The 162,750-nt window shown below is 67.1% G+C and carries 147 protein-coding genes, 4 tRNA genes and 1 pseudogene; 108 read left to right on the top strand and 44 right to left on the bottom strand.

The annotated features are described in order from the left end of the window. Nucleotides 1-85 precede the first annotated feature (85 nt). Nucleotides 86-409: a flagellar transcriptional regulator FlhD gene (flhD, locus tag GTZ97_RS13835; protein WP_161651226.1), complete on the bottom strand. Its 324-nt coding sequence runs from the start codon at nucleotides 407-409 to the stop codon at nucleotides 86-88. Nucleotides 410-734: 325 nt separating this feature from the next. On the opposite strand from flhD, the gene GTZ97_RS13830 reads away from it, so the two are divergent. The 5 genes from GTZ97_RS13830 (at nucleotide 735) to GTZ97_RS13810 (ending at nucleotide 6,738) form a co-directional block, all read left to right on the top strand. Continuing rightward, nucleotides 735-2,690, top strand: a complete 1,956-nt coding sequence (locus tag GTZ97_RS13830) for a reprolysin-like metallopeptidase (protein ID WP_161651225.1) — start codon at nucleotides 735-737, stop codon at nucleotides 2,688-2,690. Nucleotides 2,691-2,865: 175 nt separating this feature from the next. Next, on the top strand, nucleotides 2,866-3,441 hold the full coding sequence (ahpC, locus tag GTZ97_RS13825; protein WP_161651224.1) for an alkyl hydroperoxide reductase subunit C: 576 nt from the start codon (nucleotides 2,866-2,868) through the stop codon (nucleotides 3,439-3,441). Nucleotides 3,442-3,718: 277 nt separating this feature from the next. Then, a complete protein-coding gene (gene ahpF, locus GTZ97_RS13820; RefSeq protein WP_161651223.1) occupies nucleotides 3,719-5,278 on the top strand; it encodes an alkyl hydroperoxide reductase subunit F in 1,560 nt (519 codons plus the stop codon). Between the two features lie 105 nt (nucleotides 5,279-5,383). Continuing rightward, the gene (locus GTZ97_RS13815) at nucleotides 5,384-5,722 is read left to right on the top strand and encodes a hypothetical protein (RefSeq protein WP_161651222.1); all 339 of its coding nucleotides are present in this window, start codon (nucleotides 5,384-5,386) and stop codon (nucleotides 5,720-5,722) included. 98 nt (nucleotides 5,723-5,820) lie between these two features. Next, a complete protein-coding gene (locus tag GTZ97_RS13810; RefSeq protein ID WP_161651221.1) occupies nucleotides 5,821-6,738 on the top strand; it encodes an MBL fold metallo-hydrolase in 918 nt (305 codons plus the stop codon). On the opposite strand, the gene GTZ97_RS13805 is transcribed toward GTZ97_RS13810, so the two are convergent. Genes GTZ97_RS13805 through GTZ97_RS13790 form a run of 4 tightly spaced genes read right to left on the bottom strand, consistent with a single transcriptional unit; the run spans nucleotide 6,717 to nucleotide 11,864 of the window. Then, complete coding sequence (locus tag GTZ97_RS13805) at nucleotides 6,717-8,780, bottom strand: neutral/alkaline ceramidase (protein WP_161651220.1); 2,064 nt, start codon at nucleotides 8,778-8,780, stop codon at nucleotides 6,717-6,719. The genes GTZ97_RS13810 and GTZ97_RS13805 overlap by 22 nt on opposite strands. 44 nt (nucleotides 8,781-8,824) lie before the next feature. Further along, nucleotides 8,825-10,135: an alanine racemase gene (locus GTZ97_RS13800; protein WP_161651219.1), complete on the bottom strand. Its 1,311-nt coding sequence runs from the start codon at nucleotides 10,133-10,135 to the stop codon at nucleotides 8,825-8,827. Further along, nucleotides 10,132-11,580, bottom strand: a complete 1,449-nt coding sequence (locus GTZ97_RS13795; RefSeq protein ID WP_161651218.1) for a D-arabinono-1,4-lactone oxidase — start codon at nucleotides 11,578-11,580, stop codon at nucleotides 10,132-10,134. The genes GTZ97_RS13800 and GTZ97_RS13795 overlap by 4 nt, the downstream gene beginning before the upstream one ends. After that, nucleotides 11,577-11,864 carry a c-type cytochrome gene (locus tag GTZ97_RS13790; RefSeq protein WP_330863618.1) on the bottom strand — a complete coding sequence of 96 codons (288 nt, stop codon included), beginning with the start codon at nucleotides 11,862-11,864 and terminating at the stop codon, nucleotides 11,577-11,579. The genes GTZ97_RS13795 and GTZ97_RS13790 overlap by 4 nt, the downstream gene beginning before the upstream one ends. A gap of 193 nt (nucleotides 11,865-12,057) precedes the next feature. Here GTZ97_RS13790 and GTZ97_RS13785 point away from each other — a divergent pair, with 193 nt between their 5' ends. Next, nucleotides 12,058-12,723, top strand: coding sequence for a TetR/AcrR family transcriptional regulator (locus tag GTZ97_RS13785; protein WP_330863617.1), 666 nt, complete (start codon nucleotides 12,058-12,060; stop codon nucleotides 12,721-12,723). Here the strand turns inward: GTZ97_RS13785 and GTZ97_RS13780 are convergent. Then, nucleotides 12,699-14,930: an ATP-binding protein gene (locus tag GTZ97_RS13780; protein WP_161651216.1), complete on the bottom strand. Its 2,232-nt coding sequence runs from the start codon at nucleotides 14,928-14,930 to the stop codon at nucleotides 12,699-12,701. The two genes, GTZ97_RS13785 and GTZ97_RS13780, sit on opposite strands and share 25 nt — an antisense overlap. 131 nt (nucleotides 14,931-15,061) lie before the next feature. Here GTZ97_RS13780 and trhP point away from each other — a divergent pair, with 131 nt between their 5' ends. Together trhP and GTZ97_RS13770 are read left to right on the top strand one after the other, a co-directional pair. After that, nucleotides 15,062-16,423, top strand: coding sequence for a prephenate-dependent tRNA uridine(34) hydroxylase TrhP (gene trhP / locus GTZ97_RS13775; protein WP_161651215.1), 1,362 nt, complete (start codon nucleotides 15,062-15,064; stop codon nucleotides 16,421-16,423). Nucleotides 16,424-16,551: 128 nt separating this feature from the next. Then, nucleotides 16,552-17,085 carry an Mpo1 family 2-hydroxy fatty acid dioxygenase gene (locus GTZ97_RS13770; RefSeq protein ID WP_161651214.1) on the top strand — a complete coding sequence of 178 codons (534 nt, stop codon included), beginning with the start codon at nucleotides 16,552-16,554 and terminating at the stop codon, nucleotides 17,083-17,085. On the opposite strand, the gene GTZ97_RS13765 is transcribed toward GTZ97_RS13770, so the two are convergent. Both GTZ97_RS13765 and GTZ97_RS13760 read right to left on the bottom strand, forming a co-directional pair. Then, nucleotides 17,058-18,041, bottom strand: coding sequence for an SGNH/GDSL hydrolase family protein (locus GTZ97_RS13765; protein ID WP_161651213.1), 984 nt, complete (start codon nucleotides 18,039-18,041; stop codon nucleotides 17,058-17,060). The two genes, GTZ97_RS13770 and GTZ97_RS13765, sit on opposite strands and share 28 nt — an antisense overlap. Before the next feature lie 72 nt (nucleotides 18,042-18,113). Then, entirely contained in the window at nucleotides 18,114-19,004 is an 891-nt protein-coding gene (locus GTZ97_RS13760) for a sterol desaturase family protein (RefSeq protein ID WP_161651212.1), read from the bottom strand. Nucleotides 19,005-19,125: 121 nt separating this feature from the next. On the opposite strand from GTZ97_RS13760, the gene GTZ97_RS13755 reads away from it, so the two are divergent. From GTZ97_RS13755 to GTZ97_RS13740, 4 genes are all read left to right on the top strand, one after another. Next, nucleotides 19,126-20,118, top strand: a complete 993-nt coding sequence (locus tag GTZ97_RS13755) for a helix-turn-helix domain-containing protein (protein WP_161651211.1) — start codon at nucleotides 19,126-19,128, stop codon at nucleotides 20,116-20,118. A gap of 51 nt (nucleotides 20,119-20,169) precedes the next feature. After that, complete coding sequence (locus tag GTZ97_RS13750) at nucleotides 20,170-20,925, top strand: ProQ/FINO family protein (RefSeq protein ID WP_161651210.1); 756 nt, start codon at nucleotides 20,170-20,172, stop codon at nucleotides 20,923-20,925. Further along, on the top strand, nucleotides 20,922-22,199 hold the full coding sequence (locus GTZ97_RS17020; protein ID WP_161651209.1) for a class I SAM-dependent methyltransferase: 1,278 nt from the start codon (nucleotides 20,922-20,924) through the stop codon (nucleotides 22,197-22,199). Before GTZ97_RS13750 ends, GTZ97_RS17020 begins: the two co-directional genes overlap by 4 nt. A 160-nt stretch (nucleotides 22,200-22,359) precedes the next feature. Continuing rightward, complete coding sequence (locus GTZ97_RS13740) at nucleotides 22,360-23,175, top strand: hypothetical protein (RefSeq protein ID WP_161651208.1); 816 nt, start codon at nucleotides 22,360-22,362, stop codon at nucleotides 23,173-23,175. Between the two features lie 13 nt (nucleotides 23,176-23,188). On the opposite strand, the gene GTZ97_RS13735 is transcribed toward GTZ97_RS13740, so the two are convergent. After that, nucleotides 23,189-23,968, bottom strand: coding sequence for a PEP-CTERM sorting domain-containing protein (locus GTZ97_RS13735; RefSeq protein WP_161651207.1), 780 nt, complete (start codon nucleotides 23,966-23,968; stop codon nucleotides 23,189-23,191). Between the two features lie 283 nt (nucleotides 23,969-24,251). On the opposite strand from GTZ97_RS13735, the gene GTZ97_RS13730 reads away from it, so the two are divergent. After that, complete coding sequence (locus GTZ97_RS13730) at nucleotides 24,252-25,289, top strand: putative solute-binding protein (protein ID WP_201748295.1); 1,038 nt, start codon at nucleotides 24,252-24,254, stop codon at nucleotides 25,287-25,289. 97 nt (nucleotides 25,290-25,386) lie between these two features. Here the strand turns inward: GTZ97_RS13730 and GTZ97_RS13725 are convergent, their stop codons facing one another. Beyond that, nucleotides 25,387-25,599, bottom strand: coding sequence for a hypothetical protein (locus GTZ97_RS13725; RefSeq protein ID WP_161651206.1), 213 nt, complete (start codon nucleotides 25,597-25,599; stop codon nucleotides 25,387-25,389). A gap of 956 nt (nucleotides 25,600-26,555) precedes the next feature. Here GTZ97_RS13725 and priA point away from each other — a divergent pair. Continuing rightward, nucleotides 26,556-28,655 carry a replication restart helicase PriA gene (gene priA, locus GTZ97_RS13720; protein WP_161651205.1) on the top strand — a complete coding sequence of 700 codons (2,100 nt, stop codon included), beginning with the start codon at nucleotides 26,556-26,558 and terminating at the stop codon, nucleotides 28,653-28,655. 2 nt (nucleotides 28,656-28,657) lie between these two features. Here the strand turns inward: priA and GTZ97_RS13715 are convergent, their stop codons facing one another. Then, a complete protein-coding gene (locus GTZ97_RS13715; RefSeq protein WP_161651204.1) occupies nucleotides 28,658-29,485 on the bottom strand; it encodes an HDOD domain-containing protein in 828 nt (275 codons plus the stop codon). Nucleotides 29,486-29,687: 202 nt separating this feature from the next. Here GTZ97_RS13715 and GTZ97_RS13710 point away from each other — a divergent pair, with 202 nt between their 5' ends. The 10 genes from GTZ97_RS13710 (at nucleotide 29,688) to GTZ97_RS13665 (ending at nucleotide 38,314) form a co-directional block, all read left to right on the top strand. Next, entirely contained in the window at nucleotides 29,688-30,431 is a 744-nt protein-coding gene (locus tag GTZ97_RS13710; RefSeq protein WP_161651203.1) for a type II and III secretion system protein, read from the top strand. 46 nt (nucleotides 30,432-30,477) lie between these two features. After that, nucleotides 30,478-31,434: an alpha/beta hydrolase gene (locus GTZ97_RS13705; protein ID WP_330863616.1), complete on the top strand. Its 957-nt coding sequence runs from the start codon at nucleotides 30,478-30,480 to the stop codon at nucleotides 31,432-31,434. A 42-nt stretch (nucleotides 31,435-31,476) separates the two neighbouring features. After that, complete coding sequence (locus tag GTZ97_RS13700; RefSeq protein WP_161651202.1) at nucleotides 31,477-32,682, top strand: PAS domain-containing sensor histidine kinase; 1,206 nt, start codon at nucleotides 31,477-31,479, stop codon at nucleotides 32,680-32,682. Continuing rightward, nucleotides 32,679-33,335: a response regulator gene (locus GTZ97_RS13695; protein ID WP_161651201.1), complete on the top strand. Its 657-nt coding sequence runs from the start codon at nucleotides 32,679-32,681 to the stop codon at nucleotides 33,333-33,335. Before GTZ97_RS13700 ends, GTZ97_RS13695 begins: the two co-directional genes overlap by 4 nt. A 110-nt stretch (nucleotides 33,336-33,445) precedes the next feature. Continuing rightward, complete coding sequence (locus tag GTZ97_RS13690) at nucleotides 33,446-34,846, top strand: CmpA/NrtA family ABC transporter substrate-binding protein (protein ID WP_161651200.1); 1,401 nt, start codon at nucleotides 33,446-33,448, stop codon at nucleotides 34,844-34,846. Nucleotides 34,847-34,854: 8 nt separating this feature from the next. Further along, nucleotides 34,855-35,733: a nitrate ABC transporter permease gene (gene ntrB, locus GTZ97_RS13685; RefSeq protein ID WP_161651199.1), complete on the top strand. Its 879-nt coding sequence runs from the start codon at nucleotides 34,855-34,857 to the stop codon at nucleotides 35,731-35,733. Further along, the gene (locus GTZ97_RS13680) at nucleotides 35,723-36,625 is read left to right on the top strand and encodes an ABC transporter ATP-binding protein (RefSeq protein WP_161651198.1); all 903 of its coding nucleotides are present in this window, start codon (nucleotides 35,723-35,725) and stop codon (nucleotides 36,623-36,625) included. Before ntrB ends, GTZ97_RS13680 begins: the two co-directional genes overlap by 11 nt. A 60-nt stretch (nucleotides 36,626-36,685) precedes the next feature. Beyond that, nucleotides 36,686-37,153 (top strand): DUF1348 family protein, encoded by a 468-nt coding sequence (locus GTZ97_RS13675; protein ID WP_161651197.1) that lies wholly within the window; start codon nucleotides 36,686-36,688, stop codon nucleotides 37,151-37,153. Between the two features lie 20 nt (nucleotides 37,154-37,173). Next, nucleotides 37,174-37,617, top strand: a complete 444-nt coding sequence (gene cynS / locus GTZ97_RS13670) for a cyanase (RefSeq protein WP_161651196.1) — start codon at nucleotides 37,174-37,176, stop codon at nucleotides 37,615-37,617. A 130-nt stretch (nucleotides 37,618-37,747) separates the two neighbouring features. Further along, on the top strand, nucleotides 37,748-38,314 hold the full coding sequence (locus GTZ97_RS13665) for a metal-independent carbonic anhydrase family protein (RefSeq protein WP_201748294.1): 567 nt from the start codon (nucleotides 37,748-37,750) through the stop codon (nucleotides 38,312-38,314). Nucleotides 38,315-38,333: 19 nt separating this feature from the next. Here GTZ97_RS13665 and GTZ97_RS13660 read toward each other — a convergent pair whose 3' ends face one another. The 3 genes from GTZ97_RS13660 to mltA all read right to left on the bottom strand — a co-directional run bounded on the left by GTZ97_RS13660 (nucleotide 38,334) and on the right by mltA (nucleotide 41,779). After that, nucleotides 38,334-39,035 (bottom strand): response regulator transcription factor, encoded by a 702-nt coding sequence (locus GTZ97_RS13660; protein ID WP_161651234.1) that lies wholly within the window; start codon nucleotides 39,033-39,035, stop codon nucleotides 38,334-38,336. Beyond that, on the bottom strand, nucleotides 39,035-40,645 hold the full coding sequence (locus tag GTZ97_RS13655; protein ID WP_161651195.1) for a sensor histidine kinase: 1,611 nt from the start codon (nucleotides 40,643-40,645) through the stop codon (nucleotides 39,035-39,037). The genes GTZ97_RS13660 and GTZ97_RS13655 overlap by 1 nt, the downstream gene beginning before the upstream one ends. 66 nt (nucleotides 40,646-40,711) lie before the next feature. Then, a complete protein-coding gene (mltA, locus tag GTZ97_RS13650) occupies nucleotides 40,712-41,779 on the bottom strand; it encodes a murein transglycosylase A (protein WP_330863615.1) in 1,068 nt (355 codons plus the stop codon). A gap of 190 nt (nucleotides 41,780-41,969) precedes the next feature. Between mltA and GTZ97_RS13645 the strand changes: the two genes are divergently transcribed. After that, complete coding sequence (locus GTZ97_RS13645) at nucleotides 41,970-42,167, top strand: hypothetical protein (protein ID WP_161651193.1); 198 nt, start codon at nucleotides 41,970-41,972, stop codon at nucleotides 42,165-42,167. Here GTZ97_RS13645 and tlpB read toward each other — a convergent pair. Both tlpB and apaG read right to left on the bottom strand, forming a co-directional pair. Then, nucleotides 42,080-44,242 carry a transporter-like protein TlpB gene (gene tlpB, locus GTZ97_RS13640; RefSeq protein ID WP_161651192.1) on the bottom strand — a complete coding sequence of 721 codons (2,163 nt, stop codon included), beginning with the start codon at nucleotides 44,240-44,242 and terminating at the stop codon, nucleotides 42,080-42,082. The two genes, GTZ97_RS13645 and tlpB, sit on opposite strands and share 88 nt — an antisense overlap. A 2-nt stretch (nucleotides 44,243-44,244) precedes the next feature. Then, a complete protein-coding gene (gene apaG, locus GTZ97_RS13635; RefSeq protein WP_161651191.1) occupies nucleotides 44,245-44,619 on the bottom strand; it encodes a Co2+/Mg2+ efflux facilitator ApaG/CorD in 375 nt (124 codons plus the stop codon). 155 nt (nucleotides 44,620-44,774) lie between these two features. Here apaG and GTZ97_RS13630 point away from each other — a divergent pair, with 155 nt between their 5' ends. Then, complete coding sequence (locus GTZ97_RS13630; protein ID WP_161651190.1) at nucleotides 44,775-46,535, top strand: alkaline phosphatase D family protein; 1,761 nt, start codon at nucleotides 44,775-44,777, stop codon at nucleotides 46,533-46,535. An 85-nt stretch (nucleotides 46,536-46,620) separates the two neighbouring features. Then, on the top strand, nucleotides 46,621-47,316 hold the full coding sequence (gene rpe / locus GTZ97_RS13625; protein ID WP_161651189.1) for a ribulose-phosphate 3-epimerase: 696 nt from the start codon (nucleotides 46,621-46,623) through the stop codon (nucleotides 47,314-47,316). A gap of 52 nt (nucleotides 47,317-47,368) precedes the next feature. Here the strand turns inward: rpe and GTZ97_RS13620 are convergent, their stop codons facing one another. Together GTZ97_RS13620 and GTZ97_RS13615 are read right to left on the bottom strand one after the other, a co-directional pair. Beyond that, nucleotides 47,369-48,232 (bottom strand): ParB N-terminal domain-containing protein, encoded by an 864-nt coding sequence (locus GTZ97_RS13620; RefSeq protein ID WP_161651188.1) that lies wholly within the window; start codon nucleotides 48,230-48,232, stop codon nucleotides 47,369-47,371. A gap of 76 nt (nucleotides 48,233-48,308) precedes the next feature. After that, entirely contained in the window at nucleotides 48,309-49,406 is a 1,098-nt protein-coding gene (locus GTZ97_RS13615; protein WP_161651187.1) for an ABC transporter substrate-binding protein, read from the bottom strand. 193 nt (nucleotides 49,407-49,599) lie between these two features. Here GTZ97_RS13615 and GTZ97_RS13610 point away from each other — a divergent pair, with 193 nt between their 5' ends. Then, entirely contained in the window at nucleotides 49,600-51,498 is a 1,899-nt protein-coding gene (locus GTZ97_RS13610; RefSeq protein ID WP_161651186.1) for a M48 family metallopeptidase, read from the top strand. A 34-nt stretch (nucleotides 51,499-51,532) separates the two neighbouring features. On the opposite strand, the gene GTZ97_RS13605 is transcribed toward GTZ97_RS13610, so the two are convergent. Beyond that, on the bottom strand, nucleotides 51,533-52,873 hold the full coding sequence (locus tag GTZ97_RS13605; RefSeq protein WP_161651185.1) for a lytic murein transglycosylase: 1,341 nt from the start codon (nucleotides 52,871-52,873) through the stop codon (nucleotides 51,533-51,535). A gap of 45 nt (nucleotides 52,874-52,918) precedes the next feature. On the opposite strand from GTZ97_RS13605, the gene arfB reads away from it, so the two are divergent. After that, nucleotides 52,919-53,338 (top strand): alternative ribosome rescue aminoacyl-tRNA hydrolase ArfB, encoded by a 420-nt coding sequence (arfB, locus tag GTZ97_RS13600; RefSeq protein ID WP_407926743.1) that lies wholly within the window; start codon nucleotides 52,919-52,921, stop codon nucleotides 53,336-53,338. Nucleotides 53,339-53,355: 17 nt separating this feature from the next. Here arfB and GTZ97_RS13595 read toward each other — a convergent pair whose 3' ends face one another. Both GTZ97_RS13595 and GTZ97_RS13590 read right to left on the bottom strand, forming a co-directional pair. Beyond that, nucleotides 53,356-53,835, bottom strand: a complete 480-nt coding sequence (locus GTZ97_RS13595) for a DUF2892 domain-containing protein (protein ID WP_161651183.1) — start codon at nucleotides 53,833-53,835, stop codon at nucleotides 53,356-53,358. Nucleotides 53,836-53,847: 12 nt separating this feature from the next. Beyond that, nucleotides 53,848-54,321 carry a hypothetical protein gene (locus GTZ97_RS13590; protein WP_201748292.1) on the bottom strand — a complete coding sequence of 158 codons (474 nt, stop codon included), beginning with the start codon at nucleotides 54,319-54,321 and terminating at the stop codon, nucleotides 53,848-53,850. Nucleotides 54,322-54,434: 113 nt separating this feature from the next. Between GTZ97_RS13590 and GTZ97_RS13585 the strand changes: the two genes are divergently transcribed. Continuing rightward, entirely contained in the window at nucleotides 54,435-55,592 is a 1,158-nt protein-coding gene (locus GTZ97_RS13585; protein WP_161651182.1) for a pyridoxal phosphate-dependent aminotransferase, read from the top strand. Nucleotides 55,593-55,608: 16 nt separating this feature from the next. Next, nucleotides 55,609-56,664 carry a putative solute-binding protein gene (locus GTZ97_RS13580; protein WP_161651181.1) on the top strand — a complete coding sequence of 352 codons (1,056 nt, stop codon included), beginning with the start codon at nucleotides 55,609-55,611 and terminating at the stop codon, nucleotides 56,662-56,664. 1 nt (nucleotide 56,665) lies between these two features. Here the strand turns inward: GTZ97_RS13580 and GTZ97_RS13575 are convergent, their stop codons facing one another. Both GTZ97_RS13575 and GTZ97_RS13570 read right to left on the bottom strand, forming a co-directional pair. Next, entirely contained in the window at nucleotides 56,666-56,923 is a 258-nt protein-coding gene (locus GTZ97_RS13575) for an acyl carrier protein (protein WP_161651180.1), read from the bottom strand. Beyond that, entirely contained in the window at nucleotides 56,907-57,386 is a 480-nt protein-coding gene (locus tag GTZ97_RS13570; protein ID WP_161651179.1) for a holo-ACP synthase, read from the bottom strand. Before GTZ97_RS13570 ends, GTZ97_RS13575 begins: the two co-directional genes overlap by 17 nt. Nucleotides 57,387-57,635: 249 nt before the next feature. Between GTZ97_RS13570 and GTZ97_RS13565 the strand changes: the two genes are divergently transcribed. The 15 genes from GTZ97_RS13565 (at nucleotide 57,636) to GTZ97_RS13495 (ending at nucleotide 75,112) form a co-directional block, all read left to right on the top strand. Then, complete coding sequence (locus tag GTZ97_RS13565) at nucleotides 57,636-58,802, top strand: acyl-CoA dehydrogenase family protein (protein WP_161651178.1); 1,167 nt, start codon at nucleotides 57,636-57,638, stop codon at nucleotides 58,800-58,802. 2 nt (nucleotides 58,803-58,804) lie between these two features. Further along, on the top strand, nucleotides 58,805-59,725 hold the full coding sequence (locus GTZ97_RS13560; RefSeq protein WP_161651177.1) for an amino acid--[acyl-carrier-protein] ligase: 921 nt from the start codon (nucleotides 58,805-58,807) through the stop codon (nucleotides 59,723-59,725). Beyond that, the gene (locus GTZ97_RS13555; protein WP_161651176.1) at nucleotides 59,722-61,587 is read left to right on the top strand and encodes an alpha/beta hydrolase; all 1,866 of its coding nucleotides are present in this window, start codon (nucleotides 59,722-59,724) and stop codon (nucleotides 61,585-61,587) included. The genes GTZ97_RS13560 and GTZ97_RS13555 overlap by 4 nt, the downstream gene beginning before the upstream one ends. Then, nucleotides 61,584-62,765, top strand: a complete 1,182-nt coding sequence (locus GTZ97_RS13550; RefSeq protein WP_201748291.1) for a DUF1972 domain-containing protein — start codon at nucleotides 61,584-61,586, stop codon at nucleotides 62,763-62,765. Before GTZ97_RS13555 ends, GTZ97_RS13550 begins: the two co-directional genes overlap by 4 nt. Before the next feature lie 71 nt (nucleotides 62,766-62,836). After that, a complete protein-coding gene (locus GTZ97_RS13545) occupies nucleotides 62,837-63,817 on the top strand; it encodes a polysaccharide biosynthesis/export family protein (protein WP_161651175.1) in 981 nt (326 codons plus the stop codon). Nucleotides 63,818-63,829: 12 nt separating this feature from the next. Beyond that, nucleotides 63,830-65,191, top strand: a complete 1,362-nt coding sequence (locus GTZ97_RS13540) for a GumC domain-containing protein (RefSeq protein WP_161651174.1) — start codon at nucleotides 63,830-63,832, stop codon at nucleotides 65,189-65,191. After that, nucleotides 65,188-65,787 carry a P-loop NTPase family protein gene (locus GTZ97_RS13535; RefSeq protein WP_161651173.1) on the top strand — a complete coding sequence of 200 codons (600 nt, stop codon included), beginning with the start codon at nucleotides 65,188-65,190 and terminating at the stop codon, nucleotides 65,785-65,787. Before GTZ97_RS13540 ends, GTZ97_RS13535 begins: the two co-directional genes overlap by 4 nt. Beyond that, the gene (locus GTZ97_RS13530) at nucleotides 65,787-67,283 is read left to right on the top strand and encodes an O-antigen ligase family protein (protein ID WP_161651172.1); all 1,497 of its coding nucleotides are present in this window, start codon (nucleotides 65,787-65,789) and stop codon (nucleotides 67,281-67,283) included. The genes GTZ97_RS13535 and GTZ97_RS13530 overlap by 1 nt, the downstream gene beginning before the upstream one ends. Next, nucleotides 67,280-68,725: a lipopolysaccharide biosynthesis protein gene (locus GTZ97_RS13525; RefSeq protein ID WP_161651171.1), complete on the top strand. Its 1,446-nt coding sequence runs from the start codon at nucleotides 67,280-67,282 to the stop codon at nucleotides 68,723-68,725. The genes GTZ97_RS13530 and GTZ97_RS13525 overlap by 4 nt, the downstream gene beginning before the upstream one ends. Then, nucleotides 68,722-69,849, top strand: a complete 1,128-nt coding sequence (locus GTZ97_RS13520) for a glycosyltransferase family 4 protein (RefSeq protein WP_161651170.1) — start codon at nucleotides 68,722-68,724, stop codon at nucleotides 69,847-69,849. The genes GTZ97_RS13525 and GTZ97_RS13520 overlap by 4 nt, the downstream gene beginning before the upstream one ends. Beyond that, nucleotides 69,846-70,706, top strand: a complete 861-nt coding sequence (locus GTZ97_RS13515) for a PIG-L deacetylase family protein (RefSeq protein ID WP_161651169.1) — start codon at nucleotides 69,846-69,848, stop codon at nucleotides 70,704-70,706. The genes GTZ97_RS13520 and GTZ97_RS13515 overlap by 4 nt, the downstream gene beginning before the upstream one ends. Next, nucleotides 70,703-71,308, top strand: coding sequence for a serine O-acetyltransferase (locus GTZ97_RS13510; protein WP_161651168.1), 606 nt, complete (start codon nucleotides 70,703-70,705; stop codon nucleotides 71,306-71,308). The genes GTZ97_RS13515 and GTZ97_RS13510 overlap by 4 nt, the downstream gene beginning before the upstream one ends. Continuing rightward, the gene (locus GTZ97_RS13505; RefSeq protein WP_161651167.1) at nucleotides 71,305-72,246 is read left to right on the top strand and encodes a glycosyltransferase family 2 protein; all 942 of its coding nucleotides are present in this window, start codon (nucleotides 71,305-71,307) and stop codon (nucleotides 72,244-72,246) included. Before GTZ97_RS13510 ends, GTZ97_RS13505 begins: the two co-directional genes overlap by 4 nt. Further along, complete coding sequence (locus GTZ97_RS13500) at nucleotides 72,243-73,901, top strand: alpha-L-arabinofuranosidase family protein (protein ID WP_161651166.1); 1,659 nt, start codon at nucleotides 72,243-72,245, stop codon at nucleotides 73,899-73,901. The genes GTZ97_RS13505 and GTZ97_RS13500 overlap by 4 nt, the downstream gene beginning before the upstream one ends. Nucleotides 73,902-73,921: 20 nt before the next feature. Further along, entirely contained in the window at nucleotides 73,922-75,112 is a 1,191-nt protein-coding gene (locus GTZ97_RS13495) for a glycosyltransferase family 4 protein (RefSeq protein WP_161651165.1), read from the top strand. 24 nt (nucleotides 75,113-75,136) lie between these two features. On the opposite strand, the gene GTZ97_RS13490 is transcribed toward GTZ97_RS13495, so the two are convergent. After that, complete coding sequence (locus GTZ97_RS13490) at nucleotides 75,137-76,456, bottom strand: Hsp70 family protein (protein ID WP_161651164.1); 1,320 nt, start codon at nucleotides 76,454-76,456, stop codon at nucleotides 75,137-75,139. A gap of 58 nt (nucleotides 76,457-76,514) precedes the next feature. Beyond that, complete coding sequence (locus GTZ97_RS13485) at nucleotides 76,515-77,516, bottom strand: AraC family transcriptional regulator (protein WP_161651163.1); 1,002 nt, start codon at nucleotides 77,514-77,516, stop codon at nucleotides 76,515-76,517. A 187-nt stretch (nucleotides 77,517-77,703) separates the two neighbouring features. On the opposite strand from GTZ97_RS13485, the gene GTZ97_RS13480 reads away from it, so the two are divergent. The 3 genes from GTZ97_RS13480 (at nucleotide 77,704) to gph (ending at nucleotide 82,327) form a co-directional block, all read left to right on the top strand. Next, nucleotides 77,704-79,284, top strand: coding sequence for a flavin-containing monooxygenase (locus GTZ97_RS13480; protein WP_161651162.1), 1,581 nt, complete (start codon nucleotides 77,704-77,706; stop codon nucleotides 79,282-79,284). A 392-nt stretch (nucleotides 79,285-79,676) separates the two neighbouring features. Further along, the gene (locus GTZ97_RS13475; protein WP_236651222.1) at nucleotides 79,677-81,587 is read left to right on the top strand and encodes a GspE/PulE family protein; all 1,911 of its coding nucleotides are present in this window, start codon (nucleotides 79,677-79,679) and stop codon (nucleotides 81,585-81,587) included. Between the two features lie 8 nt (nucleotides 81,588-81,595). Next, nucleotides 81,596-82,327, top strand: coding sequence for a phosphoglycolate phosphatase (gene gph / locus GTZ97_RS13470; RefSeq protein ID WP_201748290.1), 732 nt, complete (start codon nucleotides 81,596-81,598; stop codon nucleotides 82,325-82,327). Nucleotides 82,328-82,358: 31 nt separating this feature from the next. Here the strand turns inward: gph and GTZ97_RS13465 are convergent, their stop codons facing one another. Continuing rightward, nucleotides 82,359-83,003 (bottom strand): chalcone isomerase family protein, encoded by a 645-nt coding sequence (locus tag GTZ97_RS13465; RefSeq protein ID WP_161651161.1) that lies wholly within the window; start codon nucleotides 83,001-83,003, stop codon nucleotides 82,359-82,361. Nucleotides 83,004-83,413: 410 nt separating this feature from the next. Between GTZ97_RS13465 and trpE the strand changes: the two genes are divergently transcribed. The 6 genes from trpE (at nucleotide 83,414) to GTZ97_RS13435 (ending at nucleotide 90,827) form a co-directional block, all read left to right on the top strand. Further along, nucleotides 83,414-84,892: an anthranilate synthase component I gene (gene trpE / locus GTZ97_RS13460; RefSeq protein WP_161651160.1), complete on the top strand. Its 1,479-nt coding sequence runs from the start codon at nucleotides 83,414-83,416 to the stop codon at nucleotides 84,890-84,892. A gap of 119 nt (nucleotides 84,893-85,011) precedes the next feature. Next, a complete protein-coding gene (locus GTZ97_RS13455; RefSeq protein WP_161651159.1) occupies nucleotides 85,012-87,312 on the top strand; it encodes a putative bifunctional diguanylate cyclase/phosphodiesterase in 2,301 nt (766 codons plus the stop codon). A 227-nt stretch (nucleotides 87,313-87,539) separates the two neighbouring features. Beyond that, the gene (locus GTZ97_RS13450) at nucleotides 87,540-88,124 is read left to right on the top strand and encodes an aminodeoxychorismate/anthranilate synthase component II (RefSeq protein ID WP_161651158.1); all 585 of its coding nucleotides are present in this window, start codon (nucleotides 87,540-87,542) and stop codon (nucleotides 88,122-88,124) included. Between the two features lie 10 nt (nucleotides 88,125-88,134). After that, a complete protein-coding gene (gene trpD / locus GTZ97_RS13445) occupies nucleotides 88,135-89,178 on the top strand; it encodes an anthranilate phosphoribosyltransferase (protein ID WP_161651157.1) in 1,044 nt (347 codons plus the stop codon). Nucleotides 89,179-89,196: 18 nt separating this feature from the next. Next, complete coding sequence (trpC, locus tag GTZ97_RS13440; protein WP_161651156.1) at nucleotides 89,197-89,997, top strand: indole-3-glycerol phosphate synthase TrpC; 801 nt, start codon at nucleotides 89,197-89,199, stop codon at nucleotides 89,995-89,997. 5 nt (nucleotides 89,998-90,002) lie between these two features. Then, the gene (locus GTZ97_RS13435; RefSeq protein WP_161651155.1) at nucleotides 90,003-90,827 is read left to right on the top strand and encodes a uracil-DNA glycosylase; all 825 of its coding nucleotides are present in this window, start codon (nucleotides 90,003-90,005) and stop codon (nucleotides 90,825-90,827) included. A gap of 41 nt (nucleotides 90,828-90,868) precedes the next feature. Here the strand turns inward: GTZ97_RS13435 and GTZ97_RS13430 are convergent, their stop codons facing one another. Beyond that, entirely contained in the window at nucleotides 90,869-91,555 is a 687-nt protein-coding gene (locus tag GTZ97_RS13430) for an outer membrane beta-barrel protein (protein WP_161651154.1), read from the bottom strand. Between the two features lie 207 nt (nucleotides 91,556-91,762). Here GTZ97_RS13430 and GTZ97_RS13425 point away from each other — a divergent pair. The 7 genes from GTZ97_RS13425 to nusG all read left to right on the top strand — a co-directional run bounded on the left by GTZ97_RS13425 (nucleotide 91,763) and on the right by nusG (nucleotide 94,606). Further along, nucleotides 91,763-91,848 (top strand) — tRNA-Tyr (locus tag GTZ97_RS13425). A 79-nt stretch (nucleotides 91,849-91,927) separates the two neighbouring features. Continuing rightward, nucleotides 91,928-92,001 (top strand) — tRNA-Gly (locus GTZ97_RS13420). Nucleotides 92,002-92,134: 133 nt separating this feature from the next. Further along, nucleotides 92,135-92,209 (top strand) — tRNA-Thr (locus GTZ97_RS13415). Nucleotides 92,210-92,260: 51 nt separating this feature from the next. Then, nucleotides 92,261-93,451, top strand: a complete 1,191-nt coding sequence (gene tuf / locus GTZ97_RS13410) for an elongation factor Tu (protein ID WP_161651138.1) — start codon at nucleotides 92,261-92,263, stop codon at nucleotides 93,449-93,451. Between the two features lie 21 nt (nucleotides 93,452-93,472). Continuing rightward, nucleotides 93,473-93,548, top strand: a tRNA-Trp gene (locus GTZ97_RS13405). A gap of 80 nt (nucleotides 93,549-93,628) precedes the next feature. Next, nucleotides 93,629-94,009 (top strand): preprotein translocase subunit SecE, encoded by a 381-nt coding sequence (gene secE / locus GTZ97_RS13400; RefSeq protein ID WP_161651153.1) that lies wholly within the window; start codon nucleotides 93,629-93,631, stop codon nucleotides 94,007-94,009. Between the two features lie 33 nt (nucleotides 94,010-94,042). Further along, nucleotides 94,043-94,606, top strand: coding sequence for a transcription termination/antitermination protein NusG (gene nusG, locus GTZ97_RS13395; protein ID WP_161651152.1), 564 nt, complete (start codon nucleotides 94,043-94,045; stop codon nucleotides 94,604-94,606). 89 nt (nucleotides 94,607-94,695) lie between these two features. On the opposite strand, the gene GTZ97_RS13390 is transcribed toward nusG, so the two are convergent. Genes GTZ97_RS13390 through GTZ97_RS13380 form a run of 3 tightly spaced genes read right to left on the bottom strand, consistent with a single transcriptional unit; the run spans nucleotide 94,696 to nucleotide 99,000 of the window. After that, on the bottom strand, nucleotides 94,696-97,101 hold the full coding sequence (locus tag GTZ97_RS13390; protein WP_161651151.1) for a response regulator: 2,406 nt from the start codon (nucleotides 97,099-97,101) through the stop codon (nucleotides 94,696-94,698). Beyond that, nucleotides 97,098-97,526 carry a response regulator gene (locus tag GTZ97_RS13385; protein WP_201748289.1) on the bottom strand — a complete coding sequence of 143 codons (429 nt, stop codon included), beginning with the start codon at nucleotides 97,524-97,526 and terminating at the stop codon, nucleotides 97,098-97,100. The genes GTZ97_RS13390 and GTZ97_RS13385 overlap by 4 nt, the downstream gene beginning before the upstream one ends. Beyond that, complete coding sequence (locus GTZ97_RS13380; RefSeq protein WP_161651149.1) at nucleotides 97,519-99,000, bottom strand: sensor histidine kinase; 1,482 nt, start codon at nucleotides 98,998-99,000, stop codon at nucleotides 97,519-97,521. Before GTZ97_RS13380 ends, GTZ97_RS13385 begins: the two co-directional genes overlap by 8 nt. A 371-nt stretch (nucleotides 99,001-99,371) precedes the next feature. Between GTZ97_RS13380 and rplK the strand changes: the two genes are divergently transcribed. The 6 genes from rplK (at nucleotide 99,372) to rpoC (ending at nucleotide 110,541) form a co-directional block, all read left to right on the top strand. Further along, nucleotides 99,372-99,803 (top strand): 50S ribosomal protein L11, encoded by a 432-nt coding sequence (rplK, locus tag GTZ97_RS13375; RefSeq protein WP_161651148.1) that lies wholly within the window; start codon nucleotides 99,372-99,374, stop codon nucleotides 99,801-99,803. 1 nt (nucleotide 99,804) lies between these two features. Then, complete coding sequence (gene rplA, locus GTZ97_RS13370; protein ID WP_161651147.1) at nucleotides 99,805-100,500, top strand: 50S ribosomal protein L1; 696 nt, start codon at nucleotides 99,805-99,807, stop codon at nucleotides 100,498-100,500. A 316-nt stretch (nucleotides 100,501-100,816) separates the two neighbouring features. Continuing rightward, a complete protein-coding gene (gene rplJ / locus GTZ97_RS13365; protein ID WP_161651146.1) occupies nucleotides 100,817-101,344 on the top strand; it encodes a 50S ribosomal protein L10 in 528 nt (175 codons plus the stop codon). A 52-nt stretch (nucleotides 101,345-101,396) separates the two neighbouring features. Beyond that, nucleotides 101,397-101,771 (top strand): 50S ribosomal protein L7/L12, encoded by a 375-nt coding sequence (gene rplL, locus GTZ97_RS13360; protein WP_161651145.1) that lies wholly within the window; start codon nucleotides 101,397-101,399, stop codon nucleotides 101,769-101,771. A 379-nt stretch (nucleotides 101,772-102,150) separates the two neighbouring features. Continuing rightward, nucleotides 102,151-106,278, top strand: a complete 4,128-nt coding sequence (gene rpoB / locus GTZ97_RS13355) for a DNA-directed RNA polymerase subunit beta (RefSeq protein ID WP_161651144.1) — start codon at nucleotides 102,151-102,153, stop codon at nucleotides 106,276-106,278. 21 nt (nucleotides 106,279-106,299) lie between these two features. Further along, nucleotides 106,300-110,541, top strand: a complete 4,242-nt coding sequence (rpoC, locus tag GTZ97_RS13350) for a DNA-directed RNA polymerase subunit beta' (RefSeq protein ID WP_161651143.1) — start codon at nucleotides 106,300-106,302, stop codon at nucleotides 110,539-110,541. A gap of 84 nt (nucleotides 110,542-110,625) precedes the next feature. On the opposite strand, the gene GTZ97_RS13345 is transcribed toward rpoC, so the two are convergent. Both GTZ97_RS13345 and GTZ97_RS13340 read right to left on the bottom strand, forming a co-directional pair. Beyond that, nucleotides 110,626-111,912, bottom strand: coding sequence for a CapA family protein (locus tag GTZ97_RS13345; protein WP_236651220.1), 1,287 nt, complete (start codon nucleotides 111,910-111,912; stop codon nucleotides 110,626-110,628). 151 nt (nucleotides 111,913-112,063) lie between these two features. Beyond that, entirely contained in the window at nucleotides 112,064-112,354 is a 291-nt protein-coding gene (locus GTZ97_RS13340) for an ATPase with chaperone activity (protein ID WP_161651142.1), read from the bottom strand. An 82-nt stretch (nucleotides 112,355-112,436) separates the two neighbouring features. On the opposite strand from GTZ97_RS13340, the gene GTZ97_RS13335 reads away from it, so the two are divergent. After that, complete coding sequence (locus GTZ97_RS13335) at nucleotides 112,437-112,661, top strand: hypothetical protein (RefSeq protein ID WP_161651141.1); 225 nt, start codon at nucleotides 112,437-112,439, stop codon at nucleotides 112,659-112,661. 86 nt (nucleotides 112,662-112,747) lie between these two features. Here the strand turns inward: GTZ97_RS13335 and GTZ97_RS13330 are convergent, their stop codons facing one another. Then, on the bottom strand, nucleotides 112,748-113,362 hold the full coding sequence (locus GTZ97_RS13330; protein ID WP_330863614.1) for a PEP-CTERM sorting domain-containing protein: 615 nt from the start codon (nucleotides 113,360-113,362) through the stop codon (nucleotides 112,748-112,750). A gap of 424 nt (nucleotides 113,363-113,786) precedes the next feature. Between GTZ97_RS13330 and rpsL the strand changes: the two genes are divergently transcribed. The 21 genes from rpsL (at nucleotide 113,787) to GTZ97_RS13225 (ending at nucleotide 131,415) form a co-directional block, all read left to right on the top strand. Continuing rightward, complete coding sequence (gene rpsL, locus GTZ97_RS13325) at nucleotides 113,787-114,164, top strand: 30S ribosomal protein S12 (protein WP_022979311.1); 378 nt, start codon at nucleotides 113,787-113,789, stop codon at nucleotides 114,162-114,164. A gap of 218 nt (nucleotides 114,165-114,382) precedes the next feature. Continuing rightward, nucleotides 114,383-114,853, top strand: coding sequence for a 30S ribosomal protein S7 (rpsG, locus tag GTZ97_RS13320; RefSeq protein WP_161651140.1), 471 nt, complete (start codon nucleotides 114,383-114,385; stop codon nucleotides 114,851-114,853). Between the two features lie 84 nt (nucleotides 114,854-114,937). Then, the gene (gene fusA, locus GTZ97_RS13315) at nucleotides 114,938-117,043 is read left to right on the top strand and encodes an elongation factor G (RefSeq protein ID WP_161651139.1); all 2,106 of its coding nucleotides are present in this window, start codon (nucleotides 114,938-114,940) and stop codon (nucleotides 117,041-117,043) included. 166 nt (nucleotides 117,044-117,209) lie between these two features. Further along, a complete protein-coding gene (gene tuf, locus GTZ97_RS13310) occupies nucleotides 117,210-118,400 on the top strand; it encodes an elongation factor Tu (protein ID WP_161651138.1) in 1,191 nt (396 codons plus the stop codon). Nucleotides 118,401-118,478: 78 nt separating this feature from the next. Next, entirely contained in the window at nucleotides 118,479-118,790 is a 312-nt protein-coding gene (gene rpsJ, locus GTZ97_RS13305; RefSeq protein ID WP_035037922.1) for a 30S ribosomal protein S10, read from the top strand. 257 nt (nucleotides 118,791-119,047) lie between these two features. Further along, entirely contained in the window at nucleotides 119,048-119,722 is a 675-nt protein-coding gene (gene rplC / locus GTZ97_RS13300) for a 50S ribosomal protein L3 (RefSeq protein ID WP_161651137.1), read from the top strand. After that, a complete protein-coding gene (rplD, locus tag GTZ97_RS13295; RefSeq protein ID WP_161651136.1) occupies nucleotides 119,722-120,345 on the top strand; it encodes a 50S ribosomal protein L4 in 624 nt (207 codons plus the stop codon). The genes rplC and rplD overlap by 1 nt, the downstream gene beginning before the upstream one ends. Then, nucleotides 120,342-120,656, top strand: a complete 315-nt coding sequence (gene rplW, locus GTZ97_RS13290) for a 50S ribosomal protein L23 (RefSeq protein WP_161651135.1) — start codon at nucleotides 120,342-120,344, stop codon at nucleotides 120,654-120,656. The genes rplD and rplW overlap by 4 nt, the downstream gene beginning before the upstream one ends. Nucleotides 120,657-120,658: 2 nt before the next feature. Then, complete coding sequence (rplB, locus tag GTZ97_RS13285) at nucleotides 120,659-121,483, top strand: 50S ribosomal protein L2 (protein WP_161651134.1); 825 nt, start codon at nucleotides 120,659-120,661, stop codon at nucleotides 121,481-121,483. A 13-nt stretch (nucleotides 121,484-121,496) separates the two neighbouring features. After that, entirely contained in the window at nucleotides 121,497-121,772 is a 276-nt protein-coding gene (rpsS, locus tag GTZ97_RS13280; protein ID WP_161651133.1) for a 30S ribosomal protein S19, read from the top strand. A 12-nt stretch (nucleotides 121,773-121,784) separates the two neighbouring features. Then, nucleotides 121,785-122,114, top strand: a complete 330-nt coding sequence (rplV, locus tag GTZ97_RS13275) for a 50S ribosomal protein L22 (protein ID WP_161651132.1) — start codon at nucleotides 121,785-121,787, stop codon at nucleotides 122,112-122,114. A gap of 15 nt (nucleotides 122,115-122,129) precedes the next feature. Then, on the top strand, nucleotides 122,130-122,984 hold the full coding sequence (rpsC, locus tag GTZ97_RS13270; RefSeq protein WP_161651131.1) for a 30S ribosomal protein S3: 855 nt from the start codon (nucleotides 122,130-122,132) through the stop codon (nucleotides 122,982-122,984). 2 nt (nucleotides 122,985-122,986) lie between these two features. Then, on the top strand, nucleotides 122,987-123,403 hold the full coding sequence (rplP, locus tag GTZ97_RS13265; RefSeq protein ID WP_161651130.1) for a 50S ribosomal protein L16: 417 nt from the start codon (nucleotides 122,987-122,989) through the stop codon (nucleotides 123,401-123,403). Between the two features lie 24 nt (nucleotides 123,404-123,427). Further along, nucleotides 123,428-123,631, top strand: a complete 204-nt coding sequence (gene rpmC / locus GTZ97_RS13260) for a 50S ribosomal protein L29 (RefSeq protein ID WP_161651129.1) — start codon at nucleotides 123,428-123,430, stop codon at nucleotides 123,629-123,631. Next, complete coding sequence (gene rpsQ / locus GTZ97_RS13255) at nucleotides 123,628-123,903, top strand: 30S ribosomal protein S17 (protein ID WP_161651128.1); 276 nt, start codon at nucleotides 123,628-123,630, stop codon at nucleotides 123,901-123,903. Before rpmC ends, rpsQ begins: the two co-directional genes overlap by 4 nt. Before the next feature lie 123 nt (nucleotides 123,904-124,026). Further along, nucleotides 124,027-124,536: a peroxiredoxin gene (locus GTZ97_RS13250; protein WP_161651127.1), complete on the top strand. Its 510-nt coding sequence runs from the start codon at nucleotides 124,027-124,029 to the stop codon at nucleotides 124,534-124,536. Nucleotides 124,537-124,719: 183 nt separating this feature from the next. Further along, nucleotides 124,720-125,832 carry an alanine dehydrogenase gene (gene ald / locus GTZ97_RS13245; RefSeq protein WP_161651126.1) on the top strand — a complete coding sequence of 371 codons (1,113 nt, stop codon included), beginning with the start codon at nucleotides 124,720-124,722 and terminating at the stop codon, nucleotides 125,830-125,832. A 70-nt stretch (nucleotides 125,833-125,902) separates the two neighbouring features. Next, a complete protein-coding gene (locus GTZ97_RS13240; RefSeq protein ID WP_161651125.1) occupies nucleotides 125,903-127,408 on the top strand; it encodes a CoA-acylating methylmalonate-semialdehyde dehydrogenase in 1,506 nt (501 codons plus the stop codon). A gap of 256 nt (nucleotides 127,409-127,664) precedes the next feature. Beyond that, nucleotides 127,665-128,783, top strand: coding sequence for a 3-deoxy-7-phosphoheptulonate synthase (locus tag GTZ97_RS13235; RefSeq protein ID WP_161651124.1), 1,119 nt, complete (start codon nucleotides 127,665-127,667; stop codon nucleotides 128,781-128,783). 116 nt (nucleotides 128,784-128,899) lie between these two features. Beyond that, a complete protein-coding gene (locus GTZ97_RS13230; RefSeq protein ID WP_161651123.1) occupies nucleotides 128,900-129,565 on the top strand; it encodes a response regulator transcription factor in 666 nt (221 codons plus the stop codon). Then, nucleotides 129,562-131,415 carry a hybrid sensor histidine kinase/response regulator gene (locus tag GTZ97_RS13225; protein ID WP_161651122.1) on the top strand — a complete coding sequence of 618 codons (1,854 nt, stop codon included), beginning with the start codon at nucleotides 129,562-129,564 and terminating at the stop codon, nucleotides 131,413-131,415. Before GTZ97_RS13230 ends, GTZ97_RS13225 begins: the two co-directional genes overlap by 4 nt. Here GTZ97_RS13225 and GTZ97_RS13220 read toward each other — a convergent pair. Together GTZ97_RS13220 and corA are read right to left on the bottom strand one after the other, a co-directional pair. Beyond that, on the bottom strand, nucleotides 131,367-132,542 hold the full coding sequence (locus GTZ97_RS13220) for an MFS transporter (protein WP_161651121.1): 1,176 nt from the start codon (nucleotides 132,540-132,542) through the stop codon (nucleotides 131,367-131,369). The genes GTZ97_RS13225 and GTZ97_RS13220 overlap by 49 nt on opposite strands. Before the next feature lies 1 nt (nucleotide 132,543). Continuing rightward, nucleotides 132,544-133,503 (bottom strand): magnesium/cobalt transporter CorA, encoded by a 960-nt coding sequence (corA, locus tag GTZ97_RS13215; RefSeq protein ID WP_161651120.1) that lies wholly within the window; start codon nucleotides 133,501-133,503, stop codon nucleotides 132,544-132,546. A gap of 334 nt (nucleotides 133,504-133,837) precedes the next feature. Here corA and GTZ97_RS13210 point away from each other — a divergent pair, with 334 nt between their 5' ends. The 4 genes from GTZ97_RS13210 to GTZ97_RS13195 all read left to right on the top strand — a co-directional run bounded on the left by GTZ97_RS13210 (nucleotide 133,838) and on the right by GTZ97_RS13195 (nucleotide 137,841). Beyond that, nucleotides 133,838-134,770 carry a LysR family transcriptional regulator gene (locus tag GTZ97_RS13210; RefSeq protein ID WP_161651228.1) on the top strand — a complete coding sequence of 311 codons (933 nt, stop codon included), beginning with the start codon at nucleotides 133,838-133,840 and terminating at the stop codon, nucleotides 134,768-134,770. An 87-nt stretch (nucleotides 134,771-134,857) separates the two neighbouring features. Then, the gene (locus GTZ97_RS13205; RefSeq protein WP_161651119.1) at nucleotides 134,858-136,087 is read left to right on the top strand and encodes an acyl-CoA dehydrogenase family protein; all 1,230 of its coding nucleotides are present in this window, start codon (nucleotides 134,858-134,860) and stop codon (nucleotides 136,085-136,087) included. An 18-nt stretch (nucleotides 136,088-136,105) separates the two neighbouring features. Beyond that, nucleotides 136,106-136,798, top strand: coding sequence for a histidine phosphatase family protein (locus tag GTZ97_RS13200; RefSeq protein ID WP_161651118.1), 693 nt, complete (start codon nucleotides 136,106-136,108; stop codon nucleotides 136,796-136,798). Nucleotides 136,799-136,893: 95 nt separating this feature from the next. After that, nucleotides 136,894-137,841 carry an alpha/beta fold hydrolase gene (locus GTZ97_RS13195; protein WP_161651117.1) on the top strand — a complete coding sequence of 316 codons (948 nt, stop codon included), beginning with the start codon at nucleotides 136,894-136,896 and terminating at the stop codon, nucleotides 137,839-137,841. 20 nt (nucleotides 137,842-137,861) lie between these two features. Here GTZ97_RS13195 and GTZ97_RS13190 read toward each other — a convergent pair whose 3' ends face one another. The 3 genes from GTZ97_RS13190 to GTZ97_RS13180 are packed head-to-tail and all read right to left on the bottom strand — an operon-like array spanning nucleotide 137,862 to nucleotide 139,891. Continuing rightward, nucleotides 137,862-138,236 (bottom strand): response regulator, encoded by a 375-nt coding sequence (locus tag GTZ97_RS13190; RefSeq protein ID WP_161651116.1) that lies wholly within the window; start codon nucleotides 138,234-138,236, stop codon nucleotides 137,862-137,864. After that, the gene (locus GTZ97_RS13185) at nucleotides 138,233-139,522 is read right to left on the bottom strand and encodes an HD-GYP domain-containing protein (protein ID WP_161651115.1); all 1,290 of its coding nucleotides are present in this window, start codon (nucleotides 139,520-139,522) and stop codon (nucleotides 138,233-138,235) included. Before GTZ97_RS13185 ends, GTZ97_RS13190 begins: the two co-directional genes overlap by 4 nt. Before the next feature lie 3 nt (nucleotides 139,523-139,525). Next, a complete protein-coding gene (locus GTZ97_RS13180; protein ID WP_161651114.1) occupies nucleotides 139,526-139,891 on the bottom strand; it encodes a response regulator transcription factor in 366 nt (121 codons plus the stop codon). Nucleotides 139,892-140,011: 120 nt separating this feature from the next. Here GTZ97_RS13180 and GTZ97_RS13175 point away from each other — a divergent pair, with 120 nt between their 5' ends. Next, nucleotides 140,012-142,981, top strand: coding sequence for a CHASE domain-containing protein (locus tag GTZ97_RS13175; RefSeq protein WP_161651113.1), 2,970 nt, complete (start codon nucleotides 140,012-140,014; stop codon nucleotides 142,979-142,981). A 7-nt stretch (nucleotides 142,982-142,988) separates the two neighbouring features. Here the strand turns inward: GTZ97_RS13175 and GTZ97_RS13170 are convergent, their stop codons facing one another. Next, nucleotides 142,989-145,037 carry an NADPH-dependent 2,4-dienoyl-CoA reductase gene (locus GTZ97_RS13170; protein WP_161651112.1) on the bottom strand — a complete coding sequence of 683 codons (2,049 nt, stop codon included), beginning with the start codon at nucleotides 145,035-145,037 and terminating at the stop codon, nucleotides 142,989-142,991. Nucleotides 145,038-145,205: 168 nt separating this feature from the next. Between GTZ97_RS13170 and GTZ97_RS13165 the strand changes: the two genes are divergently transcribed. Beyond that, nucleotides 145,206-145,805 carry an outer membrane beta-barrel protein gene (locus GTZ97_RS13165; protein ID WP_161651111.1) on the top strand — a complete coding sequence of 200 codons (600 nt, stop codon included), beginning with the start codon at nucleotides 145,206-145,208 and terminating at the stop codon, nucleotides 145,803-145,805. Between the two features lie 183 nt (nucleotides 145,806-145,988). Then, a complete protein-coding gene (locus GTZ97_RS13160; RefSeq protein ID WP_161651110.1) occupies nucleotides 145,989-146,546 on the top strand; it encodes a porin family protein in 558 nt (185 codons plus the stop codon). A gap of 75 nt (nucleotides 146,547-146,621) precedes the next feature. Here the strand turns inward: GTZ97_RS13160 and GTZ97_RS17095 are convergent. Next, nucleotides 146,622-146,764: pseudogene (locus tag GTZ97_RS17095) on the bottom strand (GNA1162 family protein); the annotation flags it as partial. Nucleotides 146,765-146,892: 128 nt separating this feature from the next. After that, nucleotides 146,893-149,088 (bottom strand): malate synthase G, encoded by a 2,196-nt coding sequence (locus GTZ97_RS13155; RefSeq protein WP_161651109.1) that lies wholly within the window; start codon nucleotides 149,086-149,088, stop codon nucleotides 146,893-146,895. Between GTZ97_RS13155 and GTZ97_RS13150 the strand changes: the two genes are divergently transcribed. Together GTZ97_RS13150 and GTZ97_RS13145 are read left to right on the top strand one after the other, a co-directional pair. Next, a complete protein-coding gene (locus tag GTZ97_RS13150) occupies nucleotides 149,087-149,479 on the top strand; it encodes a hypothetical protein (RefSeq protein WP_161651108.1) in 393 nt (130 codons plus the stop codon). The two genes, GTZ97_RS13155 and GTZ97_RS13150, sit on opposite strands and share 2 nt — an antisense overlap. Next, a complete protein-coding gene (locus GTZ97_RS13145; RefSeq protein ID WP_161651107.1) occupies nucleotides 149,422-150,375 on the top strand; it encodes a LysR family transcriptional regulator in 954 nt (317 codons plus the stop codon). Before GTZ97_RS13150 ends, GTZ97_RS13145 begins: the two co-directional genes overlap by 58 nt. Nucleotides 150,376-150,416: 41 nt before the next feature. On the opposite strand, the gene GTZ97_RS13140 is transcribed toward GTZ97_RS13145, so the two are convergent. Further along, complete coding sequence (locus GTZ97_RS13140) at nucleotides 150,417-150,683, bottom strand: hypothetical protein (protein WP_161651106.1); 267 nt, start codon at nucleotides 150,681-150,683, stop codon at nucleotides 150,417-150,419. A 175-nt stretch (nucleotides 150,684-150,858) separates the two neighbouring features. Between GTZ97_RS13140 and GTZ97_RS13135 the strand changes: the two genes are divergently transcribed. Further along, complete coding sequence (locus GTZ97_RS13135) at nucleotides 150,859-151,719, top strand: PEP-CTERM sorting domain-containing protein (protein ID WP_161651105.1); 861 nt, start codon at nucleotides 150,859-150,861, stop codon at nucleotides 151,717-151,719. A gap of 6 nt (nucleotides 151,720-151,725) precedes the next feature. Here GTZ97_RS13135 and GTZ97_RS13130 read toward each other — a convergent pair whose 3' ends face one another. Further along, on the bottom strand, nucleotides 151,726-153,063 hold the full coding sequence (locus GTZ97_RS13130; protein ID WP_161651104.1) for a protein kinase domain-containing protein: 1,338 nt from the start codon (nucleotides 153,061-153,063) through the stop codon (nucleotides 151,726-151,728). A 143-nt stretch (nucleotides 153,064-153,206) separates the two neighbouring features. Between GTZ97_RS13130 and argS the strand changes: the two genes are divergently transcribed. The 8 genes from argS to GTZ97_RS13090 all read left to right on the top strand — a co-directional run bounded on the left by argS (nucleotide 153,207) and on the right by GTZ97_RS13090 (nucleotide 161,495). Continuing rightward, a complete protein-coding gene (gene argS / locus GTZ97_RS13125) occupies nucleotides 153,207-154,898 on the top strand; it encodes an arginine--tRNA ligase (protein WP_161651103.1) in 1,692 nt (563 codons plus the stop codon). Nucleotides 154,899-154,915: 17 nt separating this feature from the next. Continuing rightward, entirely contained in the window at nucleotides 154,916-155,560 is a 645-nt protein-coding gene (locus GTZ97_RS13120) for an SPOR domain-containing protein (protein WP_161651102.1), read from the top strand. Between the two features lie 43 nt (nucleotides 155,561-155,603). Then, complete coding sequence (locus GTZ97_RS13115) at nucleotides 155,604-156,257, top strand: thiol:disulfide interchange protein DsbA/DsbL (RefSeq protein ID WP_161651101.1); 654 nt, start codon at nucleotides 155,604-155,606, stop codon at nucleotides 156,255-156,257. A gap of 90 nt (nucleotides 156,258-156,347) precedes the next feature. Next, nucleotides 156,348-156,941, top strand: coding sequence for a lipopolysaccharide transport periplasmic protein LptA (gene lptA, locus GTZ97_RS13110; RefSeq protein WP_161651100.1), 594 nt, complete (start codon nucleotides 156,348-156,350; stop codon nucleotides 156,939-156,941). Continuing rightward, on the top strand, nucleotides 156,938-157,714 hold the full coding sequence (lptB, locus tag GTZ97_RS13105; protein ID WP_161651099.1) for an LPS export ABC transporter ATP-binding protein: 777 nt from the start codon (nucleotides 156,938-156,940) through the stop codon (nucleotides 157,712-157,714). Before lptA ends, lptB begins: the two co-directional genes overlap by 4 nt. 10 nt (nucleotides 157,715-157,724) lie before the next feature. Beyond that, entirely contained in the window at nucleotides 157,725-159,254 is a 1,530-nt protein-coding gene (locus GTZ97_RS13100) for an RNA polymerase factor sigma-54 (RefSeq protein WP_161651098.1), read from the top strand. Between the two features lie 12 nt (nucleotides 159,255-159,266). Further along, complete coding sequence (locus GTZ97_RS13095; protein ID WP_161651097.1) at nucleotides 159,267-159,977, top strand: DUF599 domain-containing protein; 711 nt, start codon at nucleotides 159,267-159,269, stop codon at nucleotides 159,975-159,977. A gap of 33 nt (nucleotides 159,978-160,010) precedes the next feature. After that, nucleotides 160,011-161,495 carry a THUMP domain-containing class I SAM-dependent RNA methyltransferase gene (locus GTZ97_RS13090; RefSeq protein ID WP_161651096.1) on the top strand — a complete coding sequence of 495 codons (1,485 nt, stop codon included), beginning with the start codon at nucleotides 160,011-160,013 and terminating at the stop codon, nucleotides 161,493-161,495. Nucleotides 161,496-161,520: 25 nt separating this feature from the next. On the opposite strand, the gene GTZ97_RS13085 is transcribed toward GTZ97_RS13090, so the two are convergent. Continuing rightward, nucleotides 161,521-162,282 carry a 16S rRNA (uracil(1498)-N(3))-methyltransferase gene (locus tag GTZ97_RS13085; protein WP_407926742.1) on the bottom strand — a complete coding sequence of 254 codons (762 nt, stop codon included), beginning with the start codon at nucleotides 162,280-162,282 and terminating at the stop codon, nucleotides 161,521-161,523. Between the last annotated feature and the right edge of the window lie 468 nt (nucleotides 162,283-162,750).

The following is a 162,750-nucleotide window of genomic DNA, read 5'->3' as shown; positions in this document are numbered from 1 at the left end:
TCTGCTTGGCTTCGGTCAGGAGGCTCTTGGTGCGCATGGTGGGGCTCCGGGGACGTGTCGGGTTCGAGGGGAAATCAGGCGGCGATCAGGCGGCTTCTTGATGGCGGCCGGCCATCAGGATGGAGGCGTGCAGACGCGAGACGCTGTCGTTGGCGGCGCCCTTACCGTGGTTGGTCAGCAGGCTCCACACCAGATCGTCGTCCATGCGCATGCGGCACAGCAGGGTGTTGCTGGACGCCACCTTTACGACTTGGGCCGGGCTCAGCGAGGCCAGGCGGTCGGCAGCCTGCTCCGAGATGCCCAGACGGAAAAGAGCTTGTTCGCGGTCGCTGCGGATCAGGCTCTGGGCCAGCATCAGGTACGACAGGTTGACTTCACGGATCTCTTGCAGGACTTGGTCGGCGTTCATGTCTGGCTCCTTCTGGCTGCAACCGTTGTTGCGTTGTCGATGGAGTCATTGTGCAAAGACCGGCTTGTTTTCTTGATAGGCGCAAGGCTGTAAGCAGGGTCGGCCAGCGGCTACACGCCGTGTAGGAATTTGCCTGACAGAACGTCGGATCAGCCCGGGGCAAACCGCCTTCTTCCGGGCTTTGCTGCAGCGGTACTTTGTCCCACCCAACAGCCTGTCGCGCCAGTGACGCGCCTGCGCCCGCGGCGGCCGTGAACTCTTCACGCCCGAGCTTCGAGCCAGCCCATTAGATTGGGGTGAAGGTGTTCTGGCGCGGGAGCGTGGCATGAAGAAACGGATGAATTGGGGGCGACAGACAGCGTGGCTGGCTGGTGTGGTGGTGTCGGCTGCCGCGGTGTCCGGTGCGGCTGGGGCCGGTCCTGCGCCGCTGCCCGATCTGCCCGAGGTGCAGCTGCGTGATGGTGGCGTGCAGCTCGACATCCGCAGCCCGATGGCGCTGGACGCGGCGCGGCTGCTGTCCATGAAGCCGGGCGACAAGATCGCCCTTACCTTTCCGGTGTTCGGCCGCAAGGTGGTGGTATTCGAAGCCACCACGACGGGGGCGGATGGTCTGCCCTACTGGCATGGGCGCCTGGAAGGCGCGCCGCTGGACCGCGTCTACCTCAAGCAGGTGCCGGGCGGGTTTGTCGGTGGCGTGCGCCTGGGCGGGCGTCAGGTCGCGCTGCGCCAGGGCGCGGGTGGCAGTCTGATGGCCGCGGACGAGCCCGCCGGGGTGGCGACGCAACTGCACCAGCTGGGCGCACCGGTCGCGGCCGGTGTGTACGACATCCGGCTCAATGCGGCGGCCCTGGCCGATGCGCCGGTGGGCAGCGAGCTGGCCGTGCCGCTGCCCGATGGGCAGACCGAGGTCATCGTGGTGACAGGCAACACGCTTGACGCCGACGGCCACCACCAGCTCGTGGGCATCAGCCGCATGGATGGGCCCGGCTACCCCACCTTGATCACCGTGGGCACCGATGCCGTGTTTGCCGCCGTGCACCACAGCCGGGGCGAGCACCAGATCATCACGCGCGCCGGGCGCACGCAGATCATCGACCCGCGTCGGGCTGGATGGCGTGGCTTGCGGGGCGACGACCAGATGCACATCGACGATGTGGGCCGCCCGCCCGTGGCGGCATCCGGGGACGAGCCTGCCGTGGCGGCCAACGTGGCCGCGCGGGTGGGTCTGAACGGCACCGGCAGCGGCGCGGGCATCGTGCCCCTGGCGGCAGGCGAGGCCGACACGACCATCAACCTGCTGATGACCTACAGCCCGAGCTTCGTGACGATGTGGGGATCGGAGTCGGCCGCGCGCACGCGCCTCGCCAACCTGGTCAGCGTGGCAAACGCGGCCTACCTCAACAGCGGCACGGGCGTGCAGTTCAGGGTGGTGGGCTGGCAGCTGCTGCGCCAGGCTGATACGAGCCCCCAGACCAATCTGAGCAACATGCGCAGCGCACGCGGCGTGTTCTCGGTGCTACCGCGCCTGCGGCAGAGCACCGGCGCGGCCATCAGCGTGTTCGCGGCGCCTTTCAACGCGGCGACCTCGCGTACCGGCACCTGCGGCGTAGCCTACGTGCCTGGCGCCGGGGCAGGCGGGCTGCAGGCTTACCAGCAGCAGGCGCCCAGCAGCCTGTTCACGGCCATCAACGACGGCCAGCATGGGGGATCGTACTGCGAGGCCTTGACGCTGGCCCACGAGCTGGGCCACAACCTGGGCGCGGTGCACGACCGCGCGAACTCGTCCTTCGCCGGGGTGTTCAACTACAGCTACGGCAAAGGCGTCAGCGGGCTGTACGGCACGGTGATGTCCTACGTTTCGCCGCGCGTGGCGCTGTTCTCGTCGCCGCACCTGACATGTGCGCCTGGCAACGTGGCCTGCGGCACGGCTCAGGAAAACGTCGTGGCCACGGTGCTGCAGACCAAAGCGATCGCTGCGGCCCAGGGTCGCAGCGTGGCGGCAATGGGTGCCACCGACAACGACACCATGGTGGCTGGCTGGTTGTTGCGACCCAACGGCCAGCCGTACAACGCCGCCGCCACGGTGCAGTCCAACACGGCGGGCGTGGCTTGCACGGCGGGCACCACCGGGCTGTATGTCTGTCGCGTACCGCCGGGCGTGGGGCAGGTCACGGTGACGCCAGCGGTGCGTGGCCGGCGCGTGGTCCCCGCCACGGGCACGTTCGACGTGCAACGGCAGAGCAATTTGCCGGTGACAGGGGCGCGCTTCTATGTGCAATGAACGAGGCCATGACGCAGCCATGACTGGCCGCACAAACTGGAGGGCGATGCAGGGCAATCGACGTACTCAATAGTGTTTGACAATAGACTAGATTTGGTCAATCAATTCGCCATATGGGAATGACTGGCCTAAGATCGCTTTTTGTTGTCAACCAACCCACCAAGAGGAAACCGACATGTCCCTGATCAACACCCAAGTGCAGCCGTTCAAGACCACCGCCTTCGTCAACCGCGGCGAGAAGGGTGAGTTCATCGAAGTCAGCGACGAAAGCCTGAAGGGCAAGTGGTCCGTGCTGATCTTCATGCCGGCTGCCTTCACTTTCAACTGCCCCACCGAAATCGAAGACGCGGCCAACAGCTACGAAGAGTTCCAGAAGGCGGGTGCCGAGGTCTACATCGTGACCACCGACACCCACTTCTCGCACAAGGTGTGGCACGAAACCTCGCCGGCCGTGGGCAAGGCCAAGTTCCCGCTGGTGGGCGACCCCACGCACGCCCTGAGCAACGCCTTCGGCGTGCACATCCCTGAAGAAGGCCTGTCGCTGCGCGGCACCTTCGTGATCAACCCCGAAGGTCAGATCAAGACGATGGAAGTGCACAGCAACGAAATCGCCCGCGACGTGTCGGAGACCCTGCGCAAGCTGAAGGCCGCCCAGTTCACCGCCGCCAACCCTGGCCAGGTCTGCCCCGCCAAGTGGAAGGAAGGCGCCAAGACCCTGGCGCCCTCGCTGGATCTGGTCGGCAAGATCTAAGGCGGTTCCGGGCGGATCGGCGTGGCCGGCCCATCCCTGCAGCAGGCGCCCCGCGGCGTTGCAAATCCTCGCCATGGCTCAGGCCATGACTGCGGTTTGCGCCTTGCCGGGCATCCTGCTGCATGGCGTGCCAGCTCACGCCAACCCGCCCGAAACCACCTCACCCCGCCTTTGACCACCGCCCACAAGGCGGTTGATTGCACCTCTGGCCTCTGATCACAAAACGGAGGCCGGTTCCCGAAGTCACTCACACACTCATCAAAAAAGGATGCCCGACATGCTGGACGACACCCTCAAGGCACAACTTGGCGCTTACCTGGAGCGCGTGCAACAACCGTTCGAGATCGTGGCATCGCTGAGTGACTCCGAGAACTCGCGCGAGATGCTCGCGCTGCTGCAGACGATTCAAAGCCTGCGCGCCGACAAGATCACCCTGAAGACCGACGGGCAGGACGCCCGCAAGCCCTCGTTCACGCTGCAGCGCGTGGGCGCCGCGAACAGCCTGCGCTTTGCCGGCCTGCCCCTGGGTCACGAGTTCACCTCGCTGGTCCTGGCGCTGCTGTGGACAGGCGGTCACCCGCCCAAGGTCGAGCCCGAGGTCATCGACAGCATCCAGGCACTGGATGGCGACTTCAACTTCGAGGTCTACATGTCCTTGAGCTGCCACAACTGCCCGGACGTGGTGCAGGCACTGTCGCTCATGGCCATCCTCAATCCAAAGATCAAGACCACGGTCATCGAAGGCGGCGCCTTCCAGGAAGAGGTGGAAAAACGCGAGATCATGGCCGTGCCCATGGTCTTCCTCAACGGCCAGGTGTTTGCCTCGGGCAAGATGACGGTCGAAGAGATCGTGGCCAAGCTCGACACCAATTCCGCTGCCAAGGAAGCGGCCAAGATCGACGCGAAGGCGCCATATGACGTGCTGATCGTGGGCGGTGGCCCCGCTGGTGCTGCAGCGGGCGTGTACGCGGCCCGCAAGGGCATCCGCACCGGCATCGCAGCCGAGCGCTTTGGTGGTCAGGTCAACGACACGCTGGCCATCGAGAACTACATCTCCATCCTGGAGACCGACGGCCCCAAGCTGTCGGCCGCGCTGGAGGCGCACGCCAAGGCCTATGACGTCGAGATCATGAACCTGCAGAAGGCCGTGCAGCTGATTCCCGCGGAGCAGCCGGGTGGCCTGGTGCAGGTCAAGATGGACAACGGCGGCACGCTCAAGGCCAAGACGGTGATCCTGTCGACCGGCGCGCGCTGGCGCAACGTGAATGTGCCCGGCGAGGCCGAGTACAAGAACAAGGGCGTGGCCTACTGCCCGCACTGCGATGGCCCGCTGTTCAAGGGCAAGGATGTGGCCGTGATCGGCGGCGGCAACTCGGGCGTCGAGGCCGCGATTGACCTGGCTGGCGTGGTCAAGCACGTCACGTTGATCGAGTTCGCCGACCAGCTCAAGGCCGACGCCGTGTTGGTCAACAAGCTCAAGAGCCTGCCCAACGTGACCATCCACGTCAACGCGCAGACCACCGAGATCACCGGCGCCCAGGGCAAGGTCAACGGCCTGAAGTTCAAGGACCGTGTCTCGGGCGACGAGCGCACGGTGCCGCTGGAGGGCGTGTTCGTGCAGATCGGCCTGGTGCCCAACACCGAATGGCTGCGCGGCACGGTGGAGCTGTCCAAGTTCGGCGAGATCCTCATCGATGCCAAGGGCCACACCAACGTGCCGGGCGTCTTTGCCGCCGGTGACTGCACGACCGTGCCCTACAAGCAGATCGTGATCGCGGCGGGCGCGGGCGCCACCGCAGCGCTCAGCGCCTTCGATTACCTGATCCGTCACGGTTGAGACGGCTTATCGGGCATGCAAGGCGCCCCGACCGTGACATCTGCCCTCAAGCGGGCCGGTGTCACGGCCGAAACCGAGACACGATCGTGTCAAACGGGAGCCACCATGTCCTTGCCCGACCACCCCGCCGCGCTGCGCGCGCAACTGCAATCGCCGCTGGCGAGCGAGCGTGCCATGGCGCTGCACGCGCTGCTGGAACTGGCTGACCAGATCGCCGAGCCGGCGCTGGCGCGCGAGCTGCATGCCTTCGCCGACCGCGGCGTGCCCTACTTTGACCCGGAAGGCCTGGCCTACCGCGCCTGGGTGGCGCGCGCCGTCGCGCTGTTCGAGCGCGCAGGCGCCGCGCCCCGGCGTGAGGGTGGACGGGCTGCGCCTGCCCCGGCTCAGCGGGTGCGGTGCGAAGGCCGCCTGAGGGTGGCCCGGGCGCTGGCCCACGCGGGCTGATCCGCTGCGCTGCTGGCCACTTTGCGCACGCTGGTGGCGCTGTCGCTCAGTCGCGCTGTGTGCCCTCACAGCCGGGGGCTTGGCGTACCATGCGACGCATGACGCTGCCTGACAACCTGGTCGTGCTGGAGCGCGGCTGGCTGTCGTCCAACAACATCGTGTTCCTGGATGACGAGCCTGCCGTGGTGGATACCGGCTATGTGACCCACCTCGACGACACCGTGCGGTTGCTGGACGCGGCCTTGGCCGGCAGGTCGCTGCGTCGCATCGTCAACACCCACCTGCACTCCGACCATGCGGGCGGCAACGCAGGGCTGCAGGCGCGTCATGGCGCGCGCACCTTCATCCCGCCCGGAGAGGCCGAGCTGGTGGACCGTTGGGATGAAAGCCGGCTGAGCTACCACCACACCAGCCAACAGTGCCCGCGCTTTCGCTATGACGGGCTGATCCATCCCGGCGACATCCTGTCGCTGGGCGGCGAAGCCTGGCGGGTGCTGCCGGCGGCCGGGCATGACCACGCGATGGTGATGCTGTGGTGTGAGCGGCTGGGCATTCTGATTTCGGCCGATGCGCTGTGGCAGAAGGGCTTTGGCGTGATCTTTCCCGAGCTCGCCGGTGTGGCGGGTTTTGCCGAGCAGGCCGCCACGCTGGACCTGATCGGGCAGCTGGCGCCGCGCGTGGTGATCCCGGGCCATGGGGCACCGTTCAGTGAAGACGACGGTGCAGTCAGTGCCGCGCTGGCGGCAGCCCGATCACGCATCGTCTGGCTCAGCGAAGACCCACGCCGCAATGTCGAGAACGCGTTGAAGGTGCTGCTTGCCTTCAAGCTGATGGAGGCCGGCCGCCTCAGCCGCGCCGAGCTGGCGGCCATGGTGGACCGCAGCCTGGGCGGCAACGCCGCGATGCGCGCCCATCTGCCCGACGACCCCGAGGCGGTGGCTGCCTACATGGCCGCGCAGTTGCTGCGCGTGGGCGCCGCGACCGAGCAGGACGGCTACTTCGTCGCCACCACCTGAAAGCTGCGGCTGGTGCCGCGGAATGGCGTGACCTTGCCCAGCAGCGAGCGGGCGTCTCCATGGTGGACGATGCGGTAGCTGCCGACGGGCGTGCCCGGTGGAATGGCCCAGGTGATCTCGGCCACCGACTCGGCACCGAAGGTGCGCCGCCAGTGATAGCGCGTGGCCCAGTCGCTGTCGTCGGCCACCGTCACCCAGCCTTGCGGCGTGTCACGCTGTACCTCGACAAAGGTGCCGTTGCGGCGCAGGTTGTTCTTGGGGTGGCCGGTCTGGAACTGCACGCGCACGGTCTGCCCAGCCTGGTACTGCGCGTCCGGCTGCTGCACCGCCTGACCGAAGCTGCGCCCCAGCCCCGGGGTGTCGAAGACCACGCCGGTCTGAAAGTTGAGCTGGCAGCAGTTCAGGTCGCGCGGGCTCAGGGTGCTGACCGTGGGGCGGCCTGACGCCAGATCCTGCGCGAGTCGGTCGAACTCCTGCATGTAGGCTGGCAGCGTGGCCGGGCCAAACAAGGTGCTGCCGCCTTCGTAATCCTGCAGGCTGTACTCCTCGGGCGTGGTCACGTATTGCGTGTAGGCGTTGCTGTAGCCCACGACGATCACGCGGCGCGTGTCCATGCCCAGCGTCTGCGCGATCTGCCGGCGGATGCGCCAGCCCGACATCATCGTGGGCTCGGCGGGCAGGCCGGCCAGCACCATGCTGCCGATCTTCAGGATCTGGATGGGCAGTACTTCGGGGGTCCAAGGGTAGGGCTTCATCTCACCCACGGGGATCACCACCTCCTTGACGCCGTGGCAGGCGCGCAGGCTGTGCGTGGGCCAGAACACCAGGCCGCCGATGGCGGTCAGAAACGGGTTGGACTGGCCTTCCTTCGCGATACCGGGGCCTGGGCCGTCCTCGGTGCTGCCGGCGGCAAAGCTGCTGCCCAGCGCGGCCGGGCAGGTCGTGGCGGGGCGGCCATCCACGGTGTAGGCGCCACTGACCTGCACGCGGCTCATGTCCACATAGCGCATGCGGAAGTCGATGTCGCCACCCAGCAGCTCGCTGGCCTGGCGGCTGAGCAGCCGGGCCTTGTCCGCCTGGCGCAGCCCGATGAGGCGGGTGTTCTCGAACTCGTCGTCGGTGGGGCCACTGCCGGGGCGCAGGTTCAGGTTGGGCGACAGGTCGCCCGGGTTGGTCTGGGCAAAGCCGGCCACGAAGGGGGCGGCGTCGTGCCGGTGGCGCACGCCTTCGACCTCGTGCTCCCAGTGCCAGGCGGCATAGCCTTTGTTGTCGCCGCTGATGAGGGTGTTGCGGTTGGTCATGCTCGTGCCGTGGGTGCCGAAGAAGCTCAGCGCGCCGATGTCGCGCCCGCCCTGTCGAAACCGCAGCACCGTCATCAGCGGGTCGATCTCTCTTGGAAAGTGGGCCCGGTCTTCTGCGGCATTGAGCCGGAAGGCCAGTGGCGAGCGGTTGCGGCTGGCGTTGTGCAGCTCGCCCTGATTGAGGCGCACCTCACCCGGCGCCAGCCGCGCATGGGCCTGTTCGATGGCCTCGACGATGCCGTCGACGATGGCCTGGAAAGTGCGCTGCTGAAAGCCCAGCACCGTGATGTTGTAGAGCGCGTAATGCGAGTAGCCGCCGGGGCCAGCATGCGTGTGGGTGGCCGTGATCATCACGTTGCGCGCGGTGTAGCGCTCGCCGTAGCGGGCCGCCAGACGCGCCATCACGGCCTGGTGCACGGCCTGGGTGACCAGACCGGTGTCGGTGACCACGACGACGGCGGCGCGCTGTGTGCGGGGGTCGTCGACGATGAAGGCGCGGGCACGCAGGCGCTGGTGGATGCCGCTGGTTTTCTGGCTCAGCTCCGCATAGCCCATCATGCCGACTTCAGCGGCCTCGCCCGTCAGGTCGCTCATGCCCACGCCGACGCGCCAGCCTTGCGCCATGGACGGAAGGGCCAAGGACGCCATCAAGCCCAGGCCCAGGGCCGCCAGGCGGTTGGTCAGCGTGCGACACCGGGCGTGGCGTGGCGCCTTGGCCTGGTGTGGGTTCGGGATGTGCATGGTGTTGGTCCTCAGGGCGGGATCAGGCGGGCGCGTCAGGCCCCTCAGGCCCGCGCAGGGAAGACGGGCCACATCGCCACGACGCGGTCGCCTTCGACCACGGCGATGTCGCCGAACTGCTGCAGCACCGCCTCGCTTTGCGTGGGGCGCCAGAAAACGAGGTCGTCGGGCTGCAGGCGCTGGCGGCCCGAGCCCAAGAGCACCTGCTGGTTGGACGAGGCACCGATCAGGCCGCTGGCTTGCAGCCCTGCCGGCGACGCGGGCTGCGCCAGCCAGTTGCCGCCGTGGATGTGGTGGGCCACAGCCTGATTGGCGTCCCAGGCCTGCAGCACCATGCCCAGCGCTTCGACGCCGGTGGGTGTCTGAAAGCGCGCGACCTTGAGCACTGGCGTGGCGATCCAGGCCGCAGGCTGCAGATCGGCCAGCAGCGGGGTGTCGAAGTCCGAGGGCTTGACCAGCGCCGAGCCCAGTGCCACCTCGTTGGCCGGGCCGTCTGCTGTGTGCAGCCGGTAGGTGGTCGAGCCCCCGGTGTTGAAGGTGAAGCTGGCCCGGTCGCGCGCCAGGGGGCTGGCCAAGACGGCCTCCACACAGGCCTGATACGTCTCGCGGGCGGCCAGGCGGGCGCGCTCGCGCTGGCCGAGTGCGTCGGGCACCTTCTCGGTGTGGGCGTCGTATCCCATCAGGCCACCCAGGCGCAGCAGGGGCTCCTGCGCCATGAGGGCCAGCATTTCCTGCAGCGTGGCGATGTGGGTCACCCCGCCGCGGTGCAGGCCCACATCGATCTCGATGTTGACCTGCATGGGCTCCGCTCGTGCCCGCGCCAGCGCCCGGTATTGCGCCAGCCGCGCAGGGGTGTCTACGAGCCACTGCACGCGGTCGGCTGCCGGCCAGCCCATGCCCGCGGCCGTCTCCAGAAAGGCCGCGGCAGCCTGTACCGGCAAGGGCTTGCCCAGCAGCGCCGTGTGGTCGGGTTGCTGCTGCGCGAGCAGGCCGAGGTAGGGGGTGTTGAAGACCATCTGCCGCTGTGTGCCTTGCGCGCGGGCGGCTTCGTCCAGCAACGGCAGGCAGGGCAGCGATTTGTTGACCAGGCGCAGCGCCAGGCCGCTGGCCTGCATGTCCTGCCGGATGCGGGTCAGGTTGGCATGCAGCCGGTCGCGGTCGATCACCAGTGTGGGCGCGTGCCCCAGGCCGGCTTGCTGCAAGGCCCGGGCCAGACGGCTGAAATGCGCGTCGTGCGGCTGGCCTTGCGCGGCGGGGCGCGCCCAGGCCAACAAGCCGACCGCCCCCAGCCCCAGGCCCAGGCGGGCGCCCATCTTGAGCAGCCGTCGGCGCGGCGGGTGGGCAGGCCCGCTCATGCTGCGGCTACCCCGAAGAGCTGGCGCAGGTGGGCGTTGAGCATGCGCTGCTGCGGGTCGAAGCGCTGGCGCACGGCCTGGAAATCGGCCCAGCGGGGGTAGAGCGCGGCCAACTCGCGCGCCCGCAGTGAATGCAGCTTGCCCCAGTGCGGTCGGCCCTGGTGGCGCTGCATGAGCGGCAGGAAGTCGCTCAGCAGGTATTGCCAGGGCTCGTCGGCCGCGGCGTGGATGGCGATGGAGCAACTGTCGCGTCCATGAAAGGGGCTCAGCCACGCGCCGTCGCCGCGCACATAGCGGAACTCGATCGGGAAGAAGGCCTCGTTGCGCTGCTCGATGCGGCGTACCACCTCGCGCAGGCAGGCGATGCCTTGCGCCCGGGGCACATGCCATTCGGTTTCGTTGAAACGCGTGGCGCGAACGGACGAGAGCAGCCGGAACGAGCGGTGGCGGGCCTCCTCGCGCATGGCCGGGTCGATGGCGCGTTGGGCCACCCATTGGCGCAGGGCCGGGAAGCGGCCCAGCCAGTCGCGCAAGGCCTTGAGGTCGCCCAGCACATCTTCGTCGGCCGGCTGCGGCAGGGCCAGGTCCTGCCCGGTGTAGACGTCGTGCCGGATGCCGGCCGCGTAGCCGGTGAAGGGCAACACATAGAACTCGAAATGCCGGTGGCGCGCGGCCAGGGCGGGGGCCTGCGCCAGCATGGCCTCCAGTGGCTCGAGCCAGACGGTGCGGTGCAGATTGAACGCGGGCACCACACGCAGCGTGACCTGCGTGACCAGGCCCAGGGCCCCCAGCGAAACACGGGCTGCAGCCAGCTCGTCGGGCTCGTGCTCGGCGCGCAGCATGCGCACGCGGCCATCGGGCGTCACGATGCGCATGGCCACCACGTCGTCATGCAGTGCCGGCAGCGTGGCACCCGTGCCGTGCGTGCCGGTGGCGATGGCACCAGCCAGGGTCTGCACGTCGACATCGGGCTGGTTGCGCAGCGCCAGCCCTTGTGCGTCCAACGCGCGCGCCAGCGCCTGGATGCGGGTGCCCGCCCAGGCCGTGACGGTGCGCGCCACCGGGTCGATGTCGACCACACCTGCGAGGCGGTCCAGCGACACGAGCGTCGCCGAGGTGGGCACCAGCGCCGTGAACGAGTGGCCCGAGCCCACCGGCCGCAGCTCGCCTTGCGTGCGCGCCAGCGCCTCACGCAGCGCGTCTTCGTCGGCGGGCGTGAGCCAGCGTGCCGGCGTGGCCTGTTGCAGCCCCGACCAGTTCTGCCAGCGGCTGGGGGCGGGCGGGGGCGTGTCGGCTTCGGCGTCGGTGGCGGCGGCCAGGTGGGTGAGGGTGGCGGCGCCGAGCGCCTGCAGCAGCGCCAGGCTGGCCCCTCCTTGCAGCACGAGGCGGCGTCCAGCAGAGGGCGGGTGAGCGTGGGTGGTCGAGGCGGTGGGCAGGCGGATCATTGGCCAGTGCTCATGAAGGTGATCAGGGCGCGCAGCTCGTCGTCGCTGCAGTCGTGACACAGGCCCATGGCGGGCATGCCACGCAGCCCCTCTCGGGTGTGGGCGAGCAAGGTCGGCATGCCTTGCGCCAGCCGCGGTGTCCAGTGCGGGGCGTAGCCGGTCAGCGGCGCGCTGCCGCGCACGCCATGGCAGCTCAGGCAGCTGCGCTCGTACTTGGCGGCCAGCGCCGCGTCGGCGGGGCGGCGGGTCTCGGCGGCCAGCACCTCGGTGTCAGACGGCGTCACCGACGCAGCCGGTTGGCACCCCGTCAGGCCGGCCCATGCCGTGACAGCAAGGCACCACGGTGTCGCCCGGCGGAGCAAGGACAGGGAGATCATTTCAGAACATCGTTGAAAAAAATAACACTGTTATGAGAATATGCTCGCATCCGTCTGCCGACGACCCCGACAAACCCTGAGCCAACCGCGAGGCCGTGCCGTGTCCCTGACGCCCAAGGAAGTGCGCAAGCTGCGTGAAGCCGAGCAGCGGCGCAAGGCCATCATCAAGATCGTGCGCAAGCTGGTGCGCAAGGGCGGAGTGGAAGAGATCTCGCTGCGCAAGGTGGCCGAGCTGGCCGGCTACTCCACCACCGTGGTCTACGCGCTGTTTCAGGACAAGGCCACGCTCATCACGCAGGCCATGGATGAAGACCTGCTTGAGCTCACGCGTGTGATGCGCGAGGCGGTGCAGGCGGCGCCGCCGGGCTGGGAGCAGGTGCGCGCCATGGCGCGGGCCTACGTGGCCTTCGGGCTGCGCCACCCCGATGAGTACGCTTTCGTGTTCATGCAGCGCCGCCCCCATGCGCCGAACACCTCGGCGCGGGTGCGCCATGGCGATCCCGAGCAGGATCCGTATGCGTTCGCGCGGCAGGTCTGGTCAGGCCTGGCGGACCAGGGCCTGGTGTCGGCCACGCCGGCCGACATCGACCTGATGGCCCAGCTGACCTGGGAGGCCATTCATGGCCACACGGCCCGGCAGCTGGTGATGGGTCCGGACGACGTCTGGGTGCCGATGGCTGAAGCGCAGCAACACCTCGACGCGCTGGTTGATGTGTTGCTCATCGGCATCCGCCAGCGTTTTCAGCCGTTGCCCGACGGCAGCTGAACGGCAGCTGGCTCGGCTGCTTCGGTGCCGGGTAGCGCGAACCAGAAGCGGCACCCCTCGCCGGCCACGCAGGCCACCTGCAGTTCGCCGCCCATCATGCTGACCAGCCGCTGTGTGATGACCAGGCCGATGCCGGTGCCGGCTTCACTGCCTTGCTCGCGGCCCAGCCGGTTGAAGGGTTCGAACAGATGGGCTTGCTGCTCGGGGGTGAGACCTTGCCCCGTGTCGCGCACTTCAAAACGCAGGCGGTCACCCTCGCGTTGCACGACCAGCGTGGCCTCGCCGCCTGGCCGGTTGTACTTGATGGCGTTGCCCATCAGGTTGATCAGCACCTGCTTGAGGCGCGTCGGGTCGGCGTGCACGGTCAGCGGGGCCGGGTCCAGCAGCAGGGTCAGGCGCACCTCGCGCATGCGGGCCTGTTCATCCAGCATCTCGTGGCAGGTGGTGGCCAGTTCCGCTGCATCCACCGCCGACGGGCGCACCGGCAGCGAGCCCGATTCGATGCGTGACAGGTCGAGCACCTCCGAGATCATCTCCAGCAGGTGCTGGCCGGCGGTTTCGATGCGTTGCACCATGCTGGCATGACGGGCGGTGAGCGTGGTGCTGTCCAGACGCAGCAGCTGTGCAAACCCCAGTACCGCGTTGAGCGGCGTGCGAAGCTCGTGGCTCATGCGGGAGAGGAACTCTGTCTTGGCCTTGTTGGCGGCCTCGGCCACCAGCTTGGCAGCCTGGGCTTCGCGCAGCCGCTGGGCTTCGCTCACATCCCGGAAGTACAGCGCCAGCCCCCACTCCGATGGGTGGACATCGGCCTCGAGCCAGCGCTGCTGGGCACTGAGGGGCACCACCAGCGAGTCGCCCGCATGGCGGTGCCATGCCTGTTGGCAGGCTTCCAGCAATGGCCTGGCTTCCGGGGCGGGAAAGGTGTCGGAAAGCATCTGGCCGAGCAGCTGTTGCCGCTCTCGGCCCAGAAGCCGCTCGGCCTGCTGGTTCACATAGGTGATGCAGCCGGCGGCGTCCACCATCAGGAAGCCGTCGCCCATGCTCTCAAGCGTGTCGGTCAGGCGGTCGATGATGCCTTGGCGCTCGGCTTCGCGCTGTTGAATGTGCGCGCGCATGCGCTCGAAACCCAGTTCCATGGCCTGCAATTCGGCCGTGCCGCTGCCGGTACAACGCGGACCGGGGTCTTCGTTGCGCGACAGTCGGCGCATGCGCTCCAGCAGGCCTTCCATCGGGCGGACGAAGCGGGCGAAGGCCTGGCGCCAGGCCAGGCTGACCGCCAGCGCGAACATCACGAGGTGAGCCACCAGCACGCTGCCCAGTGACGTGCGCCAGCCCGATTCGACCAATGCCAGCGGGATTCCCACCGCCACCGACCAGTCCGATCCGGCCAGATGCTGGAAGGCCACGACGACAGGGATGCCTTCCAGCGTCTGGGTGCGCAGCGCGCCGTGGCGCTGCGACAGCACGCTCTTGAGCAATTCAGGCGAGGCCGGCTGGCCGATGAAACGCCGGCCCTCATGGGTGCGGGCGATGATGGTTCCGTTGCGGTCCATGACCTGAGCGATCCAGTCCGGGCTGTGCAGCTGGCTGCGCATCATGCGGGTGATGCGTTCGGGCTCGATGCCCACGTTGAGGCTGTAGGGGACCTCGTCGCCGACACGGACGGGAACGCCCAGCGCCACGACCGGTGTGCCGGTGACCGGGCCCACGAACAGGTCGCTGACCACGGCCTTGCCATGGACATGGATGCGCCGGATTTCGGGCGGTGCGCCACCGGCCGGCAGCGCCACCCCCCAGGGACGCAGGGTGTTGACCCGCTGCTGAGCGTCGCGGTCGATCAGCACGAAGTTGGCGACGTTCTGATGCGGCAGCGCGTCGAGCGCACGCTGATGGAACGTGGCCAGGTCGCCTTGCTGCAAGGCCGGGTCGGAAGCCAGTACGCGCAGGCCCGAGAGCACGGCCGACAACTCCCGATCCAGAGAGGAGGCAAGCACGCGGGCACTCGTGAGCACGGCCTGCTCGGCTTCCTGCTGTCGCTGGCGCTGGTCCAGCGCAATGAGCGTGACGGTGACGAGGATGCCCGGCAGCAGGCACAGCGCGGCCAGCCAGGCCAGGCTGACGCGGATCGAGCCCGATGCCACACCGGCCGTCCGTTCCTGTCGGCGACGGCTTAACGCCTGCAGGCGCATGCGGATGGCGGGGGTCATGGTCGGCTCCGGAACCAGGTTGTCAAAGGCAACCCTGGCGTGGTCCCCAGGGCAGGACATGCGGGACGCCGGCCCCAGACTGCGGCCGGTTTTCAGTAGAACACAGGAGCCGTCCCCGGCACAATGGGCATATGTCTCGCCCCACTGAATTGCTTTTGCCTGCCGGCTCGCTCGACAAGATGCGTGCCGCCTACGATTTTGGCGCCGATGCGGTCTATGCCGGCCAGCCACGGTATTCGCTGCGTGCGCGCAACAACGAGTTCCGTCTGGAGCAGCTCCAGCAGGGCATCCAGGAGGCCCACGCCCGCGGCAAGAAGCTGTACGTGACCAGCAACCTGATCGCCCACAACGACAAGATCCGCACCTACCTGCGCGACATCGAGCCCATCATCGCGATGAAGCCAGACGGCATCATCATGGCCGACCCGGGCCTGATCATGATGGTGCGCGAGAAGTGGCCTGAAGTGCCCATCCACCTCTCGGTGCAGGCCAACACCACCAACTTCGCCACCGTGAAGTTCTGGCAGAAGATGGGCGTGCAACGCATCATCCTCTCGCGCGAACTCAGCCTCGACGAGATCGAGAAGATCCGCCAGGAATGCCCCGACATGGAGCTGGAGGTGTTCGTGCACGGCGCGTTGTGCATCGCCTACTCGGGCCGCTGCCTGCTGTCGGGCTACTTCAACCGGCGTGACCCCAACCAGGGCACCTGCACCAACGCCTGCCGCTGGGAGTACAAGACGCAAGGTGCGACCGAATCGAGTGACACGGGCGAGGTCATCCCCATCAAGATGGAAGGTGATTTCAGTTTCGCCAAGGAGCAGGAGGCTGCCGAGAAGGCCTTCTCGGCCTGTGGTGACGGCAAGCGCCACCCGGCGGCCGACCAGGTCTACCTGCTCGAAGAGGCCGAGCGGCCGGGCGAGCTCATGCCCATCATGGAAGACGAGCACGGCACGTACATCATGAACTCCAAGGACCTGCGTGCCGTCGAACATGTGGAGCGCCTGGTCAGGATCGGCGTCGACTCGCTCAAGGTCGAGGGGCGCACCAAGTCACTCTATTACGTCGCCCGCGTGGCCCAGGTCTACCGTCAGGCCATCGACGACGCACTGGCCGGCCGTCCCTTCAACCCGGAGTTGCTGCTGCAGCTCGAAGGCATGGCCAATCGGGGCTACACCAGCGGCTTCCTGGAGCGCCGCCCCGCGCAGGATTATCAGAACTACATCCACGGCCACTCGCAGTTCCAGCGCAGCCAGTTCGTCGGCGAGGTCAAGGGCATTGACGGTGGCTGGGCGGAGGTCGTGGTGAAGAACCGCTTCGATGTGGGCGACACGCTGGAGGTCATTCACCCCTCGGGCAACGCCGAGATCGTGCTGGCCGAGATGCGCAACCTCGAGGGGGAGCCCATCACCGCCGCCCCAGGCAGCCCGCTGCATGTACGCGTGCCGCTGGCCGAGCGCTTTGCGGGGGCGCTGTTGGCGCGACGGCTGTGAGCGGCCACTCGGGTTAACCCGCAAGTGTCGGAAATCTGGCAGACGGGCTGGCTCCGGCGGCCTCACGATGCGAACGGCATGCTGCGGCGCACGGGCCGGCAGCCACATGCAGCAACAGGAGACACGCCATGAAGACACTGACCGAGCATCTTGCCAACTACGCTGGCTACCACCGCCATGTGCGCAACATCCAGACGCACTTTGTCGGCATCCCCCTCATCGTGCTGTCGTTTGCCGCCTTGCTGGCTGGCGCCGCCGTCAACCTGGGCGGTGTCACGGTGTCCTTGGCCATGCTGGCGTGGTTGCTCAGCAGCATCTTCTACCTGCGGCTGGACCTGCGCTACGGCATCGTGATGACCGTGCTGATGGCGGGCGCCGTCTCGGTCGGCCACCAGCTGGCCGCCATGCCGCTGGCCACCTGGCTGGGTTGGAGCATCGGGGTTTTCGTCGTGGGCTGGATCATCCAGTTCATCGGCCACTACTACGAGGGCCGCAAGCCGGCCTTCGTCGATGACATCGCCGGTCTCATCGTCGGTCCGCTGTTCGTCGTGGCCGAAGCGGGCTTCCTGTTGGGCATGCGCAAGGAAGTGCAAGCCCAGGTCGAGGCGGTGGCCGGGCCCGTGCGCGACAGCGCCTACCCTCGGGGGTCGGCTGCAGGCTGAACGCGGGCGCCGCGTCGACGCGCCAGCTGGCCGCCCAATGCAAGCAGGCCCAGGCCCTGCAGCATCCAAGTGGCGGGCTCGGGTACGGCCTGAGCCATGGCCCACCCGAGGTGGCGATGGGCGGCTGCACTGGGATGAGTGCCGTCCCAGTACAGATGCTGCTCGGGCTGCGTGCACACGCCTTCGACGCCAAAGAAATCACCGTCCACACAGGCCGCGGTGATCCAGCCTTGCCTTGCCTGCTCGGCAGCCAGTACGCCTGGCGTGTCGAATGTCAGGATATGCACGTCGGGGTATTCGCCCGCCAGGCGCGCGACCAAGGACTGCACACCGGTGTTGAGTGCCAACGATGCTGCCGTGTAGCGTGCGGTAGTGTCGGGTTGCAAGGCCCGCGCCCATGGCGAGGCGCCCAGATCCGGGCTTTGTGGCAATAGCAGGGACGTGGCGCCAGCTGCAATCAGGCCGCGTGCGGCCTGTTCCAGGTTGACGACGGCGCGCGCCGCCGTGGCAGTCGTGGGGCTGAGCACAAGGTCGTTGAGCCCGGCCCACAGCACGATCTGGATGTCGGGCCCGACCGTGGGTTGTTCCACCAGGTAAGCTCCGACTTGGCCTTGCAGACCGCTGTCAGCCAGTGGCCCGCTGTTGCCGAGCAGATTGCCCTGCCCGCTGAATGCCCCGCCCCAGGCGCGGCTGTCCAGGGTCAGGCCCAGCGTCTGGGCCATGACCTCCACGGCCACCGGGCCGTTTGTGAAACGGCCTTGCCAGTAAAGCCCGGGCTCCGAGGGCGGCACGCCCTGGCCGAACGTCTGCTCGCTGACGGCCCATAGGCGCCCGGTGTCACTCAGGCTGTCGCCAAACACCAGCAGCGTACCTGCATGAGCGAACGTGGCCCAAGCAGCCGGGGCCACCAGCAAGATGGCACGACCGCGTCGAGCCAGGTTCGAGAGACCGGTCATGATCTGCCCCGCTTTGGTGGAGGGTTGGGGAGATTGTCGCGAGGGGCTTCGGGGCGGTCATGCGGGCCGACCCTAGCGCGTGTGAGCAGTTGTGAGTGCCCGGCGTTCGGCACCGCGGCGGACCTCGACCCAGTCTGGGTGCTTCCATAAAATGCGCAGATCCTTGTGTGTCCACACATCGCGCCACATCGCAAACCACTCGTCCAGGTTCAGGCGCAGCGGGTTGAGCGTGGTGGGTTGCCGATGGCTGATGCCATAGACGACCTCGCCAGCGTCGCGTTCGTCGACGAAGGTGCCGAACAGACGGTCCCAGATGATCAGCACGCTGCCGAAGTTGGTGTCGATCTGGGCGGGGTTGCGCCCGTGGTGCACCCGATGGTGCGAGGGCGTGTTGAACACTGCCTCGAACCAGCGTGGCAGCCGCCCGACCGCCTCCGTGTGCAGAAAGAACTGATAGAACAGGTTGAGCTCGACGGCGATGATCACGGCGGTCTTGTCAAAGCCGATCAGGGCCAGCGGCACCCACCACAGCAGCGCCACGCCGCTGAGGTCGAACAGAAAGTTCTGCCGCAGCGCGGTCGACAGGTTGAAGCGGGTTGAGCTGTGGTGCGTGATGTGAGAGCACCAGCCATAGCGCACCTTGTGCATCACGAAGTGGGCCACGTAGAACAGGAAGTCGGTGACCACGAACAGCACCAGCCAGCCCACCCACGGGTTGGCCGGCGTGTATTGCAGACCCCACGCACGCACGTCATCAAAAAATACGGCGATCACGGCTGCCACAAAGACGCCGTCGAACAGCTTGTACAGCAGCCCGGTGCCGATGTTGGCCGCCGACTCGCGCAGGTCGTAGGCCTGTGGCCGGTGGCGTCGCAGCCAGTAGGCGCGCTCCAGCACGATCAGCGCCAGAAAGACGGTGCCTGCCAGCAGCACGAAACCGATGGCGTGCAGAACATCGCTCATGAGGATCCCCTTGGGTTGGAAACACCTTGCCACTGTAGGAAAACAGGGGGGACGGGGATGGACAAACGCTGACCATCCATTGACAATCGATGTCATTGATTGAACGAACCATGACTGTCTCATGAGCATGCTGATGCGCGTCACTGGCGCCTGGACGGCGTTGCTGACCGACTGGCTGGACCAGGCTCAATTGCCCGCGCCGGGCATCCGAGCGCGTCTGGCGATGTGGTTGCCGGAGGACAGGGTGCCTGTCACCACCTGGGCCGCGCTGCTAGACGAAGCGGTGGCCTTGCAGCCGGGTGAGCCGGCCCCTGGTCTGGCCATCGGCGCCGGCGTGCAGCCGCGGCACGTGGGCGTGCTGGGCTATCTCGTGCTGGCCAGTGACACCCTGGCCGAGGCCATGGCCGCTTACCAGCGTTACGAGCGCCTGTTCTATGGTGTGGACCTGGCCGAGGTGGCCATGGTGCAAGGCGAGGTGGAACTGCGCTGGCCGCGGCCGCCGCACGTCTCGGTCGTGGCCGACGAGGTGGCCATTGCCGCCCTGGTCAGCTTTCTGCGCCGTCAGATCGCAGATGCCCCGCCCCCCAGTCGCGTGAGCTTTCTGCATGCCGCCGCCCCGGCACGGCGCGCGGCCTGCGAGGCCTTTTTCGGCTGCCCGGTCGATTTTGGTGACACGCACACGCGTGTGCGCTTCCCGGCCAGTTACCTGGCCATTCCCATGCCCCACCGCGACCCCGGGTTGCGGACGCTGCTGGATCAGCAGGCGCGCTCGCTGCTGGCCGCGCTGCCGCAGCCCAACCCGTTCGACCGCGCGGTGCAGCAGGTGCTGGTGCGCCTGCTGCCCGATGGCGAGGTGTCGGTCGACAAGGTGGCGCAGGCGCTGCACCAGTCCACCCGTACGCTGCAGCGCCGCCTGGGAGACAGCGGCATCACGTGGCAGGCCTTGCTTGACCGCACGCGCGAGCACCTGGCGCGTCAGTACCTGGCGGACCCAGCGCTGTCGTTGGCCGAGATCGCGCTCTTGCTGGGCTACAGCGAGCAAAGCGCCTTCACGCGTGCATTCCGGCGTTGGACCGGGCAGACACCGCAGGCCTGTCGCCGCGGCGCACGCTGAGCGCTGGGGAAGCGGTCACAATCGGGGTTTTGCGAACGCGATCTTCACGCCATGTCCTCGATTCCTCCGGCCGACGCCGTGCCGACCGAACCCGTGCCTTCAGACGCCACCGCAGAGGCGACCACGCCCGATGCGGCGGCCGCGCCTGCTGCCGACGCCGCGCCCTCACCGGCGCAGACCGGCGCCAGACTGGCCGAACTGTTCCCGGCCCTTTTTGCTGGCGCGCCCAAGCCCCTGAAGCTGCGCATCCAGGCCGACATCCAGGAGCGGGCGCCAGGCGTGTTCAGCAAGCAGGCGCTGTCGGCCTTTTTGCGTCGCCATACCGGGGCCACGGGCTACCTCGTCGCCACCACCAAGGCCACCCATCGCTTCGATCTGGATGGCCAGCCGGCTGGCGAGCTCAGCGATGAGCACCGCAAGATCGCAGCCGACGAACTGGCCCGCCGTCGCGCCTTGCGCGAGGCACGTCGGGAGGAAGAGCTCAAGGGGCGTCGCGAGCGTGCGGCCTTGCTGCGCGACTTCGAGCGCACGACGCTGACCGAGGCCAATTTCTGCGCGCTCAAGGGCATCGAGGCCAGTCAACTGGCAGCCCTGCTGGCGCAGGCGCGCGAAGAAGCCAAGGAAGACGCCGCGCGGGCGCCGGCCCGACCTGACCACCGTGGTGAGCGGGGACCGCGTGGTGAGCGGCCTGGGCAGCGCCGTGACGGGCGAGGTGACGGTCGCAGGGATGGTCCACGCGATGGCCGAGGCCCGCGCCGCGATGGCGCACCTGCGGGTCCGCGCGGCAAGGAGCGCGCCAAGCCGTGAGTGCCCCGGTCACCCAGGCGGCGGTACAACGCTTTGTGGCGCAGTGCCGCGAGGCGCTTGCGGCCGGCCGCTGCGAGCGTGTGGTGTTGGTGAGCTACCAGGGCGGGCAGAGCGACATCGATGCGCTGGGCCAGGGGCTGCAACGCGTGACGCTGCGCCCGGTCATGCTCAAGGGGGTGCCGCACTTGAGCGCCGTCTGGCGCTTCCCCACCAAGGACATCACCAAGAACGCGCCCGTGGCCGCGCAACTCGACGCGATCGGCCGCTGGCTGGACGCCGGTGCCTTTCGCAACGCCCATCTGCACACGCCCGGCCAGGAGGTGCAGCTGGCCATCAGCCGCAAGGGCAAGGCCAGCGTGCGTGTGGGGGCGGTGCAGCCCGATGCCGCAAAGTCCCGCCCGTCAGACGGCGAGCCCGGGGCGGCTGTCGAGGCCGAGGCGTCCGCGGCAGCCCACAATCGCGAGAAGCATCGGCTGCTGAGCCTGTCACGACCCTTTCTGCGTGAGCTGGGCGTCACCGATGCACAGGGCCGGCTGATCCCGGCCATGTCGCGCAAGTGGAAGCAGATCAACAAGTTCATCGAGGTCCTGTCGGCCGCGCTGGCGCGCTCGCGCCTGGCCGACCGCGATCGCCTCCATGTGGTGGACTTCGGGTCGGGTAAGGGTTACCTGACCTTTGCCGTGCACGACTGGCTCACGCACAGCCTGGGCCGCCACCCGCAGGTCACAGGCGTGGAATTGCGGGCCGATCTGGTGGCCTTGTGTCAGGGCGTGATCGATGCGCTGGGGCTGCAGGGCATGGCCTACGAGCAGGGGGACGTGCGCCAGTACACGCCCGAGACGCTCGATGTGATGATCGCATTGCACGCCTGCGACGTTGCCACCGATTACGCCATTCACCTTGGCATCCGGGCCGGCGCGGAGATCATCCTGTGCTCGCCGTGCTGTCACAAGGAGATTCGCCCGCAACTGCTCAGCCCGCACCCTTTGCGCCCCATCCTGCGTCACGGCATCCATCAGGCCCAGGAGGCCGAGATGCTGACCGACGGCCTGCGTGCGCTGCTGCTGGATGCCGCCGGTTATGACACGCAGGTGTTTGAGTTCATTTCGCTGGAACACACCAACAAGAACAAGATGATCCTGGCTGTGCGGCGCGAGCAACGCGGCGCTTCCGATGAGATCGTGCGCCAGATTCAGGACATCAAGGCCTTTTACGGCCTGCAGAACCAGTGTCTGGAAGCGCTCTTGCGTGCCGACGGCCTGTTGCCTGCCTGAGCCGAGCCGCAACGCGGTTGCATTTGTGCAAATGTTGCAAAAGTAATACAAGAGGGGCGATTTTGTGTGCGAATCCCCCCTTTTTCTTCCGCCCTCGCCTCGTCGGATGAGCGCGCGCCCGTGGCTTTGCCCGTAAGGTTCGGGCACACGCGGTGCCGCCATGAACGACGCTCCCCCCTTCTCTCGTCCAGACCTCGCGGGTTTGTGGCTACGCCTGCGCCTGCTTCGCGAGGCCGGAGGGGCTGTTGCTGCGCCGCAGGACGGGGCCGCCTGGTCCGCCCGTCTGCTCAGCCCTCGCTGGTTTGCCCATTGGCGTCTGCCGGCCTGTGTGGACGACGTGAGGCCCCTGCCACTGCATCAACTCAGGTCAGATGAGCTGGCTTGCCTGGCCCAGCAGGTCGCGCATGTGGGCGTGATGCAGATTGACGCCCACCCTGAGGGAGAGCTGTGCAGCTGGCTGCGCCGGGCGGATTACCAGCCACCGGGCGTGTTGCTGGAGTCGGGCTGGCTGATGTTTGAGGCACAAGACCGTCTGGTCGAGGTGCATGTTCACGATGATGACAGCAGCGTCTGGTCTGTGGATACCCTGTGCGGGGCGGATGTGGCCTTCTGTCTGGCCGGCCTCGATGCCAACGGCCTCGAAGATGGCCGGCTGCTGATCGGCGCGGGCGCGTACCTGGCCTATCACCGGCCGCGCCGCGTCCGCTGGCCCAGAGGCATGCAACCTGGCTTCTCGCTGGTAGATGTGCTGCTACACAGGCCGGATGAGGCACACGTGTGGCTGGACCACGAACTCAGCCTGGCGCGGCGCACGGCCGGCCGGTTTGAGGTGGTTCGCTCCACCCTGCCCGAACAGCGCGGCAGGGTGGAACTGTTCTCGGCACTGCGCCAGCAGCCCGAGTTGGCCTGGGTCAGCTGGCGCGATCAGGAAGGGCCCTGGCGCGTGCTGGACTGGCACGGCCCCGACGCTGTCTGAGCCGTGCGCAGGTTCAGGCCTGGGCGCGTGCGCTCAGCCCGCGACCGCGGGTTGCCAGCGCCAGACCGACCAAGCCGAGGCCCATGAGCGCGTAAGTGCTGGGTTCAGGGATGGCGGGCGTGACGGGCACCGCGTTGATGACCGATGAGATGGACCCGAAGTCGGTCACGGCGCTCAGTGCGCCGCGGCCCAGGTTGAGAAGGCCCAGCGACTGCGAGAACACCTCGAAGCCCTGAGAGGTGATGGTCAGCCCGGAGATGCTGTTGTTGTACGTGCCAGCGCCAGCGACCTTGGTTTCGCCGGTCAGCGTCGCCGCCTTCCACAACGCAAAGTTGTTGATCGTGCCCACGCCGTTGCCACCAATGATGGTGGCATACACCGTCATGGCATTCACGTCGAAGCGCAGGTCGCTGACGGTCAGGAAGCCGCCCGACGAGATGCTGCGCAGCGCGGGAGCCGTCAAAGTGGCCCCGCCTGTGGTGGCCACGCCCAGCACGTCGCGCGTTTCAGTGTTCAAGGTGATGGACGAGCCTGGCGCGGAGGCGCTCACGCTGGTGTAGAACCCTTGCGGATCACGCTGCACGTCCAGCACGGCGTCGCCAAAACCGCTGATCTCGATCTGCCCCGTGTCCAGGGCCTCCAGCAGTTGAAGGCTGAAGCTCAGCGTGGCGCTGCCGCTGGCCGTCAGGCCGTCAAATTCGTCGCCAGGCACCAGCGTCACAACGGCCGCTTGTGCGTAGCCCATGGTGCACAGCAGCGACGCTGCTGCAAGGCGCTTCAGAGTGGGTTTCATGGGAAGGTTCCTCGTATATGGGTGTCAGATGTCCGCAATGTGAGCGGATCGAAGGCGCTAGCACTACGAGGACAGCGTAGGCCGGCCCTTGCCGCATGGGGACAGGGTCAACACCGGATGTGTCGCCTCCTGTTCCCCCGTGATCATGGCGACCCCCTCGTTTGGGTGGGCCGCCTGACCTTGCTTGTCGTCCTTAACCAAGCGATACCGTCCTCCACACGTTCAGCCTTTAGGCTGTCGCCTTGGCGCGGACGGTCGCGCCGTGCACACAAGGAGACACCCGATGATGAAACGTTCGTGGCAGGCTGGGGCCGCCATCGCGCTGCTGGCCGCAAGCCAGGGCGCCATCGCCAAGCAGAAGGTCTGCGTGTTCGACATCCTCGGCGCCAATGGCGATGCCTTCAACACCGCGAAGGATTACGCGCTGGAGATGCAGAAGCACGGCGCCGAACTGGAGCTCAAGGTCTACATCGACGAGCGTGTGGCGGTCGAGGATTACCGCACCGGTCAATGCGACGCCGTGATGGCGACGGCCTTGCGCACCCGCGCCTTCAATCCACTGACGGCCTCGCTGGATTCGGTGGGTGCCTCCACCATCGTCAAGGGCGGCAAGCTCGACATGGCTGCCAGCACGGAAGTGGTGCGGCGGGCGATTCGGATCTTCACTTCGCCGCAGGCTGCGAACCTGCTGGTGCAGGGCGGGCACGAGATCGGCGGCATTGTCCCGATGGGCGCCGCCTATGCGTTTGTCAATGACCGGGCCATCTCCAATCTGGAGGCGGCCACCGGCAAACGTGTGGCGGCGTTCGACCACGACAAGGCCCAGGCTGAACTGATCAGCCGCGTGGGCGCGCGACCTGTTGCGGTGGATGTCACCAACTTCGGCACCATGTTCAACAACGGCAATGTGGACGTCATCATGGCGCCCTCGTTGGCGTACAAGCCCCTGGAGCTGCATAAGGGCATGGGCAGCAAGGGTGCGGTACACCGCTTTCCGCTGACCATCCTCACCTATCAGATGGTGTTCCGTCCGGATCGCTTTCCGGCCGGCTACGGGCAGAAGTCGCGTGAGGTCTGGTTGTCCCGCTTTGACCAGATCGTGCAACTCACCCGGCGTGCCGACGCGGAGATTCCCGCCAAGTTATGGATGGACCCGTCTCCGGCCGACGCCGAGCGCTATGTCGAGCTCATGCGTGAAGGGCGCATCGAAATGGCCGAGAAGGGCTTTTACGACAAGCGGGGGCTGAAGATCATCAAGCGCGTCCGCTGCGACGTGAATCCGTCAGGCGCTGAATGCAGCCTCCCGACCGAGAACTGGTAAGGCTCGCCCGGGGCTGACCGGGCAGAAAACCAAAAGCCTCCCAGCGGGAGGCTTTTTTGCGCTCACGCCCGCAGGCGCAGGCATGAGCCCCCGAGCATCAGCCCAGAGCAGCCAGGTCAGCGTTGACCTTCTGCAGCATCTCATCGGTGATCAGGCCGCCGGAGAACTTCGCCACCATCGACAGGGCAAAGCCCTTGCCCATGCCGATCTGGGGGTGAGTGGAAATGCCAGGCATGTGCTTTTCGAGGATGGCCTTGGTGGCTTCGTTGTCGAGCAGGTCGCCGAGTTTGGATTCGATGGAGTAGCTCATCGTGTCTCTCTCAAGGATGGGTGGTGGTTGAACAAGGCACCCGGCAGGAGGCGACCTGCTGGGGCGCGACATGAGCATACCTGTTTCTGGCTGCCCCTGACGCATGGGTCAGCCATTTTTCGCACGACCGTTCGAATCCGGGGGCGGACGAACGAAAAGCCGTCGGGCCATAGCACAGAAAATGCAGCGGACACACGCGGTTCGCCGACAAAGTTTGTGCTAGCGCAGGCTCACTTATCCCCAAATTTGGGCGAGCGACGCCGCAGCCCTGTGCACAATTTCTTCCTTGTGCACGATTTGCGAAACCGTGCTTCAAGTCGTTGATTCCAAAGAAGAAAAGCGGCTTTTGACAGATGGTGGCGACCCGGTGAAAACCCCGATGAGCAGAAAGCTCTGTTATGGCATCCCCGCGTTTCCCACAAAGTTATCCACAAGTACAGCGCCGGTGTGTGGGGGCGCAAAATCAAGCACTTAGCGGCGCTTGTTAGGGTGTCGAATTGACTGCATCAGGTAAGCGCTTGAAGGTATGTCGCCAAGGGACTGCCGACGAGCGCCGTGCCGCACGCGTTTTCACCGTCAAACCGTGTGTTTTGTCACGTTCGCTGACAAGTTCTGTCAGACAGCGAGCAACTAGGGAAAACCCTTGCGTGTTGGTTTGGCGTGATCGGTTATCCCCATTTCACGCCACACGACTGCACCGCGCTGGGGCGCGGTGCGCGCCGTGACGCGTGCTCGCCACATCAAAGCTAAGTGGTTGATTTTATTGGGAACGCCTGGGATGCCTCTTTGTGAGGCAATCTGAGTCAAACGACGGCGCGACAAGCATTTAGCGCGCGTTTGCAAGGCTTTCCCACAAAGTTATCCACAGTCCACGGGGATAAGGGGGAACCCCCGCAGAATCAAGCACTTGCCGCGCAGTGTTCATCGCTCTGTCAGAATTTCGGTGACATCACCGCATGCACCTCGCCGACCCGCCCCTGCACCGCGTCGGGGTGGTCGTCGACACCCCGCAGCACAGCGGGCTGTCCGGCCCGCTCGACTACCTTTGTGCTGACGCTCTGGCGCCAGGCACGCTGGTGCGCGTGCCGCTGGGGCGGCGCGAGGTCACCGGGGTGGTCTGGCCGTTGGACGCCGCGGCGGCGCAGGCCCTGCCCGAGGGGCAGTTGCGCCAGGTGGCCGAGGTCTTATCGGGGCTGCCGCCCTTGCCAGCTGCATGGCGTGCGCTGGTGGGGTTCGCCGCAGGCTATTACCAGCGTGGTCTCGGAGAGATGGCCTTGATGGTGCTGCCGCCCGAGTTGCGGGAGCTCGATGATGTGCAGTGGCAGCGGCGCCTGAGGCGCCTGCACAAGGCGCTTGCTGCCGATCCTGGCTCTGCGGCGGATCCGGAGGGGCCGGCGCTCACCGTGCAGCAAGCCGCGGCCCTCGCAGCGTTGGCTCAGGCGGGCGCGCAGCCCTGCCTGCTGTGGGGCAGCACCGGCAGCGGCAAGACCGAAATCTACCTCCGACAGTCCGAGCAGGTGCTGGCCGCTGGACGCCAGGTGCTGATCATGGTGCCCGAGATCAACCTCACGCCCCAGCTTGAGGCCCGTGTGGCGCAACGCTTTCCCGGGCGGCGCATCGTGTCGTTGCACAGCGGTCTGACGCCTGCCCAGCGCTTGCGCTCCTGGCTGATGGCCCACCTGGGCCACGCCGACATCGTGCTGGGCACGCGCCTGTCGGTGTTCACGCCGCTGCTGCGCCCGGGCCTGATCGTGGTCGACGAAGAACACGATCCGAGCTACAAGCAGCAAGATGGGGCGCGCTACTCGGCGCGTGATCTGGCGGTGTTCAGAGGGCGGTTGGAGGGGGTGCCCGTCCTCCTGGGATCGGCCACGCCCAGTCTGGAATCGTGGTTCAACGCGATGCCCGTTGCCGAAGGCGGGGCGGGTCGCTATGTCCGTGTGGCCATGCCTGCGCGGGTGGGCGATGGCGCCATGCCTCGCGTGCGGGTGCTGGATCTGTCTCGTGCACCCAAGCCACCGCTGGGCCAGGCCCCTCCCCCACTGGCGCAGGAGTTGCTCGCGGCCATCAGTGAACGGGTCGAGCGAGGCGAGCAAAGCCTGGTTCTGCTCAACCGTCGGGGCTACGCGCCCGTGCTGCACTGCAGCGATTGCGGCTGGAAGAGCGGCTGCCCCCACTGTTCGGCCTGGCGCGTGTTCCACAAAGTGGACCGCAGCCTGCGTTGCCACCACTGCGGGTTCACTGAGCGGGTTCCCCGGGCTTGTCCCGACTGCGGCAACCAGGACATTGCACCCGTGGGGCGGGGCACCGAGCGCCTCGAGGAGCAACTGGCCGAGGCCTTGCCCGGCGCCCGCGTGGGCCGCATCGACGCCGATGTGACCCGCCACAAGGGCGCGCTGGAGGCGCAGCTCGCGAGCGTGCACGCGGGGGAGGTGGACGTGCTGGTGGGCACCCAGATGGTGGCCAAGGGGCATGACTTCCGGCGCATCACGCTGGTGGCCGCGGTCAACCCGGATGCGGCGCTGTTTGCCAGCGATTTCCGCGCGGCCGAGCGGCAGTTCGCCTTGCTGATGCAGGCGGCCGGCCGGGCCGGGCGTGATGCGCTGGTGTCTGGGCACAGCGAGATGTGGGTGCAGACCTGGCATCCGACGCACGCGCTCTACCAGACACTGCGCAGCTACGACTACGCGGGCTTTGCGGCACAGCAACTCAAGGAGCGCGAGATGGCCGGGTTGCCGCCGTACGCCAGCCTGGCCATGCTGCGCGCCGAGGGCAAGACGCAAGAAGCGGTGCAGGCTTATCTGCAGGCGGCGTTGGCGGCGGTTGAGCCGCTCGCTGAGGCCCTGGGCGGGGTGGCGCTGTATCCGCCGGTGCCGACGCCAGTTCAGCGCGTGGCCAATGTGGAGCGAGCGCAGGCCATGATCGAGTGCCCCCAGCGGCCGGCGCTGCAGCGCTTTCTGGCTCAGGCCCATCCGCGCTGGCTGGCCCTGGCGCAACAACACCGCCGCAGCGGCGTGATCCGCTGGGCGGTGGATGTGGATCCGCTGTCGATCTGAAGTCAGTGCAGCAGGGCTTCCATGCCCTCGCACATCTCGCTCAGCGGCGGCATGTCCTTGAGGAAGGTGTCGGTCGACACGCCCAGCTTCTTGCATACCTCGGCCGGCACGGTGGCCGCCATTTCTTCGGCCGTCAGGCCGTTGTGCTCTGCACGGGCGCGCCATGCAGCCAGGTGAATGCAGCCGGCCACCGGATCGAAGGGTTCGTGCTGGAGCGGGTCAGCGAAGTGGGCAATGGCATCGACGAAGGTCGTCGGGAAGCGCCACTGGCGGGCCAGTTCGGCGCCCACGTTGGCAAAGGTGTAGCCGAAAGATGTGCGCTCCATGTCGATGCGGCGTGCATCCATCGGAGATGCCAGTTTGTCGAGGTGCAGCATCTGTTCGGGCATGCCCGCGTGCATCACCAGTTGCCCGATGGCATGCATGAGGCCGACGGTGAACGCCTGGTCGCGGTTCACATTCGCATGCTTGGCCACCCAGCCTGCAACCGCGGCGGTGTGCAGGCTGTAGCGCCAGAACTGGGACAAATCCATCCCGGGCATCGACTTGTAACCACCCGTCAGGCCGGAGCTGATCACCAGCGTGCGCACCGTCACAAAGCCCAGCATGGACAAGGCGTCGTTGACGGTCCCCACGGTACGGGAGACATGGTAGTAGGCCGAGTTGGCCAGCCGCAGCAAGCGGGCGGACAACACCGGATCAGCCGCCAGTTTCTTGGCGATGTCGTCAATCGATACGTCCTGGTTGTTGAAGCTGTCGATCAGCTCATGGACGATCTTGGGGATGGCCGGAAGGGCCTGGGGTTGCTTGAACAGGGCTTCGAGCTGCATGTTTGCCAGCCTCCATCTCGAAAGGAACCGGGATGCTCTGACCATCGGGCCCCGAAGGCGGCGGCACTGTGGCAGATTGAACGTTTATCGACCCCGTGGGCCGTGGACTTGAGCATCGCCGATGGGAAAATTTTCGAGCGGTGGAAATGTGGCCATTCCACCCCCTGAATTTCGCGCTGAGTACGCGCAGGAGACCGAACGCATGACCTGTCCGATTCGCCGATTGCTGTGCCTCGCGGGCTACGCCGGCGCCTGGCTGGGGTTCGCCGCCGCGACCGGCCATGCGCAGCCTGCCGGGCAGCCTGCTGCAGGCGGCAACCTGCTGGTGAGCTGGCGTGTGAGCAGTCAGGGCAATGCGGTCGAGCGCAGCGGTGGCCTGCGCCAGGGCGGCGTCACGGTCGACAGCCGTGGCGGCGTGCGGGTTGAGGGTCAGGCGCAGGCGGGGCAGCACAGCGTGCAGACCCGGCGGGACACCGTGCAGGCGGTGCAGGTGCTCAACGGCGGCGAGGCGCGCCTGTTCATGGGCCGCAGCGTGCCCCACACCAGCTGGCAGCTGGCCTGGCGCGCGCCGGCTGACGCCGGTGGCGCACCCCAGGCCTGGGCGGTCAGCCAGACGCAGTGGGTCGACCTGGGCCAGGGCCTCACCGTGCGCCCGCGCTGGCCGGGCGGGCGAGCCCCCGTCACCGTCACGTTGCAGGCCCAGGCGCGCGAGGCCGCCGGGCCGCATGGCGGGGCGGGGGGAGTGGCCCTGGGCGGCGCGCTGGAGCCGGATGGCCAGATCCGCCGCACCGAGGTGGCCAGCACGCTGCAGGTGCCTCTGGGAGAATGGGTTGTGGTCGCGCGCCGCGGACAGGATTCGGACACCCGTCAGTCGGGCACCTGGTCCACCCGGGCAATCGGCGATGCGCAGGACGAGGTACTCGAGATCCGCGTCAGCGCACCCTGAACGCACGACCCGCATGGATCCCATACCGAGACGAGGAGACCCCACGATGGCCGACATGCCTCCGGTGCCGCCCGCACCCTTCACCCCTGCCACGCAGGCCCTGCTGGACAACATCCGCCGCGCCGGCTTTCCCCCCATCCACACCTTGCCACCCGATCAGGCACGGGCGTCCTACCGGATGGGTGTGGGTGCCATGGCCGTCCCTGGCCGCGAACTGGCCCGCGTACAGGACTTCGAGATCCCGGGCCCGGCAGGCGCCTTGCCGGCCCGCCTGTGGGCCGCCTCGCACGACACCGGTCTGCCGGTGTTTCTGTACCTGCATGGCGGCGGCTTCGTGGTGGGCGGCATCGACACCTGCGAGGCCATGTGTCGCGAGATTGCGCACCACAGTGGTGCGGCGGTGGTGGCGGTCGATTACCGCCTGGCGCCCGAGCACAAATACCCCGCCGGGATGGACGACTGCGTGGCGGCCTTCACCTGGCTGAGCCAGCAAGGCCACACCCTGGGCCTGGACGGCAGCCGCATGGCCGTGGGTGGCGACAGCGCCGGCGGCACGCTGGCCGCGGTGGTGGCCTTGCACGCGCGCGATGCCGGCCTGCCGCTGGCCTTGCAGGTACTGTTCTACCCCTCCGTGCAACTGGGCATGGTCACCGACTCGTTCAAGGCGTATTCGCAGGGCACGCTGCTCACCGAAGACCTGATGCGCTGGTTCGAGCGCCAGGCCCGGGGTGAGCGCCCCGCCCAGCGCTGGCATCGCGAGCCCCTGCATGCCGAAGACCACCGCGGCGTGGCGCCGGCCTGGATCGGCCTGGCCCAGTGCGATGCGTTGACCGATGAAGGCCACCTCTACGCCGAGCGCCTGCGAGCGGCCGACGTGCCCGTCACGGTGCGTGAGTGGCCCGGTGTGTTGCACGACTTCATCAACATGGGGCGCTTCATCCAGGAGGCGGGCCAAGCCCATCTGGCCGTGGCCGAGGCCTTGCGCAACGCCTTCGCGCGCTGAGCCCGTCTCGTTCCGGCACGGGTCTTGCAGCCAGCCGGCTGCATGGACCACCTGCCTGCCAGTGCACGCGCCGCCTTCGTGGACCCGGTGCCCCTGCCGCCCAGCGATGAGCGCGCGGCCGCGGTCTGGCGCGACCGCCTGGGCCTGCTGCTCGACAGCACGGGCGAAGGCATCTACGGGGTCGACACCGACGGCCTGTGCAGCTTCATCAACCCGGCGGCCGCGCGCATGCTGGGCTACGAGCCGCACGAGGTGCTGGGCCGCAACATGCACGACCTCACCCACCACACCCATCCGGATGGTGCGTGTTACCCGGTCGAGCACTGTCCCATCTTTCACGCCTTCCGGGCCGGGGTGGCCTGCCGCATCGACAGCGACGTGTTGTGGCGCAAGGACGGCACGGCCTTCCCGGTCGAGTACACCTCCTACCCCATCCTCGACGGAGGGCAGGTGCTGGGGGCGGTGGTCACCTTTGTGGACATCAGCGAGCGCAAGCGGCAGGAGCAGCTGCTGCGCCAGGCCAACGAGACGCTGGAGCGCCGCGTCACCGAACGCACCCAGGCGCTGACCCAGGCGCTCAACCAACAGCGCGAGCTGCAGGCCCACCTCGAGCGCGTGCGTGAAGGCGAGCGCACCCGCATCGCGCGTGAGATCCACGACGAGCTCGGCAGCCTGCTGGTGGGCCTGAAGATGGACCTCAGCTGGCTGGAGCGGCGCCTCAGCGACCAGCCCGCGCTGCAATGCAAGTGCCACGACATGCGCGGCCTCATTGACGCGGCGGTCCACAACGTGGGACGCATCATCACGGACCTGCGGCCGTCCATCCTCGACCACCAGGGCCTGTGGGCCACGCTGGAGTGGCAGGTGCAGGATTTCAAGGACAGCAGCGAGCTGCCCTGCGAGGTCAGCATCGATGTGCCGGCCGGCCTGCCGGCGCCGGACGGGCCCATGGCCACGGCGGCGTTTCGCATCTTTCAGGAAATGCTCAGCAACGTGGCCCGCCATGCCCAGGCCAGCGCGGTGCGCATCCGCATCCGCGCCACGCCCAGCGAGCTGACCCTTCTGGTCAAGGACAACGGCAAGGGCGCGCCGCCCAGCGCTTTCGAATCCCATGACGCGTTCGGCGTGATGGGCATGCGCGAGCGCGCCGGCCATTTCGGGGGCTGGGTGCAGATCGACAGCCAGCCCGGCCAGGGCACGCAGGTCATCCTCAGCCTGCCGCTGAGCTACAAGGAGCGCAACCCATGATCAAGGTCTTGCTGGTGGACGACCACCGCATCGTGCGTCAGGGTCTGCGTCAGGTGCTGTCTGATCTGGATGACGTGCAGGTGGTCGATGAGGCTGCCGACGGGGTTGAAGCCTTGCGCCTGATCCGCGCGTGGATGGATCTGACGGACGGGCCGGGGCTGGACGTGGTCTTGCTCGACATCGCGCTGCCCGGCCGTGACGGCCTGGATGTGCTCAAGCAGATCAAGCACGAGTACCCGCGCCTGGGCGTCGTCATGCTGAGCACCTACCCCGATCGCCAGTTCGCGGTGCGCTGCCTGCGCGCCGGCGCACAGGCCTATCTGAACAAGGGCGCCGACCCGGACGACATGATCGCCGCCATCCGCAAGGTGGCCAGCGGCGGCACCTACCTGACGCCTGGCGTGGCCGAGCTGCTGGCCAACTCGATCAGCGAGGTTGTCGCGCGCCCCCCGCACGAGATGCTCTCTCAGCGCGAGCACCAGGTGTTCCGGCTGCTGGCCGAAGGCCAGAGCGTCGGGCAGATCGCGCAGGCCCTCAACCTGTCGCCCAACACGGTCTCGACCTACCGCGCCCGCATCCTGGAGAAGACCGGCGTGCGCAACGATGTGGAGCTGGCGCTGTATGCGGTCAAGCAGCAGGTGCTGACTGTGTAGGGCCAGCCCTACAAACGAATCACCCGATTCGTGATGGCGCCGGCGGGCGCGGATTCCTACAGTGAACCCATCGCTGTTCGGCACCACCTGGTGCGCCAAAGGAGTCCGAGATGTCCCGCTACTTCGATCCCTTCGACGCTGATCGCCCGCTGCGCCTGCAGTGCGCCTGCGGCCGTGACCACCGGCCCGACGAGCACGATGCCGTCATGGCACGCGATCAGGCGGTGCAGGAGCTGCAACGTCGCAGCGAGACGGAAGACTTCCAGACCTACTCGCGCGAGTTCATCGAAGCCAGCCTGATGAAGGCGATCTTCCCGCAGGATGCGGTGCGCCGCCGCTTCCTGCGTGCGGTGGGCAAGGGCACCGCCATGGCGGCCATCTCGAGCGTGCTGCCCACGGCCAGCCTGCAAGCCATGGCACAAGAGGCCGGCCCGCTGGAGAAGAAAGAGCTCAAGATCGGCTTCATCCCCATCACCTGCGCCACGCCGCTGATCATGGCGCACCCGCTGGGCTTTTACCGCAAGCAGGGGCTGGATGTCAGCGTCATCAAGACGGCGGGCTGGGCGCTGATCCGCGACAAGATGATCAACAAGGAGTACGACGCCACGCACTTCCTGTCGCCCATGCCCCTGGCCATCAGCATGGGTCTGGGCTCGAACGCCAAGCCGATGAACGTGGCGACCATTCAGAACACCAATGGCCAGGCCATCACGCTGCACGTCAAGCACAAGGACAAGCGCGACCCGAAGCAGTGGAAGGGCTTCAAGTTCGCCGTGCCCTTCGAGTACTCGATGCACAACTTCCTGCTGCGCTACTACGTGGCAGAGGCTGGGCTGGACCCGGACCGCGACATCCAGATCCGCGTGGTGCCGCCGCCCGAGATGGTGGCCAACCTGCGCGCCGGCAACATCGATGGCTACCTGGGCCCCGACCCGTTCAACCAGCGTGCGGTGTTTGAAGAAATCGGCTTCATCCACATCCTGACCAAAGAGCTGTGGGACGGCCACCCCTGCTGCGCCTTTGGCACCAGCGCCGAGTTCATCCAGCAGCACCCCAACACCTTTGCGGCGCTGTACCGCGCGGTGCTCACCGCCTCGGCCATGGCCCGCCAGCCCAAGAACCGCGAGCTGATCGCCAAGGTGATCTCGCCGGCGCAGTACCTCAACCAGCCCGAGGCCGTGGTGGCACAGGTGCTCACCGGCCGCTTCGCAGATGGCCTGGGCAATGTGCGCAACGTGCCCGACCGCGCCGACTTCAACCCCATCCCCTGGCAGTCGATGGCGGTGTGGATGCTCACGCAGATGAAGCGCTGGGGTTATGTGAAGGGCGATGTGAACTACAAGCAGATCGCCGAGCAGGTCTTCCTGCTGACCGACGCCAAGAAGCACATGAAGGCCCTGGGCGAAACCGCACCCGAAGGCGCCTACCCCGGCTTCAAGGTCATGGGCAAGCCGTTTGATCCGGCCAAGCCCGATGCCTACGTCAACAGCTTCGCCATCCGGCGCACGTGAGGCCCACCATGCGCAAACCCGTTTCCTGGTGGCGAACCGAGCAGGCCAAGGCCGCTGTGCTGTCGCTGCTCATCTTGCTGGCCATTCTGAGCGTCTGGCATCTGGCCACGTTGCCCAAGGCCTCGGTCGCCGTGCAGATCAGCCCCGAGCAGCTGGAGTACATGAAGCTCATGGGCAAAGACCCTGGCGGCAACAGCGGGAACACCTCGGGTTTTCCGACGCTGGCCCAGATGGGCAGCACCATCTGGACGCACCTGAGTGACCCGTTCTACGACAACGGCCCCAACGACAAGGGCATCGGCATCCAGCTGCTGCACTCGCTGGGCCGCGTGGGGCTGGGCTACCTGATCGCCATGCTGGTGGCCATTCCGCTGGGCTTTGCCATCGGCATGTCGCCGCTGGTCTACCGCGCGCTCGACCCGTTCATCCAGGTGCTCAAGCCCATCTCGCCGCTGGCGTGGATGCCGTTGGCGCTCTACACGATCAAGGACTCGACCACCTCGGGCATCTTCGTGATCTTCATCTGCTCGGTGTGGCCCATGCTGATCAACACGGCATTTGGTGTGGCCGGTGTGCGCCGTGACTGGCTCAATGTGTCGCGCACGCTCGAGGTCTCGCGCTGGCGCACCGCCTTCGAGGTGATCCTGCCCGCCGCGGCACCCACCATCCTCACGGGCATGCGCATCAGCATGGGCATTGCCTGGCTGGTGATCGTCGCAGCCGAGATGCTGGTGGGCGGCACTGGCGTGGGCTACTTCGTGTGGAACGAGTGGAACAACCTCTCGTTGCCCAACGTGATCTTCGCCATCCTCGTCATCGGTGTGGTGGGCATGGCGCTCGATCTGCTCTTCGGCCGGCTGCAAAAGGCGGTGACCTATGTTGATTGATTCCTCCACCCCGCGTGCCTACCTGCAGGTGCAGGGCCTGGGCAAGACGTATCCGGGCGCCAGCGAGCCGGTCTTCGACGGCGTCAACTTCGAGATCCAGCGCGGCGAGTTTGTCTGCATCATCGGCCACTCGGGCTGCGGCAAGACCACCATCCTTAACACCCTGGCCGGTCTCGAGCAGTCGTCCGAAGGCCATGTGTTCATGGACGGCCGCGAGGTCAACGCACCGGGGCTGGAGCGGGGCGTCGTGTTCCAGGGCCATGCGCTGATGCCCTGGCTCACCGTGGGCGAGAACATCGCGTTCGCCGTGCGCTCGAAGTGGCCCGACCGCAGCAAGGCCGAGATCCGCGCGCATGTCGAGCAGTATGTGAAGCTGGTGGGCCTGAGCCCGGCCATCGACAAGAAGCCCTCGCAGCTGTCGGGCGGCATGAAGCAACGCGTGGGCATCGCCCGGGCGTTTGCGATCGAGCCCAAGATGCTGCTGCTCGACGAGCCCTTCGGCGCGCTGGACGCCCTCACGCGCGGCACCATCCAGGACGAGCTTCTGCGCATCTGTGCCGAGACGCAGCAGACCGTGTTCATGATCACCCACGATGTGGACGAAGCCATTCTGCTCGCCGACAAGATCCTGCTGATGAGCAACGGCCCGCAAGCCCGCGTGGGCGAGATCGTGGTCAACACGCTGCCGCGCGACCGCACGCGCGCCGGCCTGCACCACGACCCGCAGTTCTACCCGCTGCGCAACCACCTGGTGGATTTCCTCGTGGCGCGCTCGAAAGAGCTGAGCCACGGCCGTGGCCCCACGCATCCGCCCGAAGTTCGGCCCGGCCTGGTGGCCAGCCCGCCTGTTGCGGTACACGACGGCACCCTCCCCGATGCGGCCGCCGCGTGACGCCACCGGCCTGTCCCGCCTCTGCTTTCGCCCGACATCCTCAGAGCCCCGAGCGCAACCATGTCCGACACCCAGCTCACCGACCGCCCGGCCGCACCTGACGTGGCTGCCGCACCCATCTCGCGCCCCCCGCTGCCGCCTTTCACCGAAGAGACGGCGCGCCTGAAGGTGCAGATGGCCGAAGACGCGTGGAACAGCAAGGACCCCGAACGCTGCGCGGCCGCCTACACTGAAGACGCGTGGTGGCGCAACCGCAGCGAGTTCTTCCAGGGGCGTGAGGCCATCAAGGCCTTCCTGACCCGCAAGTGGGCCCGGGAGCACAGCTACCGTCTGAAGAAGCGCCTGTTCGCCTTCCACGGCAACCGCATCTCGGTGTGCTTCGAGTACGAGTACCACGACGACGCCGGCCAGTGGTGGCGGGCCTACGGCAACGAGAACTGGACCTTCGATGAACGTGGCCTGATGGCCCGGCGCGAGGCGTCCATCAACGACGTTCCGATCCAGGAAGCGGATCGGCAATTCAAGTGAGTTTTTTGAAGGAGAACGACATGAACCGCGAAGACGTGACCGACCTGATCATCGAAGCCAAGGTCAAGAAGGGCATCAAGTGGGCCGACGTGGCCACCAAGGTGGGCCTGAGCAAGGAGTGGGTGACGGCCGCCTGCCTGGGACAGATGACGCTGACGCCCGAGCAGGCTGCCATCGTGGGCGACATCTTCGATCTGCCCGCCGCGGCCCGCCTGTGGCTGCAGGAAGTGCCTTACAAGGGCTCGCTGCCCACCAGCGTGCCCACCGATCCGCTGATCTACCGCTTCTATGAGCTGGTCAGCGTCTATGGCACAACCTTCAAAGCCCTGATCCACGAAGAGTTCGGTGACGGCATCATGAGCGCCATCGACTTCAAGATGGACCTGCAGCGCGAGCCCAACCCGGCCGGCGACCGCGTCAGCATCGTGATGTCGGGCAAGTTCCTGCCGTACAAGACGTACTGACCTCATGGCGTGCTGACCCGCGCGGCTGTCATCTGACGTTCATGCGGGCGTCAGGCTGTGCTCATGCGGACGTCAGGGCAGCTTCAGCCCGATTTGCTGCAATGAGGGTGTTCATTCACAGGAGGTATCCATGAACACCCACATCGCACGCCGCCTCGGATTTGCTGCTCTGTTTGCCGTCGCCTCGGGCGGCGTCATGGCCACGGCCCCGGTGGTCAACACCACCGTCACCGAGGCCGAGGTGATCGCGGCGCAGCAGGCCTGGGGCGAAGCGCTGGTGCGCATCAGCCAGGACCACGAGCAAGGTGGTCTCAAAAAGGCCAAGGCCACGGCGGCGGCCATCATCGACGCGGCCTACGCGTACCAGATGGGGCCCGTGCTGTTCAAGCCGACGCTGACCCAGGCGCCTCAGACTTTCCGGCTCACGCGCGAGGGCGCGCTGGCTTACTTCGTCGGCGACGACGCCCGCTTCCCGCAGGACACGGGCTTTGCGCTCAAAGGCTGGCGCAAGGTCGACATCCAGAATGCAGGCATCCACATCCATGGGGATGTGGCCACCACGATGGGCAAGGTGACGCTGACGGATCGGCAAGGCCAGCAGACCACGGTCGACAAGACCTGGCAGTTCAAGAAGGATGACGCGGGCAAGCTGCGCATCGTCCTGCACCATTCTTCGCTGCCTTACGCGCCCAAGTGAGGCGGGTGTGGCGCGGGCCTCAGGCGGGTGGCTCCAGCCGGTAGCCCAGCCCGCGCACGGTGTGGATGAGTGGTGGCTCCCGCCCCTCATCCACCTTGACCCGCAGGCGCCGGATGTAGACATCGACGACATTGGTCAGCGGGTCCGCGTGGGCGCCCCACACACGCGACAGAATGCGCTCACGGCTCAGCAGCTTGCCAGGCGATGACATGAGCAGCTCCAGCAAAGCCAGCTCCCGGGCCGTGAGGTTGAGCGGCTGGCCTGCGCGGGTGACACGCATGGTGTCGCGATGCAGCACCAGATCGGCGATCTGCAGCACCGGGTCCGGTGCCTGGAGCGTGGTCCGGCTGCGGCGTGCGAGCGCCTCGATGCGGGCCAGCAGCTCGTCGAATGCAAATGGTTTGACGAGGTAGTCGTCGGCACCTGCGCGCAGACCATGCACCTTGTCGTCCGTGCTGCCCAGGGCGGTCAGCATCAGAATCGGCAGGGTGACGCCGCGCTCACGCAGCGCGCTGCACAGGGCCGCGCCATCCGTTCCGGGCAGCATGCGGTCCAACAGCACGACGCTGGCTTGGTCCGCCATGTCGCTGGCCCACGCGCAGGCGCGTTGCAGACCCGTCGCAGCGTCATGGCAGACCTCGACCTGGTGCCCTTCCGCGCGCAGGCCCCGCGACAGGAAGTCGGACACGCGACGGTCATCTTCAATGACCAGTACGTGGATCATGTCGCTCGCCCCTCCTGCAAGCCGGGCAGGATGACGCGCGCCTCGGTGCCGCTGCCCGGCGTGCTGTCCAGATCCAGCCACCCGCCGTGCGCGCGTACGATGCCTTGCGCCAGACTCAATCCCAGGCCCAGCCCGCCGGCGGCCATCCTTGCTGCGTCTTCACCCCGGAAGTGTCGACTCATCACGTGCGGCAACTCCTGTGGCGAGATGCCGATGCCTTGATCCTGTATGCGCACCTCCCAGCCCTGGTGCCCATCTGGCAGGGCCACCGCGTGCAGCATCACGTCGACGGTGGTGCCCGACTGGCTGTACTGCACGGCGTTGTCCAGCAGGATGGAAAACACCTGGCGCAATCTGGATGCATCGCCCAGGACGGGCGCCGATGTGACGGCGCCGCTGCGTCTCAGCCGGATGCCGCGGCGCTCGGCTGCGGCCCGCGCTTGGTCGCAGGCCTCGTCCAGCGGCCGGCACGCATCCACAGGCGTGCTGCGCAGCGGCAGGTTGTCGGTTTCCACTCTGGCCAGCGTCAGGAGGTCATCGATCACCTTGCCCAAGTGGGTGGCTGCGTCGGCAATCTGGCGCAGTGCTTCGCGGTAGTCGTCGGCGGATTTGGTCGCGCCCCGTAGCGCGATCTCGGCTTCACCGCGAATCGCGGTGGCGGGGGTGCGCAGCTCGTGGCTCACGTCGGCCAGCAACTGGCGGCGGCGTGCGTCCGAGCGCTGGACGGCCTGCAAGGCGTCCTGCAGCGCGGACGTGCGCTCCTGAACCTGCTCTTCAAGCTCGTGCCGCGCATGCAACTCGCGCGCGCGGTGGCGCTCCAGCTCTTCGGCCAAGCGGTTCATGGTGCGCGCAAACTCGCCGAACTCGTCGTTGTGCTGGTAGGCCACACGATGGCGGAGGTCGCCGCTCTCCAGCGCGGTGGCGCCTGCCTTGAGCGCATCGAGCGGCCGTCGCAGCCCTCGGCTGAAGGCCACGCTGGCCAGCATGGCGGCCAGCGCGAGCGCGAGCGTGGCACCGGTGGCGAAGGTCTGAACCAGCATCAGTGAGCGGTCGGCAGCGGCTCGCTTGCGCTCGACCGCCTCGCGTTCACGCTGGACCCCCTGTGCCAGAACGGCCCGCAGGTCGCGGCCTTCGACCGTGTCGAAGGCCTGGTTGAGTCGGTGCCAGGTCGCGCGCCGATCCATCGCGCTGCCTGGCTCGACCGGATCATCCACCACCTGTTTGAGTCTGACCAGATGCAGCGCGAGCACCTGCAGCGTCTCGCGGCGGGCGCGTTGCTCTGCGGCCGATTCGGCATCATCGGGCAGCATGTTCTGCGCCGTCTCGGTGAGGGTTTGCAGGTCCTGAAGGATGCGGTGCATCTCTTGCAGCAGCTGCACACGGCGTTGCGGATCGGCCGAGCCGTCGAGCGTGGCTTCTGCGGCCCAGACGCGCAGGCGTGCCTTCGCCGCCGACAGGGCCAGAAAGCCGTTCTGGATGTCTGCGGCCACGCGCCCGCGTACGACCTGTTGGCCTGCCTCGCGAATGGCCCACCAGCTCACACCACCTTGCAGCAAGGCGGCCACAGCCAGACTACCCAGGGCCAGGTGCAGACGACGACGGAACATGGCCCATTATCCAGACCCACGCGCAGGCCTGCATGAACAGAACATGACAGCGCGGCCGTCGGACAGTCAACGCAGCTGGCCGGGCGGCATGCTGCCGGCTGGCCACAGGGCCCACATGGCCAGCGGCTGCTTGGTGCGACCTGCCGAAGCCAGTGCGTCGTCGCCCCAACCCCAGAAGAAATCGGCCCGCACCGCGCCCAGGATGGCGCCGCCCGTGTCCTGTGCCATGACCAGCCGACGCAGTGGCCTGGGTGCCTGCGCGACCGCAGTCCAGGGCTGGGGCAGCGTGCTGTCCAGCCACACAGGTGTCCCCAGCGGGATGCTGTCGCGGTCCACGGCAATCGAGCGCGTGGGGGTCAGCGGGACACCTTGTGCCCCGCTGGGGCCGGCCTCGGGGTCCGTCAGGGCTTCTTCACGGAAGTACACCATGCGGGGGTTGGCGCGCATCATCTCGGCCACGCGGCCTGGGTTCTGGTCCGCCCACGCCCGGATCGCCTGCCAGGACGCCTGCTCCAGCGTGAACGCCCCCTGGTCCACCAGCCACCGCGCGACCGACACATAGGGCTGGTCGTTGTGCCCGCCAAAGGCCATGCGCACCACGCGCGGCTGGCCCCGTGCATCCGGTTCGTCGAGCAGCCGGATCCGGCCCGATCCCTGTACCTGGATGAGCAGCACGTCCAGCGGGTCAGCGAGGTAGACGATCTCACGCCCCAGAACCGCCGCCCGCGCTTCGGGCAGGGTTTCGACTTCCGCGCGGGTGTAGTGGGGGCGACGGGTCTGCAAATCTGCCGGTGCCCGGTAAAGCGGATGGATGTGTCGACCGCCGGGCTGGCGGCGGCCGTCCAGCAAGGGCTCAAAGTAGCCTGTCAGCAAGCCCGTGGGCTGACCTTCCAGCCCCACCACGCGCCACGGCCGCAACTGGCTCTGCAGCCATTGCCGGACGAAACCGTCGCCCACCTTGGCACCCCAATCTGACCCGAGCCGGCGCACCTCTGCGCACAGGCCTTGCCAGGCCGCGGCGGGTCGGACGCAGCCACGGTGCAGCGCGGGCCACCAGTCGCCGGCGGCATCAATGTCCCAGCCGGGCAGATCCTGCCAGTCCACAGCCACCCACTGCGACTTGGGTCGCTGCACGGTGGTGCTGCTCGCGCTCGGTGCAGGCGCTGGCACGGGGGCTGGTGCGGTGCGGGGCAATTCAGGTGGTGGTGGTGGGGGCATCATGCTGCCGCAGCCGTGCAGCATTCCTACAATCGCCAACATGGCCGCGAGGCCCGCAAACCGGCGCAGGCCGGCCAACCCGTTGCTGGAAAGATCGACAGACGTCATGTGGTTGATTGTGCTGGAAGCCATGGCCGCGTTGGCCGTTCTGCTGTTCCTGGTCTGGTGGACGATGTTCTCGGGTCGCCGCAACGGCGAGCCGGTGGTCGACGAGCCTCAGGCCGATGAAGACGGCCCCGACGGCGGCACCGCCTCGACGGACGAAGGCGCCGAGCGCGGCGGCCACACGAAGCTGAAGGGCTGACGCCGTGCCCGGCGCCAGATGGCGGCGCGCAACCGGGCCCGATCCTTGACCTTGACACCGCGCGAACGCATGGCCACGCGCAGCGCCAGCGTGAAGCTCACAGCCACGTTGAGCAGCCCCGTCAGCGGCAAGGCCACGACACACCACCAGAAGCCCGGTTGGTGGAGCACGTCCCAACCGAGTGCGCCCAGCGCGGCCGCCACCTGGCCGGTCGACAGCGTCACGTGGCGCACATCCAGCGGCAGCGCCAGGAAGCTGGCCACCACGGGCACCACCCCCAGCATGAACCCCAGCGAGATGTTGGCAGCCAAGCCGGAAATGTTCTTGCGCCACCACTGTGCCCAGCGCGTGGCCCGCGCCACGCCCACCCAGGCGCGGATGTGGGGATTCCAGCGCAGCGCGCTGTCGAGCTTGTGCAGCACGAAGGCGTTCTCCGTCCAGCCGGCAATCATGCTGGAGGCAAACAGCAGCACGCCGGTGAAGGCGGCAAAGAACAGCGTGGGGCCCAGCAGCGTCAGGTTGTTCAGCACGTAGCGGGCCGTTTCCGCGCTGATGGCGGGGGCGTCCGTCAGCCACCAGCTCAGCCACTGCGCCCCGAACACGAGGGGCGCCACGGCCACCATGTTGCCCACGATGCCGGCGACCTGAGATCGGATGAGGTTGGCCACTTCATCGACAAACCTCTCCACTGCCTCGTCCTCATGCAGGTTGGACAGCCGCGCGGCCATGGCCGGTGCCGTCATGGCAGGCTGCTTGGTTGCCACTGTGAAGTGCAGCAGCTGGATCAGCACGAAGCTGGTCGCATAGTTCAGGCCTGCCGCCATGCCCAGCCAGAAGGGCGACAAGGCCAGTGCGGCGATGCCGAACTTCAGGTAGGTGGTGACCGCCATCACCGCGCCGCCGCCGCAGGCCCGCTTGAGCATGGTCGTGTACTCGGCCCGCGTGCGGGTGATGTACTGCTCGCCGGTTTCTGCACTGCGTTCGGCCACCTTGCGGGCCAGCTGCGAGGTGTGCTGGCGGAACAACGCCCGTACGCTTCGGCGGCGTTCGCCCACCTCGACCAGCACGATCAGCAGATGGCGCAGGGCGCCCCCGGGTTGAGGCGCCAGGGCCACGTCCAGCAGCATCTCCAGCCGCCGACAGCGCTCGCACAGCTGGTCGATCTGGAACACGAGGTCCACCGAGATGCCGTGCTCTTCCAGGTGGCCATGCAGGCCACGTGCGCCTTGGGCACAGCGGTCCAGCAGCAGGCGCAGGTACTGGGCTTCATGCAGCAGGGCTGTGGGCCAGTGGCCGGCGCGGCCACCTGCCTGCACATGGGCCAGCGCGATGTCGTGCACGCGCTCGGTCACCTGGCCGAGCTGCCGAAAGGCCTGGCGCACGCTTTCGTCGTGCGATCGGCGCTCGGCAGCCAGCAGCTCCGCCTCGAAGTCGGCATCCAGTCGCATGCCCATGCGCGAGCGGAAGGCAGGGGAGAAGCCGGTGCCGCGGATCTGCGTGGCCAGGTAGAACATGGCATCGAAGAACGGCTCGCGCCAGCCCAGCGGCTGATCGACGCGCTCATGCTGCGCCACCGCGTCCATCACCTCCTGCCACAGCGCAGTCAGCCTGGCCAGGGTGTCGTCATCCAGTGCGCTGAGCCATTGCGCGTCGTCAGGGTCGCCGAACAATTGGTGGAACAGCGCACCCAGGTCCATGGTTTCGGGTGTCATCGGCAGCATGCGCCGCCGCAGCCGTTCGCCCAACTCGTTCAGAAAGGCGGTGCGCGGAGGGAAGCCATAGTCGGCCAGCAGGGCCGCCACATCGACCTCGCGCCAGAATTCGGCCAGCAGCCGCACGACGCGTGCCCTGCGCTCGGGATGCTGCTCCAGCAGCCGCAGCACCAGCTGCGTGCCGCTGGTGGGTTCGCCCCGGCGGATCCAGTCGATCAGACGGATCAGCCAGATGTGGCGTTCGACCTGGCAGTCGCAGCGCTCGGCTTCGTCGAGAAACGGCTCCAGGGCCAGACCGTTGCCCGGGCGCGGCCACCAGGGGCGGCGCGTCAGCGGCGCCAGCCAGCGGGTCAGGTACCCCATGCTCAGTGCAGCGACTGGGGGCGGCCCAGCACGAAGGGCGCGATCGGGGTCTCGAAGGCGCGCGCATCTTCGGTCATGCAGAAATAGGTGCCTTCCATGACGCCGTGGGGCGTGGCCAGACGGGTCCAGCTGGTGTACTCGAAGCGCTCGCCGGGCTTCAGGAAGGGCTGTTTACCCACAACGCCCAGGCCACGCACTTCCTGCACCTGGCCGGCGCTGTCGGTGATCACCCAGTGCCGGCCGACGAGCTGGGCCGGCACCTCGCCGGCATTGACGATGGTGACCGTGTAGGCAAACGCGTACTCGTTCGCGGCCGGGTTGCTCTGTTCTTCGAGGTAACTGGGCTGCACCGAGCAGCTGAATCTGGCTTGGCTCATCCAGTGCATTCTAGGCAAATGGTCTGAAACGACGACGTGCATACCCCAGCGCTTCATGGGGATGTCATGCAAGGTCGCCACCATCGCGGGCGGCCGCAACCCCGCTGCAACCCGCTGTGGCACGGCTGAAGCCCCGATCACCGAGGAGACACCCCATGGACCGCCGTCGATTTCTTACCGCTGCTGGCACCGCTGCCAGCGGCCTGTTCGTCACCTGGCATGCCCAGGCCGTTGAATGGCTCAACCTGGGGCGCCAGCCCCTGGACACCCGCGGCCTGCGCACCGACTCGGCCCGCGTGTTCGACCTGTCCGTGGCCTCGGGCGACCCCAGCGCCACGGGGGTGATCCTGTGGACGCACCTGAGCCCCGATGCCGTGCGGCCCGGCGAGCCGCTGTTTGTGCAGGTGGCCCTCGATGCCGGCTTTCAGACCTTGCTGCTGCAAGCCCGCATCGAGCCGCACGAGATCACACCCGAGCGCGACCACACCATCAAGATCGACCTCGACGGTCACCTGCCCGAGACGCTGTCGGGCGGGCCTTATCACTACCGCTTCATCTACGACGGCACCGTCAGCCGCACCGGTCGTTGCCGCACGCTGCCCCAAGCCAGCAACGCGCTGCGCCGCCTGAAGTTCGGCCTGCTGACGTGTCAGGACTACACCAACGGCTACTACGCCGCACTGCGCCACCTGGCGCAGGACGACAGCATTGACTACGTGCTGCACCTGGGCGACTTCATCTACGAAACCGCTGGCGATCCGCGCTTCCAGAGCCTGCCCTTTGCCGATCGCACCATGGTGCTGCCCTCGGGCGGCACGGTGGCGTTCGACGTGGCCGACTACCGCTTCATCTACCGCCGCTACCGCAGCGACCCGAACCTGCAAGCGGCGATGGAGCGGCACACCTTCATCTGCGTGCCCGATGACCACGAGACCGCCAACGACAGCTATTGGGACGCGGCCCGTGACACGCTGGGTGCACCCGATCACCCCTACACCACCGACCCGCAGTACGGCAACAGCCCCGCGCTGCTGCGCCAGCTCAAGCTGGATTCGCAGCGAGCCTGGTCCGAGTATGTGCCCGCGCGCGTGCGCTTCAATGCCCAGGCGACACACCCGCACGACGCGCTGTCGGTCTATCGGCGCTTCCAGTTCGGCGGCTTTCTGGATCTGTTCATGATCGACAACCGCACTTACCGCAGCGCGCACGCCTGCGGCGAGGGCGATGTCTTCCAGCGCTACGTGCCCCTGGGCTGCACGCGCTACAACGGTCCGATGCAGACCATGCTGGGTGCGCGCCAGCGCGACTGGCTGATCGAGGGCCTGACACAGTCGCGCGCCAGCTGGAAGCTCCTGGGCAACCAGACCTTTTTCGGGCGTCTGGCTGTCACCTTTCTGGGCGCGCAGATTGCGCCGCTCAACATCGACGCCTGGGACGGCTTCACGGCCGAGCGGCGTGCACTGACGGCGGCCTTGCGCGAGGCGAAGGTCAAGGACTTCGTCGTCGTCACGGGCGACCTGCACACCTACATGTCCAGCCACATCAAGCACGACTACGCCAACCTCAACCCGCTGGATCTGGGCAACTACGTGGGCGCCGAGTTCATGACGCCGTCGGTGACCTCGTCCAACCTGGGCGAGATGCTGGCGGCCAAGCTCGACCCGACACAGCGCCAGATCCTCATGCAAGGGCTGGCGGCGCCGGCCGTGCGGGTCAACAACCCCCATGTGCAGTTCTTCGACAGCGACCGTCAGGGCTACTCCACGCTGGAGCTGACCGACAGCCACGCCGAGTGGGTGGCCTACGCGGTGAACAAGAACAACCCCGATCCGGCCACGGCGCGCCGCTGCATCGCGCGGCAGCGCAAGTCCCGTTACCTGCCGTGGATCGTGTCGCACAGCACGCAAGGGTACTGACGCGCGTGGCGCGGTCGGCCGGACTTTCCTAAAATGCGGGGTTTGCCGCCCAGGCGGCCCCACTTGGCATTTCGCAGGCTCGTCCATGTCTCGCACCTATCGCATCGCCCCCAGCATCCTCTCTGCCGACTTCGCCCGTCTGGGCGAAGAGGTGCGCAACGTGATCGACGCGGGCGCCGACTGGATCCACTTCGACGTGATGGACAACCATTACGTGCCCAACCTGACCTTCGGCCCCATGGTGTGCCAGGCGCTGCGCAAGCACAGCGTCAAGGCCGACGGCACGCCGGTGCCCATTGACGTGCACCTGATGGTGCAACCGGTCGACGCGCTGGCCACCGCCTTTGCCAAGTCGGGTGCGGACATCGTCACCTTCCACCCCGACGCCTCCACTCACGTCGACCGCACGCTGCAGCTCATCAAGGCCGAAGGCATCCAGGCCGGGCTGGTGTTCAACCCGGCGACACCGGTGGACGTGCTCGAGTGGGTGATCGACAAGGTCGATGTGGTGCTGCTGATGAGCGTGAACCCCGGCTTCGGTGGCCAGAGCTTCATCGACAGCACGCTGCGCAAGTGCGAGAAGGTGCGCAAGCTCATCGACGCACATCACCGAGAGACAGGACGGGACATCCGCCTGGAAATCGACGGCGGCATCAAGGTCGACAACATCCGCCGCGTGGCCGACGCCGGGGCCGACACCTTCGTGGCTGGCTCGGCCATCTTCGGTCAGCCCAGCTATCAGGCCGTGATCGAGGCCATGCGCGCCGAGCTGGCGCGCTGAACGGCCGTCGCCTCATGGTGCGGCCGCTTGTGGCCGCTCTGCTCGGACGTCTTCAGACGCCCGCTTGCGCCTTCAACGCGGCCAGCTCGGCCCGCAAGGCTGCATTCTCCGCGCGTAGCGCCGCCACTTGCGCACGCAGGGTGAGCAGGTCATCGGCCGCCGAGGCTTCCGGCGCTGCTGTCTCGCCCGTCGCCCCGTCGGTATCCTGAGCCGGCGACGGCTTGCGCTTGACTTCGCGCACCCGCTTGGCGAGCTGCTTGAGTTCGTCCTTGCCGGCGATGGCGGCGGCCTTCTGCTCGTCGGCCGGCAGGGTGGCCACGGCCGCAGCCGCGTTGATGCTGATGGTGCCTTGTTTGACGGCCGCGACCAGCTCCGGCACCGCCTGGGTCTGGATCTTCTCGATCAGCACCACCTGGTTGGCGCTCAGCCGCGCGGCACGTGCAATGTCGGCGCGGCTCTTGAGCGGTGATGAGGTCGCGACAGATGCCACCTCATCGGGCCGCGTGGGTGCCAGCGGCTGGCCGTCGCTGGCGGTTTCGGATGCACGCGGCGCGGTCGGCTGCCCGTGCGTCTGGGTTTGCGTCTGAGCCTGCCGCTGCGCCAGGATCTCGCGCTTGCGCAGCGCCAGCACACCGCGCTGGAAATCCGACACGCTGCGCCGCCCCAGATGCTGGTCGATCATCCACAGGTGCACGTCGTCCATCGTCTTGAAGTGGGGGTGCTGCACCGTCTGGAACGGGATGCCGTGCTTCTGGCAGATGCCATAGCGGTTGTGTCCGTCGATCAGCAGGTCGCCCCACAGCACCAGCGCGTCGCGGCAGCCTTCAGCCAGCAGGCTGCGCTCCAGCGCGTCGTGTTCTTCCGGCGTGAGCGGGTCGATGTAGGCCTTGAGTTCTTCGCTGACGATGATGGACATGGCGCAGGCGGGCACGCCACGCGCGCGCCCCGATGGCAGGACAAGGGGCCGGATTGTAGGGGCCGGCCCCCGTGCCTCAGGGCATCACCCGCATCTGGCGCACGATGTCCAGTGTGAAGGCCTGCTGCCAGGGGGTGTCCGCCTTGAGCAGCCCTTCCTTGACCATGTAATCGCGGGTCGCCTTCCAGCGCGCCTCGGTCATGGTGCCCACGCCCTGCGTGGCCGCGTCACCGCTGTCGAGCACCTTCAGCGCCTTGAGCTGGCTGATGCCAAAGGCGATCTGCGCGTCGGTCATGTTGGGGTTGTCTTTCTTGATCAGCGCGTTGGCCGGTGCCGGGTCCTTGAGGTAGCTGACCCAGCCCTTCATCGACGCCTCCACAAAGCGCTTGACCACATCGGGCTTGGCCTTGAGCAATGCCTGGGTGGTGACGATGGAGGTGCCGTAAGGCGGGTAGCCGTCATCGGCAAACAGGAAGAAGCGCGTGGGCACACCGCGCTGCTGGGCCTGGAAGGGCTCCGACGAGGGGTAGGCCTGCTGCACCACATTGGTGTCAGCGAAAAAGGGCTGCAGGTTGAAGGTGTACGGGCGTGCCTGCGACTCGCTCAGGTCGTACTTGGCCTTGAGCCAGGGCCACCAGCTGGTGCGGTTGTTGTTGGCCACCAGGATGGTCTTGTTCTTCACATCGGCCAGCGACTTCACATCGGCATGCGTCAGCATGCCCTGCAGATCCTTCTGGAAGCTGGCGGCCACGGTGACAGCCGGCACGCCGCGCTCAATGCCTGAGAGCACTTGGAAGTCATACCCGATGATCAGATCAGCCGCGCCCGCGGCCAGCAGCTGCATGCCGTTGACCTGGGGGCCGCCCATCTTGATGGTCACGTCCAGCCCGGCCTGCTTGTACAGCCCTGTGGCCAGCGCCTGGTAGAAGCCGCCGTGCTCGGCCTGAGCGTACCAGCTTGTCAGAAAGGTCAGCTTCTCTAGAGGCTGGGCATGGACGGCGGCTGGCGCGGTACACAGCCCGGCAACGACGGCCGATGCGACGGCATGGGTGCCCGCCAGGCCGATGCGCGCCACGGCATGGCGCAAGCGGCCGACGACGGAGCGGGAGACGAGGCGCAGGGGGGGCAGAGAGAACAGGTGGCCGTCCGAGCGGCCAGGGTACGCAAGGTTCATGAGGGGCTCGCTGATGTCAACACACGATCCGGCCACGCCAGGGCGCAGCCACCGCATGGAGCAATTCCCCGCGTGGGCTGGCGGCAACCGTCAGATGCACCACGCTGAACGCTTCTACTCCGTCGGAGTCGTTGACGCAAGGTACGTGCCAAGCCGGCTAAACTGGGTGCAAAACAGAGTCGGGAGGGAAAAGATGAACGAAGAGCGGTTCCAACTGATGGTCGCGCGCCTTGAGCGCGAGAGTGCCCGGTCTCAAGCGGCTTACCAATTCAAGGTGGCGATGCTGGCGCTGCTGGGATTCGGGGTACTGTTGCTGGTCATGGGCCTGGCTGGCCTGGGCATCTTCTTGGTCGTGGGGCTGCTGCTTGTGATGGTCAAGGGCGGCGCTGCGGTGTTGCTGCTGGCCAAGTTCGGCAAGGCGCTGGTGCTGCTGGCTGTCCCGCTCTGGTATCTGATCAAGTCGTCATTCCGCGCACTGCTGGTGAGGCTTCCTGCACCGCAAGGCGTAGAGCTGACACGGCAGCAGGCGCCGGAGTTGTTTGCAGCGATGGACGACATGCGGCGCCGCATGCGGGGGCCGCGCTTCCACCATGTGCTGCTGGTGGACGATGTCAATGCAGCGGTGGTGCAGCGCCCGCTGCTGGGGCTTTTCGGGCTGCCGCGCAACTACCTGCTGCTGGGCCTGCCCTTGCTGGAGAGCATGAGCCCAGAGGAAGCGCTGGCCGTGGTGGCTCACGAGTACGGCCATCTGGCGGGGTCACACGGGCGTTTTGGCGCGTTCATTTATCGGCTGCGACTTACATGGGCCACGATCGCCGCCTATGCCGACCAGTGGGAAGGGTGGGTCGGCAAGGTGCTGCGTCGCCTGGTGCAATGGTATGCACCCTACTTCAATGCCTACACTTTTGTGCTGGCCCGCGCTCAGGAGTACCAGGCAGACCGGGCATCGGCGGAGCTCGTCGGGCCGGCTGTCGTGTCGCATGCACTCAAGCGCGTGAACCTGGCAGGCCCACACTATCAGCAGTTCATCGGGCAGACGTTCGACCGGATCGCGCAGCTGCCCGCCCCTCCGCAGGACTTGGCCATGGGCTGGGCCGCAGCGGCGGACACCGTGACGGAAGCCGATGGCCGACGGTGGCTCGATGAGGCTCTGGACCGTCCGCCACAGGCGCTGGACACCCATCCTACGCTGCGAGCGCGCCTGGCGGCCCTGGCCTTGTCGGGGGACGACATGGCGGCCATGCCGCCCGCTCGGGTGGGCGAATCCGCAGCGGTGCGCTGGCTAGGCAGCCTGTTGCCGGCCATGCGCGCGCGCTTTCAGGGTGAATGGGCGGAGCGCGTCGCCGAGCCGTGGGCACAGCGCCATCGCGAGATCCAGGCGAACCGCGCCCGTCTTGCGCAGCTGCGACAGATGGCGGAAACCGACCCACTCGGGTGGGACGACCAGTACGAGCTTCTGCGGTTGCAGGTGCAGCTCGAGCCCGATGTCGACAGCCTGACATCCGTGGTCGACCTCAATGCGGCGCACCCGGACCGGCCGGCCGCCTTGTACCTGGAGGCTTGCTTGCGTCTGGACCGCGGAGACGAGGTCGGGTTGGCGCTGCTGGAGCGCGTCATGGCCCTGGATGCCGAGTCGACGAAGCCCTGCTGTGAGCGGGCGCACGCCTACCTGTCGGCACACGGGGACGAGGCGCGCGCGCAGACTTACGCGCAGCGTTGGCAGGCACGCCATGCCTTTGAGGAGGAGCGTGCTGCCCAGCTCAACAGGCTGGACCCGACGCATCCGCTGGAGGCGCCGCAGCTCGACAGCGAGACGGCAGCGCAGTTGCGTGCGCTGCTTCAGAAGCTGGACCGCAAGGGCGTTCGCCGGCTTTATCTGGCGCGTCGCGTGATCCCGGCCGACCCCACGGCGCAAACGTATGTCCTGGGTGTGACGCTCACCTGGTGGGCGCAGCGGCGGGGCCAGCAGAGCGCCATCCTGCAGCGACTCGCTGAGCAGCCCTGGCCCCTCCCCCTGTTCGTGTGTTCGCTGACCGGCAGCAACAAGCCGATTGCCAAGTCGCTCAAGCGTTTGCAGAACGTCGAGGTGTGAGCCCCGCTTCCGCGGGTGCCGCCATCTCCATGCCTCACGGCGTCATGGCCCGCTCCAGCAAGGTCGCGGTGGCGAAGCCGTCCGCCGGCAGGCCCACGCTGCGCTGAAATGCGCGCACGGCCGAGCGTGTGGCCGGGCCCATCACGCCATCGGCGGCACCCGGGTTGAGGCCGCGCCGCGCCAGCGCGGTCTGCAGGGCCTGCACCTCGCTGCGGCTCAGCGGCCGCTGGTCGCGGGGCCATGGGGCCGAGATGGGCCCACCGCCTGCGATGCGGTGCGCCAGATGGCACACGCCCAAAGCGTAGCTGGTGGCGTTGTTGTAGCGCAGCACGGCGCGAAAGTTGGCGCCTGCGAGGAATGCGGGTCCATGCACGCCGGCAGGCTGCAGGATGGCGGCGTCGGCCATGTCGGGAAGCCTGTCGCCAGTGACGCTGCGGACGCCTTCTTGCGCCCATTGCGATGTGGCTTGCCGGACGGCCGGGTCAGCCCGCTCCGGGTCGAAGCCGGGCGGCAGCACGACTTCGTGCGCACAGGGCTCGCCCGACCGCCAGCCGGCCTTGTGCAAGTAGTTGGCGGTGGAGGCCAGCACGTCGGCCATGCTGCGCCAGATGTCGCGGCGACCGTCGCCATCGGCGTCCACGGCGTGGGCCATGAAAGACGACGGCATGAACTGCGTCTGGCCCATGGCGCCCGCCCACGAGCCGATCATGTGGGCTCGGTCGATGTGGCCCTGGTCGATGATGCGCAGGGCGGTCAGCAACTCCTGGCGTGCCCAGGCTTCGCGCCGGCCTTCGAAGGCCAGCGTGGCCAGGGCATCCACCACGGGCACATCGCCGTAGTTGCTGCCGTAGTTGCTCTCCATGCCCCACACGGCCATCAGCACGGCCACCGGCACCCCATAGCGTGCGCTCGCGGCATCGGCCTCGCGCTGCACCTGGGCCAGCCGCGCCTGGCCGTTGGCCACCCGCGTGGGCGAGACGGCAGTGTCGAGGTAATCCCAGATGGCGCGCGTGAACTCGGCCTGGTTGCGGTCGAGCTCGATGGTGCGCGGGCGCAGCTGGGCCGGGTCCAGCGCGGCTTGCAGCGTGGCTTCGCGGATGCCGGCCGCGCGGGCCTCGGCGCGGAAGGCTGCCAGCCAGGCGGCGAAGCGGGCGGCCTCGTCGGATGGTGCCGCCGCGTGTGGCACGACGGCAGCTGGCGGGGCCGCAGGCTCGGCGGACGCTTGAGCATGGGGTTGCGCGTGAGGTGCCGTGGTCTTGGGCGACGCGGGTTCGGGTGGCTGGGGCGAGGTGGCACAGCCAGCCAGCGCGGCGGCCAGCACCACGGCCAGCCCGGTGCGATGGGCAAGGGGGCGCGTGTTGAAGTGGGCGTTCATTCCGAAAGCATGCCACGCCCGTCATACCGCACGAAATCTGGTGAAATGACCGGCATGTCCTGGACTGTCCACCCACGCGAGATCTCGTTTACGGCCGTGCGCGCGCAGGGGCCGGGCGGGCAGCATGTCAACAAGGTCTCCAGCGCGGTGCACCTGCGCTTCGACATTGCAGGCTCCTCCCTGCCCGAGCGCATCAAGGCTCGCTTGCTGGCCAGCCACGACCAGCGCATCACCAAAGACGGTGTGGTGGTGATCAAGGCGCAGTCATCGCGCAGCCGCGACCAGAACAAGGTCGAAGCGGTAGCGCGTTTGCATGAGCTCATTGCCGAGGCCGCGCACGAGCACCCCTTGCGCCGACCGACGCGGCCCACGCTGGCCTCGCAGCAGCGCCGCTTGAGCGGCAAGCAGGCCCGGGCTGGCGTCAAGGCGAATCGGGGCCGGCTGCGGGGTCAGGACGTGACTTGACGTGTACCGCCCAGCGCTCAGGCGTCCACTGCCCGAAGCGCCGCCCGCACGCGTGTGCCACCATCGGCCTGATCGGGCGTCGGCAGCTCATCGAAGTCGCCGCGCAGGGCCTTGAGTGCGTACCGCTCGCGCTCAATCTCGGCGGCCGTGCGCACGCCCAGCCGCCGCAGCACCGGCAACGGGGGGCACCAGCCCTGCAATGCGTGCTGCAGCAGGAAGCCGAAGACGCCGGCTGACAACAGCAGAAAGCGCGGGTGGACGCGCCGGCCCAGCAGCACGCCGGTCAGCGCGAGCGTGGCGGCGTTCGCTTGCAGCACGCGTTCGATGTCCCACTCCCGGTCGAGCAGGGCGATGCGCTGGGTAAGTTCTGCCGGCGAGGCGCGCTCCATCTGGGCCACCGCGGCATCGGTTCGCGCACGGATCTGGGCATTGACGTCGATCGAGGTGTGCCGGGCGACGCGGGTGATGGTCGGGGGAAGGTGTCGGCTGTTCAGCATGGCGGGCCTCCATCAGTGCAGGTCTGCGTGGCGCAGGGGGTTGGGCATCTCGGCGGTGCCAGCGCGCTCGGCGTCCGCCGAGGCCTGTCCCATCTGGTCAAAATCGCCCCGAAGCGCCTTGACGGCGTGGCGCTCGCGGGCAACTTCAGACGCCGTACGCACACCCAGCCGGCGAAACAGCGGCATCAACGGGTAGCGGCCCGTGAGCGCGTGCGTCAGCATGGCCGCAGCGACCAGGGCTGGAACGGCCAGCAGACGGCGATCCAGCGCCAACCCAAGGGCCAAGCCGACCAGGCCCATGGTGGCGGCCTCGGTTTCCAGCACGCGGTCGGTGTCCCACTCGTGGGCCAGCTCGCCCAGCCTGCGTGCGGACTGTTCCGGCGGCGCGTCGGCCAACGCGCGCAGATGGCTCTCGGTGTCGGCATCCAGGCGCCGAAGCACGTCTTGCGCGGTGTGCTGGCGGATGCGGTCGTGGTGGCTCGACATGGCGGCTCCTTTTCTGGCAAGAAGGTCCCGCGCACCAGCAAACGGCGCGCCCGTGCGGCCTGTTGCGTTTGCTGACAGAAATGGCGCCAGCCCAGCCGCTATGCTTGCGACCCATGCCTTCGTACCCCCGCCCTTTGCCATCCCGCCTGCCTGAGGTCGGCACCACCATCTTCACGGTGATGTCGGCGCTGGCGCAGCAGCATGGGGCGATCAACCTGTCGCAGGGCTTCCCGGATTTCGATGCGCCGGGCGAACTGATCGACCTGCTCGCGCAAGCGGCGCGTGGCGGCCACAATCAGTACGCGCCCATGGGCGGGGTGCCCGTGTTGCGCGAAGCGATCGCCGCCAAGGTGCAGGCGCTGTATGGCGCGAGCTATGACGCGGCCGACGAGATCACCGTGACAGCCGGTGCCACCCAGGCGCTGTTTACGGCCATTGCTGCGCTGGTGCGGCCGGGCGACGAGGTCATTGCCTTCACGCCGGTCTACGACAGCTACGCGCCGTCAGTCGCGCTGCAGGGCGGGCGCATGGTGTATGCCGATCTGGCGCCGCCGGCCTACCGGCCAGACTGGGAGGCGGTGCGCGCGCTGATCACACCGCGCACGCGCATGGTCATCATCAACACCCCTCACAACCCCAGCGGGGCAGTGTGGACGCCGGATGACATGACCGCCCTGGCCGAGCTGGTGCGCGACACGGACATCATCGTGCTCAGCGACGAGGTCTACGAGCACATGGTGTTCGATGGCGGGCGCCATGAAAGCGTCATGCGCCATCCGGCGCTGGCCGAGCGCGCCGTGGTGGTCTCCAGCTTTGGCAAGACCTATCACATCACCGGCTGGAAGATCGGCTACGCGCTCGCACCGCGCGAGCTGATGGCCGAGTTCCGCAAGGTGCACCAGTTCAATGTGTTCACGGTGCACACGCCCTCTCAGGTGGCGCTGGCGACATTCATGGCCCGTCCCGGCTGGTACGAGCAGCTGCGCGCGCTGTATCAGGGCAAGCGCGACATTTTCCGGCAGGCCCTGGCCAGTTCACGGTTCGAGTTGCTGCCGTGTCAGGGCACCTATTTTCAGTGCGTGAAGTACGCAGCCATCAGCGACGAAGGCGACCGGGCCTTTGTCGAGCGGCTCATTCGTGAGCACGGTGTGGCGGCGATCCCGGTGTCTGCGTTGTACCCCAACGGGGATGACCACCGTGTCATCCGATTCTGCTTCGCCAAGTCGGCCACCACGCTGGAGCAGGCGCTGGAGCGGCTGACCCGGCTCTGATCACGGGAGGGCCGCCATGCGCGGGTTCCGCCATTTGCTGGTTGCTGCGATGGGCCTGGTGCCCTTGGCCAGCCAGGCCAGTCCATCACCCACGCCGGTGTTCTGTGCGTTCGATTTTCTGGGGGCCTCGGGTGACCTCTTCGGCATGGTGCGCGACTACGCGCTGGCCATGCAGCGCCACGGCGTCGAGCTGCAGTTGCGGGCCTTCAACGACGAAGCGGCTGCCGTGACGGCCTATCAGCAGGGGCGATGCGATGCGGTGATGGCCACGGCTTTCCGCACGCGGGCGTTCAACGCTGCGGCGGCTTCGATCGATTCGCTGGGAGCCACCACGGTGGTGCGCAATGGCAAGGTCGATGTGCCGGCCACCTACGAGGTGTTCCGCAAACTGGTGCAGACCTACGCGGCGCCCTCGCCCGCTGTCACGCGCCTGATGGTGAGCGGCCAGCACGAGGTGGCCGGCATCATTCCGGTGGGAGCGGCTTACCCGTTCGTCAATGACCGTCGGCTCAACACAGTCGAGTCGCTGGCCAGCAAACGGATTGCGGCATTCGATTACGACCCTGCGCAGGCCGCGATGATCCAGCGCATCGGCGGCCGGCCGGTGGCAGCCGACATTGGCACCTTCCACCACTTGTTCAACCGCGGTGCGGTGGACATGATGGCGGCGCCCACGATGGCCTACAAGCCGCTGGAGCTCGAGCGTGGGCTTGGCACCAAGGGTGGCATCGTGCGCTTTCCGCTGATGATCGTGTCCTACCAGCTGGTGCTCAACCGCAGTCGATTTCCCCCCGATTTTGGCCACCAATCGCGCGCCTACTGGGTGACGCAGTTCGACCGTGCGCGCCAGCTCATCCATCGCGCCGACGCGTCGGTACCGCCGCAGACCTGGGTCGACATCGACGCGGCCGAGGCGGTGCGCTACACACAGTTGCTGCGCGATGCGCGCATTGATCTGGCGCGCCAGGGCTTGTACGACCAGCGGGGGCTGAAGGTGCTCAAGCGCATCCGATGCCATGTACACGCAGGCGACCCCGACTGCGCGACGCGCTCGGAAGAAGTCTGGGAGTAGTTCAGCGGCCGACGAGTTGGGCCAGCGCCTGCGCGATCTGGGCGATGGACTGAAAGGTCTGGCGCGTCAGCATCTCGTCCGGAAATTCGGCGTCGAACCGCGCCTCCAGCGCGAGCATCACATTGACACTGGCATGCGAGCTCATGCCAGCGTCGTACAGGCTGGCTTCGGGCGGCAGCGTCGACGCATCGACGGCCAGCTTGCCGTGGGCCTGCAGCACCTCGCGGATGGCGCCATGGAAATCACTTGCTTGTGGCATGGAATGAGTCGGTCGGTTCGGATGTCGGCCATGGGCGGGCCAGCACCACGGCAATGGCGAAACCCGCATCATGACTGAGGCTGAGCGACGCGGGCTGCCACCCCCGCATCCTGGCGGTCTCCGCGGCGCGGCCGTGCAACAGCAAGGTGGGCGCGCCGTCGGGCGCGCGATGCACCTCGATGTCGCGTAGGTTCACACCGCTGTCACACAGATCGAGGGCCTTGAGGGCCGCTTCCTTGGCGGCCCAGCGGGCGGCCAGTGCGTCAGCGTCGTGGGGGGGCGGCCGCGCAGCCGCATCGCGCTGCTCCTGCGCGGTGTAGATGCGATCGACGTAGCGCCGATCGAACTGTGCCAAAGCCTCGCGCACGGTCGCCACGTTGGCGAGGTCGACGCCCACACGCCATCCTGTTGGTGGCGTGACATGCGGTGCGTTGAGCGATGGTCGATGGGTGTCAGGCGGCATGAATTGCATATGAGTTGCAGAGGCGCAAGCGGACTGGGATGTCCGTGGCGGGTTGATCCCCCGCATTTGCGTAGCCCAAACGCGGGGGGCCAAATGGCTGATGTGTCACCACTGCGCAAGCGGTGAAAGCTATAGTCAATTGGTCGTATCCCTTGGCTGCGATCCTTCCCCCAACTGCTCTTTTGATGCGCGTGTGCTGCTTGGCTCGGGGCACATGCTGACCACACGATGACTGCGAACCCTCCGATCATGCACGACGCATGCGAGCCATTGGCACAGACCGTGCGCGAGATTGCCCGCACGGTGGCTGCAGCCACCGCTGATGCGGTGGACACCGAAGCCCGATTTCCCCAAGAGACGTTTGCGGCCTTGCGTGCGGCACGCGTGCTGTCTGCCGGCGTGCCGGTCGAGTGGGGCGGCGCTGGCCTGAACCTGCGGCAGCAGGCCGAGTTGTGCGCCGAACTGGGGGCAGCCTGCGGTGCCAGTGGCATGGTGCTGGCCATGCACTTCAACCAGCTGGCCTGTCTGGTGCGCCATGCGCAAGGGTCGGTTTTCGCGGGCCGCTTCCTGCAAGAGGTGGCCGCCAACGAGTGGCTGCTGGCGTCGATGACCTCTGAAGAGGGCACGTTCGGCGATACGCGCAGCAGCATCTGCGCCGTCACGATCGCGGGTGAGCGTTTCGCGCTCGACAAGCACGCGACCACGGGTTCGTATTGCGCGCATGCCGACGCCATTCTCGTGACCTGTCGGCGCCATCCCGACGCCGCGGCCAACGATCAGGCCTTGGTGGTGGTGCGCCGCAGCGATGCGCAACTGGAACAGGAGGGCGACTGGGACACGCTGGGCATGCGCGGCACCTGCAGCCCCGGCTTCGTGCTGCGTTCTCAGGGCGCCGCCGAGCAGGTGTTGCCGGTGCCGTTTGCCGACATCGCGGCCGAGTCCATGGTGCCGTATTCGCATGTGCTGTGGGCCGCGTTGTGGTGGGGCATTGCACGTGGCGCCGTGTCGCGCGCCGCCACATTCGTGCGCGCTGCCGCTCGCAAACAGCCGGGCGTGCAGCTGCCCAGCGCGCGCCGTCTGGCCGAGGTGCTGGTGACGCAAGAGGCGCTGGCCGCGCACTGGCGCAGCGTGGCCGACGAGGTCGATGCGCTGGAAGCGCAGCCCGAGGGCCGGCAGGCGCTGCATGGCATGCGTTGGGCGCTGCGGTTCAACAACCTCAAGATCGGCGCCTCGACCCAGGCCCAGGCCATCGTCCACGATGCGGTTCAGATCGTCGGCATTGCCGGCTACAAGAACCGCTCGCCTTACAGCCTCGGTCGGCATTACCGCGATGTGTTGTCGGCGTCGATGATGATTGCCAACGAGCGCATTCTCGGCAAGAACGCCGACATGCTGGCTGTCCTCAAGGAGCTGTGAGCATGGCCGGTGATGCGATGCAGGCCCTGCACGAGGGGCTGGTGGGCCATGGGCTGATCGTGCCCACGGGGGTGCCCGGTGTCTTTGGTCGGGGCGAGCGCTTCGAGCAGGTGATGGACGCGCTGACCACCTTCATCACCCGCAGCGCGCGGGGCGACGGTGCGGTGGTGGTGAACCACCCGCCGGTGATGAGCCGGGCCGTGCTGCAGAAGGTGCGCTACCTGGATGGTTTCCCGCACCTGTGTGGCTCGGTCCACAGCTTCATGGGCAATGGGCTGGCGGCTTTGCGGTTTGCCGAAGCGGCCGCCGCCGGCGAGCCGTGGGCGCCTCACCTGGAGCAGACCGAGGTGGTGCTCAGCCCATCGGCCTGTTATGGCGTCTATCCCATGTTCACCGGCACGCTGCCCGACAGCGGGCGACTGGTGACCATCTACAACTGGGTGTTTCGCCACGAGCCTTCGCCCGAGCCCACGCGGCTGATGTCGTTTCGCATGCGCGAGTATGTCAAGCTGGGCGACCCCGATGCCATCCTCGCCTGGCGGGAGATGTGGCTGGCGCGCGGTCATCAGATGCTGCGCCAGCTGGGGCTGCCGGTCACCGAAGAGGTGGCGTCCGACCCGTTTTTCGGGCGCGGCGGCAAGGTCATGGCGGCGTCCCAGCGCGATCAAAAGTTGAAGTTCGAGCTGGTGGTGCCGGTGTGGTCTACCGACCAGCCCACCGCTCTGTGCTCCTTTAACTACCACCAGGACAAGTTTGGCCAGGCCTTTGACATCCGGCTGCCAGACGGGCGGGTGGCGCACTCGGCGTGCGTGGGCTTCGGCATGGAGCGCCTGGCGATGGCGCTGTTCCGTCACCACGGCTTCGTCCCCTCGGGTTGGCCGGCCGACCTTCAGGCCCTTCTGTGGCCGGGGGCGCCGGCATGAGCGCCGGTGCCAAACGCGCTGGTGTGGAACGACCTGGCGGGCCCGTGTGTGTGAGCGCCGGCTACTTCGGGCCGGCTGACACGCCACTGTTCGCGCACCTGCACCGCCCGGCGGTCGAGGCGTGGTCGGGCCGCGCGGTGGTCTTGTGCCCACCCTTCGGGTATGAGGCCATGTCCAGCCATCGCCTGTTCCGTGAGCTGGCTGATGCGCTGGCTGAAGCCGGGCACGTGTGTCTGCGCTTTGATCCCCCGGGGACGGGCGACTCGGCCGATCCACCTGGGCACGACGGTGGTGCCGCCATGGCCGCCTGGCCAGCGGCCATCGTGTCGGCCATGGACCACCTGCAGATGGTGTTGGGCGGCGCGGCCATCGTGCTCGTGGGGTTGAGGCTGGGGGCGCTGATGGCGGCCCAGGCTGCGCAGGGCCGGTCGGACGTGCTCGGATGGGTGGCCATGGCCCCCGTGCTGCGCGGGCGCCAGATGGTGCGCGAATGCAAGGCACTGGGGCTGGCAACACAAGCCCGCACCGGGCTGGGCGCTGCGGGCGCGCCGGCGGGCGCCATCGAGGCAGGTGGCTTCCGGCTGAGCGCCAACGACGTGGCCGCGCTGTCGGCACTGGCCTTGCCGGATCTCGCCCGCCCGGCCCCGCATGGTCTGGTGCTGGCGCGTCCGGACCAGACAGACGCCGTGCAGTCCTTGCCCTGGTTCGACGGCCACAACAGCGAGGCCTGGTCGATCCAGCCCTTTGAGGGTTATGACGCGCTGATGCAGGTGCCCCACTTTGCGCAGGTGCCCGCGCAGGCGGTGGCAGCCGTGTGTGCCTGGGTGGGCCGCCTGCCGGTCGCGCCGAAGGCCACACCCGCGGGTGAGATGCTGCGGGGAGCTGTGCGGCTGTCGGGTGGCGACGTGGTGGAACACGCCGTGGCCGTGCCGGCCGGCGGCATCGCGCTGCGCGGCGTGCTGACCTTGCCTACACAAGGCATGCCCGATCGTGCCGTGGTCATGATCAACACGGGCGCCGAACACCGCGTGGGCAGCAACCGCATGTACGTGGGCTGGGCGCGGCATTGGGCGCGGCGGGGCTGCGCGGCGCTGCGTGTTGATCTTTCCGGCCTGGGCAACAGCCCGCCACACCGGCGTGGCCACGCCAACCATGTGCACAACGCCTACGCGGTGGAAGACCTGCGCGCCATCTGCGTGTGGCTGCGCCAGCAACATGGCATCCCGACACTGCATCTTGTCGGGCTGTGCTCTGGCGCGTTTCATGCATTCACGGCGGCGGTGGAAGACGTGCCCTTTCAGTCCGTCACGCCGATCAACCAGATGGTGTACTTCTGGCAGGACAAGATGCCTTTGCTCGGCGAAGCCCGTGACGCCGTGGCCGTCGCGGTGGCGGCCGGTGCAGGCCGTGCGCTGCGCGACCCGGCGCGGTGGCGCAAGCTGATGCGCGGTGAAGTACGCGTGGGGTTGATCCTGGGTGCGGTGGCGCGCCGCGGCTGGCAGCGCGCGGTCGCCCTGGGGCGGTCGCTGCTGCGCGCGACGGGCTGGCCGTTGACGAACGACCTGCCCACGGTGCTGCGACAGCTTGCAGCGCGTGGCACCCGTGTGCACTGGGTGTTCTCGGCCGGCGAGCCAGGTCTGGTGATGCTGCGCGAGCAAGGCGGCCGTGCCCTGCGCCAGGCGCAGACCCGCGGCCACGTCGGGGTGACCGTGCTGCCCGAGACGGACCACACCTTCACGCAGCAGGCCATGCAGCAGCGCCTGTTCGATGCGGTGGATGCCGCGCTGGCATTGGATGTCCACAGTCCTGCCGGCGGTCGCGTGTCCGCGGCTTCAGGAGCCAGCACCCGGGAGGCCGCATGAGCGCCGCACACCGCCGCACCCCGCACGTGGCCATCCTCGGCATCCGCGGGCTGCCTGCCGCCCACGGCGGCTTCGAGAGCTTTGCCGAGCGCCTGGCTCCCCACCTGGTCGAGCAGGGCTGGCGCGTCACCGTGTACTGCCAGGAGGGCGGTCAGGGCCCGCGGCGACGCAGCCACTGGCAGGGCGTGCAGCGCGTGCACATCCGCGTAGGGGACGACACCCCCGTGGCCAGCATGCGCTTTGACTGGCATGCGATCACCGAAACCGTGCGCGATCGCCCGGATGTGGCGCTGGTGCTGGGCTACAACACGGCGGCCTTCACGGCGCGCCTGCGCCTGGCCGGGATCCCGACGCTGATCAACATGGACGGCATTGAGTGGAGCCGCGCCAAGTGGGGCCCCGCTGCCAAGGCCTGGCTGTATCTGAACGAGCGCATGGGCTGCTGGCTGGGCCACCATCTGGTGGCCGATCACCCCCACATCGCCCGCCACCTGGCCACACGCGTGTCGCCCCGCAAGATCGCGACCATTCCGTATGGGGGCGAGCTGATCGAGCGGGCCGATGTGCGTCATCTGGAACGGCTGGGCCTGGCGCCGGGGGAGTACCTCACGCTGATCGCTCGGCCCGAGCCGGAGAACTCGGTGCTGGAAGTGGTGCGGGCCTACTCGGCCCGGCCGCGCCCGCACCCGCTGGTGGTGCTGGGGCATTACGCGCCAGACGCCTCGCCCTTTCACCGCGCGGTGCTGCAGGCGGCCAGCCCGGATGTGCGCTTTGTCGGGGCCATCTATGACGCCGCAGTGGTGCAGGCGCTGCGCCGACACTGCCGCCTGTATGTGCATGGTCACCGCGTGGGTGGCACCAATCCGTCGCTGCTTGAGGCCATGGGCGCGGGCAATGCCGTGCTGGCCCACGATAATCCCTTCAACCGGTGGGTGGCCGGGGCCGGGGCGGTGTATTTCCGCGACCGCGCAGGTTGCGAGCGTCTGTTCGATCAGATGGCCCAGATCGACTGGGCTGCGATGGGGCGGGCCAACCAGGCGCGCGTGCGCGAGGTATTCGACTGGCAGCAGGTGCTGGGCAGCTACACGGACACGCTGCAGGCCATGGCGCGCCGCGAGCGTGCCCCGGCCGGCGAGCGGGTGGGCCATCCAGACTGGCGTCGGCACACCGTGTCATGAGGAGCAGGGAAGGCATGAAGGCAGGTCGAACGAGTGGGTGGACGTGGGCGAGTGCATGGTGGATGCGCGCGATGGCTGCCTGGGTGTCGCTGGTGTTGGTCGGCTGCGCTGGCACGCCCGCCGGGCCCGAGTTGGCCAGCCTGCCGGTGGCGCCGGCGGCGAGTGCGCCCGTGGCCTTTGCGCTGATGCCCGGTGACGAGCTGGAGCTCAAGGTGCCCGACGCCCCCTTGTACGACCAGATCGTGCGCGTGCGGCCGGATGGCAAAGTGGCCCTGCAGGTCATTGGCACGGTGCACGTGCAGGGGCGCAGCCCGGAGGACGTGCAGGCCGAGGTGCGTGAGCGGTATGCGCGGGCTGCGGGCGGCCAGCAGCGCCGCGAGTATTTGCTGCAGGCCAACGACGAGATCGACATCAAGTTCCCGTATCAGCCGGCCTTCAACGAGCAGCTGCGTGTGCGGCCAGACGGCAAGATCCAGCTGCAACTGATTGGCACCGTGCAGGCCGAGGGCCTGAGCCCTGAAGCGCTGCGCGACGAGCTGCGCAAGCGGTATGCGCAGCACCTGCGTGTGCCTGAGCTCAGCGTCATCCTGCGCAGCGCCAGTTCGCAGATGGTGCAGACCGACGCAGGCCCCGGCCGGGCCGGCCTGTCGCGGCTGGAGCCGGTGGTGATGGTGCGCGCCTTCCAGTCGCCGCAGGTGTTCGTGACCGGCGAGGCCGCGCGCCCGGGCATGTTGCCGCATCTGCCCGGCATGACGCTGATGCAGGCGCTGGCGCAGGCGGGCGGCCACTTGCCCACCGCCGATGTCAGCCAGCTGGTCGTGGTGCGCCGTGGTGCCGGCGGCCAGGCCGAGGTCATTCGCCCGCAGCTGTCGTCGCGCTACCTGTCTGCGCCCGACCGCGATGTGGTGCTGCAGCCGTTTGACATCGTGCTGCTGCCGCCCAGCCGCATCGCCGAGCTGGGTCAGCGCCTGGATCAGTACCTGTTCAAGATCCTGCCCCCATTGCGCAACAGCTCGTTCGGCTTTGTGTATGACCTGAATGTGAAGGACTGACCGATGCAAGGCATGGCAGCGCTTTATCCTGCTCAGCCGCCCGCAGCCGGCCATGGCTTCACTGGCCGTGACCTGTGGCGCCAGGGTTTCAAGCACGGCGGGCTCATCCTGCTGGCGTTTGTGGTGGTCACGGCCATCGTCGGCCTGGCGGCGTGGGTGCAACCGGCCGCCTATGTGGCCGAGACCAAGGTCTGGATCAAGACCGACCAGCAGGGCTCGCCGTCTTTCCTGTCCGGTGTGGCGGCCTACCGCGACGCGCAAATGCCCGATCCGGCCAACCGCAAGCTGGAAACCGAGCAGCAGCTGCTGACCTCGCGCGCCAACGTCGAGGCGGTGGTGCGGCAGCTGGGCATCCGCAAGGCGCAACTGGTGGACACGCCGATGAGCTACCTGATGGACAGCCCGGCGGTATCGTGGCTGCGGTCGCGGCGCGAACCGGTGGAGGCCGAGCGCGAGCTGCAGGACACGGTCGACCTGTTCCTGCAGGCGCTCAAGGTGAGCCCCGCGCGCTCGAAGACGGCCGACACCACTTCCAACCTGCTGGAGGTGCAGCTGGAGACGCGCGATCCGGCGCTGTCTGCGCGCGCGCTCAACGCGCTGGTGCAGGCCTACCAGCAGTTCGGTGTGGAACTCAATCGGCGCCAGGGGGCGGCCTCGTTCGACTTGATCCAGCAGAAAGTCGACGAAACACGGCAGGAGCTCGATGAGCTCGACGCCCGCCTGCTCAACCTGATGGTGCAGCGCGGTAGCCGGCTGGATGTGCCCTCGCCTGCGGCCGCTGGCAGCCGCCTGGCCCTGGCCGACGAGGCCTCGGGGCTGCGCATGGACACGGTGCTGGGCAGCGCGCGGGTGGGGGGCGAATCGACCGCCGCCTTGATGAAGGGCCAGGCCCTGGCGCTGCAGAGCAAGGTCGAGGAACTGCGTCAGGTCTACACCGACGAGGCCGAACCCGTGCAGAGCGCGCGCCGTCAGCTGGGCCAGCTCGAAGGACGCCTCAAACGCAGCGTGTTGGCTGGCGCCCAGATCGACGCCCAGATCCAGCAGCTTGAACGCGCGCGCCTGCTCGCGCAGGAGCGCTACGGTGAGTTGCGCCGCCGCATGGACCAGATCGAGCTGTACCTGGCGTCGGTGCCGGACGAGGCGGCCACACGGGTGCAGTTGCATCCCGCCATGGCCCCCACGAAGGCGCAACAGAAAAAGAAGATCCTGCTGGCGGCCCTGGGGCCGGTGGCGGGCCTGATGCTGGGCCTGATGCTGGCAGGCCTGCGCGCTTACTTCGACCACCGGCTGCAGTCGGCCGACGAGGTGCAGCGTTATCTGGGTCTGGACACGCTGGGCGTGGTGCCGGTGCTGTCGGGTAAGGAGCGCGCATGAGCCCACTGAACGAAGCCGGTTTTCACAGCCTGGGATTGCAGGTGCTCAGTCGGCTGCCCGCCTCGGATGCCGGCCAGGTCGTGCTGGTGAGCAGCGCGCGGGCGGGCGAGGGCAAGACGCTGGTGTCGCGGCGCCTGGCGCAGGCATTGGTCGAGCAGTGCACCGGGCCGGTGGCCTGGGTGGACGCTGGCAGCATGCACGCCGAGGCGGCCGCAGGCTGGGCCGAGCTGCTGCAGGGGCATGCGTTGGATGAGGCCATGCTGGGCCGCGTCACCGATGGGGTTCACACACTGGGGCCAGGCACGCGACCGGCCGCACAACGGCTGTTTCAGCCGCACGGCGTGCAACAGGCCCTGGCGGCGCTGCGCGCGCGTTGCGCGATGACCGTGGTCGATGGCGGGCCGCTGGCCGCCTGTGGCGCGCTGTTGCAAGCCGTCGACGGCGTGCTGCTGGTCGTGGACGCAGGCGAGACGCGCCGTGAGGTCGTACAAGGTGCGCTGCAGGCCCATCCCGTGGCGTCCGAGCGCATGCTGGGGGTGGTGCTCAACCGCCGGCCCAGCTATGTGCCGGCCTGGCTCTATCGACGGGCGCTCTGATGTCCACCCACACCCGTGCCGCCGCGCGCGCCTGGCCTTGGTGGGCCATGGGGCTGGCCGTGGCCGCACTGGTGGGGTGGATGATCGTGGCCAGCCTGCAGGACAAGGCCAGCCTGCCGCTGCTGATCGTGGTGGCGCTGGCGGGCGGCGCGGGCCTGGCCTGGCACCGCGGCAACAAGCGCAGGCTGTGGCTGGGCCTGCTGTTCTTCACGGCGCCTTTCAGTCTGAGCAAGGCCCTGGTGCCGCCGCTCGATGTGTTCTATTCGCCCGGTTGGTATCTCTCGGTCTCGCACGTGGTGCTGTTCGTCCTGGCGGGCGGCTGGGTGGCCTCCCGGCTGTGGATCGCGCGACGGCCCCTGCCGCTGACGGCGCTGGACCGGCTGGCGCTGTGCTTTCTCGCGTGGATCTGGGTGACCATCCTCGCTTCACCCACGGTGTCCTTGCTGACGGTGGCCACCGGCATCACCTACTCACTGTGCGTGCTGGGCTACTACGTGGTCTCGCATGCCATCGAGGACGAGGCCGATGTGCGTGCCGTCCTGGCGGTGCTGCCGTGGGCGCTGGGCCTGCAGTTCCTGCTCGTGCTCGCGCAGATGGCCACCAGCAGCTACGTGACGCTGCCGGGTGCCAAGGTGCCGATGGCCGTGGGCACGGTCAACTTCGGGGGGCTGGAGGCCGCGGCCTTTCGGCCCATTGGCGCCTTCGATCATCCCAACGCCCTGGCCGACTACCTCACGCTGCTGCTGGCGCCTGCGCTGGCCTTCGTGCTCATGGGGCCGCAACGCATTGCCGCGCGGGTATGGTGGGTGGCGCTTGGCGTGTTGGGGGTGGCCGGTGTGATGCTCCTGGCCACGCTGTCTCGGGGCGGCTGGGCGGCGTTTGCGCTGGCCGTGCTGGTGATCGCCGCGCTGTACTGGCGGCTGCGCGTGATCGGGCCGACCCACCTGGTGGCTGGCGCGCTGGCCGGTGTGGCCCTGCTCGGCGCCATTCTGGTGGCCTACCCGCAGGTGCTGTGGCGGCTGACGCAGCCGGACGACCGCTCCACGGAATCCCGATTGGTGCTCAACGACCAGGCGCTCACCATCATCCGCGCGCAGCCCCTGACCGGCGTGGGTTTTGGCCAGTACAGCCGGGCCGCGCATGAGCACATCCCGCCTTCGTTCGCCACCATTTCTGAGGACTACCAAAAGCAGCTGCTCGAACTGGTGGTGCACAACCATTACCTGCTGCTGGCTGCCGAGCTGGGTGTGCCAGCCATGCTGTTCTGGGTCTACCTGATGTGGCGCTGGGTGCGCCAGGCTTGGCCGCTGTCGCGCTGGCGCGATCCGGGCACACAGGCCCTGGCCGTCGGGCTGGTGGGTGCGCTGGTCAGCCAGATGTTGTTTCTGGCGTCAGACAACTACTACGCTGATGTGCGCGTGTTCATGCTGTGGCTGACGGCCGGGCTGCTTCAGGCCCTGTGCCGCTTGCGGCCGACAGGCGAGGGGCGGCCATGAGCGCCCGCGCGCTGGTGCAGCGCTTTCTGTCGGTCACGGTGATGCGCGTGGGCATCGCCATGCTGAATTTCGGGCTCTTCTGGGTGATGTCGCATCGCCTCGGGGTGAGCGCGCTGGGCGGCTTTGCGTGGGCGATGAACCTGTTCTTTCTGCTGCAGGCCTTGCCGCTGCTGGGGCTGCAGCCCCATCTGACCCGCAGCGTGGCAGCGCAGCCAGGAGAAGCCGGCGGGATGGCGCGCGCGGCCTTGTGGTTCGGCTTGATGCCCGGGGTGGCGCTGGCTGCAGCGGTGGTGGGCTACGCGCTGTGGGCGGGTGAGCCGCGCTGGCAGGTGGCCTTGAGCTGGCTGGCGCTGGCGCTGGTGCCCACGGTGTGGACGCTGGCGGCCGAGGCCGTGCTCGTGGGCCGCGAACTGCTGCGGGCGGTGGTCGGCGTGAACCTGGCTGAATCGGCCTGGCGCGTGCTGGCGGCCATCTGGCTGGTGGCTGGTGATGCCGATCTGGATGCCTTCATGGCCTGCTTCTGCGCCGGGCGCTGGCTGGCGGCGGTCGCCTACGCGCTGCATCCCGTGCTGCGCGGTGCCTGGCGGCCGGCGCGCTGGGCGGCCGTGCAGGCGCTGGCCACCCACACGCCCACGTTTCTGGCCATCACGTTGGTGACGGCGCTGGCCACCCGGCTCGACTTGCTGGTGCTGCCCTCGCTGGTCGGCGTGGGCGCGGCGGGCGTGTATGCCGCGGCCGCACGGGTCAACGATGCGGCGTTGCTGGCCTCCACAATGATGCTGGTGGTCGTGTTCCCGGTGTTGTCGCGCTGGTTCGTGCACGACCGTGCCCGCTTTCTGACGCTGATGGCGCGCACCCTGCGCTGGGCGCTGGTGCTGGGGGTGCCGGCCGCCCTCATCGGCATGGCGCTGGCGCCGTGGGTGGTGAGCTGGCTGTACCCGCCTGACCTGCAGGGCGCTGCGCCGGTGCTGCAGGTGCTGCTGCTGGCCGCCTGGTGGATGACGCTGGATCAACTGCTGTCGACTGCGATGCTGGCCGCGCAGGCGCAGCGGGCTGACCTGCGCTGCATGCTGGTGGGCCTGGGGGCGCTGGTGCCGCTGCTGGTGGGCCTGTCTCTGTGGCAGGGCGCGCCCGGTGCGGCTGCCGCGCTGGTGCTGGCGCTGACCTTGCGCGTGCTGGCGCGTCTGGCGTGGGCGCAGCGCGCGCTGCCGGTCGATGGCCTGCTGGCGCTGGCCGGGCGCTGCCTCGTCGCGGCCGCCGCCGCATTGGGCGTCTTCGCCTGGGCGCAGGCACCGCATGGCGTGCTCATCGCCCTGCTGCTGGGCACGCTGGCCTACGCCGCGGCGCTGCCCCTGGTGGGCGGCTGGACGCGCTGGCATGCCGAAGACTGCCGTGCCGCTGGCCAATGGTGGCGCGCGCGCCGGCAGGGAGGGGCGGCATGAGGATCCTCCACCTCGACCCCGATGACCTGGGCAACCCGCTGGCGGGCGGCGGGCCGTTGCGCACCTTCGAGATCTGTCGGCGTCTGGCGCGCCAGCACGAGGTCACCGTGCTGACGCCCACTTTTCCGGGCTCGACGCCCGAGCTGGTGCGCGATGGCGTGCGCTACGTGCGCCTGGGACGCAAGATCCGCGACCATGGCTCGTCGCACCACATCACTTTTCTGGCCAGCTTGCCGCGGGCGGTGCGCCAGTTCGATTACGACCTGCTGGTCGAAGACTTCATGCCGCCCGCCTCGGCCACCTGGACGCCGCTGTTCCGCCGGCGAAGCAAGCCGTTCGTGGGCGTGGTTCAGTGGTTCTCGGCGCGGCGCTACACCGAATGGCTCAAGCTGCCTTTTCACTGGGGCGAAGAGTACGGCGTGCGGCTGTACCCCAACCTGATCGTGTTGTCCGACGACATGCGTCAGCGCATGCTGGCGCGTCACCCGCGAGGCCGTGTCGAGGTCATTCCCAATGGCGTGCCCGACGAGCTGTTTGACATCCCGATCAGCCCGGGCGATCACCTGCTGTACCTGGGCCGCGTCGAAGTCGAGGCCAAGGGCATCGACCTCTTGCTGCAGGCGCTGGCGGCCATTCCCGAGCAGCGCCGCCCGCGCCTGGTGCTGGCCGGCAATGTGCAGGATGCCGATGCGTTGGCCCACTGGCTCGACCGAACCGGTACGCGGGCGTGGGTCGATGTGCGCGGCCCCTACGACGCGGCCGGGCGTGTGCAACTGCTGCAGGCCTGCCGGGCGCTGGTCATGCCCTCGCGCTGGGAGACCTTCGGGATGGTGATTGCCGAGGCCAACGCAGCAGGGCGGCCGGTCATCGTGTGGAACCGCCCACCGATGAACGAGGTGGTCGGGCCGGGGGGCTGGCGGGTACAGCCGGAAGATGTTGTGGCACTGGCCGCCGCCATGCAGGCCGCCATGGCGGCGCCCGATGCTGAGCTGGCGCGCCGCGGCGAGGTCGACCGCGCCCATGCGCGCCGCTACAACTGGGATGCGGTCACGGCCCAGCAGCTCGCCTTCTACGAGCAACTGCGCGAGCGCCACGCCCACGCGCGCCGCAAGGAGCCCGCATGATCAACCGCCTTGTGCGCTGGGCCTACCGGCGCTTTCTGCGGCCCGATGCCCGCAACTCGTTGGCTGTGGCGCTGATGTTGGCCGAGCACGACCGCTGGCCGCGGCCGATCGAATCCTGCTCGGAGCAGCGTGTGGTGGTCTTGTCGCCCCATCCGGACGACGAGGCCATCGGCTGTGGCGGTGCCGTGCTGTGCCATGTGGCGGCGGGCGCTCAGGTCAGTGTGATCCACATTGCCGACGGTCGCTGGGGCGACCGCCGGCTGCACGATCCTGCGTTGGCGCCCGAAGCCCGGGCCGCCATGCAGCAGGCCCTGATGGCCGAGCGCGAAGCCGAAGCCCGCGCCTGGGCCGAGGGTGCCGGTTGCCAAGTGGGCTTTCTGGCGCTGCCCGACGGCGGCGTGCGCCCCGACGAGGCGGCCGTGAGGCGCCTGGCGCAGCACCTCGACGAATGCGCCCCCGAGCTCATCTACCTGCCGTTTGTGATGGACTTGCTGGAAGATCACTGGCAGACCAATCGCCTGCTCGATGCGGCCTTGATGCGCTGTGGCGCGTGGGCCCGTCGCGTGCGGCTGCGCGGCTACGAGGTGTGGGCGCCGGTGGTGGCCAACCGCGTGCTCGACATCACCGTGGTGGCCGAGCGCAAGCAGGCGCTGCTGGGGCTGTATCGCTCGCAGCTGCGCGATGTGGATTACCGCCGCTGCATCGACGGGCTCAACACCTGGCGCGCGATGATGCTGCCCCGCACGGGCCAAGGTCGCGCCGAGGCCTTCTTCGAGGGCTCGGTGCCGGCCTGGCGCGCGCTGTGGCGGGCGCTGCCTTCCAGGCCGGCCGACCCGCAGGACAAGGACGCTGCATGACACCCCCCACCCCTTTGCGCTGGGCCGAGACCTGGCGGCTGATCCGAAGCGACTTCCACCGGCTGGCCGACTGGCTGGGCGGCGGCGGCCTCGCACAGAAGGCCTACTGGAGCCTGCAGCCCAACTTCCAGGCCATCTTCTGGTATCGCATTGCGCGCTACCTCTACGTCAACGGCTGGCGCAACACGGCCCGGCTCATCTTTCTGGTGAAGCTCTACATGACGCGGGTCGAGATCCCGCCCACGGCCGACATCGGCGAAGGCCTGCTGATCGCACATGCCACCGGCGTGGTGCTGTTCGGCAAGCTCGGCCGCAACGTGTCGGTGATGGGTGGGGGTGGCACAGGCGGTGGCGTGCAACCGCTGGACATCGGCGGCGGGCCAGGCTACCCGGTCGTGGGTGATGACGTCTTCCTCGGTTGGGGCGCAAAGGTGTTCGGCCCGGTTCGGGTGGGCGATGGCGCGCACCTCGGCCCTGATGCCAATGTGTTTGTCGACGTGCCCGCCGGCAGCCGCGTGTACGGGCCGCGGGCTGTGATCAAGCCGCCGCCAGATGTGGCGCCCGCCCCGTCCGCGGCTTCGCAACAGGAGGACGTCGCATGAGCCAGCCCATCGTGTCCATCATCGTGGTCAACTGGAACGTACGTGAGTTGCTGCGCGCCTGCCTGCAATCGGTGCGCACCGCATCCGGCCTGGCGCCCGACCAGCAGGAGGTCTTCGTCGTCGACAACGCCTCGCACGACGGCAGCGTCGACATGGTGCGGACCGAGTTCCCCGAGGTGCATCTGACGGCCAACGCCGACAACGTGGGCTTTGGACGGGCCAACAACCAGGTGCTCGACGCCTGCCGGGGGCGCTACATCCTGCTGCTCAACCCGGATACCGTGGTGCTCGATGGCGCGATTGCGCGCACGGTGGCGCGCATGGACGCGCTGCCCGATGTGGCGGTGATGGGCTGCCGCTTGCTCAACGCCGATGGCAGCCTGCAGCGCTGGACGGGCGGGGCCTTCCCCCGCGCGTGCAACCTGGCCAACCACTACCTCTTTCTGGATCGCCTGCTGCCGCGGGCATGGCGGCCCATGCCGCTGTTTCTTGACCGCGATGTGGACGACGAGATCGATGTCGACTGGATCTGTGGCGCCTACATGATGCTGCGCACCGACGCCCTGCAAGGCAAGCTGTTCGATCCCGCCTTCTTCATGTACGGCGAAGACATGGAGCTGTGTCACCGCCTCAAGCTGGCTGGCCACCGCGTGGTGTACTCGCCGAGGGCGTCCATCATCCATTACCAGGGCGAGAGCATGAAGCAACAGCAGGGTGATGTGCTGCTGTCGGCCTTGAAAGGCCCGCGCCAGTTCTATGCGCAGATGCGCGGTGCCGACCGCGTCTGGGTGTTCGACCTGTTCACGATTTTGGGCTTCGGCCTGCGGTGGCTGGCGTTCAGCGCGGGCGCGTGGATCCGGCCGGCGTGGGCCCCGCGTGCGGCGTCGAGCCGCGACCTGATGGGGCGCGCCTGGCGCATCCGCAGGAGCCACGGATGAGCACGCCCGTGCATCCGCATCGTCCTGCCCGAGGCGGCGTGCGCCTGTGGCTGGCCCTGCTGGTGGCCGCGGCAGTCGCTGGCCTGCTGTTCGCTTGTGGCGGCGGCGGAGGCGGCGGCGGAGGCAGCAGCGATGCGGCAGACCGCCTGCCACCCGGCCCCACCGAGCCTGTGCAGGGCCTGCCCGCCGGGCCGACCGAGGCCACGCTGACGCTGGCGCTGGACGCGCCCGGCGAGCCGGTCAACCCGGCCATCCTGGGTAGCAATGTGCAGTGGGTCGACCGGGGCGATGGCCTTTTGGATGCACAAGGCCGCTTGCGTGAGGACATGCTGCAGGCCGTGCGCGCCATGGGCGTGCGCAGCCTGCGCTACCCCGGAGGCGCGCTGGCCGATGCCTACCGCTGGGAGCGCGGCATGGGACCGCTGGCCAGCCGTGGCCTGAACCGCCACGTGCACAGCCACACCGAGCAGCGCACGCTGATGGGCACGCAGGAGTTTCTGGAGCTGTGCGAGGCCGTGGGCGCTGCGCCGCTGATCACCGTCAACATCGCGACCGGCACGCCAGAAGAGGCGGCGGCCTGGGTGCGCCAGGTCAATGTCACCGGGCTGACCTCTCGGCGCACCGGCCAGCCGCTGCCGGCGGTGCGCGACTGGGAGCTGGGCAACGAGCCCCATTTGAAGATCGACGGCGAGCCCACGCTGTGGACGCGGCCCGAGGTGTTTGCCCAGCGCGTGCGCGCGTTTGCTCAGGCCATGCGCGCCGCCGACCCGGACATCCGCCTGATCCTGCCGCTGAGCCTGAACACGCGCAACGGCTTTCCGGTGACGGCTTACCAGGATGTCGACTTCATCGACACCGTGCTGGCGGGGGGCGCGCCCGATGTCGATGCCATCAGCCTGCACAACGCCTATGCGCCCTTTGGCATGGAGGCCCGCCACAGCGAGCAGGCGCTGTACTGGGGCGGCATGGCCGGCGCACGGGCGTTCGCGGCCGATGTGGCGGAGGTGCGCCGCCGCCTGGCCCCGACCTGGCCGGGCCGCAGCATGCCGCTGGCCATCACCGAACACGGCCCGCTGTTCACGCTGGGCCGAGGTGACAGCGATGCGCTGATCCGCTCGCCGGCCGGCGCCGTGGTGCTGGCCGATCTGCTGCGCGTGTTCGCCCAGACGCCCGACGTGGTGGCGGCCCATCACTGGTCGCTCAGCGGCAACTGGCATTTCGGGGCGCTGCGCGACGACGCCACGGCGCGCCCGGCCGCGCAGGTGATGGCGCTGTTCGCGCAGGCCTGGCAGGGCCGGCAGATGGGGGCGAGCGTGACGGCCCCACAGGTGGCCACGGCATCGGTGGGCGGCAGCGCGCCGGTGGCCGACCTGCCCTTGTTGGAAGCGCTGGGCAGCCAGGACGGCGATGTGGCGCGTGTGTGGCTGGTGCACAAACATCCATCACAGCCCATGCGCGTGAGCGTGGGCGCGTTGCCCGCGGGCTGGCGTGCCGTGCGTCTGCACACGTTGCATGCCGACGACCTGTTCGACCGGCGTGAGGTGCCAGCGCTGTTGCGCGCCGAGATCACCGAGCTGGCCGCGCCGACGGAATCCGTGGCGCTGCCGCCGGCCAGCATCGGCCTGTTGGTGTTGCAGCGCGAGGCGACGCCGTGAGTCCGTCTATGTCACCGCACATGAGCCGCCCCAGCCGACGTCCGCGCATCGGCGTCGATTTCCACACCTTCGACGGCATCTTTCAGGGCAGTCGCTCGCACCTGCTGGGCCTGTACGGGCAGGCCGTGCAGCTGGCTCCGCATTGGGACTTCTTCCTGCTGCTGGACGACCCGCAGGCCCTGTGCCGCGATCACCCCGTGTTCGACCGGCCCAATGTGCATCCCACACGCATGCCGCATGCTGCCGGTCCGGTGCGCCTGGCCTGGCAGCTGCCGCTGCTGCGTCGTGAGCTGCAGCTGGACCTGCTGCACCTGCAGTACCGGCTGCCGTGGTGGGGCGAGGGCCCGTATGCCTGCACCATCCACGACGTGCTGTTCGAGAGCCACCCGCAGTTCTTCTCGCGGCCCTTCACCTGGCTGGCGCGCTGGAGCAGCCGCGATGCGGTTCGCCGCGCGCGCGCGCTGCTCACCGTGAGCGCGTACTCGCAGGCCGAGTTGGCGCGCCATTACGGCGTGGCACCCTCGCGCATCCAGGTCACGCACAACGGCGTCGACCTGGCCCGCTTCCGGCCCGACATCGACCCCACGCCGCTGCAGGCCCTGGGTCTGACGCCAGGCGGCTACCTGTGCTGCGTCGGCCGACTGGAGCCGCGCAAGAACCATGTGGGCCTGGTTCAGGCCTATGCGCGTCTGCCCGCGGGCCAGCGCCCGCCACTGGTCATCGTCGGCCAGCGCGATTTCGCGTACGCCGAGGTGTTCAAGCTCGTGCAGCAGCTGGGCCTGCAGGACGAGGTGCGCTTCCTCGAGCGCGTCTCCGATGCCGAACTGGGGGCCGTGCTGGCCCATGCCCGCCTGTTTGTCTACCCCAGCTGGGCCGAGGGCTTCGGCATGCCGGTGCTGGAGGCCATGGCCTGTGGCGTGCCGGTGGTCACCTCGCGCGGCACCGCGCTGCAAGAGGTGGCAGAAGGTGTGGCCTGGCTGGCTGACCCGCATGACCCGGCCCAGCTGGCGCAGGTCATGGCCCGCGCGCTGGCAGAAGACGACGCCGCGCGTCAGGCGCGCATTGCGCAGGGCCTGGCGCGCGCCCTCGCGTTCGACTGGGCCTCTTCCGCCCGCGTGCTGCTGCAGTCGCTGGCCGCAGCCCTGCCCGGTGCGATGGTCACGCCCGATGCCCGTGCTGCTGCCGCTTCGCCGGGCCGGCCCGCCGGGTGACGCGGTCGAGCGCGCGCCGCGCCGTCAGGCAAACCGGCGCGCCGCGTGCAGGCCCAGGCCCGTGGCCACCGAGGCCAGCCGGTCGCCGCGCACGGCCGCCGCGTGCGGAAACGCCGCCTGCAGCCGCTGCGTGAGCGCGCGCAAGCCCGTGGAGCCGCCCGTGAAGTACAGCGCGTCGATCTGCGTGTCTTGCAGGCCGGCCAGGCGCACGGTCTCATGCGCGCACGCCACGATGCGCTGCAGGTCGCTGTCCAGCGCGCCTTCGGCTTCGGCGCCACCCAGCGCCGCCTGCAACCCGGCTTCGATCAGCGCCAGGTTCAACACCGTGTCCTGGCCCTCGGCCGTCTCGATCTTGGCGGCCTCGGCCAGGCCCACCAGCGCGTGGCCCAGGCGGTCCTTGATCACCTTCATCAACCGTGCATGGTGGCGCGGGTCACCGTAGAAGTCGCCCATGCCGCGCAGCTCGGCCACCCGCGCAGGCTGGTAGACGGTGTTGATCAGGTGCCAGGTCGCCAGGTCGAAGTACACGCGGCTGGGCACGGGCCGCGGTGGCTGCCCCCCGATGCTGGGGCCGAAGGCGCCCAGACCCAGTGTGGGCATGATGCTGTGCAGCGAGAGGTGGCGGTCGAAGTCGGTGCCCGCCACGTGCACGCCGTGGTTGGCCAGGATGTCGTCCCGCCGTTCCAGCCGCGCCGCGCGTGCAGGGCCCACCCGCACCACCGAGAAGTCCGAGGTGCCACCGCCGATGTCGGCCACCAGCACTGTCTGCTCTTGCGTGATGTGCTGCTCATGGTCGAAGGCGGCGGCGATCGGTTCGAACTGAAACGCCACCTCGTCGAAGCCCACGCTGCGGGCGGCCGCCTCCAATGAGGCCTGGGCCGCCGCGTCGCGGGCCGGGTCGTCGTCCACAAAGAACACGGGGCGCCCCATGACCACGCGCGTCAGCGGCTGGCCGCCGGCCTGCTCGGCCTTGAGCCGCAGGTGGCGCAGATAGGCGCTGATGATGTCCAGGTACTTCACGCCGTGGCCTTGGCCCACCTCGGTGGTCTGATCGGCCAGCGCGGTGCCCAGCACGCTCTTCATCGAGCGCATCAGCCGGCCCTCGTAGCCCTCGATGTAGGCCTGGATGGCCGCGCGGCCGTGGCAACGGGGCAGCGCATCGTCGGCCGTCGGGCCGGGCACGGCGCCCTGGGGCAGATCATGCCGGTCGGTCGCATAGAACACCGCGGTCGGCATGGTCAGGTGGTCGGCCTCGAGTGGCACCAGCCGCATTCCCTTGGCGTCGGAAGCAGGAATGGCGATGGCCGAGTTGGATGTGCCGAAGTCAATGGCGCAAAAGGTCATGCAGCGTCAATCAGGAAAGAGGGGGCGCGGGGGGGGGCGGTGAAGGTGGCGAAAGCGGTCATCGGCCGCGAAAAGCCGAGGGGCTCGTGCCTGCCCAGCGCTGGAAGGCGTGAATGAAGGCGGCGGATTCGGCGTAGCCCAGTTGCTGGGCAATTGCCTCGATGGGCAGGGCGGTGTGTTTGAGCAGATGGCGGGCCTTGGCATAGCGCGCCTCGGCCAGCAGGTCGCGGAAGTTGGTGCCTTCCTCGCCCAGTTGCCGCCGCAGCGTGCGCTCCGACAGGCCCAGCGCCTTGGCCACCTCTTCGGCACCGGGGTAGCTGCCACTGAAGAGGCCGAGGTGCGTCAGCACCCGGTCCTTGAGGGTTTCGCTGCTGGCCTCCTGGGCCACCAGCTGCTGGTCGCACATGGTGCGGTACATCGCGTGGGCGTTCGGGTCGGCGGAGGGCAGCTTGAGCTGCAGGTGCTCGTTGCGCATCCAGAAGCGGGCCTCTGCCTCGCCAAAGCGCACGGGGCAGCCAAAGTAGCGTTCGTACTCCAGCGCCTCGGGCGGGCGCGGGTAGGGCATGTCGATGCGCTCGGCGTGGATGTCCAGCCCCAGGCTCACCTGCATGTCGCGCACCATCTTGTAGGTGCCCGAGACCTCGCCGTCGACCCGAAAGCGAAACGCCCGGGCTTCCATCGCCATCGGCGTGAGCACCAGCGCACTGAGCTTGTCGCCCGGCTCGAAACGCAGGGTGCCGAACAGGTAGGTCAGCCGCTGGTAGCGGACGCCGGTCTGGATGGCCTCGTAGGCGCTGCCGCAGGTCATCAGCAACATCACCAGCGGCCCGTAGCCCGCCAGGCCGTAGAAGCCGCCCAGCCGCAGGCCCGTGAGCGGGTCGCGCACGGCCTCGGCCAGGTCGGCATAGATGCGCAGCTCGCGCGAGCGCTCGATGCGCGTGCTCGGGTCGAGCTTGTCCAGGCTCAGCCCGTGGCGTGCGAGCACCGCCTCGGGCTGTTCGCCGAGTTGCTTGAGGCCTTGCACCAGGTAGATCAACCCGAGGACGGAACGCGTGCTCATTTGACTTTTGTCAATTAGTTGGCAGCTCACCCCACGCGTAAACCCGCGAAGTGGCCGAAACGATCAATTGTTGGTCGAATCTAGCATGGCCCGCCCTGTTCACCGTCGGCACCATGCACCCATGTTCGGAGACACGCCACGGCAGCCCCGCCGCGGCGCCACAGAGCCAGACCCAGAGGTGCAACCCATGAGCAACAACACCACCGCTTCGCAAACCGTCCGCCACGTCGAAGTGGCCATTGCCGGCGCCGGCTTCGGCGGCCTGTGCATGGCCATCCAGTTGCAGAAGCACGGTATCCAGGACTTCCTCATCCTCGAGAAGAAGGGCGAGGTCGGGGGCGCCTGGCGCGACAACCACTACCCGGGCGCCGCCTGCGACGTGCAGTCGCACATGTACTCCTACTCGTTTGAGACCAAGGCCGACTGGTCCAAGCGCTATGCGCCGTGGCACGAGATCCAGCAGTACATTCTGGAGACGGTCAAGAAGCACAACCTGCGGCCCAAGATCCACTTCAATCAGGAAGTGGTCAGCGCGGTGTTCAACGAGGGCATCGGCAAGTGGGTGATCAAGACCGCCGGCGGTGAGACCATCATGGCGCGCCACTGGGTGCTCGCCTCGGGCCCGCTGCACGTGCCGGCCGTCCCCGACATCAAGGGGCTGGCGAGCTTCAAGGGCAAGGTCATGCACTCGGCCGAGTGGGACCACAGCTACGACCTCAGCGGCAAGAAGGTGGCCTCGCTGGGCACCGGCGGCTCGGCCATCCAGTATGTGCCCGAGATCGCGCCCAAGGTCGGCCAGCTGCATGTGTTCCAGCGCACGCCGGCGTGGGTCATCCCGCGCGACGAGCGCAGCTACTCGGCCTTCCGCAAGTGGCTGTTCGCTGCCATGCCCTTCACGCGCACGCTGCACCGCTGGCGCTGCTACTGGACGAACGAGTCCCGCGTGTGGCCCATCATGAATCCACCGCTGGCCAAGGTGGGCGAGTTCTTCCTGAAGAAGTTCATCTCGATGCAGGTGAAGGATCCGGCCCTGGTCAAGAAGCTCACGCCCGATTACACGCTGGGCTGCAAGCGCATCCTGATTTCCAACAAGTGGTACCCGACCTTCAACCGCCCCAATGTGGAGCTGGTGACCGATGCCATCTCGCATTTCACCGAAACCGGCATCGTCACCAAGGATGGCAAGACACGCGAACTCGACTGCGTGATTCTGGGAACCGGCTTCATCGTCGACCCGCGGATCTACATGAAGAGCTTCGAGCTGCGCGGGCTCAACGGCCACACGGTACAAGAAGACTGGAAGACCAGCCCCACCAGCTACCTGGGCATCACCACGGCCAACTACCCCAACATGTACCAGCTGGTCGGCCCGCACACCGGCCTGGGCCACAACTCCATCATCTTCATGATCGAGGCGCAGGTGGAGTACATCATCCAGTGCATGAAGCTGGTCAAGGACAAGGGCGCCGATTACATCGACGTCAAGCCTGAGGCCATGACCCGCTTCCTGGGTGAAGTGACCGAGGCCCTGCAGGGCACGGTGTGGAACTCGGGTTGCAAGAGCTGGTATCAGACCGCCGATGGCATCAACTTCGCCATCTGGCCGTGGTCGACCTGGAAGTACTGGCTGCGCACCCGCCATGTCATCGAAGGCGACTACGTCTTCCGCCAATGTGGCGCGCGCCTGGCGGGGCAGAGCGGTGCCTCGGCAGCGGTCCCCGCTGCGGTGGCGCCCGAGCAGGCCATGGCCCGCGCCGCCGCCCGCTGAGTTCGGTTGTCTCCTGTGTTGCAGGGCGCCTTCGGGCGCCCTTTTTTCACTTGATGCAGATCAGCATGCAGCGCTTGCCGGGGCGCGCTTGCGAATGCTTACAAGCCTCTCCCCCTTCAGAGGGGCGATGGTCTGGTGTCCCGCCGCCTATAGTCGCTTGAGTCCGGGGGCGATGCTGTGCGCCGCCGGGCCAGACCAGTCAAGAAGAAACAAGGCAGGCACAACGACACACAAAACAGGAAGGGCAACACACACAGCGCTGCGGGCATGCCCGCGTCGGGCCGGTCAGGTTATCCTGGCTGGCCTTTCTTTTGTCACGAGGCGCCGGCGGTCGGGCGTCTACAGTCCGAGGCCCGGGCGGCCGATAAACGAGTGTCCTCAGCTTCCAGTGCATGACCATGGGCGCGCGTGAACCCACCTCTTCAGAAGACGCCACGCCTGCCGGCAATCCCCTGATCCTGCGGTCGGTGGAGCGGGCCTGGCAGGCTGCGACGGCCGACCGCACGCTGCGCACGCGCTACCGCCTTGGCGACATGCTGCTGCTGCACGGGTTCGTCACCCAGTCCGCCCTGCATCAGGCGCTGGACGCACAGCGCGCGTCGCCACACCGAGAGCTGCTGGGTCAGATCCTGCTGGCGCGCGGTCTGGTAACCGAGGCGCAGCTGCAGATCGCGCTTGCCTCGCTGGCGGGCATGGCGGTGGTGGATTGCATGGCGCTGGCGCCCCAGACCGAGGCCGTGCAGCTGGTGCCCCACGCCACGGCCCAGCGCGATCAGGTGCTGCCCCTCATGCAGCGCGGCAATACCTTGCTGGTGGCCATGGACGACCCCTGGTGTCGGACCACGCTCGATGAACTGGCTTTTGTCACCAACCTGCGCATCGCTCCGGTCATGGCCCTGCCCGGTACCTTGGCGCCAGCCCAGCAGCGCGTCTATGCGGCGTTGCAGAGCCAACGCCACGCCAACGGCCACGACGACGTCCACCAGCTGGCCGCCAGCCTCGCCGGCGAGCTGCCGTCTCAGGCTGATGCCGCCGCGCAGGAGGCCATCACCGAATCCAGCAGCACGCTGGTGCGGCTGGTCAACACCATCATCGCCGACGCCATTGCGCGGCGCGCGTCCGACATCCACATCGAGGCCGACACGCCCCATGCCCCTGTGCGCATCCGCTTCCGGATCGACGGCGCCCTCGTGCCTTACCTCGATCTGCCCGCGCATTACCGGGCGGCCCTGGTGGCGCGGCTCAAGATCATGTCCGATCTGGACATTGCCGAGCGCCGCCGCCCGCAAGACGGCAAGATCGACTTCTCGCGCTTCGCCGACCAGGCCATGGAGCTGCGCGTGGTCACCGTGCCCACGGCCCATGGCGTCGAAGGCGTCGTGCTGCGGCTGTTGTCGGGCGCCAAGCCGCTGCCGCTCGATGGCATCGGCCTGAGCCCGGCCAACCTCAGCACGCTGCGCGAGCGCATCGGCAAGCCCTATGGCCTCATCCTGATCTGCGGGCCCACGGGCTGCGGCAAGACCACCACGCTGCATTCGGTGCTGCGCGAACTCAACCAGGGCGACCGCAAGATCTGGACGGCCGAAGACCCCATCGAGATCACCCAGCCGGGGCTGTGCCAGGTACAGGTCAATGCCCGCATCGGCTGGACGTTTGCCGCGGCCATGCGCACCTTTCTGCGCGCCGACCCCGATGTGATCATGATTGGCGAGATGCGCGACGCCGAGACGGCCAACATCGCCATCGAAGCTTCGCTGACCGGCCACCTCGTGCTGTCCACCCTGCACACCAACTCGGCCGCCGAGAGCATCACCCGCCTGCTCGAGATCGGGCTCGATCCGTTCAACTTCTCGGATTCGCTGCTGGCCGTGCTGGCGCAGCGGCTGGTGCGGCGCGTGTGCCCGCAGTGTGGTGTGCGCAGCGAGGCCACGGCCGACGAGCTGGACGCCATGGCCCATGACCATCTGCGCAGCGCGCATGCCGAGCACCCCGACGGTGTGGCCGCCGTGCTCACCGCCTGGCGCCAGCAGCATGGCGACGAGCAGGGCCGCATCTGGCTGCGCCGCCGCGGACCGGGCTGTGACGCCTGCAACCACCATGGCTACAAGGGCCGGCTGGGTGTGCACGAGCTGCTCGTGGCCGACGACACGGTGCGCCGCCTGATCCGCCACCGCGCCTCGGCCACCGAGATCCTCGAAGCGGCGCTGGCCGGCGGGCTGCGCACGCTGCGGCAAGACGGCATCAGCAAGGTGCTTCAGGGGCTGACCGACCTGCCCGAGGTGCTGGCCGCCAGCAACGCGTGAGGGGCGCTATGCTGCACGCCATGTTCGTGCCTGCTGCCCCCTTCCACGCCGCCATCATCGACCTCGACGGTACCCTGGTCGACACCCTGGGTGATTTCGTCGTCGTTCTGCATCACACCCTAGCCGACATGGGTTGCCACCCGGTCGAGTGCGCGCGGGTGGACCGCGGCTTCCTGTCGCTCACGGTGGGCAAGGGCACCGAAGACCTGTTGCGCCGCAGCCTGGCCCACGCCTGGGGTCTGCCCGACGACGCGCCCGAGGCCGTTGAGGCCGTACCCGAGGCCTGGGCCCATTACAAGCGCCACTACGAGCGGCTCAATGGCCAGCATGCCGAGCCGTTCCCCGGCGTGGTGGCCGGCCTGCAGGCCGTGGCGGCCCAGGGTGTGCCGCTGGCTTGCCTGACCAACAAGCCCACCGCCTTTGCCGAGCAGCTGCTGGCCGCCAAGGGCTTGCGTGGGCATTTCGCGCAGGTGTTCGGGGGCGATGCGTTTGCCCGCAAGAAGCCCGACCCCCTGCCGCTGTTGAAGACCTGCGAGGCGCTCGGCGTGGCCCCTGCGGCCACCTTGATGGTGGGCGATTCGAGCAACGACGCCCAGGCGGCGCGCGCCGCCGGCTGTGGCGTGCTGCTGGTCACCTACGGCTACAACCACGGCCACCCGATCACCGAGGTGCCAGCGCTGGCCCACGTGGATCGGCTCGATGCGGTGGATTGGTCGCGCTGGCTGCGCCCCGCGACTTGATCCCTCGCCTGATTTCCCTATCTGAGCGCGCTCAATCGAGTGCGTCGAGCACGGCCGTGGGCTGCTGATCCAGCAAGGCGGTCTTGAGGTCCTGCGTGACGGGCTTGTCCCCCAGCCACACGCGCAGGATGGCCGGGTAGAACAGCGGCTCGGCAATCGGCAGGCCGGCCGGCTGGCCATTGACGAAGAACATCGTCCCGCGCTTGGGCACATGCTCGATCACGAAGGTGTCGCCCGCGTTGAGCCGTTTGATGCCGGCGAACTGCTCGCCCATCACGCGGATCGACGGGATCAGCGTGAAGAAGTCGGCGCGGCTGCTGTTGAGCTCGATGCCGCGCGTGATGACTTTGCCGATCTCGTCCACCCGCATGCCCTGGAGCATCACGAAGCGCAGTTGGCGCGGGCTGGACAGGTTCAGGACCGCCTTGACGTCGGTCGTCTTGCTGGGCAGGTACAGCCCCACGGTGTAGAGCTTGGCCAGCGCGCGGTAAGCGACACCTGTGCCATTGAGCGTCAGCGTCTGGCCCTCGACGCGCACGGTCTCGGGATACTGCACCCCGACGGCATCGGCATTGACGGCCAGGGTCGGGGTGGCGCAGCCCAGGCTGGCGGCCAGCAAAAGAGCGGCCCGCCAGTTTCGCCAGGGAGCGCGGCTGCGGCACAGTGCAAGACTCATGGTGGTCACAGGTCACGAAATCCGGGAAGCCCCGGAAAGGTTGGGATTGTTACGCGACGGGCGGGTCGTGCAACCTGGGTTTGCCCTTGTCGAGGACGAACGCCTGACAGGCGGCCCCCCTGACTGGGTGGCGCCCCCCTGCTACACTGATTTCATGTTCGTTCCTCGCAAACAGACCAAAGGCGCACACGACCGGGGGGCCTGGCCCTGGCGAAGCCTGCCTGCGCACGCTTGACGCGTCGGCGTGGCCGCGATCATAGGCGGCCGTGGCCGGCAGGACGCCCTCTGTGCTGTCACAAAACCGTAAGCGTTGGTGACGGTCCTGGCCCGCGAAGGGCCGCAGGGCAGCGAGAACCACATCTCCGGTGCGGGGCATCTGCCTCGTCCGGCGGGCTTGGAGGCCCTTCATCATGATCACCGAAACCGAATTCAAGGCCCTGGCCGCGCAGGGCCACAACCGCATCCCCCTGGTCGCCCAGGCCCTGGCCGATCTCGACACCCCTTTGTCGCTCTACCTCAAGCTCACGCAGGGCAAGTCGCTGAGCTTTCTGCTCGAGTCGGTCGTGGGCGGCGAGCGCTTCGGCCGCTATTCCTTCGTCGGCCTGCCCGCGCGTACGCTGGTGCGCGCCACCGGCCGCCACATCGAGGTCGTCACGGACGGCGCCGTCGTTGAAACGCATGAGACCAACCCGCTGGATTTCATCGAGGCCTATCAGGCACGCTTCAAGGCGGCCGTGCCGCAAGGGCTGCCGCGTTTCTGTGGGGGGCTGGCGGGCTATTTCGGCTACGACACGGTGCGCCACATCGAGCCGCGCCTGGCCAAGACGCACAAGCCCGGGGGCATCGGTACGCCCGACATCCTGCTGTTGCAGTGTGAAGAGCTGGCCGTCATTGACAACCTGGCCGACCGGCTGTACCTCATCGTCTACGCCGATCCCGCCCAACCCGGTGCCTACGACCGCGCCGCCGCGCGGATCGCCGAGTTGCAGGCCCAGTTGAACGCCGTCGTGCCGGTGCCGCCGATTGCGCCCACCGCGTCGCACCCCGTCGAGCGCCATTTCGCCAAAGACGACTTCGAAGCGGCCGTGCGCAAGTGCAAGGACTACATCGCTGCGGGCGACTGCATGCAGGTGGTCATCGGCCAGCGCCTGCAAAAGCGCTTCACCGCCTCGCCGCTGACGCTGTACCGTGCGCTGCGCTCGCTCAACCCGAGCCCCTACATGTACTACTACGACATGGGCGACCACCATGTTGTTGGCTCCAGTCCCGAGATCCTGGTGCGCCAGGAGAAGAACGCCGAGGGCGGCGAGACGGTGACGATCCGTCCCATTGCCGGCACCCGTCCCCGCGGCGCCACGCCCGAGGCCGACCTGGCCAACGAGCAAGAGCTGCTGGCCGACCCCAAGGAGCGCGCCGAGCACGTCATGCTGATCGACCTGGCGCGCAATGACATCGGCCGCATCGCCAAGACCGGTTCGGTGAAGGTGACCGAGGCCTTTGGCATCGAGCGCTACTCGCATGTCATGCACATCGTCAGCAACGTCGAAGGCACGCTGAAAGACGGCATGAGCGGGCTCGATGTGCTGCGCGCCAGCTTTCCGGCCGGCACACTCAGCGGCGCGCCCAAGATCCGGGCGATGGAGATCATCGACGAGCTCGAGCCCGTGCAGCGCGGCGTCTACGGCGGGGCGGTGGGCTACCTGAGCTTCGCGGGCGACATGGACGTGGCCATTGCCATCCGCACCGGTGTCATCAAGGACCAGACCTTGTACGTCCAGGCCGGGGCCGGGGTGGTCGCCGATTCGGTGCCCGAGCTCGAATGGAAGGAAACCGAGGCCAAGGCCCGTGCCGTGGTGCGCGCGGCCGAGATGGCCGAACAAGGGCTCTGAGCCGCGCCGCGGCCTGCGGCGGGTGCGGGGGGGCGGGCCGACCCTGAGCGGGTGAGCCCGGATCAAGTTCCGGCCGGGTGCGCCGATCTCTTGCCAGACAAGCGATCGGCTGCAACCCAGTGTCCCCCATTTTCGTCCTGTACACCCTCGTCACCCTGAGCACCGGCCTGGCCTTGCTGCTCGTGTGGCGTCACGACCGGACGCAGGGCTTTACCGCCCTGCTGGGGTTGTCGCACCTCATCTTTTCGTTCAGCCCGCTGGCCTATTTCGCCATGCAGCGGCCCGAGCCGCTCTGGCACGGCCTCGGCGTGGGCGCCCTGGTGCTGATCAGTTCGCTCTACGTCACCTTTTTGCTGACAGGCTTTGGCCAGCTGTCCGGCCGGCGTGTCACATGGCGGCAAGGAGCGCTCGGGCTGCTGGCGCTGTGCGTGTTCCACGGGGTTTTGCTCGCGGGCGGACGCGAGCTGGCCCAGGGCGGTTTTGCCACGCTCAACACGCTTGCGGGGCTGCTTGTGGCGCGCTGGATGGTGCGCCTCAGGCCGGTCGATCGCTTCTGTGCGGTGGTGCTCGTGCTGTGTGGGCTCAACCAGTTCACCTATGCCTTCCTGGGCGATGCCGGCACCCAGCAGCAGACGGTGGTGGCCACCGGCTTGCGCCTGGTGCTGGGGCTGGCCCTGCTGTATGGCGCGCTCACGCGCTCCAGCCGCGAGTTCCGCCGCATGCGCGACCGCTTCTTCGAGCTGACCGACCGTTCGCAGCAGGGGGTGGTCGTGCTGTGCGGCTCCGAGGCCGTTTACCGCAACCCGGCCTTCCAGCGCATCTTTGGCATGGATCCCGCGCGCCCGGCACCGCCGGTGTTCTCGGCTGCCTGGCTGGATGCGACCACGCCGCCCGAGGTGCGCGAGGCAGCCCACCGCCGTGCGCGCGACCTGGTGGCCGGCCGGGTGCAGGACCCGGAGTGGGAGGGGCCGCGGATCAGCCTGGATGGCCGGGCGTTGTATCTGCGCTTTCGTGCGTGGCAGGTCGACTGGGACAATCGGCCCGCGCTGCAGGTGGTGGTGTCGGACGAAACGGCCTCGCATGCGGCTGCACAGGCGCTGTGGTGGCAGGCCACCCACGACGAGCTGACCGGCCTGCCCAACCGCAGCGCCCTGTTGCGGCGCCTGCGCGAGCTGGTCGATCCCGCCAGGCCGCATCCGTTCGCGTTGATCCTGCTGGATGTGGACCGCTTCAAGTCGTTCAACGACGCCCATGGCCACGAGGTGGGCGATGCTGTGTTGCAGGCCCTGGCGCAGGCCATTTTGGCCCAGGTGGGGGATCAGGCCGAGTTGCTGCGTCTCGGGGAAGACGAGTTCGCCCTGCTGGTTTGTGGCGAGGCGCCGGAGGCGCGCGCTCGTACGGTCACCGACGCGATCCGCGCCCTGGTACGCGACCCGCTGGTGTTGCCCGATCACCGCTTCTACCTCGATGTCTCGATGGGCGTGGCCTGCCATGCGGCGGGCATGGCCGCCTCGCCCGAGCAGGTGCTCCAGGCAGCCAATGCTGCGATGCGCCTGGCCAAACGCCTGCCCGGCACTTCGGTGCAGTGGGCGGCCGAGCAGATCAGGCAGGAACTGGCCGCCAGTTTCGGTGCCGAACAGGCCCTCAGGGCCGGTCTGCGCAACGAAGAATTCGCGCTGGTCTACCAGCCCAAGGTGCGCTCGAGCGACCGGGCGCTGATCGGCTTCGAGGCCCTGGTGCGCTGGGACCGGCCCGGCCACGGGCGCATCAGCCCGCTGGACTTCATCCCCGCTGCCGAGCGCACGGGCCTCATCATGCAGCTGGGGGCCCTGATCCTGCACCGCGCCTGCGCCCAACTGGCCGCCTGGCGCGATGCCGGCCTGCCCGTGGTGCCGGTGGCGGTCAATGTGTCGCCGCTGCAGCTGCTCGACACCGGCTTTCCGCACACGGTGATCGGCGCCCTGCAGACGCACAAGCTGCCTCCTGCATGGCTGACGCTGGAGATCACCGAAAGCGCCGCCGTCACCCACATGGACCAGGCGTATGAGCAGATCCGCCTGTTGCGCGAGGCGGGCGTCGAGGTGGCGCTGGACGACTTCGGCACCGGTTTCTCGTCGCTCAACATGCTGCGCAGCCTGCCTTTGCACACGGTGAAGATCGACCGCAGCCTCATCAGCCCCATGCCCGAGCCCGACGCCGTCGCGGTGGTCACGGCCATCTGCCAGCTCGCGGCTGTCCTGCATCTGGATGTGGTGGCCGAAGGCGTCGAAACCCAACAGCATGCCCAGGCCGCGCGCCAGGCGGGTTGCCAGGTGCTGCAGGGCTATCTGTTCGCGGCGCCACTGGGCGCCGACCAGGCCACCGATTGGCTGCGCGCGCCACCCGTCGCCCAGCTCGACGCGCTCGACGTGCCCGCCTGAGCCACCGGGAGCCCCCGGGTCTGCGTCCGGCCGCGGCCTCTGTCTACAATGGGCGCATGCAGCACTTTTTCCTCTCGGCAATCTGGCGCACGCGCGTGCGATGGTGGCGCTGACGCCTGCCCGCTCCCGCGCCTCGCGTGGTCCTGCTGACCCGCGCCTGCCTGGCCCGTCTCGCCAGGCGACCCATGATGATCCCCTGCGATCCCCGCCCTGAGAGGAATGCCGCCATGCTGCTGATGATCGACAACTACGACAGCTTCACCTTCAACCTCGTGCAGTACTTCTGCGAGCTGGGTGAAGAAGTCAAGGTGGTGCGCAACGACGAGGTCACGCTCGACGAGATTGCCGCCATGAAACCTGACCGCCTGGTGCTCTCACCCGGCCCCTGCTCGCCTGCTGAAGCCGGTATCTGCGTGCCCGCGCTGCAGCGCTTTGCCGGTCAGCTGCCCATCCTGGGCGTCTGCCTGGGCCACCAGAGCATCGGCGCCGCGCTGGGTGGCAAGATCATCCGCGCGGCTCAGCAGATGCACGGCAAGACCAGCGTCATCACCACCGACGAGCAAGGCGTGTTCGCCGGCCTGCCCCGGCAGTTCACCGTGATCCGCTACCACTCGCTGGCCATCGAGCGCGCCACCTTGCCCGAGTGCCTGCACATCTCGGCCGAGACCGAGGACGGCGAGATCATGGGCGTGCGCCACACCGGCTCGCTGACCGACCCGAATTTCGCCCCACTGGAGGGCGTGCAGTTCCACCCCGAGTCCATCCTGACCGAGCACGGCCACGCCATGCTGGCCAACTTCCTCAAGATGTGAGGCCCACAAGATGACCCAGATCACCGATCAGCAGGCCCTGCAGCGCGTCATCGAGCACCGCGAGATCTTCCACGACGAGATGCTGGGCCTGATGCGCCGCATCATGAGTGGCGAGATGTCGCCCGTCGTGATGGCGGCCCTCATCACCGGCCTGCGCGTCAAGAAGGAAACCGTGGGCGAGATCACCGCGGCGGCCCAGGTCATGCGCGAGTTCGCCACCCCGGTCGAGCTGGCTGACCGGGCGCATCTCGTCGACCTGTGCGGCACCGGCGGCGACGGCGCGCACACCTTCAACATCAGCACCACGGCGATGTTCGTGGCCGCTGCGGCCGGTGCGCGTGTGGCCAAGCATGGCGGGCGCTCGGTGTCCTCGTCGACCGGCAGCGCCGATGTGCTCGAAGCCCTGGGCGTCGCCATCAACCTGCAGCCGACCCACGTGGCCCAGGCTTTGAGCGACGTTGGCATCGGCTTCATGTTCGCGCCCAACCACCATGGCGCCATGAAGCATGCTGCGCCCGTGCGCAAGGAGCTGGGCGTGCGCACGCTGTTCAACATCCTCGGGCCCCTGACCAACCCTGCCGGCGCGCCCAACCAGCTCATGGGCGTGTTCCACCCCGACCTGGTCGGCATCATGGCGCGCGTGCTGCAGCGCCTGGGCTCGAACCACGTGCTGGTTGTCCACGGCGCCGACGGGCTTGATGAGATCACGCTGTCAGGCGACACGCTGGTGGCCGAACTCAAGGATGGCGAGGTGCGCGAGTACCGCATCAACCCGGGCCAGTTCGGCATCGGCGAGCACGACGGCTCCATGCTCAAGGCCCAGACCCGGGAGATGTCGCAGGCCATCTTGCAGCGCGTGCTGGCCAACGAGCCCGGCCCGGCGCGCGACATCGTGCTGATGAACGCCGGGGCAGCCATCTATGCCGCCAACGTGGCCGACAGCCTGGCCGATGGCGTCGAGCGTGCCCGCGACGCCCTGGCCTCGGGCCGGGCCGCCGACAAGCTTGCCACATTCGTGCAGACCACCCAGCGCCTGGCTGCCGCTCAAGGCTGACCGCCTCAGAAAGACCCCATGTCCGACATCCTGCAGAAGATCGTCGCCGTCAAGCACGAAGAGATCGCGCTGGCCCTCAAAACCCGGTCGCTGGCCGATGTGCGCGCGCAGGCTGAAGCGCGCAACCGTGAGCTTGCCGACGTGCGCGACTTCGTCGGTGCCTTGCGCGCCAAGGTGGCCGCCGGTCAGGCCGCGGTCATCGCCGAGGTCAAGAAGGCCAGCCCCAGCAAGGGCGTGCTGCGCGAGCACTTTGTGCCGGCCGACATCGCGCGCAGCTACGCACAGCATGGCGCGGCCTGCCTGAGCGTGCTGACAGATGAGCGCTTCTTCCAGGGCTGTGAGGCCTACCTGAAGCAGGCCCGCGACGCCTGCAGCCTGCCCGTGCTGCGCAAGGACTTCATGGTCGATGCCTTTCAGGTCTACGACGCGCGGGCCATGGGCGCCGATTGCATCCTGCTGATTGCCGCCTGCCTGGACGACGCCCAGATGCGCGACCTCGAAGCCCTGGCCCATGAGTTGGGCATGGCCGTGCTGGTCGAGGTGCACGACGGCGACGAACTCGACCGCGCCCTGAAGCTCAAGACCCCGCTGGTCGGCATCAACAACCGCAACCTGCGCACCTTCGAGGTCACGCTGGACACCACGGTGGGCCTGCTGCCCCGCGTGCCGGCCGACCGCCTGCTGGTGACCGAATCCGGCATCCTGGGGCGAGCCGATGTGCAGCGCATGCGCGATGCCAATGTGCACGCCTTCCTGGTGGGCGAGGCCTTCATGCGCCAGCCCGATCCGGGCGCGGCGCTGGCCCAACTGTTTGCCTGAGGCGCATGCCGCGGCAGCCGCAAGCCGGCCAGCAGGCCGCGTTCGCCTTTGACGAGGCCGGCGCGGGGCGTGCCGAACCCGCAGGGGTCGCGGAAGCAGCGCCCCATCTGAGCCGGCCGCTGGCGGCCTTGTTCGATGCCGTGCCGGAGGACTGGCGGGCGGTGACCGAGCCGTTTCGGGCCAGTGCCGCCGGGCAGGCGCTGATCCAGCGCGTGGATGCGGCGCGATCAGCGGGCGCCGTCATCTATCCCGACCAGGTTTTCCAGGCGCTGCACCTCACGCGCCGCGCCGATGTGCGCGTGCTGATCCTGGGTCAGGACCCGTATCACGGCCCCGGCCAGGCCCACGGCCTGGCGTTTTCCGTGCGACACGGCGTGGCCATTCCGCCCAGTTTGCGCAACATCCGCAAGGAGTTGCAGCGCGACCTCGGGCTGGCGCTGCCGGGGCATGGCAGCCTTTCGGCCTGGGCAGAGAGCGGGGTGCTGCTGCTCAACACGGTGCTCACCGTCGAGGCGGGTCAGGCCGCCAGCCATGCCGGCTGGGGCTGGGAGGCGCTGACGGACGCGTTGGCGCAAGCCGTGGCAGCCGACGCGGGCCCGCGGGTGGCGATGCTGTGGGGCGCCCACGCCCAGCGCAAGGCGCCCCTGCTGGTGGCGGCCCGCCAGGCGGCGCGGCAGCCTGCCGACGAGCTGCTGGTGCTGCAGAGCAACCACCCCTCGCCCCTGTCGGCCACACGCGGTCCCGTGCCCTTTGTGGGCTGCGGGCACTTTGGTCAGGCTCAGGCCTTTTTTCACCAGCGTGGATGCACGCTCGATTGGTCGCTGGCCTGAGCGGCCGGCCCGGTCATCGAGCCGGCGGGCCGGGCCGCCGTTCAGCGGAAGTACCAGACGCTCATCAGGCCGAAGTGGTCGCCGCGCACCTTGTAGCCCTTTTCTGCCCACGGGAAGTTGGCCGTCAGGCTGGCGTCTTCCTTGCTGACCTTGTAGGTTTCGCGCACATAGCGTGCTCGCAGGCCCCAGTCTGGGGTCAGGGCGTACTCGGCTTCCAGCACCAGCCCCACATTGCTTCGATAGTGAATGCGTCCGCCGCCCCCGCACTCTTCTTCAGGACAAGACTCGTCGTTCACGCGGAAAGCGCTGTACGCGGCCTTGCGGACGCCAAAGCCCAGCTGCACGCGATCGGCGGCGCGCCAGCGCAGCACCGCCTCCAGTGGGATTCTGCGGAATTCGCCGGCCGCGCCGTTCTTGCCACCGTAGCCGTCCACATGGAAGGCCAAGGCCAGTTGCAACGAGAACGGGCTGCCTGGGTGTGACAGTTCGACCCCGGCGCGCAGGTCCAAGCCGGCGCCCGCATCGACGTCCGTGTCGTACATCTTCTTGCCGTCATCCAGGTCATACACCGTCACGGGCGTGATCGTGTCTCCACCCCAGGTGTAGCCGATGCCCAGCATCGGCCGAAGCCGCAGGCCGTCCGAATGTCCTGTCTGGGTTTGGGCGAACGCCGACGATCCCAGACTCAGCGCGACCAGCGTGGCCAGCGCAATGCGTTGTGCAGACATGAGTGCTCCCTAACTGCCTTGTGTGGTCTGGCGTGATGCCACCAATGACGTGGCGCCGCCAACCGCGCCCGCCGTTCAACGCGAGTATCCCTGCTGACGCAGGTGTTTCGTAGCCGAAATCACCCGCGCTGCGGTGAGAAACACACACATGAGCGAAGGAGCGTTGTGTTTGCGAAAAAAGCTGTGCTAAAGTCTAGGGCTTGCCTTGGAGGGGTGCCCGAGTGGCTAAAGGGGGCAGACTGTAAATCTGTTGGCTTACGCCTACGCTGGTTCGAATCCAGCCTCCTCCACCAGGCAAACCCGATTGTCGTCGGATGCCCAGCGCGCGTGCGCTGGGCATCTCGCGAAATCTGGAATGTGGATCACTCCCGGGCGGGAGTAGTTCAATGGTAGAACCTTAGCCTTCCAAGCTAATGACGCGGGTTCGATTCCCGTCTCCCGCTCCAGAGGTCAAGGTCCTGACACATTCCGTGTGGTAGAGTCGCGGTCTTCGCATCAGGGTGCGCAGCACCTGGTCGACACCGGTTTGAGCGTCTCGCGAGCATCTTGCAAGACGTCGGCGTTCAAACCCGTGTCGATGCCCATGTGGCTCAGTGGTAGAGCACTCCCTTGGTAAGGGAGAGGTCGGCAGTTCGATCCTGCCCATGGGCACCACACACCTTTCTTTTCATTCGGCTCACTTCAGGATCGCTAGGAGCGAGAAACATGGCAAAAGGCAAGTTTGAACGGACCAAGCCGCACGTGAACGTGGGCACGATCGGTCACGTTGACCACGGCAAGACCACGCTGACGGCTGCGATCGCGACCGTGCTGGCCTCGAAGTTCGGCGGCGAAGCCAAGGCGTACGACCAGATCGACGCAGCGCCTGAAGAAAAGGCCCGTGGCATCACCATCAACACCGCACACGTTGAGTACGAGACGGCCAACCGTCACTACGCTCACGTGGACTGCCCCGGCCACGCCGACTACGTGAAGAACATGATCACGGGTGCCGCCCAGATGGACGGCGCCATTCTGGTGTGCTCGGCCGCTGACGGCCCGATGCCCCAGACGCGTGAGCACATCCTGCTGAGCCGCCAGGTGGGCGTGCCCTACATCATCGTCTTCCTGAACAAGGCTGACATGGTGGACGACGCCGAGCTGCTGGAGCTGGTGGAAATGGAAGTGCGCGAGCTGCTGAGCAAGTACGACTTCCCTGGCGACGACACCCCGATCATCAAGGGTTCGGCCAAGCTGGCGCTGGAAGGCGACAAGGGCGAGCTGGGCGAGCAGGCCATCATGAAGCTGGCCGAAGCACTGGACACCTACATCCCCACGCCTGAGCGCGCTGTGGACGGCACCTTCCTGATGCCTGTGGAAGACGTGTTCTCGATCTCGGGCCGCGGCACCGTGGTGACCGGCCGTATCGAGCGCGGCGTGATCAAGGTTGGCGAAGAAATCGAAATCGTCGGCATCAAGGCCACGCAGAAGACCACCTGCACGGGCGTGGAAATGTTCCGCAAGCTGCTGGACCAAGGTCAAGCTGGCGACAACGTGGGCATCCTGCTGCGCGGCACCAAGCGTGAAGACGTCGAGCGTGGTCAGGTGCTGTGCAAGCCGGGTTCGATCACCCCGCACACGCACTTCACGGGCGAGATCTACGTGCTGAGCAAGGACGAAGGCGGCCGTCACACGCCGTTCTTCAACAACTACCGTCCGCAGTTCTACTTCCGCACCACCGACGTGACCGGCTCGATCGAGCTGCCGGCCGACAAGGAAATGGTGATGCCGGGTGACAACGTGTCGATCACCGTCAAGCTGATCGCCCCGATCGCCATGGAAGAAGGTCTGCGCTTCGCCATCCGCGAAGGCGGCCGCACCGTCGGCGCCGGCGTGGTTGCCAAGATCCTCGACTGATCGTCGACAACGGTTTTCAGCAGGGGTATAGCTCAATTGGCAGAGCGTCGGTCTCCAAAACCGAAGGTTGGGGGTTCGATTCCCTCTGCCCCTGCCACCTGTTGACCGTTCGCTGTGTTCACAGCAGCCCGCAGAGCCCATCAGGCTTGCGGGCTTTGCTGCCTCAAAGTTCTCCCCATGTCCTCACCGCAAATTGAAACCGTCACTTCCGGTGCCGACAAGGCCAAGCTGGCCGCGGCTGGTCTTCTGGTCGTCGGCGCGGTGGCCGTCTTCTATCTGCTGGGCAAGCAGGACCTGTGGCTGCGCGTGCTGGCGCTGCTCGCCCTGATGGCAGCAGCGGTGGGCGTGTTCTTCACGTCTGCCCAGGGCAAGGAATTGATTGCCTTTGGTCAGGACGCGACCAAGGAACTGCGCAAGGTGGTCTGGCCTGCCCGTCAGGAGGCCACGCAGATGACCTTGTACGTGTTCGCCTTCGTGGTGGTCATGGCGCTGTTCCTGTGGCTGACCGATAAATCCCTGGAGTGGGTGCTCTACAGCCTGATCCTGGGCTGGAAGTGATCCCTTTCCCGATTACCAAGCGAGGTTGACCCCATGAGCGACGCTCAAACCACCCCCACCACCGCACCGCTGCGCTGGTACGTGGTGCATGCCTATTCCGGCATGGAGAAGGCCGTCGAGCGCAACCTGCGCGAGCGCATCGAGCGCGCCGGCATGCAAAGCCAGTTCGGCCGTATCCTCGTGCCCACCGAAGAGGTGGTCGAGGTCAAGAACGGCAAGAAGTCTGTCACCGAACGCCGTTTCTTCCCGGGCTATGTGCTGGTCGAGATGGTCATGTCCGACGACACCTGGCACTTGGTGAAGAACACATCCAAGGTCACCGGTTTTGTGGGGGGCGCCCGCAACCGTCCTTCCCCCATCTCGGAAGACGAGGTCATGAAGATCGTCAACCAGATGCAGGAAGGCATCGAGAAGCCCCGGCCCAAGGTCGAGTGGGAAGTGGGCGAAGTCGTGCGTGTCAAGGAAGGCCCGTTCACCGACTTCAACGGCAGCATCGAGGAGGTCAACTACGACAAGTCCAAGCTGCGCGTGTCGGTCACCATCTTCGGGCGTGCCACGCCGGTCGAACTCGATTTCCATCAGGTCGAGAAGATCTGAGACCGCCGTCCGGGAGCGTATCCCGTCTGAAACAGGGCTCCTTCAGGGAGCCCTTTGTCTTTCACGCTCTTGCGCAGCGCGGCGGTGCATCATTCCCCTGCGCGGGGTGGAATCCACTTCAGCAAGGTCTCGATGAGGCGTTCGGCGATGATGGGCTTGGCAATGATGTCGCGCATGCCGGCTTCTTCGCAACTAGCCCGGTCGTCCTGCAGCACCGCGGCCGTCATGGCGATGATGGGGGTCTTCTGCCAGGCAGGTTGTGCCCGGATCCGCCGCGTGGCCTCCAGTCCATCCATCACCGGCATGTGCATGTCCATCAGGATGGCGTCGAAGTGGCCCGGTCGAGCGTGCAGCACCGTGTCCACAGCCTCTGCGCCGTCTGCGACGGTGGTGACGTCCACATCGACCTGCTGCAGAAAGGCCTGGGCAACCATCTGGTTGAGTGCATTGTCTTCGACGAGCAGCAGTCGTCTGCCTTTCAGGCGCTGGCCGGCCACCCACGGAGACGGGGGGTCGACACGTCGGCTGGGCGGGCGAAGGGCGTCATGGACCTGCTGGAGCGCCTGCAGCAACACGCTGCCCATCACCGGGTGGCTCAGCTGGCGGATCGGCCCCAGCGCATCGACGGTCGACAGCATGCGTTCGCGCTGGTGCCCTTCGCACACAAGCAGCACGCCGGGCCAAGGGCGGCCTGCCGCCAGCATCCGACTGCGCAAAGGCCGCAACGCGTCGGCCAGGCCGTCGGCATCCCCGCGCCAGTCGATCACCAGCGCTTCAACGGCGGGGGCGGGGCGCAACAGCGCGGCTTCGACCTCGGTTGCGTGTCGGGCGGTTTGCCACTGTTCCGTCGACAGCGCGGGCAGCCGGCGCCACAGGTCGGGCGGCTGCGCCAGGGGGCTCCACAAGACCACGCCTCGGGCGTCAAGGGGCGCGGTCAAGGGTCCGGGTGGGGCGCACGCAGGCAGCGGCACGTCGAACCAGAACACGCTGCCGCGGCCGACCACGCTGTCCAGACCAATCTCGCCGCCCATCAGTGTGACGAGGCTGCGGCAGATGGACAGGCCCAGCCCGCTGCCACCGTATCGTCGCGTGATGGAGGCGTCTTCCTGGGTGAAGGCCGAGAACAAGGCGGCCCGCCGGGCCGGTGCGATGCCCGGCCCGGTGTCGCCGACCTCGAAGCGCAGGCCATCGGGCATGCTCCCGGGCCGCACCGACAGCGTCACCTCCCCCTGCGTGGTGAACTTCACGGCGTTGCCCAGCAGGTTGTTGAGCACCTGGGACAAGCGCAGCCCATCGGCCAAGACCGCCGGGGGCACCTGGGCGGCAATGTCGACGTGAAAGCTCAGGCCCTTCTGGGCCATGCGTCCTGAGAACAGGTCGACCGACCGGCGGATGAGCTCGTCGATCACCAGGGTCTGCGGGTCCACCCGCAGCTGACCGGCCTCCAGCCGCGAGTGATCGAGGATGTCATCGAGGATGCCCATGAGCGCCATCGCCGCTTCGTGCGCGCGGGCGATGTCGCCTTCCACATCGCCCGCCAGCGGCTTGTCCAGTGTCAGCCGGAGCAGGCCCAGGATGGCGTTCATGGGGGTGCGGATCTCGTGGCTCATGTTGGCCAGAAAGGCGCTCTTGAGGCGCGCGCTCTCCTGTGCGGCATCACGCGCCTGCGCCAGCTCGGTGAGGTCGGACCAACTCACGTAAAAGCCTTGCGTGTGGCCTAGCTCGTCCTTGTCCGGCCGGTACTCCACCCGCGCCACGCGTTGCGGGCGCCCGTCCTGCGCGGGAATGACGTGCTCGAACTGCTGGGGCTCGCCCTGCAGCGCCCGTTCGATGTGGGGTGCATGTATGGCGTGGAGTGTCGGCCCCAGCAGCGTCTGCACGGTCATGTGGGCCAGGAGCTGCGGGGGGATGCCGAACCAGGCCTGGTGGGCGCCGTTGCCGAAGCGGATGTGCCCGCTGCGATCCCAGTAGGCGATCGCGTTGGGCGTGTGGTCCAGGATGTCCTGCAGCGTCCGGTCGAGTTGCTGCAGGGCGCGTTGTTGCTCGGCGAACCGGTGGGCGAGCTGGCGGGCATCGGCCTCCCTGGCCTTTCGCGTCTCCTGCAGCCGCAGGCTGCGCAGGATGGCCTGGGTCAGGCGCTCGGCATCCAGCTGCACCTTGGGCACGTAGTCTGCCGCCCCCTCCTGCATGGCCTCGACCACCAGAGACTCGCTGCCCGCGCCTGTCACCATGATGATGGGCCCGTTGTACGAGGTCAGCTCGCGGATCGCCCGCAGCAGGGCCGAACCGGTGGTGTCGCCCAGGCTGTTGTCCAGCAGCACGCAGTCGACCGCCTGGCTGCGCAGAATGCGCATCGCCTCGTTGCCCGACTCGGCCTCCATGGTGTGCGTGCTCAAGGGGCAGCTGTGCAGGCAGCGACGCACGCGCTCCCGGTCGACATCATCGTCGTCGATGATGAGGATCTGCAGCGCGCGGGCGTCGGCGGAGGCGGTCATGGCAGTTGTACGGCGCTTCGATACCCGGCCAGCAGTTGGGTCAGCTTGGCAAACTGCGGGCCCACGGCCGACTTGATCATGTAGCCCGCCACGTTTCCGTCATAGGCGCGGCTGCGATCGGCGTCCGCGCTGGACGTCGTGAGCACAAAGATGATCTCTTCATGAAGGCGTGGATCGGCGCGGACAGCCTCCAGAAACTCGAAGCCGTTCATCCTGGGCATGTTGAGGTCCAGCAGGATCAGGCGTGGACGCGGGGCCTGACGCTGCGCGTCCTCGTTGCGCAGCACGTCCAGGGCGGCCTGGCCGTCCTCTACCCAGGTGATGGGGCAGGGAATGCCAGCGCGCCGCATGCTGCGCATCACAGCCTCTGCTGCCACGTCGTCGTCCTCGACCAGCAGGACGTGCAGGGGGGCAGAGTCAGTCATCATTGGTTCTCCTTGGATACATCGGCCACCAGACCCGGAACTGGGCACCTCGCCCGTCGGCGACCGGTGAGACCACGTCGATGCGGCCCCCGTGCGTCTCGGTCATGCGCTTGCAAAGCGCCAGCCCGATGCCGGAGGTTTCCCCCCGCCGGCTCGACGACAGCGTCTGGAACAGCTGGAAGATCCGGCGCGACGCCTGCGGCGGCACCCCCGGGCCATCGTCTGTGACGGTGATGAGCATGTGGCTGCCATCCCCGTGGGCGGCCATCCGGATGAGGCCGACATCGCGGTCATGGTGCTTGACCGCATTGCCCAGCAGGTTGCGCAGCACTGTGGCCAGGGGGGTGCGCACCGCCTGGAAGGTGCGCCCGTCCAGGGCCGAGGTGTCCAGCGTGAAGTGGGGCGGCAGTGGCTGCAACTCGAGGATCTCGGCCACGACGGCCGGCAGCGAGACGGCGCGGTAGTCGCTGTCTGTCTTGCCGGCCCGGGCGTAGCGCAGCAGGTCGTCGATGAGCGACTCCATGCGCTGGATGCGCGGCGAAACCCGGCCGAGATTGCGGCGCACATCGTCGAGCCTGCCGTCGGCCAGATCCTGATTGATCCAGTCGACCAGGTCGGCAATGCTGCGCAGCGGGGAGCGCAAGTCGTGTGAGGCAACGTACGAAAACTCCTGCAGGTCGGCGTTGGCCTGCTTCAGGTCGGCCTCCAGCCGCTTGCGGGCGCTGATGTCGGTCACGACTGCCAGCGTCATCACACGCCCTTGCCAGCGCACCCGGTTCAGCCCGATCTCGACTGCGACCTCGGTCCCGTCTGCATGCAGTGCCGTGAGGTCCCGGCCCTGGCCCATCATCCGCGCGCCGCCGGTGCGGGTGTAGCCCTGCATCAGCCCGGTATGCTGGGCCTGGTAGCGCTCCGGCACCAGTTGGCTCAGCGGCTGCCCGCGCAGCGCCTCAGGCGCATGGCCGAGCGCCGCGCCCAGTGCCGGATTGCTCTGAACGATCACGCCGTTGTCGTCGACCAGCATCAGGCCATAGGGCGACGCGTCGAAGAGCCCCTGGAAGGCCAGCGCCAGATCATGCCGGTCGCTGACGTCCACGACCGACGCCAGCACCATGCGGTCGCCGGCCTGCGTCACCAGCGGCGTCAGGCCGATCTCGACCGGAAAGACATGCCCCAGGGCGTGCTGGCCGTTGAGCACACGGCCCTCACCCATGCGCCGACGACTGGGCGCGGCCATGAACGCGCGCCGATGCGCGGCATGCAGGGTACGCAAAGCCTGCGGCAGCAGGCCGTCTACCGAATGCCCGACAAGGCTGTCCGCATCGTGTCCGAACATGCGGCACAGCTCCTGATTGACCGCCGCGATGGTGCCGTCCTCGGAAATCAGCACGAAACCGTTGGGCGCTGCGTCGAAGGCCTGGGCCAAGACGTCTGCGCGGTCATCCGTGGACGACGCAGGCAAAGACAGATCCATGCGCCATCTCCTCTCCGTTTTCTTGTGTCAGGTCAAGGATGTGATGGCAGGTTAGTACGTGGCTGCGGTGGTGGAAAGGCCGGGAGCAAAAGACGCACTGCCGCAGGGGTGAAGGCCTCGGGCTGTCACGGGCTTGCCAAGCAACGTGCTTCGCGACTACAATGATCGGCTTTTGCTTTTCCGCCCTGAAATACGCGGCGTCCTGGACTGGGGCGCGCGGTGTTCTGATCGGAAAGCCGCTGCAGCCGCCCGCGTCAGGTGCGGCATGAGGAGCCCGAACAGCGCGTCGGTCCGACCGGACAGGCGAACCCAGTACGGCGTTAGCACTCGACCATCATCGACAGGCCGTCGGGGTGGTTCAAGGAGAAAACATGGCCAAGAAGATTGTCGGCTTCATCAAGCTGCAAATCCCGGCTGGCAAGGCGAACCCGTCGCCGCCCGTCGGTCCCGCGCTGGGTCAGCGTGGTCTGAATATCATGGAGTTCTGCAAGGCGTTCAACGCCCAGACCCAAGGCATGGAACCCGGTCTGGTTCTGCCCGTGGTGATCACCGCCTACGCAGACAAGTCCTTCACCTTCATCCTCAAGACGCCGCCGGCCACCGTGCTGCTGAAGAAGGCTGCCAAGATCGACAAGGGCTCGGCCCGTCCGCAGGCTGACAAGGTCGGCAAGCTGACCCGTGCGCAGCTCGAAGAGATCGCCAAGACCAAGCAGAAGGACCTGACCGCCGCCGATCTGGACGCCGCTGTGCGCACCATCGCCGGTTCGGCCCGTTCGATGGGCATCATCGTGGAGGGTGTCTGAGATGCCTAAGCTGACCAAGAAGCAAAAGGCCCTGCAGGGCAAGGTTGACAGCACCAAGCTGTACGCCATCGAAGAAGCGCTGAGCCTCGTCAAGGAATGCGCGACTGCCAAGTTTGATGAATCCATCGACGTGGCCGTGCAGCTGGGCGTGGACGCCAAGAAGTCGGACCAGGTGGTGCGTGGCGCCGTCGTGATGCCCAATGGCACCGGCAAGACCAAGCGCGTGGCCGTGTTTGCCCAGGGCGCCAAGGCGGAAGAAGCCAAGGCCGCGGGTGCGGACGTCGTCGGCATGGAAGACCTGGCCGAGCAGATCAAGGCCGGCAACATCAACTTCGACGTCGTGATCGCTTCGCCCGACACGATGCGCGTGGTGGGTACGCTGGGTCAGATCCTGGGTCCCCGCGGCCTGATGCCCAACCCCAAGGTTGGCACCGTCACGCCCGATGTCGCCACCGCTGTGAAGAACGCCAAGGCTGGCCAGGTCCAGTTCCGCGTCGACAAGGCCGGCATCATCCACGGCACCATCGGTCTGCGTTCGTTCGAATCCGACAAGCTCAAGGGCAACCTGGCTGCGCTGCTGGATGCCCTGAACAAGGCCAAGCCGGCATCGAGCAAGGGCGTGTACCTGCGCAAGGTTGCCGTCTCGTCCACCATGGGTGTGGGCGTGCGCGTCGATGTGAACAGCATCACCGCCTGATTGTGAACACCTGCTGCGGGCCCGTCGGGTCTGCGGCAGCCGGTGGCGCGCGAGTCTGGCGCGTCATCCGGATCGAATTGGTGGGCTGTCACCGCAAGGTGGCAGGTCATCCAAGACCGTAGGCGTCAGCCGGACATGCTGTACCGTCCGGCCGGCTTAATACCCCAGCCTACGCAGATGGCGTACCCGCTGTACTGGTTGTCGCTCGACTCGGGTCGGGCGGGTTCCGGAGGCAGAGGTCGCTGAAACTGGGTGTGCCTGGCGGCACCGCTCCCGATGGGGCGTCTGCCAAGAGGCATGTTTGAAGGAGTAGACCTTGAGTCTCAATCGCAACGAAAAAGAAGCCGTCATTGCGGAAGTGGCTGCCCAGGCGGGCAAGGCACAGACGCTTGCTCTGGCTGAGTACCGCGGACTCACGGTGGCCCAACTGGACCAGCTGCGCAAGAACGCGCGCGAGCAAGGTGTGTATCTTCACGTGCTGAAGAACACCCTGGCCCGCCGCGCTGTGGCCGGCACGTCCTTTGAGGTCGCTGTCGAGAGCATGAGCGGCCCGTTGATCTATGGTTTCTCGGAAGATGCCGTGGCAGCTGCCAAGGTGATCGCCGATTTCGCCAAGACCAACGACAAGCTGGTCATCAAGGCTGGCGCCTACGCTGGCAAGGCACTGGACGCCAATGGCGTGAAGTCCCTGGCCTCGATCCCGAGCAAGGAAGTGCTGCTGGCCCAACTGTGCGGCCTGCTGAACTCGCCGGTGTCGGGTCTGGCCCGCGTGCTGGCTGCCGTGTCCGAGCAGAAGGGTGGCGGCGCCGCCGCGCCTGCAGAGGCCGAAGCCCCCGCCGCTTGATCGCCCGCGCTCATCCGCATTCAACTGATTCAACGATATTTAGGAACCCAAAATGGCATTCGATAAAGACGCATTCCTGACCGCCCTGGACAGCATGTCCGTGATGGAACTCAACGAGCTGGTCAAGGCCATCGAAGAGAAGTTCGGCGTGTCCGCAGCCGCCATGGCTGCCCCCGCTGCTGGCGGTGGCGCTGCCGCTCCGGCCGCTGAAGAGAAGACCGAGTTCAACGTCGTCCTGACCGACGCTGGCGCCAACAAGGTCGGCGTCATCAAGGCCGTGCGCGAAATCACCGGCCTGGGCCTGAAGGAAGCCAAGGACCTGGTCGACGGCGCTCCCAAGAACGTCAAGGAAGGCGTGGCCAAGGCCGACGCCGAAGCTGCCGTCAAGAAGCTGGTGGAAGCCGGCGCCAAGGCCGAACTCAAGTGATTCCGGGGTCGACCCTGCGAGGGGTCGACCATCGGCATCGCCGAGTCAGATGGCTGCCCTCGCAAGGGGGCAGCTTTCGGCTTTTCAGGGAATGAAAACCCTGAGAGCACCCGCAAAGCCCGCTGGTAGTACACTGGAGGGCTTTTCGAGTGTTCTCTGAACCGACTGCGGAGAACCGGTTTGGTCGAGCCCGTGAGCGCGTGCGTCAACAACGCATCGCCGCCTGCGGGTTGTCAGCCAGCGGTTGGTAGTGGCCAACCACCAAGCCTCGGATGCAATGTCCGACTGGCCAGTCGCCGAACAACAGCCCCCGACCACGGCCAGGGAGCGGGCTGCATTCGAAACGGTGCACCGCATGGGTGCCCGAAACGGAGAGTTTATGGCGCAAGCAACCCCCTACAGCTACACCGAGCGCAAGCGGATCCGCAAGAGCTTCGGCAAGCGCGGCAGCGTGCTGAACGTGCCCTATCTGCTGACGATGCAGAAGGACTCGTACGTTGCCTTCCTGCAAAAGGACGTCCCGCCCCAGCAGCGCAAGCCCGAAGGCCTGCAGGCCGCCTTCCTGTCGGCGTTCCCCATTGTTTCGCACAATGGCTTCGTCGAAATGAAGTTCATCGAGTTCAACATCGCCCGTCCGGCGTTCGATGAGCGTGAGTGTCAGCTTCGGGGCCTGACCTTTGCAGCGGCCGTACGTGCCCGCCTGCAGATGATCATCTATGACCGCGAGACCTCGACCAGCCAGTCCAAGGTTGTCAAGGAGGTCAAGGAGCAAGAGGTCTACATGGGCGAAGTGCCCCTGATGACCGACAACGGCTCCTTCATCATCAACGGCACCGAGCGCGTCATCGTGTCGCAGCTCCACCGTTCGCCAGGCGTGTTCTTCGAACACGACAAGGGCAAGACCCACTCGTCGGGCAAGCTGCTGTTCAGCGCCCGCATCATCCCTTACCGTGGCTCCTGGCTGGACTTCGAATTCGACCCGAAGGACCTGCTGTACTTCCGCGTGGACCGTCGCCGCAAGATGCCGGTGACGACCCTGCTGAAGGCCATCGGCATGAACAATGAGCAGATCCTGGAAACCTTCTTCCAGTTCGATCACGTCAAGCTCATGGATGCCGGCGCCCAGCTGGCCTTCGTGCCCGAGCGCTTCAAGGGTGAAATCGCCCGCTTCGACATCACCGACAAGTCGGGCGCCGTTGTCGTCGAGAAGGACAAGCGCATCACCGCGCGCCACACCCGCCAGCTCGAGCAATCCGGCACCACGCACCTCAGCGTGCCCGAGGACTTCCTGCTGGGCCGTGTGCTGGCGAAGAACCAAGTCGACCCCGACACCGGCGAGATCATCGCCAAGGCCAACGAAGAGCTGACCGAGTCGCTGCTGAAGAAGCTGCGTGCCGCCGGCATCAAGGACCTGGAGATCCTCTACACGAACGAGCTGGACCAAGGCGGCTACATCAGCCAGACCCTGGCCACCGACGAAACGGCCGACGAGCTGGCCGCGCGTGTGGCCATCTACCGCATGATGCGCCCTGGCGAGCCGCCGACCGAAGACGCCGTGCAGGCCCTGTTCCAGCGCCTGTTCTACAGCGAAGACACGTACGACCTGTCTCGCGTGGGCCGCATGAAGTTCAACGCCCGCGTGGGCCGCGACGAAGCCACCGGGCCCATGACCCTGTCGAATGACGACATCCTGGCCGTGGTCAAGATCCTCGTCGAGCTGCGCAATGGCCGCGGCGAAGTGGACGACATCGATCACCTGGGTAACCGTCGCGTGCGCTGCGTGGGCGAACTGGCCGAGAACCAGTTCCGCTCGGGTCTGGCCCGCATCGAGAAGGCCGTGAAGGAGCGTCTGGGCCAGGCTGAGACCGAAGCCCTGATGCCGCATGACCTGATCAACTCCAAGCCGATTTCTGCGGCGCTGAAGGAGTTCTTCGGTGCATCGCAGCTGTCGCAGTTCATGGACCAGACCAACCCCCTGTCCGAGATCACGCACAAGCGTCGTGTCTCTGCCCTGGGCCCGGGCGGTCTGACCCGTGAGCGCGCCGGCTTCGAGGTGCGCGACGTGCACCCGACCCACTACGGCCGCGTCTGCCCGATCGAAACGCCGGAAGGCCCGAACATCGGCCTGATCAACTCGCTGGCCCTGTACGCACAGCTCAACGAGTACGGCTTCCTGGAAACGCCTTACCGTCGCGTGGTGGACGGCAAGGTCACGATGCAGATCGACTACCTGTCGGCCATCGAAGAAGGCAAGTACATCATCGCCCAGGCCAACGCATCCCTGGATGCTGAAGGCCGCCTGTCCGACGAGCTCGTGTCGGCCCGTGAGCATGGCGAATCGGTGCTGACCAGCCCCGAACGCATCCAGTACATGGACGTCGCGCCGACCCAGATCGTGTCGGTGGCCGCTTCGCTCGTGCCCTTCCTGGAGCACGATGACGCGAACCGCGCGCTGATGGGCGCCAACATGCAGCGTCAGGCTGTGCCGACCCTGCGTCCCGAAAAGGCCTTCGTGGGCACGGGCGTGGAGCGTGTGGCGGCGGTCGACTCGGGCACCGTGGTGACCGCCAAGCGCGGCGGTGTGGTGGACTATGTCGACACCAACCGCGTGGTGATCCGTGTCAACGACGACGAAACCGTGGCCGGTGAAGTCGGTGTCGACATCTACAACCTGATCAAGTACCAGCGTTCCAACCAGAACACCAACATCCACCAGCGCCCCATCGTGCAGCGTGGCGATGTGGTGGCCAAGGGTGACGTGGTGGCCGACGGCGCATCGACCGACCTGGGCGAACTCGCCCTGGGTCAGAACATGCTTGTGGCCTTCATGCCCTGGAACGGCTACAACTTCGAAGACTCGATCCTGATCTCCGAACGCGTGGTGGCCGATGACCGCTACACCTCGATCCACATCGAGGAACTGGTGGTGATGGCCCGCGACACCAAGCTGGGCTCCGAAGAAATCACCCGCGACATCCCCAACCTGTCCGAGAACCAGCTGGCTCGTCTGGACGAGTCCGGCATCGTCTACATCGGTGCGGAAGTCGGCCCCGGCGACGTGCTGGTCGGCAAGGTCACGCCCAAGGGCGAGACCACGCTGACGCCGGAAGAGAAGCTGCTGCGCGCGATCTTCGGCGAGAAGGCCTCCGACGTGAAGGACACCTCGCTGCGTGTGGATCAAGGCACGAGCGGTACGGTGATTGACGTGCAGGTCTTCACCCGTGAAGGCATCCAGCGTGACAAGCGCGCCCAGCAGATCATCGACGACGAGCTCAAGCGCTTCCGCCTGGACCTCAACGACCAGTTGCGCATTGTGGAAGCCGACGCCTTCGATCGGATCAAGAAGCTGCTGATCGGCAAGGTGGCCAACGGTGGCCCCAACAAGCTGGCCAAGGGCACGACCCTGGACGAGGCTTACCTGGCCTCGGTCGAGAAGTTCCACTGGTTCGACATCCGCCCGGCGGACGAAGAACTGGCCAACCAGCTCGAAAGCATCAAGAACTCGCTGGAGCAGACGCGCCACAGCTTCGACCTGGCTTTTGAAGAAAAGCGCAAGAAGCTCACGCAAGGCGACGAGCTGCCCGCTGGCGTGTTGAAGATGGTCAAGGTTCACCTGGCCGTCAAGCGTCGCCTGCAGCCAGGCGACAAGATGGCCGGCCGTCACGGCAACAAGGGTGTGGTGTCCAAGATCGTTCCGGTCGAAGACATGCCCTACATGGCCGACGGCACGCCCTGCGACATCGTGCTGAACCCGCTGGGCGTGCCCTCGCGGATGAACGTGGGTCAGGTGCTCGAGGTTCACCTGGGCTGGGCCGCCAAGGGCATCGGTCAGCGCATCGGCGACATGCTGCAGCGCGAAGCCGCCGTGGCCGAGCTGCGCAAGTTCATGGACCAGCTGTACAACCAGTCTGGCGGCAAGCGCGAAGACGTCGACAGCCTGACGGACGACCAGGTCATCTCGATGGCCCAGAACCTGTCCAAGGGCATGACCTTCGCCACCCCGGTGTTCGACGGCGCCAAGGAAGAAGAGATCCGCGGCATGCTGCAGCTGGCCTACCCGGCCGACATTGCCAAGGCCAAGGGTCTGACGCCAACCCGCACCCAAGCCACGCTGTACGACGGCCGCACCGGCGATGCGTTCGAGCGCCCCGTGACCGTCGGCTACATGCACGTGCTCAAGCTGCACCACTTGGTCGACGACAAGATGCACGCTCGCTCGACCGGCCCGTACTCGCTCGTCACGCAGCAGCCGCTGGGTGGTAAGGCTCAGTTCGGTGGTCAGCGCTTCGGTGAAATGGAAGTGTGGGCGCTGGAGGCCTATGGTGCCGCCTACGTGCTGCAGGAAATGCTCACCGTCAAGTCCGACGACGTCAATGGCCGTACCAAGGTCTACGAGAACATCGTCAAGGGCGAGCACTCCATCGACGCCGGCATGCCCGAATCGTTCAACGTCCTGGTCAAGGAAATCCGTTCCTTGGGCATCGACATTGAACTGGAACGTAACTGATTCAAGGAATAGGAGCGCCCCATGAAAGGTTTGCTGGACCTGTTCAAGCAATTCACCCCTGATGAGCATTTCGATGCCATCAAGATCGGCCTCGCTTCGCCGGAGAAGATCCGCAGCTGGTCGTTCGGTGAAGTCAAGAAGCCTGAGACCATCAACTACCGCACGTTCAAGCCCGAGCGTGACGGCCTGTTCTGCGCCAAGATCTTCGGCCCGATCAAGGACTACGAGTGCCTGTGCGGCAAGTACAAGCGCTTGAAGCACCGCGGCGTGATCTGCGAGAAGTGCGGCGTCGAAGTGACCCAGACCAAGGTTCGCCGTGACCGCATGGGCCACATCGAACTGGCCGCGCCCTGCGCGCACATCTGGTTCCTGAAGTCGCTGCCGTCGCGTCTGGGCCTGGTGCTCGACATGACGCTGCGCGACATCGAACGCGTGCTGTACTTCGAAGCCTACGTGGTGGTGGACCCCGGCATGACCCCGCTGAAGAAGTTCAGCATCATGTCCGAGGACGACTACGACGCCAAGCGCCTGGAATACGGCGACGAGTTCGAAGCGCTGATGGGTGCCGAAGGCATCCAGAAGCTGCTGGCCGAGATGGACCTGGACGTTGAGATCGACAAGATCCGCAACGACATGACCGGCTCCGAGCTCAAGATCAAGAAGAACGCCAAGCGCCTGAAGGTGATGGAAGCGTTCAAGAAGTCCGGCATCAAGCCCAACTGGATGGTCATGGAGGTGCTGCCCGTGCTGCCGCCGGACCTGCGTCCGCTGGTGCCGCTGGATGGTGGCCGCTTCGCGACCTCCGATCTGAACGACCTGTATCGCCGCGTCATCAACCGGAACAACCGTCTGGCCCGCCTGCTCGAGCTCAAGGCCCCTGAGATCATCGTGCGCAACGAAAAGCGCATGCTGCAAGAGGCCGTGGACTCGCTGCTGGACAACGGCCGCCGTGGCAAGGCCATGACGGGCGCCAACAAGCGTGCCCTGAAGTCGCTGGCCGACATGATCAAGGGCAAGAGCGGTCGCTTCCGTCAGAACCTGCTGGGCAAGCGCGTCGACTACTCCGGTCGTTCCGTGATCACCGTGGGCCCGACCCTCAAGCTGCACCAGTGCGGTCTGCCCAAGCTGATGGCGCTGGAGCTGTTCAAGCCCTTCATCTTCTCGCGCCTCGAGGCCATGGGCATTGCGACCACCATCAAGGCCGCGAAGAAGGAAGTCGAATCCGGCACCCCGGTGGTGTGGGACATCCTGGAAGAGGTCATCAAGGAGCACCCGGTTCTGCTGAACCGCGCGCCCACCCTGCACCGCCTCGGCATCCAGGCCTTCGAGCCCGTGCTGATCGAAGGCAAGGCCATCCAGCTGCACCCGCTGGTCTGCGCGGCCTTCAACGCCGACTTCGACGGTGACCAGATGGCCGTTCACGTGCCGCTGTCGATCGAAGCGCAGATGGAAGCCCGCACCCTGATGCTGGCCTCCAACAACGTGCTGTTCCCGGCCAACGGCGAGCCCTCCATCGTGCCGTCGCAAGACGTGGTGCTGGGCCTGTACTACGCGACCCGCGAGCGCATCAACGGCAAGGGTGAAGGCATGGTCTTCGCCGACATCGCCGAAGTGCAGCGTGCGCTGGACAACGGCGTGGTCGAGATCACTGCCAAGGTGAACGTGCGCCTGACCGAGTGGGTCAAGGACAAGCTCACCGGTGAGTTCACGCCCGAGACCAAGCTGGTCGAGACCACCGTCGGTCGCGCCCTGCTGTCGGAGATCCTGCCCAAGGGCCTGCCTTTTGCGAACATCAACAAGGCGCTCAAGAAGAAGGAAATCTCCAAGCTGATCAACACCTCGTTCCGCAAGTGCGGTCTGAAGGACACCGTGGTGTTCGCAGACAAGCTGCTGCAGAACGGCTTCCGTCTGGCCACGCGCGCCGGCATCTCGATCGGCATCGACGACATGCTGGTGCCGAAGCAGAAGTACGAGCTGATCGAGCGCGCCGAGAAGGAAGTCAAGGAGATCGAGCAGCAGTACGTCTCCGGTCTGGTGACCGCGGGCGAGCGCTACAACAAGGTCGTGGACATCTGGGGCAAGACCGGCGACGAAGTCGGCAAGGTCATGATGTCGCAGCTGTCCAAGCAAAAGACCATCGACCGCCACGGCAACGAAGTCGATCAAGAGTCGTTCAACTCGATCTACATGATGGCCGACTCCGGTGCCCGCGGTAGCGCGGCCCAGATCCGCCAGCTGGCCGGTATGCGCGGCCTGATGGCCAAGCCTGACGGCTCCATCATCGAGACCCCCATCACGGCGAACTTCCGTGAAGGTCTGAACGTGCTGCAGTACTTCATCTCCACCCACGGCGCCCGTAAGGGTCTGGCCGACACGGCGTTGAAGACCGCGAACTCCGGCTACCTGACCCGTCGTCTGGTCGACGTGACGCAGGATCTGGTCGTGACCGAAGACGATTGCGGCACCGATCAGGGCATCGCCACGCGCGCGCTGGTCGAAGGTGGTGAAGTCATCGAATCGCTGCGCGACCGCATCCTGGGTCGCGTGCCTGCGATCGACGTGCTGCACCCCGAGACCCAGGAGGTCCTGGTGGCCGCCGGTCAGATGCTGGACGAAGACACGCTGGACGTGCTCGAGGCCGCTGGCGTCGACGAAGTCAAGGTCCGCACGCCGCTGACCTGCGCCACGCGCTACGGCCTGTGCGCCAAGTGCTATGGCCGCGACCTCGGCCGTGGTGGCTTGGTCAACGCCGGTGAGGCCGTGGGCGTGATCGCCGCGCAGTCCATTGGTGAACCGGGCACGCAGCTGACCATGCGGACCTTCCACATCGGTGGTGCCGCGTCGCGCGCCGCCATCGCCTCCAGCGTGGAAGCCAAGTCAGACGGCATCATCGGCTTCAACGCCACGATGCGCTACGTGACCAATGGCAAGGGTGAACTGGTCGTGATTGCCCGTTCGGGTGAAATTGTGATCACCGACCCGCACGGCCGTGAGCGCGAGCGCCATAAGGTGCCTTATGGCGCCACGCTCAACGTCAAGGCCGACCAGCAGGTCAAGGCGGGCCTGGTGCTGGCCACCTGGGATCCGCTGACCCGTCCGATCATCACCGAGTTCGCCGGCCAGGCCCGCTTCGAGAACGTCGAAGAAGGCGTGACCGTGGCCAAGCAGGTCGACGAGGTCACCGGCCTGTCGACGCTGGTCGTGATCGACCCCAAGCGCCGAGGCGCCGCCAAGGTGGTGCGTCCGCAGGTCAAGCTGCTGGACGCCAATGGTCAGGAAGTGAAGATCCCGGGCACCGACCACGCCGTGACCATCGGCTTCCAGGTCGGCGCGCTGATCCAGATCCGCGATGGCCAACAGCTGTCGCCCGGTGAAGTGTTGGCCCGCATCCCCATCGAAGGCCAGAAGACCCGCGACATCACCGGCGGTCTGCCGCGTGTGGCCGAGCTGTTCGAAGCCCGTTCGCCCAAGGACAAGGGCGCACTGGCCGAGATCACCGGCACCGTGTCGTTCGGCAAGGAGACGAAGGGCAAGGTTCGCCTGCAGATCACCGATCCGGACGGCAAGGTCTGGGAAGAGCTGGTCCCGAAGGAGAAGAACATCCTGGTCCACGAAGGCCAGGTGGTCAACAAGGGCGAACTCATCGTCGACGGTCCGGCCGACCCGCAGGACATCCTGCGCCTGCTGGGCATCGAAGAGCTGGCGCGCTACATCGTCGACGAGGTGCAGGACGTCTACCGTCTGCAGGGCGTGAAGATCAACGACAAGCACATCCAGGTGATCGTTCGCCAGATGCTGCGTCGCGTGCAGATCGTCAACCCGGGCGACTCGTCTTACATTGCTGGCGAACAGGTCGAGCGTTCGGAGCTGCTGGACACCAACGACCGCCTGCGCGCCGAGGGCAAGATGATCGCCACGCACAGCGATGTGCTGCTGGGCATCACCAAGGCCTCGCTGTCGACCGACTCCTTCATTTCGGCCGCTTCCTTCCAGGAAACGACCCGCGTGCTCACCGAGGCTGCCATCATGGGCAAGCGCGACGAGCTGCGCGGCCTGAAGGAAAACGTCATCGTGGGTCGTCTGATCCCTGCCGGTACCGGCATGGCCTTCCACCAGGCTCGCAAGGCCAAGGAAGAGATGGACGACACCGAGCGTCGCGCCATCGCCATGCAGGAGGCGCAAGAGCGTGCAGCGATGGAGCTGGCCGCGCTCGACGACGCCACCGACGCGGCGGAGTCTTCCGAGGGCAGCCAGGCCGAGTAAGCACGGCCAGACGGGCGGGCGGCAACGCCCCGACCCGTTACCCGATTCCATGGACGCCAGGTGGCTCACGCCCCTGGCGTTTTTTCATGGGCGGGCGGGGCGCGGAATGCCCTCGCGGTCCATGTGGACGGTATGGGTATCCCAGTCGACCACCCCGTTGCGGTCCATGCGCAGACGCAGCACCCAGCCGGTGTTGTTGTCCGCGTCGCTGAATCCGTCAAAGATCAGGTTGCCCAGGCTGTAGATGATGGGGCGGCCCAGGTAGGTCTCGGTGTCCTGCACCACATGCGGATGGGTGCCCACCACCGCATCCGCGCCCGCGTCAATCATGCGCCGGGCCAGCTCGCGCTGACGGTCATTGGCTGTGGCCCGGTGCTCCTCGCCCCAATGCATGAAGGGGATCACCAGGTCGGCCCCGTGTACCCGCCGTGCGTCCTCGATGTCGGCCAGCACCGAGGCGTCGTCGCTCCAGGCCTGACCCGGATGCGCCGGGCCGGCTTCAAAGTGCCGGGGGAACATTTCGTTGTACGCCAGCAGGGCAATCCGCAGCCCCTTGCGTTCGATGATGTGGGGCGCGTGCGCCTCGCGTAAGGTCCGCCCGCCGCCCACATGGGCCACCCCCGCGCGCTTGAGGCGCGCCAGCATGTCGGAGAAGGCCGCACGACCGTAATCGCCTGCGTGGTTGTTGGCCAGCGAGACCACATCCAGATGGCGCTTCAGCAGGGGCATCACACGTGGGTGAGCGCGAAACGTGTAGGGCTTGTCCGCCATGGGCTGCCCTCTGTCGGACACCACGCATTCAAGGTTGGCGATGCGCGCGTCGGCATCCCGCCACAGGGGGGCGATGTGCGCAAACGGGTCGACGCCCCGACGCACGGCCCGGCCCGGGCCATCGGCCAGCATCACGTCCCCCATGAAGGCCAGGGTGACCGTTTCACTGGCGCGCACCTCGTGGGCCGCTTTGCGCACGTGGGGCGGCCGTGCGGCGGGCGCGCGCGCCGCGCCGGGCGCCCCATCCCAGGCACAGCCATAACGCATGTGGCGCCCCAGGCCACTGGCGTGCACTTCCTGCCAGCCGGTCAGGGCTGGCACCTGCGCGCCGCCACCAAAAGGCGGCGCGTGGTGCGTCTGACTCAGCATCACGGGCGACTCGGGCAGCGTCAGGTCATAGACCGCCAGCGCGATGTGGTCCACGCGCCCCTCCCGCTCGCGCACCACCGCACGGAACGCAAAGCGGTCTGCCACCGGGGTCAGCGGGGCGTCGTAAGGCGAAGTGGTCGGCGCCACGCGCAAGCGCTGTGTGTCGCTGCCATACCGGAGCTCGCACAGCAGTTGACCGGCAGGGGTCGCCTGGGCGGAAGTGGCCGCCATCGCGACCATGACGGCCCAGGCGCCAAGGCGAAACCTCGGCTGGCGCCACCTGCTCAGACGGGACCGAGGGCTCGCAGAGTCGGCAGACGGATGGAGCGGGGCGGTGTGGCCAGACGACATGGCGGGCGCGCGAGGGTTGCGTGGGCGCATCCTAAGATGCCGCGAGTTCGGCCAGGCGCTGGCGGACCCAGTCCCATTCCGCTTCGGAGAGGGTGTCAGCTTCGCCTGACGCGACGCGCACCAGATGGGCGGCAGCTTCGTTGGCGTCCGCACCCACCTGAGCGCACAGACCTTGCGCCGTGGGGCACAGCATCTGCGCCATGTCCTCACACAGTTCGTAGCGCGCCATCAAGGTACCGCCGTCGATCCGAAGCCGCCCCGCAGGTCCACGGTAGAGGGTCAGAAAGGAATCGGGCACGAAGCGTTGGTCATGGCTGTCCATGAAACACATTGTGTTACAAGGGTTTTCCCCTAACTCGCCGGGTTTTCCCTATACTGCGTGCATTCACTGACTGGAGGGCACCATGGCCAACGTCGCAACCCAAATTGAAGTTCGTTCGCAGTCCCTGCCGCTGGATCTGGACAAGGCCGGCGTGATGGTGGGCTTTGTCACCGGCGTCATCCTGATGCTCGCCCTGATGCACAACGTGCCCGAGGCCTCTGGCTGGTTGGGCGCAGCTGTGGTGGCCACCAGCACCTGGCTGGGCTTGCGTGGCGCCCAGGCGATCACGCGCATCGTGGCCCGCTGAGCCAGTCTTGCCGGATGCAAACAAAAAAGGCCCCGTGAGGGGCCTTTTTGCTGGGTGAGGCCCAAGGCCTCAGCGGCGCCGAAGGCTCAGGCGCCGCGACGCTGGCGACGGGCGGCGGCGGCAATGCCGACCAGGCCCAGGCCCATCAAGGCGTAGGTCGAGGGCTCCGGGATGGCGGCCACAGCGCTCAGGCCCTCCAGGCGGAACGACGAAAAGGCGCCGGTTGCCTGGATCTTGAAGGTCGTGCCGGTCACGCCCGACAGGCTGAACGTGTCGAACAGGATGCCGGTGTTGCCCTTGAACAGCTCCATGCTGTTGCCGTTCCAGCTCAGGATGGCCTTGTCGAAGCCGTCTTCCCACAGCGCGAAGGTGAGCTTGGTCAGCTGCACTTCCTTGTTGAAGGTCAGCGTGATGTACTCGCCGGGGCTGTTGAACAGGCTGCTGTTGATCTCACCGGCTTCCAGGAAGCCACTGGTCACGCCAATGCCCTTCAGGCCAATGCTCACATCCTTCTGCTGGTTGCTGCTGTTGTAGCCGCGCACGGTCACGCCCAGGTCGCCCGACACGAATGTCGGCGCCACGCTGACCTGATCGAACAGGCGGGTGAAACCGAACTCGATGGTGTTGGACGGGGTGGTGGCGTAGGCGGCCAGGGGGGCGGCCAGCGCCATCACGGCAGCGGTTTGTTTGAACAGGGACACGACGAACCTCCTCGGCCGATGAACGGGCAGCAGACTTGTTGGATGATGTGACGGACTGTAGCGGAAGGATGCGGGGCGTGACATCACCGCAAATGGGTGTGAGGGAAACACCTAGGCGGGCTTGCCCGTGGCGTTTCAAGCGGCGAAAAAAGCAGCGAAGCAACCGAGGCTTGCGCAGCTCGGATCCACGGCGGTACAATGGAAGGCTTTTCGCTTTCCCGGCGGGCTTTTGTGCGGGGCTTTGTGTGCGCTGGCGTCTTGTCAGGGTGCGTTGTCAGAGCTTGGCGCGGTCAGGCGGTGGGGCGAAAGGGTGTGTGAGCCTGGTAACGCTGGCGAAGACGTCTCAGGGGCTGCCGCATAGCAGCGGCCGCAGCGGTGTCCTCGTCGCCAGGTATTCATTCAACGGGAACCAAACGGAATCAATATGCCAACCATCAACCAACTCGTGCGCCACGGCCGTCAGGTCGAGGTCACGAAGTCGAAGTCGCCTGCGATGCAGAACTGCCCGCAGCGCCGTGGCGTGTGCACCCGCGTGTACACCACCACCCCCAAGAAGCCGAACTCCGCGCTGCGTAAGGTCGCCAAGGTGCGCCTGACCAACGGTTTCGAGGTCATCTCGTACATCGGCGGTGAAGGCCACAACCTGCAAGAACACAGCGTCGTGCTGGTTCGCGGCGGCCGTGTGAAGGACTTGCCCGGTGTGCGTTACCACATCGTGCGTGGTTCGCTTGACCTGCAAGGCGTCAAGGACCGCAAGCAAGCCCGTTCGAAGTACGGCGCCAAGCGTCCGAAGAAGGCCTGATCGGCCTGAAGAGAACAAGAGTCGGTCCCCTTCATCGGCGTGTCATCAGAAAGTGGCAGGCTGGCGGAGAGAAGGCCGAGGTGGCGGCTCTGCCGGAATGGTCCGGACAGAACCGAGTAAGTGGGGTCTGGTGATCAGGCTCCGGATGCAGGCAAGCGAGCAATCGTCAAGGGTCCGCGAACCCGCCCGCATCAACTGAAGCATTGAAAGGAATCGAAATGCCTCGTCGTCGCGAAGTACCCAAGCGTGAAATCCTGCCCGATCCGAAGTTCGGATCGGTCGAGCTGTCCAAGTTCATGAACGTGATCATGGAATCCGGCAAGAAGGCCGTTGCAGAGCGCATCATCTATGGCGCCCTGGAGCAGGTCGAGACCAAGGCTGGCAAGGATCCGCTGGAGGTGTTCCACACCGCGCTGAACAATGTGAAGCCCGTCGTGGAAGTGAAGTCCCGCCGCGTGGGCGGTGCGAACTACCAGGTTCCCGTTGAAGTTCGCCCCTCCCGTCGCGTGGCCCTGGCCATGCGCTGGCTGAAGGAATCGTCGCGCAAGCGCTCGGAGAAGTCGATGGCCCAGCGTCTGGCCAACGAACTGCTCGAGGCCGCTGAAGGCCGCGGCGGCGCCATGAAGAAGCGCGACGAAGTGCACCGCATGGCCGAAGCCAACAAGGCCTTCTCGCACTTCCGTTTCTAATCCACCGTTTGCAGCCTGGCTGCAACCCGAGCGTCCGGACCGTGCTCTGCACGGCCGGCGCTTTGTCAAATCTGGAGTGACCACATGGCACGCAAGACCCCGATCGAGCGCTACCGCAATATCGGTATCTCGGCCCACATCGACGCCGGCAAGACCACCACGACCGAGCGCATCCTGTTCTACACCGGTGTGAACCACAAGATCGGTGAAGTGCACGAAGGCGCCGCCACCATGGACTGGATGGAGCAGGAGCAAGAGCGCGGCATCACGATCACCTCGGCTGCCACCACCTGCTTCTGGAAGGGCATGGACGCGTCCTACCCCGAGCACCGTTTCAACATCATCGACACCCCGGGCCACGTGGACTTCACCATCGAGGTGGAGCGCTCCATGCGCGTGCTCGACGGCGCCTGCATGGTGTACTGCGCCGTGGGTGGCGTGCAGCCCCAGTCGGAAACCGTCTGGCGCCAGGCCAACAAGTACAAGGTGCCTCGTCTGGCCTTCGTGAACAAGATGGACCGCACCGGTGCCAACTTCTTCAAGGTCTATGACCAGATGCGCACCCGCCTGAAGGCCAACCCCGTGCCCGTGGTGATCCCCATCGGCGCGGAAGAAAACTTCCAGGGCGTGGTCGATCTGCTGAAGATGAAGGCCATCATTTGGGATGAGGCCTCGCAAGGCACCAAGTTCACTTACGAAGACATCCCCGCCAACCTGGTGGAAGATGCCAAGAAGTGGCGTGAGAACATGATCGAAGCCGCGGCCGAGGCCTCGGAAGAGCTCATGAACAAGTACCTCGAAGAGGGTGACCTCACCGAGGACGAGATCAAGCTGGCTCTGCGCACCCGCACCATCAACGTCGAAATCCAACCGATGCTGTGCGGCACCGCCTTCAAGAACAAGGGCGTGCAGCGCATGCTCGACGCCGTGATCGACTACCTGCCTTCGCCGGTGGACATCCCCCCGGTGTCGGGTACCGACGAAGACGACCAGCCCGTCAGCCGCAAGGCCGACGACGCCGAGAAGTTCTCGGCCCTGGCGTTCAAGCTGATGACCGACCCGTATGTCGGTCAGCTGACCTTCGTGCGCGTGTACTCGGGCGTGCTGAACTCGGGCGACTCGGTCTACAACCCCATCAAGGGTAAGAAAGAGCGCATCGGCCGTATCCTGCAGATGCACGCCAACCAGCGTGAAGAGATCAAGGAAATTCTGGCCGGCGACATCGCTGCGTGCGTGGGCCTGAAGGACGTGACCACCGGCGAAACGCTGTGTGATCCGGATGCCGTGATCACCCTCGAAAAGATGGTGTTCCCCGAGCCCGTGATCGCGCAGGCCGTGGAGCCCAAGTCCAAGGCTGACCAGGAAAAGATGGGCATCGCCCTGTCGCGCCTGGCTGCTGAAGACCCCTCGTTCCGCGTGCGCACCGACGAAGAATCCGGTCAGACCATCATCGCCGGCATGGGCGAGCTGCACCTGGAAATCATCGTCGACCGCATGAAGCGTGAGTTCGGTGTGGAAGCCAACGTGGGTAAGCCGCAAGTGGCTTACCGCGAAACCATCCGCAAGACGGTTACCGAAGTCGAAGGCAAGTTCGTGCGTCAGTCGGGCGGTAAGGGTCAGTACGGCCACGTCGTGCTGACCGTCGAGCCGCTGGAACCCGGTGGCAAGGGCTTCGAGTTCGTCGACGAGATCAAGGGCGGTGTGGTGCCTCGTGAGTACATCCCCGCGGTGGAAAAGGGCATCATCGACACCCTGGGTTCGGGCGTGCTGGCCGGCTACCCCGTGGTCGATGTGCGTGTTCGCCTGACCTTCGGTTCGTACCACGACGTGGACTCGAACGAAAACGCGTTCAAGATGGCCGCGTCGATGGGCTTCAAGGAAGGCTGCCGCCGCGCCAACCCCGTGATCCTCGAGCCAATGATGGCCGTGGAAGTGGAGACGCCGGAAGACTACGCCGGTACCGTGATGGGCGACCTGTCGTCCCGCCGCGGCATGGTGCAGGGCATGGACGACATGGTTGGCGGTGGCAAGGTCATCAAGGCCGAAGTGCCGCTGTCGGAAATGTTCGGCTACTCGACCTCGCTGCGTTCGGCCACGCAAGGCCGCGCCACGTACACGATGGAGTTCAAGCAGTACGCTGAAGCTCCGAAGAACGTGGCCGACGCGATCATCAGCGCACGCGCTAAGTAATTGATGCGTCACAGGCCGGGTGGTAGCATCCGGCCTCCTGATTTTTTTGCTGGTCTTCGGCGCCGCCTCAGGCTTGTGTCTGGTGCGGTGGGCCTGCTGCCCATGGCAGGCCTGTGCTGGAAACCTAAAACATGCATGGGCAACTGTTCTTTGTTTGGAGCAAACAATGGCAAAAGGTAAATTCGAACGGACCAAGCCGCACGTGAACGTGGGCACGATCGGTCACGTTGACCACGGCAAGACCACGCTGACGGCTGCGATCGCGACCGTGCTGGCCTCGAAGTTCGGCGGCGAAGCCAAGGCGTACGACCAGATCGACGCAGCGCCTGAAGAAAAGGCCCGTGGCATCACCATCAACACCGCACACGTTGAGTACGAGACGGCCAACCGCCACTACGCTCACGTGGACTGCCCCGGCCACGCCGACTACGTGAAGAACATGATCACGGGTGCCGCCCAGATGGACGGCGCCATTCTGGTGTGCTCGGCCGCTGACGGCCCGATGCCCCAGACGCGTGAGCACATCCTGCTGAGCCGCCAGGTGGGCGTGCCCTACATCATCGTCTTCCTGAACAAGGCTGACATGGTGGACGACGCCGAGCTGCTGGAGCTGGTGGAAATGGAAGTGCGCGAGCTGCTGAGCAAGTACGACTTCCCTGGCGACGACACCCCGATCATCAAGGGTTCGGCCAAGCTGGCGCTGGAAGGCGACAAGGGCGAGCTGGGCGAGCAGGCCATCATGAAGCTGGCCGAAGCACTGGACACCTACATCCCCACGCCTGAGCGCGCTGTGGACGGCACCTTCCTGATGCCTGTGGAAGACGTGTTCTCGATCTCGGGCCGCGGCACCGTGGTGACCGGCCGTATCGAGCGCGGCGTGATCAAGGTTGGCGAAGAAATCGAAATCGTCGGCATCAAGGCCACGCAGAAGACCACCTGCACGGGCGTGGAAATGTTCCGCAAGCTGCTGGACCAAGGTCAAGCTGGCGACAACGTGGGCATCCTGCTGCGCGGCACCAAGCGTGAAGACGTCGAGCGTGGTCAGGTGCTGTGCAAGCCGGGTTCGATCACCCCGCACACGCACTTCACGGGCGAGATCTACGTGCTGAGCAAGGACGAAGGCGGCCGTCACACGCCGTTCTTCAACAACTACCGTCCGCAGTTCTACTTCCGCACCACCGACGTGACCGGCTCGATCGAGCTGCCGGCCGACAAGGAAATGGTGATGCCGGGTGACAACGTGTCGATCACCGTCAAGCTGATCGCCCCGATCGCCATGGAAGAAGGTCTGCGCTTCGCCATCCGTGAAGGCGGCCGCACCGTCGGCGCCGGCGTGGTTGCCAAGATCCTCGACTGATTCTGCATGACACGAGCCTGACGCCGGGCCAGCGCCCGGCGCAGGCGTCATCGCTCTTTAATTCAAAGGAAGTGTGTCATGGCACAACAGAAGATCCGCATTCGCCTGAAGGCCTTCGATTACAAGCTGATCGACCAGTCGTCGGCTGAAATCGTCGAGACCGCCAAGCGCACTGGCGCCATCGTCAAGGGCCCCGTGCCCCTGCCGACTCGCCTGCAGCGTTTCGACATCCTGCGTTCGCCGCACGTCAACAAGACCTCGCGCGACCAGTTCGAGATCCGCACCCACCAGCGTCTGATGGACATCGTCGACCCCACCGACAAGACGGTCGACGCCCTGATGAAGCTGGATCTGCCCGCTGGCGTGGACGTCGAGATCAAGCTGCAGTGATCAAGGCCGGCCTTGGCCGGTTGCACGCAGCACAGGCCGCCTTCGGGCGGCCTTTTTCATGGCGGAGTTCGCAGATGCTTGCGCGCCGGGATTGGGCCTGCTATGATCGCGAGCTTTCCCGCATGTTGGTCGGAGTGCGTGCGCATTCGTGCGTCGTGCCGGCCGGACGGCGGGAAGGGATGAGCCCCCGGCCAATCGTTGTCGGGTGTGTGTAAATGGCCCCGATCCAGCGCATGGACGGGGCTGGAGAAAAAACCATGAGTCTTAGCAATCGCCTCGGATTGCTGGGCCGCAAGGTTGGCATGATGCGCATCTACACGGACGACGGCGATGCTGTGCCCGTGACGGTGCTGGACGTGTCCAACAACCGCGTGTCCCAGGTCAAAACCGTTGAGACCGACGGCTACACCGCCGTTCAGGTGGTGTTCGGTGCCCGCAAGGCATCGCGCGTCACCAAGCCCGAAGCCGGTCACCTGGCCAAGGCTGGCGTCGAAGCCGGCGAAATCTCGCGTGAATTCCGCGTGACCGCCGATGTCGCCGCCGAACTGAAGGCTGGCGCCACCATCGCGCCCGCTTCGCTGTTCCAGGCTGGCCAGAAGGTCGACGTGCAGGGCACCTCGATCGGTAAGGGCTTCGCCGGCACCATCAAGCGCCACAACTTCGGTTCGCAACGTGCGTCGCACGGTAACTCGCGTTCGCACAACGTTCCGGGCTCCATCTCGATGGCCCAGGATCCTGGCCGCGTGTTCCCGGGCAAGAAGATGACCGGCCACATGGGCGTGGACACCGTGACCACCCAGAACCTCGACATCGTGCGCGTTGACGAAGCCCGTCAACTGCTGCTGGTCAAGGGCGCTGTTCCCGGCTCGAAGGGCGGTTTCGTGACCGTTCGTCCCGCCGTGAAGGTCAAGATCAAGAAAGGAGCCAACTGATGGCACAGCTGGAACTCCTGAACGAGCAGGGTCAGGCCGCCTCCAAGGTGGAAGCCGCTGACGCCGTGTTCGGCCGTGACTACAACGAAGCGCTGATCCATCAGATCGTGGTGGCCTACCAGGCCAATGCCCGCCAAGGCACCCGCGCTCAGAAGGACCGTGAGCAGGTCAAGCACACCACGAAGAAGCCGTGGCGTCAAAAGGGCACCGGTCGTGCCCGCGCCGGTATGTCGTCTTCGCCGCTGTGGCGTGGCGGCGGTCGGATCTTCCCGAACCTGCCCGACGAAAACTTCACCCAGAAGGTCAACAAGAAGATGTACCGCGCCGGCATGGCCGCCATCTTCTCGCAGCTGGCCCGTGAAGGCCGCCTGGCCGTGGTGGACTCGATCTCGGTCGAAGCCCCCAAGACCAAGCTGCTGGCCGCCAAGCTGAAGGCCATGAACCTGGACCACGTGCTGGTCATCGCCGACAACGTCGACGAGAACCTGGCGCTGGCCTCGCGCAACCTCCCCAACGTGCTGGTGGTTGAGCCCCGTTACGCCGATCCCCTGTCGCTGGTCTTCTACAAGAAGGTCCTGGTGACCAAGGGCGCGATCGAAAAGCTGCAGGAGATGTTCGCATGAGCACTCTGAAATTCGATGAAAGCCGCCTGCTGCAGGTGCTGGTCGCTCCGATCATCTCGGAGAAGGCCACCGCTGCCGCCGAGACCCGCGGCCAAGTGCTGTTCAAGGTGCTGCGCGATGCCACCAAGCCCGAGATCAAGGCCGCTGTCGAGCTGCTGTTCAAGGTCGAAGTGAAGTCGGTGCAAGTCCTGAATCAGAAGGGCAAAGTCAAGCGCTTCGGTGGCCGCATCGGCCGTCGCGACCATGCCAAGAAGGCTTTCGTGAGCCTGAAGGACGGTCAGGAGCTGAACTTCTCCGGGGAGGCCGCGTAATCATGGCTGTCGTCAAACTCAAACCGACCACGCCCGGCCAGCGCGCCGTGGTGAAGGTGGTGCACAAGCATCTTCACAAGGGTGAAGGCTACGCACCGCTGCTGGAGCCCCAGAAGCAGAATTCTGGCCGCAACAACAACGGTCACATCACGGTTCGCCACAAGGGCGGTGGTCACAAGCACCACTACCGCGTGGTCGACTTCCGTCGCAACAAGGATGGCATCCCCGCCAAGGTGGAGCGCATCGAGTACGACCCCAACCGCACGGCCCACATCGCCCTGGTGTGCTATGCCGACGGCGAACGTCGCTACATCATTGCGCCCCGCGGCCTGGAAGTCGGTGCCACCATCCTGAGCGGCTCGGAAGCGCCGATCAAGACCGGCAACACCCTGCCCATCCGCAACATCCCCGTGGGTTCGACCATCCACAACATCGAGCTGCTGCCTGGCAAGGGCGGTCAGATCGCGCGTTCGGCTGGTACGTCTGCCGTGCTGATGGCCCGTGAAGGCACCTACGCGCAGGTTCGCCTGCGCTCGGGTGAGGTTCGCAAGATCCACATCGAATGCCGCGCCACCCTGGGTGAAGTGAGCAACGAAGAGCACAGCCTGCGTCAATACGGCAAGGCCGGCGCCATCCGCTGGAAGGGCATCCGCCCGACCGTCCGTGGTACCGCCATGAACCCGATCGACCACCCGCACGGTGGTGGTGAAGGCCGTACTGGTGAAGGTCAGGCCCCTGTGTCGCCGTGGAACACGCTGACGAAGGGCTACCGCACCCGCAACAACAAGCGCACGCAGACGTTCATCGTTTCGCGTCGCAAGAAGTAAGAGGTAGGCTGAAATGGCTCGTTCTCTGAAAAAGGGTCCCTTCGTGGATCATCACCTGCTGGCCAAGGTTGAGAAGGCTGTGTCCAACAAGGACAAGAAGCCCGTCAAGACCTGGTCGCGTCGTTCGACCATCCTGCCTGAGTTCATCGGCCTGACCATTGCTGTGCACAACGGCAAGCAGCACGTGCCCGTGTACATCCAGGACCAGATGGTTGGCCACAAGCTCGGCGAGTTCGCCCTGACCCGGACATTCAAGGGTCACCCTGGCGACAAGAAAGCCAAGAAATAAGGAGCAGCTGCGATGGAAACGAAAGCAATCGTTCGCGGCGTTCGTCTGTCGGTCGACAAGGGTCGACTGGTGGCCGATCTCATCCGTGGCAAGAAGGTGGATCAGGCCCTCAACATCCTGAACTTCACCCAGAAGAAGGCCGCTGGCATCGTCAAGAAGGCCCTGGAGTCCGCGATCGCCAACGCCGAGCACAACGACGGCGCTGACATCGACGAACTGAAGGTCAAGACCATTTATGTGGAACAAGGTCCCACGCTGAAGCGTTTCACTGCCCGCGCCAAGGGCCGTGGCAACCGCATCAGCAAGCCGACCTGCCACATCTATGTGACCGTGGGCAACTGAGCGAGAGGCTGACAAATGGGACAGAAAATCCACCCAACCGGCTTCCGCCTGGCCGTCACCCGCAACTGGGCATCGCGTTGGTACGCCACCAACCGCAACTTCGCCTCGATGCTGGCTGAGGACCTGGAAGTCCGCGAATTCCTGAAGAAAAAGCTCAAGAACGCGGCTGTGTCGCGCATCTTGATCGAGCGCCCCGCCAAGAGCGCCCGCATCACCATTTTCTCGGCACGTCCGGGCGTGGTGATCGGCAAGAAGGGCGAGGACATCGAGAACCTGAAGGTCGAACTGGCTCGCCGGCTGAACTGCCCGGTGTCGGTGAACATCGAAGAAGTGCGCAAGCCCGAAGTCGATGCCCAGCTGATCGCCGATTCGATCACCCAGCAGCTCGAAAAGCGCATCATGTTCCGCCGCGCCATGAAGCGCGCGATGCAGAACGCCATGCGTCTGGGCGCTCAGGGCATCAAGATCATGTCGTCGGGCCGTCTGAACGGCATCGAAATCGCCCGTACCGAGTGGTACCGTGAAGGCCGTGTGCCCCTGCACACCCTGAAGGCCGACATCGACTACGGCTTCTCCGAAGCACAGACCACCTATGGTGTGATCGGTGTGAAGGTGTGGGTCTACCGTGGCGACCGCCTGGCCAATGGCGAGGCTCCGGTGCTCAAGGGTGACGACCGCGAAGATGACCGCCGCAACCGCCGTGGCCCCCGCAGCGACCGTCCGAACGATCGCCGTGGTCCGCGTGGTGGTGGCCGTGGCGCCCCGCGCGCTGACGGCGCGCCGGCCGATGGCAGCGACAAGGCTGCCGCCGCTGGTGCCGGTGCCCGCGTTCGCAAGGCAGCACCTGCTGCCGAAGCGAAAGGAGAATAAACATGTTGCAACCTAATCGTCGCAAGTTCCGCAAGGAACACAAGGGCCGCAACACCGGCCTGGCCACGCGCGGCGCAGACGTGTCGTTCGGCGAGTACGGCCTGAAGGCCACCGAGCGTGGTCGTCTGACTTCGCGTCAGATCGAAGCCGCCCGTCGTGCGATCTCCCGCCACGTCAAGCGTGGTGGCCGCATCTTCATCCGCGTGTTCCCCGACAAGCCGATCTCCCAGAAGCCTGCCGAAGTGCGGATGGGTAACGGCAAGGGTAACGTGGAGTACTACGTGGCTGAAATCACGCCCGGCAAGGTGCTGTACGAGATCCAGGGTGTGCCCGAGCAACTCGCTCGCGAAGCCTTCAAGCTGGCCGCTGCCAAGCTGCCGCTGTCCACGACCTTCGTGGGCCGCGAGTTTGGTATCTGATTGACGCGCAAGGAGAAAACAGACATGGCAAAAGCCTCTGAACTGCGCGCCAAGGATGTGGCCGCACTCGAAACCGAAATCAAGGAACTGTTGAAGTCGCACTTCAACCTGCGCATGCAGCGTGCGACCCAGCAGCTCCAGGACAGCTCGGCTCTGAAGAAGACCCGTCGCGACATCGCTCGCGCCCGGACGATTCTGACCGAGAAGAAGCAAGGAGCCGCCAAATGACGGAAGCCCAAACCCGCGCCAAGGTGGTCCGCAGCCTGGTCGGCAAGGTCGTCTCTGACGCCCGCGACAAGACCGTGACCGTGCTGGTCGAGCGCCGTGTGAAGCACGAGCTCTACGGCAAGATCGTGGCCAAGTCGGCCAAGTACCACGCCCATGACGAAAAGAACGAGTTCAAGCTCGGCGATGTCGTCGAAATCGTGGAAAGCCGTCCGCTGTCCCGTACCAAGAACTGGGTTGTATCGCGTCTGATCGAGAAGGCCCGTTCGGCCTGATCGCGACGTGTTCGCCCCGATGCGGGCGGGGGCAATGCCCTTGCCACGCATCCGAGAAACCGGTTGTCCAGTGATACTGGCAGCCGGTTTTTTTATTTGTCCTCACTTTTTCAGGAGTGCCCCATGACCATCCAGGTTGGAGACCGGCTGCCCGCCGTGACCTTGTTCGAGTACATCGACGTGCCCAGCGAGGGTTGCAGCCTCGGCCCCAATCCGGTGGCCGTGGCCGATGCCGCCAAAGGCAAGACGATTGCGCTGTTCGGGCTGCCGGGGGCGTTCACGCCCACGTGTTCCGCCCAGCATGCGCCCGGCTACATCGCGCAGGCCGACGCACTGCGCGCCGCAGGTGTCGACGAGATCTGGTGCGTGTCGGTCAACGATGCCTTCGTGATGGGCGCCTGGGGGCGTGAGCTCAAGGCGGCCGGCAAGGTGCGCATGCTGGCAGACGGCAGCGCGGAGTTTGCCAAGGCCACGGGCCTGACGCTGGACCTGGGCGCCAAGGGCCTGGGCCTGCGTTCGGGCCGCTACGCCATGCTGGTCAAGGACGGCGTGGTCAGCATCCTGAACAACGAGCAGGGCGGTGGCCTGGCCGTGAGCGACGCTGACACGTTGCTCAAGCAGCTCAAGGGCTGAACCTCAAACGGAGTCGGGATCGCCTGCGCATCCGGCGGCATGCCCGGCCGGATGCCAACGTTGCCACATTGAAGCGGCTCTTGTGGTGGCGCCGCCATGGCCTCAAGGCTTGCGCATGTGCACGCCGTCCCGCGCCGCGCTAGCATGAGCCCATGGCTCTGGTCGGGCCGCAGGAGGGTCACCATGCGTGTGGGCGTTCCGAAGGAAACAAAGGCCCGGGAGCACCGGGTGGGGCTGGTGCCGGCCAGCGTGCGCGAGTTGGTCCAGCGCGGCCACGCGGTCTGGGTGCAGGCGTCAGCGGGTGCGGGCATCGGTGCCAGCGATGCGGACTACGAGGCCGCGGGCGCGCGCATCGTAGCCGAGGCCGAGGGGCTGTGGCGCGAAGCCGAGCTGGTCGTGAAGGTCAAGGAGCCGCAGCCGGCCGAGCGCGCCTGGCTGTCGTCTGGCCAGTTGCTGTTTTGCTACCTGCACCTGGCGCCAGACGTGCCCCAGACCGATGACCTGTTGCGCAGTGGTGCCAGCGCGATTGCCTACGAGACCGTGACGCAGCCGCAGGGTGGCCTGCCGCTGCTGGCGCCCATGTCGGAGGTGGCCGGCCGCCTGTCGGTGCAGGCGGGCGCGCACTGCCTGCTGGCCCATCAGGGCGGTCGCGGCGTGTTGCTTGGCGGCGTGCCGGGTGTGGCACCCGCGTCGGTGGTGGTGTTGGGCGGCGGCATGGTGGGCACGCATGCCGTGGCCATGGCCCTGGGCCTGGGTGCGCGGGTCACGGTGCTCGATCGCAGTGTCGACGCCTTGCGCCGCCTGTGGATGCAGTTCGGTCCGGCGCTGCAGACGGTCTATGCCACGCAGGAGGCGGTCGAGCAGGCCTGCATGCAGGCCGATCTGGTGATTGGCAGCGTGTTGATCCCGGGCGCGGCGGCGCCGAAGTTGATCACGCGCGATCTGGTGCGGCGCATGCGGCCCGGCGCGGTGATTGTCGATGTCGCCATTGACCAGGGCGGCTGCAGCGAGACGTCACAGCCCACCACGCATGACGCGCCGACCTATGTGGAAGAAGGCGTGGTGCATTACGCGGTGACCAACATGCCCGGCGCGGTGCCACATACCTCGACCCATGCGCTGAACCACGCCACCCTGCCGTATGTGCTGCGGCTGGCCGATCAAGGACTGGCAGCGCTGCGCGAAGACGCGCACTTCCGTGCGGGGCTCAATGTGCACGCGGGGCAGGTGACGCATGCGGCGGTGGCGCGCGCACAAGGGCGGGTGCACACCGAGGCGCTGGACGCGCTGGCCTGAGCCCGTCGTGGCCGCGGTGGGTGGGGTGCGAGGTGCGCCGTGCGGGCGCGGGTGGCGCTAGCATGGCGCCATGAGCAGTCCATACCGCATTCACCATGTCATCGGCGGCCAGGTGGTGCCGTCCACGTCGGGCCGCACCGCCCCCGTCTACAACCCCGCCACCGGCCAGGTCCAGGGCCTGGTGGATCTGGGCTCGGCGGCCGAGCTCGATGCGGCCGTGCAGGCGGCGAGGCGTGCGTGGCCGGCCTGGGCGGATCAGCCGCCGCTGGCGCGAGCGCGGGTCATGCAGCGCCTGCTGGCGCGCCTGCGCGAAGGCGCCGACGAGCTGGCGCGCGTCATCGTGCGCGAGCATGGCAAGACGCTGCCCGACGCGCAGGGCGAGGTAGCACGCGCCATCGAGGTGGTGGAGTTCGCTTGCGGCATCCCGCAGCTGCTCAAGGGCGAGTACACCGAGCAGGTGGCGCGCGGCATCGATGCGTGGTCGGTGCGCCAGCCGCTGGGCGTGGTGGCCGGCATCACGCCGTTCAACTTCCCGGCCATGGTGCCCATGTGGATGATCCCGATGGCCTTGGCCTGCGGCAACGCCTTCATCCTCAAGCCGTCCGAGCGCGACCCTTCAGCGTCGCTGCTGTTGGCGCGCTGGCTGCATGAGGCCGGTGTGCCCGATGGGCTGTTCAGCGTGGTGCAGGGCGACCGCGAGGTGGTCGACGCCATCCTGGCCCACCCGCAGATCGCCGCGGTGAGCTTTGTGGGCTCCACCCCGGTGGCCGAACACATTTATGCCGAAGGCGCGCGCCATGGCAAGCGGGTGCAGGCGCTGGGCGGGGCCAAGAACCACCTGGTGGTGATGCCCGATGCCGATCTCGACCAGGCGGTCGAGGCGCTGATGGGCGCGGCCTATGGTTCAGCCGGCGAGCGCTGCATGGCGATCTCGGTGGCGGTGGCCGTGGGCGACGTGGCCGATGCGCTGGTGGCCCGCCTGGCCGAGCGGGTGCGGGCCATGCGCGTGGGCGAGGGCCACCAGCCCGATGCCGACATGGGCCCGCTGATCACCGCGGCGGCATGCGAGCGCATTGCGGCCAGCATTGCGCAAGGGGTGGGCGGGGGCGCGGTGCCAGTGGTCGATGGCCGCGTCCTGCGGGTGGCGGGCTATGAGCAGGGCTTTTTCCTTGGGGGTACCTTGCTGGATCACGTCACGCCCGAGATGGGCGTCTACCGCGACGAGCTCTTCGGGCCGGTGCTGTGCGTGGTGCGCGTGCCAGACGTGGCGGCGGCGGTGCGGCTGATCCACGCGCATCCGTATGGCAACGGCGTGGCGCTCTTCACGCGCGATGGGGGCACGGCGCGCGCCTTCGTGCGCGAGATCGACGTGGGCATGGTGGGGGTGAACGTGCCGCTGCCGGTGCCCATGGCCTTCCACAGCTTTGGCGGCTGGAAGCGCAGCCTCTTTGGCGACCACCATGCCTATGGGCCCGAGGGCGTGCGCTTCTACACGCGGGCCAAGGCGGTGATGCAGCGCTGGCCCGATGGCCCGGCCACGCCAGGCGGCAGCTTTGCGTTTCCGTCCAGTGCGTGACGGGCGGGGCGCGCGCATGGGTGGGTATGGCCTATGGCGCCAATCGACACGCTGTATCGCCGCGGCCGTCGGGGCCGTGCTACATTTAGCAGCATGCAGACGACGGTTCGCTTTTATTTTGGCCACTTTCATCTCCAGCCCGACACCGGCGCAGGAGTGGTCAACGTTTGAGTGAACCACGCCAGATCCTGAAAACCGCCGGAGCCCTCCGGCGGTTTTTTTTCGACCGACCCGACCCGCAACAGGAAGACGCCCCATGACCGCCAAATCCAGCGCCGCCGCCGGCTGGGTTCCGCCCGCCGACAAGACCTCGCAGACCGATGACGAGCGCATCCGCAACGTCACGCCGCTGCCGCCGCCCGAGCACCTGATCCGCTTCTTCCCGATCCGCGGCACGGCCATCGAGACGCTGGTGGCCGGCACGCGCAAGGCGATCCGCCGCATCATCGCCGGCAAGGATGACCGCATGCTGGTCATCATCGGCCCGTGTTCGATCCACGATCCGGCCGCCGCCATCGAGTACGCCAAGCGCCTGTTGCCGCTGCGCGAGCGCTACGCCGACACGCTGGAAGTGGTGATGCGCGTGTACTTCGAGAAGCCCCGTACCACCGTGGGCTGGAAGGGCCTGATCAACGACCCGTATCTGGACGAGAGCTTCAAGATCGACGAAGGCCTGCGCATCGCGCGCCAGTTGTTGGTCGAGATCAACCGCCTGGGCATGCCGGCGGCCAGCGAGTTCCTCGATGTGGTCTCGCCGCAGTACATCGGTGACCTGATCAGCTGGGGCGCCATCGGCGCGCGCACGACCGAAAGCCAGGTCCACCGCGAACTGGCCTCGGGCATCTCGGCGCCCATCGGCTTCAAGAACGGCACCGACGGCAACATCAAGATCGCCACCGACGCCATCCAGGCTGCGGCCCGCCCCCACCACTTCCTGTCCATCCACAAGAATGGCCAGGTCGCCATTGTCGAGACCGCCGGCAACCCGGATTGCCACGTGATCCTGCGCGGCGGCAAGGCACCGAACTACGACGCGGCCAGTGTCGAGGCCGCTTGCAAGGACCTGGAGGCCGCCAAGCTGCACCCCTCGCTGATGGTCGATTTCTCGCACGCCAACAGCTCCAAGCAGCACGAGCGCCAGGTGGTGGTGGCCGAAGACATCGCCGCTCAGGTCAGCGGCGGTTCGAAGAAGGTGTTCGGCGTGATGGTCGAAAGCCACCTGTGCGGCGGTGCCCAGAAGTTCACGCCTGGCAAGGACGACCCGGCCAAGCTGGCTTACGGTCAGTCCATCACCGACGCCTGCATCGGCTGGGACGACTCCGAGAAGGTGCTCGAGATCCTGTCCAAGGCGATCCAGGCGCGTCGCGCGCGCTGAGCGTCGGCGGCCAAGGTTCCCCCTGATGGGGGGATCTGCGGCGCTGGCGCCATTCGTCCAGCGCCGCCTCCCCCGCCAGTGGGATACTCGCGGGCGTAGTCAATCTTGCGTCGTGCATGTCCTTGTCGAGGCCCCATTTCCTGCTGGTGGATGACCATGCCCTGTTCCGCATGGGGCTGCACCAACTGCTGGCTGACCGCTGGCCCGAAGCCAGCGTGAGCCAGGCCGTGTCGTGGGCGGGCGCGATGGCGCATCTGGGCGCGTCGACGCAAGCGGGTGCCACGGACGTGGTGCTGCTGGATGTGCGGCTTCCGGATGCGGATGCCCTGGATCACCTTGATGCGTTGCGCGCCGTGGCGCCACAGGCGCTGGTGATCCTGATGTCGGCAGACAGCCGGCCGGAACGCGTGGCGCGGGCTCGTGAGGCCGGCATGCGCGGCTGGATCCCCAAGTCGGCCACGGGCCAGCAGATCATCGCGGCGCTGGAATCGGTGCTGGCCGGCGGGCTGGCCTATGCCAGCGTGCCGTATGAGGCCCTGAATGTGGCCGCGCAGACCCCGGCCGCGCGCGCCGCCGAGCGGCCAGACGCCTTCTCTGATCGGCAGCGCGACATCCTGCGCATGCTGGGCCGTGACATGCCCAACAAGGCCATTGCCCGGCAGCTCGGTGTCAGCGAAACCGAGGTGCGGGTCGAGGTCTCCTGGCTGACCGAATGGCTGGAAGCCACCAGCCGGCGCGAAGCCTATGCGGCCGCGGTGGCCCGCGGCGTGCTGGACGCATGAGCCCGGGGGCCGCCTGGCGGCAGGCCCTGCGCATCAAGGGGCAGCCCAACCTGCCGGCGCAAATGGCGCTGATCGACCGCAACATGCCGGTGGCGCTGTGGGGCACGGTGGTGGTGGCCTGGCTGTCTGGCATTACCTTCTGGCTGGCGCTGGGGCACAGCAATGTCTGGTTCTGGACGCTGTGGGTCACGCTGGTGGGCGGTACGGGCCTGCTTCTGCGCGGCCGTTTCGCCCCCGCCCTGGCCACCATGCAGGGAGCCCTGCGCTATGCGCGGGCGTCGCGGGTGTTGTGGGCCGTGATGGGCTTGAGCTGGGGGCTGCTGGCCTGGCTGCATGTCCGCCCTGAGCAGCCGGCCTCCACCAGCCTGGTGCTGGGCATGGTGGCCGGGCTGGCGTCGGCGGGGCTGGCGGTGTTCGGGCCGTCGTGGCCGATTGCGATGGGCTTCTGGCTCAGCTGCGCGCTCACGACGGCGGCTGGCCTGCTCGCGGTGCAGGATGCGGTGCACATGGCCCTGGCTGGCGGGGTGCTGGTCTACCTCGCGGCCATGACGGTGTACTCGTACCACACGGCGCAAGCCGCCCAGCGCAGCATCGAGCTGCACCGTGACAACGAGGCGCTGGTCAGCCAGCTGCGTGACCAGACCCTGCGGGCCCAGGCCGCGCGCCAGCTCGCCGAGGAGGCCACGGCCGAGGCCGAAGCGGCCGACCGGGCCAAGACGGTGTTCCTGGCGTCGGTCAGCCATGACCTGCGCCAACCGCTGCACGCTGCGGGGCTGTTCATCGGTGCTTTGTCGGCCATGGGCCTGCAGGGGCGTTCGGCCCATCTGTTGCATCAGGTGGCCGCTGCGCACACGGCGGCCGCCGAGATGCTGAACACGTTGCTGGACTTCTCGCGCGTCGAGGCCGGCGCGGTTCAGCCCGATCCGCGCCCATTTGCCTTGCAGCCCATGCTGCACCGGCTGGTGCAGGAACTGGCGCCCTGGGCCGAAGAGAAGGGGTTGGCCCTGCGCCTGCGCGACACGCGCTTAACCGCCCGGGCCGATCCGGCGCTGGTCGAGATGATGGTGCGCAACCTGCTGCTCAACGCGATCCGCTACACCGACCGCGGCGCCGTGCTGCTGGCCTGTCGCAGCCGGGGTGAGCAGGTCTGGGTCGAGGTGTGGGACACGGGGGTCGGCATCCCTCGGCATCAGCAGGAAGCCATCTTTCGCGAGTTTCACCAACTGGGCAACCCGGAGCGCGACCGGCGCAAGGGCATGGGGCTGGGTCTGGCCATTGTGCAGGGGCTGGCCCGTCTGATGGCCTTGCCGGTGGCGCTGTCATCGGTGCCTGGCCGGGGCTCGGTGTTTCGCATCGGTCTGCCCGCGGCGGCGCCCACCGTGTACGACGAGCCGGGGCCGGTGCCCCTGGCTGGTGCGCTGGCTGGCCTGAAGGTGATGCTGGTCGACGACGATGAGGCTGTGCGCCGGGCCATGGCCGAGCTGCTGACCGACTGGGGCTGCTGGTGCGAAGTGGTCGATGGGCTGGAGCCAGCACTGGCCTGCCTGCTGCGCTTCGAGCCCGATGTGTTGCTGTGCGACCATCGCTTGAGCGGCGAGCGCAGCGGCGTGCAGGTGGTGGAGCGGATTTGGGCGCAGTTGCGGCGGCGTGTGCCTTCGGCGCTGGTGACGGCGGACACGGCTGGCGAGCGCCTGCGCGAGGCGCAGTGCTCTGGACTCATGCTGCTGCACAAGCCGGTGTCGGTGAGCCAGTTGCATGCCGCCCTGCTGGCACTGGGCGGGCGAGCGCCGGCGGCCGTGGCTCAGCCGCGCGAGGGCGCAGGGTCGTCCGCACCGCCCGCGTCCGGCTGAGCCGGCCGCATCCACCACAGGCTGGCGGCCAGCAGCGCCAGCCACCCGCTCTGACCGAGCACCCCATGGTGGTCGATCATCCAGCCGCTGACCAGTGGTCCGACGGCGCCGCCCGCGGTGTAGCCGGCGATCATGGCGGATGTGCCAGCCAGCGCCGAGGTGTGTGCAAAGTCGTGTGCGACGCGGATCATGCTCAGCGTGTAGAGCGCGCCGCCCACGGCCCCCCACAGCGCCGCGCAGATCCAGAACAGCGCAGGCCAGCCGGGCGCTTGCGACAGCATCAATGCGCTGGCGAACAGCCCCGCCGAGGCGATGCCGAACAGGCGCTGCACCGGCAGGCGGTCAGCCAGCCAGCCCGTCGGGTATTGCAGCAGGAAGCTGCCCATGCCCAGCGCGCCGGCGATCGATGCGGCGGCCGCCAGCGTCAGCCCCAGGCCGGAGCCATGCGCCACGGTCACCGAGCCCAGCCCCACCTCGAACACGCCGCCCACCACCGCCGCCCACACCAGCGAGGGCGCCAGCCGGCAGGCCGACCACAGGCCCATGTGGGCGTGGGTGTCGTGCATGGCCTTGAGGTGCAGCACTGCCGGTTGCAGGGCGAGCGCCAGGGCCACGGCCAGGCAGGCCGCCGCCAGCGCGTTGGCCTCGCGGGCGTCGAGCCCGGCCAGTGCGGGCAGGAAGGGGCCCAGCGCCATGCCCGCGCCCAGCAGCGTCTGGTACAGCCCGGTGAGGCGCCCCCGGTGTGTGGCCGGCACGTTGTGCGCAATCAGCGCCTCGGTGGCATTCCACGCGGCGGCGGCGCCCAGGCCGGCCATGAGGCCCAGGGCACACCACAGGCCGAAGTGGTCGGTCAGCAGGTAGCCCAGACAGGCCAGCAACTCCAGCAGCAGGCCCAGTCGGTAAGCGCGGCCCACCCCGATGCGGCGAAACAGCCCCGGCACCAGCGGCACGAGGGCGGCGATGGCCACGAAGGGCAACGTGGCGAACAAGCCGATCGCGGTGCTGCTGGCGCCCGCCGTCTGCAGGCGCACGGCCAGCACCGGGTTGAGCAGGCTGAAACTCAGCACCACCAGCGTGGTGGCAGCCATGACCCGGGCCAGCCCCGGCGGCAGCGACAGCGTGCTCACCTCAGTTCAGCCAGCCCTTGCGACGGAAGTACCAGAACGGCGTGACGATGGACAGCAACATCAGGCCCAGCGCGGCCGGGTAGCCCCATTTCTGGCTGAGTTCGGGCATGTGCTGGAAGTTCATGCCATAGATGCTGGCGATCAGCGTGGGCGGCAGCAGCGCCACCGAGGCCACGGAGAAGATCTTGATGATCTTGTTCTGGTTGATGTTGATGAAGCCGACGGTGGCGTCCATCAGGAAGTTGATCTTGTCGAACAGAAAGGCCGTGTGGCTGTCCAGCGAGTCGATGTCGCGCAGGATCTGGCGGGCCTCCTCGAACTGGTCAGCGTTGAGCATGCGTGCGCGCATCATGAAACTCACGGCGCGGCGTGTGTCCATGGCGTTGCGACGGATGCGGCCGTTCAAGTCCTCCTGTCGGGCGATGGCGGCCAGCGCTTCGGCCGCGGCCTCGTCGTTGATCTGGTCCTTGAGCACCCGACGGCTGACGGTTTCCAGTTCGTCGTAAATGCCTTCGAGCGTGTCGGCCGAGTACTCGGCATCGGCGTCGTACAGCTTGAGCAGCACGTCCTTGGCGTCGTCGATCAGCGCCGGGATGCGCCGCGCGCGCATGCGCAGCAGCCGGAAGACAGGCAGGTCTTCCCTGTGGACCGAAAACAGCACGTTGTCGTGCAGGATGAAGGCCACCCGCACGTTACGGGGCGAGTCGTGGTCGTCGATCAGGAAGTCGGAGCGGATGTGGATGGCGCCGTCTTCTTCATAGAAGCGTGCGGATTCTTCAAGGTCGTCGTCGATGATGTCGCCTGGGATGACCAGGCCGAAATGCACGGCGATCCAGCCTTTTTCTTCGGGTGTCGGGTCTTCCAGGTCGACCCAGATCGGCTTGGACGGGGTCAGGCCGTCCAGGCTCTCGATCTCTTCCTGAAACAACCGGCCGTTGGCCAGCGTGAACACGTTGAGCATGGGTTCTCCAGCGCAATGCAGGGGCCGGCAACGCGCAGGTCGGCCTCGCAGCGGGTGTCGGGGGGTGTAGTGGTTGCCGCCCCCTCCCGCATGCGCCCGGGCCGCGCGTCACGGCGCGGCGGCGGGGTGGCACCGGGGCCGCTGGCTCAAGGCGCGGTGCGGGTGGCCCGGTGGCTGGAGTGGGCGGTCACCAAGGGTGACTGTCCAAGGTGTGTGCTCCGAAGTGCCGATGGCTCGGCTCATGACGTGATTATGGCGCGGCCTGGCGGCCTGTGTCGCGTAAACAGGCCGGTCAGGGCGGTCAAATGTGCGCCGGTGTATGGTTCACACCATGCTGCCTTCGTTTTCGCGCCTCGATCTCAACCTCTTTCGCGTGATGGACGCGGTGTATGCGCACGGCGGCATCTCCGGCGCCGCCCGCCACCTGCACCTGAGCCAGCCGGCGGTCAGCCATGCACTGGCGCGATTGCGTCGCATCTGGGGCGACCCGCTGTTCGTGCGTCAGGGCAACCAGATGGTGCCCACCGAACTCACCCGGCGGGTGATCGGTGAGGTGCAGGCCCACCTGCGCGGGCTGCAGTCGGTGCTGGCACAGGCGGGCCACTTTGATCCGGCCACGCTGGACATGACGCTGCGCCTGGGCATGCGCGACGTGTTGGAAGCCATCACCCTGCCGCCGCTGGTGACGCGGTTGACCGAACTGGCACCCCGCCTGCGCCTGGCCAGCGTGCGCGTGCCGCGCGAGGCGCTGGAGCGCAGCCTGACGCAGGGCGAGGTGGACCTGGTCATCGACCGGCAGCGACGCGTGGCCGGGCGCATCCGCGGCGAGCATCTGGCCGACGAGCGGCTGTCGGTGCTGCTGCGCCGAGGCCACCCCTTGTGCCGCCGCATGGATGTCGCAAGCTACTTCGCCAGCCGCCACGTGATGGTGACGCTGCAGCCCGAGCAGCCCGACCCGCTGCAGGCGGTGTGGTCGGCCCATGGCCTGGGCGAGCGCGACGTGATCCTGCGCTGTCAGCATTACTTTGCGGCCGCCAATGTGGTGGCCCACAGCGACGCGTTGCTGACCTTGCCTCACACCTACGCCGAGCAACTGACCCGTGCCCTGCCGCTGGCGGTGTGCGACCTGCCGCTGGCGGTGCCGCCCATTGGCATCTGGATGTACTGGCATGCCGACCGCGAGGCCGACCCGGTTCACCGCTGGATGCGCGAGAGCGTCGCCCGTGGCGCCCGTGATGCCATGCATGGCGCGCATGACTTGGAATGAAAATTCATCATTTGATGCAGGAGTGTGTGGGGCGTAGCATGGGGTGATTGACATCGCACAGCGGCGCTGCCGCCACAGGAGACAGCCATGGACTTCCAGCCCAGTGAACGCGCCCGGAGCTATGCCCAGCGGGTGCGCGCCTTCATTGACGAGCGCATCGCCCCGGTCGAGGCCCAACACTGGAAAGAGATCCACGAGGCGCGCCATGGCGGCGACTGGACGCAGTGGCAGATCCCGGCTCGCGTCGAAGAACTCAAGGCGCAGGCCAAGGCCGAGGGCCTGTGGAACCTGTTCCTGCCCGATGCCGACCTGGCCCCGGGCCTGAGCGTGCTGGAGTACGCCTTCAGTGCCGAGCAGACCGGTCGTTCGATGATGGCGCCCGAGATCTTCAACTGCAATGCGCCTGACACCGGCAACATGGAGGTGCTGTGGAAGTACGGCAGCGCCGAGCAGAAGGCGCAGTGGCTGACCCCGCTGCTCAACGGCGAGATCCGCTCGGTGTTCTTCATGACCGAGCCCGATGTGGCCTCGTCGGACGCCACCAACATGGCAGCCACCGCCGTGGTTGAGGGCGACCACATCGTGCTCAATGGCAAGAAGTGGTGGTCGTCGGGCGTGGGTGACCCACGCTGCAAGATCGGCATCTTCATGGCCGCCACGCCCAATGCCGATGCGGGCCGCCATGGTCAGCACTCCATGGTGCTGGTGCCGCTGGATGCCCCCGGCGTCGAGATCAAGCGCATGCTGCCCGTCTTCGGCGAATACGACGAGCCGCATGGCCATGGCGAGGTGCACTTCACCAACGTGCGTCTGCCGCTGAGCAACGTGATCGCAGGGCCGGGCCGGGGCTTCGAGATCGCTCAAGGGCGCCTGGGCCCGGGCCGCATCCATCACTGCATGCGCTGCATTGGCGCAGCCGAGAAGGCGCTGGAGCTGGCCATCGAGCGTGGCTTGAAGCGCGTGGCCTTTGGCAAGCCCATCATCAACCTGGGTGGCAACCGCGAGCGCATTGCGGAGTGCCGCCTGGCCATCGACCAGGCTCGGTTGCTCACGCTGCAGGCTGCATGGAAGATCGACAACCTGGGCGTGATGAGCGCGCTCACCGACGTCTCGGCCATCAAGGTGGTGGCGCCGTCGATGCTGCAGCAGGTGGTCGACTTCGCCATCCAGATCCATGGTGGCATGGGCGTCTCGCATGACACGATGCTCACGGCCTTCTTCAACCAGGCCCGTTCGCTGCGCCTGGCCGACGGCCCCGATGAAGTCCACAAGGGCATGATCGCCCGGCTGGAGCTGATGAAGTACGGCGCCAAGTGAAGGCGGGCAAGGTCTGAGATGGGTGCGCTTTACCTGATCCGCCACGGCCAGGCGTCGTTTGGCAGCCAGAACTACGATGCGCTGTCGCCGGTGGGCCACCAGCAGGGCTACGCCGTGGGGCAGGCGCTCAAGGCCCGCGGCGTCGCGCCTGAGGTGGCTGTTGCCGGCACCATGCAGCGGCACCAGGAAACGGCGCGCGCGGCGCTGTCGGCCATGGCGCTGGACGTGCCGATGCAGTTGCACGCCGGCGTCAACGAGTTCGACCACGAGAACGTGATCGAGGTCGCCGAGCCGCGCTATGCCGACAAGGCCGTGATGATGGCCGAGATGGCCGCCAGCGGCGACCCGCGCCGGGCCTTTCAGACCTTTTTTCAGGATGCCGTGGCCCGCTGGGTGGGCGGCAACCACGATGCCGAGTACGCCGAACCGTGGTCGGCCTTCAAGTTGCGCTGCGTGGCGGCGCTCGACGAGCTGGTCAGGCAGACACCGGCCAAGGGCCACCTGGTGGTCTTCACCTCGGGGGGCGTGATCAGCGTGGTGTGCGCCCATCTGCTGGGCCTGCACGACAGCCAGGCCTTCACCATCAACTGGACGCTGGCCAACGCCGGCATCACCAAGATCAATGTGGGCCGCGACGGGCTGCACCTGCTGTCGGTCAACGAGCACGCCCATGTGGAAGGCACACAGCCTTCGCTGCTGACCTACCGCTGAGCGTCAAGCCGGGTGACGCCGACGTTTGGCCGAGTGCGCTTCGAGCGTCAGCAGGCCACAATCGGGGCTTCTTTCACACAAAGAGGGCCGCTGAGATGAGCAGGTGGGTGAAGATCGTGGGCGGGGCCGTGCTGGCCCTGGGTGTGCTGGCCGGTGCGGGCGTCGCGATGTCGTGGGCGCCAGACCGGCCGGTGGACACGTTGACCGCGCGCTGGGCGCCTGCGCCGTCGCAGTTTGTGCAGGTGATGGGCATGAATGCGCACCTGCGCGATGAAGGCCCGCGTGACGACCCGCAGCCCATCGTGCTGCTGCACGGCACGTCGGCCAGCCTGCACACCTGGGACGGCTGGACGGAGGCGCTCAAGGGCCAGCGCCGCGTGATCCGCATGGACCTGCCAGGCTTCGGCCTGACCGGCCCCATGCCCGATGGTGACTACCGCCTCACGCGCTACGTCGAATTCGTGGTCGCGTTGATGGACCAATTGGGCGTGCAGCAGGCGGTCGTGGCGGGCAACTCGTTTGGCGGTAACCTGGCCTGGAAGCTGGCGGTCGACCACCCTGCGCGCGTGAGCAAGCTGGTGTTGGTGGATGCCGCCGGTTATCCCTACGATGCCCAGTCCGTACCGATTGGCTTCAAGATCGCCCAGATTCCAGCCTTGCGCCCGCTGATGCAGAACACGTTGCCGCGCAGCATGATCGAATCCAGCGTGCGCAATGTGTACGGCGACCCGAGCAAGGTCACGCCCGAGCTGGTTGACCGTTACTACGAGCTGACCTTGCGCGCGGGCAACCGCGCGGCACTGGGCGAGCGCTTCCGCCAGAGCCCGGGTGGCGAGTTCGCGGCGCAGATCCCGCAGATCAAGCAGCCGACGCTGATCATCTGGGGCGGCCAGGACCGGCTGATTCCGCCCAACAACGCCGACCAGTTCCAGCGCGACATCGCGGGCAGCCGCGTGGCCTTGTTTGACGGCCTGGGCCACGTGCCACACGAGGAAGATCCGGCGGCGACGGTGGCGGCGGTGCAGGCGTTTCTGGCACCCTGATCAGCGCTGGTGAGCGCGGTTCAGAGGGGGCAGACCCGTTGCACCGCCTCGATCAGCTGCGAGGGCGAAAACGGCTTGGTGATCCAGGCGGCAATCGCCAGTTCGGTGTGGGCGGGATGGCGCTCGGACGCCTCCGTGGTGAGCATCATCACGGGCACCCCGGTGTGACCGGACGCGCGGAGGTGTCGCACGAACGCCAGCCCGTTCATGCCCGGCATGTTCAGGTCGCACACGATCAGATCCAGCGGGCGGCCGTCCAGCAAGGTGCAGGCCTCTTCGGCGCTGGCCGCTTCGTCCACCTCATAGCCCCAGCGCTGCAGCGCGACCTTGACCACGACGCGGAAGCTGCCCGAGTCGTCGACCACCAGAACGCGGGGCGAGGTGGCGGCGCTCATGCGGTGCCTCCCGTGCCCGGGTCAGCGTCGAAGAAATAGGTCGTCCGCACCCGTGGCGCAAGGTAGCTGCGCTCGGCTTCCTCGAGTTGTTCGGGCCGCAGCGCTCGAGCGACCGACAACTCGGGGGCATGTTCCAGGTCGCACACCAGCGCCTCGTGCTTGGGCACGCCCGGGTCGTGGATGAGCACCACCGGCCTCAAGGGCTTGCTGGTGTTCACTGACACCACGATGGCGCGCTGCCCGCTCGAGAGCTGCACCACCGTGCCCGGCGGGTACACGCCCATGCACCGAACAAAGGTGTTCAGCACCAGGGGGTCGTACAAGCCGCTGTGCTGGCTGAACATGGCCGAGAGCGCTTCATGCGCCGTTAGTGCGCGCGACACCACAGCCGGGTTACACGCCTCGTCGAAGGTGTCGACCACCGCGAGGATGCGCGACATCAGCGGCAACTGCGCCAGATTGAGCCCTGCCGGGTAGCCGGTGCCATCGGCCCGCTCGTGGTGCTGGCCAATGGCGTGCACGGTCTCCGGCGCGAGGCCCAGCTTTTGGGCCAGCTGCATGCTGTGCTCAACATGCTGCTGCATCAGCTGCTGCTCGGCGCGTGTCCAGGGGTCTGCCTTGCGGCGGATCCGATCGGGCACGTCGAGTTCGCCAATGTCGTGGAACAGGGCGGCGAGTCCCACGCCCTGGATGAGGCGGGCAGGCGCCTTCAGCTGTCGCGCCACCATCATGCCCAGCAGGGCCACGTTGAGCCCATGGCTGTAGACGTCCTCGCCGCCGACCTTGTCGGCCATGAGCTGGAGCGACACATCGGCTTCCACCAGCATCGATTCGGCCAGGTTGGCGATCAGCTGGTCGGCGTCTGCCCGAACCTGTTGTGGCTGGCTGAATACGCGCTGACTGAAGCTGCGCACGGTGCCGGCGGCGCTGGCCAGCTGCTGCTCGCAGGCGGACATGCGGGCGCGCTGAGCACGAAGCCGGGCGAGGTGGCGCGCTTGGGTGGCGGCGTCGGCGGGCGCGACGGTTGCGCCCGCTCGCCCGGGGACACGCTCCTTGGTGTCGGGACCGGAGGGGGCCTCGGCTGGGGCGCAGTCACTGCGCTCGGGCGAGTAACGGATGCGCGCCAGTCCCAGCTTGCGGACCGCTTCCACCTGTTCCGGCTTGCGCAGCTTGAAGCTGGAGAACGCAAAGGGGTGGGCTGACCAGGGCAGGTCGAGATGGATGTACAGCCCGACGCACAGCTGGGCCGGGGTGAGGTATGTCTCCGCTTCGACTGCGTCGCCCATGGCTCAGCTCAGCTGGCGGTTGACCACTTCGAGCAACTGCTTGGGGCTGAAGGGCTTGGTCAGATAGCCGTCGCCACCCGACTGCTTGCCCTGGCGCTTGTCGGCGTCTTGTCCCTTGGCACTCAGAAAGACCACCCTGGTGGCGCGCAGGCGGGGGTCGCCCTTGATGCGGTCACATACCGCAAAGCCGTCGAGGTGGCCCGGCATCATGATGTCCAGCAGCACCAGATCCGGCTGCAGGCGGTTGGCCAGATCCAGGCCCACATCGCCATTTTCCGCCTCGTGGATGTCCAGGTCCTCGATCTCCAGCGTCATGCGAATCAACTCGCGTATGTCGGCCTGGTCTTCGACGATCAGCACGCGCTTCATGGGGCATCCGTTTCATGCATCGGCAATGTCGGTCTTATCGGCAGGGTGCTCAAGGAATGTAGACGGCAGCCGATGTCACTGCATCGACTTTGTTCACACCATGTCCGACTGATGTCGCCGATGCCGCGCCTTGCCCCGCTGCGCCGCTCCCGATGGGGGGCGGCGGCCGTGGCGTTGTTCACGTTTTGCGTGGGCGTCTTCTTGTCGGCCACGCTGGTTCGCAGCCTGCACCAACAGGCGGCCGAGTCGGCCGCCATGCGCTTCGAACGCCACGCCAGCCAGGTCCAGGCCGAGGTGCAGACGCGCTTTGACCGCGCGCTGTCCGGCTTCCGTGGCTTGCGCGGCACCATCCATGCGTTTGGTGGTCCCTTGCCGCGCCGTGCGTTTCGCGACTGGGCCAGCAGCCGCGATCTGCGGGCCGAGTTTCCCGGTATCCGCGGGCTGGGCTTCATCCAGCGGGTCGAGCGCGTCGACCTGGATCGCTTCGTGGCGCACGAGCGCGCTGACGGCGCGCCCGCCTTCCGCATCCGCACGTCCGGCAGCGCACCCGATCTGTATGTCATCAAGCTGATCGAACCCCTGGACAACAACCTGGCGGCACAGGGCTTTGATGTCGGCTCCGAGCCTTATCGTCGCGCAGCGATCGAGCGCGCCATCGATACGGGGCTGCCGACCACCACGGCGCCAGTGGTGCTGGTGCAGGACGGCCAGCAGCGCCCCGGCATGCTGTACTACCTGCCGGTCTACCGACCTGATCAGCCCACTGACACGGTGGCGCAGCGCCGTGCCGCCTTGCTTGGGGTCGTCTACGCCCCGATCATCGTCGACGAGCTGGTTGCGGGCATTGGTGACCGGTTCCGCGGTGTGCTGGCTTTTGCCGTGCACGGCCAGGCGGGCAGCGGCGGGCTGATGCTGCTGGCGCGCTACACGCCGCCGGCCGACCAGGCGACAGATGGGGCGGGCGAGTTCCAGCAGCGGCGGGCGGTGGATGTGGGCGGTCAGACCTTTTCCTTGGCCGTGACGTCCACCGCGCTGTTCGAGCAAGACCAGGGCGCGGCCATGCCGCTGTGGATTGCGGTGCTCGGGGTGGGGCTGAGCGCGCTGATGGCGGCCGCGCTGTGGTTGTTGATGACGGGCCGCGCCCGCGCACAGGCCCTGGCCGAGGGCATGACAGAAGACCTGCTGCAGGCCAAGGGGCTGGCCGAGCAGGTGGCCCACGAGAGCCAGGTCCTGATCGACACGCTTGACCGTTTCAGCATGGTGTGCATCACCGATCCGCAGGGCGCCATCACGCATGTCAACGATGCCTTCTGTCAGGCCAACGGCTATGAGGCCAGCGAACTGCTGGGGCGCAACCCTCGGTTGCTGGCCTCGGGCGAGCACGATCCGATGTTCTGGATCGCCGTGTGGCAGACCTTGCTGCACGGGCAGCCTTGGGTGGGGCAGGTGTGCAACCGGGCCAAGGACGGGACGCACCATTGGGTGCAGTGCGTGATCTCGCCCATCCGACGGCGCGATGGCTCGATCGAGAAGTACATCTCGATCGCCTATGACATCACCGCCACGCGCCGCGCACAGGATGAGCTCAAGGCCCTGGCCGAGCGCTACAACCTGGCCATCGATGGTGGCAACGATGGCCTGTGGGACTGGATGGATGTCCACGCGCACGCGGAATGGTGGTCGCCGCAGTTCTTCCGCCTGCTGGGCTATGAGCCGGGCGAGATCGAAGCCAATCTGGTGACCTTCGATGCAATGCTGCATCCGGACGACCAGCGTCGCACCTTCCAGGCCATCGAGGCCGCGCTGCGCGACCATGTGCCGTTCGACACCGAGTATCGGCTCAGGACCAAGGCGGGCGACTACCGCTGGTTTCGCAGCCGGGCCAAGGTCTACTTTGATGAGCGCGGCGAGCCCACGCGCATGGCCGGCTCCATCCAGGACGTGCACGCCCACAAAGTGGCGCAGGCCCAGATCCAGGAGCACAGCGAACAGATGCAGGCCATCTTCTCGCTCACCCGCGACGGCTTTGTGTCGTTCGATGCAGGCCGCCGCGTGAGCTATGCGTCGCCTGCCATGGCGCAACTCACAGGGCTGCCCTGCGAGGCGCTGCTCGGGCTAGACGAGGCGGCCTTTGCCGCCCAGCTGTTCGCCCAGGCCGCCGAGGGTCAGGCTGTGCAGGACCTGGCCGGCCTGCGTGGCGTGCAGGCCAGCGCGGGCCGGGACGGCAGCGGGCGCGTGCTGGTCGAGATGCGGCCACCCGCACGCCGGGTGCTGGAGATGCGCCTGAGCGAAAGCCCGGGGGCACTGGTCTCTCAGGTGCTGCACATCCGCGATGTCACGCACGAGAGCGAAGTCGACCAGATGAAGAGCGCCTTCCTGTCCATGGCCGCCCACGAGCTGCGCACGCCCATGGCCAGCATCTACGGCTTCACCGAGTTGCTGCTCACCCGCGAGCTCAAGCCCGACAAGCAGAAAGAGTTGCTGGGGCGGATCTACCGTCAAAGCGAGGCCATGTCGAGCATCATCAACGAGTTGCTCGATCTGGCGCGCATCGAGGCGCGCCAAGGCAAGGACTTCGCGTTCGAAGCCTGCAACCTCGCGGCTGTGGTGGCCGACACCGTGCGCGATTTCAAGCCGCCTGCCGAGCGCGAACCGCCGGTCATCAGTTGGCCCGAGCAGCTTCACCTGGTCTGGGTCGATCGGCAGAAGCTGCAACAGGCTTTGCTCAACGTGCTGTCGAACGCTTACAAGTACTCGCCAGCGGGTGGCGATGTGACGCTGCGCGTGATCACGCGCGTGGTGCAGGGCAAGGAGCTGGTCGGCGTGGAGGTGACCGACCGGGGGATTGGCCTGTCGCCCGAGCAACTGGCCCGCGTCGGCGAGCGCTTCTACCGCGCCGACAAGTCCGGCAACATCCCGGGCACAGGCCTGGGCGTGGCCATCGTCAAGGAGATCCTCGAGCTCATGGGTGGCAGCCTCGGGCTGACCAGCGTCGCGCAACAGGGCACCACCGTCACGTTGTGGCTGCCGCGCTGGAGTGGTCAGACACTGCCGCTCAGCGAGGCACCGACGGCCGTGGCCGAGGCCTGATTCGCCATCACAAGGCGGCGGCCAGCCGGGCCGCTTGAGCGATGGCCTTCTTGGCGTCCAGCTCGCCGGCCTCGAAGGCGCCACCGATCACATGCGGCGTGCGGCCTTGTGCCTGCAGCGCATCGGCCAGCTCGCGCAGTGGCTCTTGCCCCGCGCAGAGCACCACGTTGTCGCAGGCGATCCAGGTGGGGTTCTCGCGCTTGTCGCCAAAGCTCACCAGCAGGCCCTCGTCGCCGATGCGCTCGTAGTTCACGCCGCCGACCATTTCCACGCCCTTCATCTTCAGCGCGGCACGGTGGATCCAGCCGGTCGTCTTGCCCAGGCCTGCGCCCAGCTTGCCCTTTTTGCGCTGCAAGAGCACCACCTCGCGTGCCGCAGGGGTGGGCCGCGGCCCGTCAGGACGCAGCCCGCCTGGCGCGAGGGCCGGGTCGGTCACACCCCATTCCTGCATCCACACCGCCAGATCCAGCGAGGCGGGCTTGTGGGCCGCGTCGTGCACCAGGAACTCGGCCACATCGAAGCCGATGCCCCCCGCGCCAATGACGGCCACCTTGCGGCCCACCGGCTTCTTGTGGCGAAGCACGTCGATGTAGCTCAGTACCTTGGGGTGCTCCTGGCCAGGGATGCGCGGGTTGCGCGGGCTCACCCCGGTGGCCACGATGACCTCGTCAAAGCCGGTGAGCATGGCCGCGTCCACGCGCGTGCTGAGCTTGAGTTGCACGCCCGTCAGCTCGATGCGCTTGCGGAAGTGCCGCAGCATCTCGTCGAACTCTTCCTTGCCGGGCACCTGACGCGCCATGTTGAGCTGGCCGCCCACCTCGTCGGCCGCGTCGAACAGCGTGACCTTGTGGCCGCGCTCGGCCAAGTGCGTCGCGGCCGTGATGCCGGCCGGGCCTGCGCCCACCACCGCGATGCGCTTGCAGCGCGGGGCGGGCAGGAAGTTCAGCGTGGTCTCGTGGCAGGCCCGCGGGTTCACCAGACAACTCGACAGCTGGTTCTTGAACACATGGTCCAGGCAGGCCTGGTTGCACGCGATGCAGGTGTTGATCTCATCCGCACGCCCGGCCGCAGCCTTGGCCACGAAATGTGAATCGGCCAGCAGCGGCCGTGCCATCGACACCATGTCGGCATAGCCGTTGGCCAGCACCATCTCGGCCGTGGCCGGTGTATTGATGCGGTTGGAGGTCACCAGCGGGATGTCGATGCCGGCCGCCTCGAAATCCTGCTTGAGCTTGGCCGTCACCCACACGAACGCGGCGCGCGGGACGCTCGTGGCAATCGTGGGCACACGCGCCTCATGCCAGCCGATGCCGGTGTTGAGGATGGTCGCGCCCGCGCGGGCGATGGCCACGCCCAACTGCCGTACCTCGTCCCAGCTGCTGCCCTCGGGCACCAGGTCGATCATCGACAGGCGGTAGATCAGAATGAAATCGCGGCCCACGGCCTCCCGCGTGCGTTGCACGATCTCGATGGGCAGCCGCATGCGCTGGCTGTAATCGCCGCCCCACGCATCGGTTCGCTGGTTGGTGTGCCGGGCCAGAAACTCGTTGATGAAGTAGCCCTCCGAGCCCATGATCTCGACGCCGTCGTAGCCCGCCTCGCGGGCGCGCACGGCGCTGTGGACGAAGGCCTTGATCTGGCGCTCCACCCCCGCGGCCGACAGCTCGAACGGCTTGAACGGGGAGATGGGCGACTGGATGCGCGAAGGCGCCACCGCGAACGGGTGATAGGCGTACCGACCGGCATGCAGGATCTGCATGGCGATCTTGCCGCCGGCCTCGTGCACCGCGCGCGTGACGACCTGATGGCGTCTGGCCGAAGAGGCGCTGCTCATGCGCCCAGCCAGCGGCTTGACCCAGCCCGCGATGTTGGGCGCAAACCCCCCGGTGACGATCAGCCCCACGCCGCCTTCGGCGCGCTCGCGGAAGTAGGCGGCCAGCTTGCTCAGGTCGCGCCCGTCTTCCAGGCCGGTGTGCATCGAGCCCATGAGCACGCGGTTCTTCAGCGTTGTGAAGCCGAGGTCGAGGGGGCTGAGCAGGTGGGGGTACGGTGTCATGGTGTGGCGTGCAGTCAACATAAGCATGGGTATCAGGCGGGGTGTCGTTCAATGTGCCTGCGCCGGAAAGACATGTCGATACAGTGCATGGCGGCACTTCGCTTACTGCAACCCCGCATGTTGACCACTTGTTTGGCGAGAGACATGCGATTCTCCAGGGAGACACACATGATGATGAAAGTGATGCTGGTCGGCACACTCGCCTGCATGGCCGGCCTGGCTTCTGCTCAGACTTACGTTGGCGCGGCCATCGGCTCGGCCAAGCACAAGATCGACTGTTCGGGCACCGTAAGCTGTGATCTTCGCGACACCGTGGTCAAGCTCTACGCCGGCCAGCGTGTCAACGAGTGGGTCCATGCCGAGGCCGCGTTCATCCGCTTCGGAGAGGCCAAGCTGCGCGGCCCTGCGGTGTTTGATGACCAACTGGTGGGCATTGATCTCACGCAGCGCGCACAGGCGCTGGCGCTCGCGGCCGCCTTCCGGCACGAGTTCCGGCCCGGTTTGCAAGGCGTGGCGCGCATCGGCGCCGCGGTGGTGCATGGCAAAGCGTCCGTTCGCGCAGTGATTGTGGGCGGTCCAGCCGACGGCGTGGTCGTCACGGCGTCATCGTCTGAGACGACGGTGCGACCCTACATCGGGCTCGGTCTGTCCTATCGTTTCCTGCCGAATTGGAACGCCACGCTGGACTATGACCGGACGTCGGTGTCCATTGACGGGGACTCGAATGGTGTCCAGGCATTCATGGCCGGCCTGGCTTACCAGTTCTGATCTACGAGCTGATGGTTTCTATGTCGTGCAAGTGTGTGTCGAGGTTGTGGACGTTTTGATACGTTCTGTAGCGTGAAGGGACCTGTTTGCATGAGTTGTCCCCTGTTGGACGCCCATTACTCGCGCACGGCCGCTATGCTGGCCGGCGGCGAATGATCGCCAACAACACAAAGGGACTTCAGTATGAAACACATTCTCGTCGCCGGCCTGACCATGATCGCCATGGGTAGCGCATCTGCACAAGCCTATGTCGGCGGTTCGCTGGGCATGGCCAAGGTGAACCTGGATTGCGCTGGCACGCTGAGCTGCGACACCACGGACACCAGCTGGAAGCTGTACGCGGGCTACAAGCTGGATGACACCTGGGCGGTCGAAGGTGGCTACATCGATTTTGGTCGGGCCAAGTACTCTTATGACTTCGACGGCGACACCATCAACGGCAAGCTGAGCGCAACCGGTTTCACCGTGGCGGTGGCCGCCCACGGCCAATTCACTCCCGCTGTCAGCGGCGTGGCTCGTTTCGGTCTGGCGATGCTGAAGGCGAAGATCAGCGAGTCGCTGGGCTCGGCCAGTGTGTCCGAGTCCGAGTCGAACACCCGCGCCTACCTCGGTCTGGGCCTCGGCTACGCCGTCACGCCCAACCTGACGGCCACGGTCGACGCCGACTTCTCCACTGCGAAACTGGGTGGCGAATCCGGCAGCGTGCGCGCCATCGGCCTGGGCCTCGCATACAAGTTCTGACCAACGCCCTTCGGCGTGTCAAGCCAATCAAAAGGGGGCCTCGGCCCCCTTTTTTCTGTTACGGCGCCAGGACCATCAGCGCTGCCCATCCTTCTCATGCTTCGGCGAGCGCGGTCCGTAGAGCAGGCCGTTGGGTGCGCCTGCCGACAGCAGTCGCATGCTTGTTGCCCTGCCACGGGATGCGAAGCATCGGGCACGCTGTGGAGCACCTGCTTGACCAGCGTTCTTTCAGAAAAAAAGCCCCATCAAGGGGGACGAGCGTCCGCACGATAGCGAGACGCCACGCGAGTGCACGTGCAAAAGCGGCGCCCGAAGGCGCCGCTTTCATGGCTTTCAGCACGAATGCTCAGGCCTGTGCCTTCTTCTTCAGCCGCCATGCATGCAGCAGCGGCTCCGTGTAGCCCGAGGGCTGTTCCTTGCCCTTGAAGACCAGGTCCAGCGCAGCCTGGAAGGCGGCGCCGTTCGGGTTGGCCACCAACGGCTGGTACAGCTTGTCGCCCGCGTTCTGCTGGTCCACCACGGCGGCCATGCGGTTGAAGCTGTCACGCACTTGCGCTTCAGTGATCACGCCGTGGTGCAGCCAGTTGGCCACGTGCTGGCTGGAGATGCGCAGCGTGGCGCGGTCTTCCATCAGGCCGACGTTGTGGATGTCGGGCACCTTCGAGCAGCCCACGCCTTGGTCGATCCAGCGCACCACGTAACCCAGGATGCCCTGGACGTTGTTGTCCAGCTCTTGCTGCTTCTCGGCGTCGGACCAGTTAGCCTGGGCCACCACGGGGATGGTCAGCAGCTTGTCGAGCAGCGATTGCGGGTCTTCGCCGGTCTTCTCGATGTCTTGCTGAATGGCGGCCACGCTGACCTGGTGGTAATGCGTGGCGTGCAGCGTGGCGGCCGTGGGCGAGGGCGTCCAGGCGGTGTTCGCACCGGCCTTGGGATGGGCGATCTTCTGCTCCAGCATGCCGGCCATCAGGTCGGGCATGGCCCACATGCCCTTGCCGATCTGGGCGCGGCCGCGCAGGCCCATCTGCAGGCCGATCAGCACGTTGCGGCGCTCGTAGGCGGCAATCCAGGCGCTGTTCTTGATGTCGCCCTTGCGCATCATCGGGCCGGCCAGCATGGCGGTGTGCATCTCGTCGCCGGTGCGGTCCAGGAAGCCGGTGTTGATGAAGGCCACGCGGCTCGCTGCGGCGGCGATACACGCCTGCAGGTTGGCCGAGGTGCGGCGCTCTTCGTCCATGATGCCCAGCTTGACGGTGCTGTCAGGCAAGCCCAGCAACTGCTCGACGCGGCTGAACAGCTCGGCGGCGAAGGCCACTTCTGCCGGGCCGTGCATCTTGGGCTTGACGATGTAGACCGAGCCGGTGCGCGAGTTGCGGATGGGCTGGCCATTGATCTTGCCGTGGCCCTTGAGGTCATGCAGGGCAATGGTCGTGGTCACGACGGCGTCCATGATGCCTTCGGGGATCTCACGGCCTTCGGCGCCCCACAGGATGGCCGGGTTGGTCATCAGGTGGCCCACATTGCGCACGAACATCAGCGAGCGGCCGTGCAGCTTGACTTCACCACCGTTGGGGCCGGTGTAGACGCGGTCGCCATTGAGGGCGCGCGTGAAGGTCTTGCCGCCCTTGGCGACTTCTTCGGTCAGCGTACCCAGCTGGATGCCCAGCCAGTTGCTGTAGCCCAGCACCTTGTCTTCGGCATCCACGGCAGCGACCGAGTCTTCCAGGTCCAGGATGGTGGACACGGCCGATTCCAGCACCAGATCGGACACGCCGGCCGCATCGGTCTTGCCGATGGGGGTGGCGCGGTTGATCTGGATGTCGATGTGCAGGCCATTGTTGACCAGCAGCACGCTGCTCGGGGCAGCGGCGTCACCCTGGTAGCCCACCAGTTGCTCGGGGTTCTGCAGGCCGGTGCTCTTGCCGTTGTTCAGCGCCACGACCAGCTTGCCGCCAGCGATGCTGTAGCCGGCTGCGTCACGGTGCGAGGCGCCTTCCAGCGGCGCCGATTGGTCCAGGAAGTTCCGGGCCCAGGCGATCACCTTGGCGCCACGCACCGGGTTGTAGCCGGTGCCCTTGTCGGCGCCATCGGTTTCGGGGATGGCGTCCGTGCCGTACAGGGCGTCGTACAGGCTGCCCCAGCGGGCGTTGGCGGCGTTCAGTGCATAGCGGGCGTTCAGGATGGGCACCACCAGCTGCGGGCCGGCTTGCAGGGCCAGTTCGGCGTCCACATTGGCGGTGGTGGCTTTCACGCCGGCGGGCACGGGCACCAGGTAGCCGATCTTCTCCAGATGGGCCTTGTACGCGGCCATGTCGTTGATCGGGCCGGGGTTGGCGGCGTGCCAGGCATCCATCTCGGTCTGGATGCGGTCGCGTTCGGCCAGCAGGGCGGCGTTCTTGGGCGCCAGGTCGTTGACGATCTTGTCAAAGCCGGCCCAGAAGGCGGCGCTGTCGATGCCGGTGCCGGGCAGCACCTTGTCTTCGACGAAACGGTACAGCTCGGTGGCCACTTGCAGGCTGTGAACGGTGGTGCGTGCGGTCATGGAAAACCTCGTCAGGGAAGATCAGGAGTGGTGTGGGGCAGCGTGCACGGCGCGTCGTCGGGTGGACAGGGGCGTTGCGGGCGTGCAGGTGGGCCGCTTCCGCATGCTGCTGCGAGCGCGTCAGTTTATTCGATACTTATCCGAACATTACCAGCGCAAAAAGTCATTGATTCATGACTTGGGTGCAAAAATGGACGACGCGTCGGCGGCGGACGTCGGCAAGCAGCGCCGCAGTTTCTCTGGGCGCAGCCCGATTGTTTTTTCGCAAGGGCATGCGCAAGATCAGCGCATCAGGGCAGGCGCGCCGGGTGGTCGTCCCGGGTTACGACGAGCATGGACCGACTCAAGCAGATTGAATCCTTTGTGGCCGTGGCCCTCAAAGGCAGCCTGACCGCCGCCGCAGCGGCCGATGGCGTGGCGCCGGCCGTGATCGGCCGCCGCATCGATGCCCTGGAAGAGCGACTGGGTGTCAAGCTGCTGGTGCGGACCACGCGGCGCATCAGCCTCACGCACGAGGGCAGCGCCTTTCTGGAAGATGCCCAGCGCATTCTGGCGGATCTCTCCAGCGCCGAGGCCAGCGTCAGTGCCGGCGGCATCAAGGCCAGCGGCCATCTGCGCATCACGGCGCCCGCCGGCTTCGGACGGCGGCATGTCGCGCCGCTGGTGCCTCGCTTCGTCGCGGATCACCCCGAGGTGTCACTGTCGCTCAATCTGTCCGACCATCTGGTAGATCTGGTCAACGAAGGGTTTGATTGCGCCGTTCGGGTGGGTGACCTGCCCGATTCCAGCCTGGTCAGTGTGCGGCTGGCCGAGAATCGTCGCCTGTGCGTGGCCAGCCCGGCCTACCTCGCGGAGCGCGGGCGCCCGCTCCAGCCAGGCGACGTCACCCGGCATGCCTGCCTGACGCTCAGTTCGGAGGCGAGCCAGACCCGTGGGTGGGCCTTCACCGTTGACGGGCAGGTGGTGCACGTGCGTCCGCCTGCTCGGCTGGATTGCTCTGACGGTCAGGTGCTGCACGCCTGGTGTCTGGAAGGGCTGGGCCTGGCCTGGCGCTCCTGGTGGGAGGTGGCCGCCGACGTGCGGGCCGGCCGCCTCATCAGCGTGCTCGACGAGTTTGCGGCGCCGCCCAACGGCATCTATGCCGTGTTCGCACAGCGCAAGCACCAGCCGCTTCGGCTGCGCCTGTGGCTCGATTTTCTGAAGAATCACTACGCCGACCCCGCTTACTGGCAAGCCCTGGCCATGTCGGCTGAGCCGGCCATCGATCCCCGCGTGGCTGCGGCCTGAACCCGGCTGCCCGTTGACGGGTGCCGGTGTCCGCGTCAATGTCAGTGCTTGTGCGCGCTGGCGTCTTTCTTGCACTTCTTGACGAAGCTGTTGCGCGCCGCGCCGTGCAGTTTTTTCTCATCGGCCATGGCTGCGCAGCCGCCCTGCACCGCATCCTTCTCGCATTTCTGGATGAAGCTGTTGCGCGCGGCGCCATACAGCTTCTTCTCAACGGCCTTGGCCTCGCAGGCCTTGTGCATGTCGTTGGCGTGAGCGGGTGCGAATACGGCACCCATGCTGATGGCGATCAAGGCGATCCACTGGCGCATGGTGAGGCTCCTGCAAGAGAGGCAGAACGAAAACGCCAGCCAGTCTAAGGGCAAGCGGCGTGCCCGCCAACCGAGCGCGTGCGGGCCCTTTGGGCCTCCCACGTTCAAGGGATGGTCGCTGCCGAGCGGTGCGCCTAGGCTGTGGTTCCCATCACATGAAATTCAGGAGGAAAGCATGCCCTACCCTCGTCTTGCCCTTTTGTCGCACCCATCGCGCGCGTCGCGCACCTTGCGGCGCACCGCCGCGGCCACCGCCGCAACCATGTTGTCTGCCGCCGCCTGGGCCGCCCCTTCGGGCTGGAGCAGCAGCCAGATCAGCGTCCAGTACGATCCCGACACGTTTGTGGCCGGGTTCACCACCGGCAGTTCCGGCGGCTACAGTCAGGTCGATGTCTTCCCAACCGTGACGCAACTCGGTGAAACCGGCTTGCAGATCGATCTGTCCGGGTTCCAGCTCTATGCGTCCAGCTACAGCAGCTTCTCGTCCGAGTATGTGTCGGGCTGGTTCACGCTACCGCTGAGCATTTCGGCGCAGCCAGGCTACATCATTCACGGCTACACGGTCGCGTTGTCCGGCAGCTACTACATCGAAAGCCCAGGCTCGGTCGAGGTGTTCGGCCCCGACAGCATCGGCCTGTGGGCCAACAGCGGCATCCAGCCGTTCAACAGCAGCACTTACCTCAGCGGCGCCACGCTGCCGACGCTCGAAGCCACCTTGGGCGCCATCGGCGACATCGGCTACGTCGAGGTCTTCGAAGGTTACGAGCAGCAGTTCAGCCATTACGAACAGGTGCTGGACTATTGCGAGCCCGATGACCCGGGCGTTTGCTACTACCGCGATGAGGCGGTCTACATCGACGTGCCCACCTACCGCTACGAGATGGACCTGGGTGAAGCCACCCTCAGCCTGGACCGGCTGACGGTGTACGCCAACGTGACCGCGGTGCCCGAGCCGGGCGTGGTGGGGTTGGTCGCGGCGTCCTTGCCCATGCTGGGCTGGGCCGCGCTGCGCCGCCGACGCGCCCGCGGCGACTGAAGACGCTCAGAGAATGCGGCGCGGGTGGGCCAGGGCCTCATGCGCCGCGTGCAAGCGCCGCACCAGCACCCGGATGAAGGCCTCGTCAAACAAATGCCGGCACGCGGGGCTGAGCTGCAGCATCGCCTCAGGTGTGAACGAGATGGTGGTGGCCGGCTCGGTCACCACCACATCGGTGCTGTGGCGGCGCAACTCGGGGCTGGGCGCCAGGTAGGCCATTTCGCCCACAGACGTGCCCGCGCCCAGCAGCGCCACGCGCTTGCCGTTGCGGTAGACCTCGACGCTGCCCTGCGCCATGATGTGGAAGGTGCGGCCTTCTTCCCCTCGGCGGTACAGCGCATGGCCGAACGAAAAGCGTTGCCACTTGGCGCGGTGCACGACCTCCCACAGCTCCACGTCGCCGAAGCTTGAGAAAAAATCCAGCGAGCGCAGCAGGTTGAAGCGCTCCGAATCCAGCACCCCTTGCAAGTGGCCGCGCGGCACCTTGTGGTCGGCAATCAGACCCGAGAGCGCCTGCGCAAAGGCGTCCCAGTTCGGATAGCGGTCTTCCGGACGCTTGGCCAGCGCCTTCTGGATCACCTCGTCCACTGACGCGTTGACGCCGGCACGCATGCCAGCCAGCGGTGGCGGCGTGTGGTTGTAGATCTGGTTCATCAGCACGGCTTGCGAGGGCGCATCGAATGGCGGCTTGCCCGCGATCAGGTGGTACAGCACAGCGCCCAGCGCATAGATGTCGGCCCGGCAGTCGGGCACCTGGCCGTCGAGCTGCTCGGGCGCCATGTAGGCCAGCGAGCCCACTTGATGCACCTGGGTCGACTCGGCCGCGAGGTTCAGCGCGGAGCCGAAATCGGTCAGCTTGATGTCGGTCACCATGCCCGCGGCGTTGGTGATGGCCAGGATGTTGGCGGGCTTCACATCGCGGTGGATCAGGCCCTGGCGGTACACGTAACCCAGTGCCATCGCGCACTTGAAGCCCAATTCGACGATCAGCTCCAGCGGCAGCAGCTGATCCGCCCGGCAGTAGGTGCGCAGCGTTGTGCCGGGCACGTACTCCATCACCACGTACGGGGCGATGGGGTCAGCCACGGCATCGTAGATCTGCACCACATTGGGGTGCTGCAGGCGACCGACCAGCGCCGCCTCGGCGGCGAAGAAGCGCGCGTAGACGGGTCCGTCCACGGCGTCGATCAAGGCCGCGGCGCGCACGCGCTTGACGGCCACATTGCGGTCGTGAAAGTCGTCCCGGCACAGGAAGACCTCGCTGGTGGCGCCCTCGCCCAGCTTCCTGATGATGCGGTACTTGCCGATCATCCCGTGTTCGAGGCCGATATCTGTCTCAACCATGCCAGGTTCCATGCTGTCGAGTTGGCATCTTTTCACCACCTGGCATCGTGCAGCATCCCGAATAAACCGGACAGAACTGTGCATTTCTGCTCGCCTGAGGCCGCCTGCTGCCCCTGCGCTGCGCCCCTCGTAGAATCCCGGGCATGATCCAAGCGAAGCGATCCCTTCTCGAAGGCCTGGCGGCCGCCCTGAAACAGGTGGCCCCGGAGGCACCCGACACCTTTGTGCCCGCGTTCGAGGCGCCCAAGCAGGCGGCCCACGGCGACCTGGCCATCACGGCGGCCATGCAGCTGGCCAAACCCCTGAAAAAGAACCCGCGCGAGCTGGGGCAGGCCCTGGTTGTCGCCCTGCAGGCGCAACCCGCCTTCGCGCAATGGGTGGCCGCCATCGAAATTGCCGGCCCCGGCTTCATCAACCTGCGCCTCAAGCCCGAGGCCAAGCAGGCCGTGGTGGCCGATGTGCTGGCCGCGGGCGACCGCTTTGGCTTCCAGCCCGCCACGGGCAAGAAGGTGCTGGTCGAGTTTGTCTCGGCCAACCCCACGGGCCCGCTGCACGTGGGCCACGGCCGGCAGGGCGCGCTGGGCGACGCGTTGTGCAACCTGTTCGAGACGCAAGGCCAGCAGGTCACCCGCGAGTTCTATTACAACGACGCCGGCGTGCAGATCGCCACGCTGGCCACCTCCACCCAGGCGCGCCTGAAGGGCCTCAAGCCCGGCGACGCCGAATGGCCCGAGTCGGCCTACAACGGCGACTACATCGCCGACATCGCCGCGGATTTCCTCGCGAAGAAGACCGTCAAGGCCGATGACCGCGAGTTCACCGCCAGCGGTGATGTGAACGACCTCGATGGCATCCGCCAGTTCGCCGTGGCCTACCTGCGCCACGAGCAGGATCTCGATCTGAAGGCCTTTGGCGTCCGCTTCGACAACTACTACCTCGAATCCAGCCTCTACACCACCGGCCGGGTCGAAGCCGCCGTGCAAAGGCTCAAAGACGCCGGCAAGACCTTCGAAGAAGGCGGCGCCCTGTGGCTGCGCTCCACCGACTACGGTGACGACAAGGACCGCGTCATGCGCAAGTCCGATGGCGGCTACACCTACTTCGTGCCCGATGTGGCCTATCACATCGCCAAGTGGGAGCGCGGCTTCGAGCAGTGCGTCAACATCCAGGGCTCGGACCACCACGGCACCATCGCCCGTGTGCGCGCAGGCCTCCAGGCCGCTGGCGTTGGCATCCCCCAGGGCTGGCCCGACTACGTGCTGCACAAGATGGTCACCGTGATGAAGAACGGCGAGGAGGTCAAGATCTCCAAGCGCGCCGGCTCCTATGTCACCCTGCGCGACCTGATCGAGTGGACCAGCAAGGATGCGGTGCGCTTCTTCCTGATCAGCCGCAAGGCCGATACCGAGTTCGTGTTCGACGTCGATCTGGCCTTGAAGCAGAACGACGAGAACCCCGTGTTCTACGTTCAGTACGCCCACGCCCGCATCAGCAAGGTGCTGCGTGACTGGTGCGCCGACCATGGGGGTGACCGTGCTGCGCTGTCGGCTGCCTCGCTGGCGCTTTTGGCCGCCCCGACCGAGCTGGCGCTGATGGCCAAGCTGGCCGAGTATCCGGAGATGTTGGCCTCGGCCGCGCAAGGTCTGGCGCCGCACGATGTCGCTTTTTACCTGCGCGATCTGGCCGGCGCCTTCCACAGCTATTACGCGGCCGAGCGCTTCCTGGTGGATGATGCGGCCTTGTGTCAGGCCCGCATGGCCCTGCTGGCGGCCACCGCCCAGGTCCTGCGCAATGGTCTGGCCGTCATCGGGGTGAGCGCCCCGGAATCGATGTGACGCAGCGGAGGAACCCGATGTCATCTCAATCCAACAGCCAGCGGGGCGGATTCGCCCTCGGCATGATCGTGGGCGTGCTGGTGGGCCTGGCCCTGGCGCTGGCCGTGGCCGTGTATGTCACCAAGGTGCCCGTGCCGTTCATCGACAAGGTGCCCCAGCGCAGCGCCGAAGATGACGCGGCCGAGGCCGAGCACAACAAGAACTGGGATCCCAACAGTCCGTTGTATGGCAAGAACCCGGCCAAGCCGCGCGATGTGCCCGCCACACCGCCGCCAGGCGCATCCGAGACCGCCGTGCCGCCCACGCCTGCGGTGGTGCCCAGTGCGCCGGCTGCAGCCCCGTCGGCGCCGCCCGCATCGGTCAGCACCCGTGACCCGGCGGCCATCTTGGCCGGCGACGCCGTGTCCACCGCACCGGCCTCTGATGCGTTGAGTTTCCAGGTGCAGGCAGGTGCCTATGGCAGCCAGGCCGAAGCCGAACAGCAGAAAGCCAAGCTCGCGATGATGGGGCTCGAGGCCCGCATTCAAGAGCGTGAGGTCAACGGTCGCACGATGTACCGCGTGCGGCTGGGTCCTTACCCCGACCGGGAGAAGGCCGAAGCTGCGCGGGTGAGGCTGCAGGACGCCGGGATCGAGTCTGCGCTGGTTCGTGTGCAGCGCTGAGCCGCTCGCCGATCCCTTGTTCGAGTCAGAAAGGAAGAGCCCGATGAACCGCCGCGAGTTTTCCGTGTCCACCGCTGCCGCACTCGGGGGCGCTGGCTCCCTGCTGGCCGCTTCGGCGCAGGCCCAGGGGCAGCCCGTCGAGGGCACGAACTACGTCCGGCTGGCGCAGCCTGCGCCTGTCTCGGCACCGGCCGGCAAGGTCGAGGTGGTCGAGTTCTTCTGGTATGGCTGCCCTCACTGCTTCCATTTCGAGCCTTTCCTGGAGTCGTGGGCCGCGAAGCTGCCGGCGGAGGTGGCCTTTCGCCGCATTCCCGTGGCCTTCCGGGAGCGCCCATTTGGCATCCACCAGCAGCTTTACTTCACCATTGAGGCCATGGGCCTGATGGCCAGCCTGCATCCGCGGGTGTTCAAAGCGTTACACGAAGAGCGCCAGCGTCTGGACACGCCTGAGGCCATTGGCGAGTTCGTGGCCCGCCACGGAGTGGACCGCGCCCGCTTCATGGACGTGTTCAGCTCATTCGCCATTCAGACCAAGTGCCGCCAGGCCCGCAGTCTGACCGATGCCTACCGCATCGACGGTGTGCCGGCCATTGGAGTGGCCGGGCGGTTCTATACCTCGATTTCGCTCAACGGCACGCCGGCGCGCACCCTGGCGACCACGGATCACCTGATCCAGCTGTCGCGCCGCCCCGCTTGATCGACCTCTGATGTGAGATCTTGCCGGGCGCGCAGGCGCACGCCCGGGTGGCGACCCGGCAGGGTTCATGGCAGAATCTCTGCAAAATCCATGCCGGCAAAAATGCTCAACCCCTCTGGTTTTCCCCTGTCCGCGCCCGCCAGCCGCACGCTGGTATGGGGCGTGATGGCCTTGGCCCTGTGTGCCGGCGCGTGGGCCGAGAAGGCCGATCGGCAGCAGCCCCTTGTGTTCGCGGCCGACGCTGCGCGGGTCGACGAGGCGCGTCGGCTCAACGTACTGTCGGGTAACGTCGAGATCACCAAGGGCACGATGGTCGTGCGGGCCGACCAGGTCGAGGTGCGCCAGAACCCCAATGGCACCCAGTCGGCCACGGCCACCGGCGGGCCGGGCGGGCGGGCCTACTTCCGCCAGAAGCGCGAGGGGCTGAGCGAATTCATTGAAGGCGAGGCCGAGCGCGTCGTCTACGACGGCACACAGGACACCGTCCAGTTCGTCGGCCGCGCCACCATGCGACGCCTGTCGGGCAGCACCGTGACCGACCAGGTCTCTGGCGCCACCATCACCTACGACAGCAGGACGGGTGTGTTCCAGGTGCTGGGCGGGACGCCCGGCGCGAGCGGTTCCCGGGGTCGCGTTCAAGGGGTCATCACGCCGCGCAGCGAGCCGGAAGGGGCCAGCCGATGAGCGTGGGGTCGTCTGCGGTCGGCGCGCCGGCGGCCAGCCGGCTGCATGCGCAAGGCCTGCGCAAGCGCTATGGCGCGCGCACGGTCGTGCATGATGTGCACGTCTCGGTGGCCGCCGGCGAGGTGGTCGGCCTGCTCGGGCCCAATGGCGCGGGTAAGACCACCTCGTTCTACATGATTGTGGGGCTGGTACGGGCCGACGCGGGCAGCATCGACATCGATGGCGAGCGCGTCGAGCGCCTGCCCATCCACCAGCGTGCGCGCAGGGGCCTGAGCTACCTGCCGCAAGAGGCGTCGATCTTCCGTGCGCTGACGGTCGAAGAAAACATTCGCGCCGTGCTCGAGTTGCAGCACGACGAGCAAGGGCGGCGCCTGGGGCGGGCCGAGACCCAGCGCCGGCTCGACGCCTTGCTGGCCGACCTCAGCATCGAGAAGCTGCGCACCAGCGCCGCGCTGTCGCTGTCCGGTGGCGAGCGCCGTCGCGTCGAGATTGCCCGCGCACTGGCCACCCAGCCGCGCTTCATCCTGCTGGACGAGCCGTTTGCCGGCGTCGACCCGATCGCCGTCATCGAGATCCAGCGCATCATCAGCTTCCTGAAGGCTCGCGGCATCGGGGTGCTCATCACCGACCACAACGTGCGCGAGACGCTGGGCATCTGCGACCGCGCCTACATCATCAGCGAAGGGCGCGTGCTCGCCGAAGGCGCCCCCTCGGAGATTGTCGACAACGCCGAAGTCCGCAAGGTCTACCTCGGCGAGCACTTCCGCATGTGAGGCGCCGCGCATGAAGCCCTCCTTGCAGTTCCGGCTGTCGCAGCACCTGGCCCTCACGCCGCAGCTGCAGCAGTCCATCCGCCTGTTGCAGCTGTCCACGCTGGAGCTGCACCAGGAAGTCGAGCAGATGCTCGAGCAGAACCCCTTTCTTGAGCCGGACGACGAGTACGCCAGTCTGGAGACGGCTGCAGCCACCGAATACGAGCGCCAGCGCCAGGACCACATCGAGCGCGAAGACCGCGCCAGCGGGGAAGGCGAGGGCGCTGCCGACGCCGAGCCGGCCGGCCTCGACGGGCTGGAGGTCGGCGCAACCGAGCGCGACGACTGGGAAAACGGCACCGAGCGCGACGATTTCGACGGCATCCGTGAGACGCCCTCTCGCCAGAATGACGACGACGAGTTCGATCCGCTGTCGCGCAACACCGAGAGCATCAGCCTGCAGGAACACCTGCGGCAGCAACTGCGCGGCATGCGGTTGCCACCTCAGGACAAGGCTGCAGTCGAGGTCCTGATCGAATCGCTCAACGAAGACGGCTACCTTGCAGACACGCTCGACGACATCGCTGCCAGCCTGCTGGGTGTGACCGACGACGAAGACGCGCGCGATGAGTTGGCCTCGCGGCTGCGCTGCGCACTGGGCTGGCTCCAAAGCCTCGAACCCAACGGCGTGGGTGCAAGCAGCCTGTCTGAATGCCTCCTGCTGCAACTGCGCGGCATGGATGACCATCCCGCCTGTGCGCTGGCCCGCACGATCTGCCGCGATCACCTGGAGCTTCTGGCCCGGCGCGACACCCGCAAGCTGACAGCGGCCACCGGCGCCGATGATGCCCAGCTGAAGGCCGCTCAGGCGCTCATCGTCAGTCTCGAACCCAAGCCGGGCCGGGCGTTCGCACGCGCCGAAGCCAACATCGTCGTGCCCGACGTCATCGTGCAGAAGTCTGGCCGCAACTGGAAGGTCGTGCTCAATCCCGATGTCATGCCCAAGCTGCGCATCAACGACCTGTATGCGCAGGCCTTGCGCGCGAGCCGAGGCGGGCGCGGCAGCGGCGACGGCCACGCTGCGCTCAGCTCGCGCCTGCAGGAAGCGCGCTGGTTCGTCAAGAACATCCAGCAGCGCTTTGACACCATCCTGCGCGTCTCGCAGGCCATCGTCGATCGCCAGAAGAACTTCTTCACCCATGGCGAGATTGCGATGAAGCCGCTGGTTCTGCGCGAGATTGCCGACGAGCTCGGCCTGCACGAATCCACCATCTCGCGCGTGACCACGGCCAAGTACATGAACACGCCGTTCGGCACCTTCGAGCTCAAGTACTTCTTCGGCTCGTCGCTCAACACCGAAGCGGGCGGCAATGCGTCCAGCACGGCCGTGCGCGCCCTCATCAAGCAGCTTGTTGCCTCGGAAGACCCGCGCAAGCCGCTGTCCGACAGCGCGCTGTCCAGCATGCTCGAAGAGCAGGGCATCCAGGTGGCGCGCCGCACCGTGGCCAAGTACCGCGAGGCGCTGAAAATCGCGCCGGCCAACCTGCGCAAGGCGCTCTGAATGCGGCCGAGCATGAACCTGCCGCTTCACGATGCACTGGTCTTCCTGCCCTGGCAGGATTGGGCCGCGCTGGCCCTGTTCGTGTTTGGCTGGATCGCCTACGCCCGCTTTGCCGCGCGCCGCGCCCGCGTTCAGCGCACGCTCCTGGCCAGCACCAACCACTACCGCATGCGCTGGATGGCCCAGGTCACCCACCGCGACCAACGCATCGTCGACGCCGCCATCACTCAGAATCTCGCCAGCAGCCCCAGCTTCTGGGCCTCCACCACCATCCTGGTGCTGGGCGGTCTGCTCGCCGTCCTCGGGACCCACGACCGCGCAGTCGAACTCGTCAAGGACATTCCGTTCGCGGCTCGCACCACTGTCCTCGTTTTTGACATCAAGCTGCTGATTCTGCTCAGCGTGTTCATTTACGCCTTCTTCCGCTTCACCTGGTCCATGCGCGTCTACTCCTTTGGCGCCATTCTGGTGGGCGCCGCGCCCAACGTTGATGTGTTTGACGCCGGTCAGGCCGATCGAGACGAGTTCATTCAGCGTGCGGGCAAGATCATGGGCATGGCCGCAGAGAGCTTTGCCGACGGTCTCCGCGCTTACTACATGTCGTTTGCCGTCATCGCGTGGTTCATCTCACCTGTGCTGTTTGCGCTGGCCACCCTGGCTGTGCTGGCGATCCTGTACCGGCGCGAGTTCCGCTCGGACGTGCTCGCCGTCCTCAATGCCTGAGCGGCCCCGGCGCCGCATCCGCCCACCCGCTCCATGACTTCCTCCTCCTCACGACCGCGGCGCGCGGGCCCGGCTTCTTCCGATTCGCGCGGCCCAGGTACCCGTTCGGCCGCCGGCCGCCCGGCCAGCCGACCCAGCAGCCCGCCGGCAGGCGTCCCGCGCAGCCAGGGCGGCGCACACCTGTCTGCCCGCGTGCTCGCCGAGCCCGTGCTCTACCTGAGCTGTCCGGCTGGCGTCGAGCCGTTGCTGCTCGAAGAAGTGCGCGCCATTGCCGGCCCGGCCGTGCGGCTGGCCGAGTCCCGCGGGGGCATCGAAGCGCGCGTGCCCGTCGCGCTGGCTGAAGGTGAGCCCCGCTGGCGCGCCGCCATCGAGTTGGCCATGCAGCTCAACCTCGAAAGCCGGCTCGCCCAGCGCGTGCTCTGGCGCGTGGCCGAAGGCGGCTACCGTGAGGAGGACGACCTCTACCGCCTGGCCCGTCAAGTCGACTGGGGCCAGTGGATCTCGCCACGCCAGACCCTGCGAGTGGATGTCTCAGCCCGCCGCAGCCCGTTGCGCAGCCTCCAGTTCGCTGGTCTGCGCATCAAGGATGCCGTGTGCGACCAGCTGCGCGAAACCGCGGGCGAGCGCCCGAATGTCGACACACGGCACCCCGACCTGGCGCTGCTGCTCTTCCTCGACGAGGCCCGCGCACTGCTGTATGTCGACACCTCGGGTGAGGCGCTCTTCAAGCGAGGCTGGCGCGACGACACCGGCGAGGCCCCGCTCAAGGAAACGCTTGCCGCGGCCATGCTCGCCGCAGCCGGCTGGCGCGGCCGCCCGGAAGACGGCGCCTTGCTCGACCCCTGCTGCGGTGCGGGCACCATCCCCATCGAGGCCGCGCAGATCGCCTGCGACATCGCCCCCGGCCTGCAGCGTCGCTTCGCCTTCGAAAAGCTGCTGCCGTTCCGCCCCCATCAGCCCGCCTGGCAGCGCATGCGCCAGACGGCCAAGGCGCGCCAGCGCCCGCCTGCCGTACCGATCTTCGCAGGCGATGTGTCCTTTCGCATGACCGACTTCGCTGAGCGCAATGCCGAGCGGGCCGGGGTGCGCCATGCCATCGTTTTCAAGACGGCCGACGCGCTGCAGCGGCCGGTGCCATGCGAGCGCGGTGTCATGATGTTCAACCCGCCCTACGGCGAGCGCATCGACACCAAGGGCAGCGCCCGCGACGCCTACCGTGCCCGCGAGACTGGCGGCCCGGCCGGGCGCGAGGCCTTTGACGCCAGCCAGGTCGACACCTTCTTCCAGCAACTTGCCAGCCACTGGAAGCAGCACTACACCGGCTGGACAGCCTGGGTGCTCAGCCCCGACATGAAGCTCCCATCGGCCATGCGCTTCAAGGAAAGCCGCCGGGTGGTCATGTTCAACGGGCCCATCGAGTGCCGGCTCTTCCGCTTCGACATCGTCGCCGGTTCACACGGCGCACGGCGCACGGCCGAGGCGCCCTCTGCCTCCCCGCCAGAGGCGGATGCCGACTGAGCTGTCGCCATTCAGGCCGTCGCGGTCAGCGCTCGTACAGCGCACCCAGCAAGGTCAGCGCCGCCAGGGGCGCCGTGTCGGCGCGCAGAATGCGCTTGCCCAGACTCACCGGCGCCCAGCCCCGCTGCTGCGCCAGAGCTTCCTCTTCATCCGTCAATCCGCCTTCCGGGCCGCTGAGCAGACACCAGCGCGCGCTCGCGCCGGCTGATGGGGCTGTCTGGCCGCCGCCCGCCCAGGTCAACAGTGAGGCCGTCGCCCGCGGGCTCAGCACCCCGCGGCGTTCGCCGTCATCCTTCTCGCTGTCCTGTAGAAAGGCCGCGAGGGTGCGCACGGGCGCCACCTCCGGCACCCAGGCCCGCCCGGACTGTTCGCAAGCCGCCACGGCCACACCCTGCCAGTGCGCCACCTTGCGCGTTGCGCGCTCACCGTCCAGCCGCAGCACCGAACGTGCGCACATCAGCGGCTGAATCCGCCTCACCCCGAGCTCGGCCGCCTTCTCCACCAGAAAGTCCATCCGATCATTGGCCGGCATCCCGATGGCCAGCGTCACGGCAATGGGCAGCTCGCGGTCATTCGCCACGGCCTCGCGTAGCCGCACGTACACCGCCTTGCGCTGCATCTCGACGACCTCGGCCAGCCACTCGCCCCCTCGTCCGTCGAACACCCGCACCAGCTCCCCCGGTTGCATGCGCAACACCTGCACATGCCGCGCGGCGCCCTCGGGCAACGCCCACACCGCCTCGGGTGCCTGCGCCCCTGCCTCGCTCACATACATCCGTGCCGACAAGCCATGTTCTCCTGAGTCTGTGCCAAGCGTGCCGCGTGCAACGCCCTACGCAGCGGCTTACCCCCGCGCATCCCGCGCCCCGTATCCCACGCATCCTGCACACCCCGCGGCATGCAGTTCCTCGGCGTTCCCTGCCGGTACGGCGTCAACGTGCGCCGAGCGTACCGCAAGCCGTGCGCTCAGCCGCCGGCCAGCCCAACAAGGTGCGCGGCTCCCAGGGCGCGCGTCGCAAGATGTCACTTTTTTTCGACAGAGGCTTGCGCACCACTTCAAAACGATGCCATAATTGCGGTCTTCGCTGATCGCGACACGCAACAAGCAGTCGCCAGCAGTCAGCGAAATGTTCTTTAAAAATTAACAGCCGATAAGCGTGGGTGTTTGGGTCGGAGAGCGGCTCAAATACTCACGGAAGATAGATGGAAATTCACTTGAGTGAAGATCTGTCGATTCCGTTGAAGAGTTTTAAAC

Source organism: Aquabacterium fontiphilum (assembly GCF_009909205.1).
In the GTDB taxonomy this organism is placed as follows: Bacteria; Pseudomonadota; Gammaproteobacteria; order Burkholderiales; family Burkholderiaceae_C; genus Aquabacterium; species Aquabacterium fontiphilum.
This window is presented reverse-complemented; position numbering and strand designations above follow the sequence as displayed.

What these genes read in the sequence shown, in the direction of transcription:
- rpe (WP_161651189.1), top strand. Translation starts at nt 46,621, where the DNA reads ATGTCTCGCACCTATCGCATCGCCCCCAGCATCCTCTCTGCCGACTTC.
- rpoB (WP_161651144.1), top strand. Translation starts at nt 102,151, where the DNA reads ATGGCGCAAGCAACCCCCTACAGCTACACCGAGCGCAAGCGGATCCGC.
- GTZ97_RS13140 (WP_161651106.1), bottom strand. Translation starts at nt 150,683, where the DNA reads ATGCGCCAGTGGATCGCCTTGATCGCCATCAGCATGGGTGCCGTATTC.
- GTZ97_RS13095 (WP_161651097.1), top strand. Translation starts at nt 159,267, where the DNA reads ATGAACCTGCCGCTTCACGATGCACTGGTCTTCCTGCCCTGGCAGGAT.
- GTZ97_RS13345 (WP_236651220.1), bottom strand. Translation starts at nt 111,912, where the DNA reads ATGGCGGCCACTTCCGCCCAGGCGACCCCTGCCGGTCAACTGCTGTGC.
- GTZ97_RS13680 (WP_161651198.1), top strand. Translation starts at nt 35,723, where the DNA reads ATGTTGATTGATTCCTCCACCCCGCGTGCCTACCTGCAGGTGCAGGGC.
- rplL (WP_161651145.1), top strand. Translation starts at nt 101,397, where the DNA reads ATGGCATTCGATAAAGACGCATTCCTGACCGCCCTGGACAGCATGTCC.
- GTZ97_RS13605 (WP_161651185.1), bottom strand. Translation starts at nt 52,873, where the DNA reads ATGAACGCCCACTTCAACACGCGCCCCCTTGCCCATCGCACCGGGCTG.
- GTZ97_RS13465 (WP_161651161.1), bottom strand. Translation starts at nt 83,003, where the DNA reads ATGAGTCTTGCACTGTGCCGCAGCCGCGCTCCCTGGCGAAACTGGCGG.
- GTZ97_RS13480 (WP_161651162.1), top strand. Translation starts at nt 77,704, where the DNA reads ATGAGCAACAACACCACCGCTTCGCAAACCGTCCGCCACGTCGAAGTG.
- rplW (WP_161651135.1), top strand. Translation starts at nt 120,342, where the DNA reads ATGAGCACTCTGAAATTCGATGAAAGCCGCCTGCTGCAGGTGCTGGTC.
- GTZ97_RS13515 (WP_161651169.1), top strand. Translation starts at nt 69,846, where the DNA reads ATGATCAACCGCCTTGTGCGCTGGGCCTACCGGCGCTTTCTGCGGCCC.
- GTZ97_RS13715 (WP_161651204.1), bottom strand. Translation starts at nt 29,485, where the DNA reads ATGCAGCTCGAAGCCCTGTTCAAGCAACCCCAGGCCCTTCCGGCCATC.
- GTZ97_RS13165 (WP_161651111.1), top strand. Translation starts at nt 145,206, where the DNA reads ATGATGATGAAAGTGATGCTGGTCGGCACACTCGCCTGCATGGCCGGC.
- GTZ97_RS13340 (WP_161651142.1), bottom strand. Translation starts at nt 112,354, where the DNA reads ATGGACAGCCATGACCAACGCTTCGTGCCCGATTCCTTTCTGACCCTC.
- rpsC (WP_161651131.1), top strand. Translation starts at nt 122,130, where the DNA reads ATGGGACAGAAAATCCACCCAACCGGCTTCCGCCTGGCCGTCACCCGC.
- GTZ97_RS13205 (WP_161651119.1), top strand. Translation starts at nt 134,858, where the DNA reads ATGGACTTCCAGCCCAGTGAACGCGCCCGGAGCTATGCCCAGCGGGTG.
- GTZ97_RS13335 (WP_161651141.1), top strand. Translation starts at nt 112,437, where the DNA reads ATGGCCAACGTCGCAACCCAAATTGAAGTTCGTTCGCAGTCCCTGCCG.
- GTZ97_RS13390 (WP_161651151.1), bottom strand. Translation starts at nt 97,101, where the DNA reads ATGACCGCCTCCGCCGACGCCCGCGCGCTGCAGATCCTCATCATCGAC.
- lptB (WP_161651099.1), top strand. Translation starts at nt 156,938, where the DNA reads ATGAGCGTGGGGTCGTCTGCGGTCGGCGCGCCGGCGGCCAGCCGGCTG.
- GTZ97_RS13525 (WP_161651171.1), top strand. Translation starts at nt 67,280, where the DNA reads ATGAGCGCCCGCGCGCTGGTGCAGCGCTTTCTGTCGGTCACGGTGATG.
- arfB (WP_407926743.1), top strand. Translation starts at nt 52,919, where the DNA reads ATGACCGGCATGTCCTGGACTGTCCACCCACGCGAGATCTCGTTTACG.
- GTZ97_RS13485 (WP_161651163.1), bottom strand. Translation starts at nt 77,516, where the DNA reads ATGAGCACGCGTTCCGTCCTCGGGTTGATCTACCTGGTGCAAGGCCTC.
- rplP (WP_161651130.1), top strand. Translation starts at nt 122,987, where the DNA reads ATGTTGCAACCTAATCGTCGCAAGTTCCGCAAGGAACACAAGGGCCGC.
- GTZ97_RS13620 (WP_161651188.1), bottom strand. Translation starts at nt 48,232, where the DNA reads ATGTCCATCATCGTCAGCGAAGAACTCAAGGCCTACATCGACCCGCTC.
- ahpF (WP_161651223.1), top strand. Translation starts at nt 3,719, where the DNA reads ATGCTGGACGACACCCTCAAGGCACAACTTGGCGCTTACCTGGAGCGC.
- priA (WP_161651205.1), top strand. Translation starts at nt 26,556, where the DNA reads ATGCACCTCGCCGACCCGCCCCTGCACCGCGTCGGGGTGGTCGTCGAC.
- GTZ97_RS13530 (WP_161651172.1), top strand. Translation starts at nt 65,787, where the DNA reads ATGTCCACCCACACCCGTGCCGCCGCGCGCGCCTGGCCTTGGTGGGCC.
- GTZ97_RS13780 (WP_161651216.1), bottom strand. Translation starts at nt 14,930, where the DNA reads ATGACCCCCGCCATCCGCATGCGCCTGCAGGCGTTAAGCCGTCGCCGA.
- GTZ97_RS13645 (WP_161651193.1), top strand. Translation starts at nt 41,970, where the DNA reads ATGTGGTTGATTGTGCTGGAAGCCATGGCCGCGTTGGCCGTTCTGCTG.
- GTZ97_RS13665 (WP_201748294.1), top strand. Translation starts at nt 37,748, where the DNA reads ATGAACACCCACATCGCACGCCGCCTCGGATTTGCTGCTCTGTTTGCC.
- trhP (WP_161651215.1), top strand. Translation starts at nt 15,062, where the DNA reads ATGTCTCGCCCCACTGAATTGCTTTTGCCTGCCGGCTCGCTCGACAAG.
- rpsS (WP_161651133.1), top strand. Translation starts at nt 121,497, where the DNA reads ATGGCTCGTTCTCTGAAAAAGGGTCCCTTCGTGGATCATCACCTGCTG.
- rplD (WP_161651136.1), top strand. Translation starts at nt 119,722, where the DNA reads ATGGCACAGCTGGAACTCCTGAACGAGCAGGGTCAGGCCGCCTCCAAG.
- flhD (WP_161651226.1), bottom strand. Translation starts at nt 409, where the DNA reads ATGAACGCCGACCAAGTCCTGCAAGAGATCCGTGAAGTCAACCTGTCG.
- rpmC (WP_161651129.1), top strand. Translation starts at nt 123,428, where the DNA reads ATGGCAAAAGCCTCTGAACTGCGCGCCAAGGATGTGGCCGCACTCGAA.
- GTZ97_RS13705 (WP_330863616.1), top strand. Translation starts at nt 30,478, where the DNA reads ATGGCCGACATGCCTCCGGTGCCGCCCGCACCCTTCACCCCTGCCACG.
- GTZ97_RS13195 (WP_161651117.1), top strand. Translation starts at nt 136,894, where the DNA reads ATGAGCAGGTGGGTGAAGATCGTGGGCGGGGCCGTGCTGGCCCTGGGT.
- ald (WP_161651126.1), top strand. Translation starts at nt 124,720, where the DNA reads ATGCGTGTGGGCGTTCCGAAGGAAACAAAGGCCCGGGAGCACCGGGTG.
- GTZ97_RS13555 (WP_161651176.1), top strand. Translation starts at nt 59,722, where the DNA reads ATGAGCGCCGGTGCCAAACGCGCTGGTGTGGAACGACCTGGCGGGCCC.
- GTZ97_RS13805 (WP_161651220.1), bottom strand. Translation starts at nt 8,780, where the DNA reads ATGCACATCCCGAACCCACACCAGGCCAAGGCGCCACGCCACGCCCGG.
- GTZ97_RS13385 (WP_201748289.1), bottom strand. Translation starts at nt 97,526, where the DNA reads ATGACTGACTCTGCCCCCCTGCACGTCCTGCTGGTCGAGGACGACGAC.
- GTZ97_RS13545 (WP_161651175.1), top strand. Translation starts at nt 62,837, where the DNA reads ATGGCTGCCTGGGTGTCGCTGGTGTTGGTCGGCTGCGCTGGCACGCCC.
- apaG (WP_161651191.1), bottom strand. Translation starts at nt 44,619, where the DNA reads ATGAGCCAAGCCAGATTCAGCTGCTCGGTGCAGCCCAGTTACCTCGAA.
- GTZ97_RS13535 (WP_161651173.1), top strand. Translation starts at nt 65,188, where the DNA reads ATGAGCCCACTGAACGAAGCCGGTTTTCACAGCCTGGGATTGCAGGTG.
- GTZ97_RS13830 (WP_161651225.1), top strand. Translation starts at nt 735, where the DNA reads ATGAAGAAACGGATGAATTGGGGGCGACAGACAGCGTGGCTGGCTGGT.
- rpsL (WP_022979311.1), top strand. Translation starts at nt 113,787, where the DNA reads ATGCCAACCATCAACCAACTCGTGCGCCACGGCCGTCAGGTCGAGGTC.
- GTZ97_RS13690 (WP_161651200.1), top strand. Translation starts at nt 33,446, where the DNA reads ATGTCCCGCTACTTCGATCCCTTCGACGCTGATCGCCCGCTGCGCCTG.
- GTZ97_RS13230 (WP_161651123.1), top strand. Translation starts at nt 128,900, where the DNA reads ATGTCCTTGTCGAGGCCCCATTTCCTGCTGGTGGATGACCATGCCCTG.
- GTZ97_RS13725 (WP_161651206.1), bottom strand. Translation starts at nt 25,599, where the DNA reads ATGAGCTACTCCATCGAATCCAAACTCGGCGACCTGCTCGACAACGAA.
- GTZ97_RS13700 (WP_161651202.1), top strand. Translation starts at nt 31,477, where the DNA reads ATGGACCACCTGCCTGCCAGTGCACGCGCCGCCTTCGTGGACCCGGTG.
- GTZ97_RS13180 (WP_161651114.1), bottom strand. Translation starts at nt 139,891, where the DNA reads ATGAAGCGCGTGCTGATCGTCGAAGACCAGGCCGACATACGCGAGTTG.
- GTZ97_RS13540 (WP_161651174.1), top strand. Translation starts at nt 63,830, where the DNA reads ATGGCAGCGCTTTATCCTGCTCAGCCGCCCGCAGCCGGCCATGGCTTC.
- GTZ97_RS13430 (WP_161651154.1), bottom strand. Translation starts at nt 91,555, where the DNA reads ATGTCTGCACAACGCATTGCGCTGGCCACGCTGGTCGCGCTGAGTCTG.
- GTZ97_RS13655 (WP_161651195.1), bottom strand. Translation starts at nt 40,645, where the DNA reads ATGTTCCGTCGTCGTCTGCACCTGGCCCTGGGTAGTCTGGCTGTGGCC.
- GTZ97_RS13520 (WP_161651170.1), top strand. Translation starts at nt 68,722, where the DNA reads ATGAGGATCCTCCACCTCGACCCCGATGACCTGGGCAACCCGCTGGCG.
- fusA (WP_161651139.1), top strand. Translation starts at nt 114,938, where the DNA reads ATGGCACGCAAGACCCCGATCGAGCGCTACCGCAATATCGGTATCTCG.
- GTZ97_RS13100 (WP_161651098.1), top strand. Translation starts at nt 157,725, where the DNA reads ATGAAGCCCTCCTTGCAGTTCCGGCTGTCGCAGCACCTGGCCCTCACG.
- GTZ97_RS13575 (WP_161651180.1), bottom strand. Translation starts at nt 56,923, where the DNA reads ATGCCACAAGCAAGTGATTTCCATGGCGCCATCCGCGAGGTGCTGCAG.
- tuf (WP_161651138.1), top strand. Translation starts at nt 92,261, where the DNA reads ATGGCAAAAGGCAAGTTTGAACGGACCAAGCCGCACGTGAACGTGGGC.
- GTZ97_RS13615 (WP_161651187.1), bottom strand. Translation starts at nt 49,406, where the DNA reads ATGAACCTTGCGTACCCTGGCCGCTCGGACGGCCACCTGTTCTCTCTG.
- GTZ97_RS13475 (WP_236651222.1), top strand. Translation starts at nt 79,677, where the DNA reads ATGACCATGGGCGCGCGTGAACCCACCTCTTCAGAAGACGCCACGCCT.
- cynS (WP_161651196.1), top strand. Translation starts at nt 37,174, where the DNA reads ATGAACCGCGAAGACGTGACCGACCTGATCATCGAAGCCAAGGTCAAG.
- GTZ97_RS13175 (WP_161651113.1), top strand. Translation starts at nt 140,012, where the DNA reads ATGCCGCGCCTTGCCCCGCTGCGCCGCTCCCGATGGGGGGCGGCGGCC.
- GTZ97_RS13130 (WP_161651104.1), bottom strand. Translation starts at nt 153,063, where the DNA reads ATGGTTGAGACAGATATCGGCCTCGAACACGGGATGATCGGCAAGTAC.
- rpsG (WP_161651140.1), top strand. Translation starts at nt 114,383, where the DNA reads ATGCCTCGTCGTCGCGAAGTACCCAAGCGTGAAATCCTGCCCGATCCG.
- rpsQ (WP_161651128.1), top strand. Translation starts at nt 123,628, where the DNA reads ATGACGGAAGCCCAAACCCGCGCCAAGGTGGTCCGCAGCCTGGTCGGC.
- argS (WP_161651103.1), top strand. Translation starts at nt 153,207, where the DNA reads ATGATCCAAGCGAAGCGATCCCTTCTCGAAGGCCTGGCGGCCGCCCTG.
- GTZ97_RS13240 (WP_161651125.1), top strand. Translation starts at nt 125,903, where the DNA reads ATGAGCAGTCCATACCGCATTCACCATGTCATCGGCGGCCAGGTGGTG.
- rplK (WP_161651148.1), top strand. Translation starts at nt 99,372, where the DNA reads ATGGCCAAGAAGATTGTCGGCTTCATCAAGCTGCAAATCCCGGCTGGC.
- rplV (WP_161651132.1), top strand. Translation starts at nt 121,785, where the DNA reads ATGGAAACGAAAGCAATCGTTCGCGGCGTTCGTCTGTCGGTCGACAAG.
- GTZ97_RS13730 (WP_201748295.1), top strand. Translation starts at nt 24,252, where the DNA reads ATGATGAAACGTTCGTGGCAGGCTGGGGCCGCCATCGCGCTGCTGGCC.
- GTZ97_RS13585 (WP_161651182.1), top strand. Translation starts at nt 54,435, where the DNA reads ATGCCTTCGTACCCCCGCCCTTTGCCATCCCGCCTGCCTGAGGTCGGC.
- rpoC (WP_161651143.1), top strand. Translation starts at nt 106,300, where the DNA reads ATGAAAGGTTTGCTGGACCTGTTCAAGCAATTCACCCCTGATGAGCAT.
- GTZ97_RS13565 (WP_161651178.1), top strand. Translation starts at nt 57,636, where the DNA reads ATGCACGACGCATGCGAGCCATTGGCACAGACCGTGCGCGAGATTGCC.
- GTZ97_RS13115 (WP_161651101.1), top strand. Translation starts at nt 155,604, where the DNA reads ATGAACCGCCGCGAGTTTTCCGTGTCCACCGCTGCCGCACTCGGGGGC.
- GTZ97_RS13765 (WP_161651213.1), bottom strand. Translation starts at nt 18,041, where the DNA reads ATGACCGGTCTCTCGAACCTGGCTCGACGCGGTCGTGCCATCTTGCTG.
- GTZ97_RS13495 (WP_161651165.1), top strand. Translation starts at nt 73,922, where the DNA reads ATGAGCCGCCCCAGCCGACGTCCGCGCATCGGCGTCGATTTCCACACC.
- GTZ97_RS13120 (WP_161651102.1), top strand. Translation starts at nt 154,916, where the DNA reads ATGTCATCTCAATCCAACAGCCAGCGGGGCGGATTCGCCCTCGGCATG.
- GTZ97_RS13170 (WP_161651112.1), bottom strand. Translation starts at nt 145,037, where the DNA reads ATGACACCGTACCCCCACCTGCTCAGCCCCCTCGACCTCGGCTTCACA.
- GTZ97_RS13580 (WP_161651181.1), top strand. Translation starts at nt 55,609, where the DNA reads ATGCGCGGGTTCCGCCATTTGCTGGTTGCTGCGATGGGCCTGGTGCCC.
- GTZ97_RS13770 (WP_161651214.1), top strand. Translation starts at nt 16,552, where the DNA reads ATGAAGACACTGACCGAGCATCTTGCCAACTACGCTGGCTACCACCGC.
- rplB (WP_161651134.1), top strand. Translation starts at nt 120,659, where the DNA reads ATGGCTGTCGTCAAACTCAAACCGACCACGCCCGGCCAGCGCGCCGTG.
- GTZ97_RS13185 (WP_161651115.1), bottom strand. Translation starts at nt 139,522, where the DNA reads ATGGGCGACGCAGTCGAAGCGGAGACATACCTCACCCCGGCCCAGCTG.
- rplC (WP_161651137.1), top strand. Translation starts at nt 119,048, where the DNA reads ATGAGTCTTAGCAATCGCCTCGGATTGCTGGGCCGCAAGGTTGGCATG.
- GTZ97_RS13750 (WP_161651210.1), top strand. Translation starts at nt 20,170, where the DNA reads ATGTCCTCGATTCCTCCGGCCGACGCCGTGCCGACCGAACCCGTGCCT.
- secE (WP_161651153.1), top strand. Translation starts at nt 93,629, where the DNA reads ATGTCCTCACCGCAAATTGAAACCGTCACTTCCGGTGCCGACAAGGCC.
- tlpB (WP_161651192.1), bottom strand. Translation starts at nt 44,242, where the DNA reads ATGGGGTACCTGACCCGCTGGCTGGCGCCGCTGACGCGCCGCCCCTGG.
- GTZ97_RS13570 (WP_161651179.1), bottom strand. Translation starts at nt 57,386, where the DNA reads ATGCCGCCTGACACCCATCGACCATCGCTCAACGCACCGCATGTCACG.
- GTZ97_RS13630 (WP_161651190.1), top strand. Translation starts at nt 44,775, where the DNA reads ATGGACCGCCGTCGATTTCTTACCGCTGCTGGCACCGCTGCCAGCGGC.
- tuf (WP_161651138.1), top strand. Translation starts at nt 117,210, where the DNA reads ATGGCAAAAGGTAAATTCGAACGGACCAAGCCGCACGTGAACGTGGGC.
- GTZ97_RS13675 (WP_161651197.1), top strand. Translation starts at nt 36,686, where the DNA reads ATGTCCGACACCCAGCTCACCGACCGCCCGGCCGCACCTGACGTGGCT.
- GTZ97_RS13815 (WP_161651222.1), top strand. Translation starts at nt 5,384, where the DNA reads ATGTCCTTGCCCGACCACCCCGCCGCGCTGCGCGCGCAACTGCAATCG.
- GTZ97_RS13510 (WP_161651168.1), top strand. Translation starts at nt 70,703, where the DNA reads ATGACACCCCCCACCCCTTTGCGCTGGGCCGAGACCTGGCGGCTGATC.
- GTZ97_RS13200 (WP_161651118.1), top strand. Translation starts at nt 136,106, where the DNA reads ATGGGTGCGCTTTACCTGATCCGCCACGGCCAGGCGTCGTTTGGCAGC.
- GTZ97_RS13795 (WP_161651218.1), bottom strand. Translation starts at nt 11,580, where the DNA reads ATGATCCGCCTGCCCACCGCCTCGACCACCCACGCTCACCCGCCCTCT.
- GTZ97_RS13235 (WP_161651124.1), top strand. Translation starts at nt 127,665, where the DNA reads ATGACCGCCAAATCCAGCGCCGCCGCCGGCTGGGTTCCGCCCGCCGAC.
- ahpC (WP_161651224.1), top strand. Translation starts at nt 2,866, where the DNA reads ATGTCCCTGATCAACACCCAAGTGCAGCCGTTCAAGACCACCGCCTTC.
- gph (WP_201748290.1), top strand. Translation starts at nt 81,596, where the DNA reads ATGCTGCACGCCATGTTCGTGCCTGCTGCCCCCTTCCACGCCGCCATC.
- GTZ97_RS13595 (WP_161651183.1), bottom strand. Translation starts at nt 53,835, where the DNA reads ATGCTGAACAGCCGACACCTTCCCCCGACCATCACCCGCGTCGCCCGG.
- trpD (WP_161651157.1), top strand. Translation starts at nt 88,135, where the DNA reads ATGACCCAGATCACCGATCAGCAGGCCCTGCAGCGCGTCATCGAGCAC.
- GTZ97_RS13090 (WP_161651096.1), top strand. Translation starts at nt 160,011, where the DNA reads ATGACTTCCTCCTCCTCACGACCGCGGCGCGCGGGCCCGGCTTCTTCC.
- GTZ97_RS13505 (WP_161651167.1), top strand. Translation starts at nt 71,305, where the DNA reads ATGAGCCAGCCCATCGTGTCCATCATCGTGGTCAACTGGAACGTACGT.
- lptA (WP_161651100.1), top strand. Translation starts at nt 156,348, where the DNA reads ATGCCGGCAAAAATGCTCAACCCCTCTGGTTTTCCCCTGTCCGCGCCC.
- GTZ97_RS13135 (WP_161651105.1), top strand. Translation starts at nt 150,859, where the DNA reads ATGCCCTACCCTCGTCTTGCCCTTTTGTCGCACCCATCGCGCGCGTCG.
- ntrB (WP_161651199.1), top strand. Translation starts at nt 34,855, where the DNA reads ATGCGCAAACCCGTTTCCTGGTGGCGAACCGAGCAGGCCAAGGCCGCT.
- nusG (WP_161651152.1), top strand. Translation starts at nt 94,043, where the DNA reads ATGAGCGACGCTCAAACCACCCCCACCACCGCACCGCTGCGCTGGTAC.
- GTZ97_RS13380 (WP_161651149.1), bottom strand. Translation starts at nt 99,000, where the DNA reads ATGGATCTGTCTTTGCCTGCGTCGTCCACGGATGACCGCGCAGACGTC.
- GTZ97_RS13740 (WP_161651208.1), top strand. Translation starts at nt 22,360, where the DNA reads ATGAACGACGCTCCCCCCTTCTCTCGTCCAGACCTCGCGGGTTTGTGG.
- GTZ97_RS13500 (WP_161651166.1), top strand. Translation starts at nt 72,243, where the DNA reads ATGAGCACGCCCGTGCATCCGCATCGTCCTGCCCGAGGCGGCGTGCGC.
- GTZ97_RS13150 (WP_161651108.1), top strand. Translation starts at nt 149,087, where the DNA reads ATGGAAAACCTCGTCAGGGAAGATCAGGAGTGGTGTGGGGCAGCGTGC.
- GTZ97_RS13560 (WP_161651177.1), top strand. Translation starts at nt 58,805, where the DNA reads ATGGCCGGTGATGCGATGCAGGCCCTGCACGAGGGGCTGGTGGGCCAT.
- trpC (WP_161651156.1), top strand. Translation starts at nt 89,197, where the DNA reads ATGTCCGACATCCTGCAGAAGATCGTCGCCGTCAAGCACGAAGAGATC.
- GTZ97_RS13160 (WP_161651110.1), top strand. Translation starts at nt 145,989, where the DNA reads ATGAAACACATTCTCGTCGCCGGCCTGACCATGATCGCCATGGGTAGC.
- GTZ97_RS13695 (WP_161651201.1), top strand. Translation starts at nt 32,679, where the DNA reads ATGATCAAGGTCTTGCTGGTGGACGACCACCGCATCGTGCGTCAGGGT.
- GTZ97_RS13610 (WP_161651186.1), top strand. Translation starts at nt 49,600, where the DNA reads ATGAACGAAGAGCGGTTCCAACTGATGGTCGCGCGCCTTGAGCGCGAG.
- GTZ97_RS13590 (WP_201748292.1), bottom strand. Translation starts at nt 54,321, where the DNA reads ATGTCGAGCCACCACGACCGCATCCGCCAGCACACCGCGCAAGACGTG.
- GTZ97_RS13735 (WP_161651207.1), bottom strand. Translation starts at nt 23,968, where the DNA reads ATGAAACCCACTCTGAAGCGCCTTGCAGCAGCGTCGCTGCTGTGCACC.
- GTZ97_RS13225 (WP_161651122.1), top strand. Translation starts at nt 129,562, where the DNA reads ATGAGCCCGGGGGCCGCCTGGCGGCAGGCCCTGCGCATCAAGGGGCAG.
- trpE (WP_161651160.1), top strand. Translation starts at nt 83,414, where the DNA reads ATGATCACCGAAACCGAATTCAAGGCCCTGGCCGCGCAGGGCCACAAC.
- rpsJ (WP_035037922.1), top strand. Translation starts at nt 118,479, where the DNA reads ATGGCACAACAGAAGATCCGCATTCGCCTGAAGGCCTTCGATTACAAG.
- GTZ97_RS13710 (WP_161651203.1), top strand. Translation starts at nt 29,688, where the DNA reads ATGACCTGTCCGATTCGCCGATTGCTGTGCCTCGCGGGCTACGCCGGC.
- GTZ97_RS13800 (WP_161651219.1), bottom strand. Translation starts at nt 10,135, where the DNA reads ATGAGCGGGCCTGCCCACCCGCCGCGCCGACGGCTGCTCAAGATGGGC.
- GTZ97_RS13550 (WP_201748291.1), top strand. Translation starts at nt 61,584, where the DNA reads ATGAGCGCCGCACACCGCCGCACCCCGCACGTGGCCATCCTCGGCATC.
- GTZ97_RS13755 (WP_161651211.1), top strand. Translation starts at nt 19,126, where the DNA reads ATGAGCATGCTGATGCGCGTCACTGGCGCCTGGACGGCGTTGCTGACC.
- GTZ97_RS13810 (WP_161651221.1), top strand. Translation starts at nt 5,821, where the DNA reads ATGACGCTGCCTGACAACCTGGTCGTGCTGGAGCGCGGCTGGCTGTCG.
- GTZ97_RS13155 (WP_161651109.1), bottom strand. Translation starts at nt 149,088, where the DNA reads ATGACCGCACGCACCACCGTTCACAGCCTGCAAGTGGCCACCGAGCTG.
- GTZ97_RS13435 (WP_161651155.1), top strand. Translation starts at nt 90,003, where the DNA reads ATGCCGCGGCAGCCGCAAGCCGGCCAGCAGGCCGCGTTCGCCTTTGAC.
- corA (WP_161651120.1), bottom strand. Translation starts at nt 133,503, where the DNA reads ATGCTCAACGTGTTCACGCTGGCCAACGGCCGGTTGTTTCAGGAAGAG.
- GTZ97_RS13450 (WP_161651158.1), top strand. Translation starts at nt 87,540, where the DNA reads ATGCTGCTGATGATCGACAACTACGACAGCTTCACCTTCAACCTCGTG.
- GTZ97_RS13145 (WP_161651107.1), top strand. Translation starts at nt 149,422, where the DNA reads ATGGACCGACTCAAGCAGATTGAATCCTTTGTGGCCGTGGCCCTCAAA.
- GTZ97_RS13760 (WP_161651212.1), bottom strand. Translation starts at nt 19,004, where the DNA reads ATGAGCGATGTTCTGCACGCCATCGGTTTCGTGCTGCTGGCAGGCACC.
- GTZ97_RS13190 (WP_161651116.1), bottom strand. Translation starts at nt 138,236, where the DNA reads ATGAGCGCCGCCACCTCGCCCCGCGTTCTGGTGGTCGACGACTCGGGC.
- rplA (WP_161651147.1), top strand. Translation starts at nt 99,805, where the DNA reads ATGCCTAAGCTGACCAAGAAGCAAAAGGCCCTGCAGGGCAAGGTTGAC.
- GTZ97_RS13490 (WP_161651164.1), bottom strand. Translation starts at nt 76,456, where the DNA reads ATGACCTTTTGCGCCATTGACTTCGGCACATCCAACTCGGCCATCGCC.
- GTZ97_RS13250 (WP_161651127.1), top strand. Translation starts at nt 124,027, where the DNA reads ATGACCATCCAGGTTGGAGACCGGCTGCCCGCCGTGACCTTGTTCGAG.